Raw genomic sequence first — 230686 nt, 5'->3', positions numbered from 1 at the left:
GCAGCGATTCTCTTCCCAGAGGATCGATTTGCGGTCTTTCCAAATACCTTCTTCTTAGGGCATGTCGATCTATCAGATACCGAACGCACGATCGCTTCAAAAGATCTTGAAAAAGTCGCCAAAAAAGCCAATAGCTATAAGGAAGTGGATGAAAAATTCCACGTTTCTCAATCCTATAATCCGCCTTTGCAAGAAGCAGATCGCTCTCGGGTTTGGTCGGGAATCAAATCGCTAGACCCAAGCTCTCCTGTTAAATATGACGATGCGTCCTTTGACCTTCTTCATACAACCGATCGAAAATTAACCCTCCGCGATGCCATGAATCTCCAACGCAATCGTTTGGAAGGAACCAAATATAAACCACAGGATCAAATGGAGTTGGATGGAAAAGGCATTCCGAAAAAAGGAGAGTTTGATGCGGTTTATAAATACCCTATTTCCAATCCAAATGTCATGGAGGCCCATATTTTCCAACTGAAAGATGATGTCCCAGCAAGTGCAGGTGGAGGCACCATGTGGCTGTCGATGGGTAGTCCACGAAATGCTCCATACCTACCCTACTATGGCAATATTCTCAACACCTATCAAGCCTACCAAGAATTAGGGGATCATTACAATGATCGCTCTTGGTATTGGACCATTTCAAGAATCAATGACCTTGTGGCCAAGTATCCAGATTTATTCGAAGATGGGGCGATTCGTACTGAAATGGAACGATTGGAGTCTCAGTGGATGGTCGAACAAGATCTGAGTGATCAGGAACAAATCGCCCTTGCTTCTCAGCCTGAAGAAGCTAGTAAGAAGGCAACAGAGGAAAGCTTGGCGAGAGCTGAGAAAACCTTCGAACGCTTGCAAGAAATCAGAAAAGAAGCAGAACAAAAGGTAGCAGATGAACACGGAAAAAGTGCCCTGCAGGATCTAGATGACGAAGAAGATGCTGCTTATGAAGAAAAGATTGATCTCGTTGATTTTGACTATGATTACATTTTAGCAGCAGGCTTGTTCGGAGCAACCCTTCTAGCGATTGTGATCTACTTGATTCGCTCAAAGAAACAAAAGGGAGGAAAACAAGATGACTAAAATTCAAAGAGCCTCGATCTATCTTTTTCTACTGTTTGCAGGAATTGGCTTGGAGTTTGAACTCGGTCATCTTTCTCAACAAGAATTTAGCCAGTCTGCAGGCAGAGACTTGGTCTTAAACTTGTCTGTTTTAGCTGCTATTATTATCCCGCTCTATCTCTTTTCAAAACGATTGGCCAAGCAGTTGACTGTCCCAACCTATCTCTTATGGATTGCCATGTTTGGAGGAGCCTTCATAGCAGGCTGGTTGAGCTTTTCAGGCAATAGCTTGATTGATATTATGAATAGCCATGTGATCAAGGATGCCACTGTCTTTAACAAGTGGACCGATGCCTTGACGGCCCCATTTTCAGAGGAATTCTTTAAGGCTCTAGTTGCCTTTTGGGTTGTCTTGATGGTTGGCAAGAAAGATCTAAAAGCGATTCTAATTGCAGGCTTGGGCTCTGGCTTTGGTTTTCAAATCATTGAGGATTTAGGGTATGTTGCCCGCCAAACCAAAACCAGCCAATTAGCCGCTGTCACTGAGGCCATCAACCGGATCTCTGGTGGATTAGCTTCACATGCCCTCTATACAGCTGTTGTATCAGTTGGTGTCTTCCTCTTGTTGTCTCAAGTGACCCAGCAAAAGGAAAAACTTTTTGGGCTCTGGTGTGTTCTCTCAACAGTAGCCAATCACTTCTTATGGAACTCTCCGTTTTATGAAACAGACCATCGGATTAATCTTCTCGTCGGACTGCTCTTTGCTGTCCAAGTAGGGACCTTTATCGAGGTGGTGCTCTATACCAAGAAACATCCCGAGTTGCCATTTTTAAAACAATAAGAAAAATTTTTCAAACACAAAAGAGAGTGGGACAGAAATCGGTAATTCGTTAGAACTCGATTTCGTCGTCCCACCTCCGCACAGTTGAGTAGGGCTGTAAAAGCTGATGAAATTAGCGTAGTAGAGCCCACTCAACCACTGCGTCTTGCTCGACAATCCAAAAATAATTGAGAGGCTAGGACTTTTGTCCCAGCCTCTTTTAGAATGTAAACAAACTGTTTTTTACATAAAACAAGCTAAGTGATGCAGAATAATTAAAACTGATACATACCAATAGGCTCATTCAAACATACACTGAAACTTTCCGCAGTGAGAAAAGTGCTAGAAATAGGATTGTTTCTAGTACTCGGGAGTTTTGAAACTTTAGGTTCAAAACTAAGTCATGGAACTTCTTCGAAGTTCGCTGACGTCCGTACTCACCTAAGGAAAGTTTCTAAGATGACTTTGTCTTCAATCTGAAAACGAAAACCTTGTCTTAGTTCTTTTATTTTCTCAATTCTTGTAAGAGTGTTTGTGCCTTTTCTAAATTAAAGGGTTTGTTTTCAAGGAGTTGGCTGACCAATCGAGGAACTTCCTCTTCCTTAGCTCCTGCTAGAAGGGCTAGGGAGCGTGCTTGGAGTTTCATATGTCCTGCTTGAATCCCGGTGGTGACAAGGGCTTTGAGGGCCGCGAAATTCTGTGCCAAACCGAGTGAAGCAATGATACCTGCTAATTCGATAGCAGTAGGCTCCCCTAGCAAGCGGTGACTGACTTGAACCGTTGGGTTGAGGCCAATCGAGCCTCCTTTTGTCGCAACCGGCATTGGTAGGGTGATCTCTCCATAGAGTTTTTTCTCTTCTGGCTGACTTGTCCAGTGGCTCAAGCCCTTGTATGAACCACTTTGTGCAGCATAGGCATGGGCTCCTGCTTCGATGGCCCGCCAGTCATTGCCTGTCGCAAGGACTAGGGCATCAATCCCGTTGAAAATTCCCTTGTTATGAGTGGCTGCTCGGTAAGGATCCACTTGGGCCAGTTGGCTGGCTAACTCCATCCGGTAGGCAATCTCAATGGCTTCCTCAGGATTTCGACTCAGTGCTTTAAAATCGATGGCACATCGTGCACTCACCAAAGAGCGAGTAGCCAAGTTGGATAAAATTGCCATCAAGGCCTGACCACCAGAGAGTTCCTGGATACGATCGGTCAGAGCTTCTAACATGGTATTGAGCATATTGGCCCCCATGGCTTCTTTGGGATCGACAGCCAAGTAGACAATAAGAAAGTCCCCCTTGTTTTCGACCCAAAGATCTCTTGCTCCACCTCCACGCTTGACGATCGAAGGATAGGCTTCATTAGCCAGCTGAAGAAGAGTTTCCTTGTCTTCGAGGATGCGCTTGCTTGCAGTATTCCTATCTTCAACATCCGTCAGAGCAATCTCACCGATCATTTGGCGCTGGTGCACCTGGGTGGTGAAACCGCCTGAACGTTGGATGAGCTTGGCCGCAAAGCTGGCAGCTGCAACTACGGAAGGCTCTTCTGTGACCATGGGAAGGACATAGTCACGACCATTGATCAGGAAATAAGGAGCAAGGCTAAAAGGCAAGTCAAAAGTCGACAAGACATTTTCCGTCAATTGATCTGCAATAGAAAGGGGAAGTCCCTTTTGTTCTTTTAAGATCTGTGCTTCATCCCAAGTTAAGAGGCCTTCCTTCAGTAAGGCCTCTATGCGTTCTGTGGGAGAAAGTTTTGCAAAACCTGGTAATCGTGCCATTATTTTTCTACTTTCTGGTAAGTGCGTTGGTGTTCCTTGATCTCTGTCAAAGCAAAAGTTTGATGCGTAGCAGGCTCAAACACTTGATTGCCACTAGGATCTAGATCTACTTCCTCATAAAAGAGTCGTTCGTAGTCAGAAACACTAAGAACCGTACGTTGGTCCAGTCTTTCCATGCGTTTGTGATCTAAGAGTTGCTCAAAACCAGGAACGAGATTGGCGCTAAAGATCTCAGAAACCGCTCCACTTCCATAGCTAAAGAGGGCGATTCGGTCCCCAGCTTTGAGTTGGGGTTGATTTTCCAGTAGTGACAGCAAGCCTAGGAAAAGAGATCCAGTGTAGATATTTCCCACGCGTTGGCTGTATAGAATCGATTGATCAAAGTTGTATTGTAATTGGTCTTTTTTCTCTTCTGATACTGACTTATCCAGGATTTTTTTCAAGCCCTTGAGAGCTAATTTCGGATAAGGCAAGTGGAAGCAGACAGCTGCAAAGTCTGTCAAGGCAAGACCAGTCCGTTTCTGGTATTCCGCCCAGGTTGTTTTCAGAGAATCTAGATATTGTTGCGTTGAATAAATCCCATTCACGAAGGGAGTTGTCGCGTAATTTGGACGCCAAAAATCCATGACATCGCGTGTTTGGGCAACATTATCATCGTTAAAAGATAGAATACGAGGATTTTGGCTGATTAGCATGGCAACCGCTCCGGCACCTTGTGTTGGTTCACCAGGAGTCCCAATTCCGTATTTAGCAATGTCACTGGCAATGACCAAAACCTTACTCTGTGGGAATTTTTCAACATGGAGTTTAGCATAATCCAAGGCAGCAGTCGCAGCATAGCAGGCTTCTTTCATCTCAAAAGAGCGGGCGAAAGGCTGGATGTCTAGTAAGCCATGGACAAACACAGCAGCAGCCTTACTCTGGTCAATTCCAGATTCTGTCGCAAGAATCACCATGTCGATCGCTTCTTTATCTTCGTCTGTTAAAATATCATCTGCTGCAGTAGCAGCCAATGTGACGATGTCTTCTGTGATCGGTGCCACGCTTTGTTCTTTTAAGAGAAGACCCTTGCTCAGTTTTTCGGGATCGGTATCACGAGCAGCGGCCAAATCTTCTAAACGCAAGACATAAGGGCTCGTCGCAAAACCAATCTTATCAATCCCAATTGTCATTCTTAACCTCTTTTTTATTTGATATCTACTAGTATATTTCGTTACTATTTTACCATATTTAAGGGTAAAACTCCCTTGAAAAAGCTAGATCAGCAAGGAAATCATTCTTGGGACCGATTTTGCAATGTTTCAAAGAAAAAATAGAAAATCTATAAAAAGAGAGTGGGACAGAAATCGGTAATTCGTTAGAATTCGATTTCGCCGTCCCACCTCCGCACAGTTGAGTAGGGCTGTAAAAGCTGATGAAATCAGCGTAGTAGAGCCCACTCAACCACTGCGTCTTGCTCGATAATCCAAAAACAATTGAGAGGCTAGGACTTTTGTCCCAGCCTCTTTAACTCTTATCCTTGCTTATCTTTTTTAGGATTGCTCATGATTCGTATGAAGAGTTCTTTGCATTTGTCTCTTAGAACTTTTTCGTAGAAGACGATTAAAGCGATGTACACAATCGTAAAGTTCAAGGTCAGATAGAACAAGTCAAATGAATTGCGGGCATAATCAGTTGCTAATAGATAGGAGGAGAGGGTTCCTAGGATCATCCAAGGAAGATACTTGATATACTTGCTTATCATCATACAGCACCTCGCATACTTTAAAGGATTTGTTTTTTCACTATCATTGTATTCCTTTTAAGTAAAAATGCAAGCGATAACACTTAGAGAAATTGAAAAACGAATATTATTTTGCATTAGTTTGAATGGAAAAAAACTATTTTAAGATAAGTGAAGCGATTACTTTAGTAACAAAAAAATTTTTTGAGCTAATCATGTCAATTATGTACTTTATTTAAGCAAACTAATGACAAAATCTAAATGCAAAATCATCGATTAATCAATTCCTCAATTTCCTTTACCCCTTCAAACTCTCCAACACTTTCGAAAAGTTCTATAGCTCGTTTGAAATGTGTGTTGGCTAATCCTTTATCTTCCAAGGCTAAATAAATTTCCCCTAACCCTCTATAGCTACAAGCCTGAGAAATCACATCATCAGTCTCTAAAGATTGTTCCAGTGACAGATTCATGAATGTAAGAGCTTCATCAAGATTGTTTAATTTCAATCTCAAATAGCCTTGTTCGTAGTTATTTATAGCTTTCTTTAGATTATCATTGGGAAAATGCTCTTCAATTATCTTCTCTTCATCTTCAATGAGCTTTAAAGCCTTATGAAAATCACCCTGATCTCTGTAGATCATAGCTAATTGATGTAATCCAATGTGTTCATGTTCTTTGTCTTCATTTTGTTGAGCTAATAAAATGTATTTCTCAAAGATACGGGTACACGAGGCATAGTCTTTTTCTGCCAATAATAAATACCCCATCAGATTTAAAAGGCTAAAATCTGTACAGGTATCAATGGAAAAATCTTGTTCAACCAACTTTTTAGCTTCTGATGTTTTTCCCTCCAGAAACAAGTCCCAAGCCACATCAATTTTAGAAACCATCTATTTTCCCCCTTACCTATAAACAACCTTCATAAAATAAAATCACTCAATAAGAATATGCTAAATCCTATCTTTATAAATTTAATCCACTAGGCTAAAGTATAGCAAAAAGCCCAAATAACTACTATTTGGGCAAAATGTTACTTAGTTTCTTTTTAAACGAGCAATGAGTAACTTAATAAGAAAAGCTAGAACTACAAGTGCTACTACGCGTGATAATAGATAGAAAATAGAATAAACAAAATAGATTTGCATATCTGACACCTCCTAAATAAAAGAGATTAACCATCTTGTCCTCAATATTATTTTACTCCCGTTTGAAAGCGACGTCAAGCGTTATGATAAATAGTATCAACATCTAGAATGAAGTTAAAGCCTACAAAAAGCAAAATAAAACAATCTGTTTCATTTTGAAATCCTTTAACGATTGTAAAATATATCCTATTTTAGAAGAGGTACGTAAGAAGTTATCAATTTAGATAATGTCAAAGCAAGAGAGAAATATAATGAGTAAACATAAATACAATATTTTCTACATTTTTTAATATACTTTTATTAGTATAATTGGTAAAATCTTAATTAACAAAAATTATGTTTTATCTACTATCCCAATTACCTTACAACACAGGTTCATTGAATAGGATTAGATAACCAAAGCAATGTTGAAACGAATGGAGGGGGCTAATATTAAGAATTTAATAAGTGATCAAATGTCTAATAGACAAATTATCAAAGACTTTATTAGTAGTTTTATTAGTTCTTTAAGTGGAAAAGCTTTTAATTTTGCTTTAGGATTAATGTTACTGGACCAAACAAAATCCGCAATGAGTTTTGGAATCAATATGATCATCTATCCTTTAGTTAGTTTGATTTTCTTGGTTCCAATCGGTAATTTAGTAGACCGATACCGTCATAAAAAGATCTTAATTTATAATTTTATCTTTAGGCTTATAATCTTTCTTCTGTTTTATGCTTTTTATTTTTTAACGAATTCATCTACTATCTTATATCTAGTAATCCCGTTTGTCATATTCCACTCTATTACAGTTAACATCAATGATACTTGTTATTCAGCTTCTATCCACGAGTTAGTAAACGATAAAAAAATTCAACGATTAAGTTCTGTTACACAAACCGCCATCGCTATCGCAACCATGCTTTCCCCAGCTATTGGAGTCATTCTTTATAATTGGTTAGGCTTCTCAGGCTTTATTCTTATAGAAATCATTGCAAATATCCTTTCTTTAGGCGTCTTACTTACCATGAAATTCTTCTATGAACACGAAGTGAAAGAAGCTAAGATTAAACAGATTGAAAAGCATCAACATGGAGTCAAAGAAATTATCCAATTCTTAAAAGAAAATCAGATTGTCAAATATATTATTCTTGTTAGTGTTGTACTGAATTTTTTCTATACTTCCATTAGCATTGGAGTGCCATTTGTAGTCAAAGAGCAACTCTTATTAGATAATGCAACAGTAGGTATCCTAGAAACAATGTCTGCAGTTGGAATGTTATTAGCCAGTGTGTCTATGTCACTATTGCCAGACAAAAAAGAAAATAATACACTTCTCTCTAATAGAATTCGCATTCCACTTTTTCTTCTAACCATCGCAATCGTTGGTTTGGGTATTACATTTGCAACTACTAACACCCAAGTGATTATTTCTTCCGTTGGCGGTTTATTTATGGGAATTATCGCATTCACTCTTGTTATTCTAAATATTGTCGTCATGACCTATCTTCAAAGTAGCATTGAAACAAATTATTTAGGAAGAGTAATGAGTACTTTGTTCACACTAAATACGTCTATCATGCCGATAGGTACCATTGTATTTACTTATCTATTTCAAAAGGACATAAACGGAGGTCTTATATTCATATTTGGAGGTGTTTCTCTCCTGATCTATACCGTGATAATGTTACCTCGAATCTATAGAATACTCCAAAAAGAACACATTTATTGACATTGAAACAAAAGCAGTACTAAAACGTAAAACGAAAAAGACAAGGATAAAACACCTTGTCTTTTTTCAAAATATAAATGGACTGATTTATTTTGGATTCTATTTGTGATTTTGACATGCATCTATATAGGAAACCGTGATTTGCTTCCTCTTAATCATCAAGAATTTTCTCTTCGTGGTAGTTTCTGGGGATTTGTACTTGCATTATATCACTTACTATTCATTGATAAATTTGTTATCTCTAATCGGAAGTAAAACGATACTAGGTAAAAACTCAATTTCAGGAGAAAATAAAGTAAATCTCCCCACAATAAAACGCATAGTATCAAGGTTCTTCAAAACCTAATATTATGCGTTTTTTGATCCTAAAGACTTTTCCCTATTCTTGTTTATTTTGATGTATAGTCCAGATAAAGACAATTCAAATTAGATTACGTCTATCTATTTACTTACCTTTTATTTGCTTTAATTCCTTTATCTCTTTTAGAATACTAAAAATATAGAAACTAAATAGAACTACAAATAAAAAAGATAAAACAAAGAAACCAAACGGAAGTTTTCTTCCCATACCAGCTACTATTCCAAGGGATAAAATACCGATAGCCATTATGGAAATTATGAAGATAAACCACAAGTAAATCATGTAAAACTTATAAAGATAACAAAAGGACTTATTTTTTTGTTTAGGCTTATCCTTCCATTTTAAATAAAAGAAATAAGGTGTATTAATAATTAAAATAAATAAAAATCTCATCTCTAGCACAACTTTTTACTTTCTATTTTGGATTTCCCACAAGATCTCCCAACTTCCAAATACCAAGCCAAAAAGAAATTGTTAGCATGATAAAGAATGTGAGGAACATATTATCCACCAGATTTTTACTCATCAAGCATAGTTCTCTAGCTATGTAAGGAGACACGAGGAACAAAATGCACTGTACTATAGTAATTATTTTTTTCATGATTCATTTATAATACTGTCACATATGATACAGTATACTCCTTTCTAGGAAGAATTCTTATTATTCCTATCTTTATTATAGGCCTACAGCAATTTAGATTCAATTTTTAATATGTGAAAGTAGTTTCAGAATAATTTACAAAACAAAAATAAAGTACACTTTTTAAAGAATGTACTTTATGCTTCTAATTCAGTTGTATCAATGGTTTAGCTTTAGTTTAGTCAATTGTACATAAACTTTTAGTTTTCTTCAAAAAATAAAAATGAGTTCCAATTGTTAAAATGAATCAAGAAAATACAAAAACTTTCCGCCGTGAGAAAAGTGCTAGAAACACTATTGTTTCTAGCACTCGGGAGTTTTGGAACCTTAGGTCCAAAACTAAGTCATGGAACTTCTACGAAGTTCGCTGACGTCCGTGCTCACCTAAGGAAAGTTTTAAGAAGACTTTGTTACCAACATGACAAATGCTAGTTAGCATTGGTCATTTTTCTTTTTTGATAGCGTTGATAAGAATGGTAGAGTTTCAAAACGACAGATCCACTAGCCATCCCGATGGAGATCACCAAGGCCAGAATAACCACCAGGGTCACGCTGGTCACTGCCTGACGATATTGGCCACTGACAAAAAAGGAAGTAGTTCGATAGGAAATATATCCAGGAACCAAGGGCGCGAGAATGGACAACATAAAGACCACGACAGGCGTCTTGAGAATGATACTTAAAATCTGACTAATGCAGGATCCCACGATAGCGGCGATAAAGGTTGCTACGATAACATTGGTAGGGCCTTTTAGAATATAGTATAGTAGCCAGATGCCCATCCCTAAGATTCCTCCAGGAATCAGCATGGAGCGCTGCACATTTAGGACGATTAAAAAGGTGATGATGGCAATCAAACTGGCCACCGCTTGGATTAAAAATTCAGTTAAGTTCATGATTTTATTTCATAAGGACGAGGGCAACGGTTGTACCGGCACCAAGGGCAAGAGTAATGAGGAGAGTCTCAAAGAGTTTGCTCATCCCAGAGTTGAGGTGGTAATTCATGAGATCGCGGACAGCATTGGTCATAGCGATCCCAGGAACGAAGGGCATGACACAGCCTGCGATAATGAGATCGGTATTGGATGGAAAACCACTATAGCGCGTCCAGATATGGGCTAAAAAACCAAAGACAAAGGCGGCCGCAAAAGCAGTGGCAAAAGGAATGCGCACGTATTTATCAACGACAAGTGAAAAAGCAAAGGCAAAGACAGTTGCAATGCCCGCTCCAATGGCATCGTAGAAATTTCCTCCAAACATGATGGAGAAGAAAGGCGCACTGAGGGTTGCCGCAATGGTCAACTGGAGATTGGTATAAGGAACACGCTTTTTTTTCAACTCGCTCAGGGCCTGGTAAGCGTGCTCGAGATCCATCTCTCCAGAGACTAGTTGACGAGAGATCTGGTTGACATCACAGACCTTTTCGATATTGTAATTGGTCCGCAAGATCCGTTTCATGCGCGTGACATTGGCGTTCTCAATTGAAAAGAAAATAGCGACTGGCATCGCTAAAACATTGCAATCGACGATTCCCTGTGAATGGGCGATCCGGATCATGGTATCTTCGACCCGGTGAATCTCAGAACCGCTCTCTATAAGGAGGGTTCCAGCTAACATCAGGACGTCGATCACTTGGTTGATCTGTTTTGACTCTTCCATAATTTCCTTCTTACTAAATAATCTGTTTCTATTATAGCAAAAAAGGACGAGAGACAGAACTAAAATCTAACAATTCTAGTTTGTTTCTTGTCCTTATGAATTCATTTAGAATAGCTATTGTCTAGCCCTAAGATTCGTTAACTCGGGTGGTGGTGCTGCACGGTCGTATCCTGGACGAGAAGGGTTGCTAAAAAGATCAGTGCAATCAGAATAAAGAGCCAAATAATAGCGAAAATAAATGTTAAAAACATAGGATCACCCCTTCTATCTTATTTACAGCTCTACTATAACACTCGGAGGAAGCGCTGTCAAACTCTATATAGCGGGCTCTTAAACTCTTTCAAAATTCAGAATAATCTTGCGATGAGGATGAAAAAACCAGTCGGAAACGGCTGGTTTTTTCATCTATTTGAATCTTAGCTCAATGCATCATCCATTGAAAGAACTTCGTGGAAGACACGTTGTGTCAATTCAGTTTTTTGTTCTGGAGTGAGGTATTTCGTGTTTACACAGTATCCAGAGATACGAACGATAACGTCTTCACCTGACATGATCTTTTCGTAAACATCGTTCAAGTCCATAACGTTCAAGTTAACGTGTTGTCCACCGTTTTCGAAGTAACCATCAAGGATCGTTACCAAGTTATCAACTTGTTCGTCACGAGTCTTACCAAGAGCACGTGGTGAAACTTGAGTAGTGAGTGAGATACCATCAGCTGCATAACCAAAGTCAAGGCTAGCAAGTGAGTTCAAGTTTTGCAACCATCCACCTTTCGCTTTGTTAGATGGGTTAGCACCTGGCGAGAAGAATTCCAATTTAGACAAGTTTACAGAACCATCTTCGTTGAGGTATACCCCTTTGTGGACTGGAGAGTTACCAGTTTGTTTAGAGTATGCAACGTTAGAAGTGATGGTAAGAAGTGAAACAGTTGCTTCAGCGTTCTTGTAAAGTTTGTGGCTGCGAAGACGAGTAGTGTAAGCTTCGATCAACCATTCTGCCAATTCGTTTGAACGTGGGTCATCTTCACCCCAACGTGGGTATTCACCGATTGTTTCGTAATCGTAGATGTAGCCATTTTCATCACGGATTGGTTTAACAGTAGCGTACTTGATAGCTGACAATGTATCAACAGTGTTAGCGAATCCACAGATACCGAATCCCATGTTAGCGCGTTGGTGAGTTGGCAAGAAGGCCATTTGAACTGCTTCGTAGTTGTACTTATCAGTCATGTAGTGGATGATGTTCAAAGCATCTACATAAGTGTCAGTCAACCAGTCAAGAGATTTTTCGAAGTTTGCTTTAACAGATTCGAATTCAAGAACTTCGTCACGGATAGGATCGATATCAAATACTTTGTAGTCTTTATGAACATCGTCGTAACCACCGTTCAAACCAGTAAGAAGAGCTTTAAGCACGTTAACACGAGCACCGAAGTATTGGATGTTGTGGCGTTGTTCTTCGTTTTCTGGGTCAAGTGGAGATACACAACATGAGATACAGCTCATTTCACCGTATCCGTCTTTAGCCATTGTTGTCACACCTTCGTATTGGATAGAAGAGTGTTTGTGGCTCATGTGCATACAGTAGCGACGGAAGCTATATGGCAATTTATCAGTCCAAAGGACTGTCAAGTTTGGTTCTGGAGAGTTACCGATGTTGTCCAAAGTGTTCAAGAAACGGTAGTCCATCTTAGTAACACGGTGACGTCCGTCGTTACCCATACCAGCCATAGAAGTTGTGATGAAGGTTGGGTCACCTGAGTACAATTGGTCGTAAGCTTTTGTACGAGCAAATTTAACAGTACGCAATTTCATAACGAAATCGTCAACGAATTCTTGGATTTCTGATTCAGTGTAAGTACCACGAGCCAAGTCACGTTCAGCGTAGATATCCAAAACGATTGGCACACGTCCAAGAGAAGTAGCAGCACCGTTGATCACACGGCAGACAGCCATGAAGGCGATATTTGTCCATTGGATCGCTTCTTTTGTATCGAAGGCAGGACGACGTACGTCTACACCATAAAGGTCACCCAATTTAACAACTTCTTGAAGTGCTTGGTATTGAAGGTTTACTTCTTCACGAAGACGGATTGATTCTTCATCGATTTCAGTAATAGAGTTCCAGTCGTTTGCTTTTTCAGCCATCAAGTAGTCAGCACCGTAAAGAGCCAAACGAGCATAAACCCCGATGATACGTCCACGAGAGTAAGCATCTGGAAGACCAGTTACAGTGTGAGCGTGACGAGCACGACGGATGTTAGAAGTGTAAGCGCGGAAGATACCGTCGTTTACAGTTGTAACGTATTTTGTGAAGATTTCATGAACTGCAGGATCTGGTTCGTATCCATTTTCTTTCAAAGTAGTTTCCGCCATACGGATACCACCACGAGGCATAAAGTTCAATTTGAATAATTCATCATTTTGGATACCGAAGATCACTTCGTTTTCTTTATCGATATATCCAGCTGCGATATCAGCGATAGATGTTGGACGGTTATCGTATGGGAAACGAGTTTCTTCATAATGAGCTTTCGTTTCTTCAACAATTTTTTTGATGTGAAGAGAACGTTCAGTTGGACCAGCTAGGAAGCTTTCATCACCATCATATGGTGTGTAGTTAGCTTGAACGAAGCGAGAAACGCTTGCTTTTTCTTTCCAATCTTCACCTTTGAAGCCTTCCCAGGCTTTGTCAAAAATATCTTGTGCTTCAACGACTGTTTTAACAACCATTTTTATTTTCCTCTATTGTCTTTCTAGCAACTATATCTGTTGCACTTACAATAGTAGTATACCATACAGAAATCGGTTACACAAAGGCGAATTGCGAAAAACAACAGATTCTTTTGTAATACAGTTTCAAATCCTCTGCGATACTGTACTATATTTTTGAAAACAAGCACAGTTTTTCATCAATTTTCATGTTTTCTGGAGAGTCGATTTTTGCAATTCTGAAATTTTCTTCTTATAATAGAAAATAGGAGGGTGAAAAATGCTGATATTTCCATTGGTGAATGATACGAGTCGCAAGATTATTCATATTGATATGGATGCATTTTTTGCTGCCGTCGAAGAAAGAGATAACCCTAGTTTAAAGGGGAAGCCTGTCGTAATTGGCCAGGACCCTCGTCAATCAGGAGGGAGAGGTGTGGTCTCGACCTGTAACTATGAAGCACGGAAATATGGCATTCATTCGGCTATGAGTTCTAAAGAAGCGTTGGACCTTTGTCCCCACGCGATCTTTATCTCTGGAAATTATGAAAAATACCGAGAAGTGGGTGAGCAGGTTCGTGAGATTTTTAAGCGCTATACAGATCTGATCGAGCCTATGAGTATTGATGAAGCCTATCTAGATGTGACGGAAAATAAAATCCAGAGCAAATCAGCTGTCAAAATCGCTCGCTTGATTCAGCATGCGATCTGGGAAGAGCTACATCTCACAGCTTCAGCGGGTGTTTCTTATAATAAGTTTTTGGCCAAGATGGCAAGTGACTACCAAAAACCCCGTGGCCTAACGGTGGTCTTGCCGGAGGATGCCGAGGATTTCCTGAGCCAGATGGACATTGCCAAATTTCACGGGGTAGGAAAGAAGACACTGGAGCGACTGCATGAGATGGGTGTCTATACTGGTGCGGATCTTTTAGCCATCCCGGAGATGACCTTGATCGATCGGTTTGGACGCTTTGGCTATGATCTCTTCCGCAAGGCGCGAGGGATTCACAATAGCCCTGTCAAGAGCCATCGTATCCGCAAGTCGATCGGAAAAGAGCGGACCTACCGCAAGCTCCTTTATGCTGAAGATGATATTGTAGAAGAAATTGCCAATCTGTCCAGTAAGGTAGCCCAATCGCTGGAAAAACACGGCAAGCAAGGAAAGACCTTGGTTTTAAAAGTGCGCTATGGAGACTTCACCACCCTGACCAAGCGGATGACATTGACGGAGCCAACACGAGAGGCTGAGCGGATCAATCGTTCCGCTCGCCAAATTTTTCAAGAAATTGAATCGACAAATACTGGAATCCGCCTCTTGGGTGTCACCATGACCAATTTCGTCGATCATACTGAGCTGCCTTTGGTGGAAGAAAAAGAAAACGACTAGTTTGTGCACTAGTCGTATTTTTTGATGTCAAAAAAGGCTGCAATCTCTTCTTCAGTCAGTCCGATCATAGGAGAGATGGTGTGAAGATTGTCTTCTGTCAATCGATAGACAGTCGGTTCATCAGGCTCAGCCTTCCTTTCAACAGTCCCTTCCTTGCTTTGTGCGGATTCGACTGTAGCAGAAGCGGTGGCAACGGCTGAAGAAGAGTCTTTGGTCGCCTCGCCTCCGTCCAGGTCCTTGAAGCGCTCCACCAAGTAGGTCTTGCGCGCAGTACCGGTATTTTTAGTAGCGTAATCAAAGGCGCTGTATTCCCCTAAGAGGATCAGTTTGCTCTTGGAGCGCGTGATGGCAGTATAGATCAAATTACGTTGCAACATCCGGTGGCTTTGATTGGTAATGGGTAAAATCACTACCGGAAATTCGCTTCCTTGCGATTTGTGAATACTCATCGCATAGGCTAAGCGAATCTTGTACCATTCATTGCGCGGGTAGACGATTTCATTGCCATCAAATTGGATGGTCAATTCATCTTGCTTGGATTCTGTATATTTTCCTGGGAGAAGATCGGTGATGTAGCCGATATCTCCGTTAAAGACATTGCTTTCTGCATCATTAACCAGATGGATGACCTTATCTCCATCGCGGTATTGGCAGTCTGGCGAGTCAAAGACGACCTGATCTTTGACAGCTGGATTGAGAAGGTCTTGCATGAGCGTATTGATATTGTCAATGCCGGCTTGGCCCTTGTACATGGGTGCCAAGACTTGGATATCTCGAGCAGGGATTTGACTACGAAGGGCAGCAGAAGTGATTTGTTCGATCATCTTAGGGATGTGTTCGCTTCCGGCTTCGAAATAAGAGCGGTCGGCTTTTCGTTCTGTGAAATCTTGAGGAAGCTTGCCCTGGCGAATATCTCCTGCTAGTGAGACAATGGTCGAGTCCTCACTCTGACGGAAAATATGCTCGAGTTTGGTCTGAGGGATGCTTGGGATCTGCAAGAGATCAGCCAAGACCTGACCAGGGCTGACGGAAGGTAATTGGTCGGCATCTCCCACAATCAAGAGTTTGGTATCTGTTGCGATGTTGCTGAGTAATTGATTAGCCAGCCAGGTATCAACCATGGAAAATTCGTCCACAATGATGAAGTCTGCATCCAGATAGTCCTCTAAGTGGCTGGTGTCATCATCTCCTGTCATCCCCAAATGGCGGTGGATGGTGGCGCTCGGAAGTCCTGTCAGCTCATTCATGCGTCTAGCTGCCCGTCCTGTTGGGGCAGCCAAGAGGATCGGCAGGTCTTGTTTCTTCCGAAGATCCAGCTGGTGGAGTTGGGCATAGACACTGATCATCCCATTGATAACGGTAGTCTTTCCTGTCCCAGGACCCCCTGTGAGGATAAAGACCTTGTTTTGGATCGCTTGGTGAATCGCTTCTTTTTGAATCGCATCGTAGCGAATTCCCAGATCTTTTTCAACCGCCTCAATCGCCTGGTTGATTTTCTCAGGGTCAAATGAAGTCGACTTTCCTTTTTCCAATAATCGACCGATATGACTGCGAATCCCTTCCTCCGCAAAGAAGAGGCTGTTGTCAAAGATCTTGGTGTCCACGTTTTGGACCTTGTCTTCCTCGATGAGGCGTCCTAATTCTTGGGCGACAGTGGAAGGATCCAATTCTACTGGACGAGCGGATTCTAGAAGGTCAATGGTATAGCGCAGGAGGTCCTTGGCTTCGATAAAGGTATTTCCAGTCTCGATAGAGTAGCTAAAAAGGCTGTGGATCAGGCCCGCGCGGAAACGCTCAGGGGCGTCACTTGCAATCCCCAATTCTTCGGCTAGTTGGTCCGCGATTTTAAAGCCCATGCCTTGGATATCTTCCACCAATCGGTAGGGCTGTTGCTCCACGATCTGGAGGGTTTCTTCCTTGTAGAAATCCTGGATCTGAAAGGCCAATTTATTGGGAATGCCATAGTTGGCTAGTTGGGCGAGAATGCGCTCCGTTCCGTAATTCTGACGGAGTTTTTCCACAAAAGCCAGGCGGTTTTTCTTGGAGAGACCTGTGATTCCTTCTAATTTTTCAGGGGCCTCCAAAATTTTGTCAATGGTATCGTCCCCATAGAGGTCCACGATTTTTTGGGCTGTTTTGAGACCAATTCCTTTAAAGTGATCGCTGGAAAAATATTTCACCAAGCCCTTGCTAGAGGGTTTGGCACGTTCATAGCGACTGATTTTGAGCTGCTCTCCGTATTTAGGATGATGGACCAGCTCACCCCAGAAGGTGTAGTCTTCGCCTTCCATGATATCTGCCATGGTTCCTGTCACAATAATCTCAAAATCATCAAAATCTTCGGCATCGGTATCGCTGATGTCGAGCAAGAGGATTCGAAAAAAACTGCTAGGATTTTCAAAAATAATGCGCTCAATAGTACCAGAAAAATAATATTCCATCATTTCTTTCCTTTTTATGAAGCGAGGCTGGGACATACTTGTCTCAGCCTCAGTCTGTTAATCTATACTAATAAGTTTTGAAAGGGTAGATCGGCCAGAGTCTAAAGACGGCTTGCCCTTTGATTTGTTCTTTCTTGAAAGCTCCGACCTGACGGCTATCTTTTGAAACGATCCGGTCATCTCCAAGTAGGAGGTATTCATCGTCGAGCAACTTCAAGGTAAATTTAGGATTGCCATCCTTGTCTACTGTAAAAGCTTGGGCTGTATTGGCCAATTGGCGGAAGAGTTCTCCGTTTTCTTCGAAGCCTTTTCCAGTGTAGGTTGATTGCAATTTATCTTTTTTGAAACGAGCGATGTAGTCTTTCAAATAGGGCTCGTTGGTCTTTTTCCCATTGATGTAGAGGGTATCGTTGTCGTACTGGATAGTATCTCCAGGAAGACCGATGACCCGCTTGACGATGTCCTTGGTTTTGCCGTCGTCGTCTTTTTCATTGGCAACGACAATGTCGAAACGATCAATTGAGAGGTGGTTGACCACAAGGAGATACTCGCTATCTGCTAGGGTTGGATCCATCGAATGGCCGTCCACCTTGACCGGAGCCCAGAGGTAGATGCGAGAGGCGATAATGAGACCAACAATAATACTGAAGAGGCCCCATTCTTTAAGGAATCTCACCACTGGTGAGCTAGATGACTGTTTTGAACTTCTTTTTGACATAACTTATCTTTCTAGTAATTTCTTTGCTTTTTCTGTGTTTTTAAAATGGAGTTTGGCACAATAATCCAGAGCCTTCATCCCGTAGGTCTGAAGCAATTTAGCAGCGACTTGGTCTGACTTCGCTCCTGCTCCACTAGGGAGATTAAAGCCCAGTTCCTTGCCCAGATCTTCCAGATTTTGAAGGAAGAGATTGCGGGCGATGATGGAACTAACTGCAACCGCTAAATATTTGCTTTCTGCTTTTTCTTCCAACTCAATGGCTTGGGTGACCTGATTTTTTTCAGCTTTCACGTATTTTTGGTAGTTTTTAGCCGTCGTAAAGGCATCGATCACAATTCGCTCTGCTTGGACTCCTTTATTTAATAGAAGATAGATAGCCTGGTTGTGCAGGGCCACTTTGACCGAAACCGCATTGTAGCCAGAAGCAATGACTTCATTGTACTTCTTTGGAGACAATAAGAGTGCTTGGTGCTGGATGTTTTCCTCAAGGAGAGGAGCCAATTGCTGAATTTTTCGATCATCCAAGGTTTTTGAATCCCCCACACCGAGCTTTTTGAGCCAGTCGTGCTGGTCAGGTGTGACAAAGGATGCAACGACGGTGAGTCCACCAAAATAAGAGCCGTTTCCGACCTCGTCGGTTCCGATCATGGCTAAATCTTGTCCTGCAGATGAAGTAGTAGAACCTTTAGGGTTTCCAGCATCTTGCCCGAAAAAGGCCAAGTAAGGAGTAAGGTCATTGCCCTGAAGCAAGACTTTTCCAGACTTGTAGATCGAAACGGTCGCTCCCTCTAGTCGAAAGAAATAATCCATATGAGGGTTCTTGCTTTGAGAGAGAGAGTTGCGATAGGTATGGACAAAATCAAGGATTTGCTCCTGTGTTGGAGTGAGTGTCATACTTTCCATAACCACTATTGTACCACAAATTCAAGGAGAGAGGGAGCAAAAAGAAAGAAAGAATCCACTGGAAAATCCCTGTGAAGAGGGGCTTTGCTACTGACAAAGCTAGCCTTTTTTGGTATAATACCGTGAGGTGATTTTTATGGCGAGCTTAAATAGATATAAATTTACATTTGGAAACAAAGCGCTCACTTTAACAACCAACCATGATAATTTGTTTATGGAAGAAGTCGAACGTGTTGCGAAAGAAAAATACCAAGCAATTAAGGAACAAATGCCAGAGGCAGATGATGAAACCATCGCGATCTTATTGGCAGTAAACAGTTTGTCCATGCAGCTGAATCGCGAGATTGAGTTTGATGACAAAGAAAAAGAATTAGATGATTTTCGTCGCAAGGCTTTAGACGACTTAAAGGATAAATCATCCAAATAAGAGGAGATACATGTTAACTTTCTTAATCTTATTGATTTTGGCATGGAGCTTTTATATTGGCTATGCAAGAGGGATTATCCTCCAGTCCTATTACTTTCTAGTGACCTTAGTGGCCCTCTTGATTGCAGGTGGCAGCTACAAGGGACTGGCCAAGGTGTTGTCTCTATGGGTGCCTTTTTCGAGTCCCACCCAGCAATCGGTGAATTATTTTTATGCCAACCGCTACCTATTTCAATTAGATGACATCTTTTATGCAGGTTTAGCATATGTATTGATTTTTGCGATGATCTATCTGATTGGTCGTGTGATTGGGATCTTTATGCACTTGGTACCTCAGCCAGAAAAACTGGAGGATCGCAAGTATCAAATTGGAGCGGGCGTGATCGCCGTCGTGATAACTCTCTTGGTCATCCAGATGGGCTTGACTGTCCTCTCAACGGTTCCCATGGCTTCCATCCAAAATAGACTCAATGCAAGTGGATTGATCCGCTTTATCATCCTTCATACCCCGATCAGTTCCAGTCTGCTCCACAACTTGTGGGTGACTGCGATTATCGGAGCTTAAGGAGCAAAAATGAAGAAAGGAGTGAGACAAGTCCGATTCAAAGAAGGACGCTCACTTTTTTTGTAGGAGAAATATGAACAAAAAAATCTTAGATATTCTGGAGTTTGACAAGGTCAAGCAACTCTTTGAACCTTATCTACAGACAGAACAAGGGGAGATGGAGCTAGCAGCCCTTACTCCAACTGATAAAAAAGAAAGCATCGAAACGGCCTTTATGGAGCTAGAAGATATGGGGCAGATCCTCTTGGAAGAGCCTCGCTTTGCCGTATCGACCATTCAAGATGTCCGTCCAGTGGCCAAGCGTTTGGAGATGGAGGCATCCCTCAATATCGATGAATTACTAGCGCTAAAAGCTGTCCTTCGGGTGACACATGAGCTCAAGGATTTCTACGACAACCTGGAAAATGTCCGTCTGGAAAGGCTCAATCGCCTCTTTGACAACTTGGTGGATCTTCCTCGCCTACAAGGTGGGCTTCAAGCTATCAACGAAGGAGGCTTTGTCGAGTCTTTTGCTAGCGAAAAATTGGCCAAAATCCGCCGCCGAATCCAGGAAAATGAACATCAGGTCAGAGAGATTCTACAAGACCTGCTGAAAAGCAAGGCCGATATGTTGGCGGATGCTGTGATTGCTAGTCGGAATGGCCGCAATGTTCTACCCGTAAAAAATACCTATCGCAACCGGATTGCAGGGGTGGTCCACGATATCTCAGCTAGCGGGAATACCGTTTATATCGAGCCTCGAGCAGTCGTCAATCTTAATGAAGAAATTGCCAATCATCGAGCCGATGAACGGTATGAAATCATTCAGATTCTGGAGGAATTGTCTGACACCCTGCGCCCTCACGCAGCAGAGATTGCTAACAACGCTTGGATTATCGGTCACTTAGACTTGATCAAGGCCAAGTATCGGTTTATGCGCGATTGTAAGGCAGTGGTACCAGAGGTTAGTAACAATCGCTCTATTCAGCTCTTGCAACTACGTCATCCCTTGATTGAAAATGCCGTCGCGAATGACCTGCATTTTACCGAGGACTTGACAGAAATTGTGATTACCGGTCCCAATACAGGGGGGAAAACCATCATGCTAAAAACGCTGGGACTAGCGCAAATTATGGCCCAGTCTGGTCTTCCCATCCTAGCGGATCCAGGTAGTCGTGTGGGGATCTTCTCACAGGTCTTTGCAGATATTGGAGATGAACAATCGATCGAGCAGAGCTTGTCGACCTTCTCCAGTCATATGACCAATATCGTATCTATCTTACATCAAGTGGATACCGCCTCCTTGATCCTTCTGGATGAGTTGGGGGCTGGAACCGATCCTCAAGAGGGGGCTGGCCTTGCTATTGCCATTCTAGAAGACCTGCGCTTACGCGGGATTAAGACCATGGCGACAACCCACTATCCAGAGCTCAAGGCCTACGGGATTGAGACTGCAGGAGTGCAAAATGCCAGCATGGAATTTGATACAGCGAGTCTGCGTCCGACCTATCGCTTCATGCAAGGAGTTCCTGGCCGCTCCAATGCCTTTGAAATTGCCCGCCGTTTGGGCTTGTCTGAGACTATTATCCAGGATGCCATGAAGATGACCAATACGGATAATGATGTCAATCAAATTATTGAAAAATTGGAGGCGCAGACCTTAGAAAGTCGCAAGCGCTTGGATACCATTCAAGAGGTCGAGCAAGAAAATCTCAAATTCAATCGCGCTCTTCGAAAGCTCTATAACGAATTGACCAGAGAGAGAGAAACAGAGCTCAATAAGGCAAGAGAAGAGGCCAAGGAAATTGTGGACATGGCCCTCTCAGAGAGTGACCGTATCCTTCAAGGGCTTCACGCTAAATCCCAGTTAAAACCACATGAGATCATTGAGGCCAAGGCTCAGTTGAAAAAACTAGCGCCTGAAACCGTTGACCTTTCTAAAAACAAGGTCTTGAAAAAAGCTAAAAAGGCGCGTGCTCCTAAGGTAGGTGATGAAATCTTGGTTATCAGCTATGGCCAACGCGGAACCCTGGTCAAGCAACTCAAAGATGGCCGCTGGGAGGCGCAAGTCGGCTTGATCAAGATGACCTTGGAAGAAAAAGAATTCAACCTCATCAAGGCTGAAAAAGAAGCGGCTCAACCTAAGAAACGCCAGGTGAATGTCGTCAAACGTTCGAACACGAGTGGGCCAAGAGCGCGTCTGGACCTCCGTGGAAAACGCTATGAAGAGGCTATGCAAGAGCTCGATGGCTTTATCGATCAGGCCCTGCTCAACAACATGGCCCAAGTCGATATCATCCACGGGATCGGGACGGGTGTTATCCGTGAAGGGGTGACCAAGTACCTCCGCCGCAACAAACACGTCAAAAGTTTTGAATACGCCCCCCAAAATGCAGGTGGAAGTGGCGCGACCATTGTCACGTTTAAAGGATAATCGAAACCTAGCTGTTTATCAGCTAGGTTTTTTAAAATTTTATAAAATGAAAATATTTGAAAGTTGTTGAAAAGGATTCGCTTTTAAATCTGATTTTCAGTAGGTCCTCCTTTTTAAAAGTGCTATAATAGAGGCAATGAATGATTTGGGAGGATACGCATGCGTAAACGTGAAAGTGCAGATTCGTGTACAACGATTCTAGTCGGAAAAAATGCTAGCTATGATGGTTCAACCATTGTAGCACGAACAGAGGATTCTCAAAATGGCGTTTTTACGCCCAAGAAATTGATCGTGGTCAAACCAGAAGATCAACCACGTCATTACAAGTCTGTTTTATCAACTTTTGAAATCGACTTGCCAGATAATCCAGTTCGCTATACAGCGGTTCCAGATGCCATTCCTAAAGACGGGATCTGGGGAGAAGCTGGGATCAATGTCTATAATGTAGCCATGAGTGAGACAGAGACCATTACGACCAATAGCCGTGTGCTAGGGGCAGATCCTCTTGTAGAGAGTGGCATCGGTGAGGAAGACATGCTGACTTTGGTCTTGCCTTATGTCAAGACAGCCCGCGAAGGGGTCTTGCGTCTCGGAAAGATTTTGGAAGAGTACGGAACATATGAATCCAACGGGATTGCCATTTCAGATGTGAATGAAATCTGGTGGTTGGAAACCATCGGAGGTCACCACTGGATGGCGCGCCGTGTCCCTGACGATGCCTATGTGACCAACCCGAATCAACTAGGAAGTGATTATTTTGAATTTGGTAATCCAGATGAGTTTCTTTGTGACCCAGACCTTGAACATTTTGTCACAGAGCACCATTTGATTCTGGATCAAGAAGGGAAAGGTTTTAATCCACGCTATGCCTTTGGTAGCCAAAAAGACAAGGATCGTCACTACAATACACCGCGGGCTTGGGCCATCCAGCGTTTCCTCAATCCTGAAATCGAGCAGGATCCACGGAGTTTTGAGATTCCTTGGTGTCAAAAACCCTATCGCAAGGTGACGATTGAAGATGTCAAATATGTATTGAGCAACCACTACCAAGACACTATCTACGATCCTTATGGCCCTGAAGGAGATCACGTGAGTCAGCGGACCTTCCGGACGATCGGGATTAACCGGACCAGCCAGACAGCGATTTTACAATTGCGTCCCAATAAACCACAAGAAACGACAGGCATCCAATGGATTTCTTATGGCTCCATGCCATACAATACAGCTGTTCCTTTCTTTACCCAAGTGGATACAACGCCAGACTACTTTGCCAATACGACGGCTAAGGTAACAACGGATTCCTTCTACTGGGCCAACCGGATTATTGCGGGACTAGCAGATCCTCACTATGCTCACCATGTTGGTGATTTGGATGATTACCAAGAAACGACAATGGCCTGGGGACATGCGCGCATCAATAAAGTCGATCGTGCACTTGCCACAGGTGAAACCGTTGATTTTGAAGCGGAAAACCAAGCTATGAGTGATCAAATCCAGGAAGCGACAGATCAACTCTTGGACAAGATTTTGCTCGATGCTAGCAACCTCATGACCAATCACTTCTCCTTGAGTGATTAAAAACCGTGTATTTTCAGGTAGTTTACAAGATGTTTTCAGAAACGATTGACAAACTTTTGAAAATCGATTAAAATAGAGAAAATTACATACGACCGAATGAAGTTTGCAGGAGCGTGAGTGACTGTGAATGGACGGAACTCTGGAGAGACCAGAAATGGCACCGAAGGGGCAAGGTAGAGGATGCATCTACTCAAACTCTCAGGTAAAAGGACAGAGCGAAAAATAGGGGAAGACCCCTATTTTAAGCAGGACCAGAGTACATGTTTGACATGTGCTCTTTCTTTTTCTCTTTTCTGTCGAGCGGTCGATGAAAAAGGAGACAGAAAATGGATCATGTATTGCAGTTTTTTCAACAACTCGATAATCTAGTGTGGGGCGCCCCGTTATTGGTGCTCTTAGTAGGAACAGGGATCTACCTGACCCTTCGCTTGGGTTTGCTTCAGATACGCTACCTTCCAAAAGCTTTTCGCTTGATCTTTACAGAAGATGAGGGACACGGGGATATCTCGAGTTTCGGAGCCCTTGCGACAGCCCTAGCAGCTACTGTAGGGACGGGGAATATTGTAGGGGTAGCTACAGCGATTCAGACAGGTGGCCCAGGTGCCCTCTTTTGGATGTGGATGGCAGCCTTTTTTGGAATGGCGACCAAGTATGCAGAAGGGCTCTTAGCCATTCGTTATCGGACCAAGGATGACAACGGTCATATCTCAGGTGGTCCGATGTACTACATTCTTCACGGGATGGGAGAGAAGTGGCGACCATTGGCTATTTTCTTTGCGGTTGCAGGAGTGCTGGTAGCCCTCTTTGGGATCGGAACCATGACCCAGGTTAATTCCATTACGGGATCCCTTCAAGCCAGTTTTGGAACAGCTCCAGAAGTGGCTAGTGTAGTAATTGCTCTGGTGGTTTCAACCATCATCTTTGGAGGGATTCACTGGATTTCCAAAGTCTCTGAAAAAGTGGTTCCTTTTATGGCGGCTGCCTATATCTTTGCGACCATCACGATTATTGTCTTGCATCTGGACCAATTGCTTCCAGCCTTGAAATCGGTCTTTTCGGGTGCTTTTACAGGGACTGCAGCCATGGGAGGTTTCGCAGGAGCAACGGTCAAAATGGCTATCCAAAAAGGGGTGGCGCGTGGAGTTTTCTCTAATGAATCTGGTCTCGGATCTGCACCCATTGCAGCAGCGGCGGCGAAGACCAATGAGCCCGTCGAGCAGGGCTTGATCTCCATGACAGGAACCTTTATTGATACCATTATCATCTGTAGTTTGACAGGACTTTCGCTCTTGGTTTCAGGTGAGTGGATGGCTAAGGGCAGCACTAGTACCCTGACTCAGGATACGTTTACAGGCGCCTTTGGCCCAGTCGGAGGCATCATTCTAACGCTATGCTTGGTGCTTTTTGCGACCACGACTATTCTTGGCTGGTCTTATTACGGAGAGCGGTGTTTTGAATTCCTATTTGGTGTTAAACATATCAACCTCTATCGGACCTTCTTTGTTTTTATGGTTGGACTAGGAGGCTTCCTTAAGCTGGATCTGGTCTGGGTGATCGCGGATATTGTGAATGGGCTGATGGCTTTGCCTAACCTAATTGCCCTCTTAGCTCTCTCACCTGTCATCATCAAAGAAAGCAAACAATACTTTAAGAAATAAGAAAACCCAGATCGATGGATCTGGGTTTTCTTGTCTATTTGAGATAGGCTCATTTAATAGCGTTTTTCTTTTGGCCAGCTGCTCATTTCGGCGATGGCAGTGAAGAGCACATCTGTCGAAGAGTTGAGGGCTGTTTCACAAGAGTCTTGGATGACCCCGATGATAAAGCCGACGCTGACGACTTGCATGGCCAAATCATTGGTGATACCAAAGAGGCTACAAGCAACAGGGATGAGAAGGAGAGATCCTCCCGCAACTCCAGATGCGCCACAAGCAGAGATAGCCGCTACCACACTTAGAATGAGTGCAGTTCCAAAGTCAACCTGAATGTGCAAGGTATTGGCAGCAGCGAGCGTCAAAATATTGATCGTCACGGCTGCGCCTGCCATGTTTACAGTTGAACCAAGTGGAATGGAGACAGAATAGGTATCTGGATTCAGCCCCAACTCTTCACAGAGACGCATATTGACAGGGATGTTGGCTGCAGAACTTCTGGTGAAGAAGGCTGTTACCCCGCTGACACGGAGGCATTTAAAAACAAGGGGATAAGGGTTCTTGCGAATCATGAAAAAGACGATCAATGGATTGATGACCAGGGCTACAAAGGCCATGGTACCAACCAAAACAAGCAAGAGAATCCCGTAGTTACTAAGGGCACTGAGTCCTTGGCCAGCGATGGTCGTGAAGACCAAGCCTAAGATCCCAAATGGAGCTAGGTTGATAATCCACTCAACAATTTTTGAAGTGATGTCTGCTAGGGTTTGGAGGAGGTCCTTACTATGTTCGCTCGCCTCTCTCATGGCAATCCCAAAGACAGTGGCCCAAGAAAGGATCCCAATGTAGTTGGCTTGCTGCAAGGCGTTGACCGGGTTGTCGACGATCTTGAGCAAGAGGTTACTAATCACTTCGCCAATCCCGTTTGGAGAGGATCCTTCAGCGGCCTTTCCAGTCAGGGTAATGGTGATTGGGAAGATGTAATTGACCAAAACAGCGACGAAGGCAGCTGCAAAGGTTCCTAGGAGATAGAGGACGATGACCTTTTTCATATTGGTCTCTGTCCCTTTTTGGTGTTGGGAGAGAGCGTTTGCGACAAGCGCAAAGACCAGAAGGGGTGCGATCGCACGGAGCCCTCCAACAAAGAACTGACCTAAGAGTCCAATGCCAGATGCTTTCGGGAAGATAAGGGCTAGGATAACACCAAGTACAATCCCGATTGCGATCCTTTTCATAAGGTTGGTTTTATTCCAAGTGGTAATCAATCGATGAATCATGTAGGACCTCCTTAAAAAATAATTAAGGAATATTATACGATAGTTAGGGGGGGAAAGCAATGAAATTTTCAAAAAATAGCCTTATTTCCGAATATTTGATATAATCATACTATTCTTTGATAGAAAGGCCCGAATAAATGAGTCAAGCTTTCCAACGTTATTTCAGTAAAATAGACTGGACGAAGATTTTTGATGATCTGATATCAAAATGTATCTCTCTGATTTTTGTCTTTCTTTTATTTTTTATTGCTAAAAAGGTCATCCATAGCCTGGTTAAGCGGATATTAACCCCATCCTTTAAGTATACGGTGCAGGATGAAGCCCGTAAAAATACGATTCTCCGTTTGGTTGAGAGCCTTTTAAACTATTGTTTGTATTTCATCTTGATCTACTGGATTTTGTCGATTCTAGGTCTTCCGGTCTCTAGTCTCTTGGCTGGTGCTGGGATTGCTGGGGTGGCGATTGGGATGGGAGCCCAGGGTTTTCTTTCCGATTTGGTCAATGGTTTCTTCATCCTTTTAGAACGCCAGTTGGACGTGGGAGACAATGTTCGTCTCACGAATGGGTCTATTAATATTGCCGGCATCGTCAGCAGTGTCGGGATTCGCACGACCCAGGTGCGGGACTTTGATGGGACTCTCCACTTTGTTCCGAATCGCAACATCACCGTCGTCAGCAATCTCTCACGTGGTGATATGCGCGTGCTGATCGATATTCCGCTAGATGCAAATACCGATCTCGACAAGATCTATCAGGTGATTGCTCAGGTTAATCAGTCTGAACAAGATAAACACCCAGAGGTGTTGACAGGTCCTACGATTTTAGGCCCACAGATCGAAAAAAATGGTCGTTATTCCTTCCGAATTGCGATGACTGCGCAAAATGGAACCCAGACGACGGTCTATCATACCTACTATAAACTCTACCATGATGCCTTGATGGAAGCAGGGATTAGCCTACCGACAGGAAAGAACGGGATCATGTAATACAAAAAAGAGGCTGGGACAAAAGTCCTAGCCTCTCAATTATTTTTGGATTGTCGAGCAAGACGCAGTGGTTGAGTAGGTGGGACGACGAAATCGAATTCTAACGAATTACCGATTTCTGTCCCACTCTCTTTTTTGGTCTATTTTAAGTGGCAGTATTTGAAATCCAGCTTTTTAATCTGGTCCCAATTTTTTCGAGCCTCTGGTGGCAAGACGATGAGTTGCTGGCGTAGCATCGTCGTGATTTCAAGATTTAAGGATTCGATCGGGAGGGCAATGGCTACGGAACTTTTTGCCCTTTGGATCTTGTCCATGCAATATTCAATATGATGGCAAGCTGCGCCGGTCTGTGATTGACGGCTAGCTGCGATTTCTTGTCGCATATTGGAGAGTAATTGGACCAATTCAGACTTAAGGAATTCGATCGTATCTGATTTTTCTTGAGCTAAAAGAAACATAAGCACACCTCCTTTTGCTATAGTTTAATACTAATTTATTAAAAATGCAAGGGGGTAAAGTAAAAAAAATAAAATTTTTTTAAAAAAAGATACAGAAAAATAGAGGGCTCACATCTCCCCACTAGAGACGGTCGAGTCCCTTATCTAAAAAATGGCTTTCCTCACTTGGGACGGGGTGTCTTGACAGAGGTCTGTAGCTACAAAAAAACTCCTGAAACATACTGGTTTCAGGAGTTGAGAGGCTTTGACCCGAAGGTTTCAAAGAAAAATATCGATTGATTATACAAGACCTTGTGCAATCATCGCGTTTGCGACATTTTCGAAGGCAGCAATGTTGGCACCTGCAAGGTAATCTTTACCAAGACCGTAAGTTTCTGCAGTTGTTTTAGCAGTGTTGAAGATGTTGGTCATGATGTCTTTCAAACGTCCGTCCACTTCTTCGCGTGTCCATGAAAGACGTTGGCTGTTTTGGCTCATTTCAAGAGCAGATACAGCAACCCCACCAGCATTAGCTGCTTTAGCAGGTCCGTAAAGGATACCATTTTCTTTGTATACGTTGATGGCATCGATGTTACTTGGCATGTTTGCTCCTTCAGAGACAACTTTCACACCTTGAGCGACCAAACGTTTTGCAGCATCGCCATCGATTTCGTTTTGAGTTGCACATGGAAGAGCGATGTCATAGTTACCAGCATAAGTCCATACAGAACCTTCGTAGTATGTAGCAGTTGGTTTTTCTGCAGCGTATTCAGTCAAACGTGCACGACGTTTTTCTTTGACGTCTGTAAGAAGGTCGAAGTCAATACCGTTTTCGTCGATCACGTAACCGTTTGAGTCAGATACAGAGATTACAGTTGCACCAAGTTCAGTTGCTTTTTGAAGAGCGTATTGAGCAACGTTACCAGAACCTGAGATCACGACTTTCTTACCAGCAAAGCTGTCGCCGTTGGCCTTGAGCATTTCTTCCGTGTAGTAAACCAAACCATAACCAGTTGCTTCTGGACGGATCAAGCTACCACCGAAACCAAGAGGTTTACCAGTCAAGACACCAGCATCAAATTGGCGAAGGCGTTTGTATTGACCGTAAAGGTATCCGATTTCACGTCCACCAACCCCGATATCACCAGCTGGGACATCAAGAGAAGGACCGATGTGTTTTTGCAATTCAGTCATGAAGCTTTGGCAGAAACGCATCACTTCAGCGTCTGTTTTTCCTTTAGGATCGAAGTCAGATCCACCTTTACCACCACCGATAGGAAGACCAGTCAAGACGTTTTTGAAGATTTGTTCGAAGCCGAGGAATTTCAAGATCCCTTGGTTAACTGTTGGGTGGAAACGAAGTCCGCCTTTATAAGGACCTACAGCAGAGTTGAATTGAACACGGTAACCACGGTTTACTTGGATGTTTCCTTCACGGTCAACCCAAGGAACACGGAAAGAAATTACGCGTTCAGGTTCTGTAATACGAGCCAAAATGTTTTCTTCGATGTATTCTGGATGTTTTTCAAATACAGGTTCCAAAGTGCTAAGGAACTCTTCAACAGCTTGAAGGAATTCCGCTTCATGGCCGTTGCGAGCTTTTACGGTTTCGAAAGTGCTTTGGATATATTCTTTTGCAGTTGTCATGTTAATTCTCCTTTGTGAATGAAACGAAAACCAGCAAACCCGCTAGGGGAGTGGCTTTGAGACAGTTGATAAACAATGTCATGTTTTATTACATGGATCATTATAGCAGACTTTTTTTGGCTTGTAAAGAAAAAAGTTGAATTTTCTGAAAATTTTATCACGACTAGGAAAGTCCGAATGTTTGGAAGAATTTTTAGCTTTGATTGTCCGGAAGCTTCCAAGTGATGGTATAATGAAAGAAGAAAATAGAGAGCATCCCGAATGATTCTGTTGGTGGTGTTTCAAAAAAGGAGTACAAGATGGTATCGACAAAAACGCAAATTGCTGGTTTTGAATTTGACAACTGCTTGATGAATGCGGCAGGTGTAGCCTGTATGACCACTGAGGAATTAGAAGAAGTGAAGAACTCAGCTGCGGGGACCTTTGTGACCAAGACAGCGACCTTAGAATTCCGTGCTGGTAATCCAGAGCCACGCTACCAAGATGTGCCGCTTGGTTCGATCAATTCGATGGGGCTACCTAACCAAGGGTTGGACTATTATTTGAATTACTTATTGGAGTTGCAAGAAACGGATCCAGATCGGACCTTTTTCCTATCTCTCGTCGGCATGTCTCCTGAAGAAACTCATACCATCTTGAAAAAGGTGCAAGACAGTGACTTTAAAGGCTTGACAGAGTTGAACTTATCCTGTCCCAATGTCCCTGGGAAACCTCAGATCGCCTATGATTTTGATACGACAGATCGGATCTTGTCTGAGGTCTTTGCCTATTTCACCAAACCTCTAGGGATCAAGTTGCCACCTTATTTTGATATCGTTCATTTTGATCAGGCGGCAGCGATCTTTAACAAATACCCGCTCAAGTTTGTCAATTGCGTCAATTCGATCGGAAATGGCCTCTACATCGAGGATGAATCTGTGGTGATTCGTCCTAAGAACGGCTTTGGTGGGATTGGTGGAGAATACATCAAACCAACGGCTCTTGCCAATGTCCATGCTTTTTACCAACGTCTGAATCCAGAAATTCAGATTGTGGGGACTGGGGGCGTCTTGACTGGTCGCGATGCCTTTGAACATATCCTCTGTGGGGCTAGTATGGTGCAAATCGGAACGACGCTGCATAAAGAAGGAGTAGGAGCTTTTGACCGCATCACTGCGGAACTCAAAGCCATCATGGAAGAAAAAGGCTACCAAAGTCTAGAAGACTTCCGTGGGAAATTACACTACATTGACTAATCTTTCGAAAAGAACTTCCTCAAGTGGAAACTTGGGGGAGTTTTTTATGAGAGTGGGACAGAAATCGGTAATTCGTTAGAATTCGATTTCGTCGTCCCACCTCCGCACAGTTGAGTAGGGCTGTAAAAGCTGATGAAATCAGCGTAGTAGACCCACTCAACCACTGCGTCTTGCTCGACAATCTAGAAACAATTGAGAGGCTAGGACTTTTGTCCCAGCCTCATTCTGTTCCTAGTTTTAGGAATTTTCCATTTTTATAGAGAGAAAAAGGTGTACAATGGAGGTGAAAAGGAAGGTGATTTCTATGGAAGAAAGGGACGTGATTCAAGAGGCAAGGACGACGATCACCCTTCTTCAAACAGCCTTTTCTAAGGGATTCACCCCTAGTTCAGATACCCTTCGATTTCGAGAAAATCTAGATCAGATGTTGAAAGGTTTACGAAAGGCTAGGCGGGTAGACAATCGTCTGTTGATTGAGTTAGAAAAGTTTTATCAGACCGCCAGTCTATTGATTGGTCTGGGCGGGCTAGCATTGAACGAAGAAGCCTTTCAAGCTTGGCGAGCTTATGATCACTGGCATTACGAGGTTGTGAAGCCTCAGTTACAGGTCTATGGACCGACGGTGGTTTTGTAGTTGATGTGCCTTGAGTTTGTCCACAGATATTCGGAGGAGGTGTTGGTCATGGTAGTCCTTCATGATTTTCTACATCAGTTAACCCTATCGTTTTGGAATTTCTATTACTCGCTCTTTTTCTTATTTGAAAAATAAGAAGGATTGAATCCCTTTTACATATAGTAGAAGGGATTTTTGATGCAGAATCCTTGAAAATCTGAGGCTCTTGGATTATGATGGAGCTAATAGATGTCAAGCGTTCCATGTGGGGAATGCAGGAAGCGAGGAAAAAAGATGGCAGAGATTTATCTAGCAGGTGGCTGTTTTTGGGGCTTAGAGGAATATTTTTCACGGATCCCCGGTGTAGAAGAGACGACGGTGGGCTATGCCAATGGCCAGGTAGAAACGACCAATTACCAACTGATCAAGGAAACGGATCATGCAGAAACCGTTCAGGTCATCTACGATCCAGATAAAATTACCCTACGAGCGATTCTGCTCTACTATTTCCGTGTGATCGATCCCTTGTCCATTAACAAGCAGGGAAATGATCGAGGCCGCCAATATCGGACCGGCGTCTATTATACAGACGAGGCAGATCGTGAGGTGATTGCCCAAGTGCTTGCGGAAGTGGAGAAGCAACTGGGCAGTAAAATAGCGGTTGAACTAGAACCTTTGCGCCACTACATCCTAGCTGAGGACTACCACCAAGACTACCTTAAGAAGAATCCTGGAGGCTATTGCCATATCGATGTGACAGATGCAGCCCAACCCTTGATTGATCCAGCAGCCTATCAGAAGCCAGATCAAGAAATCCTAAAGGCGAAACTGACAGCAGAACAGTACCAAGTCACCCAAGAAAGTGCGACGGAACGTCCTTTCCACAATGCCTATGATCAGACCTTTGAAGAGGGGATTTATGTGGATATTACGACGGGGGAGCCTCTCTTCTTTGCCAAGGAGAAGTTTGCATCTGGCTGTGGATGGCCAAGTTTCTCTCGTCCTATTGCCAAAGATGTTGTCCACTATTACCAAGATCATAGCCACGGGATGGAGCGGATCGAAGTTCGATCCCGCTCAGGCAATGCCCATCTCGGCCATGTCTTCACCGATGGACCAAAAGACCAGGGTGGCCTTCGCTATTGCATCAATTCGGCCTCTTTGCGCTTTATTCCAAAAGAGGAGATGGAACAAGAAGGTTATGGATATTTGTTAAAAGCTTTGAGATAATAGAAAAAGCATCTTAGAAACTTTCCTTAGGTGAGTACGGACGTTAGCGAACTTCGAAGAAGTTCCATGACTTAGTTTTGAACCTAAAGTTTCAAAACTCCCGAGTGCCTGAAACATCACTGTTTCAGGCACTTTTCTCACAGCGGAAAGTTTCAGTAGATGTTTGTATCAGTTGAAAATCGTGATGATGTTTTCTGCAATACCCCTTGGGTTGCCTTAGGTAAGAAAAAAATCCACATTCTAAGAGACAGAAGCCACTTTTATAAATAAGGAGCATGATTTTCAAGTTAGGGTGCTTTTTAAGGAAAATATGAAAAGGTTTTCGTTATTCTAACAAAATATGTGTTAAAATTAGTATAATATTTAATTTGTAGAGATGTACTGGTGATGAAAGTTTTAAAAAAAGAGATTGGGAAAAAAATAAAATCTACACGACTAGATAGAAAATATACACAAGCAGATATTTGCGATGATGAATCTGAATTGACTATTCGGCAATTAGCCCGAATTGAGAATGGTCAGGCTATGCCAACTGTACCCAAATTAATATATTTAGCGAAAAAACTGAATGTCGAGGTTCAGTATATTGTTGATATTGACAAAATTGAAATACCAAAAGATTATCTAAGGTTAAAGAAAGAATTGGTAGATAGTCCGACCTATGCGGATCGAGAACGAATTGAGCGGAAACTAGCGATTTTAGAAGAAATTGGGGAATGTTATTACGATCGTCTTCCAGAGGATGAACAATTACTTATAGATGTGATTCAAGCGCGTCTAGATATTTATAATAGTTCTGATGTGAGATATGGTCTTGCTCTTTTAGAAGAATACTTTCAACAAATCTTAAAGAAAACAATTTATACGGTTAATGATTTGTTAATTATTGAACTCTACTTTTTTTGCTGTGCTGTAGGATTAGAAGATAAAAGGTATTTTCAGGAGTTGGCTGATAAAGTAATGCTTGACATAGATTATGGGGACAAGGAATACCTGACACAGTTGGAAAAAATATTGCTTGTTTTGCTAGCTCAGTTGGAAGAAAAATATACGCTTAAATATATTCAAACTTTCGAAGATGTAATTGATAAGACGAGACATGTTTATTACAAACCTATTATTTATATGTTTAAAGCAAAATATATGCTCCATGTGGAAAAGAACAAGGAGAAATCTGAGGAGTTTTATGGAAAGGCAATTACATTTGCTGAATTATTGGATGATGAAGTGCTGGTACAAAGATTATTAGAAGAAAAAAAGAACGATTTTTAGCAACCCGACGTTTAAGTCATGTTGCTTTTTTCATTTTATGTTAGACTGAAATCATAAAAAAGCAAAGATATCAGAAAACTTTATTTCCTACAGTAGGATATATAACTGTTTGTTGGATCGGTATATTTTGGATGTTGTAGGACGATTTTTTTGTTGATTCGTTTCCCAAACATTCATTTTAGAGAAAAGGAGTTAATGATGAAAAAAAGAAATTTGTGGTTAACGATTTTTGCGCTTTCGGCTTTGGTGACTCTGATTGGATTAGGATTTACTGCCTATAATCATTTTGTATTTCATCAACCTTTTATGAATCGGACGACAAAAGGGTTACTTTCGGCCTTTTTCCTAAGTCTTGTCATGGTTGCAATCAGCTTGTCCAAATCAAACGATAAGAAGTGATGATCGATCATTTACATGAATCCATCAACTGTGCAGGAGCAGGACGATGAAGCGTTTCTAAACAATAGCGCTTCTGTCCTGCTCTCTTTTTTCTCTTCTTAAAAATTGTGATACAATGAAGAGAAAGTATTTCAATGACAGCTCAATTTGTTGGCGGATCATTGGAGAAACTAGGTACGAAGAAGAGGTAGGAATGTTAGAGAAGTTGGAGAGTGTGAAAGGGACCATCAAAACGATGGGGAAAGAGCTATCGGCGGCCTTTGATTGGGCTTTTGATCGTCTCTTTTCAAAGATTCAGCTGACCAATGAACAGTTTGTCTATGTGCTCTTGTCAGTCGTTTTTATCGTGGCCAATGCTATCTTGTGGGTGCAAAAGTTCCAAGGCTTTCCGATCACCGCAACCGAACGGCCAGAGGTTGTGTACAAGGCTAAGACACCGGCTGATCAGATTCCTCATACAGCGCGGATCATGGCCAATGGAGATCAGCTCTATCATGATTTGGTCTATATGAGCGCGCAAAAAGAAGATGGGACCTATGATTTTCATGAAAATTATGAGTATGTCAAACCCTGGCTACAAAAGGCGGATCTGGCCTTGGGTGATTTTGAGGGAACCATTAACCCCAATTACTATTTGTCAGGTTATCCTCTCTTTAATGCGCCGAGCGAAGTCGTACCAGCCATCAAGGATGCTGGTTATGATGTCATGGATTTGGGACACAACCATATCTTGGATTCAGGTCTAGAAGGAGTCTATTCGACAGCTAAGGCCTTTGAAGATGCAGGCATCACACCTGTCGGTGTATACACGCATGAAAAGAGAGGGCAGGCCCCCTTGGTGATCAAGGAAGTGAATGGCATCAAGATTGCTATTCTAGCCTACGCTTATGGGTTTAATGGAATGGAAACGACCCTTACTCCAGAAGAGCAAGCAGATGTCTTGTCTGATCTGGATGAAGAGCGGATGAAGGCGGAGATCCAAAAGGCAGAGCAAGAGGCCGATATCACCATTGTCATGCCCCAGATGGGAATCGAGTACCAGTTGGAGCCGACAGAAGAGCAAAAAGAGCTCTACCACAAGATGGTTTCTTGGGGGGCTGATATTGTCTTTGGCGGGCATCCCCATGTTGTAGAGCCTGCTGAAGTGGTCAATAAAGATGGTCAAAACAAGCTTATCATCTACTCAATGGGGAATTTCCTGTCCAATCAGCGTCTGGAAACCATGGGAGATGTGGAGACTGCTCAATGGACAGAGCGAGGGGTCTTGATGGATGTGACCATTGAAAAGGTTGGCCGCAAGACAAAGATCAAGACAGCTACTGCTCATCCAACCTGGGTCAGTCGGACTCCGAAGGGAACCTATTCTCCTGAAGGCTATGACTTGTACAAGTACCAGACCTATATCTTGGAAGATTTTATCCAAGGTGGCAAATACCGCGACAAGCTGGATGAGGAGACCAAGGAGAGAGTGGACACGGCTTACCGAGAAATGAAGGAACATGTTCACTTGGACTGGCCTCAGAGTGGAAAGGAATAGAGCATGGAAGGAAATGTGAACTGGATCCCGCTTGGGATCCTAGGATTGATAGTGGTGATTTGGGCAACCAAATTTCTTACGGTCATCCACCTCAATCAAAAGCTGAAGAAGGCTTGGGATGGAGCGCCTTTCTTTCGCAAGAAAGATACAGAAGAAAGTTTGATAGACAGTCTGGCTTATCCGGCTAAGGGAAAGACGATCGATAGCCAAGTGGATGATCAGACCTGGCATGATTTGGCTTTGGATGCGGTCTTTGATCAGCTCAACTACACCCAATCGAGCCTTGGGGCAGAAGCTCTCTATCAAAAAATGCGCCTGCTGGAATTCCAGCCTCAGGACCAACTTCATGACTTAGAAGCCTTCTTTGAAGAGTATCCTGATTTGCGGCTACAGGTCCAGGTCATTTTCAACCAACTGGGCAAGAAGAACCACAACATGGCGAGGAGCATTGTCGCAAATCCTGGCAAGCATTATGCAGGTTTGCCCCTCTATCTAGCCTTGGCCTGTCTTCCAATCCTCTGTCTCTTTGCAATCCCCTTTGAGCCAGTCGGGGCCATTACCCTCTTGGTGATCAGTGTGGTCTTTAATATCGTCTTTTCGAGTTTGCGCAATTGGTCCAATAAAATCCGTCTGGACAATGTTAGCTATTTGGTCCGTATCTTTGCTTCGGCAGAACGCTTGAGCCATCTAGCCTTGCCACAACAAGAAGAACTCAAGCAGGCAGTCAAACCCTTTAAGAAAACGCGGATCCTTGCCAGTGTCTTACAGAGTCCAACGGGGACTTCGGAAATGGAAATTATTCTCCTCTACCTCAATGTCCTCTTTTTACTCCCGCAGATCGCTCAGGTTTATATTTACAATCAGGTGAAGGCTCATCAAAAAGAGGCCCAGAAGCTTCTGGATCTCCTTGGGGAGATGGAAGTTGCTATTAGCCTCTTGCGCCACAAGCGGGATCTAGAAGTGGTCTGCCAGCCAGTCTTTACGGAAACGGGTGGCATTGAGGGTGAGACGCTCTATCATCCTTTGCTGTCTAATCCGATTGCGAATGATGTGCATTTTCAAAAAAACATGGTCATCAGTGGGGACAATGCGTCCGGGAAATCGACCTATTTGAAAACTGTTGCTATCAATGCCATTCTGGCTCAAGGATTAGGCTTTGCCTACGGAGAAAGATTAGCCCTTCCTTACGGTCATGTCCTAACAGCTATGGATGTGAGCGATGACATTGAAGTTGGAGATAGCTACTTCATCACCGAAAGTAAAGCTATTTTGCGGATGATTCAGCATCTGAAAAAGCCTGGTTTTCACTATTTCTTTATTGACGAGCTCTTTAAGGGGACCAATACCATCGAGCGGATCGGATCAGGCCTTGGGATTGTCCGCTGGTTGGCTGCTCAAAACTGTCTCTACATGATTTCCAGTCATGATATTGAGCTGGTCGCAGCCTCCGGTGAAGTCAATGATAATTACCATTTTGACAGTCGCTATGTGGATGGCAAGATCGTCTTTGACTACCAGATTAAGCCAGGGTCAGCTGTGACTAAGAATGCGGTCAATACCCTAGAAAGCCTTCATTATCCAGAGGAGATTACGCAAACAGCCAAGGACTTGATTGACCAGTATGAAGAGACGGGGCACTGGTCTTTGAAAGAGATTGAAAAAGAATGAAAATGAACGAAGGAGTTTGTAAATGATCGGTTTAGGGACCTTCTATAATGCCTTAGGGGTCGTATTTGGTGGACTTTTAGGATTGCTCATCGGTCAACGTTTGTCAGAAGATTTTCATGAGACCCTTCTGAAAGTGACAGGAGTTGCTGTTTTTGTCTTGGGTATCGCAGGGACCTTGGAAAAGATGCTGGTGGTGCATGGAAGTCATGTGGAAAGTCACGGCAGTATGATGTTGATTCTGAGTCTAGTGATCGGGACCATTATTGGGGAACTCTTGAAGATTGAGGAGGGCTTTGAGCGACTGGGAACCTGGCTGAAGGAAAAGACGGGCAACCAAGGCGATACCGGTTTTGTTGATGCCTTTATGACCACGGCCTTGACCATTTGTATCGGGGCTATGGCGGTGGTTGGAGCTGTCCAGGATGGCCTGACAGGCGACACCTCGACCTTGTTGGCCAAAGCTATTCTCGATATGGTTATCGTTCTGGTCTTGACCGTTTCAAAAGGAAAGGGCGCGATCTTTGCGGTGGTTCCACTCGTGATCCTTCAGGGATTGATCACGCTGTTGGCCCATTTGATCGCACCGATCATGACTCCGCAAGCCCTTTCGAATCTGTCCCTAGTTGGCTCCAGCCTCATTCTCTGTGTAGGGATCAATCTCATCTGGGGCAAACGAATCAAGGTCGCCAATCTCCTTCCAGCAGTGCTAATTGCCATTATTTGGGCTTTTGTCGGGTGAAAAATAGAAGCTAAGCAGTAGCTTCAGATTTAAGACAAAGTCAACTTAAAAACTTTCCTTAGGTGAGTACGGACGTCAGCGAACTTCGTAGAAGTTCCATGACTAATTATTGAGCCTAAGGTCTCAATAATTCCGAGTGCCTGAAACGTATTGTTTCAGGCACTTTTCTCACAGCGGAAAGTTTTTGTATTTTCTTGATTCATTCTAAAAATAGGAACTCATTTTTACTTACTTTTAGAATCGATTAACTTATTTTACTTTTAAATAGTTTGTCTCATTCTAAAGTTAACCGGTAAAGACTGGTTAGTTTTTTTGCTTGTCCTTGTGCTCTTGTTAGAAAAATGGCGGTGCTCCAAAAAGGAGGGACATTATCTTTTTTGCAAATACGGGAATTCATTTATGGAAAACAGGATTTCTGGTATGATAGTCGTAATTTCGAATAGGGAGGTTGGAGTTGCCATGAGTGATTTGAATCAGACAGTTGAATTTATTAAAGAAATCGAGAAATTAAAGTCGGTAACAAGGTTTAATAGAACCCTTGATGGACGGTTTGAAAATAGTGGCGAGCATTCTTGGCAGGGTGCGATAGCTGCGATGGTTCTTCAAGATTATTATCCTGAAAAATTGAATATGGAAAAGGTCATGTTTCTGTTATTGATTCATGATTTAGATGAGATTTATGCCGGAGAAACTTGGGTGTTTGATGATGAAAAAAAGCTTCATGCTCATGATAGAGAGCTAGCATCTATAGAAAAAACAATGAGCCTCCTTCCAGAAGCAACCTATTTGAATATGAAAAATTCGTGGTTGGAGTTTGAAAAAGGGCAGAGTCCTGAGGCAAGATATGCAAGAGTGATTGATGCATTGGTACCACTGATCAATCATTTGGAAGTGTCAGAAGTAAATTATAATCCCGATCATATCCGTTCAGAGATGGTATTAGAAAAGAAAAAATTTATAAAAAGTGAGTCCAAAGCGTTATGGAAACTGACGGAAGAGTTGGTTCAGGAAAGTGTAGAAAAGGGATTATATTTATGATATCACTTGGTCTTTAGTAGCAACTTTCAGACTAAAAGTAAACCACCTGTTTTCACGGGTGGTTTTGACTTGCTTGATCTGTGGTATAATGGGAACAGATAGTTTGCACCCTATGAAAGGGAAAAGGTTAGATTGTATGATTAAGTTGATTGCTACAGATATGGATGGAACTTTATTAGATGAGCGAGGAGAGGTGGATCTCCCGCGCCTGGAAAGGCTGTTGGACCACTTGGATCAAAAAGGGATTCGCTTTGTCATTGCGACGGGAAATGAAATCCATCGGATGCGCCATCTCTTGGGTCCTTTGGTCAAGCGGGTGACCCTAGTCGTAGCCAATGGAGCACGGATTTTCGAAGACGATCAGATGATTTTAGGAAAATTCTGGGATCGACAACTAGTGGAGGCGGTTCTTGCGTATTTTAAGGGCCGGGAAATTTCAGATCAGCTGGTTGTATCGGCTGTCAATGGTGGCTTTGCCAAGGAAGGAACAGTCTTTACAGAAGTTGAGAAATTCATGCGACCGGAAGTAATTGAAGCCTTGTACAAGCGGATGAAGTTTGTCCCGGAATTGACAGCAGATTTATTTGATCAGGTGCTCAAAATGAGCCTGGTGGTTGGCTTGGATCGTCTTGATCAAGTGAGTCGGGAAGTCCAACAGGCTTTTGGAGATCAGCTGATGGCGGTATCGAGCGGTTTTGGCAGCATGGATCTCTTACAAGCAGGTATTCACAAGGCCTGGGGACTGGCTCAATTAATGGAGATGTGGCAGCTTAACGCCAGCCAGGTCATGGCCTTTGGTGATAGTGGAAACGACATCGAAATGCTTGAAATGGCAGGTCACTCCTATGCTGTAGCCAATGCAGAAGAAGCTGTCAAAGCTGTTGCCAAACACCTAGCACCGAGCCATCAAGAAGGTGGTGTCTACCAGGTGATCGAAGAGTATCTAGGATTGACCCCCTGGGAACAAGTGAAGGGAGAGAAATAGATGGCGGTACAACTGTTAGAAGACTGGCTCTTAAAGGAGCAGGAGAAAATCATAACAACCTATCGGGAACTCAATCAAGCCCCTCTGAAGGAGCCTGGTTTGATCTTTATCGGAGACTCCATCGTAGAGTATTTTCCCATTCATGAACTATTACAAAGTCCCAAGCACATGGTCAATCGAGGAGTGCGAGGCTATAAGACGGATCTCCTTCGTGAGCATCTAGACGCCCATGTCTTTGGAACGGCGGTGGATCAGATCTTTCTCTTGATCGGGACCAATGATATCGGAAAAGAAATTCCTCAAAAGGAAACCCTAGACAATGTAGAAGCGGTCTTACAAGCAATTATGCGAGATTTTCCGCTGACCCACATCAACCTGATCTCGGTTTTACCGGTGAGTCAAGAAGAGCGCTACAAACAAAAGGTCTATGTGCGGACCAATGAAAAAATTCAGTCCCTCAACCAGGCCTATCGCGAATTGGCTCAGGCCTACCACCAGGTCAGCTATGTCGATGTGTATTCGTCTTTATTGGATGAAAAGGGGCAGTTGGCAGAAGCCTATACGACAGATGGCCTCCATTTAAGTGTGGCTGGTTACCGCATCCTAGCCCAAGCTCTGCAGGAGATATTATAGAGACAAAAATAGGGAGCGAAAAAAGCCCAACTAGACAAATCTTCAAAGGAAGATTTGTTTTTTTTAAATCTTTTGGTTGACAAATGTAAATCTTAGGAGTAGAATAGCATCATAAGATTTACAAATGTAGATTTAGAAAGGAGAGGCCATGCAAATTTCCAATGCGGAATGGCGCATCATGAAGATTATCTGGATGGAAGGCAAGCAGACCAGCAGGGATTTGATCGCCGTCTTGTCCGAGCGCTTTGACTGGTCCAAGTCGACCATCAAGACCCTCTTGACGCGCTTGGTAGAAAAGGGGTGCTTGACTAGAGAAAAATCTGGCAAAGCCTTTGTCTACTCGGCTTTGTTGAAGCAGGACCAAAGTTTAGACTTGGTGGTTGAGGATGTGAAGGACAAGGTTTGCTCAAAAAGAATTGTCCAGGTGCTTGAAAACTTGATTCAGGAGAGTGACTTTACGCTTGCAGATCTTAATCAGCTGCAGCAGGTCCTGGAAGAAAAGAAAGCAGAGGCTGTCGAAACAGTCCCTTGCAATTGTATGTAATAGAAAGAAGGAATTTCAATGTTTGGATTGTTAATTAGTATTGTTTGTTTACTTGGGGTTGCTTTTATTGCTTGGTGGTTCTTTGCAGAGCATGAAAAGGTAAGCGACCACGCTCGTCAGAAATCAGGTTATCAAGAAATTGAAGTCGAAGTCATGGGGGGCTATTCGCCTGAAACCATTGTCCTGAAAAAGAATGTTCCAGCCCGGATCATCTTTAATCGCAAGGATCCCTCTTCATGTCTTGACCAAGTGATCTTTCCAGACTTTGGGGTTCATGAAGCTTTGCCTTTAGGTGAAAAACATGTCATTGAAATTACGCCAGAAAAAGCGGGCGAATATGGGTATTCATGTGGAATGAACATGATGCATGGTCACATGATTGTGGAATAAAGGAGTAGGTATGGTAGAAAAACAAAAAGCAGTTGTGGAAAACGGAGTGCAAAAGATCCGTATTACAGCAGAAAAAGGCTATAGTCCAAAGGAATTTCAACTTCAAAAAGGGATCCCTGCTGAAATCACCTTCCATCGGGTCAATCCTTCCGGCTGTTACAAGGAAATTTTGTTTGAAGATCAGGGGATTTTAGAGCCTTTGGAAGTCGGTGTGGATAAGGTGATATCCTTTACCCCGACAGAAACAGGGGACTTCGAGTTTTCATGTGGAATGAAGATGCAAAAGGGTTCCTACACGGTTGTGGAAAAACGCCGTCGTGTCTTAAGTTTACGGGATCGCTTTTGGATTACTAGTATCTTTACTCTTCCCTTATTGATCTTGATGATCGGGATGTGGGCAGGATTTGTATCCCATCAAGTCAGTCGCTGGGGGACTTTTCTAGCGACAACGCCGATCATGTTGGTAGCAGGAGTTCCTTTTATCAAGAGTGCCTGGGCCTCATTTAAGAAGCACCATTCCAATATGGATACCTTGGTAGCTCTGGGAACTCTGGTAGCCTATGTCTATAGTGTATTTGCCCTCTTTACTGGTCAGCCAGTATACTTTGAGGCTGCGGGTTTTATCATCTTCTTTATCCTCTTAGGGCAAGTCTTTGAGGAACGGATGCGTAACAATGCCTCCGAGGCTGTGGAAAAGTTGTTGGATTTGCAGGCAAAAACGGCTCAAGTTCTTCGTGATGGGAACTATGTCGAGGTGGCGGCGGAAGATATCCACATTGGTGATTTGATTCGGGTCCGTCCTGGGGAAAAGATCGCGGTTGATGGGACGATTGTAGAAGGAAGTACGACCATTGATGAGTCGATGGTGACAGGTGAAAGCTTGCCTGTGGAAAAATCAGTTGGTGATGCAGTGATTGGCTCCACTATCAACAGCAATGGGACCATTCTCTTTAAGGCTGAAAAAGTCGGTAGTGAGACCCTCTTATCTCAAATTGTGGACTTTGTCAAAATGGCCCAATCCAGTCGTGCTCCTATTCAAGATCTGACGGATAAGATTTCAGGTATCTTTGTTCCAGTGGTGACGATTTTGGCCATTGCGACTTTCTGGGTTTGGTCCGTGCTTCTGGGCGCGTCGCTTCAAGAGGCCATGCTCTATGCAGTCTCTGTCCTCATTATTGCCTGTCCTTGTGCCCTTGGTTTAGCAACCCCAACAGCTCTGATGGTCGGAACCGGCCGTAGTGCCAAGATGGGGGTTCTGATTAAAAATGGAACAGTTCTTCAAGAAGTGCAAAAGATTCAAACCGTTGTGTTTGATAAGACAGGGACTATTACCATTGGCCAACCACTTGTAACCGATGTTGTAGGAGATGAAGCGCGTGTCTTGACACTGGCTGCTAGTCTTGAAACTTTTTCAGAACATCCCCTAGCGCAAGCGGTCTTATCACGAGCAGAAGAAAAAGGTTTGGTGCTAATCCCTGTGGAAAACTTCCAAGCGATCGAAGGAAAAGGGGTCCAAGGTCAGATCGACCAGCAGTTGGTGACCTTGGGAAATGGCAAACTTCATGACGGGACAGCGATGGATCCGGAGCTTGAAAAACGGATGGTAGAGTTGCAAGAGCAGGCCAAAACAGTGATCAGTTTGTCTGTGGATGGGCAAGTGATAGGCTTGATTGCCATTCAAGATGCTCCGAAGGCCAGCTCAAAAGAAGCGATCAAAAAGCTCAAAGAACGGGGCTTGAAAACGGTCATGTTAACAGGGGATAATGAACGGGTGGCCCAAGCTATTGCTAAGCAAGTGGGCATTGATACCGTGATCGCTGATGTGCTCCCTCAAGAAAAAGCCAGCGCCATCCAAAAACTGCAAGAAAGCAGTAAGGTAGCCTTTGTGGGAGATGGGATCAATGATGCTCCAGCTCTTTCGATCGCCGATGTCGGAATTGCTATGGGATCTGGAACGGATATTGCGATCGAGTCCGGTGGCATCGTGCTCACGCAAAATGATTTGCTTGGAGTTGTGCGCGCCTTTGACATGAGTCAAAAGACCTTCCGTCGCATCTTACTCAATCTCTTCTGGGCCTCTATCTACAATATCCTTGGGATTCCAATTGCTGCTGGAGTCTTTGTAGGACTGGGATTGACCCTCAATCCAGAACTAGCAGGTCTTGCTATGGCCCTTAGTTCTGTGTCTGTTTTGACTAGCTCGCTGCTTCTCAATGTCGCGAAAATAGATTAACGAAAATAAGAAGTGGTACAGAATTCTGTATCACTCTTTTTCTCTTTTCCTTAGAGCGACGAGGGAAAAGAGGGAGTATGAAATTATAGTAAAATACCCTATTGTAGGATAGTTTGTGAAAATTTCTCAAAAAGAGCATCTGTTATGGAATAGGGATTGAGCATCTCTGAGCAGATCCTTATACATGTGAATCTCTTTGTGATAAATTAATACTGTAATCGTTTTGTAAATCGTTTTCATGAGAAAAGTCAGAAAAAACTCATTTTCAAGGCGAGATGATCGCAAAGATGAAGTAGAAGCGCTATGCTGCATTTTAAGGGATCAAAATAGAATTAAAGGAGAGTTAGAATGACTCAAGGGAAAATTACTGCATCTGCAGCAATGCTTAATGTATTGAAAACATGGGGTGTAGATACGATCTACGGTATCCCATCTGGAACACTTAGCTCACTGATGGACGCTTTGGCTGAAGACAAAGATATCCGTTTCTTGCAAGTTCGTCACGAAGAAACTGGTGCTCTTGCAGCGGTTATGCAAGCTAAATTTGGTGGCTCTATCGGGGTTGCAGTTGGTTCAGGTGGACCTGGTGCGACTCACTTGATCAATGGTGTTTACGATGCAGCGATGGATAACACTCCATTCCTTGCTATCCTTGGATCACGTCCAGTTAACGAATTGAACTTGGATGCCTTCCAAGAATTGAACCAAAACCCAATGTACAACGGTATCGCTGTTTACAACAAACGTGTAGCTTACGCAGAACAATTACCAAAAGTAATCGACGAAGCTTGCCGTGCTGCCGTTTCTAAAAAAGGTCCAGCCGTTGTTGAAATTCCAGTAAACTTTGGTTTCCAAGAAATCGACGAAAACTCTTACTACGGATCAGGTTCTTATGAACGTCACTTTATCGCTCCTGCCTTGAACGAAGTGGAAATCGATAAAGCAGTTGAAATTTTGAACAATGCTGAACGCCCAGTGATCTACGCTGGTTTCGGTGGAGTTGGTGCGGGTGATGTGATCACTGAATTGTCTCGTAAAATTAAAGCACCAATCATTACAACTGGTAAAAACTTTGAAGCGTTTGAATGGAACTATGAAGGTTTGACAGGTTCTGCTTACCGTGTTGGTTGGAAACCAGCCAACGAAGTAGTCTTTGAAGCTGACACCGTTCTCTTCTTAGGTTCAAACTTCCCATTTGCTGAAGTTTACGAAGCCTTCAAAAACACTGAAAAATTCATCCAAGTAGATATCGACCCTTACAAACTTGGTAAACGCCATGCCCTTGATGCTTCAATCCTTGGGGATGCTGGTCAAGCAGCACAAGCCATCCTTGATAAAGTAAACCCAGTTGAGTCTACTCCATGGTGGCGTGCAAACGTGAAGAATAACCAAAACTGGCGCGACTACATGAACAAACTCGAAGGTAAAACTGAGGGTGAATTGCAATTGTATCAAGTTTACAATGCTATTAACAAATACGCTGACGAAGATGCTATCTACTCAATCGACGTCGGTGACACTACTCAAACATCTACTCGTCACCTTCACATGACACCTAAGAACATGTGGCGTACATCTCCACTCTTTGCGACAATGGGGATCGCCCTTCCTGGTGGTATTGCTGCTAAGAAAGACAATCCAGATCGCCAAGTATGGAACATCATGGGTGACGGTGCATTCAACATGTGCTACCCAGACGTTATCACAAACGTTCAATACGATCTTCCAGTTATCAACGTTGTCTTCTCAAATGGTAAATATGCCTTCATCAAGGACAAATACGAAGACACAAACAAACACTTGTTTGGTTGTGACTTCCCTAATGCTGACTATGCGAAAATCGCTGAAGCTCAAGGTGCTGTAGGATTCACTGTAAACCGTATCGAAGACATCGACGCAGTCGTTGCTGAAGCTGTTAAATTGAACAAAGAAGGTAAGACAGTTGTCATCGATGCTCGCATCACGCAACACCGTCCACTTCCAGTAGAAGTTCTTGAGTTGGATCCAAAACAACACTCAGAAGAAGCCATCAAAGCCTTCAAGGAAAAATACGAAGCAGAAGAACTCGTACCATTCCGTCTCTTCTTGGAAGAAGAAGGGTTGCAATCACGCGCAATCAAATAATCCTGCTCGTCGAAAATCAAATGTAAATATTGTAGATTATATTCTTTGATTTTGTAGAGAGAAACTTAAAAGATCGGAGCAATCCGGTCTTTTTATGGAGGATAGTAAATGAATTTAAATCAGTTAGATATCATCGTTTCAAATATTCCCCAGGTCTGTGCTGACTTGGAGCATATTTTGGATAAAAAAGCCGATTATGTTGACGACAGTTTTGCTCAGTTCACGATTGGCAGTCACTGTCTCATGTTGTCTCAAAATCATTTGGTTCCTTTGGAAAACTTTCAGTCAGGAATCATTCTTCATATCGAGGTTGAGGATGTAGACCAGAACTACAAACGGTTGAAAGAGCTTGGTATCCAAGTTTTAAACGGTCCAGTTGTAACCGATTGGGGAACCGAAAGCCTGCTAGTTGAAGGCCCAGCTGGTTTAGTGATTGATTTTTATCGTATGAAATAGGTAATTATATTATCAAAAAATTTAAACGTTCTTGGAGTGGAACTTAAAAAGATCGGAGCCATCCGGTCTTTTTATGTTCCCAAGTGTCGGAGTTACCTTAGAATAGTATCAGTTTTTCATAGGATCTTGTAGGATTTTTTGGAAAGAGAAAGGTATAATAGAACTATCAAATCAAGTGAGGTAGAGAGATGACCGACAAACTTCAATTTCCAGATGGTTTCCTTTGGGGTGGTGCGACGGCTGCTAACCAGTGTGAGGGAGCTTATAATGAAGACGGCCGTGGCTTGGCCAATGTGGATGTGGTGCCGATTGGGCCTGATCGGCACGCCATTATTACAGGTCAGAAAAAGATGTTCGATTTTGAAGAGGGCTATTTTTATCCGGCTAAGGATGGCATTGATATGTACCATCGCTACAAGGAAGACATTGCGCTCTTTGGGGAAATGGGCTTTAAAACCTATCGTTTGTCCATTGCCTGGTCTCGGATCTTTCCTAAAGGAGATGAACTAGAGCCGAATGAAGCAGGTCTACAGTTCTATGAAGACCTCTTTAAGGAGTGCCATAAGTATGGCATTGAACCCTTGGTGACCATTACCCACTTTGACTGTCCCATGCATTTGATTACTGAGTATGGAGGTTGGCGTAGTCGCAAGATGTTGGAATGTTATGAACGTCTCTGCCGGACCCTCTTCACTCGCTACAAGGGCTTGGTCAAATACTGGCTAACCTTTAATGAGATCAATATGATCCTCCATGCGCCTTTTATGGGAGCGGGTCTCTGCTTTGAAGAAGGGGAGAATGAGGAGCAAATCAAATACCAGGCGGCTCACCATGAGTTGGTCGCTTCAGCCATTGCCACCAAGCTAGCCCATGAGATTGATCCTAACAATAAGGTCGGCTGTATGCTAGCAGCAGGGCAAAACTATCCGCATACCTGTGCTCCACGAGATGTCTGGGCTGGTCTAGAAGAAGACCGCAAGAACTATTTCTTCATCGATGTGCAGGCGCGTGGGGAATACCCTAACTATGCCAAGAAAGAGTGGGAGCGTCAGGGAATCACGGTCGAGATGACGGAGCAGGACCTGCAATTGTTGAAAGACCATACGGTGGACTTTATTTCCTTCTCCTACTATGCCAGTCGGGTCGCTTCTGGGGATCCAGCTGAAAGGGAGAAAACAGCGGGCAATATCTTTGCCTCTCTGAAGAATCCCTACCTAGAAAGCTCAGAATGGGGTTGGCAGATTGACCCTCTTGGTCTCCGCATTACCCTCAACACCATCTGGGATCGTTATCAAAAGCCTATGTTTATTGTAGAAAATGGACTAGGCGCCGTTGATACCCCAAATGAAGCCGGGGAGATTGAGGATGACTACCGGATTGACTACCTGGCTGCCCATGTCAAGGCCATGCGAGATGCCATTAACGAAGATGGTGTTGTCCTCTGGGGATATACGACTTGGGGCTGTATTGACCTGGTCTCTGCCGGGACTGGAGAAATGAAGAAGCGCTACGGCTTTATCTATGTCGATCGGGACAATGAAGGAAAAGGAACTTTAGCCCGCTCACGTAAGAAATCCTTTTATTGGTACAAAGAAGTCATTGAGACCAATGGGGCTTCTGTTAAATAAAAGTCTTCCCTAGAGCTAAACCATCTTCTGGATGACTCTCTGGCAGCAAACTAAAAAGCTTAGAATTCCAACCACAAGTTGGGGTCCTAAGCTTTTTGTATGTTGTTAAGCCAAGTCATTACGAATTTACTGGTCGTAATCTAAGACATTGTTCTCGATGACAAACTTAGATTCAGCGGAAATGTTGGCTGCTCCTAGTTGCAACTGTGAACTTCCGTCTGGCTTCATGATGTGCCACTGACCGTCCTTGTGGGCAAAGATGGCCTCAAATGTGACGTTATTGCTCTTGTCTCGAATGGGTAGAACAAATGCTTGATCTGTATTCTCTAAAAGGATTTCTTCCTTTTTTTCAAAGTTATAGATATAAAATTGCCCAGTTCTTTGTCCCAAACCATGGACTTCATCGACTTTTTGCCAATTCTCAAACTTATTCCGAACAAGGGATTCATTATAAATCTTGTTGAAGGTTTCGTTCCGTTTCTTCGTTTCTTCCTCGTCTAGTGTTTTCTGAAACTCTGCAACCTTTTTAGTCGTTTGAATGGTTTGTCTGTTTTGCTCCCTGATTTGCTGGCGGTGGATGACTCGCATCATTCTTGCAGCAACGCCCAGGATGACAAGGATGGATACAAGACTGATTTTAGTTTTAGCATTATTTTTCATAGATGAGTCTCCCTATTGTGTCATTGGTCCTATTATACCCTTTGAAAGAAAGGATCGTCAAGTTCATCTTGTGATGACCTAACATGCAGATCTACCTGGGGACAATAGAATTTTATCAGATTTTCATTGACGAAGGTCCCTTTATTTGATAGGCTAGGGGAATAGAACTGATTTCGCAAGAAAAGAAAAAAGGAGCGAGGCAAGTGACACGGATTTTATTAATCGAGGATAATAATGATATCCAAGAAATTTTATACAGTCTCTTAAGTGAAGACCATGAGGTCCTTCAGGCTTTTTCAGGTACAGAAGGGCTGCGGCTCTTCCAGCAAGAAGCTGTTGATTTGGTCCTTCTGGATATCATGCTTCCAGGGAAAAATGGGGACCAGGTCCTTGAGGAAATCCGTTTGCACAGTCAGACACCGGTTATCATGATGACGGCTCTTGGAGACAAACACCTCATTAGCCAGTATCTCCTTGCAGGTGCCAATGATTATATTGTCAAGCCCTTTAATCTGGACGAAGTGGCGGCTCGGGTGACGGTGCAGTTGAGAAATCAACCGACGGTAGCACAGGAAGCTCAATCGTCGCAAAAGCTCTCCTTTAAAAATCTGATCCTGAATCCAGAAACTTTTGAATTGGAGTCCGGAGAACAGACGCTTCGCTTGGGCAAAAAAGAATTTCAAATTTTTGAGACCTTGCTGGCGCATCCAAGGAAGATTTTCACCAAGGAAGAATTGTATGAGGCGGTCTGGGAAGAAGTCTATCTGCCTGGTGACAATACCCTCAATGCCCAACTGAGCAATCTCCGAAAGAAAATTGCCCAGCTTGATCCAGATGAGGACTATATTGAAACGGTCTGGGGCTTGGGTGTTCGCTTGAAAGGAGACAAGTAATGTGGGTTTTAGTTCTAATTCTTGTCGTCCTTGTCCTTTTCTTGGGTTTGGGCTATGCTCGCTTGCTTTCTGCCTTAAAGGATTTGCAGGAGCAGATTCAAAAGAAATTTCAAAGCGGAAGTGGGGTACGGCTGACCTCTCAGCTCTCAAAAAAAGAATTGGTCGCCTTGACCAAGCAGGTCAGTGATCTCTTTGATCAGATCGAGCGGACCAATCGGATTGCCTTTCAAGAGAAAAAGACCTTGGATATGGCCATCAGTAATATTGCTCACGATATTCGGACACCTTTGACCATTGCATCGGGCTATACCCAACAAATCATCAAAGGAGGGACGCAGGAAGAAGAAAAGCTGAAGAAAATTGCTTCCAATCTTCAAGTCGTCTCAAAACGTTTGGAATCTCTCTTGGAATACAGACGCTTGATGGAGGGAGCTATTCAGCCTCGGATTTCAGACGTCGATCTCAGCCAAGTCCTGACCCAGCAGTTGTTCCAGTATTATGACAGCCTGTCTGAGGCGGGGATTGCCTTAGAGGTAGAGCTAGAAGAGCATCTTCATTATGCTACGGATCCAGAGCTCTGGGAGCGCCTCTTGCAAAATATGCTCAGCAATGTCCTCAAGCATGGAAAGGAGCAGGCACGTTTGACCTTGACCTCGGACGTGGACACGATTCGGGTCGAGCTGCGCAATATCGTGCAACAACCGATTCAACACTTAGACCAACTGGCTAGTCGCTTCTACTCTGAGAATTTATCGGACACAGAAGAGTCTTCCGGCTTAGGCCTTTACATCATTCAAAATTTTGTAGAGATCTTAGGGGGAGACTTGCAACTGGCAACGGAGGCAGACTGGTTTGTTTTGACAATTACATTAAAAAATAGGGCTTGACCAATCGTCAAGCCTGTTTGTTATAAATCTTTGTGTTTAAAAGTAGCGAGTCCCAAGAATCCGAAAACAAGGATGAATCCAAGGGCGATTGAGAGGGTGTTGGTCGTTGCTGTGGTGCTCTGTACCAAGGAATATTGGAATTCCAAGTTTATAAAGTGGAAAATGTCAATATCTTTGAAGAAGAGCGCAGGCAGGCTTAAGAAGATATTTCCAATGAAGTAGCCAACGAAGGCCAAGGTGATGGATTGGCTGGCGTAGAGGAGGAAGGAAATGATGCTGACCCAAGCCAAGGTGCAGAGGAACTGAATCAGAATAGTCAGTCCAAAATGAGCCAAGAAGTGATCTGGCATGGTGCCAAGTCCATTGTAGAAGGTCGCGATCAAGAAGACGAGACCATAAGAAACGAGAAATTGGAAGAGAGCAATGGTCAGGACAACAGCACTTTTGGCAAAGTAGTAGCTGGTGCGAGAAACGCCATAGGCCAGACTATTCTTGTATAAGTTTTGCGTTAAGTCTGTTCCCAGGACCAAGGTGATGACAATAATGGTAAAGAGGATGGTCACACTGATGCTGGAAGAGTAGTTGGTCAAAGCTTTAAAGCCTGTCCAAACTTCGGTCGCTTGGGGCAATTTGGATTCCGTATTGACGCCGACGTGGCCAGTAGCTCCAAAGATGACTCCAGACAGGATGTTGAGAACGAGAATGGCTTCTGTAATCCAAAAACCTTTGGAGCGAAAAAGTCTGTAAAAATCTGCTTGAATGGTATGCAACATGATAAATCTCCTAAATGAAATATGTGGGATAGGTAATAGAGGAAGACGGTGATTGGACTAGTCTACCAAGTCCGTAAAGAATTTTTCCAGATCTTGGCGGGCATAGTAGATTTCGTCCACATCAATATCCGCTTGAACGAGGGCTTTGACAATGACTTTAATATCATGAGTCTGTCCGAAGATATGGATTTCTCCATCCTTATCGATGACCTTGATACGGTGATGGAGTTGATCCTGAATCAGTTGACTCGCAAGGGCTAGCTGGCTAGTCTTGAGGATGATGTAATCTTCTCCTTGCTCTTCGAATTCAGCCTTGCTAATTTCTTTGATCAGGCGTCCTTGGTCGACAATACCAAAGCGGTTGGCAACCAGATAAAGTTCAGAGAGGATGTGACTGGAAATGAGGATGGTCATGCCGAGTTCATCGTTGAGGCGCTTGATCATCTGACGGAATTCCTTGATTCCGACAGGATCGAGACCATTGATGGGTTCGTCTAGAATGAGGAAGTCGGGCTTGGCAATGAGCGCAATTGCAATTCCCAACCGTTGTTTCATCCCCAGTGAAAAATCGCGGAATTTCTTCTTACCCGTATTATTCAGGCCAACATAGTTCAAGGTTTCTTTGATGACCTGGTCGGGATTGGGAATATGGCGAGCCTTGCAATAGTAGACCAGGTTTTGATAGGCGGTCATATGCTTGTGAGCCACGGGACTTTCAATGACAGATCCAACCCGTTTCAAGGCTTGGGTCCACTGGGAGCGATTTGTAGAAGCAAAGAGAGAGACGCTTCCGTCAGTTTCTTGAATCAGCTGGGTGATGATCTTGATGAGGGTGGTTTTCCCAGCCCCGTTCTTACCGATCAGGCCATAAACGTCGCCTTTGCGAATGGTGAGATTCACATCATTTAAGGCGTATTGTTGACCAAATTTTTTACTCAAATGGGAAATTTCTAATACTTTTTCCATGGTTTTCTCCTTCGTCCAAATGACTAGTTGTTTTCTTTACACTCTTAGTATACAGCTTGCTTTTCAAATAACTATCAAGCAATTCTCAAATATTTCTAAAAAAACGACTAACTTTTAAAAAGTTAGCCGTGACTTTAAGACTAAGTTTTCCTAGAGGCTTTCCTTAGGTGAGTACGGACGTCAGCGAACTTCAAAGAAGTTCCATGACTAATTAAGATACAGAGGGCGTCTGCGGATAAAGTCAAAATAGGAAGTTTGACGCGGAATCTTTTGATTCTAGGAGAACTTATCTTTTTGACACAATCCGCAGCCCGAGTTCAATTCGTTTTGAGCCCCTTCCCTTTTCAATTTTTAGGCTCAGGCTAAAACAGTTCCCCAAACTGTTTTACTCTCAAAACTCCCGAGTGCCTGAAACAATTGTGTTTCAGGCACTTTTCTCACGGCGGAAAGCCTCAAGAAATTCATGCATAACTTTAAAAATAAACATTTCTTTAAAGTTCTTGATTTTTTAAGTTATGTAACATGAAAAAATACTTTATCTACATTAAGAGGAACTGTTTTTTAAGCTAGCCTCTTCATTTTAAAATTCAGCGACAAACTCCTTGATGGCTTGCGCGAGTTCATAGGGTTTCTCGGTATTGAGTAGATGGCCTCCGTCTGCGATTTCTTGATAGCGGCCTTTTGGCAGGAGATTGGCCAATTTTTTAGAAGAAGATTGATTGGCCCAATCTTTGCTACCACAAATCACCAAGCTAGGGAGAGGGCAAGCTTTAACGGTATCGGTTAAATTGAGCCCTTTTAATTCCGTCAAGATTTGAAGCATCTGTTGTTTATTGGCATCTTGTTTTTCAAAGACATGCTTGGGAAGCAGACGAAAAAGGAGAATCTGGAGCCGATAGAGGGGATTGGTGTTGAGTTTGTATTGATTTCCCGCAAGGACCAAGCCCTTGAGTTGCGGGAAGTCTTGTCTGGAGAGATCAAGAGCAAGCACACCACCTAGTGAAAGTCCTACCAGAATAAAGGGTTCGCTCTCTTGCTGGAGGCGCTCCATCAACCTTTCTTTGACTTCCTGATAGCTTTCTTTTGGATGGGAGAAAATATCAAAAGTTTTGGAGTGCAAGGGTGAAAGTGCAAATTGGACTCCTTGCCAAGAGAGGACATCTTGCCCTAGTCCATGTAAAAAAATCAGTTTCATCAGGAATCCTTTCTTTGAAAATCGAGTTCGTAGAGACCACGAAGAGCATTGCAGGCATAAATACGATCGGCGTCTATTAAATCGTTCAGAGTTAAGAGTTTTTCTTCAACCTGCTGGGTCTCAAGAAGATGGCGCCGATAAATGCCATCGAGTAAGGGGAGGTGAGCTGGTGGGGTATAGAGTTGTCCCTCTATCTCCAGCACCAGATTGCCAATCGTCGTCTCTAGCAAGCTTCCGTCTGGCAGATGAAAAATTTGCTCGTGATCTGACTGGCCTAGATGGTCTCTCTGACTCGTTTTGAAATAAGTAAATGGCGTCGCTAAATCAAGCTTCTGCTCGGTCAGTTGGGCCTGTAGATAGCTAGCTGGCAAGTCTGTCAGCTCGGTGATCGTCAGCTGGAAGCTTCCGTTTTTCTGCAAGGCAATGCGACAACGGTAGTCAAGGCTAGGATCCAAATGAGTGAGCTCTTCTTGAAGGTCGTTCAGAAGTTTGGGTTCATCATAAGGATAGGCAAAGTAGCGACTAGCCTCTCTCAAACGGGTTAGGTGTTGCTCCAGGAAGGTCAGCTCTCCTTTGTGGATGCGGCCAGTCGTCAAAAGCTCAAAGCGAGGCTCTTGACGGTAGAGAACAGCAGACTTTTGCTTGGTTTCCTGGTATTCACTTTCCCATTTACTGTCCCAAGTGATGCCTCCTCCCACACCATAGATGGCTTGATTACCTTGCATTTGAAGGGTCCGGATGGCTACATTAAAAATCCGTTTCCCTTTTGGAAGAAGGATGCCGATCGTTCCACAGTAGATACCTCGAGGAGCCTTCTCTGTCTTGTGGATGATTTCCATAGTGGAGATCTTCGGTGCTCCTGTAATCGAGCCACAAGGAAAGAGAGCTCGGAAGGTTTGGACCAGGTCGACTTCGGGGCGTAAGCGGCTTTCAATGGTCGAGGTCATCTGCCAAACGGTGGAGTATTGCTCGACTTGGCAAAGACGGGTTACCTGCTCACTTCCAATCTCCGAAATCCGATTCATGTCATTGCGGAGGAGGTCGACGATCATCATGTTTTCTGCTCGATTTTTCGGGTCGGCTTCTAGCCAAGCAGCCTCTTGAAGATCCTCTTGGTTGGTGAGACCACGGTGCGTCGTTCCTTTCATGGGGCGCGTGGTCAGTAGCCGGTCGTCTTGCTCAAAAAAGAGCTCAGGACTGATGGAGAGGATAGAGACATCATCGTGCTGGATGAAGGCATTGTAATGGGCCTTTTGCTCTACCACTAAGCGATTGTAGATGGCCAAAGGATCTGCTTTTAGCTCTTGAGAAAGCTGGACAGTGTAGTTGACCTGGTAGGTATCTCCCTGGCGAATATGGTGATGGATCGTCTTGATGGCTTCTTGATAAGCAGGCGCCTCTACCTCTTCCTTCCAATTGGCTGGAAGATCCACAGCTTCATAGTCCTCTGGAAAAGGAAGGGTTTCGACCTTCTCGTGGATAGTAAAATAGAGGAGATACTCTCCCATAAGAGGTGCTGGATGGACAGCAAACTTCTTCTCAAAAGCAGGAGCAGCCTCATAGCTGACATAGCCAACAGCATAAAAGCCTTGCTCCTGGTAGGCTTCGACTTCTCTAAGAAGATCCTCTACCTGGTCGAGGTTTCTAGTTTTTAATTCCTTTATGGGCTTGGTGAAAAGGTATCGCAATCCAAGCTCTTTAAAATCAATAATGGTTTGTTTATGCATGCTTTGAGTATATCAAAAATAGAGGAAAAAAGGTAGATAAGGATGTAAGATTCCTTGCTTGGCCTTCCCTTTCATGCTAAAATAACCATAGAAACTGCTTTGGGCAAGGAGTAGGACTATGCAAAAGAATCCCCTCTATAACACCTCTAGTATCAGCTTTTTTCAATACCTCTTTGCGATTGCAGTGATTTTGGTGCATAGTGGTCGCTTGACCTCTTATGAGCCACTGCATTTTGGTCTCAAGAGTATGCTCGGCCGGCTAGCGGTGCCATTTTTTATCGTCTGTGCCAGCTTTTTCCTCAAACACTCCCTAGGGAATTCTAAGAAAATGAAGGCCTAACTGGTCAAAATCGTAAAAAACTATTTGTTTTGGAGTTTCGTTTACCTCCCTTATGCCTGGCTCTTTTTCTCTAGTCTCCATCTTCCTGTTTATCTCTTTCCAGCAGGAATCTTGATTGCTCTGGTCTACTTGGGAATGTGCTACCAACTCTGGTATATTCCTGCTTTTTTGCTGGGCTTGTTTTTGCTCAATCAATTGGTCAAACGCCTAGGTATGGTTTGGACGGGGTTGATCACCTTTCTTCTTTACTGCTGGGGCTTGATCGAGACCTATTCGGCTTATCTGGATACCACAAGTCTTCTCAAAGGCTACCAGCTCTACAGCAATTTATTTTTCACAGCGCGAAATGGTCTCTTTTATACGCCTGTTTTTATCTTTATGGGTTATTATCTGTATGATCATTTTTATGATCAAACCTTTAGGGTTCACCGTTGGCAAAAAGTGGCCCTTTCCTTTGGACTATTCTGTTTAGAAGGCCTCATCATTTTTCAACATGAAGGAATCGATAAGAACTTTTTCTTGCTCCTTCCCTTTGTGACGGTCTATTTGGTCAATGCTTGTCTGCAATCATCCTTTTTGAAAGGCTATGATTTGCAGTACTTAAAGCAGATGAGTATGGCCCTTTACTTTTCGCATCCGATCTTTATTGAGTTGGCTCGCTACGGGTTTAGAACTCTTCCGCTTTCTTATCCAGACAGGGGCAAGCTGATTTTTGTGACTGCCTTGTTTGGTAGTCACCTTTTTGGACTAGCTATGCTGTGGGTACGAGAGAGAAGGGAAAAACAAAAGATTCCTTCAAATGGTGAAGAGTTAGATAAAATAATCAACCAATAGTAGGGTGTACAAAACTCAAGCAGTTGTGTTTGAGTTTTTTTGTAATAAAAAAATTAAGGAGAGATAAGAATTAGTAGGTCTATTCCCTCGTTTATAGATGTTTTATTTTCTTGCACTTGGATAAAAGAAAGGGGAAAACACTACCAGATAGTGACTTATAATATAGACATTGTTGCAAAATATGTCTATATTAAACAAATATTAAAACTTGATTTTATAAAGAAGAGAATTTAGAAATTCTATATGATAAAATAGGAGTGAAAGCCTATTCGTCTGGGCTGACAATAAATAAAGGAGACACAAAATGAAGAAGATGAGTTCATTATGGAAAATCTTCCTTAAAAAAGGATTTGCCATTTTAACGATTCTCATGATGCTAGGTCAAATTGGGCAAGGAGCTATTACAGCTTTTGCGAACGAGCTAGCGGTCGGAGATAATGGGGCTCTGGATGTCACTCTCTTATATGGGGACAAACAAGACCATCCAAGTGGCATGTCCTATTATACAGGTGACACCATGTCTGGTTACATCCAGATTACCCCTAAGAATTTGACAACGGATATTAATGAGGTAACGGTTACCTTGAATGTCCCTGGGAAGTACCTACGAGAAGTTAGTATTCCTGACTTCAATAGTGCTTCAGAGCATGATAAACCAACGGTTACAAAAGTTGGAGATGATTATCAAGTCACACTTCACTTTAACAATTACCAAAAGTCAGAAGTCCTAACTCTGCCATTTATTGGAAAATTTAATATTGGTTATGCACCAACAAATTATTCATTGGATATTACGGGGACCCTGAATATCAATGGGCAAGAAACAGCGCTCAATGATATCATTTGGAAGCCTAAGTACAACGATTATCGTTTCACCAAGTACATCAACCAAAACTTGAACGAAGCCATGTCTAAGGACTATGCGGAAGCAATGCCAGGTATTGTCAAAGGTGCGGATGGAAAGAACTATATTGAAACACCAACTTCTGTCCCATTTGCCTTCCAATTGGACGGAATGCGTGGTCAATACGGTGGTCAATACCGTCAGTTAGAATCAGCAACGATCACTGATAAGTTACCAACCTATACAGATAAGAGTGGGAAGACTCGCACAGCTGTTCTCGATACAGCCAAGTCTGAAGGCTGGGTAGACAATGGAGATGGTACCGTTACGAAGACGTTCAAGGCGGATGCAAACGACAATCCAGCAGCTTATCACCAAGAATTTATGACCAAAATCAAGGATACAAGTTACCTCTACTTGAAATTCCCTGATTTGGTCTTAGAAAAAGACCAAACCCTCAAGGACGTTCTTAGCAAGGATTTGACCAATACTGGGAGCATCGTAGGAATTCCTGCCAACCGTGGAGAGGGAGAACCAGATATTACAGCGGAAGATTCCCTTATTTTCCGTTTGACTTCACGTGACCTTGAAGGGGCTGGAAGCTTTGCCAAACGGGCGGATGGGGATGTTTATGACTCAACCGAATACAAGTCTGCCAATTATAAATGGTACCTAAATTTCGCCAACAATACCCCTTCACCGCAGAAGAATTTTGTCTTTTACGATGAGACTGTGGACCCTCGCTTGAAGTTTACCAGGATCGATTATAGTCGCCTGATGGAAGGAAACTATGGGATTGGGAAACAAATCCATACCATTGTCAAACGAATTATCTTGACCATGGAGGATGGTAGCACCAAAGAAATCCAGTCAGAAGCAGATAAAGATGGAAACGGTCTAATTGATTTGACCAAGTATGGAACGGTTGTCGGCTGGCGGATGGAAATGAAGGATGATTTTGTCCTTCAATCTGGTCAAGGAATTCGCCTCAATACCTATACAAGCTTTAAGGATCCAGAAAAGACTCGTTACGATGAAAACGATGCGACCAAAAATGTCTACAAGAATACAGGCCGTGTGACTTATAAAACACAGTCAAACGTTGCCAAAGATCAGTCAGCAGATTGGAGCTTTAAGCTGATTCCTATGAAGGAAAGCTTTGAAATTGCAAAAACGACTGATTACAATGATGTTCGCTATACTGATGGACAAAATATTCGTTTTGGTTTGATGGCAACCAAAGTAGTTTTAGATCCTGATAAGAATTATGGAGACCTACGGATTATTGATCTTTATGATCCGAATACCCTTAAAGTCGATTTTAAAGATTTTGAGAGAAACCTTGCCTCTAGTGAAAAAGGTATGAAATTCCTTAAGAGCTACGAGGTCATTGAAAATTACCACAATTCAGGTCGAACCGCTATTGTGATGCATTTGGACCAAAAAGAGTTTATTAAAGCTTCTCTTATGGATCTTAATCGTGTGCGTTTACCGTTTATCGTAGCCGATTTAAAAGGAAAAGATGACGGTGGAATCTTCACCAATAAAGTATATGTGGCAGGAGACGGAATCCACGATCTTGAAAATGCCAACCCTGATCGAGTTACCGAAGATGTCTATGACTTAAACGGGAATGGATCAACAACCGATAAGATTCCTTATGCTCAATCAAATTATACGATTGTCGCAGCAGAAGGGATCTATGCTCGCAAATACATTGCTAAAAATGATGATCTATCCGATGCATCTACTGTTACTCGTACCTTCAAACCTGGTGAAACCTTTAACTACAAGATCACCATTAAAAACAATACAGACAAGCCAGTCGAAGACGGAGTTGTTTACGATGCTCTACCAAAAGTACACGATGTCAATACCCTAGATGGGTCAAATCGTTTGACGGAATATACGGTTAGTCTTCGTGGACCTATAGCTGCCCCTGAAGGTTGGACAGTCTACTACACGACAGATCCTAGTGTCACAAGTGACACCATGGAGCAGGCTGCAGATAAGGATATCTGGACGACAGCTGTAGCAGATTACAGTCAAGTGACGGGTATCAAGTTTGTGGCGGATAAAGGAACGACGATCCCAGCCCGTAGTGAAGCAAACTTTGGTGTCCCAGTTGTTAACCCAACTGAGTTGACAAACGACGTCAAAGACTTGATGCAAAAACATACCAAAGATAACGAAGACAACGGTGGACGTTCCGGTGTAGTCCAAGCCCATAACCAATTTGGATACAAGGCTAAAGGCCACGAAGGAAACCGTGAGTCCAATACCGTAACAGCACAAATCTTCTCAGCAGCTTTCCAAGTCAAGAAAGTCGATAAGGACAATCCGAAGAAAGTCCTTGAAGGTGCTGAATTTACCTTAACAGATGCAAATGGAGCTGTTGTTGCGACGGCAACTTCTGATAAGAATGGAGAACTTTCCTTTAACACCTTAACAGAAGGAACCTATACGCTCAAAGAAACACAAGCACCTGCAAATTACAAGTTGGATGAAACAGATCATGTAGTGGTTGTGACCTATGATGCAGACAAGCAAATCTACCACGTCACGGTGGATGGAAAAGCTGTCGGCTCAAAAGCTCTTCCTCTAGAAATCGCGAATGAAGCAGATATCAAGTATATCGATCTTGAAGCTTCAAAAGTTTGGGATGACCAAGACAACCAAGAAGGGCTTCGCCCAGAAAGTGTCGAATTCCAACTCTATAAGAATGGAAAAGCGCAAGGAAAACCAGTCACGGTCTCAGCTGCAACAGACTGGAAAGCTCACTTTACGAACCTTCCAGATAAAGACAGCAATAGCAAGCTCAATACCTATACGGTCAAAGAAGTGAAAGTACCAACTCATTATACAGTTGATACAGAAGAAGCCAGCTTCACAGATGGGAAAGCAACCATCACTAACAAGCGCACTCCTGAGACAACGACAGTTACTGTCAAGAAAATCTGGAATGATGCACAAAACCAAGACGGTCTTCGCCCATCTACCATCAAAGTTCATCTCTTGGCAAATGGAACAGAGGTGCAAGCTCTTGATCTGACTGGTGAAGGAGATGAATGGACTCATACCTTCTCAGATCTACCAGTCTATAAAGATGGTCAAAAAGTTGTCTACACAGTGACTGAGGACAAAGTGGATAATTACACCACTAAGATTGATGGAACGACGATCACCAATAGCTACAAACCTGGTAAGACAAGCCTCACCGTTACCAAAAACTGGGAAGATGCCAATAACCAAGATGGCCTCCGTCCAAAAACAATCAAGGTTCAATTGTATGCTGGTGATCAAAAGGTTGGTAAGGCTGTTGAATTGTCAGCAGATAACAAATGGACCCATACCTTCTCAAACCTAGATGAGAAGAAAGCTGGCCAAGTTATCAACTATACAGTCAAAGAAATCGATGTTCCAGAAGGCTACACACAAGCCGTCGAAGCAAGCAATCCAGGTCAAGTAGTCGTGACCAACACGCACGAACCAGAAAAGACCAAAGTAGAAGTGAGCAAGAAGTGGGAAGATGGAGACGACCAAGATGGTCTCCGTCCAGCCAGCATTCAAGTTCAATTATACAAAGATGGTCTTGCGACGGATCAAGTGGTAGAACTTTCAGCCGCGAATGACTGGAAAGGTGCATTTGAAAACCTTGATACCAAGGCAGCCGGAAAAGCAATTGCATATACAGTCAAAGAAGTAACTGTCCCAGATGGTTACAAGGTGACGGTAAATGATAAGGACAAGGCCAATGTTGTCTTGACCAATACGCATGAACCAGCTTTGACAGAGATGAAAGTCACGAAGAAATGGGAAGATGCCAACAACCAAGATGGTCTTCGTCCAAAATCCATTAAGGTTCAACTCTATGCTGGTGATGAAAAAGTAGGAGATCCAGTGGAGTTGTCAGCGGACAATCAATGGACTCATACCTTTAGCAAATTAGCTGAAAAGAAAGCTGGTCAAGCTATCAGCTACCGTGTGGAAGAAGTCGCTGTTCCTGAAGGCTACCAAGTCACTGCTGATACCTCTGATGCTGCTCACACGATCTTGACCAATACGCATACGCCAGCGGTGATCGATATTCCAGTGACCAAGATTTGGAATGACCAAGACAATCAAGATGGTCTTCGTCCAGCAAGTATCGTGGTGAACCTTCTTGCCAATGGTGAAAAAGTTGCTCAAAAAGAACTCACCAATGCGACAGATTGGAAAGAAAGCTTCACAGGTCTACCAAAATTCAAGGATGGAAAAGAAATCGTCTATACTCTTCAAGAAGAGAAGGTAGCTGAATATACGACTACAATTGATCAGGCTGCTTATACCATTACCAATACCCATGCACCTGGTAAGACAAGCGTCACGGTCACTAAGAAGTGGGATGATGAGAATGACAAGGATGGAATTCGTCCGAAGAGTATTCGCGTTCAACTCTATGCCAATGATCAAAAAGTCGGTCAAGAAGTAGAATTGTCAGCTGAAAACAAGTGGACCCATACCTTTGCAGATTTAGATGAAAAAGCAAATGGAAACACCATCACTTATACAGTGAGAGAAGTCAGTGTTCCAAAGGGCTATGAAGCTCGTAACGACGAGGATGGTAAAGGAAATGTTGTGATTACTAACAAGCATGTTCCAAAAGAAACTCCAAAACAACCAACTCCTCCAAGTTCTTCTGAACCAAAGAAACCGGGTCAACCTGAACCTAAAAAACCAAGCCAACCAGAGCCGAAGAAACCAGGCAAGATCTTAGGATTCTTACCAAATACAGGTACGACCATCTCTATTATTAGCCTAGTTTTAGCCTTTGTCTTGGCAAGCATTGCAGCTTATATTTTGAAGAAAAAGAAAAAATAAGCTAGTGCTTCCTTTATAAAATGAAACAAACACCAGAGATGGTGTTTGTTCATATTAAAGACAAAGTCATCTTAGAAACTTTCCATAGGTGAGTGCGGACGTCAGCGAACTTCGAAGAAGTTCCATGACTAATTATTGAGCCTAAGGTCTCAATAATTCCGAGTGCTAGAAACATTATTGTTTCTAGCACTTTTCTCACAGAGGAAAGTTTCAGAAGATGGTCGAATAACACTAATAAATAAAACTTTAAAGAAGTTATTAGATTTATATAAAAAAACAATTTTTCTCTGTTCACAACAAACACCATTTCTGGTGTTTGTTTTTTTATAGTAGCCTCTTTTAATCGTCTAGCGATCATTCTCATGGGCGCTTGCTCTATTTTTCAATTCCCGAACGTTTCCAAAAAAATTTCAGAAAATTCTTGACTTCCATGAAAATAGGAGTATGATTAGTTGTGAACTGTTGAACAAGCATTTTAAAGGAGAAGATCCGATGTCGACTAAGGTGATTCTGCTAGAATGAAGGCAGTTCAACCATAAAAATCTATAGAGCGTTGCGTCCGAAAGTCTAAACAGACACGGCTCTTTAAAAACAAAAGGAGAAGATTATGAAAACAGAACCGATTCATCGTACCAGTATGTGGAAATTTAAGTTAAGTGCTGCCACCATGACTTTGATTCCCGCTGCCGTGGGGATTAACTATGTTGCCAAAGCCTTGGCGGAGGGGTTAAAGTTGCCCGTTTGGCTGGGGTCTTTGGGAACCTTTCTTGCCAGCATGTTGGCTGGGCCGGTTGCCGGTGCCATCAGTGGTTTCATCAACAACGTGATCTATGGGCTGACCTTATCGCCAATTTCAACCGTGTATGCGATTACCAGCATCGGAATTGGGATTGCTGTCGGAGTTTTGCACGCCAATGGGTGGTTCTCGTCAGCGCGACGAGTATTTGTTTCTGCTATTATTATTGCCATCGTTTCAGCTGTCATTTCAACGCCACTCAACGTCATCTTTTGGGGTGGTCAGACCGGTATCGCTTGGGGTGACTCATTGTTTGCGGTAATGGTCGCCAATCATGCACCAGTGTGGCTGGCCTCATTTATCGATGAGTTTGTCTTGGATATTTTGGATAAAGTCTGCGTGGCCTACCTGGCATTCTTCATCTATCGTCAGCTGCCGAAGCGGATGGTGCACTTCTTTAGCGGTGATAAATGATGACTGATCAAACATTGATTTCTGGAGCGCCACGGGTCAAGCTCAAGTGGTACCAGGTGATCGATCCGATTACTAAGCTCTTGTTCATCTTGGACATGACGTTGTTGAGCTTTGCCAGTATGAATTTATTGCTTCAGGCCGGATTAATTCTTGTCGCAACACTGCTATTGTTATTTTCCAAATTGAGTTCTACCATCTTTAAGGCGCTGGGATTCAGCCTGTTTCTAATTTGCACCATGCTGATCATCCAAGGGTTATTTTACAGTCGGAATCAAACTGTGCTGTTTTCTGTGCTTGGGGTGTCGTTCTACAAAGAAGGCCTGATTTACGCCACCACACTGGGTTGTCGAGTATTGGTGATTATTTTGACCAGTGGCTTTTTTATGGTGACCACGAGTATTTCAGAAAACGCGGCCTATTTGGAACTGTCCGGATTGTCTTATAAAACTGTCTACGTTCTGATGTCGGTGTGTTATATTTTGCCGGAAATGATGCGCAATATGCGGAAAATCCAGCAGGCACAAAAAGTTCGCGGAACCAATCCGCAAAAAACGTTGATTCAGAAATTAAAGTCAGTCCTGCCGGTTCTAATTCCATTGGTGATTAAGACCTTGGATCAATCGATGGCGCGGTCGATTTCTCTCCAACTGAGAGGTTTTGATAATCCCAACCGGACTGTCAGAACCTCCCAGCGCGTGTATCGCCTGTCGCGGACGCTGCACATTGGTCTGACTGGATTGGCAATTTTATTGATTGGGTGGAAGATATGGACGAAGATAAACGGATTGTAATTGAAAATTTGACCACCCGTTATCCGGGTACTGAGCAACCACAACTGCGTCAGATTAACGCGGAGGTTCATACCGGCCAGGTGGTTGGGATTATCGGGAATAGCCACTCCGGCAAATCGACTTTGTGCCGTGTGCTGGCAGGGGTCATTCCCAAAATGGTGTCTGCTGAGATTGAGGGCGACTGGCACATGTTTGGCCAGCGCGTGTCCGACAATTGGCCCGTTTATAATGCCATGAATGGAGTTGTACTGCAAAATCCAGCTGGCCAACTAAGCGGGTTGGCAGACACGGTTGCCGATGAAATTGCCTTTGACTTGATTAATCAGGGAATGGCTGAAGGACTGATTCAAAAACGGGTTGAAGAAGTTGCGACGCAAATGGGGCTGATTGAACAGCTGAATTTGCGTCCCGAGAGCCTTTCCGGTGGTCAGAGCCAGCGGTTGGCAATTGCCACGGCGATTGCGGCTAACCCGGCTGTTTTGATTATGGATGATCCGACCAGTCAGATGGATCCCCTTGGCCGCCGACAATTTTTCCAATGGCTGGCCCAAGTCAAAGAGACGACTGTCTTCATTGTCACCAGTGAAATTGACGATTTGTGCGAAGTCGCCGACGTTGTGTGGGTGCTGCACGAGGGTCAAATGGTAGCCCAGGGCAGGCCGGGTGAGGTGTTTAATCATTTGGAAGCTGACTGGCAGATTCCAGCCCCGACAATCCAGCAACTTGCTCAAAAAATGGATTGGCACTTGGCTGATGGCCGGTATCCGGTGAATGACGCTGAACTGAAGGAGGTTTGTTATGTCCACAATTGAACTGAACCACCTGACGTTCACTTATCCGGAACGGTCCTTTAGCTTGGATGTTGAAGACAAACTCTTCGCCGATCCGATGGTGGCGATTGTCGGCCAAAATGGTGCCGGCAAATCAACGCTCTTCAAATTGTTGACGGGCTTGCTGACACCACAAACCGGTGTGATTAAGATCGATGGAGAAAATTTTAATGATCTTAAACCAGTCGAAAAGTTACTGAAGGTTGGGATTACTTTTCAGAATCCTGACGATCAGCTTTTCAACCCGACCGTTCAACGAGAGGTGGAGTGGAGTGTCGCGCAGGTCATGGATGACCACGACACGATTACGAGGCGGGCTTTAGCGGCTCTAAAAAGAGTTGGCTTGGATGATAAAACAGCTGAAAGTCCATATGACCTGTCATTGTCGGAACGCAAGCTGTTAAGCGTTGCCACAGTTTTGGCAGTGGATCCGGCGATTTATTTATTTGATGAGCCGATGATGTCGCTTGATTGGGAAAGCCGGCGCAAGTTGACCGCAATTTTCCATCAGTTGGCTGATTCGGGCCACCAAGTTGTGACCATCACCCATGACATGGATTGGGTCGCCGCCGAGTTTGAGTCGGTGTATGTTATGGAACACGGGAAGTTTGGCTTCGCCGGCAGTCCACGGGAATTGTTCAGCGATCACGAACTTGTCCAGCGAGTGGGATTACTACCACCGCGGATTATGGACATAGCGGAGTCGCTGGGTGATTCACAGACATATTTATCGGTTAATGATTATTACCAGAAAAATCGAGATGTATAGAAAAAGTCACCTCTGCGGGTTTTCCAGGTTGAAGGATTAACTTCAGCTTCTGGCAAGAACTCACATGGGTGACTTTTGTGTTTAATAACGTTTCATGATCATCGGGTGCTTCCTCAGATCACTCGGTTTGGTTTTACTTTGTTTCATGGTCATAATCATATACCATTTCTTTTGGATCTTTTGTTTGACTAATACAAAATAGGTCTTCATAGGTCTTCGCATTTTTAGCGCCCATTAGGATCATCAGTATAATTTTCTGAATTAGGAGACTGTCCCATCACTATTCGAACTTCGTCTCCCAATTTACGCTGTTCCCATTCATCCGTGAATCCTTTAAATCGCAATTCTGGAACTTTCTTTTTAACTGAATCATCTATTTTCGCCATAGTCCCCACCATTTTATTGGTTTTTCTTGATTTACCTTATCAACAGTCTCGTTGGTTGGTACCAATGGACGAAAGCTGCTAAGAAGGGGTATTAGTGACAATTAATAAAATGCATGAGGTTGGGCATGTTGCCCCACCTCTTTTTATGATATACTAGAGTAGTTTTTGAGATTTGTAAAAAATGTTTTTTTTTAGTTCAAATTTAAAAAAGAAAAGGGGAGAACATGGACATCTTTTTGAAGAGCATATCAGGGATCCTGGTCATCCTGGGCATGATTTTAGTGGGCTTTGTCATTGGTGAAAAAGGTTGGTTTGACGACAAGTCACGTGGCCTACTCGCTAAATTGGTCACTCAAGTTGCTCTTCCCTGCTATATGCTCTACACCATTACGCAGCGCTTCACAGCAGCAGATCTATTTAAAATGTTGCCAGCCTTGCGGTTTCCTGCCCTGTCTATGGTTATTTTGCTTGGCATCGCGACAGGAGTAGCCAGAATCTTTGCGGTGAGACAGGACCGTCGTGGCCTCTTTATTTCCATGTTTTTTAATTCCAATACCATCTTCGTGGGGCTTCCTATTAACCAAGCCCTCTTTGGAGATGCCAGCATTCCCTATGTTTTGATCTATTACATGTGTAATACGACCTTTTTCTGGACTTTGGGAACTTATCTCATCCAGCGGGATGGTGAGGGAGAAGCTCAGTTTGATCTCAAAACGAGTCTGAAAAAAGTCTTTTCTCCGCCCCTGATGGGCTTTATCTTAGGGCTAGTCATGGTGATGCTGCAGATCAAGTTGCCAGCCTTTCTAGCCAGTGATTTGCAGTATCTGGGTAATTTAACAACCCCTTTATCCATGATATTCATCGGCTTGTCAGTGTCTCATGTAGGTGTGAAGCAGTTAGTACTGGGAAAAGATCAGCTACTGATTCTATTCGGACGCTTCCTGGTTGCTCCACTCTTGATGGCGACTATCGTCTACTGGGCCCCTCTTCCAAGCTTGATGAAGCAGGTCTTTATCATTCAGTCCGCCATGCCTGTGATGACCAATGCGCCAGTCGTTGCCAGACTTTACGGAGCTGATAGTGATTATGCAGCCGTCATGGTGACAGAGACGACCCTTGCAACCATGGTGGTGATCCCTATTCTCATGCTGTTGATGGCTTAACAAATAGCAAATACAAAAGCTCAAGTTTTTTAAAACTTGAGCTTTTCTTATAACATGGCTAACAAGATGGTAAGGACCAGAGCGATGCCCATCCGAATCAGGTGGTGAGCTGGATGGAAGTTTCCTTTGTGTTTCCCATTCCAATAGGCTCCGTAGCAAATCAAACCACAGCCGATCAGCCAAAGGACTAGAGCGACAATCGGTAAAAAGAAGTAGAGGATGAGTGATAAGGTCGCAAGGCTACTTCCGATGAGGAGAAATGTATTTCCTAGGGTGTGATTCCCTTTTTTAACTTCAGAAAGAGAAGCCAATAAGTGAAGAAGAACAAAAGCAAGGGCAAAGAAGGCTGTAAAAAAGCCGAGAAGAATGGGGAAGAACATAGGGTTTCCTTTCTAAGATATGATTGCCTGAGTACTATTTTTTATGACTGATTTTATGAAGAATCATAAATGATACTACAAGATTTAAAATAATAACCAATAAGGTAAAAAGAGAGTAACCATAAAGTTTAATTGGAAATTCATTTTTGAGATTGCAAAGAGCAAGCAAACTCGTTAAAATGCCCGTCAACAATCCAGGCACATATTTTCGTATAACGATTGTTTGAATCAGATGTCCGAACACATGGTAGATATAAGCGATTATGATGCTTGCGTAAATGCTATAGTTGTTAAACTGGTAACTAAGATATAGCGACGTTATTAGGATCAGAAATTGCTCCAAGACAATGGCATTGAAAGCAAAAGGAGTGTAATAAGATAGGATTCGATTGTTTGGATACTGGATTGATATTTTTTTGACAAAGGATGGCATCCAAACGATTTCTTCCAGTTCGTGAAGCATGAAGAGTGATGGAAATAGAAAGTAAAATTGTACGCTGGTCATTGAAAATACTCCCTTCTAGTTCGACCCCACTTTTAAAATCTCCAAATAAAACTGGGTCACTTCTTGTTCGGTGTAGGACTTGCCTTTTTTCAACCACCAGCTGAGGGTTTCAATGAAGTTAGTAACGACAAGGTGCTTGAGATAAGAATGAGGAATAGTAGGATGAGTCTTGATCAGTTCATCAGCCACCATTGGATAGACATCATGTTCTAGCTCTTTTCGCAGTTGCCGGATAAAATAATCATTTTTAGAGAGCAAGAGACTGGTCACATGGTCTTGATTTTTTTTGAAATGCTGGAAGATATGGGCTAGGTAGTCTTGTGGAGAGAGGTGTTCAGCACGCTCAAAGAGATGGTGAAAGAGCTTTTGACAGAGTTCATCTAGCAATAATTCCTTACTTTCGTAATGGCTGTAAAAGGTTGATCGCCCCACATCGGCTAAGTCAATGATTTCCTGAACCGTGATGGCCTCGTAGTCTTTTTGGTTGAGTAATTGTAAAAAAGCTTGATAGATAGCTTTTCGAGTTTTGGTGATGCGACGATCCTGTGCTGTCATATGGACACTTAGAACAAACTGTTCAGTAACGGACACCCTAAACAGTTTGCTCCTATCCTTTCTGTTGTGAATGTTAGATAATGATAATGAACATGATGTTCATGAATCTATTATAACAAAGGATTAAGGATTATGAAGACAAAACATGCGGTCTGGATCGCTTTTTTCTTGAATTTGAGTTATGCCATTGTTGAGTTTATTGCAGGAGGGATTTTTGGATCCAGCGCTGTCCTTGCGGATTCGGTCCATGACTTGGGAGATGCGATCGCTATTGGGATCTCCGCCTTTTTGGAAAGTATCTCCAATCGCGAAGAAGACAGCCGCTATACCTTGGGCTACAAGCGCTTTAGCCTTTTAGGGGCCATGGTAACGGCAGTGATTCTCATGACAGGGTCCGTTCTGGTTATTTTGGAAAATATAACGAAAATCTTTCATCCACAACCTGTCAACGATGAGGGCATCCTTTGGCTAGGAATCATAGCCGTCAGCATCAATGTGCTAGCGAGTCTCGTCATTCGCAAAGGACAAACCAAGAACGAATCCATTCTCAGCCTGCATTTTCTGGAAGATACCTTGGGTTGGGTGGCTGTTATCCTAATGGCCATTGTTCTACGATTTACCGACTGGTATATTCTGGATCCGCTCTTATCTCTTGCCATTTCTATCTTTATTCTGTCAAAAGCAATTCCACGTTTTTGGAGCACGCTCAAGATTTTTCTCGATGCTGTGCCAGAAGGAGTAGATATCCAGCAAGTGAAGAGTGATTTGGAGCAGTTGGACCATGTGGCTAGTATCAATCAGCTTAATCTCTGGACCATGGATGGGCTGGAAAAGAACGCCATTGTCCATGTTTGTTTAGAGCATGTCAACCACATGGAGGTTTGTAAAGAAGCGATTCGTACCTTGCTCAAAGATTGTGGTTTTCAAAACGTCACCATTGAGGTTGATGAAGACCTGGCAACCCACCGAGCCCATAAACGCAAGATCGAAGAACTGGAAGTTGATCAAGGTCATGGGCATGATTATCACCACCATTAATGACGAGTTGGTATGAGCAGAAGCTCGATAAAAAGTGTATACTATAGATAAGTAAGCAATAGAAAGTAGGTTAATCCTATGAAGAAAACAGTCTATACAAAAGCTGGGCAAGTGGGTCTAGTAGAAGTAGAACGTCCACGCATCGAAGCACCGGATGATGTCATTCTCCGCATCGTTCGTACCTGTGTCTGTGGATCCGATCTATGGAGCTACCGCAATCCTGATATTGAAGCAGGTCATCAAAATAGTGGTCACGAAGCTATTGGTATCGTCGAAGAAATCGGAGAAGCCATTACAACGGTTAAACCAGGAGACTTTGTTATCGCGCCTTTCACCCATGGTTGTGGGGAGTGTGATGCCTGTCGTGCTGGTTATGATGGGACTTGTGACCGCCATATCGGCACCAACTGGTCTGACGGGGTGCAAGCAGAGTACATCCGTTTCCACTTTGCCAATTGGGCCCTTGTCAAAATTCCAGGGCAACCATCTGATTATACAGAAGCCATGCTCAAATCCTTCTTGACGCTGGCTGATGTCATGCCGACGGGCTATCATGCAGCGCGTGTAGCTAATGTGCAAAAAGGTGACAAGGTTGTCGTTATTGGTGACGGTGCTGTTGGCCAATGTGCTGTCATTGCAGCTAAGATGCGTGGTGCATCGCAAATCGTCCTTATGAGTCGCCACCAAGACCGTCAACAAATGGCCTTGGAGTCAGGTGCGACAGCTGTTGTGGCTGAGCGTGGTGAAGAAGGTATTGCCAAGGTCCGTGAAATCCTTGGAGGCGGAGCAGATGCAGCTCTCGAATGTGTCGGTACAGAAGCAGCTGTTGAGCAAGCTCTCGGAGTCCTCCATAATGGAGGACGCATGGGATTTGTGGGCGTTCCTCATTACAATAACCGTGCCCTTGGTTCGACCTTTGCTCAAAATATCTCAGTGGCAGGTGGAGCAGCCTCAGTTACTACTTATGACAAACAAGTTTTGTTAAAAGCGGTACTTGATGGTGATATCAATCCGGGTCGTGTCTTTACCTCAAGCTATAAACTGGAAGATATCGACCAAGCTTATAAGGACATGGATGAACGTAAGACTATTAAGGCTATGATTGTACTTGACTAACAAAAAAATTCTAGTAGAGGCTGTCTACTAGAATTTTTTGTAGTGAAATAAAATCTTATTTCAAATCCGACATCACTTGTTTCTTGGTGAAGGTGCGCTCTTGTTTGTTGGCTAGGGCCTTGATGCGCGCATCAAGGAGAATGGCACGGCCTTCGGCACTTCGGGTATAGACGAGGTCATACTTGCCCAGACTCTTTCGAATTTGCGCCACAAAGGCTTGGGCATCCTCTTTCCGTTTGTCAAAGAGGCTTGGTACTGCGAAATATTCTGTCTGATCGGACACCTTTTCCTGTGCTTTCAGGATATAGCGCTGATTTTCAATTGGAGCGAAAAACTCGATCATGGTTTGCGAGAAGAGTTCCTTCTCCCGCATGGTTCCGCCCTTCAAATAGATTAGCGTGTTGATGGCATCCTTTCTGTCTCGTACGACTTGGATGCGGGTTGCTTGAGTCTGGATCTGCCCAGAACGGAGTAGGGCTTGGTGGATAGCCTGGCCGAAGACTTCTAGCCGTTTATAAGGACTCTTATAGAGATAGTAGCGGAGCCAAGCAAGGAGAGCGAGAACAGCTAAAACGACTAGAAGAATTAGAGACGCTTTATTCCATCCTCCTCTATGTGAATAGTAGATCAGGTTGGCGAAAGCATCGGTCAAAGTGGCGGCCGTCAGCCAACGAGCTAGCTTTCTAGCGTCAAAAAATAGGGCCAGGGGCAGGAAGTGTTTATCCACTTGGACCTCGTTTGCAATCTCCATATTCTCCAGAATAGGCAGGGCTTTTTTCCAGCCGTCTCGGAGTTCTTGACGATGGGTGGAGCGCTCTAAGGTTTCTTCATTGAGTTTTTGCAACTGTTTTTTGGTATAGCGGATATTGTCAAAGGCTAGACGCTCAATACCGGATTCGATGAAGGGCTCCTTGTAATGGAGACCTAAAAATTGCTTCATCCGTCTTTCTAAGAGTTCCAGATCAGGACTGTATTCTTTCAACTGATCAGTGAGGGCTTCGATTTCTTCCTTTTCAAGATCGGACTTTTCATACCATTTCTTTAGGGAAAGGTTGATAGAGACTAGATGCCAGATATTACTGGTCTTGTCTGGATCCTCAGGCCACACTCGGATGGCACGACCTCGCATTTGGTTGCTGAGCATAAAGCTGCCGACAAAGCTCGCTAGGATCAGGGAATTGACACAAGGAGCATCCCAGCCTTCTCCTAGAAGAGACTTGGTTCCAATAACAACCTGGATGAGGCCCTCTTGAAAGAGCTGGGTCACAGCTGTCACCAAATCATGTTGAGAACCGACCAAACGAACCTTGAGAAAGTCATCAGGAGATAATTGGCCAACACTTTGATAAGTCAGTCTATTCCCTCCTAACAGCTCCTCTAGTCTTGGCTTAGCAACCGTCGGGATGATGACGATGCTACCGGTTAAGACAGCGATGGCAGGAGGAGTTGCTTGCTCTAAGCTTTCCCTGCGAATAGATTCGAAATAAGAGAGCACTCCCAATTGAGTAAATTGGGCGTCCTTATCTCCTAGATGAACTTCAAAATCTTGACGAATATAGTCTGTTAATACCAGTTGTCGTAGTTGGCTTCCAAGAGCCTGGTATTCGGCCTTGAAAATCTCTCGGACGGCATTAAGTTTTCCGAGGGATTGGTTGAGTAGAAGGTCTTGTTTTTTGTTGCGGACCAGTTTGACTTGTTTTCGATCGATCAAGCTGGCTGCTTTTAATTCATGAAGCAGTTGCTTCTCGTATTCCTCAGGTAGATTGTACCAGTGAGGCACCTGAAAGAGCAGACCTTGCAGGAGAATTTCAAGCCAGTCCAGGGTGAAAGCAGGTAGTTTCTTGGCTCCTAAAAGGTCCTGGAAACGTTTGGGAAAGTCAATTCCCTTGCTTCGAAGAAAGATCAGGGTAGCAGAGAGATACTTGGGCTCATTGAGCAATTCATCATCGCTAATCTGACCAGATAAGGCCTGGCAGGTTTGGAGGTATTGGCAAAAGAGGGGATCGGAAGTCAGTTGTTGCAAGAGAGCATTCTTTTGTTGGCTAAAAGCGTCCAACTGCTCTTGCTCTTCCTTGGTTGGAAAGGCAAAGTAGACATAGTCTTGGTGGGGACAAAGGGTATCTTCCTTGACCAATTCGGGAACCGTAATTTCCTCATCGATCTCACCACACATGCGGATATAGCGATCCCAAAGGGCAGGATCCCCTTCATAGGGCGGGGTGGCGGTAAGGGAGATCATCTTTAAGTCTGGGAAGGCCTGACGAAAGGCTTCCAAACTCTTCCACCATTCATTGCGCAGGTGATGACACTCATCTAAACAAAGGGTCCCGAGTGAGATGGATTTGAAAGTAGTAAAGATATCAAAGCCTTTGAAATCAAATGTTTCAATCTCTGCCTGGTCATCGGTATCCTCAGCTTGTGATTGACCGACGACTTGGTTCACGGCGCTGTGTAGGGCCTGATAGGTAGCCACTGTAATCAGCTTAGGATGTTTGAGGTCCTGAGAGATCAATTGCTCCGCTTGGCTTTCATCACTCAAGAATGCCTGGATAATCCGGTCCACCCATTGTTGACGAATGGTGACCGTTGGAGCCAAGATCAGGGTTGGCTGGCCGAAGCGTCTGATAAATTCGATTCCCAGGGTTGTTTTTCCAGAGCCAGGAGCTGCTACCAAATGCAGGTGGCCATCCGCCATAAAAGCGTCACTCTTATCGAGAACGCGTTTTTGATAGTGTCTCCATTGGCCTGTAAAGGCTAGTTCTTGTAACATTGGTTTCCTCCCTTGTACTGTCCCCATTATATCATAGCGGGGGACAAGAATCTCTTGGTAGAAGTTGAAGATTTCCGCTTTCTAATGAAAATAGCAAAGGGGAAATTTTGAGTGATAAAAAGCCCAATCAACGGATTAGGCTTTTCATGTTAGTCTTTCTTTGTTTTACGAGAGAGGCCAAAGGCAGCACCCATGCTAAGAAGACCAAGACCTAGAGTCGTCAAAGCAATTGAGGTCTTGCTTCCTGTATTTGGAAGGCTTGCTTCTTTTTGAGGAAGAGCTGCAGGTGCGATATAAACTTCCGTTTTCACAGGCTCGTTTTTAGCTGGTGTGAATACGGTCGGTTTCGCAGGGGTTACAACAGCCGGTTTTTGAGGAGTAGGAGTCGGTGTTGCAGGCGTTTGGATGCTAGGTGTTTGTGGTTTTGCTTTCGCCACGCGATGAGTTTTTGAAATCAACTCATACTTGTCTGTTTGTACCTTGAAGACACGACCTTTTTGGACGGTTTCAACCACTTTATTGGCAAATTGAACGTTCAACAAGTCACCAAAATTTTTGCGGATATCTAGGTAAAGACCATTTGTTCCATTGACCAATGGATCAAAGTCTTTTTTATCACGTGTTTCACCAACCACTGTCAAAGAGATACCAGCATCTTGAAGAGCCTTCAGTGTCGCTTCTTTGGTTGGTGTATATGGTGTAAGATCAATGTCTTCGTCTGTGATGAGGAAAGCAAAGCGATGGTTGTTTGCACCAGATCCCCAGTCGTAGTCTCCTGAAGTAGCGATGTGGTACAATGGAACAGTTGCATCTTCAAAACCACCCCAGATTTTGATAGTTTTCAGAGCAGAAATGAAGCTTTCTGGATCACTTGTGAATTTTGATCCATTAAAATCGTGGTATTTTTGTTGTTTTGAGTCTTCATATTCAACCAACCCTAAACGAGCTTGAATATTTTTAGCAGAAAGATTACGAACAAAGGTCTCGATATTCTTCATCGTATCCTTGATGTGAGAATCCATCGAACTTGATTTATCAATGACAAAGACGATATCGGATGTTCCTTGGACTTCTTTTTTATTGACCACATCGGCTTCTTTTGTCACTTCGACTACAGTTGTTTTGTTGACGGTTTCAGTTGTTGTCTCAGTGTAGTCAGCTGTTTCTTTAGTGGATGTAGCTGTTTTAGTTGAAGAGACTGGTTTTGAAGTGCCCACAGGTGTGTCTTGATCGGCTAAGCTAGTGGTTTTGATAGTTGCTGTTGAAGTAGTGGTTGTATCTGCACCGTCTGTTTTAGCAGATGGGCCAGTTTTCTTGACGTCCACAGCGATAACATCCCCAGTTTTTGCTTTATCAGCAGGAACAACTGGTGTATTGGCTTTGGCGTTGATTTCTTCTGTTGCAGCGGTGATAGGTGATTTTGCTGCTGTAGTAGCTGCAGGAGCAGCTTGGGTTGTTGCAGGTGCAACGTCATCAGCAGAAGCAATAGTCGTTCCTGTGAAGACAGTTGCTAAAACAACGGAAGCTAAAGTTAAAGTTTGTTTACGTGAAATAGTATATTTTTTCAAAATACGTCCCCTTTTTAATTAACTTTTTTCTATCATACAGGTTTTTAAAAAACTTGTCAACGGTATAATAATCAAGGGTTTTACCGGCTTTTATATCCCTAATTATTGATAAAAAGCTGAGTAAGAAAAACATACACAAAATAATTTAAATATACAAATTGAGCAAAAGAAAATAGGATTCCCACAAATTTGCAGGAATCCTTATTTTATCGGCATTTCTACTATATTTTTTAGTCGTAAAAAATACTAGCTAGTCACTTTATTTATGTTTCTAAATCAGGACAAAGAATGGAGGTTGTGATTAGCTTAGTAATTTTTCAAAGAATTGGATGACCTCCGGTTTGAGATTACTTTCCCTCGGTTCAACTAATGAAACGTAAAAGCTGATCCGTTCGTCTTCATCCATCGGAATGGCAATCAATTCCTCTTCATCATCTGTTAGTGCAAGATCTGCTAGTAAACTGATCCCCACTTGTTTACGAAGAAGTTGTTTTAGGAGCTGAATATCATCCGTCTGAAAGAAGGGCGTAGCCTCATGGTGATAGCGCTCATTCAACAGTTCAAAGGCTTTTAAATGAACAAAGTGCTCATCTGGAATGATAAAATCTTCATCGATGACGTCTGAAAATTGTAATACTTTTTTTGAGGCTAGTGGATGGTTGTGATGAAGGATATAGAAGAGATCTCGTTTGGCCATTTCTCTTACCTGGAAGCGATGATCTTTAATCGGTTCTAAACTCCCTAAAAAACTAGCATCTAGTTCTCCTTTGGAAAGTAATTCCAAAAGTTCGACAGACCCTTCTTGAACAGGATGGATACTTTGAAGAGCTGCAACATTACTGATAAAGGCGGGTTGTTTTCGGACAAGATAGTCAATGATGATTGGTGGGAAACCAATCGTATTGAATTGAGAGAGACTCCGGAGGATCTCTTTTTTAGCTCCTTGAATCTCAGGTAGGACCTTTTGAATATGTCGTAGCAAGATTTCTCCTTGGGGCGTTAATTTGAAAGTACGGTGAGAAGGATCGTGCGCGATTAATGGGCAGTGAAATTCCTTTTCTAGTCGTTTAATCGCATAGGAAACGGATGGTTGACTGATCCCGTGTTTTTGGGCAACCCCAGTAAAGGATTGCTGTTGACTAAGATCAAAAAAATAATAAAAGTCCTTAAGATTCATTGGGCTCCCTCTTCTAAATAGACAGACATGGATAAGCAAAAATTATCCGTGATAGCTAATTTGACTATATGATTTTTTGTTTGTTACAATCTGAGGTGAGTCAGAGGACAATTAAAGGCTATCTAAAAGATCTTCAAAAATCGTTAGGATCTTTTCCCTTTTTCCAACTGGAAGTTGTTTAATTTTCATGTTTACTCTCTTAAGTGAAAGGCTGTCAGTAGGATCTGAAGACGCTTCGAGTGAATCAAAATTGAAGAATTCTTCAGGCGTTAACTCAAGAGCAGAAATGACTTTTTCAAGACTGTGAATGGTCAGATTCACGTTTTGATTTTCCAATTGATTGATGTATTTTAATCCAAGATCTGCCCGTTCCGATAGCTCCTCTTGACTCATGTTTTGTTTTTTTCGCAAATATTTGACCTTTTGCGCTATATACCGTTGTAAATAATGTTTTGTTTTCATGTAACCAGAATACAAGTTTTAAATGACAAAAATAACACCTTAAACAAAACAAAGTATTTTATAACAAACATATTTTAGATTTATTATCTATGGTTTTTATAGGTATTGATCATCATAAGTGGAAAAAAGAGTACCTGAAAACAGTGGATCTTTTGATGAGAATAACCTTCTAAAAGGTGGAAAGGAACAGGCTTTTTTAAGAGATGACCGTGACTATCTAGGAAGTGATGGATAAACCTATTATTTTGTTATCTATTGAAATCGCATCATTTTCGGTTGTATCGCCTGAACTTTCATTGAGTGATTCATTCATATTGTATCATATATAGAACAAAGTGTCATTTAATGCAAATAAGTGGTATAATAAATTAAACTAATAAGGAGGTCACATGATGACTGCACATGATATTTTAAACAACCCTTTCCTCAATAAAGGAACTGCCTTTACTTTAGAGGAACGTAAGCAACTAGGTCTCATTGGCCTCCTACCACCTTACGTTCAAACCATTGAAGAACAAGCAGCGCAAACTTATGCGCAAATGCAAACAAAGGTTAATGATTTGGAAAAACGTTTGTTCCTAATGGAAATTTTTAATACAAATCGTACTCTATTTTACTACCTATTTGCTCAACATTTGGAAGAGTTTAATCCCATTGTTTATGATCCAACTATTGCCGATACCATCGAAGGCTATAGCGATCTTTTTGTAGACCCACAATATGCGGCCTATCTTGACATCAATCACCCTGAAAATATCGAAGCGACTTTGAAAAATGCAACGGGTGATCGTGAAATTCGTCTTATTGTTGTGACAGATGCAGAAGGTATTCTCGGTATTGGTGACTGGGGTACAAATGGTGTCGATATTTCTGTTGGGAAACTGATGGTCTATACTGGAGCTGCAGGAATTGATCCTTCAATGGTACTTCCTTTGGTCATTGACGCAGGTACCAATCGTGAAGAACTTCGTAACAATCCTAATTACTTGGGAAATCGCCACGAACGTGTGCGTGGTGATCGTTACTATGATTTTATCGATCAATTTGTCCAAACTGCAGAACGTCTTTTCCCTAAACTCTACCTTCACTGGGAAGATTTCGGTCGCTTAAATGCTGCCGACATCCTTGAAAAATACCGGAAGCAAATTCCAACCTTTAACGATGATATCCAAGGAACTGGTATCGTAACCCTTGGAGGTATCTTTGGTTCATTGGATATTACAGGTGAAAAATTAACGGATCAAGTTTACCTCTGCTATGGTGGTGGAACTGCTGGCGCAGGGATTGCTTCTCGTGTCCTTCGTGAAATGGTTAGTGAAGGTCTGCCTGAAGAAGAAGCCTATAAACGCTTCTTTATGGTCGATAAACAAGGTCTCCTCTTTGATGACATGGATGACTTAACGCCACAACAAAAACCATTTGCTAAGAAACGTTCTGATTTTGCCAATGCAGACAAGTTGACAGACCTTCTTGAAGTGGTGAAGACGGTTAAACCAACGATTCTTGTGGGAACTTCAACTCAGCCAAATACTTTCACAAAAGAAATTGTAGAAGCTATGTGTGAAAACACAGAACGTCCTATCATTTTCCCATTGTCAAACCCAACCAAACTAGCTGAAGCAAGTGCCAAAGATTTGATCGAATGGTCAGACGGAAAAGCATTTGTTGCAACAGGAATTCCAGCTGGTACAGTTTCCTATAAAGGTGTGGACTATGTGATTGGTCAAGCGAATAATGCCCTGATTTACCCAGGTCTTGGACTTGGTATGCTGGCTTCTGAAGCGAGTCTGTTGACGGATGAAATGATTGGCGCTGCCGCACATTCATTGAGTGGTATTGTCAATCCAGGCGAACCAGGAGCACCAGTCTTGCCTCCATTCAAGTATGTAGCTGATGTGTCTATCAAAGTAGCAGAAGCAGTTGCTAAAAAAGCGCAAGAACAAGGTCTTGCGCGTGCTCAAGAAACAGATATGGCTAAAGCAGTTCGTGATTTGAAATGGTATCCAGAATATAAATAAGTAAATGGAAATGGGATGTACGAGTACAACTGGATGCCTCGTACACCTTTTCTTGTATGTCCTGTTATATAGAAAGGGAGACTATGGAAATCTTTTTAACTTCAATTCAGAGTATTGTACCCATTATCGTCATCATCATTCTTGGTTATTTCTTGCAAGTCCGTGGTTGGTTTCAAGAGAGTTTTGGAAATGACTTATCTAAACTGATTATGAACGTGGCCATGCCTGTTGCAATTTTTACCTCTGTTCTTAAATATTTAACTTTAGATAAATTGATTAGCTTGTCTGGCGGTTTGTTGTATACCTTTATCGCCTTCATTCTTGGTTACCTAGCGGCCTTTATCGCAGTGAAAGTTTTTAAAGTGCGCCCAGGTCGTCGAGGAACCATGATTAATACCTTTGTTAATGCCAATACCATATTTATTGGTTTGCCTTTAAATATCGCTTTGTTTGGAAATCAAGCCCTTCCTTACTTCTTGGTTTATTATATTACAAATACAGTATCTACTTGGACATTAGGTGTCTATCTGATGACATCTGATAGTAAAGAAGGGGCTTCAAAACAGGCTCAAAAATTTAATTGGAAAAAGCTTTTCCCAGCTCCTTTATTAGGTTTTCTCGTAGCCCTCGTCTTTTTGGTGTTGCGTATTCCTGTTCCAAGTTTTGCGGAAAGTACTTTGACTTATATTGGTAGTTTAACAACGCCCTTATCTCTTGTCTATATCGGTATCGTCCTAGCTAAGGCAGGCCTTAAGACGATTCGCTTTGATAAAGATACCATTATCACACTGGTTGGTCGTTTTATTCTTGCACCGGTCATCATGCTCTTGGTTCTGAAGTTCTTCTCTCCAAATATGGTGGCACCAGAATTTAGAACCTTTATGATCCAATCAGCAACACCAGCCTTGGCAGTTCTTCCTATCCTTGCCAATCAAGGTAAAGGCGATGTTGAGTTTTCAACGAATGTGGTCACTCTCAGCACAGTCTTATTTGTGATTGTGGTTCCAATTCTGCAGACATTGTTGGGATAGCATTTATATGAAAATGATGTAGTTTTAGTGCTATACATTCGTCAAAAAGGACGTCGGATATTATACTCGACGTCCTTTTTAAACGGATGACTAGATCAACACATAGGTTTCAACCGCATGCCCAGCCCCGTTTTCATTGTTGGTCTTTGTCACGACTGCTGCTCCCTCTTTCACTTCTTGTGGAGCGTTGCCCATAGCGACACCGATGCCTGCTTTTTTGAGCATAGGAAGGTCATTGAAGTTGTCCCCCATGGTGAGGACTTCTTCTAAGCTCAAGTGGTAGTGATTAGCGAGCTCAACCAGAGCATCCTCTTTAGAGACGTGCTTAGCGGTAACTTCTAGGTAGTTGGCTTTGGAGAGATAAAAGGCGGTAGAAGGGAAGTCGTCGGCAGAAATAGCACGATAGAGGGCTTGGATCTCTTCTGCATCTCCAATTAAGAGCAATTTGTGGAGGGGCTTTGTCGTATCCAGCAAAGGATCCAATAGGGGGATGATGAGAGGTTTTTCTCCTGTAATCCGGGCCTCCTCTTGGCTCCATTGGTCGAGATGATCGGTCATCCAGTCTTTTCCACTATAGAGGTTGATCGAAACTTGAGGGAAGTGTTGGTTGGCCCAGTCGATAAAGTTCCGGGCCTCCGTCTTGTCCAAGGGATGCTCGAAAAGAACTTGTTCTCCTTTTTGAATCAAGGCCCCGTTGTAGCAGGCCATAGGACAGTCTTCTATGTCGAGCTCTTTGGCAATGGGTGCCATCCCTTTTGGAGAGCGAGCAGAGGCCAGCACGAAAGGAATCTTTTCACGCTTTAAATCCGGGATCAATGATGCTAACTGTGGATCGATCTGATGGTGGTCATTTAAGATGGTGCCATCGATATCGCTGATGATGAGACGAATGTGAGACATAAAGATTACCTCCTAATAGAGAATAGTGGTTTCGTTGCCGACTTGTTTAAGGATTTCCGGGCTTGGTTTTTGGTCGGTAATCCAATAATCAAATTGCTTGAGACGAGCAAGATAGTAGTTGGCATTTTGGGAGAACTTGCTGCTTTCTGCCACCAGCACCTTGGTACGAGCCCGTTCAAAGACGAGGGATTTGACGGCAACGTCTTCTGCATCTTCAAAGGTGACCTCGCCGTTGGCTAAGCTACTCGCTCCAAAAAAAGCGAGATCAAAGCGAAGATTGTCCAGTATTTGTGCTTGATTCGCGTCATAGTAGAAGCGGTTTTTAGGGTAGAATTTTCCTCCTAAAAGATGAAAGTCAACCTGGGAATGGCTACTGAGCTGGATGGCATTGTCAAGGGAATGCGAATAGACTGTGACTTCCTTATTCAGCATGCCAGCAAGCAGGGTCATCGAGGTGGAAACGTCGAGAAAAATCACTTGTCCATCTTGGATCAATTGCAGAGCCTTTTGAGCCATGGCAGTCTTTTCCTTATTAGCCTTTTGACTGCGGTCTAGATAAGAAGGGCCAGGTTCTTTGTTTAAGGGGAGGAGTCCACCATGGGTCCTACGAACCAGCTGGCGTTGGCTAAGGAGAGCAAAGTCTCTGCGAATAGTATCTTTTGAGACCTTGAAATAGTCGACCATTTCTTTAGCTGATAGCTGTTTTCGCTCTTCTAAAAGTTCTAGGATTTTTTCGAGCCGTTGTTCCTGGTACATGAATTCGCTCCTTATTTCTGTTCTTGTCTTTATTGTACATTATTTTGTAAGCGGATGCAAGTTTTGTTAAGTGTTTTTAAGTGTTTATGATCTTTTTTCTTACAAACCTTATTCTGACGTTTGTTTTAAAGGGGGAATTCTGCTATAATATGTCAAAATAACGTGGAGGTTTCCTTATGGCCAGTGAATATGAAAAAATGATTGCAGGTGATTTTTATAAACCTGCGGACCTTGAATTGCGGGCTTTGGCCCAAGCCTCTCGGGAGAAACAAGAAGCTTTTAACCAAGAGGTGGATCCTAAAAAAGGGGCAGCTATCATCAAAGAGTGGTTTGGATCAACCGGTGAAAACCTCTATCTCAATCGTCAAGTACTTGTGGATTATGGGGTCAACATCCATATTGGAGAAAATTTCTATGCCAATTACAATTTGACCATGTTGGACATCTGTCCCATCACGATCGGAAAGAATGCCATGATTGGTCCTAATTGCCAATTTTTGACCCCCTTACACCCACTGGATCCAGACGAGCGCAATTCTGGTCTCGAGTACGGAGCTCCGATTACCATTGGGGACAATTTCTGGGCAGGAGGAGGGGTCACCATCCTTCCTGGTGTGACGCTGGGTGACAATGTGGTTGCTGGCGCAGGAGCAGTGGTCACCAAGTCCTTTGGAGACAATGTGGTCCTTGCAGGAAATCCAGCCCGTGTCATTAAAGAAATACCCGTTAAAAAGGAGAAGGAATGATCCATAAACATGAAATTCCCATTTTAGAGTTTGACGACAATCCGCAGGCGGTCATTATGCCGACCCATGAGGGGTTAGACCTGCACCTACCTGAAAAAAGTGTTTATGCTTTCTTGGAAGATGAGATTGATCGCTTTGCGGAAGCTGTTGGAGCCAAACAAGTAGCTAGCTTTGTCTCAGCTACCAAGACCTATCCGGTCTATGTTATGGAGCACCAAGGAGAGGAAATTTGCTTGGCCCAGGCGCCAGTTGGATCTGCAGCTGCTGCGCAATTCATGGATTGGTTGATTGGCTATGGGGTGAAGAAGATTATATCGGCAGGTAGCTGTGGGGTCTTGGTGGACATAGAAGAAAATGCTTTTTTAATCCCGACCAAGGCCTTGCGAGATGAGGGAGCCAGTTACCATTATGTAGCGCCCTCCCGTTATATAGAGGTGGACGGCCGTGCCCTGACTGCTATTGAAACAGTTCTCAAACAAGCGTCCATTCCTTATCAAGAGGTCATGACCTGGTCGACCGACGGTTTTTATAGGGAAACACCTGACAAGGTGGCCTATCGCATCGAAGAAGGGTGTAGTGTGGTGGAGATGGAGTGCGCCTCCCTTGCTGCAGTGGCCCAACTTCGTGGGGCGGTTTGGGGCTTGCTCCTATTTACCGCAGATTCTCTTGCAGACCTGGAAAATTATGACCAGCGTGACTGGGGCTCAGAAGCTTTTGAGAAGGCCTTAGAATTATGCCTAGAGATGGTTCATCACTTATAAGTCTTTTCTCTTTTTATGATACAATGAAGCTATGTTAGACAAATTATTTTTTAAACAATGGCGGGCCAAATTGACTCGCTTGTCTCCAGCAAGGCGGATCTTTCTCAGCTTTGCCTTAGTCATCTTGATCGGCTCGCTCTTACTGAGTCTGCCCTTTGTCCAGCAAGCAAGCTCAACAGCAGGCTATATCGACCATCTTTTTACAGCGGTTTCCATGGTCTGTGTGACAGGGCTCTTTACCCAGTCGGTGGCTTCGACCTATAATGGCTGGGGGCAACTCATCTGTATGCTTTTGATCCAGATCGGAGGCCTAGGTATCTTGACCTTTATCGGTCTCTTCTTTATGGAGAGCCGACAAAAGCTCAGTTACAAAGACCGGCAGACCATTCGAGACAGCTTTAGCTTTAGTAATAACCAGAGCTTGGCCCGTTTTGTCCGCTCCATCTTTATTACTACCTTTACCATCGAAGGTATCGGAGCCTTGCTCCTTATGACGCGATTTATTCCTCGCTTCGGCTGGGGCCATGGGATTTTCAACTCCATCTTTGTTGCGGTTTCCGCCTTTTGTAATGCAGGCTTTGATAATTTTGGGGGCGATAGTATGATGAGTTTCCAGACCGATTGGTTGGTCAATCTGACCTTGTCTGCTCTGATTATTACTGGGGGCTTGGGCTTTATGGTTTGGTTTGACCTGGCTACAAAGACTCGTAACCAATCTGGACGACGGACTCTTCGCTTTCATACCAAGGTGGTTCTCTGGTTAACAGCTGCGATTCTTCTCTTTGGGACAGTGACCAGTCTCTTGACAGAGTTTGATAATCCAGCAACGATTGGGTCCCTGCCATTGGGAGAGAAGATCTTGGTCAGCTTCTTCCAAACGGTCAGCATGCGGACGGCTGGCTTTGCCTCACTGGATTATACAGCAGTCCGACCTGTGACACTCTTTGTCTATATCCTCCAGATGTTCCTAGGTGGGGCACCAGGTGGGACAGCAGGAGGGATGAAGATCACCACCTTCTTGGTCTTGATCCTCCTCGCTCGCAAGGAATTGCTGGGGTTGCCACATACCAACCTGGGCAAACGCACCATCGCACCGGACTTGGTGCAACGTTCTTTGGGCACAGCAGTGATTTTCCAGTTGACCTTTATCCTGGGTCTCTTTGGCCTTTGTCTTGTGACGCCGGATGGTCAACGTTTTCTGTACCTGGTCTTTGAGGTGGTATCGGCTTTAGCGACAGTGGGCGTGACGGCTAATGTGACCTCGACCTTAAATGGAGCTGGGTTGGGAATTATCATGCTGCTCATGTTTATTGGGCGGATCGGCCCCTTGACCCTTATGGTCAGCTTGAACAATTACAAGGCCAAAAAGGCAGATGCCTTGCAATATGCCAAGGCAGACATCATTATCGGATAGGAGAGACTTATGGCAAATCGAACCATTGGAATTCTGGGATTAGGGATTTTTGGACAGAGTGTCTTAAAAACCCTGCAGGACCAGGATGTGGATATCATTGCAATTGACGATCATGAAGATGTGATCAACCAGTATGAATCTATGATTACAACTGGGATTGTTGGAGACATTACGGAAATGGACCTCTTGGATGCGGCAGATATTGGGAACTGTGACACAGTCGTCATTGCGACGGGAGAAAACTTGGAATCAAGTGTCCTGGCGGTCATGCACTGTAAGGCACTTGGCGTCGAGCACGTCATCGCCAAGGTCAAGAATGAAGTGACCAAGGAAGTCCTTGAGAAGATTGGAGCTGATTTGGTCATCCTACCAGAGGTAGAAGCGGGGATGTCTCTAGCTAAGATGATCCTCTTCCAACACGGGATTGAAGTCTTCCAGTTGGATGAAGCAGTGGTGGTGGCTGAGTTTACGGTTCCAGCTAGCTGGGTGGGAAAAAGCCTTCAGGACTTGGCTGTCAGAGAGGAGTACCATCTCAATATTATCGGCTATCGAGATGCGGAAGACCAACCGCTTCATATTCAGATTGGTCCCGACTTTATCTGGCCTGAAGGGGTGCGCGTGATGGCAGTGACAGACAACCAATATTTAGATAGAATCCAAGACTTGTTAGACTAATCGTGTAATTGAGAGTGGGACAGAAATCGGTAATTCATTAGAATTCGATTTCGTCGTCCCACCTCCGCACAGTTGAGTAGGGCTGTAAAAGCTGATGAAATCAGCGTAGTAGAGTCCGCTCAACCACTGCGTCTTGCTCAACAATCCAAAAACAATTCTGAGGCTAGGACTTTTGTCCCAGCCTCAGAATGTTGATCACCTATTTTTTAACTGAAATAGGTGAAATGATTCTGCAGAAAAATGATTTTTAATTTTTACTCCGCAGACGCCCTCTGTATCTTAATTTAGTCATAGAACTTCCTGGATTGCTGAAATCATCCACTGGATAATTTCACCTAACGTCCGTCCTCAAGGTCGTCAAGAATCTCTTGCCATTTTTCCTCATGCATGCCTTGGCAGATATGTTTGGATCGAGTCTCATGTATCTCTTGATTCATTGGGGAAGTTGATCTTATAAAATTTTAGGAAAGGCTCTGTCAGGTGTTGACAGGCCTTTTTTTGAGTGCTATAGTAAAATCGTAAACGTTTACACAGTAAGGCGAAGTAGATAAAAAGAGGAGGAAAGACAAATGGCAGGATCAGTGATACAGGGAGATAACTACCGAATCTCCGTATTAACGGAATCTTTGGTGCGCTTGGAATACTCAGAAGATGGTGTTTTTGAAGATGGTCAGACGCAGGTTGTACAAAATCGAGATTTTGGCCCTGTTACCTGTGAGGTCGTAGAGACAGAAGATGTTCTCGATCTTCATACAGAGCATCTCCACCTCCATTTTGAAAAAGGACCTTTTGCACCGGATCGGCTTTATATCGAACTCAAGGGTCAGTATGCAGTCTATGGGAGCCGGTGGCACTATGGAGATCAGCCGGAGACCTTAAAGGGGACCAGTCGGACGCTTGACGAGGTCGATGGGGCTATGGAGTTGCAAGATGGGATCTTGAGCAAGGCCGGTTATGCTCTTTTAGACGATTCCGCTTCCTACTTGTATGATGACGAAAGCGGCTTTAGAGCACGGCCCTATCCAGAAGTGGATCTGTATTTCTTCGGTTATGGGCGTGATTATCTAGGCGCCTTGAAAGATTTTTACCATCTGACAGGACAGCCACCCCTCTTGCCACGTTATGCTCTGGGCAACTGGTGGAGTCGCTATTGGCCTTATACCAGTCAGGAGTATACAGATTTGATGGATCGTTTCAAAGCAGAAGGGGTGCCTCTAGCAGTCAGTGTGATCGATATGGACTGGCACAAGACGGCGATTCCTGCTCGCTTTGGAAGTGGTTGGACGGGTTATAGTTGGAACCGGGATTTGATTCCTGATCCAGCTGCCTTCTTAAATGGCCTGCATGAGCGTGGTTTAAAGGTGACCTTAAATGTCCATCCGGCAGATGGAATTCGCGCCTTCGAAGATGCTTATCCCATGGTCGCAAAACGCTTGGGACTGGATGCGGAAAAAGAAGAAGCTGCTAGCTTTGATTTTTATAGTCCAGCTTTTCGCGAAGCTTATTTCGAAGATGTCCACCATCCTTTGGAAGATCAAGGAGTGGACTTTTGGTGGATTGATTGGCAGCAAGGTAGTCATGGCAAGATGGATCCCCTTTGGTTGTTAAATCACTATCATTATCTAGACAATTGCCGAAAAGGCCAAGCTGGTCTCATCTTATCGCGTTATGGGGGTCCTGGTAGCCATCGGTATCCGATTGGTTTTTCAGGGGACACTATTGTGACTTGGGAATCCCTAGCCTTTCAACCATACTTTACCAGCACAGCTTCCAATATCGGCTACACCTGGTGGAGTCATGATATCGGTGGCCATATGCGGGGCTACTATGATGAAGACTTGGCTCTTCGTTGGTTGCAGTTTGGGGTTTTTAGCCCGATCAATCGTCTTCATAGTTCTTGTAATGCCTTTAACAGCAAGGAACCGTGGTTTTACTCGTCTGAGACCTGTCGCTTGATGAAGCAGTATTTGCGCCTGCGCCATAGCTTACTGCCTTATCTTTACACCATGAATGTGGCGACGCACGAAGAAGGCCTGCCTTTGGTTCAACCTCTCTATTACCACTACCCAAACGAAGAAGAGGCTTATGAAGCGAAGAATCAATATTTCTTTGGCAGTGAACTCATGGTGGCGCCAATTACCGAAGCGCTGGATCCTGTCTTTCATAGTGCTTCTGTGAGTGTTTGGTTCCCAGACGGCGTTTGGTATGATTTCTTCCATGACTGGAAGTATGAAGGAAGAGGCAAGCTCACGGTCTTTAGGACCAGCCAGGATATTCCAGTCTTTGCACGTGCGGGAGCCATCATCCCTATGGATGCACAACCACGGACAGGAGTGGACCTTCCAGAAATGCTGGACTGGCATCTCTTCCCAGGTGACAATCGTTCTTTCGTACTCGTCGAAGGAGAAGGAGCTAGCAAGGTTGAAACCCGCCTAACAGTCGATTGGGATGAAAGAAAGATTAGGCTGGATTTAACAGGTGATCTAACGCTGCTTCCTGAAAAGAGACAGCACCGTTTCTTGCTCCATACCTTTGAGACAGCCCCTATCATAGTGGACAATCAAAGTCAAGAAATTGCGATGGGTGAGCTGCAATCGCGTCCTATTGCCAAAGAAGATCGGATGTTTGAGCTCTTGAAATCTGCCAACCTGGCCTACGATAGGAAAAACGAATTATTTGCGGCTTGTTCAAGAGCCAAGGATTGGAAACAGTTGATGAAGGTCATCACCCCTTTGGAGGAAGGCTTGCGCCAACGTCTCTTTGAGGTGATTTATTCCAGTGAAGAGGGAGAAGACTTGTAAACTCTTGCAATTTCACCCCTATTTTTGTATGATGAAAGTGATTTCACAATCATAAAGGAGAAGAAAAAATGGAACAAAAATGGTGGCATAACGCCGTAATTTACCAAGTTTATCCAAAAAGTTTCAAGGATAGTAATGGCGATGGCATCGGGGATCTCAAGGGGATCACGAGCAAGCTAGACTATCTGGAAAAGCTAGGGATTACAGCCATCTGGCTCTCACCAGTCTACAAGAGTCCCATGGATGATAACGGCTATGACATCTCGGATTACGAAGATATTGCCTCCATCTTTGGTACCATGGAAGATATGGAAGAATTGATCGCAGAAGGTCAGAAACGCAAGATCAAAATTATCATGGACTTGGTGGTCAACCATACCTCTGATGAGCATGCTTGGTTTATCGAGGCGCGTGAACATCCAGACAGTCCAAAGCGGGATTTCTATATTTGGCGCGATGAACCCAATGGCATTATTTCTGCTTTTAGTGGCTCTGCTTGGGAGTTCGATGAAGCTTCAGGCCAATACTACCTGCATAACTTTAGTAAGAAGCAACCGGACCTTAACTGGGAAAATGAGGAGCTTCGTCATCAGATCTATGACATGATGAATTTCTGGATTGACAAGGGAATTGGTGGCTTCCGTATGGATGTCATCGATATGATCGGTAAGATCCCAGATCAGGAAATCATCAGCAACGGTCCCATGCTCCATCCTTACTTGAAGGAAATGAATCAAGCGACCTTTGGCGATAAGGATCTGCTCACAGTAGGAGAAACTTGGGGAGCAACTCCAGAGATTGCCAAGCAATACTCCAATCCGAAAAATCAAGAATTGTCTATGGTCTTCCAATTTGAACACATTGGTCTTCAATACCAACCGGGTCAACCAAAGTGGCACTATGCGAAGGAATTGGATGTGCCTAAATTGAAGGAAATTTTCACCAAGTGGCAGACGGAATTAGGAGAAGAGGAAGGCTGGAATTCCCTCTTTTGGAACAACCACGATTTGCCACGGATTGTGTCAACTTGGGGGGATGATGGGGACTATCGTGTCAAATCTGCCAAGGCTTTAGCGATTCTGCTTCACTTGATGAAGGGAACCCCTTATATCTATCAAGGCGAAGAAATCGGGATGACCAATTATCCATTTAAGACCCTTGAGGACGTAGAAGATATTGAGTCGATCAACTATGCTCGTGAAGCCTTAGAAAAAGAGGTTCCGCTCGAAGTGATCATGGATCAAATCCGCCATATTGGTCGGGACAATGCACGGACACCGATGCAGTGGAATGATGAAGCAGAAGCTGGCTTTACGACAGGTCAACCATGGCTTGCGGTCAACCCAAACTACAAAGAGATCAATGTAGAGGCTGCTCTAGCAGATCCAGACTCTATTTTCTATACCTACCAAGCCCTCATTGCTTTGAGAAAAGATCACCCTTGGCTTGTGACTGCCGATTATGAATTGGTGGACGCAGCAGACAAGGTTTTTGCCTACAAGCGGGTAGAAGGAGAGCAAGCCTATCTGGTGGTTGTCAATCTCTCCAGTCAAGAGCAAGACTTACCGCTCGTTAATGGGGTTGAAGAGGTTCTCATCGCCAATACCAAGGTAGAACAAGTCCTCGAATCAGGCAAGTTGGCCCCTTGGGATGCCTTCTGTGTTAAATTAGCCTAATGAGGCAAATGAAAAAATAGGGGAAATTACTTCCTCGTAGAAGCAGGTCTTTCTCAGTAGAGAAGGCCTGTCAGATTGGGAACGATGTCATCTAAAAAACTTTCCTTAGGTGAGTTACGGACGTCAGCGAACTTCTACGAAGTTCCAAGACTAAATCAAGATACAAAGGGCGACTGCGGATAAAGGCAAAATAGGAAGTTTGACGAAGAATCTTTAGATTCTAGGAGAACTTATCTTTTTGACACAATCCGCAGCCCGTGTTCAATTCGTATTGAGCCCCTTCGCTCTTTAATTTCTGGGCTCAGGCTAAAACAGTTTCCCAAACTGTTTTACTCTCAAAACTCCCGAGTGCTAGAAACACTATAGTTTCTAGCACTTTTCTCACGGCGGAAAGTTTCAGTAGATGATAGAATCATTCCAACGAATACATTTTTATAGAATTTATTAGATTTGTAAACAGAAGCAGTTTGTTTATGCTTGCACAGGTCTTTCTCGATAGAGAAGGCCTGTTTTGCTTTTTTGGGGCTGTTCTTCTAGCAGAATCCGCTCAAAATCCGTTCAAAAATGGTTTGGGGACCCTTGGGTTATAGGAAATATTTATAAGAAGTCCTAGTTTTTACTTTTAATTTCTGGTCTCAAGGCCCATTAAATCCGTGTTATAGTTTTTGACTATATCAAAATTCGTGTAAAAGCAATTATACAAGACGGCTATCTTCTGATATGATAGTGTCAATTAGAATTTTTGGAGGACACAACATGTCAACTACAATTATCGGTTTCCCACGTTTGGGTGAATTCCGTGAATTAAAATTTACAACTGAAAAATACTTTAGAAAAGAAATCTCAGCAGACGAGCTCTTGGCAGCTGCTAAAGACTTGCGTGCTAAACACTGGAACATTGTTAAAGAACAAGGCATCTCAGAGATTCCTTCAAATGACTTCTCACACTACGACAATTTCCTTGATGCAGCCTTCCTTTTCAACGTCGTGCCTGCATCTGTTCAAAACTTGGATTTGACAGACCTTGAACAATACTTCGCTTTGGCGCGTGGTTACCAAGGTGAAAAAGGGGATGTGCGTGCCCTTCCAATGAAAAAATGGTTCAACACCAACTACCATTACATCGTTCCTAAATTTGAAAAAACAACAGAAGTGAAATTGGCTGGTCACAAGATTTTTGATGAGTACCAAGAAGCCAAAGAATTGGGGATCAACACTCGTCCAGTAGTCGTTGGACCATTCACTTTCCTTCAATTATCTGACTTTGAAGATGGTGTGAAAGCTGAGGACTTCGTCGACAGCTTGGTTGCTGCTTACCAAGAAGTCTTTGCCAAATTGGCCGAGCTTGGTGCGACTCGTATTCAACTCGATGAGCCAGCTCTTGTCAAAGATTTGTCAGCTGAAGAAAAAGCTCTCTTCTTGAACCTCTACAACAAACTCTTGGCTGACAAGAAAGGCCTTGAAGTCTTGATCCAAACTTACTTTGGTGATGTTCGTGATGTCTACAATGACCTTGTAAACTTGCCAGTAGATGGTATCGGTCTTGACTTTGTTGAAGGGAAGAAAACGCTTGAATTGGTGAAAGGTGGCTTCCCAGCTGATAAGACCCTTTATGCTGGTATTGTGAATGGGAAAAACATCTGGCGCAACAACTATGAAAAGAGCTTGGAAATCTTGGATCAAGTTCCAGCTGAAAAGGTTGTCTTGACGACTTCTTGCTCTCTTCTTCATGTGCCATTTACAACAGCTAACGAAGATTTTGAACCAGCTATTTTGAACCATTTCGCCTTTGCGGTTGAAAAATTGGGTGAATTGCGTGACTTGGATGCCATCCGCAATGGTCAAGGGGCAGAAGCTCTTGCTGCCAACAAAGAACTCTTTGCAACTGAACGTGTCGGAGCAAATGCTGAACTTCATGCTCGCATCGCAGCTTTGACAGAAGCAGACTACACTCGTTTGCCAGCCTTTGCAGAACGGGAAGAAATCCAAAAAGAAGCCTTCAAGCTTCCAGCACTTCCAACAACTACCATTGGTTCATTCCCTCAAACCAAGGAAGTACGTGCCAAACGTTTGGCCTTCCGTAAGGGTGAATTGACTCAAGAAGAATATGATGCCTTCCTTGCTGAAACGATCGACGAATGGATCAAATGGCAAGAAGAAGTTGGATTTGACGTGCTTGTACACGGTGAATTCGAGCGGAACGACATGGTTGAGTACTTCGGTCAAAACTTGTCTGGTTACCTCTTCTCTAAGAATGGTTGGGTACAATCATACGGTATGCGTGGGGTGAAACCACCAATCATCTGGGGTGATGTGACTCGTCTTAACCCAATCACTGTGAAATGGTCTAGCTACGCACAAAGTCGTACGGACAAACCTGTTAAAGGGATGTTGACTGGACCTGTTACCATCCTTAACTGGTCATTCCCACGTGAAGATATCTCTATCAAGGATTCTACTCTTCAAATCGCTCTTGCCATCAAGGATGAAGTTCTTGACCTTGAAGCTGCAGGCGTGAAGATCATCCAAATCGACGAGGCTGCTCTTCGTGAAAAATTGCCACTCCGTCGTAGCGACTGGTACGAAGACTACCTTGACTGGGCGATTCCAGCCTTCCGTTTGGTACACTCAACTGTTGCACCAGACACACAAATCCACACTCACATGTGTTACTCAGAATTTACAGATATCATCCCAGCGATCGACAACTTGGATGCAGACGTCATCTCATTTGAAGCTAGCCGTTCAAACCTTGAAATCTTGGATGAGTTGAAAGCCAAAAACTTCCAAACAGAAGTTGGACCTGGGGTTTACGATATCCACTCACCACGTGTCCCACAAGACGGTGAAATTGATCACACTATCGAAGCGATCTTGGCCAAAGTACCAAGTGGCAAAGTTTGGATCAACCCTGACTGTGGTTTGAAGACTCGCGGAATTAAAGAAACAAAAGAAAGCTTGATCAAGCTCGTTAATGCTGCTAAAGAAGCGCGTGAACACTTGTAAGAAATGTTTCGAGGACCTTCTATCATCGTGTAGAGGGTTTTCGAATCGTTCCCTTATCCTAGAAATAGTGGCTCAGAGTTCTTGATCAAAAAAACAAAAGAAAAGGATAGAATATGTCACAACACACACCGTCTCTGTCATTTGAAGTTTTTCCTCCAAATCCTGAAGTAGGCAATGCCAAACTCTTACGTGCTTTGGCAAATATGCAGGAGCTAGCTCCTCACTTTATTAGTGTGACCGCTAGCAATAATAAATACAATATCAAAGAGACGACGGTTGCTTTAGCCAATTACATTCAAAATGAATTGTCTATTCCGACGATTGCTCACTTGCCAGCCGTTTATTTGAGCAAGGAAAAAGTGGCCGATACTCTTCATGAGTTAGATGAAGTAGGGGTTCATCGGATTTTGGCTCTGCGTGGGGATATTATCCCCGGTGTGGAACCTTTAAAAGACTTTCGTTATGCAACAGATCTGATTGAATTTATTAAAACAGAAGCTCCTCATTTTGAGGTGATTGGTGCTTGCTATCCTGAGGGACACCCAGATTCTCCAAACCAAATTTCAGATATTCAAAATCTTAAAAAGAAGGTAGATGCAGGGTGCTCTAGTTTGGTCACTCAACTTTTCTTTGACAATGAGCGTTTCTATGATTTTCAAGATAAGTGTACTTTAGCTGGGATCAATGTTCCTATTCATGCAGGAGTGATGCCGATTCTCAATCGCAATCAGGCCCTTCGTCTCCTTAAGACTTGTGAAAATGTTCATATCCCACGGAAGTTTAAAGCGATTTTAGACAAGTATGAGCATGATCCAAAGTCTCTTCGCGCAGCTGGCTTGGCTTATGCAGTCGATCAAATCGTTGATTTGGTTACTCAAGATGTGGCAGGTGTCCATCTTTACACCATGAACAATGAAGATGTCGCTTACCATGTCTACCAAGCAACAAAGGCGTTATTTGCTCATCAACCGAATTTTGAAGTGAATTAATCAACACTTTTAGTAGGAAGTGTAGAGATTGAGAAAGAATCGTTCTCAGTCTCTTTTTATTTGGATAAATTACTTGCTAAAAGCCAACTTTTTTTTTATAGTATTAATATGAAGTTTTTGGAGGCGCTTGCAATGAAGAAAGATCTCACGTTAAAGTTATTTGGACCCCCTAAGGTTGTTTTCAATCAGAAAACTATTCGGTTTTCTTTTTCGAAGATGGAGGCCTTGCTTTATTATTTAGCGGTCATGGGCCAAGTCAACCGTGATGAAATAGCCGGTATCCTTTGGGGAGATAAGGAAAACCAAGTAGCTCGCAAAAACTTACGAAATACGGTTTACCAAGCCAATAAAATCTTTGAAGGAGATATCATTGTCTCGCCAAGTCGGAGCAGTTTGGCCCTTAATCCTGACTTGAATCTTTCGCTGGATGTTCAGCTCTTTGAAAGAGATCCACTAAGTGCCTTGGATCTCTATCAGGGAGACTTTCTAGAGGGCTTCTATGTCAAGGATGATGAAGACTTTGATCAGTGGGCTTCTCGCAAACGAGATGCTTATAGGAAGCTCTATGTCGAAAGTTGCTATCAAAAAATTGAGCAGGTCGGTTTTGCAGATCCTAGTATAGAACTCTTGCTCCATCATTTGGTAGAGCTGGATGAATTTGAAGAGAAAAACTACCAGCTCTTGATGGAGTATTATAGCTTCCATCATCAGCTAGGAAAATTTTTCGAGACCTATTATAAGCTAGTCGATTTATTGGATCGCGAGCTCAGTGTGCGTCCCAGTCGAGCGATTGAGGAACTTTATCACTCCGTTTTGGAAGCCAAACGAACTCATAAACTGACCAATCGCTTGAATATTCGTGAACTTTCTTTCTTTGGTCGGAAACAAGAACTCTCGCAACTCGAGGAATACCTTTCCTTAGTCGAGACAGGTGAAGCGGTAGGTCCTTTTCTCGTGATGGGGCAATCTGGAACAGGTAAGAAACGTCTCTTGCGGCAGTTGGTCTTGATGTCCAATCGCAGTTTTAACTTTATCAAGGTGGAAGGAAAAGCTACTAGTCAACGATACGAAGGAAGCAGCTGGAATGATCTCAGACAAGCGCTAGAGAAACTGGGGGATGAGATGGGGATTTCCCTTCTGGAAGAGGAGGATGATCTCATTTCTGTATGGAATCAGCTTCAAGGCCTTAGCAAAGAAAAACCGCTCCTGATCCTGCTTGAAAACGCCCAGTGGTTCGATGCAGTGTCTCTAGAAAAAGTGAAACAACTAGAGGAGAGAAGAAGTCAGGAGAAATGGCAACTAATTTTCACAGCGGAAGAGCCTCTGCCAGCTTCCTTCGTCAACTTCTTGGGGAGCTTGAAGGTAGAGAAAAGGCTGTCTCAACTAGAGTTGACCAATTTTGCCCCAAGTGAAAGTCGTGCTCTCTTGAAAGGGGAACTGGGAGCAATAGAGCCTGCAGTGATGGAGCAGATGGTCGAATGGAGTGAAGGCAGTCCGTTCTTTCTGTCCAGCTATATCGAAGAGTGGAAAGAAAATGAAAATTTAGAACCCTTGCCTGATATCATTCAAGCCTATCTTTCTCAGGAGCTTGGGGATATGAGCAGTGAGGAAGAGGCTCTTCTACACTACCTATCTTGTTTTCATAAGCCAATTTCTCTGTCTATCTTAGCAGAATTGACGGCTACAGAGCTTCCTGTTTTGACAGAATTAATCGAGCCTTTATCTGAAAGAGCGATCGTCTCAATCGTAGAAGAAGGAGAGGCTCTCATGGTTCAATTCTGCAAGCAATTGGTAGCCATGTACTTTTACCATCTTCTTTCGCCAGCTAGACGGCGGCTCTTCCACCAACAAATTGCGCAAAAATTGGAAGAAACTTTAGAAGATTCGACGGACCTTCTTCTTTATAAGGAAATTGCCTACCAATACAAACAATCCCAAAATCTTTTGCGTTCCATATCTTTTGAGTTGACCTATTTAGAAGAAATCCTTCAGCTGGAGCATGAGCTGTTTCCGATTTATTCCAAGGTAGATGAGGGGTTCCTATCAGATGGTACAAATAGCCATTTGGACATTTTTGGAGAGCTATCCCGCATTCGCCAAGAATTAGATAACCTCTTTTCAAGGCACCAAAGAGATAGAGAATACAAGCATTTACAACTGCGTTACTTGTACCTAGAAGGTCGCTATTTTATTCGAAGTGGGGAGTATCAAAAGGGGATTCATGATATCCAAAAAGTCATCTCCTATGCGCGGGAACTCAAGCAATCCGACTTCCTCTTAGAGGGTTATCGGCAAATCATTTATTATTGCATTCAAACGGAAAATATCTCTGAGATGGCCTATTATACAGATTTAGCTTTAGAAGATGCCATCCAAGCTAATAATCATGAGGTCATCGCGATCCAGTTGCGTTTGAAGGGCTTGTATCACCTGATGGTTGGGGATGAGGAGCAGGCAACCCGGCATCTGTATCGCTCTATTGATTGCTTTAGTTTGACCAATAGCATGCAGACCAAGTATGCCATTCAAATTGCAGCTTCTTTGGCCTACCTCGCTGAAATCGAGCAAGTGAGAGGGCATTTCCAAGTAGCGGTCACCCACTTAGAAGAGGTTCTGCGTTTGGTGGGAGATCAAGCTGTTGATTCCGTCCGCGTCGTCTTTGATATTGATCTTGGGATCGCCTATTATTGGAAGGGAGATTTGATTCAAGCTCGCCTCTGTTTTGACAGAGCTCAGAAGATTTTGTCCAGTGTTCGTTTCCCTTGGAAGGAAGAATTGCTCGAATTTTACCAATCTTTGATTGCTTGTCAGCAAGGGGATCAGGAGAAGGTTGCGGATTATCTGGCTCGAAAAGAAAGGACGATGAATCCATCTGCCAATTCGCGGGATAAGGGGATGGTTCATTATCTATTGGCTTTCTTATCTAATCAAAAGGAGAAGGGAGAAGAGCTCGCTCCTGCCCTGAGCACCTTCTTGAAAGAAGATAAGAATTACTACAAGAAGGTGGCAGAGCAACACTTGAATCCCTACAGAGATCGTCAGTTTCTTAAGAAATTAAAAGACCTGTAGTGTCTCTTATCTAAATCATAAGTGAAGGATAAGAGGCCATGCCTCCTTTCAGACAAAGATCATTGTGTCTGAAAACGAAGAAAAAGCATAGAAATACCCTAGTAATGGGTGTTTCTATGCTTTTTATGTGTGTAGAAATCTTCTTAGTTCAGTTTTTGTTGCGCCAATATTTGTGTCAAGTAAAAGATAAAGGTCGCAGCAAGGTTTGAAGTATGGTTGTCAATGTCATGAGGAGGAGAAACTTCCACGACATCAAATCCGATTAGTTTACCACTGGCAGCAATGTGTTGGAGAAGCAGGAGGGCTAGTTTAGGATCGACACCAAGTGATTGGATGGCACTAACACCAGGAGCAGAGCCGACCGCAAAGCAATCCATATCAATAGACAGATAGATCGCGGTTTGGTTTTCTAAAAATTGATCGATTCGATCCAGAATGGCTTGGTGGCTCATCTGGAAGAGGTCTTGCCCAGTTAAGAAATCAATGCTTGGTGTTTTAGCAACGTAATTAAAGAGGAAGAGGTTATTATTGTGCTCTTGGATCCCCAGGATGAGGTAAGGGAAGTCCTGACCCTTGTCTTTCGCATGATCAGCCATTTGACGAAAACCTGTTCCAGAGTTGGGCCCGGTTTGGTCGTAAGGCCGCAAATCAAAGTGGGCATCCAGATTGATCACAGCCAGTTGTTCATCTTTTTTCAAACTGGATTGAATCCCTAGATAGTGGCCGTAAGCAGTTCCGTGACCGCCTCCTAGGACAATAGGTTGGATCCCTAATTGGTACATGCGCTGGATCGCTTGTGAGAGACTTTCTTGGAGTTCTTCTAGTGAATGGTTGGGCCCGTCAATATTTCCCACATCATACACTGTGACATTGGTTCCCCAGTGCCATGGAAGTTTAGCGATTTGAGAACGGATGGCTGTAGGACCCTCGACTGCTCCTACACGCCCATTATTGATATAGACTCCTTTGTCGCTCTTAAAGCCGATGATCCCAAAGGTCATACCCTCAAATGGAGTGAGGGTCTCGTCGTTTAGGTCTAAAAATTTGGTGACCATTCCCCATTTGGCCGTGTAGGGATTGTCCTCGATGCTACCTTGGTAGTAGCTGTAGGTCATTGGATAGTAGTTTGTGAGCAAGCTTGTCGCCTCCCTTATTTTTCTGAAAGCAGGCAGAGGCTGAGAAGATCGCCAGCCTCTGTTTTTGCTTTATCCTTACTGTATCAGTATTGAATCCGTAAGTCAACTGCTTTTTCGATGGTTGCTAAGAATTCTTCGCTTTCGACAACAGCAGATGCTTTATTGAGTTCTTCAAAGATTTCGATATCTTTGTCAAATTCAATGAAGTTCAGTTTTTGACGAATCAGCTCATAAGCTGGTTTTGTCCCTTTACCAAGTTCATGATTTTCTGGTTTGAGATCCAAGGCTTGGCAAGCTGCCATGATTTCAGTAGCAACGATGCGACGGGAGTTTTTAAGAATTTCTGCTGCTTTACGAGCGGCAGTCGTTCCCATGCTGACGAAATCTTCTTGGTTTTCACAAGATGGAATAGAATCGACACTAGCAGGGTGAGCCAAAATTTTATTTTCCGATGCAAGGGATGCACAAGCATACTGGGTAATCATGAAGCCTGAGTTGAGTCCAGGGTGTTTGACCAAGAAGGATGGTAATTTACTGAGTTGGCTGTTGACCAAGCGTTCCACCCGACGTTCAGATACGTTCCCAATTTCAGAAAGGGCAATGCCTAAGAAGTCAAATGGTTGCGCCATTGGTTCACCGTGGAAGTTACCTCCTGAGATGACGTGTCCTTCTTTGGTAATGATTGGGTTATCTGTGACAGAGTTGATTTCGATTTCAACTTTTTCTTTTACGTAAGCAATAGAATCCTTGCTAGCTCCATGAATTTGAGGAATACAGCGGAGTGTATAAGGATCTTGGACCCGTTGTTGAGTCGCAACTGTTGTGTTCTTGCTTCCTTCAAGGAGGTTACGGATATTGTGAGCAGTTGCCAGTTGTCCACTTTGAGGACGGATGGTATGAAGATCTTCTTCGAATGGACTGGTAATTCCATTGTGGACTTCCATTGAGAGAGCACCGGCAATGTCAGATAGTTTGAGCAATTGGATACCATCATATGTCGCAAGAGCACCGATACCGGTTAGAACAGTCGTACCATTGATCAAGGCAAGCCCTTCTTTGGCAGCTAATTGGATCTTTTCAATTCCAGCACGATCTAAGGCTTCTTGACCACTGAGAAGTTCTCCTTTGTAGTAGGCGCGTCCAAGACCCAACATTGGTAAAACCATATGAGCAAGTGGTGCTAAGTCTCCAGAAGCTCCGAGAGAGCCTTTTTCAGGGATATAAGGAGTGACTCCTTTGTTGAGCAATTCTAACAGTTTTTCAACAGTTGACAGACGAATGCCAGAATAACCTTTCAATAGTGAGTTAATACGGATCAGCATGATGGCACGAACGGCATCTTCAGGAAGTGGATCACCGAAGCCAGATGAGTGAGTCCGGATCAGGTTTTCTTGCAGCTGAACAGTATCTTCTGGAGAGATGCTGACATTACAGAGGGAACCAAAACCAGTGGTCACACCGTAGACGACTCGTTTTTCGCGGACAATGTCATCAACGATTTTACGGGATGCGATAACGGCTTCTTTGGCTTGTTCATCAAGCTCACATTGGGCACCGTGCCGAGCTACAGCGATGACTTCTTCGAGTGTTAAGCTATTGCCATCTAAATGAATCAATTGAGTCATATAAAACCTCCGATTATGAATAGTTGTTCTGGGGAAGTAGATGTGTTTACTTCGGTTTGAATACCAAACATGGGCCCATTGTCTATTGATCTAAAAAATTGAAAAGAGTCATAGAGAAAAGGGCTCAGGTTTGACATTCGTGGAGTCCTAGATGGGTTAGGGAGCAAAACCGAGCTTCGCTCCCGTCTCTGTTCCCATCTAGTGTGTAAAGAAAATTAGTGAGGAAGGGCTTTAGATTTATGTAGTTTATCGCCGTGGAAAACAAAGTAGAGTCCACTTGCGATCACTAGACCGATGGCACCCCAAACAAAGTTCATTAGGTTGTCCCCTGCAATCATCAAGATACTGATCACAACGGCTAGAACTGGGATAACGGGACCAAATGGTACTCGGAAGGTAACCTTTTTGTCTGGGTACATTTTTCTGAGTTTGATGGCTGCCAAAGCTGTTGGAATGTATTGGAAGAAACGGAAGACAACACTGAAAGTTGCTAATGATTCGAAAGATCCAGATAACAAGAGTAAGAACGCAAAGGCACCGGAAATGATAATGGCAATGACTGGAGCATTCTTAGAGTTTGTTTTTCCAAGATCTGCTGGCAAGAGTTTTTCATCTGCTAGGGCGGCACCAAAACGAGGAACCATGATGGATTCACCAATGTTTAGACCGGCGATTGAAATGAGGGCTCCGTAAGAAACAAGGGGAGCTCCGATAGGGCCAATCATTTCGACAAATGCGTCTTGTACTGGTGCACCAGTTTGCATAATGCGACCACCAAGCATGGCGATTGTTCCTGCGATGATCAACATGTAGAGAACAGATACAATACTGATAGAACCTAGGATAGCGCGGGGAACGTTCTTTTCAGGGTTGCGCATTTCCCCTGCAACGATAGACATGGTTTCAAATCCGATGAAACCGTAGAAGATGTAGACGGCTGTACTAGAAATAGAACTGAAGAGACTTGTTCCACTTTCCAATTGAAGGAAAGGTGTGAAGTTGCCCTTGCTCACCCCACCGGAAATGAAGAAGATGGCAAAGAGTGAGAAGAGGACAATGGGGATTAATTTTGCAACAGTAGCTGTCAGAGTGAACATCTTAGAGGTTTTCAGACCGGCGATGTTCATCAGACTCAAGAGAATCAGCATACCGACACTGATCGGAAGGTTGTAGCCTTCAAATGCTGGGAAGGTAATGATGAAGATCTTAGCAAAGCCGGCTAACATGGCAGCCCAGGCGATAACAGTAACGGCCCAACCGAGAATCCCAACGTTAAAGCCAACGAAATCTCCAAAAGCGGCTTTTGAGTATTGCATAGCTCCACCGTTTTTATCGAAGTAGCCAGCCGTTTCAGCCAGACAGGCTGATAGTAGCATGACGAGAATGGCTACTCCGAACATGACAGCTAGAGAAGCTGGTCCAAGGCCAGAATATATTTTTTGAGGGAGGAGGAAGATACCAGATCCGATTACGGCGTTGATACCGTATAGAGTGGCACCACTAAAGCTGAATTTCGCTTTTTCTTGTTCCTCAATCGACTGTTTATGTGCTCCGTTCATAATGTTTCTCCTTTGTGAACATTATTGTAGTCCAGTCCAGATAGCAATCGGTTGCTCCCCAGACTGATGGGGTAAAAACGTGATTGTCATCTCTTGAAAAGGAGATGCTTGTTCGATCACCAGGAGCTCGTGAGTTTGGAGAGTTTGGGAATGATTGGTTCCCCATTTGAGTGTTAGTGGACAGAGAGCATAGATCAATTGATAGCGACTCTGACTTTTGACACTCTCTTTTGGGGATATAGCACTCATATGCCCCTGATAAGAAGGTTTGTAAATCAAATTAAAGTCTTGACAAGTCCCTTGGCTAGATACAGGATCTCCCCCATCAAAGAAGTAGCTTTGAAAGGGGTTCAAAACCACTTCTTTCTGTTGATGGTTGAGTCGAATGGAGGCATTTAAGGGCATCAAGATTCGGTAGTAGCCCGTGAGATCGGTAAAGTTACTTTTTTCAACCTCTACTGTTGCAGTAGAGAGGCGGAAGTCAAATGTCCGATCTGGATAGCTTCCTCCCTCTGGGGAGAGAAAGAGTTGGGTGGTTTGGCCACCGGACCAAGTAGAAATTTGATAATCTGCGGGGGTAAGATGAAGGAGAGTCACCATAGGACGCCTTCTTTCTTAAAAGAGACCAGTGATATTGCCGTGGGCATCGATATCAATCTTTTCACTGGCAGGAACTTTAGGTAGGCCAGGCATGGTCATAATGGTACCGGTGAGAGCTACGATAAAGCCAGCTCCGGCAGCTACCTTGAGATTACTGATTTTAACAGTGAAGTCTTTAGGTGCTCCCATCTTCTTCGCATCATCTGAGAAGGAGTATTGGGTTTTGGCCATACAGATTGGGTAGTTTGAGAAGCCAAGAGCTTCCAATTCTTTCAGTTCGCGTTTGGCTGCTGGTGTTAAGCTGATGCCTTTACCACCATAGACTTTTGTGACGATCTTGGTCAATTTCGTTTCAATGCTGTCTTCTTCGTCATAGACATAAGAGAAGTGGTTTTCTTCTTGAGCCAGTTGAATGACTTTTTCAGCCAAGTCACGACCACCAGCTCCACCATGTGCCCAGACATCTGAAATGACCACATCTACATGGCGTTTCTTACAAGATTCATAGACAGCTTCTAGTTCGGCTTCTGTATCCAGTGGGAATTTGTTAATGGCAACGACCACAGGTAGTCCATAGACTTCTTGGATGTTGGCCAAGTGTTTGTCTAGGTTTGGTAGACCATCGATAACGGCTTGGACATTTTCAGTAGCCAAGTCTGCTTTGGCAACCCCACCATGCATCTTGAGGGCACGGATGGTTGCGACGAGGACAACGGCAGCAGGTTTGAGCCCGGCCATGCGGCACTTGATATCGATGAATTTTTCAGCACCGAGGTCTGCTCCAAAACCAGCTTCTGTCACGACATAATCAGCATATTTGAGGGCTAGTTTAGTAGCCAGCACACTGTTACAGCCATGAGCAATATTGGCAAAAGGTCCGCCGTGGATGATAGCAGGAGTATGTTCTAAGGTTTGTACCAAGTTTGGATGGATGGCATCTTTGAGGACGGCTGCCATAGCACCTCCAGCCTTGAGGTCTTTAGCTGTGACCGGTTGGCCTTGGTAGTTGTACCCAATAATGATGCGATCAAGACGTTCTTTGAGATCAAGGATATTTTCTGAGAGACAGAGAATGGCCATGATTTCAGAAGCCACGGTGATGTCAAAGCCATCTTCACGAGGAACTCCGTTTGTTTTTCCTTGAAGGCCATCGACAATATGACGGAGCTGACGGTCGTTCATATCGACCACCCGTTTCCAGGTAATGCGACGAGAATCGATGCCCAACTCATTGCCGTGATGGATATGGTTGTCAATCAAGGCTGCAAGGAGGTTGTTGGCAATCCCAATGGCATGGAAGTCTCCGGTAAAGTGAAGGTTGATATCTTCCATTGGAACCACTTGGGCGTACCCGCCACCGGCAGCTCCACCCTTGATCCCAAAGACAGGGCCAAGAGACGGTTCGCGCAGGGCAATGACGGCTTTTTCACCAATAGCTGAAAGAGCATCGACCAAGCCAACAGAGGTGGTTGTCTTTCCTTCTCCAGCAGGTGTTGGAGAGATGGCTGTCACGAGGATCAGCTTTCCATCTTCCTTATCCTTGAGTTGTTCCAGTTGGTTGCTATCAATTTTTGCCTTGTATTTTCCGTAGAGCGAAATATCGTCTTCGGTCAATCCAAGTTCAGCAGCGATATCGGTGATGGGCTTCATTTGGACAGAATTGGCAATTTCAATATCCGATAAAACCATAGAATCCCTTCTTTCTTTATTTTTATTTGCTAGGTTTAAGATAGACTTTCTAAAATGGTTTGGTAAATATTATCTGCAAGATCAGAACCGGTTTGGAGAAGTTTGAGTCCCTTGCCGTGGTATTCTTGGACGAAGTCTTGGTCCTTGATTCCTGAAATGTTGATCAAGACATTGAGCCAAGCACCTTGAAGGCCAGCTTTAAGATTCAGAGCAGCTACCCCTAGGTCACTAGCTGCATTGGTGTTGGACTTGCCAACAGCTTCTTTGGTGGTTTCAAGAGCTTCAACGATGAGCTCCATCATAGAGAAAGGAGATACTGTCGCATGTTTCAAAGCTTTTTGCATGGCTTCACGACGAGCGGCTTTCTCTTCTTCCGTTTCTTTTGGAAGATCAAAGACAGCTGATACGACGTTGAAAGCTTCTGTATCTTTATCGATGGCTTCTAGTAATTGGTCTTGGAGTTGAGCGCTTTTTTCATGAACCCCTTTGATGTGGTCTTCAAATTCTGCGTATTTTTTCTTTCCAATGGTCAGTTCACAGACCATTTTTGTAAGGGAAATCCCATTCGCAGCAGATAGAGCAGCTGCAGAACCACCACCTGGAGCTGGAGCATCTGAACCAAGGACCTTGGCAAACTCCGTAATACTTAAGTCAACTAGTTTCATAGAACTCCCTTTCTAACCCAACAAGTGATTTTCCAAGACTTGTTTGCTGTAGTCAAAGTCTTCTAATTGCAAGTAGTATTCAGCAGAGTCGATCAAAGCCTTAGCAGGAGCCAGTCCAATGAGTTCTGTTCCGATGATGCGAACACCATAGCGTTGCGCTTCGAAACGAACGGTTTCCACGACACGATACAATGGGAATTGTTCCAAGTTGACCATGTTGATGGAGACTTGGGCGATGTTGCGATCTTCTAGCATGACACCGATCGCTTTACAGTATTTGTATCCACCGCTTGATCCACGAATGATTTTAGAAATCTTATTGGCAATCTCTAGGTCGTCTGTGTCAAGGTTGATATTGAAAGCAACGAGTGGCATACGGACACCGACAGCTGTAACCCCTGCAGTTGGGTGAATCTTGCGTTCACCGTAGTCTGGCTTCCAGTCTTCTTCCAACAATTTTTCTGGCATTCCTTCAAATTGTCCTTTACGCACTTTGGCCAAGTTTTTCCGTTCTGGACGAGTTGCAGCATCTTCGTAAAGGAAGATTGGAATACCTAATTCACGATTGATGCGTTCAGCCACTTTGTTAGCAATCTCAACGCATTCAGCTGTAGTGATATCTTTAACCGGAACGAATGGACAAACGTCTGTTGCTCCCATACGAGGGTGTTCGCCTTCGTGCTTGGTCATATCGATGTTTTCAGAAGCGTATTTCACCAATTGGAAAGCCACTTCTTGAATGCTTTCTTCATCCCCAACGAGTGTAAAGACGCTACGGTTGTGGCTGGCATCAGACGAGTAGTCTAGTAAAGTGACACCTGGAATACTTTTTGCTGTAGCTGCTAATCCGTCGATCACAGCCTGATTGCGTCCTTCAGAGAAGTTTGGAATACACTCAACAATTTTTGCCATATGATTACCTCTTTTTATAGGAGAAGTTGGGGAGGAGGAGTCTTTGTATTTTCCTCCCCTTTCTCAGTTTTTATTTTTTGATGTTAAAACAATTTTTGAACGGCTTCTTTGACCAAATCTTCATCTGCCAGATAAGGAATGGTGATATGGTCTGTTCCTGCATGGAGACGGTTGTACTCGATCGCTGTTTCAATGGCATGGTTATTCCGTGCCCAGTTCCGACGAGCAACCCCACCCATAGTGTCCCAGGCAATGGCAGACTTGATGATTTCATCGATCCGGTGGCTACCGTCTAAGACGAGCCCAAATCCACCGTTGATAGCTTTACCGATACCAGTACCACCACCGTTGTGGAGGGCAACGAGACTCATACCGCGAGCAGCGTTACCAGCGTAACATTGAACCGCCATGTCACAAGTAACGTTTGATCCATCTTTGATGTTTGATGTTTCACGGAATGGAGCATCCGTACCAGATACGTCATGGTGGTCACGTCCAATCATGACAGGTCCAATCTTGCCTTGGCGAATGAGTTCATTGAATTTCAATGCAATATTGACACGGCCCATGCAATCTTGATAGAGAATACGAGCTTGTGTACCAACCACCAGTTGGTTCTTTTCAGCATCGCGAATCCAGTTGTAGTTGTCGCGGTCTTGGTAGCGACGAGTTGGATCGATCGCTTCCATAGCTGCGTGGTCAGTTGCAATCAAGTCTTCATGTTTACCGCTGAGGCAGACCCAACGGAATGGACCGTATCCATAGTCAAAGAGCATAGGTCCCATGATATCTTCTACATAAGATGGCCAAATGAAGCCGTCCTTGTCATCCAAGCCATTCTTAGAAATTTCCTTGATGCCTGAGTCGTAAACAGATTTCATGAAGGCATTACCGTAGTCGAAGAAGTAAGTACCTTTAGCCGTCAAGGCTTTGATCACTGCAAAGTGACGAGCCAAGGTTTCATCAACCAAACGGCGGAAGGTTTCTTTGTCTTCTGCCAGCAAACGTGTACGCTCTTCAAAGCTGATGCCAACTGGGCAATAGCCACCATCATAGACGTTGTGGCAAGAGGTTTGGTCAGACAAGAGATGAACGTGAACTTGGTGTTCATTGACATATTCGAGCAAGTCTACGATATTTCCATGGTAGGCAATAGAAGTAGATTCACCAGCTTCAAGGGCTGCTTGAGCCAATTTCACAGCTTCTTCGGCACTGTCGGTTACTTGGCTAATCCAACCTTGAGAGTGACGGGTTTCGATTCGAGAGCGGTCTACTTCTGCAACGATGGCAACAGCTTTTGCAATTTCAGCTGCTTTCCCTTGAGCTCCACTCATACCACCGAGACCAGACGAGATGAAGAGTTTACCAGTTAAGTCGCCATCATCAGGCACACCGAGTTTAAGACGTCCAGCATTAAGGAGAGTGTTGAAGGTACCGTGAACGATCCCTTGAGGACCGATGTACATCCAACCACCAGCCGTCATCTGACCGTAGTTGGTAACGCCCATCTCTTCAGCAATTTCCCAGTCGCGCATGTTGTCATACTCACCGATCAAGAGACCGTTGGTAATGATGACGCGAGGAGCTTCTGGTTTAGACTTGAAGAGGCCGAGAGGGTGACCAGATTCAACCACCAAGGTTTGGTCTTCTGTCATGACTTCTAAGTATTTCTTGATCAAGTTGTATTGCATCCAGTTGGCACAGACAGAACCTGTTTCTCCGTAAGTGACCAATTCATATGGATAAAGGGCAATTTCAAAGCTCAAGTTGTTGTCAATCATAACCTGCATAGCCTTAGCAGCAGTGCATTTTCCTTTGTACTCATCGATTGGTTTTCCGTAGATCCGATCTTTTGGACGGAAGCGATAGCCATAGATCCGACCGCGAGTTCTCAGTTCTTCCAGAAATTCTGGGATCAACTCTTGGTGGAATTTTTTAGGAATGTAACGCAAAGCATTTTTAAGGGCAATTTCAGTCTGAGCTTGCGTTAAGCGGAAGCCTCTATCAGGTGCACGACGGATGCCTTCTTGAAAAGTCGCCTTTTCAGGTAGGACATCAAAGTCAAGTTTGACAGACATAGCAGCTGCAATTTCTTTCTCGTCTATAAATGACATAGCAGAACCCTCCTTATAGTTGGACTGTGAATTTATATTTTCTTTATTGTATCGAAGAAACGTCAATAAAGAGTCAAAAAAAAATATAATTTTTAATAAAGCAAAAAAAAATGAGGGAAAAACTTTTTGACTTTTTTTTGACGCTTTTCCTGTAGAATTGTAAAATGAATAACAATGGAAATAGAAAGGAATGTTTCATATGTCTGCTGATATCCTATTAACCCACTTTAACCAATTGTTTTGTCCGAATGATCTGGGTCATCCTCTCTATGGCAAGGAGATGGCAGAAGCGCAAATCCTTTCCGATGCTTATATCGCTATTAAGGATGGAAAAATTCTTGCAGTTGGGACAGGTCAACCAGATCCAGAACTGATTGATGACCATACGGAAGTGAAATCCTGTGAAGGAAAAGTTGCGACTCCTGGCCTGATTGACTGCCATACCCACTTGGTCTATGGAGGTAGTCGTGAACATGAATTTGCGAAAAAATTAGCGGGTGTTTCTTACTTAGACATCCTCGCCCAAGGCGGTGGAATTCTGAGCACGGTTCGGGCGACACGGGAAGCTTCTTTTGACAATCTCTATGACAAGTCCAAACGACTGTTGGATTACATGTTGCGTCATGGGGTGACTACTGTCGAAGCCAAGAGTGGCTATGGTTTGGATTGGGAAACTGAAAAACGCCAGTTGGATGTTGTGGCTGCATTGGATCGGGATCATGAAATTGATCTGGTATCAACCTTTATGGCAGCCCATGCGATTCCCACAGAGTACAAGGGCCGTTCCCAAGAATATTTAGATCTCATTGTGGAGCAAATGCTTCCCAAAGTGAAGGAAGAAAAGCTAGCTGAGTTCTGTGATATCTTCTGTGAAAAAGGTGTCTTTACAGCAGATGAATCTCGCTATCTTCTTTCAAAGGCTAAGGAGATGGGCTTCAAGCTACGGATCCATGCCGATGAAATCGAATCCATTGGTGGTGTTGATGTGGCGGCTGAATTGGAATCTACTAGTGCAGAACACTTGATGGTGATTACCGATGAAGGCATTCAAAAATTAGCTGCAGCAAAAGTGATTGGAAATCTTTTGCCTGCTACAACCTTCAGCCTCATGGAAGATACCTATGCACCGGCTCGTAAGATGTTGGACGCTGGGATGGCCATCACCCTAACAACGGACAGCAATCCAGGGTCTTGTCCAACAGCCAATCTCCAGTTTGCCATGCATCTGGGTTGCTTCATGATGCGCCTAACTCCAGTAGAAATTCTCAATGCAGTGACCATCAATGCAGCCTATTCAGTAGATCGTGCTAAAACAATCGGCTCTTTCGATGTTGGCAAACAGGCTGACATTACCATCTTTGATGCACCAAATCTAGATTATCTCTTCTATTTCTTTGCGACAAATCTAGTGACAGATGTCTACAAGAAAGGTCAAAAAGTCATTTAACCTCCTCCATTTCATTTGGGACTTTGCTGGTTTGCAAAAATCAGCAAAGTCTTTTTTTAAAACCTATCCCTGTAGGGAATGGAACCACTTTAGTGGGAAATTAAAATTTGACGTTCAAAGAATATTTTTCTTACTTTCTGATGTACAAAAAGGGAAATTCTTGATAGAATAGAAGTAATATTGAATATTTTCTTCAATATCATCTGTTTGTCGTGAAAACAGATTGTTTAAACTATTGATCAAACGAACAGGTTGTTCAACAGACCTGTCTAGAAATTGTGAGGAGACAAGATGACTGTCGATTATAACAGCAAAGCTTACTTGGATAAAGTAGACGCTTGGTGGCGTGCAGCCAACTACATTTCAGCTGCTCAAATGTACTTAAAAGATAACCCGTTGTTGAAGCGCGAAGTCGTTGAAAACGACTTGAAGGCTCACCCAATCGGACACTGGGGAACTGTACCAGGGCAAAACTTTATCTATGCTCACTTGAACCGTACCATCAACAAATATGACTTGGATATGTTCTACATTGAAGGACCAGGTCACGGTGGACAGGTAATGGTATCGAACTCTTACTTAGATGGTTCTTATACTGAATTGAATCCAAATATCCCTCAAAATGAAGAAGGTTTCAAACACTTGTGTAAGATCTTCTCATTCCCAGGAGGGATCGCTTCTCACGCGGCGCCTGAAACACCAGGATCTATCCACGAAGGTGGAGAGCTTGGTTATGCCCTTTCTCACGCTGCAGGTGCTGTATTGGATAATCCAGATGTGATTGCTGCCACAGTTATCGGTGATGGTGAAGGTGAAACAGGTCCATTGATGGCAGGATGGTTGTCAAATACCTTCTTGAACCCAGTCAACGATGGGGCTATCCTTCCAATCTTCTACCTCAACGGAGGGAAGATCCACAACCCAACCATCTTTGAACGCAAAACAGACGAAGAATTGGCCCTCTTCTTTGAAGGTCTTGGATGGAAACCAATCTTTGCAGACGTAACCGCTATTTCTGACGACCACGAAGCTGCCCACGCTTTGTTCGCTGAAAAATTGGACGAAGCAATTGAAGAAATCAAGAAAGTCCAAGCAGAAGCTCGTAAAGGTTCTGCTGAAGAAGCAACTCAACCAGTATATCCTGTCTTGATTGCTCGTATTCCTAAGGGTTGGACTGGTCCAAAAGCATGGGAAGGAACACTAATCGAGGGTGGATTCCGTGCGCACCAAGTTCCAATCCCAGTAGATGCTCACCACATGGAGCATGTCGATGCCCTTCTTTCATGGTTGGAATCTTACCGTCCAGCTGAATTGTTCGACGAAACTGGAAAGCTAGTTCCTGAAATTGCTGAAATTGCACCAAAAGGTGACCGTCGCATGGCGATGAACCCAATCACAAATGCTGGTGTGATCAAACCAATGAACACAGCTGATTGGAAGAAACATGCCCTTCAATTCAACACACCAGGTGAAATCATGGCTCAAGACATGATCGAATTTGGTAAGTATGCGGCAGACTTAGTAGATGCAAACCCAGATAACTTCCGTATCTTCGGTCCAGACGAAACCAAATCAAACCGTCTTCAAGAAGTCTTCACTCGTACAAGCCGTCAATGGTTAGGACGTATGAAACCAGACTACGATGAAGCGTTGAGCCCTGCTGGTCGTGTCATTGACTCTCAATTGTCAGAGCACCAAGCAGAAGGAATGCTTGAAGGATATGTCTTGACAGGTCGTCATGGCTTCTTCGCTTCTTACGAATCCTTCCTTCGTGTTGTGGATTCTATGATCACTCAACACTTCAAATGGTTGCGTAAGTCTAAGACCCATACAACATGGCGTAAAAACTACCCAGCCTTGAACTTGATTGCAACTTCAACTGTCTTCCAACAAGACCACAATGGTTACACTCACCAAGATCCAGGTATCTTGACTCACTTGGCTGAGAAAACTCCTGAATATATCCGTGAGTACTTGCCAGCAGATACCAATAGCTTGCTTGCAGTGATGGATGAAGCCTTCAAGGGAGAAGATGTGATCAACTTGATCGTTTCTTCTAAACACCCACGTCCTCAATTCTATTCAGCAGCTGAAGCAGAAGAATTGGTTCGTGAAGGATACAAGGTGATCGATTGGGCATCAACTGTTTCAGCAGATGAAGAGCCAGATCTTGTTATTGCAGCCGCAGGTACTGAGCCAAACTTAGAAGCTCTTGCAGCCATCACAATCTTGCACAAGGCCTTCCCAGAATTGAAGATCCGCTTTGTCAACGTTGTGGATATCTTGAAATTGCGTCACCCATCCGTTGATGCGCGTGGACTTTCAGATGAAGAGTTCGACAAAGTCTTCACAACTGATAAACCAGTCATCTTTGCCTTCCATGGTTACGAAGGCATGATTCGTGACATCTTCTTCAACCGTCACAACCACAGTCTTCGTGTACATGGTTACCGTGAAAACGGAGATATCACAACACCATTTGATATGCGTGTGATGTCTGAGTTGGACCGCTTCCACTTGGCACAAGATGCTGCTAATGCAGCTCTTGGGGAAGAAGCATCCGCATTTGCAGCTCAAATGGATGAAACAGTTGCCTTCCACAATGCTTATATCCGTGAAAACGGAGATGACATTCCGGAAGTGCACAACTGGAAATGGGAAAATGTAAATAAATAAGAAAAAAAGTCGGAGCATTCCGGCTTTTTTTCTTATTTAGACCGTCTTTTACATTTCCACTTGCTTTTTTTGAAACAGTTAAGCGCTGTTTCATCAGTTTGTGGAAGTCTTCTATCCACAGAGGGTGAAATCACCTTGTGGATTGCATTGATGATGCCAGCGGTAAAAGAATTTGATATTTTTTTAAAAATATTTGATTAGCCCATCAGTAACTAGGTGAATGATTTCATAAAATAAAAAGAGTGCTGGAAAGTGGGATTGCTTGAGAAAGAAAATTACAAACGAATTCCAGTTTCTACAGTCAACCTATTTTTATATTTTGGTTGACCATTGAGGAGTTGTCTGGTATAATAGGTTAACCATATTTGAAAGTGAGGTTAACTAAAAGTGAAACAACATCATACTTTTTCAATTGTTCTTCCAGCCTTCGGAGCTGCTATCATTGCTTCCTTATCACAAATCATCATTCCGATAGGAGCGGTGCCCATCACCTTACAGACCTTTGCTGTAGGACTGGTGGCTGCCATTTTTAAACCGAGAGAAGCTACTCTTGCTGCTCTCCTCTATCTTATTCTCGGTGCAATTGGTCTACCCGTTTTCGCAGGAGGTAGCGGTGGTTTTCAAACCTTCTTTAGTCCAATAGCTGGTTATATACTTGCCTATCCCCTTTTCGCCTTTATCACTTCTAAACTGACCAATGCTGATACACCCATTTGGAAAATCTTTTTGGCTTTTGTTTTAGGAGATGTCCCAGTATTTGTCGGTGGAATTCTCACCCTTCACTTCCTTGGAAATATGGGTTGGTCTACAGCCGTAGCTGTCGGTTTGACACCTTTTATCATTCCTGACCTGTTAAAAGGACTCATCGTCTCTTTGGTGACTAAGCCAGTTTTAAAAGCACTAAAAGATCATAGCTACTTTAACTAAAAAAAGATTGAAGGCTCTGTTCACACGAACAATGTCTTCAATCTTTTTATTTTGCAAAATAAATGTCATAGTGCTTTGAGCAAGCTGGATTAAACCGACTGTGACAATGAGAGCAAGAGATAGACTTTTGATAGTTTTCAATAGTCATTTCATGTAGACAAACACCACAGATAACTACCTTATCCTGCCTTATGTGGCAAGGATAAGCTCGAAATCTATGATCCTCTATATGATCATGACATTGATAACAGGCATAATATTTTTGACAGTCATAGCATTTTAGAGCAACAATATCTAGTGGAGAATGATAGTGTTGGCACCTACTTTCCTTATCTACCAGGAGACCATGAATTTGTGCTACTGGTAGATAAGGAGTAGAAGCAATTGTCTTGCCCAGGACATCAGGTTCCTGCTTTCTGAGAGTTTTTCTAGTGATTGTACTTTTACTATTTTCCATTAACCACATTATAGCACAAATGATTTGTATTTTTAGGAGAAAAGTATAGTCGATTCACATGATTCATTGTGTCTATCTTATGCTTCTACGTAACAATAGTTTTCAGTTCTTATTTGATGAAACTTTAGGGACTGATTTTTTTTAACAATTTATAGATCTAGGAACTAAAGAAAAGACAGCTGGATATAAGTTCGGAAATCAAGCGTTTTCTAGGGAAAGATGGAAGAGTTTTCAAAGAAATATTGAAGAAAAGCCGAAAAAATAGTAAAATGGAATAGCTGATTGCAGCAAATCAACTTTTCTGTTTTCTCCTCTTTGGAGAAGTGCCGTAAATTAGAAAATGGAGTATTTAATGAAGAAAAAAGTGATCTTGAAAAGCAGTATCTTAGCAGTTGCTACTGGTTTCAGTTTCTTTGCCATCAATCGTGTATTTGCAGATGATTTGCAAGTCCAGTTCATGGGGGTCAATGACTTCCACGGTGCCTTGGAACAAACGGGGACAGCTCGTTTAGAAGGTGAGACTGTGAAGAATGCAGGGACAGCCCCACTGCTAGCGACGTACATGAATGATTCGCAAAAGGAATTTGAAACAGAAAATGCAGGAACTCCAAATGCCAGCATTCGTGTGCAAGCTGGTGATATGGTTGGTGCTAGTCCTGCCAATTCTGCCCTCCTTCAAGATGAACCAACTGTAAAAGTCTTCAATGAAATGAACTTTGAATACGGTACACTTGGAAACCATGAGTTTGACGAAGGTCTTGGAGAATTCAACCGGATCATGAAAGGGGAAGCCCCAACACCTGGTCAATTCAACAAGATCGTCGATGAGTATCCTCATGAAGCTTCCAAACAAGAAATTGTGATTGCGAACTTGGTTGACAAGGACACCAACAAAATCCCATTTGATTGGAAACCTTATACCATCAAAGAAATTCCAGTTAATGACAAGACGGTTAAGGTCGGATTCATCGGGGTTGTGACGACAGAATTCCCTAACCTTGTCTTGCGGAAGAACCATGAACAATACCGTGTTTTGGATGAGGCAGAATCGATTGCCAAATATGCGCGTGAGTTGAATGACCAAGGCGTTCATGCTATTGCTGTCTTGGCTCACGTTGCTGCCACAAGTAAAAATGGGGTAGCAGAAGGACCAGCTGCAGAGATGATCAAGAAATTGAATCAACTTTATCCAGAAAACTCAGTCGATCTTGTCTTTGCAGGTCACAACCACCAATATACAAATGGGATGGTCGGAAATACCTTGATTGTTCAAGGAACATCTCAAGGGAAAGCCTACTCGGATGTTCGAGGTGTCTTAGATACAGATACAGGTGATTTTGTCAAAGCTCCAACTGCTAAAATCATTGCCGTAGATCCTTCTAAAGGCAAAGCAAAAGATGCCAAGGTCCAAGCGATCATCAATGAAGCCGACGAGACGGTTAAAAAGGTAACGGAAGCGAAAATTGGTTCGGCAGAGAAAGCTGAAAATATTACACGGGAATTGAATGCGCAAAAAGAAAGTGCTGTGGGAGATTTGGTCACAGCAGCCCAATTGGATATTGCTAAAAAATCAGGATACCCAGATATTGACTTTGCCTTCACCAATAATGGGGGAATTCGTGCAGACCTCGTGGTCAAACCCGATGGAACTATCACTTGGGGTGCCGCTCAAGCAGTGCAACCATTTGGAAATATCCTCCAAGTAGTAGAAATCACTGGGGACCAAATCTACAAAGCTTTGGATCAACAATATGATGAGAAAGAGCTTTACTTCTTGCAAATGGCAGGGATCAAGTACACCTATACAAAACCGGCTGATGCAACAGAAGAAAATCCTTATAAGGTCGTGAAAGCTTACAAGGCAGACGGAACTGAAATTGATCGCAACAAGACCTACAAGGCGATTATCAACGACTTCTTGTATGGTGGCGGAGATGGCTTCTCAGTCTTCCGCGATACAAAATTGATCGGTGCGATTAATCCAGATACTGAAGTCTTTATCCAATACATCGAAGATGTGAATAAGGCAGGGAAGAAGTTGTCTGCTTCAATCTTGGGCAACAAGACATTTGTGGAAAAAGTGGAAGAAGAAACACCTACTCCAGAACCACAACCTCAACCAACTCCACAACCACAACCACAGCCAGCGCCAGTTGATCCAGTAAGTCCAGTAAATCCAGTCCATCCTGTGGCTCCAGTCTCTCCTGTTACCCCAACTCCTCAACCTGAAAGCCCAGTAACTCCAGCTCAACCAGCTGCAATCGAAACAAAAGAAGTGGCAACAAACAAACCAGTTGCTGTTACCTATCATACAGGTGGCCCAGCAGAAGCAACAGCTACACCAGCAACTGGTCTTCCAAAAACAGGTCAAGATGAATTGGCTTCAACCGTCCTTAGCCTCTTTGGCATGACCTCACTAGCTTTAGCAGGATTTGTAGCCAGCAAAAAACGTGAAGGCTAAGTCGTTCATCCGTTAACTTACCCTAAAAACGTCCGTTCTTTTAAGAAACGGACGTTTTTGATGTCTTAGGCTGCTTTCTCAACCCAGACACTGCGGACAAAGAAGAGGCTGATCAGAGCTAGTGCTAGAAAGGCAACTCCCAGGTAATAATAGGGTTGATCCATTGTGGTAGATCGACCAGAGAGGTTGACAATCCCTCGGTAGAGGGCTCCGGCTGTTAGGGTAGCCACTCCTGAATTCCAAAGATTGAGACTCAGTCGAGAGAACCCTTTCACCATCAACTGTAGAGCCACTAGTAGGGCGCCACCGATCAAAGGAATCAAGAAGAGGTAGTGCATGAAGGCAGAGGTTTCGCCAAAACTAAAGTGTTCATAGATGCGACTTCCGACAAAGAAGAAAGCTGAAATCAGAGTGTACCAGAGAATCGTTTTTTTCAACCGTTGTTTGATAGGATTAGTAACCGATGTAGACAATGTCACTCACCGCCCTTTCTGAGATAGTACCATTTGTTGTTGGTTTATTAATAACTTGGCCATTGAAGTAAAGTGTAGAAGATCCACCCCCGTCCAGGTTGTAGGCTGTTTTAACGCCATAAGACTTCATCACTTCGGCTAATTGGTAGAGAGACAGGCCTTGGCTTTCTGAAGTCCGTCCATCTGACACGACGATAATGTAGTGATTTTCATCGATGATTCCAATCGCTGTCCGTGGATTAGACGCCATAGATTGCCCGACCTCTGAGTTGGTATCGACGGTAATTTCTCCATTTTCAACTAAGGAAGGACCGAAAGCGAGGAGATTGACGACCCCGTCTTTGACCAATTGATCCGCTGAGATCTCATCTTCATAGATAATTTTGAAGGATCCATCCTTGTAAATGGCTAGGTCACCATTGCTTGAATCTTCCCGAACGGTATCACGGTAGACCACTCCATTTCGGATGACGTATCCTGTACTGTTAGCCCCGTAATAGTCACCATTCACTGCTAGAATGGCACTGTTGTTGGCAGCTGTGACAGAGGTCTTAGCAGTCACGTTGGTTCCGTAAGTGTTTTGTGCAAAGGCTGTTTTGAGGTAGTCAGATGAGCTGACTGTGATATCTGCAATGTAAACCTGGGTATTTTCAACCGTTTTTTCTGTGAGGCTCACCTGGATATTGTCATCTGAATAGCTAGTATCGGTCGTTGTAGCCGATGCAGCTGCTTTTTTGGCTGCCTTGGTGTCCGTAGTCGTAGCTTTTACGGTTTGGATGGCATCAGATAAGACAAAGGTCTTGAGCATCGAGTAGCTAAAACTGCTGGTCAAAAGAAGGCCAAAGCAGGCAGCATAGGTGTAGGATTTTTTAAAGAATTTCATGGTGGGGAGCAGTCCTTTCTTTGAAGATCACTTTTTTCTGGATCACCCATGAGACCAGAAAGAGGAGGAAGCCGACGACAATCTTACTGATCAGGAGATTGAGCCCGAAAGCAGTATAGAAGAGTCGAATCAAGAGCGTATCGAGAATAAAGAGGCCAAGAGCTAGACCAAAGTAGCCACTTCCAGTTTTAGCGACACTGTCCTTATTCTTAAAGACCAGGTGCTTATTGGTTGAGTAGTTAAAGATGGAACTCGTCACACGAGCGATCCCATTGGCTAGGAGAACACGTAGACTAATGGGCACGGCCATCATCACGAAAAGGAAGAAGACGTAGACCAGATAGTCAACGATAAAACTACTCAGAGAGGAGAGGGCAAACTTGAACATGTCCTTGTAGATCATGAGGCCATCTCGAATAGGTCGGAAGTGGGAGCCTTCGTTGTCATTGATGTAGACCGTCTCGATGGGAACTTCCACGATGGGGAAGGACTTGCTTGATGCGAGGAGAACATTCATTTCATATTCATAACGCTGACCGTCAACCTCAAGCATGAAAGGCAAGAGATTCGTAGTGAAAGCCCGTAAGCCCGTTTGGGTATCGCTGACCACCACCCCTGTTTGTTGCTTAAACAAGAAACGAGTCAATTTATTTCCGAAAGCAGAACGCAAAGGAACTTTTCCAGAGAAGGCGCGTGCTCCTAGAATAAGTGATCCAGGATGCTCTTGAGATTGGTTAACAACCCTGAAAATATCCCAAATTTTGTGCTGACCGTCTGCATCAGCTGTAACAATGCTTCCATAGGTACCTCTTTCTAGGATGTAGGCATAAGCAGTCTTGAGAGCTTGCCCTTTTCCTTGATTGTGCTCATGGGTCAGAACTGTCACAAGACCCTCCAATTTGTCAAAAATCACTTTCTTGTCAGCGTCACTCCCATCGTCGACAACGATGATGTGGAGATCGCTCTTAGCGTGAACCAAGCGAACCAGTTTGACAAGATTCAGATCCGGTTGATAGGCGGGGATGATAAGATAATTCATAATCGTTCCTCGTTTCTTGAGATTTGTTGTAGCTAGTATAAAGACTCAAGCTTAAAGCTAACTGATATCAGTTTTCTTTAAGGAAAGGAGAGGAAGAGTGGGAATAGTTTCTTCTATAAAATGTCATTTTTTAGGACATTTCTTTCTTTTTTCTCGAAGGGGACGTCCAGAATCATTTTTTAAATCCTAAAGATAATTCTTGCCTTTGTTCGCAAAGTCTGGTATAATAGTTTCTTGTGAGTAAACCTCACTTACCCCTTGCAAAGACAGGGGGTCATTAGTCCAAAAGGAGGAACATTATCAATGGCTAAATACGAAATTCTTTATATTATTCGTCCAAACATTGAAGAAGAAGCTAAAAACGCTTTGGTAGCACGTTTCGATTCTATCTTGACTGACAACGGTGCAACTGTTGTTGAATCAAAAGATTGGGAAAAACGTCGTCTTGCATACGAAATCCAAGATTTCCGTGAAGGACTTTACCACATCGTAAACGTTGAAGCGAACGACGCTGTAGCTCTTAACGAGTTCGACCGTCTTTCAAAAATCAACGGTGACATTCTTCGTCACATGATCGTAAAAGTTGACGCGTAAGAAATCATCCGAGGTGACTTATGATTAACAATGTTGTACTTGTCGGTCGTATGACCCGTGATGCTGAACTTCGCTACACTCCAAGCAATCAAGCAGTTGCTACTTTCAGCCTAGCTGTCAACCGCAACTTCAAGAGTCAAAATGGAGAGCGCGAAGCCGATTTCATCAACTGTGTGATCTGGCGTCAGCAAGCAGAAAACTTAGCCAACTGGGCTAAGAAAGGTGCTTTGATTGGGATTACCGGTCGCATTCAAACACGTAATTACGAAAACCAGCAAGGTCAACGTGTTTATGTCACTGAAGTCGTAGCAGACAGCTTCCAACTATTGGAAAGCCGTGCAGCACGCGAAGGGCATGCAGGTGGTGGCTATTCATCAGGCAACGGTGGTTTTGCTGGAAATGCAACCCCAAGCTTTGGTGGATCTGAACCAAGCAATGCAGCGCCAAACTTTGGTCGTGAAGAAAATCCATTTGGAGCGAATCCAATGGATATCTCAGACGACGATCTTCCATTTTAAGAATGGGTTTAACGAATTAAAACTATAAAGGAGAATTAAACATGGCTCAACAACGTCGTGGCGGATTCAAACGCCGTAAAAAAGTTGATTACATCGCAGCAAACAAAATCGAATATGTCGATTACAAAGATACTGAGCTTCTTAGCCGTTTCGTTTCAGAACGTGGGAAAATCCTTCCTCGTCGTGTAACTGGAACTTCAGCGAAGAACCAACGTAAAGTAACAACAGCTATCAAACGCGCTCGCGTAATGGCTTTGATGCCTTTCGTAAACGAAGATTAAAAAAAGACCCGTTAGGGTCTTTTTTTCATGAGCTTGAAGACAAGAGAGCGAATTAAGACCCTAACGGATCTTTTTTCACGAGCCTAGAAATGTAAGAGCGAGTTGAGGTCCAGTGGACCTCTTTTTCAGACCCTTTTGGATCTTTTTTGCGAGCATAGAAATATGATAGTGAGTTAGGTCCGTGTGAAGCTCTTTGACCTTTCCCAAGCTCTAATTATGCTATAATGATGGGGAGAAAGGTATCAAGGAGCGCAACATGAAGGAAGGTGTAATCATCAGGAGGATGATAAAGGCAGATATTGAGCACATCTCTCAAGCCTTTATCCACCAAGGGTGGCCAGGTAGAGAGGATATCTTGACTAGCTATTTTCAAGAGCAGGAGAATAGAGAGAGGGACGTATTAGTAGCTGAGTCGGATGGATTTGTGGCAGGCTATATCACTATATTGCCTGCTGCCAAGCACGGCCCTTTCGTGGGAGTCTATCCTGAACTATCTGATTTTAATGTTTTTGAACCATTTAGAAATCGAGGGATTGGGAATCAACTCTTAGAGGAGGCAGAAAAAAGAGTCCGGCTACTATCAGAGATTGTTACTTTAGGGGTTGGTTTACACTCGGGTTATGGCCCAGCTCAAAGACTGTATGTCAAACGGGGCTATATCCCAGATGGATCTGGGGTTTGGTTTAGTGATCACCCCTTAGCCCCTTACAGTTCTTGTGAAAACAATGATGACTTAGTCCTCTATTTTTCAAAAAGATTGAACAGGGAAATACAGTAAAACAAAAACGGATGAAAACTTCATCCGTTTCTTTTTAGCGACGAGTTGCGGGTGCTGTGCTCGAACTTTTAATATTAAAGCGTTTCTTGAGGTAGAAGCGAAGGACAAGTGCTAAAGCTCCTAAAACGATGGCAAGGACATCTGGAATAGTTGGGTTGAGAACCTGTGGGAGTAGGGAAGTAAAGGACAAGACAATGACCCAAAGGAACATGACTCCAACAAGAATCGGCATGGATTTCCAAAGAGAGGGACGCTCGCTGCGATCTTTGGTGCCATCCATATACTGATAGAAGAAGTAGTACATGAGATACAAGAGCAGGGCCCCTGTCAAACTTCCAAGAATCAAGGTGATCAACCCATAGCCAGTACGACGCGGTGCGACCAAGTTCATAAAGGCGCTAATCGCAGCAAAAACACCAAAGATAAAGAGGAAGGAATCCAAAATCATGAGAGAGGGAGCATCGTTTAATTTCGGATGCTCTTTTTCATAGCGTTCTTTCTCGCTGAAAGAATTCGCCCATACAGTTGGAGCTCCAAAAAGGGTCCGTGCCGGAATCCCTTTTCCTTGGTTTTCATGGATAGCTGGAAGGATTTCTTGGATGAGGCTTTCTGCTTCTTCCTCTGATTTCCCGTTTTCAAGCAATTGGTGTTTGGCAATACGGATAAATTCTTGGTTTTTCTTGCTGAGTTGATTCAAATCAAATTGAGACATAAATACTCCTTAGTGTTAGTAGTAGGTGTTAGAACCATTTTTTATGGATGAGGTAGACGACGAGAGACCCGGTCAGGGCAAAAGCGATGAAAATGATGAGCCAGAAGGCATTTGGTTCTCCATTGAGCGGTAATTCATTGTCCTTGAAGTTCATCCCGTAGGCGAGAAAATCATGGTTGGGATGGACATGACGATGGTCACCATGGCCAAGGTCTTCATGATGTTATTCTGGTTGTTGGAGATGATTGATGCGAAGGTATCGGTCATGGAGTGGAGGATGTTTCCATAAATATCTGCCATCTCGATGGCCTGCTGGGTTTCGATCAAGGTATCTTCCAGTAGATCTTCGTCTTCTAGGTATTTCTTGATGTTACTAGTGGCGCTGGTCAATTTCTTGATCACGCGCTCATTGGTTTTCAGTGAGGCCTTAAAGTAGACGATGGTTTTTTCTAACTCCATCAACTCAATCAGTTCTTCATTACGCGTTGATTTGTGCAATTGGCTTTCAATCTGTTCACTCTTTCGATCCAGGGTACGAAGCGCAGACAAGTAGAGTTCAGCGTTGCGATAGAGGATCTGAAAGATAAAGCGCGACCGCATAAAGGTATAGAAATTCCGCAAGCGTCGGTTGATAAAGATATCTAGAAGCGGTAATTTCTCTAAGCAAGTCGTGATAATAGCCTCTTCTGTCAGGATAATCCCTAGCGGAATGGTCACGTAGTAGGTCTGATTGTTCCGCTCTTCCTTAATCGGGACGTCGACGATGATCAAGGTGTATTCGTCTTCGATGGTCATACGGGACATTTCTTCCGCATCCAGTGGAGCCCGCAAGTCTGCAATATCAATATTAAAAGCAGAGGCGATTTCCATCGATTCACTTTGAGAAGGGTTCACAAGGTTGATCCAGCTACCGGGTTCCAGCGTCTCTATTTCTTTAAATTCAGTCGTTGTCGATAAAAAGACCTGTTTCATGGTGCCTCCCCTTGTTTTTTTACACCTTAACATTATATCAGAAAAAGGACGGTTTTGGATAAAAGAATACTAAAAAATTTGTTATAATGGAGGTTAACAAAAAGGTGATTAGAGTAAGAACATGCAAGATAAAATTGTCATTCATGGGGCACGCGCCCATAATTTAAAAAATATAGATGTAGAAATTCCACGGGACAAATTAGTCGTGGTGACGGGTTTGTCTGGATCTGGAAAGTCCAGTCTGGCCTTTGATACCCTCTATGCAGAAGGCCAGCGCCGCTACGTGGAGAGCTTATCGGCCTATGCCCGGCAGTTCTTGGGAAATATGGAAAAACCAGATGTGGACTCCATTGACGGCTTGAGTCCAGCCATTTCCATCGACCAAAAAACGACCAGTAAAAACCCCCGTTCTACAGTGGGGACGGCAACAGAGATCAATGACTACCTGCGCTTGCTCTATGCGCGTGTAGGGACGCCTTATTGTATCAATGGGCATGGAGCGATTACAGCTTCTTCAGTTGAGCAAATTGTCGATCAAGTCTTGGAATTACCAGAGCGCCAACGCCTGCAAATTCTAGCTCCCATTATCCGCAAGAAAAAAGGCCAGCACAAGAATATCATTGAAAAAGTCCAAAAAGACGGTTATGTTCGGGTCCGAGTTGACGGTGAGATCTATGATGTGACAGAGGTCCCAGAACTTTCTAAAAGCAAACAGCACACGATTGAAGTGGTGGTGGACCGGATCGTGATCAAAGAGGGCATCCGCTCGCGTCTCTTTGATTCGATTGAGGCAGCTCTTCGGATTGCCGATGGCTACGTGGTGATTGATACCATGGACGATAAGGAGCTACTTTTTTCGGAGCACTATGCTTGTCCGGTTTGTGGCTTTACCGTTCCTGAATTAGAGCCCCGTCTCTTTTCTTTCAATGCGCCTTTCGGCTCCTGTCCAGACTGTGATGGGCTAGGCATTAAGCTGGAGGTGGACTTAGATTTGGTGGTGCCAGATGATCGCTTAAGCCTTCGCGAAGGAGCTCTTGCTCCTTGGAATCCGATCTCTTCCAACTACTATCCTCAGATGTTGGAGCAGGCCATGATCCATTTTGGTATTGATATGGATCAGCCTTTCTCAGATCTTTCTCAAGAAGAAAAGGACTTGGTTCTCTATGGTTCAAACGGGAAAGAATTCCACTTCCACTATGAAAATGAGTTTGGTGGGGTTCGAGATATCGACATTCCCTTTGAAGGAGTCGTAACCAATATTCACCGCCGTTTCCGTGAGACCAATAGTGATTTTACCCGCAACCAAATGCGCTCTTATATGAACGAATTGACCTGTGCGACCTGCCATGGCTACCGTCTCAATGACCAGGCTCTTTCTGTCCGTGTCGGTGGGGAGAAAGGGATGCATATCGGAGAGGTGTCAGATCTATCGATTGCGGACCACTTAAAAGCTGTGGATCAGTTGGTCTTAACAGACAATGAAGCCACGATTGCAAGACCGATCCTAAAAGAGATTAAGGATCGCTTAACCTTCTTAAACAATGTGGGGCTCAATTACTTGACCTTGTCACGATCTGCTGGGACCTTATCAGGTGGAGAAAGCCAGCGCATTCGCTTGGCAACCCAGATCGGTTCCAACCTCTCTGGTGTCCTTTACATCTTGGATGAGCCGTCTATCGGCCTCCACCAAAGGGACAATGACCGCCTGATCGCCAGTCTCAAGAAGATGCGCGATTTAGGCAACACCTTGATCGTCGTCGAACATGATGAAGATACCATGAGAGAGGCAGACTACCTGATCGACGTCGGCCCAGGTGCCGGTGTCTTTGGGGGAGAGATCGTTGCAGCAGGAACTCCAAAGCAGGTAGCACGCAACAGCAAATCCATCACTGGCCAGTATTTGTCCGGCAAGCGCAAGATTCCGGTTCCGACAGAGCGCCGTTCGGGGAATGGTCGTTCTATTGAAATTACAGGGGCTAGTGAGAATAACTTACAAGACATCACAGCGCGCTTTCCTCTGGGCAAATTTATCGCAGTCACTGGAGTTTCCGGTTCTGGGAAATCGACCTTGATCAATGGCATCTTGAAAAAAGCCATCGCTCAAAAGCTCAACCGCAATTCGGAAAAACCAGGGAAATACAAGACCATTCAGGGGATTGAGCATATCGATCGCTTGATCGACATTGATCAAAGCCCGATTGGCCGGACTCCTCGTTCCAATCCAGCGACCTATACAGGCGTCTTCGATGACATTCGCGATCTCTTTGCTCAGACCAATGAAGCCAAAATTCGGGGCTATAAAAAAGGCCGCTTTAGTTTCAATGTCAAGGGCGGGCGTTGTGAGGCCTGCTCAGGAGATGGGATCATCAAGATTGAAATGCACTTCTTGCCGGATGTCTTCGTCCCTTGTGAAGTCTGCCATGGACGTCGATACAATAGTGAGACCCTCGAAGTCCACTACAAGGAAAAAAATATTGCAGAAGTGCTGGATATGACGGTCAATAAGGCAGTTGAATTCTTCAAGCACATTCCAAAAATTGAACGCAAACTCAAGACCATCCAAGATGTGGGCCTGGGCTATGTAACGCTAGGGCAACCTGCAACTACTCTATCAGGAGGGGAAGCGCAACGGATGAAGTTGGCTTCTGAATTGCACAAGCGCTCTACAGGGAAATCCTTCTATATCTTGGATGAACCAACGACAGGACTTCATACCGAAGACATTTCTCGCTTGATCAAAGTCTTAGAGCGATTTGTGGATGATGGCAATACGGTCCTTGTGATTGAGCACAATTTGGATGTCATTAAGACCGCAGACCATATCATCGATTTAGGACCAGAAGGTGGTGTCGGTGGTGGAACCATTATTGCGACCGGAACACCAGAAGAAGTAGCAGCAAATCCTGCTAGCTACACAGGACAATATTTGAAAGGAAAATTACAATGAATCAACGGATCAGCAACTTAAGAAACAAAATGAAAGCCCAAAACCTCAAAGCGGTATTGATTAACAATTTGAAAAACGTTTATTATTTGACCAATTTTTGGGGTTCAAACGGGACTGCCTTGGTGACAGAAGAACGCGTGGTACTCTTTACAGATTCGCGCTACACCATCCATGCCCATGCGACTTGTTTCCCCTTTGTAGAGATTGTGGAAACCCGCGATGAGTTGACTGCAGCTGCAGAGATCGTTAAGGACCTTGAAATCAAAGAACTTGGTTTTGAGGACGAAGTGACGGTGGCCTACCATGCCCGCATGGCTTCTGTTTTCAGTGGCATCAGCCTTCAATCCCTAGCGAACTTTGTGATGGAATTGCGCTTGATTAAAGATGAAACTGAGATTGCGGCCATTAAAAAAGCTTGTAGCATCTCTGACCAAGCCTTCCATGATATTTTGGATTATATCAAGGTAGGGAAAACGACAGAGTTGGAAACAGCGACTTTCCTAGATTTTAGAATGCGGGAGTTGGGAGCTTCTGGTGTATCTTTTGATATTATTTCAGCAGCTGGTGAACGCTCTGCCATGCCTCATGCGACTCCAAGTGATCGGGTCATTTCAGCAGGAGATGCCTTGACCCTTGATTTTGGTTGCTTGTATAACCACTATGTCAGCGATATGACACGGACTATCTATGCAGGACATGTCAGCGACAAGGAAAGAGAAATTTACGAAACCGTTTTGAAAGCCAATCAAGCCTTGATTGATGCGGCTAAAGATGGACTTGGCTTCCGTGATTTTGATAAAATTCCACGTGATGTGATCGAAAGAGCCGGCTATGGTCAATACTTTACTCATGGAATCGGTCATGGAATTGGGCTAGATATCCACGAAGAGCCATACTTCAGCCAAACGTCTAAAGAAGCGATTCAAGCAGGGATGGTCTTAACAGATGAGCCAGGTATTTATATCGAAGGTCTCTCTGGTGTGCGGATCGAAGATGACCTCTTGATCACAGAAACAGGCTGTGAAGTCTTGACCCTTGCTCCTAAAGAATTGATTGTCCTATAAAATATACGTTTTTCTTAACTTCTGTTTAGACAGAGATGTGAAGAGAAGACTATGAAATGAATTGTAGAGTAATTCTTCTCCCAGACATCTTATTTGGAGCCCTATCCATTTTGGTATAGGAACTACAATAACAAAACACGAAAGAAGCAAAGGGGAATTTGGATCTGGATGGATCAGGGGCGGTCCATAGTAATCCTTTCTTCTCAAAAAGAGAAGATTGCTGTTTGAGAAAAATCAAATAGTGTGTTACAATAAAGAGTAATCTATTTTTAAAAAAGAGGTAATAAAACATGATCGAAGCAAGTAAATTGAAAGCTGGTATGACTTTTGAAACAGCTGACGGAAAATTGATCCGCGTTTTGGAAGCTAGCCACCATAAACCAGGTAAAGGAAACACTATCATGCGTATGAAATTGCGTGATGTCCGTACTGGTTCAACATTTGATACAAGCTACCGTCCAGAAGAAAAATTTGAACAAGCGATTATCGAAACTGTTCCAGCTCAATACTTGTACAAAATGGATGATACAGCCTACTTCATGAACACGGAAACATATGACCAATATGAAATTCCAGTTGTGAACGTAGAACAAGAATTGCTTTACATCCTTGAAAACTCAGAAGTAAAAATTCAATTCTACGGAAGCGAAGTGATCGGTGTAACAGTTCCTACAACGGTTGAATTGACTGTTGCAGAAACTCAACCATCTATCAAAGGTGCTACAGTGACTGGTTCTGGTAAACCTGCTACAATGGAAACTGGTTTGGTCGTAAACGTTCCTGATTTCATCGAAGCTGGACAAAAATTGGTCATTAACACTACTGAAGGAACTTACGTTTCTCGTGCATAAGAGACATCTCAGGGTGTCAAATAGAAAGGAACTTCTATGGCAACTGAACAATTTGGTGACATCGTTATTGCACCACGTGTATTAGAAAAAATTATTGCGATTGCGACAGCAAAAGTTGAGGGTGTCTATTCGCTTGAAAACAAGAGTGTTTCAGATAGCTTATCCAAACGCTCCCTTGGACGTGGCGTCTACCTTCATACAGAAGAAGATGGTCAAGTTTCAGTAGACATCTATCTCTATTTAGAATACGGAGTGGCTGTACCATCTGTCGCTGTAGCCATTCAAAAAGCGGTCAAGTCAGCAGTTTATGATATGGCAGATGTAACCTTGGATGCTGTCAACATTCACGTTGTCGGTATCGCAACGGAAAAATCTCCAAAACCAGACTTGAAAGACTTGTTTAATGAGGACTTCCTCAATGACTGATGAAATTTTATTAGAATCACGTCGAGATTTGCGTGAGCGTGCCTTCCAAGCCTTGATGGCCTTGGAATACGATGGAGACATTGTTGAAGCTTGTCGCTTTGCTTATCTACATGACAAGGACCTAGCAGAAGACAAAGAAGTCGATCTTCCTGCCTTTCTCATGAATCTCGTGACGGGTGTCTATCAGTCAAAAGATCAACTAGACCAACAAATCGGTCAACATTTGAAAACCGGCTGGACTGTTGAGCGCTTGACCTTGGTAGAGAAAAACATCCTTCGTCTGGGAATTTATGAAATGACAGAGTTTGATACACCACAGATCGTCGCAGTCAATGAAGCGGTGGAATTGGCCAAGGCCTTTTCGGATGAAACCTCTTCACGATTTGTCAACGGTGTCCTCAGTCAATTTGTGACAGAAGAATAATGAAAAGGGAGTGGGAAAGAACTCTTAAAATTAAATAAGGTTGAAAAGGTTCCCCAAACCTTTTCAATTTTCCCACCCACGCATAGCTTCAACAGTATGGGAGACTGTTGAAGGTTGTGGATAAAGGAAACTTTGTTTCCCTCATTAGGTCATCTTTGGAGTTTAAAAGGCGAACAAATACTTAGGAAACTTGCTTCGCAAGTCCTATCCACCACCTCAAAGCAGTGCTTTGAGCAATCAACCACTGCGTCATACAGTTATTTCTATTAAATATAAAATAAATATAAAAGGCTAGATAATTTTTGCCCAGCCTTTTTTTGACGAATAACAACCCCTACAGTATAGAACTGTAGGGGTTGTTTTAGACACTTTTTCCAGAGTGGAGACTAACGGGCAAGAAATAACCGGTAGTCGCTACTTTTTTTCCTTCGATCTTTTGGAGTAAAAGATCCACCATGAGGATAGCAATGTCTTCGAGGGGTTGTTGGATGGTTGTCAGTTCAGGTGTATAGGTCTCAATGAACTGGGTTCCATCGTAACCAATCACTTTCAAATCCTGAGGAATCTGAATATCTAATTCTCTAGCGACTTTCATGATCAAGATCGCCGTCAAATCATCGGAGGCAAAGATAGCATCTGGTTTTTGCTGGGTTAAGATCTGTTTGATTTCCATTTCTTTGCGAATAGGGGAGAAATCACTGGAAACATTGATGATCATAGACTCAGGTAGAACCGATGCAAATCCCGCATGACGCAGCCCTGTTGGGGAGTTAGAGTTGTCATTACCTGTGATCATGATAATATTTCGAGCTCCGGTTTTTACTAAAGTTTCTGCTGCTAGCACTCCACCAGCATAGTTGTCTGAAGAAACAACCGGAATTTCTGGGGAGAGGTTGCGGTCAAAAGCAATGATAGGAGCAGTTACCCGGTTGTAATCTTCAATGCCCAAATTATGACTTCCTGAAATGATGCCATCTACCTGGTTAGCCTCCAACATCTCAATATATTCGCGCTCTTTCTCGGAGTCGTGCTCACTATTGCAGATGATGGTTTTATAGCCATGTTTGAAGAGTTGGTGTTCTAGTTTGTCGATTAATTCAGCATAGAAAACATTGCTGATGTTGGGAAAGATCAAGCCGACTAACTTGGCTGATTTTCCTTGGAGGCTTCGAGCAACATTGTTAGGTTTATAGCCTAATTCTCGCATGGCTTCTTGGACTTTTTGAATCGTTTTCTCAGACAGGTATCCTTTTTTATTGATAACCCGTGAGACAGTAGTAGGGCTGACACCGGCGAGTTTGGCGACATCAGTTAGCTTTGCGACCATAATCAAGTTCGTAGTAAGTTCCAGTAGGGGTTCCAGACTTGATCAAGATTCCATTTTGATCTGCATGTGGGTAGACCCGACCAGAAAATACTTTTTCTCCTTTATTGATAAAGATTTCAAAAATCGAATTGTCAATGAAAATATTAGCGGTTGTTGCTTGGTTAGCGATTGTGCAGCTACGGCTCGCACCGAATTCTTGGGCATATTGCTCACCAGCCTGGCTTCGATCGACTGTGACCAATCCTTTAGCCAGATCAAATGTGAGAGCTAAGCCCTTCCCTTCTGCATCGGCAAAGAGGACGATTTCGTTCTGGCTATCCTTTTCAAACTGCAATTCCAATTCATAGCAGTTCTTGGTTTGTGCCTTGTTGGCAAATTCCTCACTCTCAGCGCGCAAGTCTTTGATGGCTTCAACTGGGTATTGGTAGAGCTTGCCATCTTTGATGGTTAATTCTTTGACCAGTGAGAGAGCTCCTTGGTAGTCATAGGAATCCGTTGGATAAGAAACGTCTGGAAGACCTAGCCAGCTAACAGTATAGGCACGTCCATCGGGAGCATTAAATCCTTGAGTCGCATAGGCTTCAAAACCATAGTCGAGATTATGCAATTCAGATACATCAACCATTTTGGCCTTTTCTGGGTCAAAGCTTGCCCCAATCTTGTACATATTTGGATAGATATTGTCATAATCGAGAACGGCTTTATCTAAGCCTTGAGGGCAGTATAGGAGAACGGGTTGGTCTCCTACAAAGACTAGGTTGGGACATTCCATCATATAAGCTGTCCGATCGTTTGCAAAATCCAAGTCACCGACTGTAACCCAGTTGGAATAGTCATTATCTACAGCCTTATAGAGACGGATGAATCCTTTCTTCTCAAGGTCTTGACCACCAACGATAGCGTAGAATTGACCTTTGAAATTAAAAATCTGTGGGTCACGAAAGTGATCCGTACAGTCAGCCGGTTGATCAATCAAGATTTTGTCAATTTTTTCAATCTTGCCGTCTTTATCCATCAAAGCACCGACTTGGTAAGGATGACGAACCCATTCTGCATCACGAACATTTCCGGTGTAGAATAAGAATAGTTTGTCACCAAACTGCATGGCTGATCCGGAATAAGCTCCATGACTATCCAGATCTGTGTCTGGAAGAAGTGTTACACCAGTTTCTTTGAAATGAACCAAGTCTTCACTTTCTGTTTGTACCCATGATTTTAACCCATGGGCTGCACCAAATGGGAAATTTTGATAAAACAAGATCCATTTTCCATCAAAGTAGGAAAAACCGTTAGGATCATTTAAGAGACCAGCTTTTGGCTCAACATGATAGTGTGTATGCCAAGGAGATTTGGCCATATGATCTTGGATGGCTTGCTTTTCCTCTTTTGTCCAGTCTTCGTAACGTCTGTAACGACGTTCAGTTGTCCATTCCATTTTATTCCTCCGAATTTTTTCTTACTTCCATAGTACCGATTTCCTATTAAAAATGCAAGCGATAAATGAAAAAAATGGCAAAAAATGTCAAACGATTGACATCTATCTTGCACCTTAAGGAAAGGAGAAGAAGTTGAAAATCCATGAAAAAATGAAAGAAAATGAAAACAAAAGGCTGATTCAAAGCGCTAAAAAGCGTAATGTAGACCTATATTGAAATGAAAATAGTTTCATACTATCAAAAAGTGTCAAAATGTCTAAAAAAGTTTCAAAAAAATCCTGCAAAACGGTTGACATATTTTCAATACGTGGTACAATTAAAAACGTAGAGACGGGTGAACCGTTTACATTACAAAAAATAAGGAGATTTACTTTATGGATTACAATAAAGTAGCCAAAGAGGTTATCGAAGCAGTCGGTAAAGATAACCTTGTTGCGGCAGCACACTGTGCGACACGTCTACGTTTGGTATTGAAAGACGATAGCAAAGTTGATCAAGCTGCACTTGATAACAATGCAGATGTCAAAGGAACCTTCAAATCAGATGGTCAATACCAAGTCATCATCGGACCTGGAGATGTAAACTTTGTTTATGAAGAGCTGATTAAAGCGACTGGTTTGAAAGAAGTATCAACAGACGATTTGAAACAAATCGCTGCAAAAGATAAGAAATTCAACCCATTGATGGCCTTGATTAAACTCTTGTCTGATATCTTCGTTCCAATCATCCCTGCCTTGGTTGCAGGTGGTCTCTTGATGGCCCTTCGGAACTTCTTGACTTCAGCTGGTTTGTTTGGACCTAAATCATTGGAAGAAATGTACCCAGCTATCAAGGGTCTTTCAGCCATGATCCAATTGATGTCAGCTGCACCATTTATGTTCTTGCCAATTTTGGTTGGTATTTCTGCAGCCAAACGCTTTGGAGCAAACATCTTCTTGGGTGCTGCGATCGGTATGATCATGACCACACCAGATCTTGGTGGGGCTACTAAATTCTGGGATATCTTTGGTTACAATGTAGCACAAACAAACTATGCCTACCAAGTTATTCCTGTCTTAGCAGCGATCTGGATCTTGGCACATTTGGAAAAATTCTTCCACAAGAAATTGCCATCAGCTGTTGACTTTACCTTTACTCCATTGCTTTCTGTGATGATTACTGGTTTCCTTACCTTTACAGTGGTTGGTCCAGTGATGCTTTTGGTGTCAAACGGAATCACAGACGCTATTGTATGGTTGTATAACACAACAAGCTTTATCGGTATGACAGTCTTTGGTGGAACTTACTCATTGATCGTTATGACAGGTCTTCACCAATCATTCCCAGCCATTGAAACACAATTACTTTCAGCTTGGCAAAAAGGTGCGGGACATGGAGATTTCATCTTCGTTGTTGCATCAATGGCCAACGTAGCGCAAGGTGCTGCAACTTTTGCCATCTTGTTCTTGACGAAGAGCGAAAAAACCAAAGGTCTTGCATCTTCTGCAGGTGTGTCAGCCCTTCTTGGTATTACAGAACCAGCCCTCTTCGGGGTTAACTTGAAATACAAATTCCCATTCTTCTGTGCCCTTATCGGTTCAGCTGTGGGTGCCCTCTTTGCGGGTCTTCTCCAAGTCGTTGCTGTTTCACTTGGATCAGCAGGTTTCCTTGGATTCCTTTCAATCAATGCAACATCTATCCCATTCTACCTCTTGTGTGAAGTGATTGCCTTTGCGGTAGCCTTTGCATTGACTTACTTCTATGGTAAGACAAAAGCAGCAGCTGTGTTTGCGGCTGAAGGAAATGTAGCAGCAGCAGAAACTGCTGAAAAAGCAGAAGCCAAAGAAGTAGCAGCTGCTTCTGAAGAAGTTGAAGCAACACTTGCAGATGAAGTGATTGTAACTCCTATCGTTGGTAGTACAGTAGCGCTTGCTGATGTGAATGATCCTGTCTTCTCAAGTGGTGCGATGGGACAAGGAATTGCCATCAAACCAACTGAAGGCGTTGTCTATGCACCAGCGGATGCTGAAGTAACCATTGCTTTTGCAACGGGTCACGCTTACGGTTTGAAAACAGCTAATGGTGCTGAAATCTTGATCCACGTTGGGATTGATACAGTATCAATGAACGGTGAAGGATTTGATCAAAAAGTAGCTCAAGGCGATAAAGTTAAAGCTGGTGATGTCCTTGGTACATTTGATGCAGCGAAAATTGCCGCAGCTGGTCTTGAAGACACAACTATGGTGATCGTCACTAACACAGCTGACTTTGCTTCTGTCACACCTGTTGCAACTGGATCTGTTGCGAAGGGTGATGCAATCATCGAAGTTAAAGCTTAATCGAAAAATAAGTTCTCAAGGACTGGTCTATCATCTCCAGTCCTTGAATTTTATTTCTCAAAAAAGGTGTGTTTTTTCTCTAGAGAAGAGAAAAAGATTGACGATAAAATATGCTATAATAAATACAGGATATTTTTCATAATAAAAAAGGAGCCAACATGACAAAATTATATGGAAGTTTGGAAGCTGGCGGTACAAAATTTGTTTGTGCAGTTGGTGATGAAAACTATAATGTTGTGGAAAAAGTACAATTTCCAACAACCAAGCCAATTGAGACGATTGATAAGTGCATTGAATTTTTCTCAAAATTTGAGGATCTAGTTGGGCTTGCGATTGGTTCATTTGGACCAATTGATATTAATCCAAATTCAAACACTTATGGTTTCATCACAACGACTCCAAAACCAAATTGGGCCAATGTAGATATCGTTGGGGCTTTCCGTCGTGCCTTGAATGTACCAATCTATTTCACGACAGATGTGAATAGCTCTGCCTATGGAGAAGTGGTCGCACGCAATAACGCGGGTGGCCATATCGAAAACTTGGTTTACTATACAATCGGAACAGGAATCGGAGCTGGTGTCATCCAACGTGGTGAGTTTATAGGGGGAGCTGGACACCCAGAAATGGGACACTACTATGTGGCTCAACACCCAATGGATGTGGAAAAAGAATTCAAGGGTGTTTGTCCTTTCCACAACGGCTGTTTGGAAGGCCTTGCGGCTGGTCCAAGTCTTGAAGCTCGTACAGGTATTCGTGGGGAAAACATTGAACTGAACAGCAATGTGTGGGATATTCAAGCCTACTACATCGCACAAGCAGCAGTGAATGCGACGGTTACCTTCCGCCCAGACGTCATTGTCTTTGGAGGAGGAGTCATGGCGCAACAACATATGTTGGATCGTGTTCGGACGAAATTTACTGCCCTCTTGAACGGTTATCTCCCTGTACCAGATGTGAGAGATTATATTGTGACACCTGCAGTTGCTGGCAATGGATCAGCGACTTTGGGGAACTTTGTTCTTGCAAAACAAGTGAGTGAGAAGCTTAAAAAATAAGAAGCAATTGTCTCTTAGAGGTTAGAAACAAGAGCGAGGAGGCTGGGACAAAAGTCCTAGCCTCTCAATTATTTTTGGATTGTCGAGCAAGACGCAGTGGTTGAGTGGGCTCTACTACGCTGATTTCATCAGCTTTTACAGCCCTACTCAACTGTGCGGAGGTGGGACGACGAAATCGAATTCTAACGAATTACCGATTTCTGTCCCACTCTCTTCTTTCGTCTATCTATCAAGAAGTGAGGAAGGAATGAAAAAGAATATTGTAAAGGATGTCTTATTCTTGGGTCAAAAGTCAGAAGAAGCGACACCTGAGGATCGCACCTTGGCTTTGGATTTGCAGGACACCTTAAATGCTCATCTCCTTGAGTGTGTCGGTTTAGCGGCTAATATGATCGGGGTGAAAAAACGGGCGATTATCATCCGAATGGGAAGTGAAAATCTGGTCCTGTTTAATCCGGTTCTCCTTGAAAAGAAAAAGCCTTACCAAACAGAGGAAGGATGCTTGTCCTTGGTGGGAAGTCGGCCGACCACTCGTTATGAGGAGATTTCAGTGGCCTATCGAGATGTGAATTGGAAAGCAAAAACGATTCGTTTGTCAGGCTTTCCAGCCCAGATCTGTCAGCATGAAATGGATCATCTAGAAGGCATTATTATCTAAAGATGAAGGATGGAGTCGATTCGGCTCCTTTTTTTAGTTCTTATGGAAACTTTTTTCTTGACAGGGATCTTTTTTGTGTTAAAATAGTTCTCATAGTAACTTTAAAGTTCTTAAGAGAACTATTTGGAGGAAATGATGGACAAACCTTTACTAGAATTTAAAAAAATCGGCCATCTCATTCACCTCATGGTAGAAAGAGAGGCCAAGAAGAGAGGGCTTGAATTTAGCGCAGGACCACAAGGTCAGGTATTGAGCTTCTTATCTCATCGTGAAAAAGAGGGAAAAGTGACCTTGATTCGGGATGTTGAGAAGGAACTTCATATCTCAAAATCCGTGACCAGTAACCTGATCAAGCGGATGGAGAAAAATGGCTTTATTTATTTAGAGGCTAGTCCGACCGATAAACGGGCCAAGTATGTCTACCTAACAGACAGTGTGAAAAACAAGTTGAATGACATGAAACAATTCTTTGAGGAAGTTGACCAGAAGATGATGGTGGGTGTATCAGATGAAGAATTGGCCATCTTTTTCAAGGTCATGCATCAATTTTATGAGAATATGAAAAAAAGGAGCGAGGAATGATCAATATGTTTCGGCGGTTAACCGCCAAAGAATGGGGCATGATTGCCCTTAGTACGGTCTTTATCTGTCTAGCGGTTTGGATGGATTTAAAGACTCCTGAATACTTATCTGATATCACGACCCTCTTAGCTAAGGAGGGGACCAAGGTTTCGGATATTATGGATCCGGGAAGCAAGATGTTGCTCTTCTCTTTTGGAAGCTTTTTAATGGCAGTTTTTGTAGGCTTTTTGGCTTCAAGAGTCGCTGCCAGCTTTACGACGCGACTTCGAGGAGAGATTTTTCATCAAGTGATGGATTACTCTGATGCAGAGATCAAGAAATTCTCCGTTCCCTCTCTCTTGACTCGGACGACCAACGATTTGACCCAGTTGCAAATCATGATTGTGATGGGGATGCAAGTTGTGACGCGTGGTCCCATTATGGCGATTTGGGCTTTGACCAAGATTTGGGGGAAGAGCAGTGCCTGGACAACTTCTGTTGGGATTGCAGTCTTGATGGTCTTGATTCTGCTTTCTGTTCTGGTTCTGATTGCCTTTCCACGCCAGCAAAAGGTTCAAGGTTTGACCGATGCCTTGAATGCGACGACACGGGAGAGTTTGACGGGGGTGCGGGTCGTTCGCGCCTACAATGCAGAAGCTTATCAAAATGAGAAATTCCAGGCTGAAAACAAGGGCTTAACCCGTCTAAATCTCTTTGTTTATCGTTTGATGTCTTTGATGAACCCGGTCATGACAGTGGTATCAAGTGGGTTGACCCTTGCTATCTACTGGATTGGGGCGCACTTGATCAATGATATCGCCATGCCAAAAGATCCTACAAAGATCCTCACCAGTCCTGCATTAGCGGATCGGACCAAGGTCTTCTCAGATATGATCACCTTTTCTTCTTACGCTATGCAGGTTGTCATTGGCTTTATGATGATGGTGGCCATCTTGATTATTCTGCCTCGTGCCTTAGTATCTGCAAAACGGATTAATCAGGTCTTGGCTCTTGAACCGTCTGTAGCCTTCCCAAGTGAGTCAAAAGAAAAATCAGACCAAGCAGGTACAGTAGAATTTCAAGATGTTTCCTTTAGATATGGACGGACTTCTCGTGCTGTGATTGAGCATGTGACCTTCTCAGCCCAAAAGGGACAAACTGTTGCCTTCATCGGGTCGACTGGTTCTGGTAAATCCACTTTGGTCAACTTAATTCCACGTTTTTACGATGCGACAGAAGGAAAGATCTTAGTGGATGGTGTCAATGTCAAGAATTATAGCCACCAAGAATTGAATAATAAAGTCGGCTATATCCCCCAAAAAGCTGTGCTCTTTAGCGGCACGATTCGCTCTAATATGGAATTTGGGGAAAGTAGCCAAGGAAAATTAGAGGATGAAGCCATCTGGAAAGCCCTTGAATTGGCCCAAGCCAAAGAGTTTGTTGCCACAAAAGAGAAGGGCTTGGATACAGAAGTAGCGCAAGGAGGAAGCAACTTCTCTGGCGGTCAACGTCAACGCTTGGCCATTGCGCGTGCCCTTGCACGCAAGCCCGAGATCCTCATCTTTGATGATTCCTTCTCAGCCCTGGATTACAAAACGGATCGTATCTTGCGCCAAGCCCTGAAAGAAGAGCTGGCAGATACGACTAAATTGATCGTTGCCCAACGGATTTCGACCATTATGGATGCGGATTTGATTTTGGTCTTGGATCAAGGGAAGGTCGTCGGTCAAGGCACCCACAAAGAATTGCTTGCGACCAATGAAGTCTATCAAGAAATTGCCTATTCACAATTGTCTAAGGAGGAGTTGGAACATGCATAAAACAAAACAAGATTCGTCCCTTTGGAGACAACTTTCTCCCTATTTGAAGGGCTTCCACCTATTTTTCCTAGTTGCTATCCTCTTTTCAATCGTATCGAGTATTATCACGGTTATTGGACCGGATAAGTTAAAAGAAATCACGGATACCATCACAAAAGGGATGGGAGGCGCCATTGATATTGACAAAATCACTTCGATTGCCCTGACCTTAGCCATCCTTTATGGAGTTGGAGCACTGGTGTCCTACAGCAGTAGTTTCATTATCTCAACAATGATTCAGCGCTTCGCAGAACGCTTGCGAAATGCCATCGCTGAAAAGATCAATCGTGTACCTCTCCAATATTTTGATAGCCATGAACAAGGAGATACCTTGTCTCGTGTGACCAATGACGTGGATTTGATGACCCAATCCTTTAACCAAAGTTTGGTTCAAATGGTCTCCTCTATCGTCTTATTGATTGGATCTATCTTTATGATGTTTAAGACGGACTGGCACTTAGCTGTCACAGCGATTGTATCCGTCTTTGCCGGCTTTGCTCTTTCCAGCATCATTATGGTCAAGAGTCAGCCTTTGTTTAAACAGCAACAAGATAATCTTGCCAAAGTTTCAGGCTATGTTGAAGAAATCTATAGTGGACATAATGTTGTTATTTCCTACAATGGCCGTCATCAAGCCAAAGATCATTTTGATGCCATCAATCAAGATTTGTATCAAAGCATGTGGAAATCCCAATTCTTCTCTGGGATTATGATGCCCTTGATGCAGTTTGTAGGGAATTTTGGTTATGTCATGGTCTGTATCGTAGGGGCTGCCCTCACCATTAATGGAGATATTACCATTGGGACCATTGTGGCCTTTATGACCTATGTCCGTATCTTTACCCAACCAATTGGTCAAATGGCCCAAGGAATTACCCAATTACAATCAGCTAGTGCTGCTATGAGGCGTGTCTTTGAATTCTTGGACGAAGAAGAAATGGAAGATGAATCCCAAAAAACACGTCAATTGGAAGCGCCAAAAGGTCACGTCACCTTTGAGCATGTGCGCTTTGGTTATTCACCAGACAAGACCATTATCCATGACTTTACTGCTGAAGCCAAACCGGGGCAAAAAGTGGCTATTGTTGGTCCAACAGGTGCTGGTAAGACCACCATGGTCAATCTCTTGATGCGTTTTTACGACATTCAAGCTGGTAAAATTACCATCGATGGTGTGGATACTAAGGCCATGAGCCGAGAAGAAGTTCATGATGCCTTTTCGATGGTCTTGCAAGATACCTGGCTATTTGAGGGGACCATTCGAGAAAACCTGGTCTTCAATCAAACGAATATTTCAGACGAAGCGGTGGAAGCAGCAACCCGAGCGGTTGGGGTCCATCACTTTATTCGGACCTTGCCGAATGGCTATGATACTGTATTAGATGATTCAGTGACCTTGTCCGTTGGTCAAAAGCAACTTTTGACCATTGCGCGTGCCCTCTTGAAGGATGCTCCGCTCCTTATCTTGGATGAAGCAACCTCATCTGTCGATACCCGTACAGAAGAGTTGATTCAAAAAGCTATGGACAAACTCATGGAAGGCCGGACCTCCTTTGTCATTGCCCATCGCTTGTCCACTATCCGCAATGCGGATCTGATTCTCGTGATGAAAGACGGGAATATTATCGAGCAAGGCAACCACCAAGAACTCATGAGCCAAAATGGATTCTATGCTGATCTCTACAATAGCCAATTTACAGAAGAAGTGGCATTAAATCAAGATACAAGGCTTGTGAAATGTAAAGTAAAATAATAGGATAGAAGGCAATTCTATGTGCTTCTATCCTATTTTTTATGCTGGAAGAATGGATGGAAAAGACGTTTCTTGGAGACAGAAAAATGATAAATCATCAGATTTTAGTGCTAAATCATGTGAAAAAGAAGAAAGAAAGGATAAAAAAGAAGCCTGGCTTGACAGGCTTTCTTAGGATCGCGTATACTAGTAGTACAAAAATGAGATGATAGACAGGAGTGCCAATATGAAGCCCAATCTTCAAGATTATCCGAAATTTTATCGTTGGCTAACCCTGCCTTTTACGAGAAAGCCACATCGTGTGCAGGTCCTTCAAAGGACGAATCGAATCTTGACGTTCGCCATGCCAGGCATCTACGGCCTGGTCTTTTGTTGGCTGTTTTTAAAGAAAACTTCAATTGGAGAAATCTGGCCTTTTATCTGGATCCCTGCTTCGGGTTTTGTCTTGTTTAGCCTCTTTCGTCATTGGGTCAATGTTCCGAGACCTTATGAAAAATGGGAGATTCAACCCTTATTAGAAAAGAATTCATCTGGTCATTCCTTTCCTAGCCGACATGTTTTTTCGGCGACCATTATCTCCATGTGTGTCTGTCAGTTGTCTCTTCCGCTAGGAATGTGCTCCATGCTCCTATCTCTTCTATTAGCCCTTGTTCGAGTTCTTGGAGGGGTTCATTATCCCAAGGATGTCCTCGTCGCTTGGGGGCTGGGACTCGTCTGGGGAGGACTCTTTTTGCTGGCTTGAATGAACAAATTGCTGAAAATTGACCTTTGTCTAACAGCGTATCATAGTGTATACTGGAAAGTGGACTTAGAATAGGAGAGAAGATGAAGTACAGAAAAGCAGAAAAAGCAGATCTGGATCAGGTGGTTCGAGTAGCCAGTACAGCCTTTGAGGACTATCTATTTTTAAAAGTTATCAAGGATTTGGTTCGGGATCCCAAGCAATACCCAGCCTTTGTTGAGGCAATGATGCGCATCCTGGTAAAGGTTTTTCTTAAGCACCATATTTGCCTTGTGGCAGAAAAAAATGATGAAATTTATGCAGTTACCTTGTTGCAAAAGGGACCGATTCCTTTTCGGGCCTATCTCTTAAATGGGGGATTCGGTTTGCTCAAGTTTATTTCCTTGAAGAATATGTTGGCCTACTTTAAATTTATGGAGGACACGGATAAGGAATTGGAGCAAAATGTAGATTTTGATTGGTATTTGATGCTTCTCGCAGTCGCCCCTAAACACCAACGGCAGGGCTATGGCAGTCGCTTTATGACAGAAGGAATTGAACCTTTCTTGGAAGAAATCAAAGGGGAAAAACTAGCCTTTTATACCAATACCAAAGGAAATGTCTATTTTTACACGAAAAATGGCTACAAGGAAGTCTATTCAAGTGAGATTAGCTTTAACCAAGTTGAGATGGGCAGTTGGTATTTTTTGAAGGAACTAAAAAAACACTAAGGTTACAATCTTAGTGTTTTTTCATTGTAGCTATGAATCTGCTTGAACACCGAATTTTTCAAAGAAAGCAGTTCGTTCTTCTATGATAGCATCGGTCGGATTCTTGATATTCCATAAGAGCTCAACAAGGTCTGGCGTGACTTCACGAAGCAGTTGCCCTAAGGACCAGATAGCCGTTGCAATATGGATCTGATTTTGTGAAGTCTCGATGATGTTCAGGAGTTTAGGGATGGCCGAGCGGTCATTGGCATTGGCTAGTGCGACGATGGCATTGCGCTGGAGGATATTCTTACCTCGCCAGCTTCCAGCAATGTTCCCGAATTTTTCCTTAAATTGTCCGTTGGACAGCTCGATAAAAGGAATCAACTCTGGATGAGCCAGATCTGGATCGATTTCTGTTGCTAAGGGATTATCTAGCCCTTTGTTATAAGGGCAGCTAATCTGACAGATGTCACAGCCATAGATGACCGTTTTAATTTTCTTGCGAAATTCTAGGTCCATCATGCCCTTGTCCTGAGTTTGAAAGGACAAACAGCGTTTGGCATTCATAGAGCCATCCCCGATTAAACAGGAGGTTGGGCAAGCATCTAAACAACGTCGACAGTCTCCACAACCATAGTCGACTGGTTGATCTGGTTCGATTTCGAGGTTGGTAATCAATTCCCCCAGAAACATGTAAGAACCGTATTCTTTTGAAATGACCAAGCCATTTTTTCCGATAAAGCCAATCCCTGCTCGTTGGGCGACGGCCGTATCAACCAGTGCTCCAGTATCGACCATGCCCTTGTATTCAAAATCTTGCGTCATTTCTTCAATCCCAGCAGCTAAGCGGTTGAGCTTGTCTTGAAGGACATAATGGTAGTCTAATCCCCAGCTGTTGGGCGTGAATTTTCCTCTTTTATAAGCCGTTTTTTGAGGTTGTTGCTTGAGTTTGTGGGGGTAGGCGACAGCGATTGAGATGATGGTCTTGGCGGAGGAGAGACTTAATTTGGGTTGGATGCGCTCTTCAATATTCTTATGCTCGAATCCAGAATTCCGTCCTTCCTCAACGGCCAAGCGGAGCGATTTTTCCAAATAAGCGAAGTCATCAGCGGTTGTAAAGCCAATTTTTGAAATCCCAATAGAATGCGCCAGTTGGATAATGTTTTCTTTTAGTGTCATCCCTTTCATTATACACAAAAATGAAGTTTCTGGCGAGAGAGGAAAATGATGGAAAGGGCTTTCAAAAACTTTCTTTTTTTTGTATAATAGAAACATGAAATGCGAGGAGGATATTATGGGACAACCATTATTTTTACATTCAGTCATGCAGGAAAAAATTTGGGGAGGAACTCGTCTGAAAGAAGAATTTGGTTACGAAATTCCGAGCGACCATGTCGGTGAATTTTGGGCGATTTCAGCCCATCCACATGGAGTTTCTAAAGTAGCCAATGGTCCATACGAAGGAATAGGATTGGATCAGCTCTATCAAGAGCATCGGGAATTATTCGGTAATCGTAAAGAGCCTGTCTTTCCTTTGTTAACAAAGATTTTGGATGCCAACGATTGGCTCAGTGTACAGGTGCATCCAGATGATACCTATGCGATGGAGCATGAAGGAGAACTTGGAAAAACTGAGTGTTGGTATGTGATTGCGGCTGATGAAGGATCTGAGATAATCTATGGACACAATGCCAAGTCAAAAGAAGAACTCCATCAGCAAATTGAGGACAAGAACTGGGATGCCTTGCTGACAAAGGTTCCTGTCAAGGCTGGAGATTTCTTCTATGTGCCAAGCGGGACCATGCACGCCATTGGTTCTGGAATATTGATCCTTGAAACCCAACAGTCGAGTGACACTACCTATCGGGTTTATGATTTTGACCGCAAGGATGCTCAAGGAAACTTGCGGGAGCTTCACTTGGAAAAATCAATTGATGTGTTGAATATTGGGGAGCCAGCTAATAGCCATCCAGATACAGTTGTGATCGATGATCTTCGGATGACGACCTTGGTTGCAAGTGATTTCTTTACGGTTTATAAGTGGGAACTGACTGGAAAAGCTAATTTTGAAAAGACTGCTGATTACAGCTTATTGAGCGTCTTAGCCGGAGAAGGAAAAGTGACGGTAGATGGAAAGGATTATCCTATTCGAAAAGGAAGTCACTTTATCTTGCCAAGCGATGTTGAATCTTGGACTTTGGAAGGGCAAGGTTTAGAATTGATTGTGAGTCACCCATAAAAACAAAGGGTTTGAGTTAAAAGCTGTGAAACAACTCAAGCCTTTTTTATCTGAAAACTATTTTTATGTTTAGCCTTGACTCTGACCTAAGGGGAGAGATTATACTATCCTTGTAAGGAGGAAATCATGTACCATATCAAAGAAGCTGCAGAGCTGTCAGGTGTCTCTGTCAAGACCTTGTACCACTATGATAAGATAGGACTTCTCGTCCCTGTGAAATCTGAAAATGGTTATCGGACCTACAGCCAAGAAGATTTAGAACGCTTACAGGTAATTCTCTATTACAAGTATCTAGGGTTTTCCTTGGACCAAATAGCAGAACTCTTAGCCGAAGAAAAGTCTAACTTATTGCCCCATTTGACCAAACAGTTAGATTATTTGACTCAAGAAAGAAAACGTTTGGATACCTTGATTTCCACCTTGCAAAAAACTATTCAAGAACAAAAAGGAGAAAGACAAATGACAATTGAGGAAAAATTTACAGGATTTAGCTATCAAGATACTCAAAAATACTACCAAGAAGCAGTAGAGAAATATGGTCAAGAAGTCATGGACCAGGCTCTCGAGCGCCAAAAGGGGCGTGAAGATGAGGCTACGGAAGCCTTCAACCAAGTTTTTCAAACTTTGGCGCAAAATCTCAAAGATGGTCTACCCGTATCAGCAAATGAAAACCAAGATCAAGCAGCCAGACTTTTAGACGCAATTCGAACGTATGGATTTGACTGCTCTATAGAGGTTTTTGGCCATATTGGCAAAGGCTATGTCTATAATCCAGAATTCAAGGGAAACATCGACAAGTTTGGGGCTGGTACAGCCCAGTACACTTCGGATGTCATTGCTTCTTATGTAGAAAATCAACCGAAATAAAAAAGTGAGAGTGGGACAGAAATCGGTAATTCGTTAGAATTCGATTTCGTCGTCCCACCTCCGCACAGTTGAGTAGGGCTGTAAAAGCTGATGAAATCAGCGTACTAGAGCCCGCTCAACCACTGCGTCTTGCTCGACAATCCAAAAATAATTGAGAGGCTAGGATTTTTGTCCCAGCCTCGTTTTTTGCTTGGATCAATTTGAAAGAAGCGGACCGATCTAAGAGAGGTTGGATAAATGAACACAATGAAAACTTTATGAAAATTTCACAATTTTAGTTGACAGTCTTGAAAAAAAGGAGTAGAATAACCCCTGTTTTATGAAAAGAGGCAGGGAACTCCCGGCCTCATGATCTTTTTTCAAGGAGTTTTTTATGTTTTCAACATTGAAAAAATGGTTTATTGGCCGTCCGTTGAAATCTGGTGCAGAAGGTGAAGGCGGATTGCTAGGGAAAATGCAGGCCTTGGCCATGCTCTCTAGTGACGCGCTTTCTTCTATCGCCTACGGTCCAGAGCAAGTTATCCTGGTCTTGATGACCGTTTCAGCGGGAGCCATTTGGTGGTCTATTCCGATTGGGATTGTGGTCCTGGTTCTCCTAGCCAGTTTAACGATTTCTTATCGCCAGGTCATTCATGCCTACCCTCAAGGGGGAGGGGCCTACATGGTGACTACGGAGAACTTGTCTCCCAAAGCGGGTTTGATCGCTGGTGGGAGTCTCTTAGTCGACTACATGCTGACAGTAGCAGTATCTGTGTCTTCCGGTGCAGATGCCATTACGTCAGCGATTCCATCTCTTCATCCTTATAATCTTCACATTTCCATTTTATTGGTCTTGATCTTGATGCTGATGAACCTTCGGGGGCTACGCGAATCGGCCACATCATTGATGATTCCGGTTTACCTTTTCATTGTCAGTACCATTGCCTTGATCGGCTATGGTGTGATCCAAATCTTGACGGGTCACTTGGCCTATAACGCAACTGCTCATGTGGGTCAAACCATTTCAGGGGTTAGTGTCATTCTCTTGTTGCGGGCCTTTACGAGTGGATCCGCTTCCCTAACAGGGGTTGAAGCTATCTCCAATTCGGTTCCTTTCTTTAAGAAACCAAAAGCAAAGAATGCGGCCTCTACCTTAACCATTATGGCTTTGATTTTGGGGATCATGTTTGCAGGGATTACCTTCCTCAATTACTGGGTGGGTGTCGTTCCAGCAAAAGGGGTAACAACTCTAGCCCAAATGGCCCAAGCTATCTTAGGGAATTCCCCAGTCGGACAAGCCTTCTTTTACGTCTTTCAATTGTCAACAGCCTTGATCTTGGCAGTTGCGGCTAATACCGGTTTCTCTGCCTTTCCAATGTTGGCCTTTAACATGGCTAAAAATAAATACATGCCGCACATGTATATGGAAAAAGGAGATCGTCTGGGCTATTCTAATGGGATTTTGACCTTGGCGATTGGTGCCATCGTCTTGCTCTTGATCTTTGATGGACAAACAGAAAGCTTGATTCCGCTTTATACCATCGGGGTTTTCATTCCTTTTGCCCTTTCTCAAACAGGGATGGTGATCCACTGGAAACGCCAATATCAAAAAGGATTTCTTAAGTATTCGCTTGCCAATATCCTGGGGGCAGCCATCTGTTATGGGATTGTCTTGATCCTCTTATTATTCCGTTTGCGTGAGATCTGGCCCTTCTTCCCTATTATTGGTCTCTTGCTTTGGATGTTCTTGAGTATCCGTAATCACTATGATAAAGTTGCGGCCCAATTGCGCTTGGGAGGTCAGATCGAAAAGACAAGTTATGCGGGCAATACCGTGATTGTCCTTGTTGGGAATGTCACTCAGGTAAGTGTAGGAGCTATGAGTTATGCAAATAGCCTAGGAAACGATGTTATAGCGATGCACGTCTCAACGGAAGAAACCAAGGTCAAAGATGCTGAGGTAGCAGAAGAATTTAAGCGTTATTTCCCTCATATTCGCTTTGAAAATGTTATGACCAGTTACCGAGATATTATCCAACCAACGGTTGAATTTGTCTCAAAAGTAGCTGAGGAGGCCAAGGAAAAAGGGAACACTGTTACAGTCTTAGTTCCTCAATTTATTCCTAAAAAACATTGGCAAAATGTTCTCCACAACCAAATGAGTTTGAAATTGAAGTATGCACTTCGTTGGCATGAAGAAGTGGTTGTGGCAAGCTATTCTTACCATTTGTCTGAATAACGATCGCCTAAAGAAAAGATGTCTGCTTGAGCAGGCATCTTTTTGGATTTTCTCACATGAAAAAAACCACTCGAAAGTCTTGTAAGATACAGCCTTGATCTTGAAAAAATGTTAAAAAAATGCTAGAATAAAAAGAACATTTTAGATTTTGAAAAATTCAAAGTAAGGAAAAAAATGGCAAATTTATTAAAAACAATTATTGAAAATGATCGAGGCGAAATCAAACGCCTTGAAAAAATGGCTGATAAGGTCTTTTCTTATGAGGACCAAATGGCAGCTTTGACGGATGACGAATTAAAAGCGAAAACAGTTGAGTTTAAGCAACGCTACCAAGACGGTGAGTCTTTGGATGATCTTTTGTACGAAGCCTTTGCGGTTGTTCGTGAAGGGGCAAAACGGGTACTTGGTTTATTCCCATACAAGGTTCAGGTCATGGGGGGAATCGTCCTTCACCATGGTGACGTTCCAGAGATGCGTACAGGGGAAGGAAAAACCTTGACTGCGACCATGCCTGTATACTTGAATGCCTTGTCTGGTAAAGGGGTACACGTTGTTACCGTCAATGAATACCTGACAGAGCGGGATGCGACAGAGATGGGAGAACTTTACTCATGGCTTGGCCTTTCAGTAGGGATCAACCTTGCAGCAAAATCTCCAGCTGAGAAAAAAGAAGCTTACCTCTGTGATATTACCTACTCGACTAACTCAGAGATCGGGTTTGATTATCTTCGTGATAACATGGTTGTTCGTGCTGAAAACATGGTTCAACGTCCATTGAACTATGCCTTGGTCGATGAGGTAGACTCCATCTTGATCGACGAAGCGCGTACTCCGCTGATCGTTTCTGGGCAGACAGCTTCTGATACAAGCCAACTCTATCACATGGCAGATGCTTATGTGAAGACCTTGACAGAGGATGATTACATTATCGATGTACCATCTAAAACCATTGGTTTGTCAGATTCAGGGATTGATAAGGCGGAAAGCTACTTTAATCTTGAAAATTTGTATGATATTGAAAACGTAGCCTTGACCCACTTTATTGACAACGCCCTTCGTGCCAACTACATCATGATTTTGGATATCGACTATGTGGTCAGCGAAGATCAAGAAATCTTGATCGTCGACCAATTTACTGGTCGGACCATGGAAGGACGTCGTTATTCTGACGGACTTCACCAAGCGATTGAAGCCAAAGAAGGTGTTCCAGTTCAAGAAGAAACCAAGACATCTGCGTCGATTACTTACCAAAACCTCTTCCGTATGTACAAGAAGTTGTCAGGGATGACAGGGACAGGGAAAACTGAAGAAGAAGAATTCCGTGAAATTTATAACATTCGCGTGATTCCAATTCCAACCAACCGTCCGATTGCCCGTATTGACCATCCAGACCTTCTCTACCCAAGCTTGAAATCAAAATTCAAGGCTGTTGTGGAAGATGTCAAGTCTCGTCATGAAAAAGGTCAACCAGTCCTCGTGGGTACCGTTGCCGTTGAAACCAGTGATTATCTTTCTCAATTGTTGGTTCAAGCAGGTGTCCCTCACGAAGTTTTGAATGCGAAAAACCACTACAAAGAAGCGCAAATCATCATGAACGCTGGTCAACGTGGTGCTGTTACTATTGCGACCAACATGGCCGGACGTGGTACCGATATCAAGCTTGGTGAAGGTGTTCGCGAACTTGGTGGACTTTGTGTCATCGGGACAGAACGTCACGAAAGCCGTCGGATCGATAACCAGCTTCGTGGACGTTCAGGACGTCAAGGGGATCCAGGTGAATCTCAATTCTACTTGTCTCTTGAAGATGAATTGATGCGTCGTTTCGGTTCTGAACGGATCAAAGCAGTGCTTGATCGCTTCAAGTTGAGTGAAGAAGAATCAGTGATCCGTTCAAACATGTTCACCCGTCAGGTAGAGGGTGCTCAAAAACGGGTTGAAGGAAACAACTACGATACCCGTAAACAAGTCCTTCAATACGATGACGTGATGCGGGAACAACGGGAAATTATCTACGCTGAACGCTATGATGTCATCACAGCTAACCGTGATTTGGCGCCTGAAATCAAGGCCATGATCAAACGGACCATCAAACGGATTGTTGAAGGAGCCAGCCACTCAAGTAAGGAAGAACGCGTTGAAGCGATTCTGAACTTTGCCAAATACAATTTGGTTCCGGAAGATACCATTTCTGAAAGCGATATTGAAGGAAAATCTGACAAGGAAGTTATCGATTACTTGTATGCACGTGCAGAAGAAATCTATGCTAGCCAAGTAGCGAAATTGCGTGACGAAGAGTCTGTGCAAGAATTCCAAAAAGTCTTGATCCTTCGAGTGGTAGACAGCAAGTGGACGGACCATATCGATGCTTTGGATCAATTGCGAAATGCAGTTGGACTCCGTGGGTATGCGCAAAACAACCCAGTGGTAGAATACCAATCAGAAAGTTTCCGTATGTTTAACGATATGATCGGATCGATTGAATTTGATGTGACTCGTCTCATGATGAAAGCCCAAATTCACGAACAAGAACGTCCACGTACGGAACACAGTATTTCAACAACTGCGACTCGCAACATTGCAGCGCAACAACAAGATATTCCAGCAGATATTGACTTGTCACAAGTGAAACGCAACGATTTGTGCCCTTGTGGTTCAGGCAAGAAATTTAAAAACTGTCACGGACGTAAATTTTAAGAGCTCCTCTGAAATAGAAAGAGGATGGGTCTAGCTAGCATAAGGAGGCCGTATGGTATTCATTACGAAGAGCAATAAGATTGATGAGCAAGAGATCACTTCGCTTTACCGCTTGGAAGGTCCAGCCTTGGAGCGTAAAGAAACGCGTGATCGAGAATTGGAAGCTATTATCAAAGGAGAAGACCAACGGATCCTTCTTGTGATCGGGCCTTGCTCTTCTGATAATGAAGAAGCTGTGATGGACTATGCCCGTCGCTTGGCAGACTTACAAGAGCAAGTCAAAGATCAGATTTTCATTGTGATGCGGGTCTATACGGCTAAGCCTCGGACCAATGGGGATGGCTATAAAGGCTTGATGCACCAACCAGATACACATGCAGCACCAAGCTTTGTGGACGGTTTGAAAGCAGTCCGACATCTCCACTACCGTGTGATTACAGAAACTGGTTTGACAACTGCGGATGAGTTGCTTTATCCAGCAAGTCTTCCGTATGTTGAAGATTTGATTTCTTATCATGCCATTGGAGCGCGATCAGTTGAAGATCAGGAGCACCGCTTTGTATCTAGTGGGATCTCTGCTCCGACAGGTATGAAGAATCCAACTTCTGGAAATCTTTCTGTTATGTTCAATGCGATTTATGCAGCCCAACATCCCCAAAACTTTTTGTTCAATGCCCAAGCAGTGGAAACATCAGGAAATCCTTTAGCTCATGCGATCCTTCGTGGGGGCTTGGATGCAAGTGGTAAGAATATTCCAAACTACCATTATGAAGATTTGCTAGCGGCAGCAAAACGCTATAGCGAAATGGGCTTGCAACATCCCTTCATCCTGGTGGATACCAACCATGACAATTCTGGCAAACAATTCGAAGAACAAGTACGCATCGTGAGAGAAACCATGATGAACCGTGCTTGGAACAAGGATTTGGCAACTTTAGTTCGTGGTTTCATGATTGAATCCTATCTAGAAGATGGCCGTCAAAATGAACCAGTGGTTTATGGTCGATCCATCACAGACCCTTGTCTGGGTTGGGAAAAAACACAGGCCTTGGTCAAAGAAATTGCAACGATGAATAAGTAAAAGGCAGGGGCGGAAGGAGTGATTCTTTAGCCCCTTCTCTTTTGTCAGTAAAACGATACTGAAACGATAAATAAGGATAAAACAAGATGATCAAAGGACATGGCATCGATATCGAATCGATCGCTGCGATTGAAAAAGCCTATCAGAAGAATACCCGATTCGCTGAAAAAGTCTTAACCGAGGCTGAGCGAGAGCGCTTTGAGGAATTGTCTGGAAAACGGAAGATGGAATATTTGACGGGCCGATGGTCCGCCAAAGAAGCCTTTTCAAAGGCAATGGGAACAGGGATTGGACCAGTTGGTTTTCAAGATTTAGAAATTTTAAATGATGCCCACGGAGCTCCCTATTTTTCCAAGTCTCCTTTTTCCGGGAAGGTATGGATTTCGATCAGTCACAAGGGAGACCTAGTGTCGACCAGTGTCATTTTGGAGGAAGAAAATGAAAGCAAGTAAACATAGACCAACGGTTGCAAGAGTCGATTTGGATGCCATTGCCTTTAATGTGCAACAAGTTAGTGAGCATATTCCGAGTCAAGCTTTGAAATATGCAGTCGTCAAGGCCAACGCCTATGGTCATGGGGTCGTTGCAGTAACCCAAAAATTGGCACCTCAGGTAGATGGTTTTTGTGTTTCCAATATGGATGAAGCCCTCGAAATCCGTGAAGAAGGCTTGCAACACCCTATTTTAATTTTGGGAGTTGTGCCAAGTGAAACAGTGAACCTAGCCAAAGAGCATGACATCCGCTTAACAGTGGCTAGTCTTGCTTGGTTGGATCAATTGCTTGGACAAGAAGCAGATCTTTCAGGATTGAAGGTCCATATCAAGGTGGATTCAGGAATGGGGCGGATTGGATTCCGAAGGATCGAAGAGATCAAAGAGGCTGAACGCCTCCTCTTAGCAGCTGGAGCTGAAATTGAAGGGATCTTTACTCATTTTGCAACAGCAGATGAGGCAGATGATCGAAAATTTCAAGCGCAATACCAGTTTTTCAAAGAAGTATTGGCTGCTCTTGAAATCCTTCCTCCTATTGTCCATGCGAGTAATTCAGCCACTTCTTTGTGGCATGCGGATACGATTTTCACAGCTGTACGCTTGGGAGATGTCATGTATGGCTTGAATCCGAGCGGATCTGTGTTAGCCTTGCCATATGAAATTAAGCCAGCTTTGAGTTTGGTGAGCGAATTAGTTCATGTGAAACAGTTGGAAGCTGGTCAAGATATTGGCTACGGGGCAACCTATACGACAGAAGAACCCCAATGGATCGGGACGATTCCTATTGGCTATGCGGATGGTTGGATCCGAGAGATGCAAAACTTTCATGTGCTGATCAAGGGTGAGTTTTGCCCCACTGTTGGTCGCGTTTCGATGGACCAGATAACGGTTCGCCTTCCTGAAGAATTGCCTCTAGGGACCAAGGTTACCCTGATTGGACGAGAGGGCGAAAAAGAAATCACGGCAACAGAGGTTGCAGATTACCGTGGTACCATTAATTATGAAGTGGTCTGTCTCTTGAGTGATCGGATTCCTCGTGACTATACAGGTGAAGAATAAGAAGAAGCAGGTGGGATTTTCCCGAATGGACCTGCTTTTTTATAAAAGAAAGGAGGAGAAATGAATCTACATCAACCCTTATCCGTACTGCCTGGAGTCGGTCCAAAATCGGCGGAAAAATTTAAAAAGTTAGGGATTGAAACCTTAGAAGATCTGCTCTTGTATTTTCCCTTTCGCTATGAAGACTTCAAAACTCGCAATGTTTTAGAGTTGGAAGATGGTGAAAAAGCTGTCATCTCTGGGCTGGTAGCAACACCAGCCAATGTCCAATATTATGGCTACAAACGAAATCGCTTGCGTTTTTCCATCAAACAGGGAGACCAGGTCATTGCGGTTAATTTTTTCAACCAACCCTATCTAGCAGACAAAATTGAGGTTCAGCAGACAGTGGCGATTTTTGGGAAATGGGACAAGGCTAAAGGCAGTTTGACAGGGATGAAACTCCTGGCTCAAGTGGAAGATGATTTGCAGCCGGTCTATCGAGTGACGCAAGGAGTCAGCCAAAACAGCCTGGTGAAATTGATCAAAATAGCGTTCGACCAGGGCTTGGACCAGCTTTTAGAAGAGAATGTGCCCCAAATCTTACGAGATCGTTATCAACTCATGTCTCGTTCCCAAGCAGTGCAAGCTATGCATTTTCCTAAGGATCTGGCAGAGTACAAGCAAGCTCTTCGCCGGGTAAAATTTGAAGAGCTCCTCTTTTTCCAGCTGCAACTCCAAGTGTTAAAGGAAGAAAACCACGATGCCAGCCAAGGGATTTCCTTGGCCTGGGATCCAGAAAAATTAGCAGAACGAAAAAAACAGCTTCCTTTTGAGCTAACGCAAGCTCAAGAAAACAGCCTGAATGAAATCTTGACAGATATGGCCTCTCCTTATCATATGAACCGCCTCTTACAAGGGGATGTGGGAAGCGGGAAGACAGTCGTGGCCGGTCTTACCATGTATGCAGCCTTAAGCGCTGGGAAGCAAGCAGCCTTGATGGTTCCAACGGAGATTTTGGCAGAGCAGCACAAGGAAAGCTTGCAAAATCTTTTTCCGGACTTACCAATTGCCCTTCTAACAGGAGGATTAAAGGCGGCTGAGAAACGAGAAGTCTTAGAAGAGATCGCATCAGGAACAGCTCAACTGATTGTGGGGACACATGCCTTGATTCAAGAGGGAGTTCACTACCAAGATCTAGGCTTGGTCATTATTGATGAACAGCACCGTTTTGGGGTTTCCCAGCGCCGTATCCTTCGAGAAAAAGGACAAAATCCAGACGTCCTGATGATGACGGCTACCCCTATTCCCCGGACCTTGGCTATTACAGCCTTTGGAGATATGGATGTGTCCATCATTGATCAGATGCCTGCGGGACGCAAGGAAATCATCACACGTTGGGTCAAGCATGAGCAGTTAGAAGTGGTCCTCGACTGGTTAGTCAAAGAACTTGGCAAAGGTTCTCAAGCCTACTTTATTTCTCCATTAATTGAGGAGTCAGAGGCGCTAGATTTGAAAAACGCCCTCGCCCTCCAAGAAGAGCTAGAGACCTTCTTTGGACAGCGAGCACGCGTTTCTCTTCTTCACGGGAAGATGAAAAGTGAAGAAAAAGATGCCATCATGCAGGCCTTTAAAGAGCACCAAGTCGATGTTTTGGTGTCTACGACCGTTATTGAAGTAGGAGTCAACGTACCCAATGCAACCGTTATGGTCATTATGGATGCAGATCGGTTTGGTCTTAGCCAGCTTCACCAGCTACGAGGCCGGGTTGGTCGGGGCAACAAGCAATCCTATGCTATTCTAGTAGCCAATCCTAAGACAGATAGTGGCAAGCAGCGCATGAAAATCATGACAGAGACAACCAATGGGTTTGTGCTGGCGGAAGAAGATTTGAAAATGCGGGGTTCAGGTGAAATCTTTGGAACCCGTCAATCTGGGATTCCAGAATTTCAAGTGGCGGATTTGGTAGAAGATTATCCCATTCTGGAAGAAGCAAGGAAAGTTGCCAGCCAGATCGTAGCCACGCCAGATTGGCGCGAACACCCAGATTGGCATTTGCTCTCGCTATATTTAGAAAAGAAAGAACATTTAGACTAGAGTATAAAAAGGGAGTAGAGTGGAAATTCTTTGGATTCCACTCTACTCCCTTTAAGATGGTATTTTACGGGCTTTGTATCTTGATGAAATGCGACAGGACGAAGGTGGATCGATACTATCCACCTGAGGAGTTAGTGAGTCGTTTAGGCAAGGCACCATAGTGCTTGCCGTTACACGAATTGAACACGCCCTAAATGCTGTGTGAAAAAGATAAATTCTCTTGTGAGCTTCGCTCCCGGCGACAATTTCCTATTTTCACTTGGCATTTTACGGGCTTTGTATCTTAGTTTACCCTTCGATATAGTCTTTGAGTTCTTGTCCTTTTAGGCCGGCATTGAGGGCGATGAGAAGTTTGATGCGAGCTTTGGGGGCATTTAATTCTTTGATGAAAAAGACACCGGCTTGATGGAGTTGGACGCCACCGCCTTCGTATGCATACACGGGTTCTGCGATCCCGTTGAAGCAGCGGGATACTAAAGCGATTGGAAGTCCGGCATCTATGAACTCTTGGAGTTTATGGGCAGTCTCTTTAGGGATGTTTCCTGCTCCAAAGGCTTCAATAATGAGGCCATCAATTTTTGAGTGATCCAGTAGATCTAGCAGATCAGTTTTCATACCAGCATAAGTAGCGATAATGGGAACGAAACCTTCAATTTTATCGAGATCAAAGCGCACTCGTGGCTCGGCTGTTTTAAAGAAGAGGATTTCCTTTTTCATGACCAAACCTAGTGGACCGTGGGTTGGTGTCTGGAAGGTGCTGACATTGGTGGTATGGGTTTTGGTGACGTACTTAGCCGCATGAATTTCATCGTTCATGACGACTAAGACGCCTTTATCGCGTGCTTTTGGATCGGCAGCCACTCGAAGGGCTGTCAGAAAATTATAGACGCCATCGCTTCCGAGCTCGTTGGAGCTTCGCATAGCTCCTGTAATGACCACAGCGATCTCTGGTAACTCCATGGTATCCAAGAAATAAGCCGTTTCTTCCAGCGTATCTGTCCCGTGGGTGATAACGATGCCGTCGTAGTTGTGAGATTCCTCTTTGATTTTTTGATATAGGGCTAACATGTGACGGGGAGTCATTTGAGGGCTGGGAAGGTTGAAGAAGTCCTCTGAGGTGACTGCAATTCCTTCGATTGGTGAAGTGACTTGGGTCATGGGATTGACTTCATTGGTAATCACTGCCCCAGAGTCATCTGCCGCCATCGAAATGGTCCCTCCGGTATGTAGTGCTAAAATTTTCTTAAACATGTGAAGCTCCTTGGAATATGTGATATAATTTATTTTATCATAAAAAGAAAGAAACAGTAGGCATGGAAATAAAAGCAGTCTTTTTTGATATCGATGGAACCTTGGTGAATGATAGTCGAGCGGTCCTCAAATCAACAGAAAAAGCTATTCAGTCTTTAAAGGAAGAAGGGATCTATGTAGGCCTTGCGACAGGGCGGGGACCGGCCTTTGTCAAACCGTTTATGGAACGCTATGGCTTTGATTTTGCCGTGACCTATAATGGTCAGTATATTTTGACCAAGGACCGCGTGCTATTTACCAGTCCAATCGATAAAAAGAGTCTGCACCAACTAATTGACTATGCTCGAGAACACCGCAAGGAAATTGCTCTCGGTACCAAGGATGGGGTATTTGGTTCTCGGATCATGAGTTTTGGGATGAGTCCTATTTCAACCTGGTCCAGTCGCTTTGTTCCCCGCAAAATGGCCCGTACCGTCAGTCGAGGATTTAACAAAGTGGTCAGCAAGGTCGTCCCACAAGATCAGGACACCCTCTATGCACTAGCGCAAGAACCAATCTACCAAGTGTTGATTTTATCGAGTCCAGAAGAGACTGCAAAAATTGAAAAAGAGTTTCCGGATCTGAAATTCACACGGTCTAGTCCTTTTGCAGCAGATGTCCTCAACCCAGGAATTTCCAAGTTAGAAGGGATCCGCATCGTTGGTCAGGAATTCGGCTTTGACATCGATGAAGTGATGGCTTTTGGAGATTCGGATAATGACTTAGAGATGCTGTCAGGTGTTGGTTTGTCCATTGCGATGGGAAATGGGACGACCAGTGTCAAGGCGATTGCCAAGCATACAACGACCAGTAATGGCAAGGATGGCATCCAAAAGGCCCTGCAACACTTTGGTATTCTCTCAGAGAAAGAACTCTTTCTTTCTAAGGATGATCACTTCAATAAGGTCAAAACCTTCCATGGTGTGATGGATGGGGAAACCCAGGAGAAACCTGTTGTCTGGCAGCCTCAAGACGCCCTTTATCGAACCATGTTCAAGCAAGAGGAGTTGGTAGAATTTGTCCGAGCAGCTAGCACAAGTGAGGAAGAATTTGACCGCTCGGTAGCCGCTCTTCACGAAGCCTTGGATAAGGCTGCAGATAAAGTTCGTGGCAAGCATCCAGCTGAGATCTCCATGGTAGGGCAGGTTGATGCCTTAATTGATACCCTCTATCTGACTTATGGTAGCTTTGTACTAATGGGGGTCGATCCTGAAGAGGTCTTTGAGATTGTTCACCGGGCCAATATGGGCAAGATTTTCCCAGATGGAAAGGCGCACTTTGATCCAGTAACCCACAAAATTCTGAAGCCAGATGATTGGGAAGAAAAATACGCCCCAGAACCAGCCATCAAAAAAGAACTCGATCGCCAGCTCAAGGCCTACGAAAAACATGCAAAACAAAAAGAAGCAAAAAAAGACAACTAAAAAAGTTTGGAACCTTTGTTCCAAACTTTTTTTAGAATGTAGACAAACTATTTTTTACTAAGATAAGTAAAGTGCTCTACAAAGAAGTCGAAATATGTTCTTATTTTTAAAATTTATAAAAAATATTGAAAAACTTTCCGCCGTGAGACAAGTGCTAGAAACACTATTGTTTCTAGCACTCGGGAGTTTTGAGACCTTAGGCTCAAAACTTAGTCATGGAACTTCGAAGAAGTTCGCTGACGTCCGTACTCACCTAAGGAAAGTTTTCAATATAACTTTTTCTTTCTTACATGGTTTTATCCTTATCACGTACCACTAGTAAGTCTACTTTGGCGTGGCGAAGGATATATTCTGAGGAGGATCCGACCATTAACCGTTCGAAGGCATTGAGTCCGGTAGCCCCGACCATAATAAGGTCAACCCCTTCCTTACTTGGGATATCATTGGCTAAGAGGACTTTTGGATTTCCCATTTCTACAACAGTCACAACATTTTGAACGCCGACTTTTTCAGCACGTTCCTTGTAGCCCTTGAGCAATTCATTTGCTTCTTCTTGCAATTCTTCGTAGACCTCAGCATCAAAAGTTGAGACGCTTTGAAGGGCACGGGTATCGATGACGTGGGCAATCGTCAATTTAGAGCCGTTGCGAAGAGAAACGTTAACCCCTTTTTCAAAGGCTAATTCTGCTTCATGAGAACCGTCGACAGCGACCATAATGTTTTCGTATTTTTGAGACATAATCCTACCTCCTTATAGCTTGAAAACATGGATAGAATAGAAGGGAATCCTATTCTTTATACACTTATATTTTATCTCTTTTGAGCTAGAATGTAAAGGTAAAGTCTCGCTTTTCTGCTATATTTTTGCAGAATTTTTAAAGTCCTCGGTTTGTACTCTATTTGAACTAGTGGTATAATAGAGATAATTTCGTGAATCGAGGCAGAATATGAAGGAATATAATAAATCAAGCAAACTCGAACATGTCGCTTACGATATTCGTGGTCCAGTCTTGGAAGAAGCCATGCGCATGCGAGCAAATGGAGAAAAAATTCTACGTTTGAATACAGGGAATCCTGCTGAATTTGGCTTTACAGCTCCAGATGAAGTCATCCATGACTTGATCATGAATGCGCGTGATAGTGAAGGCTATTCAGACTCAAAAGGGATTTTTTCAGCCCGCAAAGCCATCATGCAGTACTGCCAGTTGAAAAAAATTCCAAATGTGGATATTGATGATATTTACCTTGGGAATGGAGTGAGTGAGCTGATCGTCATGTCCATGCAAGGACTTTTGGACAATGGGGATGAGGTCTTGGTTCCCATGCCGGACTATCCTCTTTGGACAGCAGCCGTCAGCCTAGCTGGTGGGAATGCCGTTCACTATCTTTGTGATGAAGAAGCAAACTGGTATCCAGATATTGAAGATATCAAGTCGAAAATCACCTCAAACACTAAAGCTATCGTTGTCATCAACCCGAATAACCCAACAGGTGCCCTCTATCCAGATGAGATCCTACTTGAGATTGTAGAGATCGCTCGACAAAATAACTTGATCATCTTTGCGGATGAAATTTACGATCGCTTGGTCATGGATGGGGAAAAACACACGGCTATTGCAAGTTTAGCGCCTGATCTCTTCTGTGTGAGTATGAATGGCTTGTCAAAATCTCACCGGATTGCCGGCTTCCGTGTTGGTTGGATGGTTCTATCCGGACCCAAGCACCATGTGAAGGGCTATATCGAAGGCTTGAACATGTTGTCCAATATGCGTCTTTGTTCAAATGTCTTGTCTCAACATGTTGTGCAAACCTCTCTTGGAGGCTACCAATCCGTGGATGAACTCTTGCTTCCAGGTGGTCGAATCTACGAACAACGCAACTTCATCTACAAAGCCATCAATGATATTCCAGGCCTCTCAGCTGTTAAGCCGAAGGCTGGTCTCTATATCTTCCCTAAGATTGATCGGGACATGTACCGTGTGGATGATGATGAACAATTTGTTTTAGAGTTCTTGAAGCAAGAAAAAATTCTCTTGGTTCATGGCCGTGGCTTTAACTGGAAAGATCCAGATCACTTCCGGATCGTTTACCTTCCACGTGTCGATGAGTTGGCTCAAATTCAAGAAAAAATGACTCGTTTCTTGAAACAATACAAACGTTAATTAGATAAAGGATTGAAGAGGAAAGTCTTCAATCTTTTTTTGATTCATTCTATAAAATCCATGTCACCGAAACGACATTTTTCTGAATTGCGCATAATTGTAGAAAAAATAAATAATTTTCAGATAATTTGATTGAAATTCCCACACTTATATGATATACTTGAGCTGACTATATGCGAGGTTTATTATGGCAAACTTATTAGAAAAGACACGTAAAATTACATCCATCTTGAAACGGACTGATGAACAGTTGCAGGTCGAGATGCCTTATAATGATATTGCCCAGCAATTAGCGGATATTATCCACTGTAATGCCTGTATCATTAATAGCAAGGGAACCCTTCTTGGTTATTTCATGCGTTACAAGACCAACAATGACCGGGTAGAAGCTTTCTTTCAAAATAAAAAATTACCAGAAGATTATGCCAAGGCAGCTAGTTTGGTCTACGATACAGAAGCTAATTTAGATGTGGACCATGATTTGAGTATCTTTCCGGTCGAAACCAAGTCTGAATTTCCTGATGGCTTGACCACCATTGCGCCTATCCATGTTTCTGGGATTCGGTTGGGTTCCTTGATCATTTGGCGCAATGATAAACAGTTTGCGGATGATGATTTGATCTTGGTTGAGATTGCGAGTACCGTGGTAGGGATTCAAATGTTGAACTACCAACGCGAGGAAGACGAGAAGAATATTCGTCGTCGGACAGCGGTGAATATGGCTGTCAATACCTTGTCTTACTCTGAATTGCGGGCTGTTTCTGCCATCCTTAGTGAATTGAAAGGAAATGAGGGACAGTTGACTGCTTCTATCATCGCGGATCGGATTGGCATTACCCGCTCTGTGATTGTCAATGCACTCCGGAAATTGGAGTCAGCTGGTATTATTGAAAGCCGTTCTCTTGGAATGAAGGGAACCTATCTCAAAGTGTTGATTCCAGATATCTTTGAGGAAATTAAGAAAAGAGATTACTAATGACTAAAGCCTTGATTTCAATTGACTACACTGTCGATTTCGTAGCAGATGATGGTAAACTTACGGCAGGTGCTCCTGCACAAGCCATTTCTGAGACCATTGCTCAGGTGACCCAATTGGCCTTTGACCAAGGAGCCTATGTCTTTTTTGCCATTGATGCGCATGATGTAGAGGATCCATTTCATCCTGAAAGCAAGCTCTTCCCACCTCATAATATCATTGGGACTAGCGGACGTGATTTGTACGGACCTTTGGCAGATTTTTATCGGGAGCACAAAGCGGATCCACGCGTCTTTTGGATGGACAAACGTCATTATTCTGCTTTTTCAGGAACGGACCTAGATATCCGCCTGCGGGAACGTCATGTAGATACCGTCATTTTGACTGGGGTCTTGACTGATATTTGTGTCCTTCATACAGCGGTTGATGCCTACAATCTCGGCTATCAGATTGAAGTCGTAGAACCTGCAGTGGCGTCGCTCACTCCTGAAAATCACCAGTTTGCCTTGAATCATTTTAAGCATGTCTTAGGGGCAAGCTTGGTAGACGGCGCACTAGCTGTATTAGATACTAAATAAGAAAAGATTGTAAAAGAGGTCATAGACATTTGTCTAGGCCTCTTTTTCGGGCCTAGAAATTGTCTTCCTCTCTTGAAAATGGTATTCTAATGGAAGAAAATAAGGGGGAGTTATGAGTAAAAAAGCTGTCGTCTTTTCAGCGGATCTATCTTATATGGAAAAGTTGGAAACCGCTATGAAGTCACTGTGTGCCCATCAGGATCAGTTGAAAATTTATGTCTTAAATGAAGATCTACCAACAGAGTGGTTTGCCATCATGAATCAGCGCTTGCGCCAGTTGGATTCAGAAGTGATCAATTGTCGGATGTCTCCCGAGCAATTCCAATCCTTCTCGCTTCCAAGTGACCATATTCACTATGCGACCTATTTCCGTTACACTATTCCAGAGATGGTGGAGGAAGAGCGGATCCTCTATCTGGATTGTGACATGATTTTTACACAGGATTTATCGCCTTTGTTTGAGGTTGATCTAAAAGGTTATGGACTGGGTGCAGTGGTAGATAAGCCAACGACGACAGATGGATTTAATGCTGGACTTTTGGTGATTGATAAGACTTGGTGGCAAGAGCACCAAGTGACAGAGGCACTTTTTGACCTTACTCGCAAGCATCATCAACAGGTCTATGGAGATCAAGGAATTTTGAATCTGTATTTCAAAGATGCGTGGTTTCCATTACCTTGGACCTATAATTTACAAGTGGGGTCTGATAAGGATCAATACCTCTATGGAGATCTAGACTGGTACGATGCCTTTCAAGGGATTCCAGCGGTCATTCACTACACCTCTCATAATAAACCATGGGCCTCCAAACGCTTCAATCGTTTTCGGGAACAATGGTGGTTTTACTATGCCCTCTCTTGGGAGGAAATTTTGCTTCGAAAACCGATTTTGAAGCAAACCTATCAAGACCTAGTGGGAGAATTTCCTTATCATGCTGCCATTTATACCCATACAGCAGATATCCACGAGTTGGAGACGTTGTTAAAAGAGTTGCCAGACGTAGCGATTCATGTCCTTGCCCATAGCCATTTTGGTTTTAACTTGGTGCAATTGGAACGCTACCCCAACCTCTTTCTTTATCCCTCTTTTGATCCTTTGACCAGTCGAAAGGTCTTAGAAAAATTGGATTTCTATTTGGATATCAATCCTTATGATGAGGTGGATCAGATGACGCAAAGGATCCATCAATTGGGTTTACCGATTTTTTCTTTTGAAGGAACCAATCATGTAGAGAATGGTGTGAACCAAGTATTTGCGGATGATCAGGTGCAGGAGATGGTGGCAGCGATTCACGATTATTTAAAGAGAAACGAGAAGAAGCATGGAAACAAATGAAGTAGTGAGTATCATCATTCCCATCTATAATGTAGAAGCTTATTTGAGACAATGTTTGGAAACGGTTATCTATCAGACTTACCCACATTTAGAAATCATATTGGTCAATGATGGTTCGCCAGACCAGTCAGAAGAGATCTGTAAAGAATTTTTTAGGAAGGATGCGCGCATCCGCTACGTTCGCCAAGAAAATGGGGGCTTATCTGCTGCTCGGAATACAGGGATTGAGCTAGCGACTGGGGATTACATCACCTTTATTGATCCAGATGACTGGGTGACGGAGGACTATGTAGAAGTGCTCTATCGCCAACTTCAAAAGTATAATGCGGATGTTTCCGTAGCTAACTATAACCTCTATGATGACAGTAGTAGCAAATACTTGATCAAGGTAACGGATGATGATTATTCAGAGACTCTTTATGAGGGGAGAGAGATCATGGACCACGATGCCATCCAGGAGACCAGAGATATGGCCTGGGCTTGTGCCATGATGAAGCTCTATAAGCGTAGCTTATTTGAAGGGCTTCGTTTTCCAGTCGGAAAAAATGTTGAAGACAACTTCCTGATGTACAAGCTCTTCTTAAAAGCCCATCGAGTAGTTCATACGGAGAAATGTATTTATTGGTATCGCGTGGGGCGTGCAGATACTCTGTCCCAGGTTTGGACCGAAAAGCGAGTCGTCGATGAGATGGAAGCTAAGCAGGAGAAGTTGGCTCTACTGGGGATGTTGGGCTATGATTTGACTTGGCATCGCTATATCTACAAAACGCGCTTGAAACGGGCCCTTGAAAAATTAGAGGAAGCAGGCTTGCAAGGCTCAGAAACCTATGAGCGCGTGGTGACCAACCTCCGTTTTGTTGAAACGATGGACTAACCCCTTATTGATGAGAAAGGATCAGCATGTTCATTATTGCATCAGAGCAGACCAGAGAGCTGGATCGTTTGCAAAAATACTTGAACAAACTTAGCCAGCCCTACCGAGTATTTGTGACCAATCTGGAAACAGATTTAGATCAACAGACAGAGAGTCTTGCGACCTTTTTTACCCAAAAAGACCCAGTATCAAAAATTGGAAAACCTTTATTTTTCAATGATCTAACAGTTCCAGAATTATGGGAATGTTGGACACTAGGGATCACGACCTATCTTTTTGATGGGGAGGAACGTCGTGCCAACGTGGTTTTGCGAGAGGATATCTTGTCACGAACGGTTGACAGAGTGGAATGGTTTGGTCAGGGAGAAGAGATCGTATCCATTGATGTATACAACCGCTATGGCTGGAGAAGCAAACAGAGTCTCCTTACGGAAGCTGGCCAATCCTATTTAGACATCTATTTGAACCGTCAGCAAGAAGAAGTCTTGCTTCACTTTGTCTCACAAGGAACCTTTTTGCTTCAAACTCCTAAGGGACGGGATTGCCTGTATGCCAGTAAGGAAGAGCTGCAAAGAGATGTCCTAGAACAAGTCTTGCCGGAAGATGAAGCCGTTCTTTTGATGGACAAGTCATTGCTAGATGTTGTGAAAGAGATACCAAAGGAAAGACTCGCTTACTGTGCCAGTAATGCGCATGATCTAGACGAGATCAAAGAACAAGTCAGTCAGATTTTGTTGGTAGAAGATAGTCTGTTGAGTGAGAAAACAGACGGAATCACAGCCTTGTCAGGGCTGGTAAATGTGGAGCAGGAAAGTTTTCAACCAGAAGCCATGGTTATGACGGCTTCTCAAGAGGTCGAAGGCCTATCTAGCCTGGTCCATCAATTCCCACAAGTCACCTTTCACATTGCTGCTTTGACGGCTATGGGGCCGAAATTAACAGACTTAGCGACTCGCTCCAATGTGCGCCTCTATCCAGGGATTTCGCTGGACAAATATGAGGACTTGTTATCCAGCTGCTCTATTTATCTGGATTGCAACCAGGGAGAAGAAGTGTGGAGTAGTAGTCTTCATGCTCTTGAAAATGGGCAAGTCTTATTTGGTTTGAAGAGCACGGTTCATCAGGAAGCCTATAAAAACTTGAGCACAATCACAGATACAGTCGAAGAAATGAAACAGCAACTAGATACCTTGCTCCAGCATCCAGAGACCCACAAAGAATTGGTAAGAGAGCAGGCACGAATCTTGAAATTGCCTGAAAAAGAAGCTTTGGAAGAGCTGTTTAAGCGATTAGAGGGAGGAACCGCATGACCATTTATACCTTTAATCTATTAGTGGGATTCGAACCTAATGGGGTTGATGTTGCACAAGCCTCTCGGGCAAAGATGCTCCGGAGACTAGGAGTGGCAGCGAAGTTTGTCTTTACCACTTGGCCCACTCCAGAAAAATTGGCCTATTACCTCTCATTGGGGCACCGGGATGAGGAACTGCTTTTTGCCCATTTAACTTTTACTGATCAACAGACTACGGTCCCTCAAAAGTCGGTAGGGGCCTTGCAAATGGAGTTTCAACTGACTCGTCTGGATGTTGTTGAAAAAACGGAAAGAGTCATTCGCTACCAATTTGCGGATGGAAACGCCTTGAGCTTTCATTTGGATCCCTATCATCCAAACTGTGTCCGCTATGTAGACTATCTTTTGGCTGGAAATAGGATCAAGCGAGAGTATTATGGAGCTTGTAAACTCGCTACCGAGTATTTTCAGTATGGTAGTGTTTTCAGACGGACCTATCACCATCAAGATGGAACTATCGCTTTTGAAGAATCGAGGTTAGGTGGAAGTTGGCTCTATAAACTGGGGCCTGAGATTTTAACTAACCATACAGAAGTGATGAGACGTTTTTTGTCGCAGCTGTCGCTAAAAGAAGAAGATCTAATTTTGCTTGACCGGGCTTCGCGCATGGATTTTGCTCGCCCTTTGTTGGAGAAACCTGCTTCTTCAAAGCTCGCCATGGTGTTTCATTCGGAGCATGAATTTGAAAATGGCCATCTCAATTATGAATATTATTATGTGTTCAAGTATGCTAAACGCTTCGATTATTTCATCACGGCAACGGATCTTCAAAAAGAAGTCTTGGAGCAGACACTTGCTAAACAAGGATGCCAAGGAATTCCAATCTATAGCATTCCGGTTGGGCATCTAGAAGAATTGACAGAATCACAAGGAGATCGACCTCCCTTTAGTGTGCTCACAGCTTCCCGTTTGGATCCAAGGAAACGCATCGATTTGGCCATTCGAGTAGTGGCCCAAGCTCATGAACAACTCCCAATCCTTCAGTTTGATATTTATGGAAAGGGTGGAGAAGCGGACAACTTGCGCCACCTGATTCAGGAGCTTGCAGCGCAAGATTATATTCACCTACGCGGTCATGCGGATCTTCAGCAGATCTATCCTTGCTACCAAGCCTACCTCACCACTTCTCAGTGGGAGACCTTTGGTTTGACCTTGATGGAGGCGGCTGGAGCAGGTTTGGCCTTGCTGGGCTTTGATGCCCGTTATGGCAATCCGACTTTTATAAAAGAGGGTGAAAATGGCTTTTTGGTACCTTATAGCGAGACAATGCCAGAAGAACAATTGGTGAAAGAGTTGGCAGACAAGCTGGTCCAGCTCTTTGAAAGCGACCTCGCTCCATTTCATCAGGCTTCTTATGACTTGGCCTCTTCTTACCTCGCTTCTAACGTCCAGGAAGTCTGGAAAGAGACTCTAATGAAGATGGGGCAATTCGGCGGAAAAGAAATATAAAAAGAAGAATCTGTAGCGACAAAAAAGTCCTACAGTTTTTTTCTAAGGCAAGCAAATTGGGCTAAATTATGGTAAAATAGAAGGTATTGAAAAATCATCATTTCACGAAAGGAAGCAAGATGAAAATTACGCAAGAAGAGGTAACCCACGTTGCCAATCTTTCAAAATTGAAATTCTCTCCAGAAGAGACAGCTGAGTTTGCGACAACCTTATCGAAAATTGTCGACATGGTGGAATTGTTGGAAGAAGTGGACACAACAGGCGTTGCCCCAACAACGACCATGGCGGATCGTAAGACCGTATTGCGTCCGGATGTTGCTGAAAAAGGGACAGACCGTGACCGCTTGTTTAAAAATGTACCTGAAAAAGATAACTACTACATCAAGGTACCAGCTATCCTAGAAGATGGAGGAGATGCCTAATGTCATTCAACCATAAAACCATTGAAGAGTTGCACGACCTCCTTGTCTCTAAGGAAATTTCGGCAACGGAATTGACACAAGCGACGCTTGACGATATCAAGGCGCGTGAAGAAGCCATCAATGCCTTTGTAACGGTGGCCGAAGAAGCTGCCCTTGCGCAAGCTAAGGCCATTGATGAAAAAGGAATCGATGCAGATAACCTTCTGTCAGGGATTCCGCTCGCTGTCAAAGACAATATCTCAACAGATGGCATCTTGACGACTGCGGCATCAAAAATGCTCTACAACTACGAGCCAATCTTTGATGCGACAGCGGTTGCTAACGCCAAAGCAAAAGGGATGATTGTCGTTGGTAAGACCAACATGGATGAATTTGCCATGGGGGGATCTGGTGAGACTTCTTACTATGGACCAACCAAGAATGCTTGGGACCACTGCAAGGTTCCTGGTGGATCATCTAGTGGTTCTGCTGTAGCTGTGGCTTCAGGGCAAGTCCGTTTGTCCCTTGGTTCAGATACTGGGGGTTCTATCCGCCAACCGGCCGCCTTTAATGGGATTGTTGGTCTCAAGCCATCCTATGGAACGGTTTCCCGCTTTGGTCTCATTGCCTTTGGTAGCTCATTGGATCAAATTGGTCCTTTTGCACCAACCGTTAAGGAAAATGCCCTCTTGCTCAATGTCATTGCCAGTGAAGATGTCAAAGATTCAACTTCAGCGCCCGTCCGCGTAGCAGATTATACTTCTAAGATCGGTCAAGATATCAAAGGTATGAAGATTGCCCTTCCTAAGGAATACCTTGGGGAAGGGATTGACCCAGAAGTCAAAGAAACCATCCTCAACGCTGCTAAGCACTTTGAAAAACTCGGTGCAGTTGTAGAAGAAGTCAGCTTGCCTCATTCTAAATACGGGGTTGCTGTCTACTACATCATCGCTTCATCGGAAGCCTCTTCAAACTTGCAACGTTTCGATGGCATTCGGTATGGTTTCCGTGCGGAAGATGCCAAGAATTTGGATGATATTTATGTCAACACTCGCAGTCAAGGATTTGGTGATGAGGTTAAACGCCGGATCATGCTGGGTACCTTTAGTCTGTCATCTGGTTACTACGATGCTTACTACAAGAAAGCTGGTCAAGTTCGTAGCCTTATTATCCAAGACTTCGAAAAAGTCTTTGCGGATTACGACCTCATCCTTGGTCCAACAGCTCCAAGTGTAGCCTTTGATTTGGATTCGCTCAACCATGATCCGGTTGCCATGTACTTGGCTGACCTCTTGACCATTCCAGTCAACTTGGCAGGTCTTCCAGGAATTTCGATTCCTGCAGGTTTTGCGCAAGGTCTTCCAGTTGGTTTGCAGTTGATTGGTCCTAAGTATTCTGAAGAAACTATCTACCAAGCTGCAGCTGCCTTTGAAGCTACGACGGATTACCACAAGCAACAACCCCTTATTTTCGGAGGTGACAATTAATGAACTTTGAAACAGTCATCGGACTTGAAGTCCACGTTGAATTGAATACAAACTCAAAAATTTTCTCACCAACCTCTGCTCACTTTGGGAACGAGCAAAATGCCAATACCAATGTGATTGACTGGTCTTTCCCAGGGGTGCTTCCTGTCTTGAACAAGGGTGTTGTGGATGCTGGTATCAAGGCTGCTTTGGCGCTGAATATGGATATCCATCAGCACATGCACTTTGACCGGAAGAACTATTTCTACCCTGATAATCCAAAGGCCTACCAAATTTCGCAATTTGACGAGCCAATCGGTTACAACGGTTGGATTGAAGTGCAATTGGAAGACGGCTCAACTAAGAAAATTGGGATTGAACGGGCCCACTTGGAAGAAGATGCTGGTAAGAACACGCACGGAACAGACGGTTTCTCTTATGTAGACCTCAACCGTCAAGGGGTGCCATTGATCGAAATCGTATCTGAAGCCGATATGCGTTCTCCAGAAGAAGCCTATGCTTATTTGACAGCCCTCAAAGAAGTCATCCAATACACAGGTATTTCAGACGTCAAGATGGAAGAAGGATCGATGCGGGTGGATGCCAACATTTCACTTCGCCCATACGGTCAAGAGGAATTTGGTACCAAGACGGAGTTGAAAAACTTGAACTCCTTCTCAAACGTCCGTAAAGGTCTTGAATACGAAGTTGAGCGCCAAGCGAAAATCTTGCGTTCAGGTGGGGTTATTCGTCAAGAAACACGCCGTTATGATGAAGCGAATAAGAGCACCATTCTTATGCGTGTCAAAGAAGGAGCAGCGGATTACCGTTACTTCCCAGAACCAGACCTACCACTCTTTGAAATCTCAGATGAGTGGATCGAGGAAATGCGCACAGAGTTGCCAGAGTTTCCAAAAGACCGTCGTGCTCGCTATGTGGCAGAGCTTGGTTTGTCTGACTATGATGCCAACCAATTGACAGCGACGAAAGTTACTTCTGACTTCTTTGAAGCAGCTGTAGCCCTTGGTGGCGATGCCAAACAAGTGTCTAACTGGCTCCAAGGTGAAGTCGCTCAATTCTTGAACGCAGAAGGTAAAACACTGGAAGAAATCCAATTGACACCAGAAAACTTGGTAGAAATGATTGCCATCATCGAAGATGGAACGATTTCATCTAAGATTGCCAAGAAAGTCTTCGTTCACTTGGCGAAAAACGGTGGTGGAGCGCGTGAATACGTTGAAAAAGCTGGCTTGGTACAGATTTCAGATCCTGAAGTCTTGATCCCAATCATCCACCAAGTCTTTGCAGACAACGAAGCAGCCGTAGCTGACTTCAAGTCAGGAAAACGGAATGCAGACAAGGCCTTCACAGGTTTCCTCATGAAAGCAACCAAAGGCCAAGCCAACCCACAAGTAGCCCTCAAGTTACTTGCCCAAGAATTGGCGAAGTTGAAAGAAGACTAATAGAGAAAAAAACCAGCCGAGAGGTTGGTTTTTACTATCCATAAAATTGTATTAGAATAGGAAAGATCATTACATATCAACTGACATTAGGAGGAGTTACATGAACAAATTTTTAAGAGTCTTATTTGTCCTAGTTATCATTGCCATGACTGGAGCGATTATCTTCCAGCTATTCTTTCCATCCTATATGGGAAGTCATTCGGGATATGGTATTTCTGTCGGTTGGCAACGGGAGATTGGGATTTGGAATGTGGCGGTCCTTGTGATCCTGATTGCTGTCAATCTCAAATACGATTGGTTTTATCTTCGAACGGTTCTATTGGCTTTGATCCTAGGTGGGCTTGGGATCGGTACTAATCATCTCTTCAGTTATTTTCACTATCATCTGCCGGTCAATGGGATCGGTGCGCTTGAAAATTATCTCCTAGTCCTTGGTTGGATTGTTGGGTGGAGATTGGAATCTTCTCGGATCAAGAAGAAATAAGAAGGAGCAGTCAAAGGGCTGCTCTTTTTCATCTTCAGTTTTTCCTTGACAAACAAAAGGAAAACGTTTACAATTTTAAATATAAAGTTTCCTGAAAAGAAAACAAAAAAGGTGAAAACAAGGAGATCATCATATGGCTACTATGAAAGCAGCTCGCTGGCATGCAGCAAAAGACGTTCGTATCGAAGAAGTGGAAGTACCTGAAGTACAACCACATCAAGTAAAAGTGGCAGTTAAGTTCACAGGGATCTGTGGTACGGACTTGCATGAATATTTGGATGGACCGATCTTCATCCCAACTGAAGAACATGTGTATTCTGGTCAAAAAGCACCGGTTACTTTGGGACATGAATTCTCTGGTGAAATTGTAGAAGTCGGAAGTGATGTGACTCGTGTCAAAGTTGGCGATCGTGTCACTATCGAACCAATTCTTGCAGAGCACAACTTAATTGGTGATTATAACCTAGATCCAAACTTGAACTTTGTCGGACTCGCTGCAGATGGTGGTTTTGCTAAATATTGTGTTCTTGATGGTGATCTTGTCCATGTGATTCCAGATAGCTTGAGCTATGAACAAGCCGCTCTTACAGAACCTGCTGCGGTTGCTGTGTATGCCGTTCGTCAATCTGCTTTGAAAACTGGAGATACAGCTGTTATCTTTGGTTTGGGCCCAATTGGTCTTTTGATTGTTGAAGCCCTTCGTGCAGCAGGAGCATCAAAAATCTATGCGGTTGAATTGTCTCCTGAACGCCAAGCCAAAGCAGAAGAATTGGGAGCAATCGTTGTGCGCCCAGAAGAAGGAGAAACAATTGTAGAAGCCATCCATCGTTTAACAGGTGGTGGAGCAGATGTTTCTTATGAAGTTACTGGAGTTCCAGTTGTTTTAGGTCAAGCCCTTGCAGCCGTTCATAAAGCTGGGGAATGTATGGTTGTATCTATCTGGGAACGTGAAGCTAGCATCAATCCAAATGAATTCGCTATTCAAGAAAAATCCCTCAAAGGAATTATTGCCTACCGCCACATCTTCCCTAAAGTCTTGGAATTGATGGAACAAGGCTACTTCTCTGCTGAAAAATTGGTTACTAAGAAAATCAAATTGGAAAATATCGTTGAAGAAGGATTTATTGAATTAACACAAGATAAATCCCAAATCAAGATCTTGGTTCAACCTGAATAAGCGAATAAATTTATATGAAATAAAGCAAGGCTGAAACGTTTCGTTTCGGCCTTTTATGATACAATAAAAGTAAGGAATAGATTTGGGAGGGGACTATGTCAAAGACGATGAAAGGGACGCTCATGACCTTGATTGCTGGGATCGCTTGGGGCTTGTCAGGAGCCTGCGGCCAGTACCTGATGGCTCATGGATTTACAGCAATTGGTTTGACAACGATTCGTTTAGTGTTTTCAGGAGCTGTACTACTGCTTCTTGCATATCTAGCGGACCAGGAAAAAGTAAAGGCCTTTCTAACAGACCGCTCGTCATACATCCCCTTGCTTTTATTTGCATTTTTGGGATTGTTAATGACCCAATTGACTTATTTAGAAGCGATTGATGCGACTAATGCAGGTACTGCAACTGTTTTGCAATATCTCTGTCCTATTGGAGTTTTGGCCTATTCTTGTGTTAAGGACCGAGTAGCTCCGACAGTATCTGAAATCTTTTCGATGATCTTAGCCATTGCAGGGACCTTTCTCATTGCAACCCATGGTCAACTCAATCAATTGGCAATCACTCCTAAGGGGCTAGCTTGGGGACTTATTTCTGCCTTTGCCTATGCCCTCTACATCATTCTACCTATTCAGTTAATTCAAAAATGGGGGAGTATGTTGGTGATTGGTATCGGTATGCTCATTCCAGGGCTTGTGATGATTCCCTTCACGGGAAGAAGACTTTTTCATGGCCAATATAGCATGGATAATCTAATGGGCTTAGTTGGCTTAGTGGTGATTGGGACCATATTTGCCTATACGGTCTTTTTGAAAGGGACAACTCTGATTGGACCGGTCAAAGGTAGCCTTCTTGCAGCTATTGAGCCTATTTCAGCTGTATTTTTTGCCTTTGCCATTATGAATGAGCATTTCTTTGCCATTGATTTTATAGGAATGGCTATGATCCTCTTTGCGGTCCTCTTGATTTCCCTTAAGGATCTCATGATTCAAAAAGAAAAAGGAATCTTGTAAAACCAAGATCAATTATTTTTCAGTTAAAAGGTTGAGACGAAAGTCTTGGCCTTTTTGTAATCCTCGCCTTTTGAGGGAAGAGTTATCACTATATAGCGTATACATAGCTAGAAAAAGATGTTAAAATAGAACAAAACTTTTTTAAGGAGATGAGGATGAAAAAGATTTTTAAATGGACCCTGTTTGCTGTGGCGACCTTGAGTTTAGTGGCTTGTGGTACTGGTGCTCAACAGACCAATTCGCAGCAAGCAAAGACAGAAAAAGCAGCGAAAAGCTCGGCATCTGACGGTCAAGTCGAGGTGAGTTTAAAAGGAGGACAATACATCAAACCACCTGTCCTCAATGACTCAGAAGACGGAACCTATTTAGCCCTTCAATTAGAATTTAAAAATGTTGCCAAAGAATCTATCAACGTGTCAGATTCAGATATCACCATTTACGATGCGGAGAATAACAAGGTCAAATTGCAGTCAGGAATTTATGACCAAAGTGAAGCCTTCCAATTGCTCAAGAGTGATCAGTTGGCTAAGGATAAAAAATTAACCGGCTATATCGTTTTCCCAGTCGAAAAAGGTAAAAAATATGAAGTGCAGTATGAACGAAAAACCTATAGCTCTGATAAAAAATCCAAACCTTTAAAATTTGCGGTGGATTCTTCTCAGTATGAGGATAAGGTGGAAGCTTCCACTATTCTAGCAGATGAATACATCAATCAAGTTTACTTCAGTGGCCAACGAAAGGTCAAAAAGGATGACGCTTTTGTTTTGGGAACTGATTTGAAAAAGGAAGCCAGTGATTTCCATGCGAAATTTGCCGCTGACTTTACTCGTAAACTACATGATTACCAATTCTCTGAAGAAGAAGTGAACCAGTTTATCGATGCTTACGAAAAAGAAAATGCTAAGCGTGCGAAATTAACCTATAAGGTTAAACAATATCTCCCGGACAAGGTGGTTATTAGCCTGAATCCTGAGACGGTCAGCATGGAAAAGACGATCTTAAACCACATGCAGACCTTCTATCAGGAACATCGAAAAGACTATCCAGGGATTATCGAGGCGAATCAGGCTCAAAACAAAGCCTATAGAGAGGAAATGATGGCTTCTCTTGCAGATCGCCCCTTGACGACGCCGGATCGGTACGACTACCAGTTGACCTTTGTTAAGAAAGATGGCAAATGGGAAGTAGAAAAAGCCTATAATAGTGATAGCTTAATGGAAAAATTCGAGGGAAATCTTTCTTAATGCGGAAGTTGGCACTCCAAGGACATGTATCTAGGAGTGTTTTTATCTATAGTTTGAAACTATATCAAAACCCAAGAAACAAGAATTAGACGGAAACACCTATTAGTGATAAAATAATTTTAAGTTTGAAAGGAGATGAAGGCTTGTGGCTTTTTCTTATGAAGAGTTAGCAGAGATTCGCCACTATATCCACCAACACCCAGAATTGTCTGGTCAAGAATACCAGACAACCGCCTTTCTAAAAGAGCGTTTAGAAGAGTTGGGGATCCGTATTTTAGAGAGTGGACTAAAAACTGGTCTGATTGCAGAAATTGGGTCCGGCCAACCGGTGGTAGCACTTCGAGCAGATATCGATGCCCTTCCAATTTTGGAACAAACAAATCTTCCCTACCAAAGTCAGAATCCAGGAGTCATGCATGCATGTGGCCATGATTTTCATCAAACCAGTCTTCTGGGAGCAGCAGCCCTTCTCAAGGAAATAGAAGACCAGCTTGAAGGGACCGTACGCTTGATCTTTCAACCAGCAGAAGAAATCTCAGAAGGTGCTTCTGATGTTTTGGCAACAGGACTGTTGGAGGATGTTCAAGGAATTATTGGTTTTCACAACATTCCCCAGCTAAAAGCAGGGCAACTTGCCTTGAATGCTGGAGCTATGATGGCAGGGGTTGAGAAATTCAAGGTTACCGTGACAGGGGTTAGTAGCCATGCTGCGAGACCAGATTTGGGAGTTGACACTGTAACGGCCGTCACAACCATGGTTCAGAACTTACAATTATTAATTTCACGGACCGTTTCTCCCTTTGAAACAGCTGTTTTGTCCATTACGCACCTGGATGTGGGCTCAACCTGGAATGTGCTCCCAAAATCAGGCTATTTTGAAGGAACCATTCGCTCCTTTAATCCGAGTGTGCAAAGAGACTTGAAGGCACATTTTATTTCCATCATTCGACACATTGCAGAAAGTCTGGAAGTAGATGTAGCTTTTGAGTGGGGTGTGACACCTCCCGTTACCTTTAACGATGAGGAATTGACGCAGGTGGTTTGGGAAGCTTCACAAGACTTGGCTGAAGTGATTCCAGCAAATCCTTCTACTGCTGGAGAAGACTTCGCCTTTTACCAAGAGCGAATTCCTGGAGTCTTTGCCTTTATCGGTTCGAATGGAGAGCCGGATGCGCCAGACCTCCATCATGATCACATGACCATCGATGATGCAGCCTTTGAGGTATCAGTTCCCTATTATGTTGAAAATGCGCAAGCTTTATTGCGGTATTTTAAAGCCAAGGAAGCGTGATAAAGAAAAACTATCACCTCCATAAAAAATATATATTGGGCAAGTAAATGCTTTTTTGATAAAATTAAAAAATACTTTTAAAATGGCGTTTTATGTGCCTGAAACGAATAAGGAGATCCTATGAATCTAAAAAAAGTGATTAAGTATTCTGCTTTAGGATTAGTTGCAGTCCTTGCAACTAGTGCTTTAGTAGCATGTTCATCTGGTAAATCAGCCAGTGGTAAGAAAACCATTGAAGTTGGTACTGTTGGAACAACCAAACCATTCTCTTACGAAGAAAAAGACGGCAAGCTAACCGGTTATGAAATCGAAGTTTTGCGTGAAATCTTCAAAGGTTCAGACAAATATGAAGTAAACTTTAACAAAACAGAGTGGTCTTCAGTCTTTGCTGGCTTAGATAGTGACCGTTTCCAAATCGGTGCCAACAACATTAGCTACTCAAAAGAGCGGGAAGAAAAATATCTCTATCCAAATCCATATGCTCGTAATCCATTAGTATTGGTCGTACCAAAAGATTCTTCTATTAAATCGTTGGATGACATTGGTGGCAAGAAAACAGAAGTTGTTCAAGGAACATCTACTGCTAAACAATTAGAAGATTACAATAAAAAACATTCAGATAATCCAACTGACTTGCAATACACAGATGGAACCATTCAAACCATCATGGCTAATTTAGCGGATGGTCGTACAGATTACAAGATCTTCGAACGGATCTCAGTAGATACTATCATTCGTGATCAAGGCTATGACAACTTGAAGGTTATCGAGCTTCCAAGCGACCAACAACCTTATGTGTATCCAATTATTGCAAAAGAAGATAAAGACCTTCAAAAATTTGTCAACAAACGTATCAAGGAACTCTATGACAATGGAACCCTTGAAAAACTGTCTAAAAAATACTTTGGTGGAGTTTATCTACCAGAAGCAAAAGATATTAAAGAATAATATTTAATTAAAGGAGACTTCAAAATGAAATTGAAAAAAATTCTTGGTTTAACAGCTCTTGCAGCTATTGCAACATTTGCTCTTGCAGCATGTGGTTCTTCAAAATCATCTAGCAAAGATGGTGAAACAACTGTAAAAGTGGGTGTTATGACTTTGAGCGACACTGAAAAAGCTCGTTGGGATCAAGTTCAAAAGAACTTGGATGACGCTAAAACAGGAATCAAATTGGAATTCACTCAATTTACAGACTACTCACAACCAAACGTGGCTGTAAAAGATGGTAGCGTGGATATCAATGCTTTCCAACACTACAACTTCCTTGATAACTGGAACTCTAAAAACGACAATGCCCTTGTTGCAGTAGCAGATACCTACATCGCTCCAATCCGTCTTTACTCTGGTACAGAAAACGGTAAAAACAAATACACTTCAATTAAAGAAATTCCTAAAGGTGGAACAATCGCTGTACCAAATGACCCAACAAATGAAAGCCGTGCCTTGTATGTCTTGCAATCAGCAGGTTTGATTAAATTGGATACCAAAGATGGACAATTGGCAAACGTGTCAAATATCAAAGAAAATTCAAAAGATTTGAAGATCTCTGAATTGGATGCTTCACAAACACCATCTGCTCTTCCATCAGTAGATGCTGCAGTCATCAACAATACCTTCGTTCGTGAAGCAGGCGTTGATTTCAAAAAAGCTATCTATGTTGAAAAGAAAGACAACAACTCAAAACAATGGTACAATTTGATCGCTGCTAAGAAAGATTGGGAAAAATCTGACAAAGCAAAAGCAATCAAAGAAATCATCGATGCCTATCACAAAGACAATGTGAAAAAAGCGATCGAAGAATCTTCAGAAGGAATGGACCAACCAGTCTTCTAAGATTCGATCTCAAGTGTATGAAGGAGGTGGAGAAGCAATTCTCTACCTCTTATCGTGTATTAGGAGGAATGCATGCCTTTTGCAACAGAAGCGGAACAAATTCGAAAATTTGAAAATGATGAGGTCGCACAACATTATTTTGAAGTGTTGCGAACCTTGATTTCAAAAAAATCCATCTTTGCTCAACAAGTAGGTCTCAAGGAAGTGGCCAACTATTTGGGGGAAATTTTTACAGCTGCAGGAGCCAAAGTCGAAGTGGATGATAGCTACACAGCCCCTTTTGTGATTGCCAAATTTTTCTCCCCAAATCCAGACGCAAAAACCATCATCTTCTATAACCACTATGATACAGTACCAGCGGATGGAGACCAACCTTGGACGGGAGATCCTTTTACCTTATCGGTTCATTACGGGACCATGTACGGTCGAGGGGTTGATGATGACAAGGGGCATATCACGGCTCGTCTCACAGCTCTTCGAAAATACATTCGTGAAAGTGGCGATTTGCCAGTCAATATCACCTTTATCATCGAAGGGGCAGAGGAGTCTGCATCGACGGACTTGGATAAATACTTGGCCAAACATAAGAAACACTTGCGTGGGGCAGACCTCTTAGTGTGGGAACAAGGTACCCGAAATAATCAGGGTCAGTTGGAAATTTCCGGTGGTAGCAAAGGGATCGTCACCTTTGATATGGTGGTGAAGAGTGCAGAAGTGGATATCCATTCCAGCTATGGTGGCGTGGTGGACTCTGCTTCTTGGTATTTGTTAAATGCTATCGCCAGTCTTCGTGACAAAGAAGGCCGAATCTTGGTGGATGGGATTTATGATCAGATCCAAGAACCCAATGAACGCGAACTAGCTTTGATCGAGCAATATGCCAACAAAGGACCAGAAGATGTAGCGGAAACCTATGGTCTAACCCTTCCAATCTTGAAGGAAGACCGAAAAGAATTCCTGCGTCGTTTCTATTTTGAACCAGCCCTGAATATTGAAGGTTTTGGCTCTGGTTACCAAGGACAAGGTGTTAAAACGATTCTTCCGGCAGAGGCGCGTGCCAAGATGGAGGTGCGCTTGGTTCCAGGTCTAGATCCCAAGGATGTCTTAGAAAAGATCAAGCAACAATTGAAGAAAAATGGCTATGATCAGGTCGAATTGGTCTATACTCTCGGTGAAATGAGTTACCGAAGTGATATGAGTGCCCCATCGATTTTAAATGTCATACGGCTGGCCAAAGATTTCTATAGAGAAGGAGTTTCTGTTCTTCCAACAACAGCGGGAACAGGGCCAATGCACACGGTCTTTGAGGCTTTGCAGGTGCCGATGGCAGCCTTTGGAATTGGCAATGCCAATAGCCGTGATCATGGGGGCGACGAAAATGTGAAAATCGCCGATTATTACACCCATATTGAATTGATAAAGGAGTTAATAGCAAGTTATGAGTAAAGCAATGATTCAGCTGGACCACATTGATGTGACCTTCCAGCAAAAGAAACGTCAGATCCAAGCCGTCAAAGATGTGACCATTCATATTAATGAAGGCGATATTTATGGGATTGTAGGGTATTCCGGAGCCGGGAAATCGACCTTGGTTCGGGTGATCAATCTCTTACAAGTTCCAAGTGCCGGAACCATCACTGTGGATGGGGATGTGATTTACCAAGATCGGGTGACCTTAAAACCGGCTGCTCTTCGAGAGAAACGTCGGGATATCGGGATGATCTTCCAACACTTCAACTTGATGGCTCAAATGACCGTCGCAGAAAATGTAGCCTTCGCTCTTAAACATTCAAATTTAAATAAAGAACAAAAGAATGAAAAAGTGGCGAAATTGTTGGATCTAGTTGGTCTAGCTGACCGTGCAGAAAATTACCCAGCCCAATTGTCTGGTGGTCAAAAGCAACGGGTAGCGATTGCGCGTGCCCTTGCCAACGATCCAAAGATTTTGATCTCAGATGAGTCAACTTCGGCCCTGGATCCAAAGACGACCAAACAAATTCTAGCTTTGTTGCAAGAGTTAAATAAAAAACTTGGCTTAACCATTGTCTTGATCACCCATGAGATGCAAATTGTTAAAGATATTGCCAACCGAGTAGCTGTCATGCAAAATGGCGAACTGATTGAAGAAGGGTCTGTTTTAGATATCTTCTCCAATCCTAAAAATGCTTTGACCCAAGACTTCATCACTGTTGCCACAGGAATCGATGAAGCCATGGTGAAAATCAACCAACAAGCGATTGTGAAGAACTTGCCTGATGATTCGATTTTAGCGCATCTCAAGTATGCGGGTTCTGTGACAGATACAGCTATCATCAATGATATTTACAAGCAGTACCAAGTATCTGCCAACATTTTATTTGGGAACATCGAGATCCTTGATAACACGCCTGTTGGAGAATTGGTGGTCATCTTATCAGGTGAAAATCAAAATCTGGAAACGGCCAAAGCTGAGTTAGAAAATGCAGGAGTTTCCGTGACTATTGTGAAAGATGGGAGAAAAGCATGATCCAGTTAATTCAAACATATTTACCAAATGTCTATAAATTAGGGTGGTCTGGCCAGTATGGATGGGGAACCGCTATTTACTTGACTCTTTACATGACCGTTATTTCCTTCATTATTGGTGGATTTTTAGGTTTGGTGACAGGACTTTTGTTAGTCTTGACCCGTCCAGGTGGTGTCATCGAAAATAGAATCGTTTTCCAAATTTTGGATAAGATTACTTCCTTGTTCCGCGCCATTCCTTTCATTATCTTGTTGGCCTTTATTAATCCCTTGACCTACTTGCTCTTGAAAAATACCATTGGTCCTACAGCAGCCCTTGTTCCGCTGTCTTTGGCTGTCTTTCCATTCTTTGCCCGCCAAGTCCAAGTGGTCTTGTCCGAGTTGGATGGAGGGGTGATCGAAGCAGCGCAAGCTAGTGGGGCAACCTTCTGGGATATTGTCGGTGTCTACCTTCGTGAAGGGCTTCCTGATTTGATCCGTGTGACAACAGTGACCATCATTTCCTTGATTGGAGAAACCGCCATGGCGGGTGCCGTTGGTGCTGGAGGATTAGGAACCTTGGCCATCAACTACGGGAAAAATATGTTTAACAATGATGTCATCTTTGTGGCGACCTTATTGATCCTGATTCTGATCGTTCTGGTCCAATTTATCGGGGACTTCCTTTCGAAGAAAATTAGCCACCGTTAGGATCAGTATCCAATGAATAGAATAAATGTGAATCAAATAAAACAAGTTGGAGCCTTCACTTTCCTCTATTTTCTTGCGATTGGACTGGGGGTCTTAGTTGGAAATCTGGTCGATCATCAAGGAAATATGTTTTATGCTCCTGCCTTTTCAGCCCTGTTTAGCGGGACGATCTACCGCTATTATCTAGAAAAAATAAAAGGAGTTGGATCTATCTTTATAGTTGGCTGCGTGATCGGATCCTTCTTCCTCTTTTCGCGTCATGGTGCAGGTGCCTTTATTCCAGCCTTGATCGCCGGAAGTTTTGCGGAGATGGTCGCCTCAAGTGGTCGTTTTCGCTCGAATTTACGAAATGCCTTGTCTTTTGTTATTTTTGCCTTTGCGACAACAGGGCCCATTCTTATGATGTGGTTCTATCCAGCCAGTTACCGCATGTCGTTACTGGATCGTGGTAAATCGATAGACTATGTCAATCGGGTGATGGTATCACCAGATCTAGCGACCATCACTTGGTTTGTCCTCACAGTCATACTGGGTGCTGGATTAAGATGGGGACTATCGAACATCCTTCTTCCATTATTGGTCAAAAAAGGAGATAAAGATGCACAATAATTTACTAGTTCTTCAGTCAGACTTTGGTTTGGTGGATGGAGCAGTATCCGCTATGATTGGGGTTGCTTTAGAAGAATCGCCAACCCTTAAAATTCACCACTTAACTCATGATATTACCCCCTACAATATCTTTGAAGGGAGTTACCGTCTCTTTCAGACAGTAGATTACTGGCCAGAAGGGACGACCTTTGTTTCGGTGGTCGATCCGGGGGTCGGTTCCAAACGAAAGAGTGTGGTAGCTAAAACGGCGAAAAATCAATACATTGTCACTCCGGATAATGGAACTCTCTCTTTTATCAAGAAACATGTAGGGATTGTTGCTATCCGTGAGATTTCAGAGGTGAAGAACCGCCGGGCCAATACAGAGTTTTCTTATACCTTCCATGGGCGTGATGTCTACGCCTATACAGGAGCTAAGTTGGCCAGTGGCCATATTAGTTTTGAAGAAGTCGGACCAGAACTCAGTGTCGAACATATTGTGGAAATCCCAGTGGTTGAGACAGTTCTGGAGGACAATCTTGTTAAAGGTGCGGTTGACATCCTAGATGTGCGCTTTGGTTCTCTTTGGACTTCCATTACTCGGGAAGAGTTCAATCATTTGGCACCCGAATTTGGGGAACGTTTTGAAGTAACCATCTATAACAATGACATGCTGGTTTACCAAAACCAAGTAACCTACGGTAAGTCTTTCGCCGATGTGCGAATTGGACAGCCAATCCTTTATATCAATTCCCTTTATCGTGTTGGTCTTGCCATCAACCAGGGATCCTTTGCCAAGGCCTATAATGTAGGAGTTGGGGCTTCTTGGCATATCGAGATTAGAAAAATGGAAAATTAACAGGAGATATCAGAATGAAACAGAAATCATTATTTTCAATTAAAGATGTTGTAGCTATTGGGGTTGGAGCAGCCCTCTTTGTCGTGATTGCTATGTTGCAAATCCCTGCACCTGCACCGAATACGAGCATTCAGTTGCAATATGCCCTTCAAGCTCTCTTTAGTGTAGTCTTTGGCCCAATTGTCGGCTTCTTAATCGGCTTGATTGGTCATGCCATTAAGGATGCTATGTCAGGTGGTCTTTGGTGGACTTGGATCATTTCAAGTGGTTTGTTTGGCCTTTTTGTTGGTTTCTTCCGCAAACAAATCGGTGAATTCAAAGGGGAAGTGACAAAGAAAGAATTAATTGTCTTTAACGTCGTTCAAATCGTATCCAACCTTGTGATCTGGGGCTTGATTGCTCCGGTTGGAGATGTCTTGATCTACAAGGAAAGTGCCAATAAAGTCTTCCTACAAGGTGTTGTTGCCGGTTCATTTAATGCTTTAACAGTAGCTGTTGCAGGTTCTCTTCTCTTGATTGCTTATGCACGGACTCAAACAAAAGATGGAAGTTTGACCAAAGATTAAATGTACAGAAGATAAGAGAGTGGGACAGAAATCGGTAATTCGTTAGAATTCGATTTCGTCGTCCCACCTCCGCACAGTTGAGTAGGGCTGTAAAAGCTGATGAAATCAGCGTAGTAGAGCCCACTTAACCACTGCGTCTTGCTCGACAATCCAAAAATAATTGAGAGGCTAGGACTTTTGTCCCAGCCTCTTTTTTGTTTTATCAAAAATATTTTTTACAAAATGTAAGATATATATTGCAAAATAGAAAATATAGTGTATAATAAAGCTATAAAAACAAGAAAGGAAAAGCCTGTGGCGAAAAATCTCAAATTAAAAATGGCCCGGGTCGAGCATGATATGACCCAGGGGGATCTTGCAGATGCCATCGGGGTGACACGCCAGACCATTGGCCTGATCGAGGCAGGGAAATACAATCCAACCCTCAGCCTCTGCCTTGCCATTTGTAAGACCTTGGATAAGACGTTGGATCAACTGTTCTGGGAGTAACAGTTTTAACATAGAAAGAGGAAACATATGAAACAAAAGAAATAACCAATTGTAAAAGATGAACGGACTATGCTACTTGATGGAAAAATCGCAGGAGAACTTGTCCTTGGCATGACCTGCTTTATTGCCCTATCCGCCTTTGTGAAATCCAGTATCCTGGACTTAGACCTAGTCGCTTATCTCCCTGAGATGTTCCTTCTGATTGCCATGGGAGCCTATGCCTTTGTGAGAAGGATCAGTTCAGGGATTGATGTTCGAGATATGTTAGAAAAAGATAGCTGGTTGAGTCGCCTAGGATCAGGTCTATTCTTTGCTGTGCTTGTGACAGCTATGGATGTGATTGGAAAGAGAGAAGCAATGAGCTTTATCTTGAGTCCCAAGTATCTGGTCAAAATTCTATTAGAAATTCTCGTCTTTGCCATCCTGACAGATCTGCTTGAAAAACCACTTGCTCTTATCAATCGGAAAAAACAAGCAAAGATCGAGGCAGAATTAGAGGATGAAGAATAAGGAGGAAGAGATGAGATTACAATTGCTGAACAAACAAATCATAGATGAACGAGAAGAAGGCCTAGCTAATAAGGCTGGTGCTGAGACAGCTGGTTTTCTTTTCCTTGCCTTAACTGTTTTTAGTGTGGGATCCATTTTTACATCTAAGGTGGGGCTGAGTCCAATCATGGTGGTAGCCTTACTCATCGTCTCAGGATTTTATTATTCGGTGCGTTGTCAACGATTGGGTGTGAGATTTATCAATTATAGCTATCTAAATGTGATGGGAATTGTAGCAGTAACCCTTGTTCTTTCCTTGTTTATCTGGGCTCAAAATTTTCAATTAAACCAGGCTGTCTATCACTCAAATCCCTTCCATTCAAAATTCTTGCTGGTGCTTCCGATCACATTTCTCCTGAATCTTCCGATTGTATGGGGGATGAATTTCCTTTTGATGCTCCTAGCAAAAGTTGAGAAAAAACGCTATGAAGCCTATCTGGATCAGTTGGAAAAAGAAGAGTAATTAGTTGAAACCTTATTTTTGTCGTAAAAAAGTCTGGAACCCCAGGCTTTTATTTTTCGGTCAAATAAATTGCATTCGCTTTCTTGGGGGAGTATACTGGTATAGTTGAATGAAAAATTCTGATAATTTAATCTTAGAAAAGAGAATCTTATGGCAAAACCTATTCGTGTTTTACTCTACTACCTCTATACCCCCATTGAAAATGCAGAACAATTTGCAGCCGACCACTTGGCCTTCTGTAAATCAATCGGCCTCAAAGGACGTATCCTAGTCGCTGACGAAGGAATCAATGGAACTGTTTCTGGTGACTACGAAACAACACAAAAATACATGGACTACGTTCACAGCCTTCCAGGTATGGAAGACCTCTGGTTCAAAATTGACGAGGAAGAAGAGCAAGCTTTCAAGAAGATGTTTGTACGTTATAAGAAAGAGATTGTCCACCTTGGTTTAGAGGATGATAATTTCGATAATGACATCAATCCTCTTGAAACGACAGGTGCTTACTTGTCTCCAAAAGAGTTTAAAGAAGCTCTTCTCGACGAGGATACCGTTGTTCTTGATACTCGAAACGACTACGAGTACGACCTTGGACACTTCCGTGGCGCTATTCGTCCTGACATCCGCAATTTCCGTGAATTGCCACAATGGGTCCGTGATAACAAGGAAAAATTCATGGACAAGCGTGTTGTCGTCTACTGTACTGGTGGAGTCCGTTGTGAGAAATTCTCGGGTTGGATGGTGCGTGAAGGCTACAAAGATGTTGGTCAATTGCATGGTGGAATCGCCACTTATGGGAAAGACCCTGAAGTTCAAGGCGAACTGTGGGATGGGAAAATGTACGTCTTTGACGAGCGGATTGCAGTCGATGTCAACCATGTCGATCCAAGTGTAGTTGGAAAAGATTGGTTTGATGGAACACCATGCGAACGCTATGTCAACTGTGGAAATCCTTTCTGTAACCGTCGGATCTTGACTTCAGAAGAAAACGAAGATAAGTACCTTCGCGGATGTTCGCATGAGTGCCGGGTTCACCCTCGCAATCGTTATGTTGAAGAACACAACTTGTCACAAGCAGAAGTTCGTGAGCGTTTGGCCCTTATCGGTGAAACGCTTGATGGAGCACCAGCATAATAGAAACAAACAGTCTGAAAGCTCAGGCTGTTTTTATATGGAAATTGGTTGAAAATTGTGCTATACTTTAGGTAAGCGATTTCACAAAGGAGAAAACAAATGAGTATCGTGTTTTCAATCAAAAATAAAAAGAGCTTATTTGGCTATCAGAAAGTACTCGCAGCACAGGAAGTTCTTAAATTAGTGGAGGGGTTAACAACCTACAACTATGATCCTGCCACCCTTCATCGTCCCTTAAATGATTTTGAAGGCTTGAACTGTATCGTATTTGGTAAGAGCGGTCTTCCTCTGCAGTTACGCTATTTTGATGAGGAAGAGTCTTATCAGATTCAGGTGCCCTCTTTTGCGATAGAAGAAGATTGGCAGTTGGCCCTTCGATGGATCAGTCGCCTAGGAGAAGTATTAGGAACGGAGATTGTGGCTAGTGACGGCGTGAGCTATACTCCAGATTCTATTTTCCATTTTGATTATGAAGTCGTTATCCTAGAAACGCTGGGTAATTTGACGAAAGAAAAAGATCTAAAAGAGTTTGAAGTACAAGGCTTCGCTCATCCAGTCTATTTGGATCGGGATACAGTGCAGGAAGTCTTGAACCATGTCCATCCACTAGAAGCTTACTCTGCCTTTATCAAGAAGATTCAATATAGTGTAGCATATTTCAGTCAAGTCCGTTTTTATCAACAGGAGGAGACAGGAGCCTTCTTAGCCAGCTATAGCTTGACAGAAGATACGGATACGGTCTTGCCAAGCGTGCCACATGTTCCTGCAGAATATGTAGAAATTGTGGGCTTAGCGGGTATCAGTGATTGGCAAGTTCTATTGGTTGCGATCGATGGAGATCCGGATAAGCCAGAAAATTACCATCCAATTGGCTCTCTTGCTCTGAAGAAACTTATAGAAGCGCTAGAGCCAGATGAATACCAGCTGCTAGATGCTAGTCAAATTGAAATCAAAAAATTGTCCAAAGAACGCTTGCTAGAATTAGCGCAATTGGAAAACAAGTAAAAAATATCGCAGTGAACTGTCCTTCCGACGTTTGATCCGAAAAATCTAACGTCTGGGAGCAGTTCTTTTTTATGCTCCTTCCTTTGATCAAAAACCAATGACTAGGCTAATTGTGGTATAATAGGGGCCTAGAAGTAGAATGAAAGAGGTGCACGAAATGCTGTTAGAAGAATTTGATGCCAATCGACAGGCGATTATCAATCCACAAGACTTACACCAACCAATTGAAGGATTTCCCAAAGTAGTCATCTCTTGCTTTTCAAGAGTAACTTTTGCTCGTCTCCTTGAGAATTATGACCATGAGGTCATTGCAAGAACCTCCATGGCCAATTTTGAAGTCGTGGTCTATGGGATCACTATTGGAGACCAACAAATTGCTGCCTTTAATACACCCGTTGGGGCTGCTTCCTGTGTGGGGATTATAGAGGATTTGATTCAATTTGGGATGGAAAAACTGGTGCTTTTTGGGACCTGTGGGGTTTTAGACCGTGATATCGAAGCAACCTCCATCATTATTCCAACGGCTGCTCTTCGCGACGAGGGGACTAGCTACCACTATCTGCCAGCTAGTGATGAAGTGGAAGTAAACAAGAAAACTCTTCCTCTCTTCCAAGCCTTTCTTGACAGCCACAAGGTTTCCTATCAGTCAGGAAAAGTGTGGACGACAGATGCACCCTACCGGGAAACCATCGACAAGATGAAGCGACGAAAGGAAGCGGGAGCCATCTGTGTGGATATGGAATGTTCGGCAGTGGCAGCCTTAGCAGCTTATAGGGGCTTTGAGCTCTGCCATTTCTTCTATGCAGCTGACCACCTCTCGGAAGAAAAATGGGATATCCGAACCTTATCTAGTCATGAAGATTTAGATAGCAAGGATCGCATCGCGGAGTTAGCCATCCAATTTGCGCTCTTTTGGGAAAAGGCAAACTAAATGAAAGAAGCAATGATTGAACTGAAGGATTTTTCCTTCCAATACAAGGCACAGTCTGAACCAACCTTGAAAAATCTCAACTTAACCATTTATAAGGGGGAAAAGGTTCTGATTGTTGGGCCGTCTGGTTCTGGTAAGTCAACCATTGGCCAGTGCTTAAATGGGATTATCCCTAATATCTATAAGGGAACCAGTAGTGGGCAATTCCTCATTCAGGGGAAAGAAGCCTTTGATCTCAGTATTTATGAGAAATCTCACTTGGTCAGTACGGTTTTGCAAGATACAGATGGCCAATTTATTGGTTTGAGTGTCGCAGAAGACTTGGCTTTTGCTCTTGAAAATGACATGGTGGATCTGGGAACGATGAAAGAGCGTGTGCAGAGTTGGGCAGAACGCTTAGATTTGATGAAGCTCTTGGATCATCGGCCACAAGATTTGTCCGGTGGGCAAAAACAGCGAGTGAGCTTAGCAGGTGTACTGATTGACGAAAGTCCGATCCTCCTTTTTGATGAGCCACTGGCTAATCTAGATCCCAAGTCGGGTCAGGATATTATTGATCTGATTGATCAGATTCATGAAGAACAGGGGACGACCACCATTATTATCGAACACCGCTTAGAGGATGTACTCTACCGTCCTGTTGATCGGGTTATCTTGATCAATCAAGGACAAGTTCTCTATAATGGTCAACCAGATGAGTTGTTGAGGACGACACTGCTAGCTGAAAATGGGATTCGAGAACCTCTTTATTTAACAACTCTTCGCCAGCTTGGTCAGGATATCGATCAATTGGAGCATCTAGATCGTCTAGAAGATATCGAACTTACTGGTGTGAATCGTTCCATTCCAGAAGCGACCTTTACTAAAACTGGTGAAGAAGAAGAACTATTGAAGTTGGAGCAGATTTCCTTTGCCTATCAAGAAAATCATCCAATCTTAAAAAATATTTCCCTCAGTATACCCAAGGGGCAGCGCTTAGCGATTGTCGGGAAGAATGGGGCAGGAAAATCAACTCTTGCGAAAGCCATCTGTGGATTCATTACCACAGAAGGACAATACACCTCTAGAGGTGAAGATATCAAGCAGGAGAGTGTCAAGGAACGGGCAGAGCGAGTGGGCTATGTCCTGCAAAACCCCAATCAAATGATTTCGACCAATATGATTTTTGACGAAGTTGCTCTAGGTTTGCGCTTGCGGGGTGTCGCTGAAGAAGACATCAAAGAGCGTGTCTATCAAGCACTGAAAACTTGTGGTCTCTATGAGTTTCGTAAATGGCCGATTTCTGCTCTCTCATATGGGCAAAAGAAACGGGTGACCATTGCCTCTATACTAGTTTTAGGACCAGAAATTTTGGTCTTGGACGAGCCGACAGCAGGTCAGGACCAACGCAATTACACTGAAATCATGGAATTTCTAGATAGTTTGCAAGAAAAAGGCCATACCATTGTCATGATTACCCATGATATGCAACTGATGTTGGATTATTCTGATCGTGCCCTTGTAGTATCAGACGGACAAATTCTAGCAGATCTCTCACCTGCAGAGCTGTTCACTCATCCAGATATTTTACAAGAGGCTAATCTCAAAGAGACTTCGATTTTTGCCTTAGCCAATCGATTAGGAATGGATCCCTTGGCGCTAACGCAGTTTTATATGCAACAGAAAGGAGCAGGTCATGAAGCATCGATTAGTCGGCTACCATGAGGGGACGAGTTTTCTTCATCGCCTTTCAGGTGCGAGTAAGTTACTCTTTCTTCTTTTTGTATCTCTTGCGGCCATGTTGAGTTATGATACCCGGCTCCTTCTAGGAATTGGTGTGGGCGCCTTGCTTTTATTCTCTACAGCTGGTATTCGATTTCGGGATATTTCATTTGTACTTGCATTTGCTTTAGTTTTTGCACTGTTAAATGTTTTCATGGTCTATCTCTTTGCCCCTCAGTATGGTGTAGAGATTTACGGGGCAAAGACAGTACTGATGAAGGGGTGGGGCTCCTATAGTATCACCTCGCAGGAACTCTTTTATCTTTTTAATCTAGCTCTTAAGTATGTCTGTACCATACCTCTAGCCTTGATTTTTTTGATGACGACCCATCCTAGTCAGTTTGCTTCAAGCCTCAACCAAATTGGCGTATCCTACAAGATTGCCTATTCTGTCAGCTTGACTCTGCGTTACATTCCTGACGTACAAGAAGAATATCAAACGATTAAATTGTCTCAGGAAGCCAGAGGGGTGGAGTTGTCCAAAAAGGCCAAGCTGATCAAGCGGATCAAAGGCAATTTGCAAATCATCTCTCCCTTAATCTTTAGCTCACTTGAGCGGATTGATAGCATTTCTACGGCTATGGAATTACGTCGCTTTGGTAAAAATAAAAAGCGGACCTGGTATTCTCATCAAGCCATGGAAATGAAAGATTATGGGATGATTCTATCAGCCTTGGCTGTTCTGGTTTTGAGTATTGTCCTGATCTTTCTCAATCAGGGACGTTTTTACAATCCATGGAGGTAATGACATGTCAGAAACGATTTTAGTAACAGGAGCTTCAGCTGGTTTTGGTCAAGCGATTTGCCGTCGTTTAGTAGCAGATGGATATCGTGTGATCGGATCAGCTAGACGCATCGATAAATTACATGCCCTTCAAGAAGAGCTGGGAGAAGCCTTTTATCCCCTGCAAATGGATGTGACGGATCTTTCTCAGGTAGATCATGCACTTGCCAGTTTGCCAAAAGCTTGGGAGAGAGTGGATGTTTTGGTCAATAATGCTGGCTTAGCTCTAGGCCTCGCCCCAGCTTATGAAGCAGAGATTGCAGACTGGCTGACCATGATTCAGACCAATATTGTCGGCCTGACCTATCTGACAAGGAAAATCTTGCCCCAGATGGTGGAACGAAATGATGGCTATATTATCAATTTGGGCTCTACAGCAGGGACTGTGCCTTATCCAGGGGCCAATGTTTACGGGGCATCCAAGGCTTTTGTCAAGCAATTCTCCCTCAATCTTCGGGCGGATCTAGCTGGCAAGAAGATTCGTGTCAGCAATATTGAACCTGGTCTTTGCGAAGGGACAGAGTTCTCTTCTATTCGCTTTAAGGGAGACGAAAAACGGGTAGAGGCCCTCTATCGAGGTGCCCATGCCATTCAGCCGGAAGACATTGCCAACACCGTAGCTTGGTTGATCCAACAGCCCAAGCATGTCAATGTCAATCGGATTGAAATCATGCCGGTTTCCCAAACCTTTGGCCCTCAACCTGTTTATCGTGACTAAAAAGAGAAGCAACCACTCCACATGGGGTTGGTTGTTTTTTATCTTTCCTCTGGTATAATAGAAGGCAAAGTAAGGAGAAAAAGATGACAGCTGCCTTAATTATTGGTTCTACAGTTTGTGATGTGATGATTTACTTGGATCGTTTGCCGAGTCGTGAAGGAGATGCCCATATTGATCACCAGCAATGGTCTGTGGGAGGTTGTGCCTTTAATGTCGTTAATATCCTTCATTTTTTGTCGCAACCCTACCAGTTTGTCTCGCCAGTCGGTTCTGGGATGTATGGTGATTTTATTCGGAGAGAGTTGAAACAATTAGGGATTTCCTCTAACATCTCATTAGAAGGGGCCAATGGTTGCTGTTACTGCTTTGTAGAGTCTGATGGTGAGAGGACCTTCTTATCGGACCACGGAGTGGAGTATAGCTTCCAAGCAGAGTGGCTAAAAGAGATCGAGACAGATCGGTTTGATTACATCTACTTGTGTGGCCTTGAAGTTGAGGAGCCAACTGGTCTTGCATTAGTCCAGTCTGTTTCGCAACTAGAGGGCCAGGTGATTTTCGCACCTGGGCCACGTGGACTCTTGATTCCAAAGGATCGACTGGAAGCAATTTATGATCTGCATCCGATTCTCCATGTTAATGAGGCTGAAGCACTGGCTTTCTCAGGATGCAGAGAGAGCCAGCCAGCCATCGAATACTTGTATCAGAGAACGGGACAATTAGTCATTGTCACCTTGGGTGAAAAAGGAGCGGTTGCCTATGATGGCAACTGGTATGAGGCAGACGGTTTTCCAACAGAAGTCGTCGATACAGTAGGCGCTGGAGATAGCCATGTGGGAGCCTTCATATCCGCTCGTTTAGAAGGCTTAGATATGACGCAAGCCTTAAGATTTGCCAACAAAGTCTCTAGCCAGATTGTTGCAAGTAAGGGCGTTCATTTGACAAAAGAGCAACAAGAAGCCCTGCGAACAGAATTGAAACAAAAATAAAAAAGAGAGTGGGACAGAAATCGGTAATTCGTTAGAATTCGATTTCGTCGTCCCACCTCCGCACAGTTGAGTAGGGCTGTAAAAGCTGATGAAATCAGCGTAGTAGAGCCCACTCAACCACTGCGTCTTGCTCCACAATCCAAAAATAATTGAGAGGCTAGGACTTTTGTCCCAGCCTCTTATTTGACGTTATCCGCTTAGCCCTTTGTATCTTACTGAAATGAACACGGGCTGCGGATTGTGTCAAAAAGATGAATCCTCCTAGAATCTTTTGGATTCTGCGTCGAATTCCCTATTTTGACTTTATCCGCTTAGCCCTTTGTATCTTACTACAATGGACGCTTATTGGGCATGCCAGCTTTTCTTGGATATTTATTGGGGGTTTCTTTTTTCTTTTCGACAACAGTGATATAGCGTGGATCGCCATTTGGCAATTCATACTGTAGATTGTCTTCAACCTTACTAAAGAGCAGGTTGAGGGCATTTTTGGCTTCTTCTAACTCTTCTGGAGCATTGCTAGCCTTGAGAGCGAGGAGACGTCCCCCTACTTTCAGATAAGGGATAGTCAGTTCAGAGAGGACCTGCATGCGGGCAACAGCGCGGGCAGTTACGATATCAAATTGGGCACGAAAGGCCTTGTCTTGTGCAAAGTCTTCAGCTCGTCCATGGTAGAAATGAACCCCATTTAAGCCCAACTCTTCAGCCAGCAAGTGGAGAAAATTGATCCGCTTATTAAGGGAATCAATGATGGTCACATCCAGCTCAGGGAAAAGGATCTTCATGGGTAGGCTGGGAAAGCCAGCGCCAGCTCCGATATCCAGGAGACGGATGGGTTGGTTTTCGATCAGGCCCTGTAAAATGGGTGCGATCGAATCATAAAAATGCTTGAGATAGACTTCGTCTTTTTCGGTGATGGCGGTGAGATTAATCTTTTCATTCCATTCCACGAGGAGCTCAAAATACCGTTCGTATTGCTCTTTTTGGCGATCAGTTAATGGGAAGCCGAGATCGGCTAAACGGACATAAAATTCTTCTGGTTTCATGCTTTTATTTTACCACAAAATAAGGGAAATTTGATATACTGGTAGAAAGAAATGAAAGGAATTCAATAAAATGATTTGGATTATTCTTGGGATCATTGTGGTCCTTGTGTTGATTGTAGTAGGAGTTTACAACGGTTTGGTGAAAAGCCGCATGCAAACTCGTGAAGCATGGAGTCAAATTGATGTGCAATTGAAACGTCGGAATGACTTGATTCCAAACTTGATCGAAACCGTTAAAGGCTATGCCAAGTACGAAGGAGATACACTAGCAAAAGTGACTCAACTTCGCCAACAAGTAGCGCAAGCTTCTTCACCTGCAGAAGCAATGGCAGCCAGTGATGCTCTTTCACGCCAAGTAGCAGGCATCTTTGCGGTGGCTGAAAATTACCCAGACTTGAAAGCCAACACCAACTTCATGCAATTGCAAGAAGAATTGACCAACACAGAAAACAAAATTTCTTATGCTCGTCAATTGTACAATAGTGTCACAAGCAATTACAATGTCAAGTTGGAAACTTTCCCAACAAACGTGATTGCTGGAATGTTCGGCTTCAGACAAGCTGAATTTCTTCAAGTGCCTGAAGAAGAAAAAGCAGTACCAAAGGTGGACTTTAGCGGATTAGGAGACTAATATGCTCTTTGACCAAATTGCAAGCAATAAAAGGAGAACCTGGATTCTCCTTATTGCTTTTTTCATACTCTTAGCTCTTATCGGAGCAGCCGTTGGTTACCTCTGGTTAGGCTCCTCCCTTGGTGGCGTCATCCTAGCTTTGATTATTGGTGGAATCTATGCCTTTAGCATGGTTTTTCAATCCACCGAAGTTGTCATGCGGATGAATGGGGCGCGTGAGGTAACGGAAGAGCAAGCCCCTCAACTCTACCATATTGTACAAGATATGGCTATGGTAGCCCAGATCCCCATGCCTCGGGTCTATATTGTAGATGATCCTTCTATGAATGCATTTGCGACAGGGTCCAATCCTCAAAATGCTGCTGTTGCAGCAACGACAGGTCTTCTAGCTGTGATGAACCGTGAGGAATTGGAGGGAGTCATCGGACATGAAGTCAGCCACATTCGCAATTACGATATTCGCATCTCTACGATTGCAGTGGCCCTTGCCAGTGCCATCACCATGCTTTCTAGCATTGGTGGCCGGATGATGTGGTGGGGCGGTGGCCGTAGCCGGGACGATGATCGAGAAGGTAGCGGTGGTTTAGAAATTATTATTCTGATCCTTTCCTTGCTTGCCATCGTTTTAGCGCCATTAGCAGCGACCCTGGTCCAGTTAGCCATTTCTCGTCAACGGGAGTTCCTAGCAGACGCTTCAAGTGTCGAATTGACACGGAATCCTCAAGGGATGATCAATGCTTTGTTAAAACTAGACAATAGCGAACCCATGCAACGACATGTCGATGATGCGAGCAGTGCTCTTTTTATCAACGATCCAAAAAAAGAATCCGGATTGCAAAAACTCTTTTATACCCACCCACCCATTGCTGAGCGGGTGGCTCGCCTAAGAAAAATGTAAAAAAAATCCACCAAACGGTGGATTCAGATTGAAGACACCATCATCTTAGAACCTTTCCTTAGGTGAGTACGGACGTCAGCGAACTTCTATGAAGTTCCATGACTAAATTACGATACAAAGGGCGTCTGCGGATAAAGTCAAAATAGGAAGTTTGACGCAGAATCTTTCGATTCTAGGAGAACTTCTTATTTTGACACAATCCGCAGCCCGTGTTCAATTCGTTTTGAACCCCCTCGCTCTTTAATTTCCAGGCTCAGGCTAAAACAGTTTCCCAAACTGTTTTACTCCCAAAACTCCCGAGTGCTAGAAACAACTTGTTTCTAGCACTTTTCTCACGGCGGAAAGTTTCAGTAGATGATTGAATAACTCTAAAGAATAAAAAGTATTTATCTTTATAGAAGTTAATAGAATTGTATAAAAGATAACTTTGTCTTTAAGCTCAATCCACCAAACGGTGGACTTTTTATTTGGTTGTTAAGAGGAGGGTAGTGAAACCAAGGATGGCAAAGGTCCCCCAAGCTAGGGGAAGGCTCCAGATAGCTAGACTAGAAAAGAGAGCTGTCCCAAGTGGCATGGCAAAGCTGACCATCAGTCCCAAAAAGCTAGAGGTAGAAGCTAATTTTTCAGCGGGCAATTTACTCATTAAAAGACTGGAAACTTTTGGGTTGATTTTTGCTACAAGATAACCAAGGAAAGTGATGAGTAGAAGGGAAAGAATATCCCAGTGCACCAGGATATTTGTGAGCCCAAGCATGGTCAGTCCACCTGCGATCCACAGGAGGATATGATGGAGAAATTGCTTGGAAAAATAGTCATGGGGTGTCAAGCTAGCCCAGACCATGCTTAAAATAGTCACTACCTCTAAAATCAAGAGGGATTGGCTAAAACTCAACTGAAAGAAGGGGGAGTGAAGCAGTTGCAAATTGTAGATACCAGAGATGGATCCCCCTAGGGCATTGATAAGAACCAATGAGAAGAGCAACTTGCCAAAGTGGTGGACCTCCTCATCTGCAAAAATACTTTTAGCGTTCTGGTACATCTCTTGGCATTCGTGTACCAAAGAATTCTTACTTTGGGGCTCAATGACGGGATCATGTGTCAGCTGCTTTTTTCTCATCAGGAGACAGGTAGAAGACAGGAGAAAAGTCACTGCATTGATCGAAGCGACCAGGGCAAAATTTTGATGGCTGATGGCTAGCAACCAAACTCCTAGAGCTTGTCCAGAAATCGAGCAGACCATACTAAGTAGTTGGTTGAAGGAATAGGCCTCCATCAAATCCTCGTCGGGGATGTTCTTTTTCATGATAGGGAGTTGCAAGCCTCCGCGATAATCACTCAAACAATCTGAAACTATGTTTAAGAAGCAAACAATCGAAAAGGCAAGGTAACCCGGAATCTTGGTCATGAGAGCAATAAGGATGAAGAGGATGGCTTGAAGATAGCCAATGCGGATCAACCAGTTAGCTTTTTTCTTCGTGCGGTCAGCCTTCATACCAACAAAAATGCTAAAGAGGCTAGGAATAAATACAATGAGATTGGCAATGCCAACTGCCAGACTAGGCTGAGGCATGCTGGCAGCAAAGACCACAAAGACCAGATTGTAGATGGCAGCACCAAGGGTATTCAAAAAGCGAGAAAGGCTGAGTAAGGCAAAAATTTTATTACGAGCTAAGAGTTTCATAAGCCTTCCTCCTTCACGTGATCAGTTGCTAGGACTTGTTTGATAGATCGAACGATCTGTTTGAAGAGGTCTAGTTTCTCATCATCAGAGAGAAGAAGTTCCTGATCCTTCAGATAAACGCTGGTATGTGAGAGAAGAAAGCGGAGGAAGTGGTTTTTTAGTTTGGTCATCATGGGAAGAACCTTCTTTCTTTACTTGATAGTCCTATTGTAAACCTAAAAAGCAAGATAAAATTAATGTTGCATATTTTCAACAAAAACTCACAGAGTAGATCTGTGAGTTTTTAGGATTTATTGATCAGTTCTTGCAGGCCCTGTTTGTAGTAGTTGGCACTGTCCTTACAATCCAGAATAGAGAGAACCTGGATGGCCTGTTCCATCTTTTCAAGACCGATTTCTTTTTCTCCCTTTCGATAGAGAAATTCTCCTTTGGCGTAGAGATAAACCGTCCGAAGGTAGGCTTCGTTCTCAGAGTAAAAGTGGTCGTTAATTAGGTGGTCAAAAAAACATGCATCTTCAAATTCATTTGAACTAATGGCCAGAAAAAAGCCATTAAGGAAAATAGAATTGATGGCAGGACGAGAGGAATCTAGGAGAAGCTTGAAATCCTCCCTTTGGACCAACTCCTCTGTGTATTGTCGATAGAGGCGACTAGAGAAAAGTGGAGAGGTCAGAGAAAACAGGTTTAATTCAAAATTTCCCCAGATTGTGACAGAGAAGAGATAATCATGGAGGAAATCGAGTTCCTCTTGGCTAGCGGTGAGCTCTACTTCAGGATAGAAGCCAAGCATTTGGACTTTGAGAATAATGCTGGCTAAGAAGTCTTCTTTTTTCTGATATTTCTGATAGGCTTGCTGGTAGCTTTGGTACAAGGCTTGATCGTGTTCCAAGCTCATGTTTTCATAGTGCTCTTTCAACAATTTGGGAATAAAAGAGTGCTGATCGATTCCAGCTAGATGGGAAAACTCACTGAGGCTGGTTTTGATCTGTTGAAGGGCCTGAAAAAAACGTTGCGTGGTCAGGTCATTTTCCCCTCTTTCAAATCGAGATAGCATGGAGCGTGAAAATTCGCCACCCGTAGCCTCCTCTAAAGAGATGTGGCGACTTTCACGTATTTGCCGAAAAACAGCTCCGATTTCTTTCATGAATTCTCCTCTATCTAACAATGCCCTAGCCAGTGAACCTCTGTTGTCCAAAAGATGGTGGGACCCTTGTGTACAACACCAGTTGGCCTAGTTACTGTATCTTTTTTCATGATTATAACAAATTTTTGAGGAGACTTCTTGGTTGAGGGGCAGCTTCATGATATACTAGTAGTATCTAGAAGATTTGAGGACAAAAGAATGAACCTATTTACACAAGAAATCCGTAAAAATCCTGAAGGACTAGCTTTTGATCAAGAGTTGGATTTGCTCAAGGAATTGCAAAAGCGTAATCCAGAAATTCTTGATTTAAAGAATGTGACAGCGGCAGGACGAGTAGCCTATGATACAGGCCTCTATGTCTTGGATTACCAGTTGACCTACACCATCGTTTTGGCATCTAGCCGAAGCATGGAGCCTGTTGAGCTTCAAGAGAGCTATCCTGTAACAGAGGTGTTTGCGGAGGATGTACAGTCTGACGCAGATATCGAGGCCCTAGAGGAAGACTTGATCCTTCCAATCGAAGGTGGGAAGATTGACCTGAGTGAGAGTGTAGCGGATAATATTCTGCTCAATATTCCTCTCAAGGTTCTCACTCCAGAAGAAGAGGCTGGACAAGGTTTTATCGAAGGCAATGATTGGAAAATCCTGTCCGAAGAAGAATACCAAGCCGCTCAAGCGATCAAGAAAGAAGAAAACAGTCCTTTCGCTGGTCTAAATGGCTTGTTTGACGAAGAATAAGCTAGAGATTGCATTTGATAAATTTAGACATAAATACAGGTCTTTTCTTTGAGGAAAGGCCTTCTTTTGATATACTAGGATTAATAAATAACAGAGGGGAGACCTCTAAAAAAGGAGAAAAAGTATGGATACTTTATTTATTCCAGGTTGGTTGATTACTGTTGTAATCGTAGCCATTCTTGTATTGATCTTGTTGGTCAAAGGGTATGTCAATGCTAAACCCAACGAAGTCGTGGTCATTACCGGTCTTCGGAAGCAACGTCACTTGCGTGGGAAAGCAGGCTTTATGATTCCCTTTGTCGAACAACGCTCTTATCTTGATATTGAGCAATTCTCGACAGATGTTCGGACGTCAGAAGCAGTCCCAACACTGGACTTCATTAACGTCCGTGCCGATGCAGCTGTTAAATTAAAAATCGGTACAACCGATGAAATGATTGCCCGGGCTGCAGAAAACTTCTTGAACTGGAATACGACAGATATTTCCAATTCTGTCCAAGATGTCTTGGAAGGAAACTTGCGGGAAGTGATCGGTCAGATGGAGCTCCGTAAGATGGTCAATGACCGTCAAGAGTTTGCCTCAAAAGTGCAGGACAACGTAGCACCAGACTTGGCAAAAATGGGTCTAGAAGTCATCGCCTTTACGGTTCAATCCTTCTCTGATGAAGGGGGAGTCATCGATAACCTCGGGATTGAAAATGTTGAAACCATTAAGAAAGATGCCTTGATTGCCAAAGCCAAAGCAGAACGTGAACGCAAGGAAGTTGAAGCAGAACAAGATAAATTGGCTAACGACAAACGCGTCGCAGCCGATCTTGAAATTGCGCAAAAACAAAACGAATTAAAACTCAAACAAGCAGCCCTCAAGCAAGAAGCAGATATTGCCCAAGCAAAAGCGGATGCCGCTAAAGGGATTGAGGCAGAGGTGCAACGTCGTGAACAAGAGCGCGTGGCAGCCGAAGCTAATATCATGAAACAGGAAAAAGAAGCGGAAGTCAAAGAGCGCGAAGTTAAGGTTCGTGAGCAAGAATTGGATGCCAACATCCGCAAACAAGCTGAAGCTGAAAAATATGCGCGTCAACAAGCTGCAGAAGCAGAATTGATTGAACGCCAACGCAAGGCGGAAGCAGAACTCTTCGAAACACAAAAAGAAGCCGAAGCTCGAAAAGCCCAAGCCGAAGCTGAGAAATTTGCCCAATTGCAAGAGGCCGAAGCTATTGAGGCTAAAGGTCGTGCCGAGGCTGAAGCCATTCGCTTGAAACTGGAAGCCGAAGCCAAAGGTTTGGACCAAAAGGCCGAAGCGATGAAGAAAATGCAAGAAGCTGCCATTACTGAAATGGTCGTTGACAAGTTGCCTGAAATTGCGCGTGCTGTCGCAGAACCATTAACCAAGGTGGATAAGATCACCATGTACGGGGAAGGCAATGCTTCTAAGATGGTGGGCGATATTATGCAAAGTATCGACCAAGTCTCTCAAGGAGCCGGATTTGATATTCGTCAATTGCTAGCAGGAGCTCTTGGGGTCAATATGACGGTCAATAAACTCAAAGAAGGAGAACAACCGGTCATTGAAGCAGAGGAGTTAGCTTCTAAAGAAGATTAATGCCATTCATCAAGAAGTGTCTGAGAACTGTTTCTCGGGCACTTTTGTTTTTAAGATCAAATGATTTGCATGATCTTCTCCCTCTTAGAGAAGGTGGGAAGCTATTTTCTGCTTTCTTTTGAGGAGGAAAAATGGTAGAATAAAGGCAAACTATAAAGAGGAGTGTCACATGACTAAAGCAAACTTTGGTGTTGTTGGTATGGCCGTAATGGGTCGTAACCTTGCCCTTAATATCGAATCTCGTGGCTACACAGTTGCCATTTTTAACCGTAGTAAAGAAAAAACAGAAGATGTGATTGCTTGCCATCCTGATAAAAACTTTGTGCCAAGCTATGATATCGAAAGCTTCGTAAACTCAATCGAAAAACCACGTCGTATCATGCTCATGGTTCAAGCAGGACCTGGTACAGACGCAACTATCCAAGCCCTTCTTCCACACTTGGATAAAGGTGACATCTTGATCGACGGAGGAAACACTTTCTATAAAGATACCATCCGTCGTAACGAAGAGTTGGCGAACTCAGGGATTAACTTTATCGGTACAGGTGTATCTGGTGGTGAAAAAGGTGCCCTTGAAGGTCCTTCTATCATGCCTGGTGGACAAAAAGAAGCATATGACTTGGTAGCGGACGTTCTTGAAGAAATCTCTGCAAAAGCGCCTGAAGATGGAAAACCATGTGTGACTTACATCGGCCCTGATGGAGCTGGTCACTACGTGAAAATGGTCCACAACGGGATCGAGTACGGGGATATGCAATTGATCGCAGAAAGCTATGACCTCATGCAACACTTGCTTGGTCTTTCTGCAGAAGACATGGCTGAAATCTTCACTGAATGGAACAAGGGTGAATTGGACAGCTACTTGATCGAAATCACTGCTGATATCTTGAAACGCAAAGACGATGAAGGTCAAGATGGACCAATCGTAGACTACATCTTGGACGCTGCAGGGAACAAAGGAACTGGTAAATGGACGAGCCAATCTGCCCTTGACCTTGGTGTGCCATTGTCACTCATCACTGAGTCAGTATTTGCCCGTTACATCTCTGCTTACAAAGAAGAACGTGTACACGCTAGCAAGGTTCTTCCAAAACCAGCTGCATTCAAATTTGAAGGAGACAAGGCTGAGTTGATCGAAAAAATTCGTCAAGCCCTTTACTTCTCAAAAATCATCTCTTACGCACAAGGTTTTGCGCAATTGCGTGTTGCTTCTAAAGAAAACAACTGGAACTTGCCATTTGCGGACATCGCATCTATCTGGCGCGATGGATGTATCATCCGTTCTCGTTTCTTGCAAAAGATCACAGATGCTTACAACCGCGATGCAGATCTTGCTAACCTTCTATTGGATGAGTACTTCTTAGATGTTACTGCTAAGTACCAACAATCAGTTCGGGATATCGTAGCTCTTGCTGTTCAAGCTGGTGTACCAGTACCAACCTTCTCAGCAGCCATCACTTACTTCGATAGCTACCGTTCAGCGGATCTTCCGGCAAACTTGATCCAAGCACAACGTGACTACTTTGGTGCTCACACTTACCAACGTAAAGACAAAGAAGGTACCTTCCACTATTCTTGGTACGACGAAAAATAATCTTGCTCTATGGTCAAACGAGTTCTACTAGTAGAAAATGAGAAGCAAATCGCTCGCTTCATTGATTTGGAACTTCAAAAAGAGGGGTATCAAGTTGATGTGGTCGAGGATGGAAAAGCGGGTCTGGCCTTGATTGCTGCGACTAAATATGATCTGATCTTGTTTAATTACGATTTGTCAGATATGTCTGGTGAAACATTCGCAGAGGAAATCAGTCGGATTCGTCCAGCTTCTGTCTTGATTGTTTTGGATAGCCGCGATAAAATTGCTGAGCACAAAGAGAGTATTCAGCGCTTTGCCGTTTCCTATATGGTCAAACCCTTTATTATCAGCGATTTGGTGGATAAGATCACAGCCATTTTTAGAGGTCGTGATTATATTGACCAACATTGTAGCCAGATGAAAATTCCAACATCATACCGCAATTTGAGCATTGATGTGGAACACCATACCGTCTATCGTGGGAAAGACATGATTAGTTTAACCCGCAGAGAGTATGATCTCTTAGCGACTCTGATGGGAAGCAAAGGGGTGGTGACACGCGAGCAGTTGTTGGAAAGTGTCTGGAAGTACGAGAGTACGGGTGAGACTAATATTGTGGACGTCTATATCCGGTATCTCCGTGGGAAAATTGATTTACCCGGTCAAAAAAGCTATATTAAGACCGTTCGTGGGATTGGCTATGCCATGCAAGACGCATTAGAATAAAATATTCGAACCCTTAGAGGGTTCGAATATTTTTATACCCCAAGGGAAACGTTTGCGTTTGGAAAGGATGGGTTTTAAAAAGGATTTGGCTTAAAAAAGATAAAAAAAGATAAAATTTGGAGAAAAAATGAATGTAAGGCTTTACAAATTTTTAAAATGTGGTATACTAGAAGCAAATTAAGCGCAAACGTTTTCTTAAAAACAAAAGCCTTAAACAATATAAGGAGGTTGAATGATGAATAAAGGATCATTCAAAAGTTTATTTAGCTTTGAATTCTGGCAGAAGTTTGGTAAGGCCTTGATGGTCGTTATCGCTGTCATGCCAGCTGCTGGGTTGATGATTTCAATCGGGAAATCAATCCCTATGATCAACCCGAATTTATCTCCACTTGTTATTACAGGTGGGATTCTCGAACAAATCGGTTGGGGGGTTATCGGTAACCTTCACATCCTCTTTGCACTCGCTATCGGTGGTAGCTGGGCCAAAGAGCGTGCTGGGGGTGCCTTTGCGGCTGGTCTCTCTTTCATCTTGATTAACCGTATTACCGGTGCAGTTTTCGGAGTGACATCTGCAATGTTGGCCGATAAGGATGCTACCGTTCATACGATCTTAGGTGGATCAATTAAAGTTGCAGACTACTTCATTAGTGTCCTTGAAGCACCGGCACTTAATATGGGGGTGTTTGTAGGGATTATCTCAGGTTTTGTTGGAGCAACTGCTTTCAATAAATACTATAACTACCGTAAACTTCCAGAAGCCCTTTCTTTCTTTAACGGGAAGCGCTTTGTCCCATTCGTTGTTATCGTTCGTTCAGCTCTTACAGCCTTGGTTTTGGCAGCCTTGTGGCCAGTAGTTCAATCAGGAATTAATGGATTTGGTGTTTGGATTGCCAACTCACAATCAACAGCTCCAGTATTGGCACCATTCTTGTTTGGTACCTTAGAACGTCTTCTCTTGCCATTTGGTCTTCACCACATGTTGACCATTCCAATCAACTATACTCAATTGGGTGGTAGCTACCAAGTTCTTACAGGTGCTGCCAAAGGAACAACTGTATTTGGACAAGATCCACTTTGGTTGGCTTGGGTAACAGACCTTGTCAACTTGAAGAAAGCTGATCCTAGCCAATACCAACACTTGCTTCATGCCTACACACCAGCTCGTTTCAAAGTTGGTCAAATGATCGGATCATTTGGTATTTTGATGGGTATTGTGGTTGCCATCTACCGCAATGTGGATCCAGATAAAAAAGAAAAATACAAAGGGATGCTTTTTGCAACTGCCCTTGCAACATTCTTGACAGGTGTAACAGAACCAATTGAATACATGTTCATGTTTATTGCTACACCATTGTACATCATCTATGCTCTTGTTCAAGGTGCTGCCTTTGCAATGGCTGACTTGGTTAACCTTCGTGTTCACTCATTCGGTTCAATCGAATTCTTGACACGTACTCCAATGGCCATCAACGCTGGTTTGGCATTAGATATCTTTAACTTTGTATGGGTAACAGTCCTCTTTGGATTTATCATGTACTTCATTGCCAACTTCATGATTAAGAAATTCAATTATGCGACTCCAGGACGTAACGGTAACTATGAACAAAATGATGATGCCCCTGCAGGAGATGGTGCAGCAGCAGGTGTTGCTACAAGCTCAGCAAGCTCACAAGTCATTAACATCATCAACCTTCTTGGTGGACGTGCCAATATCGTAGACGTTGACGCATGTATGACTCGTCTTCGTGTAACCGTTAAGGACGCTGAAAAAGTCGGAACAGAAGAACAATGGAAAGCTGAAGGCGCTATGGGTCTTGTCATGAAAGGACAAGGTGTCCAAGCAATCTACGGACCTAAAGCTGACGTATTGAAATCTGATATCCAAGACGTTCTTGATTCGGGTGAAGTTATTCCTGAAACACTTCCTAGCCAAATGACAGCAGTTCAAAAAGCTGAAGCAACCTTTAAAGGGGTAACTGATGAAGTGCATTCCGTTGCAGATGGTGAAGTGATCAACATCGAAGATGTGAAAGATCCTGTATTCTCACAAAAAATGATGGGTGACGGATTTGCAGTTGAGCCTGAAAATGGCCACATCGTTTCACCAGTTGCTGGTAAAGTTACTAGCGTCTTCCCAACCAAACATGCCCTTGGTTTGGTAACAGATAATGGTTTGGAAGTCTTGGTTCACATCGGTCTAGATACTGTTAGTCTTGAAGGAAAACCATTTGAGGTTAAAGTTTCTGAAGGTCAAACAGTGGCTGCTGGAGACCTCTTGGTAGAAGCAGACCTTGATGCAATCCGTGCAGCTGGTCGTGAAACTTCAACAATTGTTGTCTTCACAAATGCAGATGCGATTAAATCCGTTAAGGTCGAACATACTGGTAAATTGGTAGCAAATGCACCAGTTGCAACAGTAGAATTATAAAAGACATCGGCAAAGAAAATGAGGTTGGGGCAGTGCACCCGGCCTCTTGCCGTTTCTTGATTTGGAGAGAAGGAGAAATCAGGGGATGAAATTTTTAACATTAAATTCCCATAGTTGGATGGAAGAGAATGCTCAGCAAAAATTTGAAACCCTCAAGGAACAAATTTTAGAAGCGCAATATGATGTGATCTGTTTCCAAGAGGTCAATCAAGAAATGGCCTCAGAAACAGTCGAAACAGATGAGTATTATCAAGCTTTGCCATCATCTGTAGCGATTCACAAGGATCACTTTGTTCGCGTATTGGTAGAAGAGTTAGCTGCTCATGGACTCCACTATTATTGGACTTGGGCCTACAACCATATTGGCTATGATCATCTCAATGAGGGTGTGGCCGTTCTTTCGCGTCAACCCTTGAAGGCAGATGAGATTTTGGTATCCAATATGGATGATCCAACGGACTACCATACTCGTCGAGTAGCCGTTGCCCATACAAGTGTAGATGGCAAAGAGATTGCTGTTGCCAGCGTCCATCTTTCTTGGTGGGACAAAGGTTTCCAATTTGAGTGGCCACGCATTGAGAAGTACTTCAGCCAAGTAGGCAAACCTTTTATTCTAGCTGGTGATTTCAATAATCCTGCTGGTCAAGAAGGGTATGAAACGATTCTATCCAGTTCGCTAAAACTTCAAGATAGTTTTATCGAAGCCAAAGAAACAAAGGGGACTTATACTGTAGGACCTGGAATCGATGGCTGGACGGATAATCAAGTTCCATTGCGAATCGATTACGTCTTTGCAAGTCCAGAATGGGACATCCAGCGTCTACATGTCATTTTTGATGATCAAAACAAACCCCATGTCAGTGATCACTATGGCTTAGAAGCTGAATTATCACTTTAATATAAATGGAGAGTCGAAAGGAAAACGATTTTATTCAATCGTCCTTCGACTCTTTTTTATGGATCAATGAGGAGCAAGCATAGGGGATTCTCCTGTTCTTCTGCTTTCTTTACGATTCAATTTATGGTAAAATGAAGTGTTAAAACAGTTTAAGGAGGTAGCAAATGCGTTGTCCAAAATGTGGTGGAAGTAAGTCTAGTGTGGTGGATAGTCGACAAGCTGAAGATGGGAACACCATCCGTCGTCGCAGGGAATGCGAAGAATGCCATTATCGCTTTACTACCTACGAACGAGTGGAAGAGCGGACCCTAGTGGTTGTCAAAAAGGATGGGACACGCGAGCAATTTTCTCGTGATAAAATCTTTAATGGTATTATCCGCTCAGCTCAAAAACGGCCTGTTTCTAGTGACGAAATCGAAGAAATTGTAAACCGGATCGAGCAAAAGGTTCGCAGCCAAAGTGATAATGAAATCAACAGTGAATATATTGGTTCGTTGGTCATGGATGAGTTAGCAGATCTAGATGAGATCACCTATGTCCGTTTTGCTAGTGTTTACCGGAGTTTCAAGGATGTCGGTGAGTTAGAAACCCTCTTGAAACAAATTACGAAGGGAACCAAGAAGAAAAAGGAAAAATAGATGAAGCCCAATACGCCTTTCGCATTTTTAAAAAATAATCTTCTTCCACCGGCAGGGGCTGCATTGGAGCAGTATTACCTGCCTATTTTGGAGGTGGAAACGGTAACGGTTTATCGTTATCTGCTGGCCTCTTATGATCAGGGTGAAAAACAATATTTACTGGCTCAAATCCTCAATCATTTGAATATAGGATTTCCACAGTTGCTACTGGCTTTTGACCGGTTAATTGCCATGGGGTTGATCGATCTCTATGAGGAAGAAGTTGGGATCACCATTCAGTTACATGCTCCTCTTGAGGCAGGAGAATTTTTTTCGAATGCTGTTTTCAAACGCTTGCTTGAAAAAAAGATTGGGGAAAAGGCCGTGGAAGATCTGCTCCCAGTACGCTCTTTAGGGACTAGACGGCAAGTTTCCTTCTCGCAAGTCTTTGGAATAGATGCTGGGGAGACGACCGTTCTTCCAAGTAAGAAACAGCAGTTTGATATGGAGATGTTTAAGCGAATGATGGGGCGTGATGGACTTCGTTTTGCGGATGAAGGAGAAGCAACCCTAGCTCTCTTTGCCATCGCAGAAGAGCAACAATGGACCTGGTATGAAACCTATCTCCTAGCAAAAGAAACGGCTGTAGACCGGATTGTCTCTCCAAAGAGAATGAAGCAAAAGTTGGCTCAGGCCAACCAAGAGCAACCCCGCATGTCCTATAGCCGTCAGGAAGAAACCATTCTGAGAGAAGCTAAGGCAAAATCCAGCCTACAATTTCTAGCGGAGATTAAGAAGGCACGCAATGCGACCATTACGCAGAGCGAACGCAAGACTTTATCCAAGTTAGCTGATCTAGGCTTACTAGATGAGGTGATCAATATTATCTTATTGTTGACCTTTAACAAGACCCAGTCTGCTAATCTCAATGAAAAGTATGCTTTGAAGGTAGGAAATGATTTTTCTTATCAAGGGGTCAACAGTGCAGAACTAGCGATTTTAAAAGTTCGAGAACGCCAGGAACAAGCTAAGTCTCAAGGAAACAAGGGGACGAGTCCTGCATCAGCCAAGAGCAAGCACAGTAATGTTCCCAAGTGGAGCCAACCAAACTATCAAAATCAAACCAGTCAAGCAGAAAAGGTGGATCTTGCTAAAGAGAAACAACGTCTGTTAGAAAAACTGAATCAAGGAGGTGAGTAGATGGAAAGTGTAGGTCAAACCATGTCTCACATGAACCGTGCGCGTCAATTTAACTATGAGGATTTGGTCGCACAGATCTTGGCAGACCAAGAAGTGGCTGCCTTTATCAAGGACCAGTCTTTGTCTGAACAAGAAATTCGACGTAGTATTTCAAAATTTAATCAATACATTAGTGAACGCAACCGTTTCTTATTGGGAGATCCAGATTATATTGCCAAAGGTTATAAGCCCATCCTCACCATGAATGAAGGCTATGCGGATGTCGCTTATGAGGAAACGCCAGAGTTAATCGAAGCCCAAAAACGAGCTGCGATCAACCAACGTCTCAACTTGATCAATCTCCCTTCAACCTTGAAAGAAGCGAGTCTAGCCAAGGTAGAACTCGATGATAAGGGGCGATTTGAGGCCTTTGAGGAATTAGCCAATTTTGTGGCCAACTATCCAGAATATCAAAAGGGGATCTACCTCTATGGTGATTTTGGAGTAGGAAAGAGCTACATGATGGCAGCCTTGGCTCATGATTTATCCGAAAAACGCCAGGCCTCTACTACCCTACTTCATTTTCCAAGTTTTGCGATCGATGTTAAAAATGCCATCAGTTCAGGCTTGGTCAAAGAAACCGTCGATCAGGTGAAAAAAGCCGAAATTTTAATTCTCGATGATATCGGTGCGGAACAGATGTCAGCCTGGGTGCGAGATGAAATCTTACAAGTGATTTTGCAGCACCGAATGCAGGAAAATCTCCCAACCTTCTTTACTTCTAACTTTAATTTTGAAGAGTTGGAACGTCATTTTGCAGCTTCGCGTAATGGAGATGAAACCTGGCAGGCCAAACGGGTCATGGAGCGCGTGAAATTTTTAGCCAAGGAAATCCATCTGGAAGGAGTCAATCGCCGATGAATGAAACCATCCGTTTAATGAAATCTCATTTTTCTGTTCGCCGTTTTAAGGAAGAAGCCATCAAAGAAGCTGACCTCAAGGAAATTTTATCAGCTGGGCAGATGGCATCAAGTTGGAAAAACTTTCAGTCTTATTCTGTGATTGTGGTCAAAAGCAAGGAAAAGAAAGAAGCTCTATACGACTTGCTTCCTCAAGAAGCAATTCGCCAATCAGCCGTCTTTCTCCTCTTTGTTGGGGATTTAAACCGTGCTGAAAAAGCTGTCAAACTTCATGAGCAGGATTTCCATCCTGAAGGGGTGGACAACTTACTGATCACCTCAGTGGATGCGGCTCTAGCAGCTCAAAATACGCTATTGGCAGCTGAAAGTCTCGGCTATGGTGGAGTGATGATCGGCATGTTGCGCTACTGTTCAGAAGAAGTCGCAGAACTCTTCCGTCTGCCAGACTATACCTATCCTGTTTTTGGGATTGCTCTCGGAGTACCCAACCAGCAACATGCAGTGAAACCACGCTTGCCATTGGAGCAGGTTGCTTTTGAAGAAGAATACCAAGAACAAGACCTATCAGTTGTGACTGCCTATGACAAGGTTCAGGCAGATTATGCTGGAGCGCGTGCAACCGACAGCTGGAGCGAGCGTCTTGCAGCTCAATTTGGTCAACCTGAACAAGAAGAGACCAAAAAACTACTAGAAAAACACAAACTATTATGAAATGAAGAGAGGCGTTCTTGAACCGAGGTCTCGCCTTTCATTAGAAAAGAGGAAATCATGGCCCTACCAACTATTGCGATTGTAGGCCGTCCCAATGTCGGAAAATCGACGCTCTTTAACCGGATTGCCGGTGAGCGGATTTCCATCGTTGAGGATGTAGAAGGAGTCACTCGTGACCGCATTTATGCAACAGCTGAGTGGTTGAATCGAAAATTTAGTATCATCGATACGGGGGGAATTGATGACGTAGATGCCCCATTTATGGAGCAAATCAAGCATCAGGCAGAAATTGCCATGGACGAAGCAGATGTGATCGTCTTTGTTGTTTCTGGAAAAGAAGGGATCACGGATGCGGATGAATATGTCACTCGTATCTTGTATAAGACCCATAAACCGGTGATTCTTGCAGTCAACAAGGTGGATAACCCAGAGATGCGCAATGATATCTATGACTTTTATGCCTTAGGACTGGGTGAGCCACTACCGGTATCCTCTGTCCACGGGATCGGAACTGGGGATGTGCTTGATGCCATTATTGAAAATCTTCCGAATGAAACAGAAGAAGAAAATCCAGATATCATTAAATTTAGCTTGATTGGTCGTCCAAATGTTGGAAAATCTAGCTTGATCAATGCGATCCTTGGAGAAGACCGGGTCATCGCAAGCCCTGTTGCCGGAACTACACGTGATGCCATCGATACCCATTTTACCGATGCAGATGGCCAAGAATTTACCATGATCGATACAGCCGGTATGCGCAAATCTGGTAAAATCTATGAAAACACTGAGAAATATTCTGTCATGCGTGCCATGCGTGCCATCGACCGTTCAGATGTGGTTTTGATGGTTATTAATGCCGAAGAAGGAATTCGGGAGTATGACAAGCGGATCGCTGGCTTTGCTCATGAAGCTGGTAAAGGTATGATCATTGTTGTCAATAAATGGGATACTATTGAAAAAGACAACCATACCATGAAGCAGTGGGAAGATGACATTCGCGATCAATTCCAATACCTTTCTTATGCGCCGATTGTTTTTGTCTCTGCCTTAACCAAACAACGCTTGCACAAGTTGCCAGAGATGATCAAACAGATCAGTGAGAGTCAAAATACACGGATTCCTTCAGCTGTCTTGAACGATGTGATTATGGATGCCATTGCCATTAATCCAACGCCGACCGATAAAGGAAAACGCCTCAAGATCTTCTATGCGACACAAGTGGCAACCAAGCCGCCAACTTTTGTGGTCTTTGTTAACGAAGAAGAACTGATGCACTTCTCATACCTCCGTTTCTTGGAGAACCAAATTCGCAAGGCCTTTGTTTTTGAAGGAACTCCAATCCATTTGATTGCGCGAAAACGGAAGTAGGGAATACGAGACAAATGGATCAAAGTGGAGAAGTATATTTCAAATGATAAAATGCTCATTCTTCCAACTATGAAAACAACTAAAAGTAGCGCATAAGCGTTGCTTTTTTTAATAAGCTGGTAAAATGAAGTGGAGGATAGTCAGATGCGTAGTATCATAGTCCGGATATGCTTTATTCCTTAGCTTTTTTTAAGGTTGAGAAGAGTAAACTCATGAAGATCATGAGAGCTTTAGGTTCGTGTACTTATTATTTAAAATCTATCTGTATCTCTTGTTTCTCGGTTCGATCGTAAGCTTGGAGCTCTTGATCCTATTGCTGGGGATTTTATTAAACAATAGGTCGTGTTTTTTGTCTTTTTCTGTGGGCTATCGGGATCTTTCTCCTCTCTATTTACCTATTCTGTCTAATGTTCGCTCAAACAGTTAAAAGAGAAAAATCATGGATAGCTGATTGAGGTAACTCTGTTACGAAATCAGGTGAAAAGCTGGGACAAGACTGTCTCAGTTTTTTTCTAAAAGTAAGTTAAAATCCTTTTAATAGTAAAATTATCTTTTCTAATTTTATCTTAAATATGGTATAATAAAGGGATTAATCTAAGGTGGTAAACATGGCAAAATTAATTCCTGGGAAGGTTCGTTCACAAGGGAGCCTTCTCTATGAAGCTGGGAAAGTTTCCCTTCAGGAAGTAAAAGAAAAATACCTGTATTTTCGGGTGGAAGAAGAAAGCTTGCGGTACAGTTTAGACGACGATGCCGTTTTTTGTAGCTGTGCTTTCTTTCAAAAGAAAAAATTCTGTACGCATCTGGCAGCTGTAGAAGCTTTCTTGAAGAATGATGACAGTGGGAAAGCAGCTCTTGCAAGTCTTGAAGAAGACGCCACGGCGACTGAAGAAACGCAGGAGAAGGTTTCTTTTGGAAGTTTGTTTTTAGACCAGGTCCTTCCAAAAATCGAAAAAAAAGAAACACGCTATGTCTTATCGGCAGTTGGGCAGGAGGATGAATACTCTGGTCAATTCTTGTGGACCCTTCGCATTCGTCGCTTGCCAGACGAGCGTTCTTATGTGATCAGAGATGTGCTAGCTTTTTTGCAGACCCTTCAGAAAGAAGGCCATTTTGCAATTGGCAAAAGTTACTATGAACCTATTTCTTACTTAGAATTTGATGGACCTAGTCAGGATGTGATCAATTTCCTACAAGGCTTGGTCACAGATAGTGGATCAAAAGAGCAAGATTTCTTTCCCAATGCTGGGCGCCATCTTTATTTTCCACCGACTCTATTTGAAGAAGCTGTAGAATTACTGATGAATTTGGATTCCTTCCTCTTGCAATATAGCTTGTATGATTTTTCTGAAGTCTATTTTCAGGATGTCCATGGGGAGGAAGATCTCTTTCATTTTCAGGTGGAAGACCATGGTGATTTTTACGAATTGATCATTACGGAGCCACAAGTGAAGGTTGTCGAGTCTGCTGTTTACCTGTTTCGAAATGGTGTCTTCTATCACCTGACGCCCCAACAGCGGACCTTATGGAAGGCGATCCAAGATCTTCCAATGGATCAGGATCGCAAAAAACGCCTGCATTTTGATCCAACGGATCAGACCAAACTTTCCTATAGTTTAAAAGAGTTCAAAAAACTGGGACAAATAACAGCCCCGACCAGCTTTTTAATCCACGATTTCACTCCGGAATTTCATTTTGATCTAGCACAGGATCAGACTGTATTACTGGATGTTGTCTTTCAATACCAGGATCGTGTGGTGACCACGCGTGAGGAACTTCTCAATCTTCCTTATTCTAGTGATTTCGATAAGGAGCAAGAAGTCTTTTCAACCATGCTAGCAGCAGGTTTTACGGATGATTTTTCTTCCCAAAGAAGTCCTTTATCAAGTGAGCAAATCTATCCATTCTTTCACCAACAGATCCCGACTTTTGAAGCCTTAGGAGAGGTTACCCTCTCTGATAGCCTTTTAGATCTTTATCAAGTGGAGCGTCCAAAAATTGATGTTAAAACCAATGGCAGTCTACTGGAGATCGGTTTTGACTTTGAAAGTGTGGATCCAGCCGAAGTGGACCAGGTCCTCAAAGCTCTAGTAGGGCAAAAAGACTATTTTGTCAGCCATACAGGGAAAGTTCTTGTCTTTGATGAAGAAACCAAGAAGATCAGTCGAGCCTTAGCAGATCTGCGGGCGAAAATGAGCAAGGGTGGGAAACTACAAGCCCGCCGGATTGCCGCTTATCAGCTATCTGATTTGTTGGCAGATCAAGACAATGTTCATTTTTCAGAAGACTTTCGAAATTTAGCTCATGATTTGACTCATCCAGAAGACTTCCAACTCCCTCAGATGACAATCCAAGCGACCCTAAGGGATTACCAAGAAACAGGGGTTAAATGGTTCTCCATGTTAAATCATTATGGTTTTGGTGGTATTTTAGCGGATGATATGGGGCTTGGGAAAACGCTGCAGACTATTTCCTTCTTGACCAGTGTCGCAAAAAAAGAAACTAAAATCTTGATTCTAGCTCCATCTAGTCTCATCTACAATTGGAAACAAGAATTTTCAAAATTCGCTCCTCAGATGGAAGTGGTAGTCGTCTATGGTCACAAGCAGCACCGAGATGAACTCATCGCAACCAATCCACAGGTAGTTATCACTAGTTACGCGTCTTTCCGTCAAGATGTGGAGGAATACCAGAAGAATCAGTATGAGTACTTGATTCTAGATGAAGCCCAGGTCATGAAAAATGCCCAAACCAAGATTGCCCAACATTTACGTGGCTTTGAGGTTCCGCATGTGTTTGCCTTATCTGGGACACCGATTGAAAACCATGTGGGTGAACTCTGGTCTATTTTCCAAATTGTCCTTCCAGGGCTCTTCCCAGCTAAAAGAGAATTTCAAAAAATGAGTCCTGAGACCATTGCGCGCTTTGTCAAACCGTTCGTCATGAGACGGAAAAAAGATGAAGTGCTCCAAGAATTACCGGACTTAATTGAAACAACCTACCACAATGAGTTGGATGAAAGCCAAAAAACGATCTATTTGGCTCAATTAAAACAAATTCAAGATCGAGTTCGAACCTCTAGTGAGGAAGAACTAAATCGGAGCAAGGTGGAGATTCTCTCTGGACTCATGCGCCTTCGCCAAATCTGTGATACCCCCGCCCTCTTTATGGAAGACTATCAAGGAGATAGTGGGAAATTGGAGAGCCTTCGAGATCTTTTGGGTCAAATCAAGGATGGCGAACACCGGGTTTTGATATTCTCCCAATTCAGAGGCATGCTGGATATCCTAGAGCAGGAAATTGACCAGCTTGGTATGACCTCCTTTAAAATCACAGGTTCTACTCCCGCTAAAGATCGACAAGAAATGACCAATGCTTTTAATGCAGGTGAGCGCCATGCTTTTCTCATTTCTCTGAAGGCTGGAGGGGTTGGATTGAACCTCACTGGTGCCGATACGGTCATCTTAGTCGATTTGTGGTGGAATCCTGCAGTGGAAGACCAGGCTATTGGACGTGCCCATCGAATGGGACAGGAACAAAATGTTGAAGTTTACCGCATGATTACTCGTGGTACGATCGAAGAAAAAATCCAAGAACTACAAGCTTCCAAAAGACACTTGGTCTCAACGATTTTAGACGGAACGGAAACACGATCTAGTTTATCGGTTGAGGAAATTCGTGAGATTCTTGGAATTCAATCAGAATAGCTTGAAAAATTCTGTGAATAGTTTATAATTAATGGAGTGTCGAAAGGAAGAAAACATGACAGAAAAATATTTTCCTCAAGTAGGGGATAATGAGTTGATGTTAACAGAGATGCCTCACATGAACCTGTATGATGAAACAGATTTGATTAGTAACATTACAGGCGACTATGTGGATAAAAATTATTTGGAATGGCAACCGATTGCTGAAAATACCAAACCTAAGCATCCTTACCACCAACCACTAGAAGAGCCCCTACCGAAAAGACGGCCAGTAAGAAAACCTGATTTTAAAGAGCCGATTGATAAAAAAAGTCCTGCCAACCGTTATGCAGAGGAAGCGAGAGAGCGTGCGCGTGAAGATCTGAAAAAGAAACGCACAGCTCCCTATCTGACAACGGATCCAGTAGCTACTACAAGTAAGCGGAAAAAACCGTTTATTTCAGAACGGAAACCTGGTCAACCAACAGCTCCCTTCCAAAAGGAAAACCCAGGCGAATTATTGAAATATAGCAAACGATTGCGACAAGATCAGTTGTTGATCCTTGCAGAGTTCGAATCTGCAGGAGAACCAGAAGTGGCAGAACCGACTGAAAAGAAAAACAATTATGATTTCTTAAAGACTAGCCAAATATACAATAAAGATCAGCACAAGTTGAAACCACAGCCGATCAAGCAAGAATTGGATTTAACCCATCTAGATCAAGAATAAGGAGAAAACATGTCTAATACATACCATTTTATTGGAATTAAAGGAGCAGGGATGAGTGCTTTAGCCCTCATGCTTCACCAAATGGGACATACGGTTCAAGGGTCAGATGTTGAGAAGTATTACTTTACGCAACGTGGCTTGGAACAAGCAGGAATTCAAATTTATCCATTTGATGTGAAAAATTTGGAAGGCGACAAGATCCTCATTGCCGGGAATGCTTTCCGTCCAGATAACAATGTGGAAATCGCTTATGCAGATGAGCATGGCCTAACCTATAAACGCTACCATGAATTCCTTGGTGAATTTATGCATGACTTTGTCAGTATGGGGGTTGCCGGAGCACACGGAAAAACCTCGACAACAGGGATGCTTTCTCACGTCTTATCAAATATCACTGACACCAGTTATTTGATTGGTGACGGGACAGGTCGTGGCTCTGTAGCAGCCAAATACTTTGTCTTTGAATCAGATGAGTATGAACGCCACTTTATGCCTTACCATCCTGAATACAGCATCATTACCAATATTGACTTCGACCATCCAGACTATTTCACGAGCTTGGAAGATGTCTTTAATGCCTTTAATGATTATGCCAAACAAATCAGCAAAGGCCTCTTCATCTACGGAGAAGACAAAGAATTGCGTCGGATTACCTCATCAGCACCAATTTATTACTATGGTTTTGATAAGGAGACGAACGATTTTGTGGCAAGCAACCTGCTTCGTTCAACGACTGGTTCAACCTTCAATGTTCATTTCCGTGGAGAAGACTTGGGGCAATTCCATATCCCAACTTTTGGTCGTCACAATATCATGAATGCTACAGCAGTCATTGGTTTGCTCTACATTGCAGGATTTGACTTAGATTTAGTCCGCGAGCATTTGAAGACCTTTGCTGGCGTGAAACGTCGCTTCACTGAAAAAGTAGTCAATGGAACAGTGATCATCGATGACTTTGCGCATCATCCAACGGAAATTATTGCAACCTTGGATGCGGCCCGTCAAAAATACCCAAGTAAAGAGATTGTGGCTATTTTCCAACCACATACCTTTACACGGACGATTGCCTTGTTAGATGAATTTGCAGAAGCTTTGAATCAAGCAGATGCTGTTTACTTGGCACAGATCTATGGTTCTGCACGGGAAGTCGATCACGGAGATGTGAAGGTTGAAGATTTGGAAGCAAAAATTGTCAAACGTTCAGCGATTATTACAGCTGAGAATGTTTCTCCTCTTCTTGACCATGACAATGCGGTCTATGTCTTTATGGGAGCTGGAGATATTCAAACCTATGAATACTCATTTGAGCGTTTATTATCTAGTTTGACACATAGTGTCCAATAAAGAGATGATTGAGTCTGGAATCGATTGGTTCCGGACTCAAATTTATCTGTCCGCTGAAGAATCATGAAATGAGGAGAGCAGGATGATGATTCGACAAATCACCCCGGCTGATCAAGAACAACTGTTATTGCTAGAAGAAGAACTTCATGACAATGAAGTAAAAGAGCACAAGGCCACTCTTGAGGAAGCGCTAGGTTCGAAGGAAGCCATTTCTTTGCTTGCAGAGCAGGGTGGCGATATTGTGGCTTACTTGTTGGCGACAGAAGATCAGCAGTTAAAGGGGGACCTCATCGTATTGCGATTAGCAGTGAGGCCTGCCTTTCAAGGTCAAGGATATGGTGCGATTCTGATCGCTGCTTTAAAAGATCTAGCTGTTCAAAAGGAAAAGAAAGCCATTTGGATCGATTGTTCAGAAGATTTACTTTCTTACTTTGCCCAGCAAGGATTTCGAGATGAAGCTGAGTCTGATCGGGGTGTCCATATGGTTTGGGAACGATAGAAAGAGTAAATGATGAAAGAAAAAATTCACATTAGACAAGCAGAGCTGCAGGATTTGGATGCCATCGAGCGCATTGAGCTTGAGAATTTCTCAGAAGAAGAAGCGATTGCGCGTGAGATTTTAAAAGATCACATTGAAAAGATTCAAGCGACTTTTCTTGTAGCAGAGTGCCAAGGTCAGATTTTAGGGTACTTAGAAGGACCTGTTAGACCGGAGCGCTATTTGATCGATTCCTCTTTTTCAAAGGTTGAAGATCTAAGCCATCTAGAACAGGGTTTTATTTCCATCACGAGTCTATCCATTGCCAAAGAAGCCCAAGGACTAGGGGTTGGAACCCTCTTGCTTGATGCACTCAAAGAGATTGCGGTGAAAGATCATCGTCAAGGGATTAATTTGACTTGTCATGATTATTTGATTCCTTATTACGAGAAGCAAGGATTCACCAATGAAGGTCTTTCTAAATCCCAATATGCGGGTGAAGTTTGGTACAATCTGGTCTGGGAAAATGAAAACCTTGATTAAATAGGTATTTTGAAGAAGAAGGGCGATTTGTATTGCTTTTCTAAATCTTTTAAGATATAATATTAAGGATTATGATGAGGGAGGTCAATTATTTGACTGATAAATCACAAGACAGTGAGAAGTTATTAAGCTTCAAAGAGCAGATCCTCAGAGACTTAGAAGAGGCCAATGAGCAACTTCTAAAGATCGAAAAAGAGTATGATCTACCTGATCGAAGCATTGAAACCCCTTCTTCACTGAAAGAGGAGGAAGAAGCGACACCACCTCCAAAAGAAGAAGCTGTTGTGGCTTCCACGGAAATACCAGTGGAGCCAGAAAAGGCGACTCCTGCAGTGGAAGAACAGAGTGAGCTTACAAAGCTTGCTACAAAAGAAGCAAGTCAGGAACCGGTAGAGGAAAGCTTATCGCGCTCTTCTCGTAACCAGCGCCAACAAAAACAAAAGAAACAAAATAAAATCGCCAAACGCATCGTTCGTACAGTGGTTAGCCTTTTGTTGATCGTGATCGTGGCTACCGGGATCTTTGCAGTGACCTATATCCATTCAGCTGTCAAGCCAATGGATAAAAATGCAACAGAATTCGTGACGGTTGAGATTCCAGCAGGTTCAAGTAATCGTGAGATTGGCGCGATCCTTGAGAAAAAAGGACTCGTGAAAAATGGTCAGTTCTTTAACTACTATACCAAGTTCAAGAACTATAGCAATTTCAAATCCGGTTATTTCAACCTTCAAAAGAGCATGGATCTAGAAACCATCATCCAAAAACTGCAGGAAGAGGGAACCAAAACTCCTCAGGCTCCAGTTCTTGGGAAGGTGACGATTCCAGAAGGTTATACGATCGATCAGATTGCGACGGCTATCACTACCGATGTCTCCACTAAGAAGGCAGGCAAGACTCCATTTAAGAAAGAAGATTTCTTGAAGGCTGTCCAAGACGATGCCTTTATTGAGAAGATGGTGGCCAAATATCCTAAGCTCTTGGCGAATCTGCCAGGTAAGGATTCTGGTGTTCGCTACCGTTTAGAAGGTTATCTCTTCCCAGCTACTTATAACTATGGGAAAGATACCACAGTGAAAGAAATGATCGATCAGATGCTGGCGGCCATGGATCAAAACTTAAGCCCGTATTATGAAACACTTGAGAGCAAGAACATCAATGTAAACGAAGTATTGACCCTTGCTTCCTTGGTTGAAAAAGAAGGGGCGACAGATCAAGACCGCAAAGACATCGCAAGTGTCTTCTATAACCGCCTGAACCAAGATATGCCTTTGCAAAGTAATATTGCAATTCTTTATGCCGAAGGAAAGCTTGGTCAAAAGACGACCTTGAAAGAAGATGCAACGATCGATACAGAGCTGGATTCACCTTATAATATTTATAAGAATACCGGTTTGATGCCTGGTCCAGTGGATAACCCTGGAGTATCAGCGATCGAAGCGGCGGTGAACCCAAGTAAGACAGACTACTTGTATTTTGTTGCAAATGTCGAAAACGGTGAAGTCTTCTTCGCTAAGACATACGAAGAACACAATAAAAATGTAGAAGAACACGTCAATAGTAAATTGACACAAGCAAGTTCAAACTAGAAAAAGCATGTGGCGCGTCCACAGCTTTTTCATTCAAATAATAGAAAGAGAAGAATAATGGCAGAAAAAACATACCCAATGACCCTAGCAGAAAAAGAAAAATTAGAACTAGAATTAGAAGAATTGAAATTAGTCCGTCGACCTGAAGTCGTAGAACGGATCAAGATCGCTCGCTCATACGGTGACCTCTCAGAAAACTCTGAGTACGAAGCGGCAAAAGATGAACAAGCTTTTGTGGAAGGTCAAATCTCTAGTTTGGAAACAAAAATCCGTTATGCGGAAATCGTCGATAGTGACGCTGTTGCAGTAGACGAAGTAGCGATCGGAAAAACCGTTACAGTTCAAGAAGTTGGCGAAACAGATGAAGAAGTATACAGCATCGTCGGTTCAGCAGGGGCAGATGCCTTTGCAGGGAAGATCTCGAACGAAAGCCCAATCGGTCACGCTTTGATTGGTAAAAAAACAGGTGATGTGGTCACTGTTGAAACACCAGCTGGAAGCTACCAAGTGAAAATTTTGAACGTAGAAAAAACAGCGTAACTATAAAATGCAGGCTCTCCAAGAGGGCTTGTTTTTTTTGTGCTCTTAATCCCCTTGTGAGGGTGTAAATTTTTCGTTGATTGATTGAAAGGGATTAAAAAAGCACCTGAACTAGAGGGTTCAGGTGCTTAAGTAATTCCGCTAGAATTTAGAAGTTTGTACTACTTTCTATTGCGTTGTTTTCCTGCATTGCGGTTGTTTTTTGGTTTGTGTTGAATTTGTGTCGTTGCAGTTGGTGTAACGTCTTTTTTCACACGGTGACTAGTCGCTTTTGGAGGATTGTTTTTGTATTCCTCAGCGACCCGTTTGCGAAGATTTGGACGAATCAAGTAGTTGATCACAAATTGTTGAATAATTTGGATTACCCCACCGACTACCCAGTAAAGAGTCACTCCGGCTGAAGAGATCAATGAGAAGACACCGATCATAATCGGGCTCATCAATGATGCTTTACGCATGCTTTCCTTTTGGGTTTCATCTTCAATTCCATGAAGAGAGAGCATACTTTGGATATAGTAGAGAACCGCTACGATAGCCGTCAAGAGCAAGCTTGGTTTTCCAAGAGCAATACCAAGGAAACTACTTTCTGCTACCCCTTTGGTGTGCTGAGCTGCAAAGAAGAGGGCAGAGAAGAATGGCATTTGGATCAAGAGTGGTAAACACCCAACTCCACCAAACATGCTCACCCCATTTTCACGTTGAGCAGCCATTAATTCTTGTTGTGCCAATAGCTTTTCTTCTTGTGTACTAGCGTTTTTCATGCGCTCTTGGATTGGGCCAAGGATGGGTTTTAAGTAGTTCATCTTTTCAGATTGGTAGGTTGCCTTCCATGATTGGTACAAACCAAGTGGCAAGATGATTAAACGCACGATCAAGGTGACGATAATAATCCCGATCCCAAAGCCCAATCCAAGGTTATTAGCAAAGAATTTGATGGCTTCGCCCATTGGACGGCCAAGAAGATTCCAGATCAATCCAGTTGGATTTCCAGTTTTCCGATCGACACTCACGCATCCTGATAAGAAGACGAGCGAAGCTAGTCCCATCGATGCCAATAATGCAAGTTTATTTTTTTTCACAAATCGTTCCTTCTTTTTTTTAATGTTACCTTTCTATTCTACTGTTTTTTTTGAAAATACACAATAGTTCTCTAGTCTTAATTTGCAATTTTGAAGTCCCTATAGTTTTCAAAGTTTGCTAGCGTAACATCCAAATAAGTCACATGCGCAAACGGCGTAGGACCTTTGCGTATTTCTTGGATGAATTTGGCCATTTGACTGCTAGACTCTGCCTGAGCTAGAATACCAACCGTCCCATCGTCATTATTCCAGACACGGCCAGTGATCCCACCAATCTCCAAGGCAAGACTGTAGACTCCCCAGCGAAAACCAACTCCTTGAACCCGTCCTTGGGCAATCATTTTTACCTTTTGCATGTGCATCCTCCTTGACTCGAAGAAATCTATCTGAGGCATGATTTCTTCTTTTTCTTTGTGCTATAATAGGTCTATGAATATTATAACGTCTAAATCCAATAATGTAATCAAAAATGCTAAAAAATTACATCAAAAAAAATATCGGACAGATTCCTATCTCATTGAAGGTTGGCATCTCTTTGAAGAGGCAGTAGAAAATCAGGCGGAGATTCGTCAGATCTTTGTTTTAGAAGCCTATTTAGACCGGGTAGAGAATATCCAAAACGTCACTGTCGTGACTTCGGAGATCTTGAGTCTCTTGGCTGATTCGAAGACCCCTCAAGGAATTGTCGCAGAGATTCTTATAGAGCAGCCAGAACTTCCAGATCAGTTACAAGGTCGTTACCTCTATTTGGAGGATGTCCAAGATCCAGGTAATGTGGGAACCATGATTCGAACAGCAGATGCGGCCGGCTTTGATGGTGTCATGCTTTCGAAAGCATCCGCAGATCTATACAGTCTCAAGACTCTTCGATCCATGCAGGGCAGTCATTTCCATCTTCCTATCTGGAAAATGGACCGAGAAGAACTGTTTGAACGAGCTAGTCAATCCAATCTAGCGGTCCTCGCAACGACGCTATCAGAAGCTTCCATCGATTACCGTCAGCTCCCTCAGATTGATCAATTGATTTTGGTAATGGGTAATGAAGGAAATGGCATCAGCCAGGAAATGGCGACACAAGCAGACCAGCTGGTTCATATTCCTATGCCAGGTCGGGCCGAGAGTTTGAATGTTGCAGTGGCAGCAGGAATTTTGATGTTTTCTTTAAGGAATTTTTGAGAAAAAGCAGTATACTTAAGTTGAAAAAAGAAATTGGTGGAAATCTTATTGGGAGAGCCTATCAAGGAAAGGTGGTGATCTGATGCAATATCATCGTGACAAAGAATACATGACCTATGTGGGACAGTTGATTCAGCACCCTAAGGTTCAAAAATTAGCCGACATCCCCCATCATATTCATTCCAATCGTTTGGAGCATTCCATTCATGTTAGCTATACTAGTTATAAACTGGCTAAAAAATTTGGCTGGGATGCTAAAAGTACGGCTCGGGGTGGGCTTTTACATGACCTCTTTTACTATGATTGGCGCGAGACTAAGTTTACCAAGAGTCACGCCTGGATCCATCCACGCATTGCCGTGAGAAATGCGCGAAAGATTACAGATCTTAATGCTAAGGAAGAAGATATCATCATTAAACACATGTGGGGGGCTACCCTTGCTCCGCCTCGCTACAAAGAATCCTTCGTGGTGACCATGGTGGATAAATACTGGGCTGTTAAGGAAGCTTCAGAACCTTGGCGTAAAAAGATGGCCAAAAGGAGATTTTTTCATCGAAAAATGTTAAAATCATAGTAAACAAATTTGAAAGGAACTTGTTTATATGTATAATGATTCAGTAATCCAAGAACAAAGTGGATTGAATGCTTTTTATAACAAAATCTACTCATTAGTTGGGATCGGTGTTGGGATTTCAGCCCTTGTCTCTGGTCTTATGATGACGGTCTTTCAAGATTTCTTCGTTCAAATCTTGACAACAGCACCAATGGTTTACTATGCAGCAGTGGTTGTAGAATTGATCTTGGTCTTTGTTGCAAGTGGGAAGGCTGTTAAAAATAGCCCGTCTGCTCTTCCGATCTTCTTGATTTACTCAGCTTTGAATGGCTTTACGTTGAGCTTTATCATTGCTCGCTACATGCAAGCGACGGTCTATAAGGCTTTCTTGGTCAGTGCCTTGATGTTTATTGTCATGGGAGCTATCGGACGCGTCGTGAAAAAGGACCTGTCTGGAATGGGACGTGCCTTGATGGGAGTCTTGATCGGTGTGATCATCGCTTCTGTTGTGAACATGTTCTTGAGAAGTTCTGGAATGGACTATATCTTGAGTATCATCTCTGTCTTCCTCTTTGCAGGATTGACAGCTTGGGATAACCAAAAGATTCGCTATGTCTATGATCAAACAAATGGTCAACCTGCTACAGGTTGGGCAGTAGCAATGGCTTTGGAACTTTATCTTGACTTTATCAACCTCTTTATCAGCCTTCTTCGTATCTTCGGAAGAAACGACTAATCAAAGAGAGCTTGAGCTGGGGCAGTTGCCTCGGCTTTTTTTGTCTTCCGACTTGTGCTATACTAATAGTGACTAAAGAATAGAAATGAGCGCTTATGAAAACACCTTTTGTAACCCGTGAACAATTAGAAAGTCTGACCCAAGAATTTCCTACCCCTTTCCATCTCTATGATGAAGCAGGAATTCGTGAAACGGCTCGTGCCCTCCATCAAGCTTTTGCTTGGAATGAAGGATTTAAGGAATACTTTGCCATCAAGGCGACTCCTAACCCATCGATCCTAAAAATTTTGCAAGAAGAGGGCTGTGGAGTCGACACGGCCAGCTACGTGGAATTGTTAATGGCGGATAAACTGGGCTTTAGTGGGAAAGAAATCATGTTTTCTTCTAACAACACGCCAGCTGATGAATTTGTCTATGCGAGAGAATTAGGGGCAACTATCAATCTGGACGCCTATGAAGACATTGCTTTCTTGAAGTCTGTGACCAGCATCCCCAAGGTTATTTCTTGCCGCTATAATCCTGGTGGAGTTTTTGAACTGGGAACCGATATTATGGACAATCCTGAAGAAGCCAAGTTTGGAATGACCAAGGAGCAATTGATCCAAGCCTTTATCGAGTTGAAAGAACTAGGTGTGGAAGAGTTTGGTATTCACGCTTTATTGGCTTCTAATACTGTATCCAACGACTACTATCCAGAGTTAGCGCGTCAACTTTTTGAATTGGCAGTAGAAGTCGTCGAGAAAACAGGTGTCCACTTGGGCTTCATCAACCTTTCTGGTGGAGTTGGGGTCAATTACAAACCAGAACAAGAACCAAATGATATTGCCATTATTGGGGAAGGTGTGCAACGCGTTTTTGATGAGATTCTCAAACCGGCAGGACTTGGTAATGTGAAAATCTATACCGAGCTTGGTCGCTTTATGCTAGCTTCACACGGCCTCCTGGTAACCAGAGTTACTCATAAAAAGAAAACCTACCGGACCTATGTGGGCGTCGATGCTTCAGCGGTGAATCTTCTTAGACCGGCTATGTACGGTGCTTATCACCATATCACCAATATGGATCGTCCAGAGGAACCGACTGAAGTGGTCGATGTAGTGGGAAGTCTCTGTGAAAATAACGATAAATTTGCCAAACAACGAGAACTACCCGTGACGGAGATTGGAGATTTACTTGTGATCCATGACACTGGAGCCCATGGCTTTTCAATGGGGTACCAGTACAATGCCAAGTTGCGTTCGGCAGAAGTTTTGCTTCAAGAAGATGGGCATGCCCGTTTGATTCGTCGAGCAGAAAAACCAGAAGATTATCTTGCGACACTCTACGGCTTTGACATTGAAAAATAAGCGATTGTCTGATATAATGATAGTTATGTAAAAATAATGGATCGGAGAAAATTGTATGAATCTCTTTTTAGGAATTTTGTTGATTATTTTAGCTTTCTTTGGTGGGATGGTTGCAGGAATGTTCTTGCTTCGTCGTCAATTTGAAAAAGAATTTGCATCAAACCCACGTTTGAATGTTGAAGCAGTTCGTACGCTTTTAGGTGCGAGCGGCCAACGTCCAAGCGAAGCAAAAGTTCAACAAGTCTATCGCCAAATTGTGAACCAACAAAAATCAGCAATGGCGAAAAACAAGAAAAAATAAGAGTGGGGCAATCTCACGATAATAAATGAGAGGGGCTTGGAGGAATTTCTTAGTCCCTCCTTTTGGAAGGAAGAGATATGGATAACCGACCGATTGGTTTTTTAGATTCTGGAGTAGGGGGCCTAACTGTTGTCCGCGAATTGCTCCGTCAGCTTCCTCACGAAGATGTCGTCTATATTGGAGATTCAGCGCGTGCACCTTATGGTCCTAGACCAGCAGACCAAATTCGCGAGTATACTTGGCAGATGGTGAACTTCCTTCTGACCAAAAATGTCAAGATGATTGTCTTAGCCTGTAATACAGCGACGGCAGTGGTTTGGGAAGAAGTCAAGGAGAAACTTGATATTCCTGTTTTAGGAGTGATTTTGCCCGGAGCTTCTGCAGCCATTAAATCGACGACCCATCAAAAAATTGGGGTCATTGGGACACCGATGACGGTTTCTTCTGGAATTTATAAAGAGAAGATTCAAAGTCTAGCACCAGACATGGAAGTCAGCAGTTTAGCTTGTCCCAAGTTTGTTCCTTTAGTGGAATCAAACGAGTTGGCATCCAGTGTGACCAAAAAGGTGGTTTATGAAACCCTAAAACCACTAGTTGGAAAGGTTGATACCTTGGTCTTGGGATGCACCCATTATCCCCTTTTAAAACCGATCATTCAAAATGTGATGGGACCGGATGTCAAATTGATTGATAGTGGGGCAGAGTGTGTTCGGGATATCTCCGTTTTATTAAACTATTTTGAGCTCAATAAGAGCCGCGAACTCTTAGAGCAGACCTACCGCTTTTATACCACTGCAAATGCTAATAGCTTTGCAGCGATTGCCGAAAAATGGCTAGAACGTTCAGTGAATGTGGAGCACGTAAATTTATGAGTGACAAACTATTTGAATACAAAGATTCCCAAGATTGGTATATTGCCCAATGGGGAGAAGATGCAGACTACAACCAATTTAGTCAAGTTCCTGCGGAAGCTTCCACTCTTTTAGACCAGCTGGAACTTCTCTTTGCCAAGGATCCTGAAGGATTTCCTCTCAATCTATCGGTGATGCGCTATGGATCAGCCTTTCGTTTTCTAACCTTTTTGACTGAAATCTTGAATGAAGTCAAGGGAAGATCTTTTGAAATTATCCAGCGTCAAGGAGCCTTACTCTTGGTTGAAAAAGGGAAATTGCTCTATTTGCATTTGCCAAGTGATGGGCTGGATTTGGAAGCCTTCTTGGGTCAAGACAAGGTCAAAGATACGATTCTTATTGCAACTCGAAATGAGGGAAAAACCAAAGAATTCCGTAATATGTTTGAAAAGCTGGGCTTTGAAGTAGAAAATCTCAATCAATACCCAGAGCTTCCAGAAGTCGAAGAAACAGGGATGACCTTTGAAGAGAATGCTCGGCTAAAAGCTGAAACCATCGCAGAGCTAACTGGGAAAACAGTCTTAGCGGATGATTCAGGTTTGAAGGTAGATATCTTGGGAGGCTTACCAGGAGTTTGGTCAGCTCGCTTTGCGGGAGTTGGTGCGACAGATGCGGAAAATAATGCGAAATTGTTGCACGAATTGGCCATGGTCTTTGACTTGAAAGACCGTTCAGCCCAGTTCCATTCGACCTTGGTGGTCGCAAGGCCAGGCAAGGAAAGCTTGGTGGTGGAAGCTGATTGGCCAGGCTATATTAATTTTGAACCTAAGGGTGAAAACGGGTTTGGCTATGATCCACTCTTCTTAGTTGGGGAAACGGGCCGTGCTGCCGCTGAATTAACACTTGAGGAAAAAAATACACAATCGCATCGTGCTTTAGCTGTTAAAAAATTATTGGAGGTATTTCCATCATGGCAAAGCAAACAATCATCGTGATGAGTGACTCGCATGGAGACCGTTCCATCGTAGAAGCTATTAAAGAAAAATACCTAGGTAAGGTCGATGGGATCTTTCACAATGGGGATTCTGAGCTAAAAAGTGACGATCCTGTCTGGGAAGGGATCCACGTTGTCCAAGGAAACATGGATTTTTATGAGGGCTATCCAGAACGCTTGGTGACCCAACTAGGGCCAACACGAATCATCCAGACCCATGGGCATCTCTTCCAGATCAATTTTAGTTTTCAAAAATTGGATCTGTGGGCCCAAGAGGAAGAAGCAGATATCTGTCTTTACGGCCACCTTCATATCCCAGATGCTTGGAAGGAAGGAAGAACCCTCTTTGTGAATCCTGGATCCGTTAGTCAACCACGTGGTCTGATTCGAGAGTGTCTCTATGCTAAAATTGAGATAGATGATTCTCATTACAAGGTAGAGTATTATACGAGAGACCATGTATTGTATCCTGAATTGACAAAGGAGTTTAGCAGATGATAGCAAAGGAATTTGAACGTTTCTTGCTGGCGCAGGAAGAGACGTTCTTAACTCCAGCCAAAAATTTAGCGGTCTTGATTGATAACCACAATGTAGACCATGCTGTCTTGTTGTTGAGCCAGATTAGCTATAGTCGTATTCCGGTAGTGACGGATGAACGCAAGTTTGTGGGGACGATCTCCCTAACGGATATTCTATCTTATCAATTGAAACACGAGATTCCTGAGGAGACTTTTGCTTCGATGGATATCGTAGACGTTGCAAAAAAAGAGGTCGGGGTCATCGGCTTAGACTTCAATTTGACAGAAGTCCTGCACAAGTTGGTGGATGACTCCTTCCTTTCGGTGGTGGATGAAGAAGGCTATTTCCAAGGGATTATTACACGGAAATCGATTCTTAAAGCCATCAATTCGCTCATGCATGATTTTTCAAATGAATACGAGATGATTCCAAAATGAAAGAATTTATTGCAAGTTTTATTGATCAAAAAGAATTAAGTGAAAATTCTCAATCTGCCTATTTCTATGATTTGGACCAGTTTATTGAGTCGATCCATGGAAAAGTGACACCGACAAATTTGAGAATTTACCAAGCTTCGATTAAAGATTTTAAACCGGCGGTTCAAAAACGAAAATTATCTGCCGTCAACCAATTTTTATATTATTTGTATCAAGAACGCTTTATTTCTGAATACCATCGTTTGGTCTTGCCTAAAATTCAACCGGCCAAGACCCATGATCGGGAATTGTTGGATCTGACCCATTTTTGGGAAGAATCAACTAACCCACAGGGACGCTTGATGGCCTTGTTGATTCTGGAGATGGGCTTGTTGCCAAGTGAGATCCTCCAAGTCAAAGTCGAAGATATTCAGCTGGACTTTCATGTCATTCGAGTGGGCAAAGATGGCCAAAAACGGGTTTTAAAGGTTCCAGAGCCGTTACTGGATGAATTGCAACTCTTCCTAGATGGTATTTATCTCTTTGATAATAAAGGAAAATGCTACTCCCGTCAGTGGGGATTCCGACAATTAGAAGCCTTCTTGATCGAAAAAGGGAATCAAGACCTTTCGGCGCAATCGATTCGTGAGCAATATATTTTGAAACAACGTGAACTCGGTGTGGATCTCTTTAGTATTGCGCGTGAATTGGGCCTAAAAACCATGGTGACATTAGAAAAATATAAATAATGGATATTAAAATTAAAGATTTTGAAGGGCCTTTGGACCTCTTGCTCCACTTGGTCTCTAAATACCAAATGGATATTTATGAGGTCCCCTTGATTGAGGTGATCGAACAGTATCTGGCTTATCTGGCGACCCTCCAGGCTATGAAACTAGAGGTAGCAGGAGAATACATGCTGATGGCTAGTCAATTAACCCTGATCAAGAGTCGTAGACTTCTTCCTAAGGTCGCAGAGGAGATGGATGAAGCAGAGGATCTAGAGCAGGACCTCCTTTCTCAATTGGAAGAGTACCGTACTTACAAGCAATTAGGAGAGTTGATGGCCTCGCAGCACGAGGAGCGCGCCCTCTATTATTCGAAACCAAAGATGGAATTGGTTTATGACGATACCGAATTGCTTCATGATCGCACCACGGTGGATCTCTTCTTGGCTTTCTCAAAACTATTGACCAAGAAAAAAGAAGAATTCCGCCAGAACCATACAACCATTGTAAAGGATGAATACAAGATTGAGGATCTGATGGACCAGCTGCGTCACCGATTCCACGATCGTTCACAAGTTCTCTTGCAGGACTTGTTTCTAGAAGCAGCGGATCTCCAAGAGGTCATTACCCTATTTCTTGCAACCCTTGAATTAATCAAGATTCAAGAGGTCACAGTGGTACAGGATAGGGCTTTTGGAGAAATTTACTTAAATAGGATTGAACATGAGCAAATTAGCTGAAATTGAAGCACTCTTATTTGTAGCGGGTGAAGAAGGAATTACTGCCAGACAAATCGCAGATCTTCTCTCTTTACCCCCAACAGGTGTGGTGCAAAGTTTAGAAAAATTGGCCCAAAAATACCAGGAGGACTCAGATACCAGTCTGTGTTTGATGGAGACAGCTTCCCGTTATAAATTGGTGACAAAGGCAGACTACGCTTCGGTTTTACGAGACTATTCTAGAACGCCTATGAACCAAAGTTTGTCTCGGGCTGCCCTTGAAACCTTGTCAATCATTGCTTATAAGCAACCGATCACCCGCGTGGAGGTCGATGACATTCGAGGCGTCAATTCCAGTGGTGCTATTACCAAACTACTGTCATTTGATCTGATCCGTGAAGATGGAAAAAAAGAAGTCATCGGGCGTCCTAATTTGTATGTTACGACGGAGTATTTTTTGGATTACATGGGGATCAATCATTTGGAGGAATTGCCAAAGGTTGAGGAAGTGGACATCGATCCAGAAGAAGGTCAATTATTTTCAGAGAGAACAGAGGAACTAGATGAGAATTAATAAATATATTGCCCATGCAGGTGTGGCTAGTCGTCGCAAGGCCGAAGAACTGATCAAGCAAGGCTTGGTGACGGTCAATGGCCAAGTTGTGCGTGAATTAGCGACCATCATTAAAACCGGTGATCAGGTTGAAGTAGAGGGGACTCCAATCTATAACGAAGAAAAGGTCTACTATCTTTTAAATAAGCCACGTGGCGTCATCTCTAGTGTATCGGATGATAAAGGGCGGACAACAGTCGTTGACCTTTTATCTCAAGTACCAGAGCGCATCTACCCAGTGGGACGTTTGGACTGGGATACATCTGGTGTCTTGATTTTGACCAATGATGGTGATTTTACAGATGAGATGATTCACCCGCGAAATGAAATTGATAAGGTCTATGTGGCGCGTGTCAAAGGGATTGCCAATAAGGAAAACTTGCGTCCCTTGACGCGAGGGGTGACCATTGATGGAAAGAAAACCAAGCCAGCGACTTACGAGATCTTAAAAGTGGATGTCGAAAAGAACCGTTCAGTGGTTCAGTTGACCATTCATGAAGGGCGTAACCACCAGGTTAAAAAGATGTTTGAAGCGGTGGGACTTTTAGTGGATAAACTCTCCCGGACCCAGTTTGGAAATTTGGACGTCTCAGGACTACGTCCGGGTGAATACCGTCGCTTGAACAAAAAAGAAATCAGCCAGTTGCACAATCTAGCAGTGACTAAATCTAAAAAAGCATGAAAACAATCCTGATTGCGCTGGTCAGAGGCTATCAAAAATGGATCTCTCCCCTATTTCCGCCTTCTTGTCGCTTTCAACCGACCTGTTCCACTTATATGATCCAAGCGATTGAGCGTTTTGGTGTGAAAGGTGTCTTGATGGGGATTGCAAGGATTCTACGTTGCCATCCTGGAAGCCAGGCGGGACCAGACCCCTTGCCAGACCATTTTAGTCTGAAGCGAAATGAAGAATCAAAATAGGACGATCGCAAATAAACAGAAACACCCTTAGAAATTATTTTTCTAAGGGTGTTGATTTTGTAAAAGAGTTGTCTATCAGCGTTTAGACCATGTTTTAGGGAGGAAGAGTAGAATCATTGGATAGATTTCAAGCCGTCCGGCAATCATGGCTAAGGAAAGTAACAGTTTTGAAATCGGACTAAAGATGGAGAAGGTTTGACCTGTTCCAATCATAGGTCCAATGTTGTTGAAACAACTAAAGACAGCGCTGACAACCGTCATGAAGTTATTATTGTCTAGACTGACTACAAAGAGTAGGCCGATCGTGATAAAACTGTATATTGTAAAGTACTTGAGGATCTGATGCTGTGTATCCTTATCCAATACCGTATCATTGACATGCAAGGTCAGAACGCGATTCGGAGACAAGGTCGAAAGAACCTGATTTTTTGCGATTCGCCATAAGGTCAAGCACCGAATGACTTTTAGCCCCCCGGCGGTCGATCCAGCAGAACCACCTACAACCATCAGCATCAAGAGGATGAACTGAGAAAGAGAGGCCATTTTTCCGTCGTTCCATAACCAAAACCGGTAGTGGTGATGATATTGGAAACTTGGAAGAAGGAAATCTCAAAACTCTTAGCGACATTGGCATAGAGATGAAGGACATTGTACGCGATCAAGACACTGGACACGAGGACGATGGTGATATAGGTCCGCAATTCCTCATCTTTAAAGAAGGCCTTGAATTTTCGGATCATGAGGAAGTAGTAGAGGTTAAAGTTAACCCCGAAGACTAAAACCCCGATACTGACCAAATAGGTGATTAAACTACTATTGTAGTGGGCAATTCCGTCGTTAAAAACGGTAAAGCCCCCGGTTCCAGCCGTTCCCATGGCGATGACAAAACTATCATAAAGGGGCATATCAGCAAGGAAATAAAGAACCACAAAGAGGAAGAACAAGCCCAAGTACAAGAAGTAGAGGATTTGAGCTGTGTTTTTTAATTTGGAAACGACCTTCCCAAAAACTGGACCAGGAACTTCTGCCTTCATGACTTCAAGGTGGCTGTTCTTGTTATTGTCCATAATTGCAAGGGCGAAGACCAATACTCCCATCCCCCCAATCAAGTGGGTGAAACTGCGCCAAAAGAGGAGAGAATGGGTGAGGACACCCACATCATCTAATATCGTTGCCCCTGTTGTTGTAAAGCCAGAGCTGACTTCAAAGAAGGCATCGATAATGTTGGGAATTTGTCCCGAAAAGACAAAGGGAAGGGCGCCAAAGAAGGACCAGAGGATCCAACAGAGGGCTACAATCAGGACTCCTTCTTTAGCATAAATGTGAAAGTCCTTTGGTTTGTGAAAACTACCAAGTAGCCCCAGCCCAAGTAAGATGGCCATGGTTGCCCCAATAGAGACAAAGACCTTGGCAGGTTCCTGATAGATCGTAGCGACGACTAAGGGAACGATCAGGAGAGCTGCCTCGATTAAGAGGAGCTTGGACAAGAGGTAACGAATCATGCTTCTATTCATCAGGCTTACCTCTCAAGTAGATCATAGATTTTTGTGACATTTTGAATCAAGGTGGTTACGATAATCCGATCTCCTACCATCAAACGGTCATCTCCATTTGGGAAAATAGCCTTGCCGTCTCGAATAATGGCAGCGATCAAGACGCCTTTTTTCAATTTCAATTCAGAGAGGGGATATTGGGTTAGTTTATTGTCTTCCTTAATTTGGAACTGCAAGGTTTCAATCCGGCCGTTTGCGACATGGTGCAAGGCTTCTAGGTTTGAGAACTGTGCATTGTAGCGTCCACGAATAAAGTGCATAATGGTATCTACAGCGATGCGTTTTGGCGTAACGATACTGGTCATATCTTGATCGCCAATGATCTCTAGCAGACTAGTTCGGTTGACCTTGGTAATGTTCTTTTTGACTCCGACAGAATTCAAGAACATGGAAGTGATGATGTTTTCTTCATCGACCCCTGTCAAAGTAGCCACAGCATCGAAGTTATTGGCACTCTCTTCTAAAAGAATGTCTTTAGCAGTTCCGTCTCCATGGACGACATAGAGATCAGGAAATTCCTGACTAAAGAATTCCGCCCGTTCGCGATTGACCTCTAAGACCTTGAGATCGATCTTGCGGCGCACATCTTGAAGAATGTTGAGTAGGTAATAGGCAATTTTCCCAGCACCAATGATCATCATGCTCTTAATGACCTGAGGGCGAACATTGTTGTGGAAGAGAACGACCTCGATCCGATTACCTGTTACGAAAATCTTGTCTTGAGGTTGCAAGACAAAGTCTCCGTTTGGAATGGTGAGTTCGTTGCCACGCTCGATTGCACAAACAATGACATTTCCGTATTTCTTCCGGAATTGGGATAGACTCATATTGCAGAGATTGCTATCTGGCTTGATTTTAAATTCCATCAAGGCAACTCGGCCATTGGCAAAATGCTCCACAGAAAGGGCATTTGGGAAGTCAATGATATTGGCAATATAGCGAGCTGTCAGCAATTCCGGATTGACAACTAGGGAGAAGCCCAAGATATTTTTTTCCTTGAAGTAGGAATTGGAATATTCCGGATTCCGCACCCGAACGATAGTCTCTTTGGCTCCCATTTTTTTAGCCAAAACAGCAGAGACCATATTCACTTCATCGTACTCGGTCATGGAAATGAAGATGTCGCAGTCTTCAACATCTGCTTGCTCCAAGATCTTGAAGTTTGCCCCATTTCCTAAAATTCCAATGATATCAAACCGTTTGGTAATATGGTTAAGAACGGATTCGTCTTTTTCGATCAAAATAACATCGTGGTTTTCAGCAACGAGAGAACGACAAAGGGCCGTTCCGACCTTTCCTCCACCAACAACAATAATTTTCATAGAATACCTCCAGAGTATGCTTCTATCATACTCTATTTTCAAGAAAAATTCATCTTTTTTAAGGATTTTCTGGTGGAATTTTGAGAAGCTAAGAACAAGTAGGAGAAATCGTCAAAAGAGTAGAGCTAGGAGGGATTGAAAACTTTGATAAAGTTTCTTAAAAAAATCTAAAAAAACTATTGACAGGAGCTTCAAAAGTGTTATACTTAGAAAGTACCTTCGTTGATTTACCTCAAACCTGTTGTGAGTTAAGTTAATGAAGCTGTAACCACGCTGTTTGCTGAGCTTGACTCCGGGCAGTGTGGCTATTTTTTTATCAGAAAGAGATCGAGTATGAATATTGAAGAACTGGACTACCAAGAGTCAGCTGCTCAAAACCACATCGTCTTGTTCCAACCTCAGATTCCACAAAATACGGGAAATATTGCACGGACTTGTGCGGCGACCAATTCCCCCTTACATATCATTCGCCCCATGGCTTTTCCGATCGATGATCGCAAAATGAAGCGAGCAGGACTTGATTATTGGGACAAGCTGGATGTCCGCTTTTATGATAGCCTGGAAGAGTTTATGGAAGCGGCGCGCGACGGTCAGGTACACCTAGTGTCCAAGTTTGCAAATCAGACCTATTCGGATGTTTCTTATCAGGATGGGAAGTCCCATTATTTCTTGTTTGGACGCGAGGATAAAGGTTTGCCGGAAGATTTTATGCGCCAGCACGAGGAGAAGGCCATTCGCATTCCGATGAATGATGAGCATGTCCGTAGTTTAAATGTCTCCAATACTGTCTGCATGATTGTCTATGAGGCACTCCGCCAGCAAGGTTTTAAGGGGCTGGAGTTGAGCCATCGTTATGAGCACGACAAGCTCAAATAAGAACGAAAAATTAAAACCCGAACGATGTAATCCATGACGTTACAAAAACTTGCCTAGGCAAGTTTTTTTTGTTATCATAAAAGGGTCTTCAGGGCAGGGTGTAATTCCCGACCGGCGGTGACTTTTACTAGGAAATGTTCTTTTCCATACTCTAAAAGAAGTCCGCGAGCGCAAGCTGATGTGGTGTGACTCCACAACCGACAGTATAGTCTGGATGGGAGAAGACGAGAGACGAATAGACTGACATCTATTCTGATCTGTTTAGAGCTGATGCATGAAAATGGAACGTTAGGGTCTAAGACTGACTAACGGCATGTTTCGATGGAGACCAGCTAAAGTAACTAGAATATTTTCTAGTTTAAGCTTTGTTTAAATAGTTTAGAGTAGAATGATGGAGTAGACGTCTTTCCAGCTTCTCTAATTT

204 protein-coding genes, 3 pseudogenes and 2 riboswitches (1 of these 209 cut by a window edge) are annotated in these 230686 nt (G+C 43.3%); of the genes and pseudogenes, 150 read left to right on the top strand and 57 right to left on the bottom strand.

Annotation, left to right across the window (positions count from 1 at the left end):
- Both TZ97_RS07230 and TZ97_RS07225 read left to right on the top strand, forming a co-directional pair.
- Window positions 1–1080, top strand: the 3' portion of a protein-coding gene (locus TZ97_RS07230; protein ID WP_045759881.1) for a C69 family dipeptidase. 582 nt of this gene lie to the left of the window's left edge; the window shows 1080 of its 1662 coding nt (coding positions 583–1662); its start codon lies off the left edge, out of view; its stop codon occupies window positions 1078–1080.
- Window positions 1073–1900, top strand: coding sequence for a PrsW family glutamic-type intramembrane protease (locus TZ97_RS07225; protein WP_045759880.1), 828 nt, complete (start codon window positions 1073–1075; stop codon window positions 1898–1900). The genes TZ97_RS07230 and TZ97_RS07225 overlap by 8 nt, the downstream gene beginning before the upstream one ends.
- Window positions 1901–2384: 484 nt before the next feature.
- Here the strand turns inward: TZ97_RS07225 and TZ97_RS07220 are convergent, their stop codons facing one another.
- From TZ97_RS07220 to TZ97_RS07205, 4 genes are all read right to left on the bottom strand, one after another.
- Entirely contained in the window at window positions 2385–3647 is a 1263-nt protein-coding gene (locus TZ97_RS07220; RefSeq protein ID WP_045759879.1) for a hydroxymethylglutaryl-CoA reductase, degradative, read from the bottom strand.
- Entirely contained in the window at window positions 3647–4819 is a 1173-nt protein-coding gene (locus TZ97_RS07215; protein WP_045759878.1) for a hydroxymethylglutaryl-CoA synthase, read from the bottom strand. Before TZ97_RS07215 ends, TZ97_RS07220 begins: the two co-directional genes overlap by 1 nt.
- A 341-nt stretch (window positions 4820–5160) precedes the next feature.
- A complete protein-coding gene (locus tag TZ97_RS07210) occupies window positions 5161–5391 on the bottom strand; it encodes a hypothetical protein (protein ID WP_045759877.1) in 231 nt (76 codons plus the stop codon).
- 248 nt (window positions 5392–5639) lie between these two features.
- Window positions 5640–6260 (bottom strand): tetratricopeptide repeat protein, encoded by a 621-nt coding sequence (locus TZ97_RS07205; RefSeq protein WP_045759876.1) that lies wholly within the window; start codon window positions 6258–6260, stop codon window positions 5640–5642.
- Between the two features lie 659 nt (window positions 6261–6919).
- Here TZ97_RS07205 and TZ97_RS07200 point away from each other — a divergent pair.
- Window positions 6920–8227 carry an MFS transporter gene (locus TZ97_RS07200; RefSeq protein WP_045759875.1) on the top strand — a complete coding sequence of 436 codons (1308 nt, stop codon included), beginning with the start codon at window positions 6920–6922 and terminating at the stop codon, window positions 8225–8227.
- A 445-nt stretch (window positions 8228–8672) separates the two neighbouring features.
- Here TZ97_RS07200 and TZ97_RS10930 read toward each other — a convergent pair whose 3' ends face one another.
- The 4 genes from TZ97_RS10930 to pflB form a co-directional block, all read right to left on the bottom strand.
- Entirely contained in the window at window positions 8673–8981 is a 309-nt protein-coding gene (locus TZ97_RS10930) for a hypothetical protein (RefSeq protein ID WP_235287946.1), read from the bottom strand.
- 675 nt (window positions 8982–9656) lie between these two features.
- Complete coding sequence (locus TZ97_RS07190; protein ID WP_031575574.1) at window positions 9657–10124, bottom strand: threonine/serine exporter family protein; 468 nt, start codon at window positions 10122–10124, stop codon at window positions 9657–9659.
- A 4-nt stretch (window positions 10125–10128) separates the two neighbouring features.
- On the bottom strand, window positions 10129–10887 hold the full coding sequence (locus TZ97_RS07185) for a threonine/serine exporter family protein (RefSeq protein WP_045759874.1): 759 nt from the start codon (window positions 10885–10887) through the stop codon (window positions 10129–10131).
- A gap of 416 nt (window positions 10888–11303) precedes the next feature.
- Window positions 11304–13619, bottom strand: a complete 2316-nt coding sequence (pflB, locus tag TZ97_RS07180) for a formate C-acetyltransferase (protein ID WP_045759873.1) — start codon at window positions 13617–13619, stop codon at window positions 11304–11306.
- A 259-nt stretch (window positions 13620–13878) separates the two neighbouring features.
- Between pflB and dinB the strand changes: the two genes are divergently transcribed.
- Window positions 13879–14985, top strand: coding sequence for a DNA polymerase IV (gene dinB, locus TZ97_RS07175; RefSeq protein ID WP_045759872.1), 1107 nt, complete (start codon window positions 13879–13881; stop codon window positions 14983–14985).
- An 8-nt stretch (window positions 14986–14993) separates the two neighbouring features.
- Here the strand turns inward: dinB and recD2 are convergent, their stop codons facing one another.
- From recD2 to rnhC, 3 genes are all read right to left on the bottom strand, one after another.
- A complete protein-coding gene (gene recD2 / locus TZ97_RS07170) occupies window positions 14994–17426 on the bottom strand; it encodes an SF1B family DNA helicase RecD2 (protein ID WP_045759871.1) in 2433 nt (810 codons plus the stop codon).
- A 67-nt stretch (window positions 17427–17493) separates the two neighbouring features.
- Entirely contained in the window at window positions 17494–18144 is a 651-nt protein-coding gene (gene lepB, locus TZ97_RS07165) for a signal peptidase I (protein ID WP_003008799.1), read from the bottom strand.
- Between the two features lie 3 nt (window positions 18145–18147).
- On the bottom strand, window positions 18148–19047 hold the full coding sequence (gene rnhC / locus TZ97_RS07160) for a ribonuclease HIII (protein ID WP_045759870.1): 900 nt from the start codon (window positions 19045–19047) through the stop codon (window positions 18148–18150).
- Window positions 19048–19183: 136 nt separating this feature from the next.
- On the opposite strand from rnhC, the gene TZ97_RS07155 reads away from it, so the two are divergent.
- From TZ97_RS07155 to TZ97_RS07135, 5 genes are all read left to right on the top strand, one after another.
- A complete protein-coding gene (locus TZ97_RS07155) occupies window positions 19184–19474 on the top strand; it encodes a hypothetical protein (RefSeq protein ID WP_003005477.1) in 291 nt (96 codons plus the stop codon).
- Window positions 19475–19484: 10 nt separating this feature from the next.
- Entirely contained in the window at window positions 19485–20039 is a 555-nt protein-coding gene (locus TZ97_RS07150; protein ID WP_045759869.1) for a CvpA family protein, read from the top strand.
- A 73-nt stretch (window positions 20040–20112) separates the two neighbouring features.
- Window positions 20113–22452, top strand: coding sequence for an endonuclease MutS2 (locus TZ97_RS07145; protein ID WP_045759868.1), 2340 nt, complete (start codon window positions 20113–20115; stop codon window positions 22450–22452).
- A 159-nt stretch (window positions 22453–22611) separates the two neighbouring features.
- Window positions 22612–24030, top strand: a complete 1419-nt coding sequence (locus TZ97_RS07140) for a C69 family dipeptidase (RefSeq protein ID WP_045759867.1) — start codon at window positions 22612–22614, stop codon at window positions 24028–24030.
- A gap of 129 nt (window positions 24031–24159) precedes the next feature.
- Window positions 24160–24254: riboswitch (glycine riboswitch) on the top strand.
- Window positions 24255–24356: 102 nt separating this feature from the next.
- Entirely contained in the window at window positions 24357–25688 is a 1332-nt protein-coding gene (locus TZ97_RS07135) for an alanine/glycine:cation symporter family protein (RefSeq protein ID WP_045759866.1), read from the top strand.
- A 53-nt stretch (window positions 25689–25741) separates the two neighbouring features.
- Here the strand turns inward: TZ97_RS07135 and sstT are convergent, their stop codons facing one another.
- The gene (gene sstT / locus TZ97_RS07130) at window positions 25742–26959 is read right to left on the bottom strand and encodes a serine/threonine transporter SstT (protein ID WP_045759865.1); all 1218 of its coding nucleotides are present in this window, start codon (window positions 26957–26959) and stop codon (window positions 25742–25744) included.
- Between the two features lie 137 nt (window positions 26960–27096).
- Here sstT and TZ97_RS07125 point away from each other — a divergent pair, with 137 nt between their 5' ends.
- On the top strand, window positions 27097–27945 hold the full coding sequence (locus TZ97_RS07125; RefSeq protein WP_003008782.1) for a mechanosensitive ion channel family protein: 849 nt from the start codon (window positions 27097–27099) through the stop codon (window positions 27943–27945).
- 140 nt (window positions 27946–28085) lie between these two features.
- Here the strand turns inward: TZ97_RS07125 and TZ97_RS07120 are convergent, their stop codons facing one another.
- On the bottom strand, window positions 28086–28403 hold the full coding sequence (locus tag TZ97_RS07120; protein WP_003016835.1) for a hypothetical protein: 318 nt from the start codon (window positions 28401–28403) through the stop codon (window positions 28086–28088).
- Between the two features lie 279 nt (window positions 28404–28682).
- A complete protein-coding gene (gene gdhA, locus TZ97_RS07115) occupies window positions 28683–30029 on the bottom strand; it encodes an NADP-specific glutamate dehydrogenase (protein ID WP_003004977.1) in 1347 nt (448 codons plus the stop codon).
- A 299-nt stretch (window positions 30030–30328) separates the two neighbouring features.
- Between gdhA and TZ97_RS07110 the strand changes: the two genes are divergently transcribed.
- From TZ97_RS07110 to TZ97_RS07030, 17 genes are all read left to right on the top strand, one after another.
- Window positions 30329–31264: a dihydroorotate oxidase gene (locus TZ97_RS07110; protein ID WP_003016837.1), complete on the top strand. Its 936-nt coding sequence runs from the start codon at window positions 30329–30331 to the stop codon at window positions 31262–31264.
- A 277-nt stretch (window positions 31265–31541) separates the two neighbouring features.
- A complete protein-coding gene (locus TZ97_RS07105) occupies window positions 31542–31898 on the top strand; it encodes a hypothetical protein (protein WP_045759864.1) in 357 nt (118 codons plus the stop codon).
- A 273-nt stretch (window positions 31899–32171) separates the two neighbouring features.
- Complete coding sequence (gene msrB / locus TZ97_RS07100) at window positions 32172–33107, top strand: peptide-methionine (R)-S-oxide reductase MsrB (RefSeq protein WP_045759863.1); 936 nt, start codon at window positions 32172–32174, stop codon at window positions 33105–33107.
- Window positions 33108–33494: 387 nt separating this feature from the next.
- The gene (locus TZ97_RS07095) at window positions 33495–34379 is read left to right on the top strand and encodes a helix-turn-helix domain-containing protein (RefSeq protein WP_045759862.1); all 885 of its coding nucleotides are present in this window, start codon (window positions 33495–33497) and stop codon (window positions 34377–34379) included.
- Between the two features lie 195 nt (window positions 34380–34574).
- Window positions 34575–34778: a hypothetical protein gene (locus TZ97_RS07090; RefSeq protein WP_080934895.1), complete on the top strand. Its 204-nt coding sequence runs from the start codon at window positions 34575–34577 to the stop codon at window positions 34776–34778.
- Between the two features lie 193 nt (window positions 34779–34971).
- Window positions 34972–36315: a CapA family protein gene (locus tag TZ97_RS07085; protein WP_045759860.1), complete on the top strand. Its 1344-nt coding sequence runs from the start codon at window positions 34972–34974 to the stop codon at window positions 36313–36315.
- Window positions 36316–36318: 3 nt separating this feature from the next.
- A complete protein-coding gene (locus tag TZ97_RS07080) occupies window positions 36319–37983 on the top strand; it encodes a MutS-related protein (RefSeq protein WP_045759859.1) in 1665 nt (554 codons plus the stop codon).
- A gap of 22 nt (window positions 37984–38005) precedes the next feature.
- The gene (locus tag TZ97_RS07075) at window positions 38006–38722 is read left to right on the top strand and encodes a DUF554 domain-containing protein (RefSeq protein ID WP_045759858.1); all 717 of its coding nucleotides are present in this window, start codon (window positions 38006–38008) and stop codon (window positions 38720–38722) included.
- 459 nt (window positions 38723–39181) lie between these two features.
- Entirely contained in the window at window positions 39182–39760 is a 579-nt protein-coding gene (locus tag TZ97_RS07070) for an HD domain-containing protein (RefSeq protein WP_045759857.1), read from the top strand.
- A gap of 136 nt (window positions 39761–39896) precedes the next feature.
- Entirely contained in the window at window positions 39897–40745 is an 849-nt protein-coding gene (locus tag TZ97_RS07065; protein ID WP_045759856.1) for a Cof-type HAD-IIB family hydrolase, read from the top strand.
- Window positions 40746–41378: an SGNH/GDSL hydrolase family protein gene (locus tag TZ97_RS07060; protein ID WP_045759855.1), complete on the top strand. Its 633-nt coding sequence runs from the start codon at window positions 40746–40748 to the stop codon at window positions 41376–41378.
- Between the two features lie 148 nt (window positions 41379–41526).
- A complete protein-coding gene (locus TZ97_RS07055) occupies window positions 41527–41922 on the top strand; it encodes a CopY/TcrY family copper transport repressor (protein WP_045759854.1) in 396 nt (131 codons plus the stop codon).
- Between the two features lie 18 nt (window positions 41923–41940).
- On the top strand, window positions 41941–42312 hold the full coding sequence (locus tag TZ97_RS07050; RefSeq protein ID WP_023919099.1) for a cupredoxin domain-containing protein: 372 nt from the start codon (window positions 41941–41943) through the stop codon (window positions 42310–42312).
- Window positions 42313–42322: 10 nt separating this feature from the next.
- Complete coding sequence (locus TZ97_RS07045; RefSeq protein ID WP_045759853.1) at window positions 42323–44545, top strand: heavy metal translocating P-type ATPase; 2223 nt, start codon at window positions 42323–42325, stop codon at window positions 44543–44545.
- 348 nt (window positions 44546–44893) lie between these two features.
- On the top strand, window positions 44894–46669 hold the full coding sequence (spxB, locus tag TZ97_RS07040) for a pyruvate oxidase (RefSeq protein WP_003008742.1): 1776 nt from the start codon (window positions 44894–44896) through the stop codon (window positions 46667–46669).
- A 108-nt stretch (window positions 46670–46777) separates the two neighbouring features.
- Window positions 46778–47125: a VOC family protein gene (locus TZ97_RS07035; RefSeq protein ID WP_003008740.1), complete on the top strand. Its 348-nt coding sequence runs from the start codon at window positions 46778–46780 to the stop codon at window positions 47123–47125.
- Window positions 47126–47313: 188 nt separating this feature from the next.
- Window positions 47314–48753: a 6-phospho-beta-glucosidase gene (locus tag TZ97_RS07030; RefSeq protein ID WP_024055192.1), complete on the top strand. Its 1440-nt coding sequence runs from the start codon at window positions 47314–47316 to the stop codon at window positions 48751–48753.
- A 126-nt stretch (window positions 48754–48879) separates the two neighbouring features.
- Here the strand turns inward: TZ97_RS07030 and TZ97_RS07025 are convergent, their stop codons facing one another.
- On the bottom strand, window positions 48880–49413 hold the full coding sequence (locus TZ97_RS07025) for a hypothetical protein (RefSeq protein WP_024055193.1): 534 nt from the start codon (window positions 49411–49413) through the stop codon (window positions 48880–48882).
- 203 nt (window positions 49414–49616) lie between these two features.
- On the opposite strand from TZ97_RS07025, the gene TZ97_RS07020 reads away from it, so the two are divergent.
- Both TZ97_RS07020 and TZ97_RS07015 read left to right on the top strand, forming a co-directional pair.
- Window positions 49617–50306 (top strand): response regulator transcription factor, encoded by a 690-nt coding sequence (locus TZ97_RS07020; protein ID WP_045759852.1) that lies wholly within the window; start codon window positions 49617–49619, stop codon window positions 50304–50306.
- Window positions 50306–51193: a sensor histidine kinase gene (locus TZ97_RS07015; protein WP_045759851.1), complete on the top strand. Its 888-nt coding sequence runs from the start codon at window positions 50306–50308 to the stop codon at window positions 51191–51193. Before TZ97_RS07020 ends, TZ97_RS07015 begins: the two co-directional genes overlap by 1 nt.
- Before the next feature lie 20 nt (window positions 51194–51213).
- Here TZ97_RS07015 and TZ97_RS07010 read toward each other — a convergent pair whose 3' ends face one another.
- The 4 genes from TZ97_RS07010 to pabB all read right to left on the bottom strand — a co-directional run bounded on the left by TZ97_RS07010 (window position 51214) and on the right by pabB (window position 55854).
- Window positions 51214–51966, bottom strand: coding sequence for an ABC transporter permease (locus TZ97_RS07010; RefSeq protein ID WP_045759850.1), 753 nt, complete (start codon window positions 51964–51966; stop codon window positions 51214–51216).
- Between the two features lie 57 nt (window positions 51967–52023).
- A complete protein-coding gene (locus tag TZ97_RS07005; protein WP_031574611.1) occupies window positions 52024–52932 on the bottom strand; it encodes an ABC transporter ATP-binding protein in 909 nt (302 codons plus the stop codon).
- Between the two features lie 580 nt (window positions 52933–53512).
- Window positions 53513–54127, bottom strand: coding sequence for an alpha/beta fold hydrolase (locus TZ97_RS07000; protein WP_031574607.1), 615 nt, complete (start codon window positions 54125–54127; stop codon window positions 53513–53515).
- The gene (gene pabB / locus TZ97_RS06995; protein WP_045759849.1) at window positions 54127–55854 is read right to left on the bottom strand and encodes an aminodeoxychorismate synthase component I; all 1728 of its coding nucleotides are present in this window, start codon (window positions 55852–55854) and stop codon (window positions 54127–54129) included. The genes TZ97_RS07000 and pabB overlap by 1 nt, the downstream gene beginning before the upstream one ends.
- Before the next feature lie 118 nt (window positions 55855–55972).
- On the opposite strand from pabB, the gene TZ97_RS10925 reads away from it, so the two are divergent.
- From TZ97_RS10925 to TZ97_RS06960, 7 genes are all read left to right on the top strand, one after another.
- Window positions 55973–56194: a hypothetical protein gene (locus TZ97_RS10925; protein ID WP_229289725.1), complete on the top strand. Its 222-nt coding sequence runs from the start codon at window positions 55973–55975 to the stop codon at window positions 56192–56194.
- Window positions 56195–57028 (top strand): acyltransferase family protein, encoded by an 834-nt coding sequence (locus tag TZ97_RS06990; RefSeq protein WP_327083385.1) that lies wholly within the window; start codon window positions 56195–56197, stop codon window positions 57026–57028.
- Between the two features lie 304 nt (window positions 57029–57332).
- On the top strand, window positions 57333–62732 hold the full coding sequence (locus TZ97_RS06985; protein ID WP_045759848.1) for a Cna B-type domain-containing protein: 5400 nt from the start codon (window positions 57333–57335) through the stop codon (window positions 62730–62732).
- 607 nt (window positions 62733–63339) lie between these two features.
- Window positions 63340–63942 (top strand): hypothetical protein, encoded by a 603-nt coding sequence (locus TZ97_RS06975; RefSeq protein ID WP_003008715.1) that lies wholly within the window; start codon window positions 63340–63342, stop codon window positions 63940–63942.
- The gene (locus TZ97_RS06970; RefSeq protein WP_171963570.1) at window positions 63942–64733 is read left to right on the top strand and encodes an energy-coupling factor transporter transmembrane component T; all 792 of its coding nucleotides are present in this window, start codon (window positions 63942–63944) and stop codon (window positions 64731–64733) included. Before TZ97_RS06975 ends, TZ97_RS06970 begins: the two co-directional genes overlap by 1 nt.
- Window positions 64709–65545 (top strand): ABC transporter ATP-binding protein, encoded by an 837-nt coding sequence (locus tag TZ97_RS06965; protein ID WP_045759846.1) that lies wholly within the window; start codon window positions 64709–64711, stop codon window positions 65543–65545. The genes TZ97_RS06970 and TZ97_RS06965 overlap by 25 nt, the downstream gene beginning before the upstream one ends.
- Window positions 65532–66332 (top strand): energy-coupling factor ABC transporter ATP-binding protein, encoded by an 801-nt coding sequence (locus tag TZ97_RS06960; protein WP_024054603.1) that lies wholly within the window; start codon window positions 65532–65534, stop codon window positions 66330–66332. The genes TZ97_RS06965 and TZ97_RS06960 overlap by 14 nt, the downstream gene beginning before the upstream one ends.
- Before the next feature lie 81 nt (window positions 66333–66413).
- Here the strand turns inward: TZ97_RS06960 and TZ97_RS10835 are convergent, their stop codons facing one another.
- A complete protein-coding gene (locus tag TZ97_RS10835) occupies window positions 66414–66554 on the bottom strand; it encodes a hypothetical protein (RefSeq protein WP_200893080.1) in 141 nt (46 codons plus the stop codon).
- Between the two features lie 2 nt (window positions 66555–66556).
- Window positions 66557–66718, bottom strand: coding sequence for a hypothetical protein (locus tag TZ97_RS10790; RefSeq protein ID WP_001062367.1), 162 nt, complete (start codon window positions 66716–66718; stop codon window positions 66557–66559).
- A 224-nt stretch (window positions 66719–66942) separates the two neighbouring features.
- Here TZ97_RS10790 and TZ97_RS06950 point away from each other — a divergent pair, with 224 nt between their 5' ends.
- Entirely contained in the window at window positions 66943–67881 is a 939-nt protein-coding gene (locus TZ97_RS06950; RefSeq protein WP_045759845.1) for an AEC family transporter, read from the top strand.
- 47 nt (window positions 67882–67928) lie between these two features.
- On the opposite strand, the gene TZ97_RS06945 is transcribed toward TZ97_RS06950, so the two are convergent.
- From TZ97_RS06945 to TZ97_RS06935, 3 genes are read right to left on the bottom strand one after another with little or no spacing between them, the layout of a single operon-like run.
- Entirely contained in the window at window positions 67929–68261 is a 333-nt protein-coding gene (locus tag TZ97_RS06945) for a hypothetical protein (RefSeq protein ID WP_045759844.1), read from the bottom strand.
- A 34-nt stretch (window positions 68262–68295) separates the two neighbouring features.
- Window positions 68296–68766: an HXXEE domain-containing protein gene (locus tag TZ97_RS06940; RefSeq protein WP_045759843.1), complete on the bottom strand. Its 471-nt coding sequence runs from the start codon at window positions 68764–68766 to the stop codon at window positions 68296–68298.
- Between the two features lie 15 nt (window positions 68767–68781).
- Window positions 68782–69321, bottom strand: coding sequence for a TetR/AcrR family transcriptional regulator (locus TZ97_RS06935; protein ID WP_221761561.1), 540 nt, complete (start codon window positions 69319–69321; stop codon window positions 68782–68784).
- A gap of 132 nt (window positions 69322–69453) precedes the next feature.
- Here TZ97_RS06935 and TZ97_RS06930 point away from each other — a divergent pair, with 132 nt between their 5' ends.
- On the top strand, window positions 69454–70359 hold the full coding sequence (locus TZ97_RS06930; protein ID WP_045759841.1) for a cation diffusion facilitator family transporter: 906 nt from the start codon (window positions 69454–69456) through the stop codon (window positions 70357–70359).
- Window positions 70360–70437: 78 nt separating this feature from the next.
- On the top strand, window positions 70438–71475 hold the full coding sequence (locus tag TZ97_RS06925) for a zinc-binding dehydrogenase (protein ID WP_045759840.1): 1038 nt from the start codon (window positions 70438–70440) through the stop codon (window positions 71473–71475).
- A gap of 55 nt (window positions 71476–71530) precedes the next feature.
- On the opposite strand, the gene TZ97_RS06920 is transcribed toward TZ97_RS06925, so the two are convergent.
- The 4 genes from TZ97_RS06920 to TZ97_RS06905 form a co-directional block, all read right to left on the bottom strand.
- The gene (locus TZ97_RS06920) at window positions 71531–74245 is read right to left on the bottom strand and encodes a DEAD/DEAH box helicase family protein (protein ID WP_045759839.1); all 2715 of its coding nucleotides are present in this window, start codon (window positions 74243–74245) and stop codon (window positions 71531–71533) included.
- Window positions 74246–74394: 149 nt separating this feature from the next.
- The gene (locus TZ97_RS06915) at window positions 74395–75813 is read right to left on the bottom strand and encodes a vWA domain-containing protein (RefSeq protein ID WP_045759838.1); all 1419 of its coding nucleotides are present in this window, start codon (window positions 75811–75813) and stop codon (window positions 74395–74397) included.
- Between the two features lie 301 nt (window positions 75814–76114).
- Window positions 76115–76990: a LysR family transcriptional regulator gene (locus tag TZ97_RS06910; protein WP_023919063.1), complete on the bottom strand. Its 876-nt coding sequence runs from the start codon at window positions 76988–76990 to the stop codon at window positions 76115–76117.
- A 111-nt stretch (window positions 76991–77101) separates the two neighbouring features.
- Window positions 77102–77452 (bottom strand): helix-turn-helix domain-containing protein, encoded by a 351-nt coding sequence (locus TZ97_RS06905; protein ID WP_023919061.1) that lies wholly within the window; start codon window positions 77450–77452, stop codon window positions 77102–77104.
- Window positions 77453–77844: 392 nt separating this feature from the next.
- Here TZ97_RS06905 and TZ97_RS06900 point away from each other — a divergent pair, with 392 nt between their 5' ends.
- Window positions 77845–79470 carry a malolactic enzyme gene (locus TZ97_RS06900; RefSeq protein WP_045760213.1) on the top strand — a complete coding sequence of 542 codons (1626 nt, stop codon included), beginning with the start codon at window positions 77845–77847 and terminating at the stop codon, window positions 79468–79470.
- Between the two features lie 83 nt (window positions 79471–79553).
- Window positions 79554–80501 carry an AEC family transporter gene (locus TZ97_RS06895; protein WP_023919058.1) on the top strand — a complete coding sequence of 316 codons (948 nt, stop codon included), beginning with the start codon at window positions 79554–79556 and terminating at the stop codon, window positions 80499–80501.
- Window positions 80502–80591: 90 nt separating this feature from the next.
- Here the strand turns inward: TZ97_RS06895 and TZ97_RS06890 are convergent, their stop codons facing one another.
- Window positions 80592–81401, bottom strand: coding sequence for a Cof-type HAD-IIB family hydrolase (locus TZ97_RS06890; RefSeq protein ID WP_045759837.1), 810 nt, complete (start codon window positions 81399–81401; stop codon window positions 80592–80594).
- A gap of 12 nt (window positions 81402–81413) precedes the next feature.
- Window positions 81414–82157, bottom strand: a complete 744-nt coding sequence (locus TZ97_RS06885; protein WP_045759836.1) for a DeoR/GlpR family DNA-binding transcription regulator — start codon at window positions 82155–82157, stop codon at window positions 81414–81416.
- A 176-nt stretch (window positions 82158–82333) separates the two neighbouring features.
- On the opposite strand from TZ97_RS06885, the gene TZ97_RS06880 reads away from it, so the two are divergent.
- The 10 genes and pseudogenes from TZ97_RS06880 to TZ97_RS06840 all read left to right on the top strand — a co-directional run bounded on the left by TZ97_RS06880 (window position 82334) and on the right by TZ97_RS06840 (window position 97294).
- On the top strand, window positions 82334–82903 hold the full coding sequence (locus TZ97_RS06880; RefSeq protein WP_045759835.1) for a sugar O-acetyltransferase: 570 nt from the start codon (window positions 82334–82336) through the stop codon (window positions 82901–82903).
- Window positions 82900–83664, top strand: a complete 765-nt coding sequence (locus TZ97_RS06875) for a nucleoside phosphorylase (RefSeq protein WP_045759834.1) — start codon at window positions 82900–82902, stop codon at window positions 83662–83664. The genes TZ97_RS06880 and TZ97_RS06875 overlap by 4 nt, the downstream gene beginning before the upstream one ends.
- Before the next feature lie 31 nt (window positions 83665–83695).
- The gene (locus TZ97_RS06870) at window positions 83696–85078 is read left to right on the top strand and encodes a TrkH family potassium uptake protein (RefSeq protein ID WP_045759833.1); all 1383 of its coding nucleotides are present in this window, start codon (window positions 83696–83698) and stop codon (window positions 85076–85078) included.
- Window positions 85079–85087: 9 nt separating this feature from the next.
- Window positions 85088–85753, top strand: a complete 666-nt coding sequence (locus TZ97_RS06865; RefSeq protein ID WP_003008667.1) for a potassium channel family protein — start codon at window positions 85088–85090, stop codon at window positions 85751–85753.
- 353 nt (window positions 85754–86106) lie between these two features.
- A pseudogene (locus TZ97_RS10920) lies at window positions 86107–86202 on the top strand (CPBP family intramembrane glutamate endopeptidase); the annotation flags it as partial.
- Between the two features lie 120 nt (window positions 86203–86322).
- Window positions 86323–88554 carry a glycoside hydrolase family 31 protein gene (locus tag TZ97_RS06860; protein WP_045759832.1) on the top strand — a complete coding sequence of 744 codons (2232 nt, stop codon included), beginning with the start codon at window positions 86323–86325 and terminating at the stop codon, window positions 88552–88554.
- Between the two features lie 68 nt (window positions 88555–88622).
- The gene (locus TZ97_RS06855; RefSeq protein ID WP_045759831.1) at window positions 88623–90230 is read left to right on the top strand and encodes an alpha-glucosidase; all 1608 of its coding nucleotides are present in this window, start codon (window positions 88623–88625) and stop codon (window positions 90228–90230) included.
- Window positions 90231–90986: 756 nt separating this feature from the next.
- A complete protein-coding gene (gene metE / locus TZ97_RS06850; protein WP_003004989.1) occupies window positions 90987–93236 on the top strand; it encodes a 5-methyltetrahydropteroyltriglutamate--homocysteine S-methyltransferase in 2250 nt (749 codons plus the stop codon).
- Between the two features lie 113 nt (window positions 93237–93349).
- Complete coding sequence (gene metF / locus TZ97_RS06845) at window positions 93350–94225, top strand: methylenetetrahydrofolate reductase [NAD(P)H] (protein WP_003008657.1); 876 nt, start codon at window positions 93350–93352, stop codon at window positions 94223–94225.
- Window positions 94226–94357: 132 nt separating this feature from the next.
- Entirely contained in the window at window positions 94358–97294 is a 2937-nt protein-coding gene (locus TZ97_RS06840) for an AAA family ATPase (protein WP_045759830.1), read from the top strand.
- A 143-nt stretch (window positions 97295–97437) separates the two neighbouring features.
- On the opposite strand, the gene hutG is transcribed toward TZ97_RS06840, so the two are convergent.
- From hutG to TZ97_RS06800, 8 genes are all read right to left on the bottom strand, one after another.
- Entirely contained in the window at window positions 97438–98430 is a 993-nt protein-coding gene (hutG, locus tag TZ97_RS06835) for a formimidoylglutamase (protein ID WP_045759829.1), read from the bottom strand.
- A gap of 83 nt (window positions 98431–98513) precedes the next feature.
- Complete coding sequence (gene hutH / locus TZ97_RS06830) at window positions 98514–100055, bottom strand: histidine ammonia-lyase (protein WP_003018756.1); 1542 nt, start codon at window positions 100053–100055, stop codon at window positions 98514–98516.
- A 215-nt stretch (window positions 100056–100270) separates the two neighbouring features.
- Window positions 100271–101614, bottom strand: a complete 1344-nt coding sequence (locus TZ97_RS06825) for an APC family permease (RefSeq protein ID WP_045759828.1) — start codon at window positions 101612–101614, stop codon at window positions 100271–100273.
- Window positions 101615–101635: 21 nt separating this feature from the next.
- Entirely contained in the window at window positions 101636–102214 is a 579-nt protein-coding gene (locus TZ97_RS06820; protein WP_045759827.1) for a HutD/Ves family protein, read from the bottom strand.
- Window positions 102215–102229: 15 nt separating this feature from the next.
- A complete protein-coding gene (locus TZ97_RS06815; protein WP_045759826.1) occupies window positions 102230–103903 on the bottom strand; it encodes a formate--tetrahydrofolate ligase in 1674 nt (557 codons plus the stop codon).
- Window positions 103904–103938: 35 nt separating this feature from the next.
- The gene (locus tag TZ97_RS06810) at window positions 103939–104568 is read right to left on the bottom strand and encodes a cyclodeaminase/cyclohydrolase family protein (protein WP_024054843.1); all 630 of its coding nucleotides are present in this window, start codon (window positions 104566–104568) and stop codon (window positions 103939–103941) included.
- 12 nt (window positions 104569–104580) lie between these two features.
- A complete protein-coding gene (gene ftcD, locus TZ97_RS06805) occupies window positions 104581–105480 on the bottom strand; it encodes a glutamate formimidoyltransferase (protein WP_003008641.1) in 900 nt (299 codons plus the stop codon).
- 83 nt (window positions 105481–105563) lie between these two features.
- On the bottom strand, window positions 105564–107594 hold the full coding sequence (locus TZ97_RS06800; RefSeq protein WP_045759825.1) for a urocanate hydratase: 2031 nt from the start codon (window positions 107592–107594) through the stop codon (window positions 105564–105566).
- Window positions 107595–107793: 199 nt separating this feature from the next.
- On the opposite strand from TZ97_RS06800, the gene hutI reads away from it, so the two are divergent.
- The 3 genes from hutI (at window position 107794) to TZ97_RS06785 (ending at window position 112644) form a co-directional block, all read left to right on the top strand.
- Window positions 107794–109041: an imidazolonepropionase gene (hutI, locus tag TZ97_RS06795; protein ID WP_037608072.1), complete on the top strand. Its 1248-nt coding sequence runs from the start codon at window positions 107794–107796 to the stop codon at window positions 109039–109041.
- A 291-nt stretch (window positions 109042–109332) separates the two neighbouring features.
- Entirely contained in the window at window positions 109333–111717 is a 2385-nt protein-coding gene (locus TZ97_RS06790) for a phosphoketolase family protein (RefSeq protein ID WP_045759824.1), read from the top strand.
- A gap of 387 nt (window positions 111718–112104) precedes the next feature.
- On the top strand, window positions 112105–112644 hold the full coding sequence (locus tag TZ97_RS06785) for a biotin transporter BioY (RefSeq protein WP_024054847.1): 540 nt from the start codon (window positions 112105–112107) through the stop codon (window positions 112642–112644).
- Window positions 112645–112690: 46 nt separating this feature from the next.
- Here TZ97_RS06785 and TZ97_RS10270 read toward each other — a convergent pair whose 3' ends face one another.
- Window positions 112691–113029 carry a CHY zinc finger protein gene (locus TZ97_RS10270; protein ID WP_080934958.1) on the bottom strand — a complete coding sequence of 113 codons (339 nt, stop codon included), beginning with the start codon at window positions 113027–113029 and terminating at the stop codon, window positions 112691–112693.
- A 424-nt stretch (window positions 113030–113453) separates the two neighbouring features.
- Between TZ97_RS10270 and TZ97_RS06780 the strand changes: the two genes are divergently transcribed.
- The gene (locus TZ97_RS06780) at window positions 113454–115562 is read left to right on the top strand and encodes a surface-anchored 5'-nucleotidase (RefSeq protein ID WP_045759823.1); all 2109 of its coding nucleotides are present in this window, start codon (window positions 113454–113456) and stop codon (window positions 115560–115562) included.
- Between the two features lie 65 nt (window positions 115563–115627).
- Here TZ97_RS06780 and TZ97_RS06775 read toward each other — a convergent pair whose 3' ends face one another.
- The 3 genes from TZ97_RS06775 to TZ97_RS06765 are packed head-to-tail and all read right to left on the bottom strand — an operon-like array spanning window position 115628 to window position 117957.
- Window positions 115628–116035 carry a hypothetical protein gene (locus TZ97_RS06775; protein ID WP_045760212.1) on the bottom strand — a complete coding sequence of 136 codons (408 nt, stop codon included), beginning with the start codon at window positions 116033–116035 and terminating at the stop codon, window positions 115628–115630.
- Complete coding sequence (locus tag TZ97_RS06770) at window positions 116016–116918, bottom strand: phosphodiester glycosidase family protein (RefSeq protein WP_024054851.1); 903 nt, start codon at window positions 116916–116918, stop codon at window positions 116016–116018. Before TZ97_RS06770 ends, TZ97_RS06775 begins: the two co-directional genes overlap by 20 nt.
- Window positions 116905–117957 (bottom strand): bifunctional glycosyltransferase family 2/GtrA family protein, encoded by a 1053-nt coding sequence (locus TZ97_RS06765; protein WP_045759822.1) that lies wholly within the window; start codon window positions 117955–117957, stop codon window positions 116905–116907. The genes TZ97_RS06770 and TZ97_RS06765 overlap by 14 nt, the downstream gene beginning before the upstream one ends.
- A 303-nt stretch (window positions 117958–118260) precedes the next feature.
- Here TZ97_RS06765 and rpsF point away from each other — a divergent pair, with 303 nt between their 5' ends.
- The 4 genes from rpsF to TZ97_RS06745 all read left to right on the top strand — a co-directional run bounded on the left by rpsF (window position 118261) and on the right by TZ97_RS06745 (window position 120128).
- Window positions 118261–118551 (top strand): 30S ribosomal protein S6, encoded by a 291-nt coding sequence (rpsF, locus tag TZ97_RS06760; protein WP_003005040.1) that lies wholly within the window; start codon window positions 118261–118263, stop codon window positions 118549–118551.
- A 20-nt stretch (window positions 118552–118571) separates the two neighbouring features.
- Window positions 118572–119069, top strand: a complete 498-nt coding sequence (locus TZ97_RS06755; protein ID WP_003008622.1) for a single-stranded DNA-binding protein — start codon at window positions 118572–118574, stop codon at window positions 119067–119069.
- Between the two features lie 41 nt (window positions 119070–119110).
- Complete coding sequence (gene rpsR, locus TZ97_RS06750; RefSeq protein ID WP_000068664.1) at window positions 119111–119350, top strand: 30S ribosomal protein S18; 240 nt, start codon at window positions 119111–119113, stop codon at window positions 119348–119350.
- A gap of 256 nt (window positions 119351–119606) precedes the next feature.
- Window positions 119607–120128, top strand: coding sequence for a GNAT family N-acetyltransferase (locus TZ97_RS06745; RefSeq protein ID WP_023919016.1), 522 nt, complete (start codon window positions 119607–119609; stop codon window positions 120126–120128).
- A gap of 34 nt (window positions 120129–120162) precedes the next feature.
- On the opposite strand, the gene TZ97_RS06740 is transcribed toward TZ97_RS06745, so the two are convergent.
- Together TZ97_RS06740 and TZ97_RS06735 are read right to left on the bottom strand one after the other, a co-directional pair.
- Window positions 120163–120840 carry a DUF1129 domain-containing protein gene (locus tag TZ97_RS06740; protein WP_045759821.1) on the bottom strand — a complete coding sequence of 226 codons (678 nt, stop codon included), beginning with the start codon at window positions 120838–120840 and terminating at the stop codon, window positions 120163–120165.
- 28 nt (window positions 120841–120868) lie between these two features.
- Window positions 120869–121812: pseudogene (locus tag TZ97_RS06735) on the bottom strand (magnesium transporter CorA family protein).
- A 121-nt stretch (window positions 121813–121933) separates the two neighbouring features.
- Between TZ97_RS06735 and uvrA the strand changes: the two are divergent.
- The 5 genes from uvrA (at window position 121934) to nusB (ending at window position 127524) form a co-directional block, all read left to right on the top strand.
- Complete coding sequence (gene uvrA / locus TZ97_RS06730; protein ID WP_045759820.1) at window positions 121934–124759, top strand: excinuclease ABC subunit UvrA; 2826 nt, start codon at window positions 121934–121936, stop codon at window positions 124757–124759.
- On the top strand, window positions 124756–125823 hold the full coding sequence (locus tag TZ97_RS06725) for a M24 family metallopeptidase (RefSeq protein ID WP_045759819.1): 1068 nt from the start codon (window positions 124756–124758) through the stop codon (window positions 125821–125823). Before uvrA ends, TZ97_RS06725 begins: the two co-directional genes overlap by 4 nt.
- A gap of 290 nt (window positions 125824–126113) precedes the next feature.
- A complete protein-coding gene (gene efp / locus TZ97_RS06720) occupies window positions 126114–126674 on the top strand; it encodes an elongation factor P (RefSeq protein ID WP_003005479.1) in 561 nt (186 codons plus the stop codon).
- Between the two features lie 36 nt (window positions 126675–126710).
- The gene (locus tag TZ97_RS06715) at window positions 126711–127100 is read left to right on the top strand and encodes an Asp23/Gls24 family envelope stress response protein (protein WP_003005404.1); all 390 of its coding nucleotides are present in this window, start codon (window positions 126711–126713) and stop codon (window positions 127098–127100) included.
- A complete protein-coding gene (gene nusB, locus TZ97_RS06710) occupies window positions 127093–127524 on the top strand; it encodes a transcription antitermination factor NusB (RefSeq protein ID WP_003008602.1) in 432 nt (143 codons plus the stop codon). Before TZ97_RS06715 ends, nusB begins: the two co-directional genes overlap by 8 nt.
- A gap of 361 nt (window positions 127525–127885) precedes the next feature.
- Here nusB and TZ97_RS06705 read toward each other — a convergent pair whose 3' ends face one another.
- Window positions 127886–128851: a LacI family DNA-binding transcriptional regulator gene (locus tag TZ97_RS06705; protein WP_045759818.1), complete on the bottom strand. Its 966-nt coding sequence runs from the start codon at window positions 128849–128851 to the stop codon at window positions 127886–127888.
- Window positions 128832–130286 (bottom strand): sucrose-6-phosphate hydrolase, encoded by a 1455-nt coding sequence (locus TZ97_RS06700; protein ID WP_045759817.1) that lies wholly within the window; start codon window positions 130284–130286, stop codon window positions 128832–128834. The genes TZ97_RS06705 and TZ97_RS06700 overlap by 20 nt, the downstream gene beginning before the upstream one ends.
- A gap of 375 nt (window positions 130287–130661) precedes the next feature.
- Between TZ97_RS06700 and TZ97_RS06695 the strand changes: the two genes are divergently transcribed.
- From TZ97_RS06695 to TZ97_RS06660, 9 genes are all read left to right on the top strand, one after another.
- Window positions 130662–132605 (top strand): sucrose-specific PTS transporter subunit IIBC, encoded by a 1944-nt coding sequence (locus TZ97_RS06695; protein ID WP_045759816.1) that lies wholly within the window; start codon window positions 130662–130664, stop codon window positions 132603–132605.
- Between the two features lie 158 nt (window positions 132606–132763).
- On the top strand, window positions 132764–133663 hold the full coding sequence (gene scrK / locus TZ97_RS06690; RefSeq protein ID WP_045759815.1) for a fructokinase ScrK: 900 nt from the start codon (window positions 132764–132766) through the stop codon (window positions 133661–133663).
- 247 nt (window positions 133664–133910) lie between these two features.
- Window positions 133911–134321: a peptide deformylase gene (locus tag TZ97_RS06685; protein WP_045759814.1), complete on the top strand. Its 411-nt coding sequence runs from the start codon at window positions 133911–133913 to the stop codon at window positions 134319–134321.
- Between the two features lie 135 nt (window positions 134322–134456).
- The gene (locus TZ97_RS06680; protein ID WP_045759813.1) at window positions 134457–134903 is read left to right on the top strand and encodes a MarR family winged helix-turn-helix transcriptional regulator; all 447 of its coding nucleotides are present in this window, start codon (window positions 134457–134459) and stop codon (window positions 134901–134903) included.
- The gene (locus TZ97_RS06675; protein WP_045759812.1) at window positions 134900–136702 is read left to right on the top strand and encodes an ABC transporter ATP-binding protein; all 1803 of its coding nucleotides are present in this window, start codon (window positions 134900–134902) and stop codon (window positions 136700–136702) included. Before TZ97_RS06680 ends, TZ97_RS06675 begins: the two co-directional genes overlap by 4 nt.
- Window positions 136695–138494: an ABC transporter ATP-binding protein gene (locus TZ97_RS06670; RefSeq protein WP_045759811.1), complete on the top strand. Its 1800-nt coding sequence runs from the start codon at window positions 136695–136697 to the stop codon at window positions 138492–138494. Before TZ97_RS06675 ends, TZ97_RS06670 begins: the two co-directional genes overlap by 8 nt.
- Before the next feature lie 19 nt (window positions 138495–138513).
- On the top strand, window positions 138514–138669 hold the full coding sequence (locus TZ97_RS10785; RefSeq protein WP_161806824.1) for a hypothetical protein: 156 nt from the start codon (window positions 138514–138516) through the stop codon (window positions 138667–138669).
- Between the two features lie 51 nt (window positions 138670–138720).
- Window positions 138721–139236 carry a phosphatase PAP2 family protein gene (locus TZ97_RS06665; protein ID WP_045759810.1) on the top strand — a complete coding sequence of 172 codons (516 nt, stop codon included), beginning with the start codon at window positions 138721–138723 and terminating at the stop codon, window positions 139234–139236.
- An 83-nt stretch (window positions 139237–139319) separates the two neighbouring features.
- Window positions 139320–139946 carry a GNAT family N-acetyltransferase gene (locus tag TZ97_RS06660; protein WP_045759809.1) on the top strand — a complete coding sequence of 209 codons (627 nt, stop codon included), beginning with the start codon at window positions 139320–139322 and terminating at the stop codon, window positions 139944–139946.
- Window positions 139947–139976: 30 nt separating this feature from the next.
- Here TZ97_RS06660 and queG read toward each other — a convergent pair whose 3' ends face one another.
- On the bottom strand, window positions 139977–141107 hold the full coding sequence (queG, locus tag TZ97_RS06655; RefSeq protein WP_045759808.1) for a tRNA epoxyqueuosine(34) reductase QueG: 1131 nt from the start codon (window positions 141105–141107) through the stop codon (window positions 139977–139979).
- A gap of 115 nt (window positions 141108–141222) precedes the next feature.
- Between queG and manA the strand changes: the two genes are divergently transcribed.
- From manA to recG, 8 genes are all read left to right on the top strand, one after another.
- Window positions 141223–142167: a mannose-6-phosphate isomerase, class I gene (gene manA, locus TZ97_RS06650; RefSeq protein WP_045759807.1), complete on the top strand. Its 945-nt coding sequence runs from the start codon at window positions 141223–141225 to the stop codon at window positions 142165–142167.
- A gap of 126 nt (window positions 142168–142293) precedes the next feature.
- The gene (locus tag TZ97_RS06645) at window positions 142294–143034 is read left to right on the top strand and encodes a MerR family transcriptional regulator (RefSeq protein ID WP_045759806.1); all 741 of its coding nucleotides are present in this window, start codon (window positions 142294–142296) and stop codon (window positions 143032–143034) included.
- Between the two features lie 373 nt (window positions 143035–143407).
- The gene (locus TZ97_RS06640; protein WP_003008566.1) at window positions 143408–145252 is read left to right on the top strand and encodes an APC family permease; all 1845 of its coding nucleotides are present in this window, start codon (window positions 143408–143410) and stop codon (window positions 145250–145252) included.
- A gap of 174 nt (window positions 145253–145426) precedes the next feature.
- The gene (gene secA, locus TZ97_RS06635; protein ID WP_045759805.1) at window positions 145427–147946 is read left to right on the top strand and encodes a preprotein translocase subunit SecA; all 2520 of its coding nucleotides are present in this window, start codon (window positions 145427–145429) and stop codon (window positions 147944–147946) included.
- A gap of 52 nt (window positions 147947–147998) precedes the next feature.
- Window positions 147999–149027 (top strand): 3-deoxy-7-phosphoheptulonate synthase, encoded by a 1029-nt coding sequence (locus TZ97_RS06630; protein ID WP_045759804.1) that lies wholly within the window; start codon window positions 147999–148001, stop codon window positions 149025–149027.
- An 86-nt stretch (window positions 149028–149113) separates the two neighbouring features.
- Window positions 149114–149479 (top strand): holo-ACP synthase, encoded by a 366-nt coding sequence (gene acpS / locus TZ97_RS06625; RefSeq protein WP_003005615.1) that lies wholly within the window; start codon window positions 149114–149116, stop codon window positions 149477–149479.
- The gene (alr, locus tag TZ97_RS06620; protein ID WP_045759803.1) at window positions 149466–150578 is read left to right on the top strand and encodes an alanine racemase; all 1113 of its coding nucleotides are present in this window, start codon (window positions 149466–149468) and stop codon (window positions 150576–150578) included. The genes acpS and alr overlap by 14 nt, the downstream gene beginning before the upstream one ends.
- Before the next feature lie 60 nt (window positions 150579–150638).
- Window positions 150639–152654 carry an ATP-dependent DNA helicase RecG gene (recG, locus tag TZ97_RS06615; protein ID WP_045759802.1) on the top strand — a complete coding sequence of 672 codons (2016 nt, stop codon included), beginning with the start codon at window positions 150639–150641 and terminating at the stop codon, window positions 152652–152654.
- A 288-nt stretch (window positions 152655–152942) separates the two neighbouring features.
- Here the strand turns inward: recG and TZ97_RS06610 are convergent, their stop codons facing one another.
- Window positions 152943–153905, bottom strand: a complete 963-nt coding sequence (locus TZ97_RS06610) for an asparaginase (RefSeq protein WP_045759801.1) — start codon at window positions 153903–153905, stop codon at window positions 152943–152945.
- A gap of 62 nt (window positions 153906–153967) precedes the next feature.
- Here TZ97_RS06610 and TZ97_RS06605 point away from each other — a divergent pair, with 62 nt between their 5' ends.
- Complete coding sequence (locus TZ97_RS06605; RefSeq protein WP_045759800.1) at window positions 153968–155368, top strand: Cof-type HAD-IIB family hydrolase; 1401 nt, start codon at window positions 153968–153970, stop codon at window positions 155366–155368.
- 286 nt (window positions 155369–155654) lie between these two features.
- On the opposite strand, the gene TZ97_RS06600 is transcribed toward TZ97_RS06605, so the two are convergent.
- Complete coding sequence (locus TZ97_RS06600; RefSeq protein ID WP_003008541.1) at window positions 155655–156107, bottom strand: universal stress protein; 453 nt, start codon at window positions 156105–156107, stop codon at window positions 155655–155657.
- Between the two features lie 208 nt (window positions 156108–156315).
- Here TZ97_RS06600 and TZ97_RS06595 point away from each other — a divergent pair, with 208 nt between their 5' ends.
- The 33 genes from TZ97_RS06595 (at window position 156316) to TZ97_RS06435 (ending at window position 188491) form a co-directional block, all read left to right on the top strand.
- The gene (locus TZ97_RS06595) at window positions 156316–157530 is read left to right on the top strand and encodes a pyridoxal phosphate-dependent aminotransferase (RefSeq protein ID WP_021153766.1); all 1215 of its coding nucleotides are present in this window, start codon (window positions 156316–156318) and stop codon (window positions 157528–157530) included.
- A gap of 187 nt (window positions 157531–157717) precedes the next feature.
- Window positions 157718–158506, top strand: a complete 789-nt coding sequence (gene codY, locus TZ97_RS06590) for a GTP-sensing pleiotropic transcriptional regulator CodY (protein WP_045759799.1) — start codon at window positions 157718–157720, stop codon at window positions 158504–158506.
- Window positions 158506–159084, top strand: a complete 579-nt coding sequence (locus TZ97_RS06585; protein WP_045759798.1) for a cysteine hydrolase family protein — start codon at window positions 158506–158508, stop codon at window positions 159082–159084. The genes codY and TZ97_RS06585 overlap by 1 nt, the downstream gene beginning before the upstream one ends.
- 112 nt (window positions 159085–159196) lie before the next feature.
- Window positions 159197–160420 (top strand): glycosyltransferase, encoded by a 1224-nt coding sequence (locus TZ97_RS06580; RefSeq protein WP_045759797.1) that lies wholly within the window; start codon window positions 159197–159199, stop codon window positions 160418–160420.
- Window positions 160407–161294: a glycosyltransferase family 2 protein gene (locus TZ97_RS06575; protein ID WP_045759796.1), complete on the top strand. Its 888-nt coding sequence runs from the start codon at window positions 160407–160409 to the stop codon at window positions 161292–161294. Before TZ97_RS06580 ends, TZ97_RS06575 begins: the two co-directional genes overlap by 14 nt.
- A gap of 26 nt (window positions 161295–161320) precedes the next feature.
- On the top strand, window positions 161321–162604 hold the full coding sequence (locus TZ97_RS06570; protein ID WP_045759795.1) for a glycosyltransferase family protein: 1284 nt from the start codon (window positions 161321–161323) through the stop codon (window positions 162602–162604).
- Complete coding sequence (locus TZ97_RS06565; RefSeq protein ID WP_045759794.1) at window positions 162601–164094, top strand: glycosyltransferase; 1494 nt, start codon at window positions 162601–162603, stop codon at window positions 164092–164094. The genes TZ97_RS06570 and TZ97_RS06565 overlap by 4 nt, the downstream gene beginning before the upstream one ends.
- A gap of 119 nt (window positions 164095–164213) precedes the next feature.
- Window positions 164214–164516 (top strand): Asp-tRNA(Asn)/Glu-tRNA(Gln) amidotransferase subunit GatC, encoded by a 303-nt coding sequence (gatC, locus tag TZ97_RS06560; protein WP_002884769.1) that lies wholly within the window; start codon window positions 164214–164216, stop codon window positions 164514–164516.
- Window positions 164516–165982, top strand: a complete 1467-nt coding sequence (gene gatA / locus TZ97_RS06555) for an Asp-tRNA(Asn)/Glu-tRNA(Gln) amidotransferase subunit GatA (RefSeq protein WP_045759793.1) — start codon at window positions 164516–164518, stop codon at window positions 165980–165982. Before gatC ends, gatA begins: the two co-directional genes overlap by 1 nt.
- Window positions 165982–167424, top strand: a complete 1443-nt coding sequence (gatB, locus tag TZ97_RS06550; protein WP_031572934.1) for an Asp-tRNA(Asn)/Glu-tRNA(Gln) amidotransferase subunit GatB — start codon at window positions 165982–165984, stop codon at window positions 167422–167424. The genes gatA and gatB overlap by 1 nt, the downstream gene beginning before the upstream one ends.
- Before the next feature lie 100 nt (window positions 167425–167524).
- On the top strand, window positions 167525–167908 hold the full coding sequence (locus tag TZ97_RS06545) for a hypothetical protein (protein ID WP_003005450.1): 384 nt from the start codon (window positions 167525–167527) through the stop codon (window positions 167906–167908).
- Between the two features lie 133 nt (window positions 167909–168041).
- Window positions 168042–169085, top strand: coding sequence for a 2,3-butanediol dehydrogenase (locus TZ97_RS06540; RefSeq protein ID WP_003005506.1), 1044 nt, complete (start codon window positions 168042–168044; stop codon window positions 169083–169085).
- Between the two features lie 95 nt (window positions 169086–169180).
- Window positions 169181–170092 carry a DMT family transporter gene (locus TZ97_RS06535; RefSeq protein WP_045759792.1) on the top strand — a complete coding sequence of 304 codons (912 nt, stop codon included), beginning with the start codon at window positions 169181–169183 and terminating at the stop codon, window positions 170090–170092.
- 155 nt (window positions 170093–170247) lie between these two features.
- Window positions 170248–171336, top strand: a complete 1089-nt coding sequence (locus TZ97_RS06530) for a DUF4352 domain-containing protein (protein ID WP_045759791.1) — start codon at window positions 170248–170250, stop codon at window positions 171334–171336.
- 145 nt (window positions 171337–171481) lie between these two features.
- The gene (locus tag TZ97_RS06525) at window positions 171482–172627 is read left to right on the top strand and encodes an amidohydrolase (protein WP_045759790.1); all 1146 of its coding nucleotides are present in this window, start codon (window positions 171482–171484) and stop codon (window positions 172625–172627) included.
- A 120-nt stretch (window positions 172628–172747) separates the two neighbouring features.
- The gene (locus tag TZ97_RS06520; protein ID WP_031572958.1) at window positions 172748–173575 is read left to right on the top strand and encodes an amino acid ABC transporter substrate-binding protein; all 828 of its coding nucleotides are present in this window, start codon (window positions 172748–172750) and stop codon (window positions 173573–173575) included.
- A 24-nt stretch (window positions 173576–173599) separates the two neighbouring features.
- Window positions 173600–174463 (top strand): MetQ/NlpA family ABC transporter substrate-binding protein, encoded by an 864-nt coding sequence (locus tag TZ97_RS06515; protein ID WP_045759789.1) that lies wholly within the window; start codon window positions 173600–173602, stop codon window positions 174461–174463.
- Window positions 174464–174535: 72 nt separating this feature from the next.
- The gene (locus tag TZ97_RS06510; protein ID WP_045759788.1) at window positions 174536–175909 is read left to right on the top strand and encodes a M20/M25/M40 family metallo-hydrolase; all 1374 of its coding nucleotides are present in this window, start codon (window positions 174536–174538) and stop codon (window positions 175907–175909) included.
- A complete protein-coding gene (locus TZ97_RS06505) occupies window positions 175902–176969 on the top strand; it encodes a methionine ABC transporter ATP-binding protein (RefSeq protein WP_045759787.1) in 1068 nt (355 codons plus the stop codon). Before TZ97_RS06510 ends, TZ97_RS06505 begins: the two co-directional genes overlap by 8 nt.
- Window positions 176966–177658 carry a methionine ABC transporter permease gene (locus TZ97_RS06500; protein ID WP_003008487.1) on the top strand — a complete coding sequence of 231 codons (693 nt, stop codon included), beginning with the start codon at window positions 176966–176968 and terminating at the stop codon, window positions 177656–177658. Before TZ97_RS06505 ends, TZ97_RS06500 begins: the two co-directional genes overlap by 4 nt.
- A gap of 12 nt (window positions 177659–177670) precedes the next feature.
- Window positions 177671–178267, top strand: coding sequence for an MptD family putative ECF transporter S component (locus TZ97_RS06495; protein WP_045759786.1), 597 nt, complete (start codon window positions 177671–177673; stop codon window positions 178265–178267).
- Window positions 178257–179105 (top strand): SAM hydrolase/SAM-dependent halogenase family protein, encoded by an 849-nt coding sequence (locus TZ97_RS06490; RefSeq protein ID WP_045759785.1) that lies wholly within the window; start codon window positions 178257–178259, stop codon window positions 179103–179105. Before TZ97_RS06495 ends, TZ97_RS06490 begins: the two co-directional genes overlap by 11 nt.
- A gap of 14 nt (window positions 179106–179119) precedes the next feature.
- Window positions 179120–179671, top strand: a complete 552-nt coding sequence (locus TZ97_RS06485) for an ECF-type riboflavin transporter substrate-binding protein (protein ID WP_003008479.1) — start codon at window positions 179120–179122, stop codon at window positions 179669–179671.
- 294 nt (window positions 179672–179965) lie between these two features.
- Window positions 179966–180160 carry a helix-turn-helix transcriptional regulator gene (locus TZ97_RS06480; RefSeq protein WP_003005328.1) on the top strand — a complete coding sequence of 65 codons (195 nt, stop codon included), beginning with the start codon at window positions 179966–179968 and terminating at the stop codon, window positions 180158–180160.
- A gap of 69 nt (window positions 180161–180229) precedes the next feature.
- Window positions 180230–180670: a DUF6773 family protein gene (locus TZ97_RS06475; protein WP_235287908.1), complete on the top strand. Its 441-nt coding sequence runs from the start codon at window positions 180230–180232 to the stop codon at window positions 180668–180670.
- 10 nt (window positions 180671–180680) lie between these two features.
- Window positions 180681–181172 carry a DUF6773 family protein gene (locus tag TZ97_RS06470; protein ID WP_003005684.1) on the top strand — a complete coding sequence of 164 codons (492 nt, stop codon included), beginning with the start codon at window positions 180681–180683 and terminating at the stop codon, window positions 181170–181172.
- Between the two features lie 150 nt (window positions 181173–181322).
- Window positions 181323–182306, top strand: coding sequence for an oxygen-dependent tRNA uridine(34) hydroxylase TrhO (trhO, locus tag TZ97_RS06465; protein WP_045759784.1), 984 nt, complete (start codon window positions 181323–181325; stop codon window positions 182304–182306).
- A gap of 99 nt (window positions 182307–182405) precedes the next feature.
- A complete protein-coding gene (locus tag TZ97_RS06460) occupies window positions 182406–183311 on the top strand; it encodes a DUF4299 family protein (RefSeq protein WP_045759783.1) in 906 nt (301 codons plus the stop codon).
- Between the two features lie 157 nt (window positions 183312–183468).
- Window positions 183469–184242, top strand: coding sequence for a nucleoside phosphorylase (locus TZ97_RS06455; RefSeq protein ID WP_045759782.1), 774 nt, complete (start codon window positions 183469–183471; stop codon window positions 184240–184242).
- On the top strand, window positions 184243–185946 hold the full coding sequence (locus TZ97_RS06450) for an ABC transporter ATP-binding protein (protein WP_045759781.1): 1704 nt from the start codon (window positions 184243–184245) through the stop codon (window positions 185944–185946).
- A complete protein-coding gene (locus TZ97_RS06445; RefSeq protein WP_045759780.1) occupies window positions 185918–186748 on the top strand; it encodes an energy-coupling factor transporter transmembrane component T family protein in 831 nt (276 codons plus the stop codon). The genes TZ97_RS06450 and TZ97_RS06445 overlap by 29 nt, the downstream gene beginning before the upstream one ends.
- 4 nt (window positions 186749–186752) lie before the next feature.
- The gene (locus TZ97_RS06440) at window positions 186753–187505 is read left to right on the top strand and encodes an SDR family oxidoreductase (RefSeq protein WP_045759779.1); all 753 of its coding nucleotides are present in this window, start codon (window positions 186753–186755) and stop codon (window positions 187503–187505) included.
- 83 nt (window positions 187506–187588) lie between these two features.
- Window positions 187589–188491: a carbohydrate kinase family protein gene (locus tag TZ97_RS06435; RefSeq protein WP_045759778.1), complete on the top strand. Its 903-nt coding sequence runs from the start codon at window positions 187589–187591 to the stop codon at window positions 188489–188491.
- A gap of 329 nt (window positions 188492–188820) precedes the next feature.
- On the opposite strand, the gene rsmG is transcribed toward TZ97_RS06435, so the two are convergent.
- Window positions 188821–189534, bottom strand: coding sequence for a 16S rRNA (guanine(527)-N(7))-methyltransferase RsmG (gene rsmG, locus TZ97_RS06430; RefSeq protein WP_045759777.1), 714 nt, complete (start codon window positions 189532–189534; stop codon window positions 188821–188823).
- 70 nt (window positions 189535–189604) lie between these two features.
- Between rsmG and TZ97_RS06425 the strand changes: the two genes are divergently transcribed.
- Window positions 189605–190165, top strand: a complete 561-nt coding sequence (locus tag TZ97_RS06425; RefSeq protein WP_023918932.1) for a LemA family protein — start codon at window positions 189605–189607, stop codon at window positions 190163–190165.
- A 1-nt stretch (window position 190166) separates the two neighbouring features.
- Entirely contained in the window at window positions 190167–191063 is an 897-nt protein-coding gene (gene htpX, locus TZ97_RS06420; protein ID WP_023918930.1) for a zinc metalloprotease HtpX, read from the top strand.
- Between the two features lie 463 nt (window positions 191064–191526).
- Here the strand turns inward: htpX and TZ97_RS06415 are convergent, their stop codons facing one another.
- From TZ97_RS06415 to TZ97_RS06410, 3 genes are all read right to left on the bottom strand, one after another.
- Entirely contained in the window at window positions 191527–192744 is a 1218-nt protein-coding gene (locus TZ97_RS06415) for an MFS transporter (protein WP_045759776.1), read from the bottom strand.
- Window positions 192741–192914, bottom strand: a complete 174-nt coding sequence (locus TZ97_RS10830; protein ID WP_200893079.1) for a hypothetical protein — start codon at window positions 192912–192914, stop codon at window positions 192741–192743. Before TZ97_RS10830 ends, TZ97_RS06415 begins: the two co-directional genes overlap by 4 nt.
- Before the next feature lie 113 nt (window positions 192915–193027).
- On the bottom strand, window positions 193028–193888 hold the full coding sequence (locus TZ97_RS06410; RefSeq protein ID WP_045759775.1) for a helix-turn-helix domain-containing protein: 861 nt from the start codon (window positions 193886–193888) through the stop codon (window positions 193028–193030).
- 198 nt (window positions 193889–194086) lie between these two features.
- On the opposite strand from TZ97_RS06410, the gene TZ97_RS06405 reads away from it, so the two are divergent.
- The 18 genes from TZ97_RS06405 to greA all read left to right on the top strand — a co-directional run bounded on the left by TZ97_RS06405 (window position 194087) and on the right by greA (window position 215559).
- The gene (locus TZ97_RS06405) at window positions 194087–194626 is read left to right on the top strand and encodes a YceD family protein (protein WP_023918923.1); all 540 of its coding nucleotides are present in this window, start codon (window positions 194087–194089) and stop codon (window positions 194624–194626) included.
- Between the two features lie 124 nt (window positions 194627–194750).
- Window positions 194751–196229: a flotillin family protein gene (locus TZ97_RS06400; protein WP_003008427.1), complete on the top strand. Its 1479-nt coding sequence runs from the start codon at window positions 194751–194753 to the stop codon at window positions 196227–196229.
- 169 nt (window positions 196230–196398) lie between these two features.
- Complete coding sequence (gene gndA / locus TZ97_RS06395) at window positions 196399–197823, top strand: NADP-dependent phosphogluconate dehydrogenase (protein WP_003008422.1); 1425 nt, start codon at window positions 196399–196401, stop codon at window positions 197821–197823.
- A gap of 9 nt (window positions 197824–197832) precedes the next feature.
- A complete protein-coding gene (locus TZ97_RS06390; protein WP_045759774.1) occupies window positions 197833–198531 on the top strand; it encodes a response regulator transcription factor in 699 nt (232 codons plus the stop codon).
- A gap of 232 nt (window positions 198532–198763) precedes the next feature.
- Window positions 198764–200959, top strand: coding sequence for a PTS transporter subunit IIBC (locus TZ97_RS06385; RefSeq protein WP_080934886.1), 2196 nt, complete (start codon window positions 198764–198766; stop codon window positions 200957–200959).
- A gap of 85 nt (window positions 200960–201044) precedes the next feature.
- Window positions 201045–201857, top strand: coding sequence for an endonuclease/exonuclease/phosphatase family protein (locus tag TZ97_RS06380; RefSeq protein WP_045759773.1), 813 nt, complete (start codon window positions 201045–201047; stop codon window positions 201855–201857).
- A gap of 164 nt (window positions 201858–202021) precedes the next feature.
- Complete coding sequence (gene nrdR / locus TZ97_RS06375; protein WP_003005476.1) at window positions 202022–202495, top strand: transcriptional regulator NrdR; 474 nt, start codon at window positions 202022–202024, stop codon at window positions 202493–202495.
- Window positions 202496–203674, top strand: coding sequence for a replication initiation and membrane attachment family protein (locus TZ97_RS06370; RefSeq protein WP_003008409.1), 1179 nt, complete (start codon window positions 202496–202498; stop codon window positions 203672–203674).
- A complete protein-coding gene (dnaI, locus tag TZ97_RS06365) occupies window positions 203675–204574 on the top strand; it encodes a primosomal protein DnaI (RefSeq protein ID WP_003008404.1) in 900 nt (299 codons plus the stop codon).
- On the top strand, window positions 204571–205284 hold the full coding sequence (locus TZ97_RS06360) for a nitroreductase family protein (protein ID WP_003008401.1): 714 nt from the start codon (window positions 204571–204573) through the stop codon (window positions 205282–205284). Before dnaI ends, TZ97_RS06360 begins: the two co-directional genes overlap by 4 nt.
- A gap of 57 nt (window positions 205285–205341) precedes the next feature.
- Window positions 205342–206652 (top strand): ribosome biogenesis GTPase Der, encoded by a 1311-nt coding sequence (gene der / locus TZ97_RS06355; protein ID WP_003005632.1) that lies wholly within the window; start codon window positions 205342–205344, stop codon window positions 206650–206652.
- Between the two features lie 608 nt (window positions 206653–207260).
- Window positions 207261–210359: a DEAD/DEAH box helicase gene (locus tag TZ97_RS06350; RefSeq protein ID WP_045759772.1), complete on the top strand. Its 3099-nt coding sequence runs from the start codon at window positions 207261–207263 to the stop codon at window positions 210357–210359.
- 55 nt (window positions 210360–210414) lie between these two features.
- Window positions 210415–211068 (top strand): hypothetical protein, encoded by a 654-nt coding sequence (locus TZ97_RS06345; protein WP_045759771.1) that lies wholly within the window; start codon window positions 210415–210417, stop codon window positions 211066–211068.
- Between the two features lie 9 nt (window positions 211069–211077).
- Window positions 211078–212412 (top strand): UDP-N-acetylmuramate--L-alanine ligase, encoded by a 1335-nt coding sequence (murC, locus tag TZ97_RS06340; RefSeq protein ID WP_045759770.1) that lies wholly within the window; start codon window positions 211078–211080, stop codon window positions 212410–212412.
- A gap of 82 nt (window positions 212413–212494) precedes the next feature.
- Entirely contained in the window at window positions 212495–212911 is a 417-nt protein-coding gene (locus TZ97_RS06335; protein ID WP_045759769.1) for a GNAT family N-acetyltransferase, read from the top strand.
- 12 nt (window positions 212912–212923) lie between these two features.
- Complete coding sequence (locus tag TZ97_RS06330; RefSeq protein WP_200893078.1) at window positions 212924–213433, top strand: GNAT family N-acetyltransferase; 510 nt, start codon at window positions 212924–212926, stop codon at window positions 213431–213433.
- A 59-nt stretch (window positions 213434–213492) separates the two neighbouring features.
- The gene (gene mltG, locus TZ97_RS06325; RefSeq protein ID WP_459542873.1) at window positions 213493–215019 is read left to right on the top strand and encodes an endolytic transglycosylase MltG; all 1527 of its coding nucleotides are present in this window, start codon (window positions 213493–213495) and stop codon (window positions 215017–215019) included.
- A 57-nt stretch (window positions 215020–215076) separates the two neighbouring features.
- The gene (greA, locus tag TZ97_RS06320) at window positions 215077–215559 is read left to right on the top strand and encodes a transcription elongation factor GreA (protein ID WP_013904027.1); all 483 of its coding nucleotides are present in this window, start codon (window positions 215077–215079) and stop codon (window positions 215557–215559) included.
- A 161-nt stretch (window positions 215560–215720) separates the two neighbouring features.
- On the opposite strand, the gene yidC is transcribed toward greA, so the two are convergent.
- Together yidC and TZ97_RS06310 are read right to left on the bottom strand one after the other, a co-directional pair.
- Window positions 215721–216638 carry a membrane protein insertase YidC gene (yidC, locus tag TZ97_RS06315; protein ID WP_013904026.1) on the bottom strand — a complete coding sequence of 306 codons (918 nt, stop codon included), beginning with the start codon at window positions 216636–216638 and terminating at the stop codon, window positions 215721–215723.
- Window positions 216639–216715: 77 nt separating this feature from the next.
- A complete protein-coding gene (locus TZ97_RS06310; protein ID WP_045759767.1) occupies window positions 216716–216994 on the bottom strand; it encodes an acylphosphatase in 279 nt (92 codons plus the stop codon).
- 73 nt (window positions 216995–217067) lie between these two features.
- Between TZ97_RS06310 and TZ97_RS06305 the strand changes: the two genes are divergently transcribed.
- The 14 genes from TZ97_RS06305 (at window position 217068) to yidD (ending at window position 226511) form a co-directional block, all read left to right on the top strand.
- Window positions 217068–217814 (top strand): TrmH family RNA methyltransferase, encoded by a 747-nt coding sequence (locus tag TZ97_RS06305; RefSeq protein WP_045759766.1) that lies wholly within the window; start codon window positions 217068–217070, stop codon window positions 217812–217814.
- An 82-nt stretch (window positions 217815–217896) separates the two neighbouring features.
- Window positions 217897–218388 (top strand): HDIG domain-containing metalloprotein, encoded by a 492-nt coding sequence (locus TZ97_RS06300; protein ID WP_013904023.1) that lies wholly within the window; start codon window positions 217897–217899, stop codon window positions 218386–218388.
- A 28-nt stretch (window positions 218389–218416) separates the two neighbouring features.
- Window positions 218417–219103, top strand: coding sequence for a Bax inhibitor-1/YccA family protein (locus tag TZ97_RS06295; RefSeq protein WP_003008369.1), 687 nt, complete (start codon window positions 218417–218419; stop codon window positions 219101–219103).
- A gap of 95 nt (window positions 219104–219198) precedes the next feature.
- A complete protein-coding gene (locus TZ97_RS06290) occupies window positions 219199–220449 on the top strand; it encodes a diaminopimelate decarboxylase (protein ID WP_045759765.1) in 1251 nt (416 codons plus the stop codon).
- 55 nt (window positions 220450–220504) lie between these two features.
- Entirely contained in the window at window positions 220505–220750 is a 246-nt protein-coding gene (locus tag TZ97_RS06285; RefSeq protein ID WP_003005109.1) for a YneF family protein, read from the top strand.
- A gap of 77 nt (window positions 220751–220827) precedes the next feature.
- Entirely contained in the window at window positions 220828–221622 is a 795-nt protein-coding gene (gene racE / locus TZ97_RS06280) for a glutamate racemase (protein WP_045759764.1), read from the top strand.
- A complete protein-coding gene (locus tag TZ97_RS06275) occupies window positions 221619–222596 on the top strand; it encodes a nucleoside-triphosphate diphosphatase (RefSeq protein ID WP_045759763.1) in 978 nt (325 codons plus the stop codon). The genes racE and TZ97_RS06275 overlap by 4 nt, the downstream gene beginning before the upstream one ends.
- Entirely contained in the window at window positions 222572–223093 is a 522-nt protein-coding gene (locus TZ97_RS06270) for a metallophosphoesterase (RefSeq protein ID WP_045759762.1), read from the top strand. The genes TZ97_RS06275 and TZ97_RS06270 overlap by 25 nt, the downstream gene beginning before the upstream one ends.
- Window positions 223090–223551 carry a cyclic-di-AMP-binding protein CbpB gene (cbpB, locus tag TZ97_RS06265; protein WP_045759761.1) on the top strand — a complete coding sequence of 154 codons (462 nt, stop codon included), beginning with the start codon at window positions 223090–223092 and terminating at the stop codon, window positions 223549–223551. Before TZ97_RS06270 ends, cbpB begins: the two co-directional genes overlap by 4 nt.
- Window positions 223548–224279, top strand: coding sequence for a site-specific tyrosine recombinase XerD (xerD, locus tag TZ97_RS06260; protein ID WP_013904017.1), 732 nt, complete (start codon window positions 223548–223550; stop codon window positions 224277–224279). Before cbpB ends, xerD begins: the two co-directional genes overlap by 4 nt.
- Complete coding sequence (locus tag TZ97_RS06255; protein ID WP_024055478.1) at window positions 224279–224998, top strand: segregation/condensation protein A; 720 nt, start codon at window positions 224279–224281, stop codon at window positions 224996–224998. Before xerD ends, TZ97_RS06255 begins: the two co-directional genes overlap by 1 nt.
- The gene (gene scpB, locus TZ97_RS06250; protein WP_023918890.1) at window positions 224982–225551 is read left to right on the top strand and encodes an SMC-Scp complex subunit ScpB; all 570 of its coding nucleotides are present in this window, start codon (window positions 224982–224984) and stop codon (window positions 225549–225551) included. The genes TZ97_RS06255 and scpB overlap by 17 nt, the downstream gene beginning before the upstream one ends.
- Window positions 225541–226272, top strand: a complete 732-nt coding sequence (locus TZ97_RS06245; RefSeq protein ID WP_003005375.1) for a pseudouridine synthase — start codon at window positions 225541–225543, stop codon at window positions 226270–226272. The genes scpB and TZ97_RS06245 overlap by 11 nt, the downstream gene beginning before the upstream one ends.
- Window positions 226269–226511 (top strand): membrane protein insertion efficiency factor YidD, encoded by a 243-nt coding sequence (gene yidD / locus TZ97_RS06240; protein ID WP_003008344.1) that lies wholly within the window; start codon window positions 226269–226271, stop codon window positions 226509–226511. The genes TZ97_RS06245 and yidD overlap by 4 nt, the downstream gene beginning before the upstream one ends.
- A 75-nt stretch (window positions 226512–226586) precedes the next feature.
- Here yidD and TZ97_RS06235 read toward each other — a convergent pair.
- Window positions 226587–228025: pseudogene (locus TZ97_RS06235) on the bottom strand (TrkH family potassium uptake protein).
- 5 nt (window positions 228026–228030) lie between these two features.
- Window positions 228031–229386 carry a Trk system potassium transporter TrkA gene (trkA, locus tag TZ97_RS06230; RefSeq protein ID WP_003008340.1) on the bottom strand — a complete coding sequence of 452 codons (1356 nt, stop codon included), beginning with the start codon at window positions 229384–229386 and terminating at the stop codon, window positions 228031–228033.
- Between the two features lie 333 nt (window positions 229387–229719).
- Between trkA and trmL the strand changes: the two genes are divergently transcribed.
- Complete coding sequence (gene trmL / locus TZ97_RS06225; RefSeq protein WP_003008338.1) at window positions 229720–230262, top strand: tRNA (uridine(34)/cytosine(34)/5-carboxymethylaminomethyluridine(34)-2'-O)-methyltransferase TrmL; 543 nt, start codon at window positions 229720–229722, stop codon at window positions 230260–230262.
- 80 nt (window positions 230263–230342) lie between these two features.
- A riboswitch (FMN riboswitch) is annotated at window positions 230343–230492 on the top strand.
- The last annotated feature ends 194 nt before the right edge of the window (window positions 230493–230686 follow it).

It is taken from the genome of Streptococcus parasanguinis (assembly GCF_000963275.1).
GTDB classification, from domain to species: domain Bacteria; phylum Bacillota; class Bacilli; order Lactobacillales; family Streptococcaceae; genus Streptococcus; species Streptococcus parasanguinis_B.
Note: the sequence above shows the minus strand (reverse complement) of the source record. Positions and strands in the feature narration are given on the sequence as shown.

Bases quoted from the DNA above. Each gene is read 5' to 3' on its own strand.
- TZ97_RS07225 (WP_045759880.1), top strand. From the start codon at position 1,073: ATGACTAAAATTCAAAGAGCCTCGATCTATCTTTTTCTACTGTTTGCA.
- TZ97_RS07220 (WP_045759879.1), bottom strand. From the start codon at position 3,647: ATGGCACGATTACCAGGTTTTGCAAAACTTTCTCCCACAGAACGCATA.
- TZ97_RS07215 (WP_045759878.1), bottom strand. From the start codon at position 4,819: ATGACAATTGGGATTGATAAGATTGGTTTTGCGACGAGCCCTTATGTC.
- TZ97_RS07210 (WP_045759877.1), bottom strand. From the start codon at position 5,391: ATGATAAGCAAGTATATCAAGTATCTTCCTTGGATGATCCTAGGAACC.
- TZ97_RS07205 (WP_045759876.1), bottom strand. From the start codon at position 6,260: ATGGTTTCTAAAATTGATGTGGCTTGGGACTTGTTTCTGGAGGGAAAA.
- TZ97_RS07200 (WP_045759875.1), top strand. From the start codon at position 6,920: ATGTTGAAACGAATGGAGGGGGCTAATATTAAGAATTTAATAAGTGAT.
- TZ97_RS10930 (WP_235287946.1), bottom strand. From the start codon at position 8,981: ATGAGATTTTTATTTATTTTAATTATTAATACACCTTATTTCTTTTAT.
- TZ97_RS07190 (WP_031575574.1), bottom strand. From the start codon at position 10,124: ATGAACTTAACTGAATTTTTAATCCAAGCGGTGGCCAGTTTGATTGCC.
- TZ97_RS07185 (WP_045759874.1), bottom strand. From the start codon at position 10,887: ATGGAAGAGTCAAAACAGATCAACCAAGTGATCGACGTCCTGATGTTA.
- pflB (WP_045759873.1), bottom strand. From the start codon at position 13,619: ATGGTTGTTAAAACAGTCGTTGAAGCACAAGATATTTTTGACAAAGCC.
- dinB (WP_045759872.1), top strand. From the start codon at position 13,879: ATGCTGATATTTCCATTGGTGAATGATACGAGTCGCAAGATTATTCAT.
- recD2 (WP_045759871.1), bottom strand. From the start codon at position 17,426: ATGGAATATTATTTTTCTGGTACTATTGAGCGCATTATTTTTGAAAAT.
- lepB (WP_003008799.1), bottom strand. From the start codon at position 18,144: ATGTCAAAAAGAAGTTCAAAACAGTCATCTAGCTCACCAGTGGTGAGA.
- rnhC (WP_045759870.1), bottom strand. From the start codon at position 19,047: ATGGAAAGTATGACACTCACTCCAACACAGGAGCAAATCCTTGATTTT.
- TZ97_RS07155 (WP_003005477.1), top strand. From the start codon at position 19,184: ATGGCGAGCTTAAATAGATATAAATTTACATTTGGAAACAAAGCGCTC.
- TZ97_RS07150 (WP_045759869.1), top strand. From the start codon at position 19,485: ATGTTAACTTTCTTAATCTTATTGATTTTGGCATGGAGCTTTTATATT.
- TZ97_RS07145 (WP_045759868.1), top strand. From the start codon at position 20,113: ATGAACAAAAAAATCTTAGATATTCTGGAGTTTGACAAGGTCAAGCAA.
- TZ97_RS07140 (WP_045759867.1), top strand. From the start codon at position 22,612: ATGCGTAAACGTGAAAGTGCAGATTCGTGTACAACGATTCTAGTCGGA.
- TZ97_RS07135 (WP_045759866.1), top strand. From the start codon at position 24,357: ATGGATCATGTATTGCAGTTTTTTCAACAACTCGATAATCTAGTGTGG.
- sstT (WP_045759865.1), bottom strand. From the start codon at position 26,959: ATGATTCATCGATTGATTACCACTTGGAATAAAACCAACCTTATGAAA.
- TZ97_RS07125 (WP_003008782.1), top strand. From the start codon at position 27,097: ATGAGTCAAGCTTTCCAACGTTATTTCAGTAAAATAGACTGGACGAAG.
- TZ97_RS07120 (WP_003016835.1), bottom strand. From the start codon at position 28,403: ATGTTTCTTTTAGCTCAAGAAAAATCAGATACGATCGAATTCCTTAAG.
- gdhA (WP_003004977.1), bottom strand. From the start codon at position 30,029: ATGACAACTGCAAAAGAATATATCCAAAGCACTTTCGAAACCGTAAAA.
- TZ97_RS07110 (WP_003016837.1), top strand. From the start codon at position 30,329: ATGGTATCGACAAAAACGCAAATTGCTGGTTTTGAATTTGACAACTGC.
- TZ97_RS07105 (WP_045759864.1), top strand. From the start codon at position 31,542: ATGGAGGTGAAAAGGAAGGTGATTTCTATGGAAGAAAGGGACGTGATT.
- msrB (WP_045759863.1), top strand. From the start codon at position 32,172: ATGGCAGAGATTTATCTAGCAGGTGGCTGTTTTTGGGGCTTAGAGGAA.
- TZ97_RS07095 (WP_045759862.1), top strand. From the start codon at position 33,495: ATGAAAGTTTTAAAAAAAGAGATTGGGAAAAAAATAAAATCTACACGA.
- TZ97_RS07090 (WP_080934895.1), top strand. From the start codon at position 34,575: ATGATGAAAAAAAGAAATTTGTGGTTAACGATTTTTGCGCTTTCGGCT.
- TZ97_RS07085 (WP_045759860.1), top strand. From the start codon at position 34,972: ATGTTAGAGAAGTTGGAGAGTGTGAAAGGGACCATCAAAACGATGGGG.
- TZ97_RS07080 (WP_045759859.1), top strand. From the start codon at position 36,319: ATGGAAGGAAATGTGAACTGGATCCCGCTTGGGATCCTAGGATTGATA.
- TZ97_RS07075 (WP_045759858.1), top strand. From the start codon at position 38,006: ATGATCGGTTTAGGGACCTTCTATAATGCCTTAGGGGTCGTATTTGGT.
- TZ97_RS07070 (WP_045759857.1), top strand. From the start codon at position 39,182: ATGAGTGATTTGAATCAGACAGTTGAATTTATTAAAGAAATCGAGAAA.
- TZ97_RS07065 (WP_045759856.1), top strand. From the start codon at position 39,897: ATGATTAAGTTGATTGCTACAGATATGGATGGAACTTTATTAGATGAG.
- TZ97_RS07060 (WP_045759855.1), top strand. From the start codon at position 40,746: ATGGCGGTACAACTGTTAGAAGACTGGCTCTTAAAGGAGCAGGAGAAA.
- TZ97_RS07055 (WP_045759854.1), top strand. From the start codon at position 41,527: ATGCAAATTTCCAATGCGGAATGGCGCATCATGAAGATTATCTGGATG.
- TZ97_RS07050 (WP_023919099.1), top strand. From the start codon at position 41,941: ATGTTTGGATTGTTAATTAGTATTGTTTGTTTACTTGGGGTTGCTTTT.
- TZ97_RS07045 (WP_045759853.1), top strand. From the start codon at position 42,323: ATGGTAGAAAAACAAAAAGCAGTTGTGGAAAACGGAGTGCAAAAGATC.
- spxB (WP_003008742.1), top strand. From the start codon at position 44,894: ATGACTCAAGGGAAAATTACTGCATCTGCAGCAATGCTTAATGTATTG.
- TZ97_RS07035 (WP_003008740.1), top strand. From the start codon at position 46,778: ATGAATTTAAATCAGTTAGATATCATCGTTTCAAATATTCCCCAGGTC.
- TZ97_RS07030 (WP_024055192.1), top strand. From the start codon at position 47,314: ATGACCGACAAACTTCAATTTCCAGATGGTTTCCTTTGGGGTGGTGCG.
- TZ97_RS07025 (WP_024055193.1), bottom strand. From the start codon at position 49,413: ATGAAAAATAATGCTAAAACTAAAATCAGTCTTGTATCCATCCTTGTC.
- TZ97_RS07015 (WP_045759851.1), top strand. From the start codon at position 50,306: ATGTGGGTTTTAGTTCTAATTCTTGTCGTCCTTGTCCTTTTCTTGGGT.
- TZ97_RS07010 (WP_045759850.1), bottom strand. From the start codon at position 51,966: ATGTTGCATACCATTCAAGCAGATTTTTACAGACTTTTTCGCTCCAAA.
- TZ97_RS07005 (WP_031574611.1), bottom strand. From the start codon at position 52,932: ATGGAAAAAGTATTAGAAATTTCCCATTTGAGTAAAAAATTTGGTCAA.
- TZ97_RS07000 (WP_031574607.1), bottom strand. From the start codon at position 54,127: ATGAAACTGATTTTTTTACATGGACTAGGGCAAGATGTCCTCTCTTGG.
- pabB (WP_045759849.1), bottom strand. From the start codon at position 55,854: ATGCATAAACAAACCATTATTGATTTTAAAGAGCTTGGATTGCGATAC.
- TZ97_RS10925 (WP_229289725.1), top strand. From the start codon at position 55,973: ATGCAAAAGAATCCCCTCTATAACACCTCTAGTATCAGCTTTTTTCAA.
- TZ97_RS06985 (WP_045759848.1), top strand. From the start codon at position 57,333: ATGAAGAAGATGAGTTCATTATGGAAAATCTTCCTTAAAAAAGGATTT.
- TZ97_RS06975 (WP_003008715.1), top strand. From the start codon at position 63,340: ATGAAAACAGAACCGATTCATCGTACCAGTATGTGGAAATTTAAGTTA.
- TZ97_RS06970 (WP_171963570.1), top strand. From the start codon at position 63,942: ATGACTGATCAAACATTGATTTCTGGAGCGCCACGGGTCAAGCTCAAG.
- TZ97_RS06965 (WP_045759846.1), top strand. From the start codon at position 64,709: ATGGACGAAGATAAACGGATTGTAATTGAAAATTTGACCACCCGTTAT.
- TZ97_RS06960 (WP_024054603.1), top strand. From the start codon at position 65,532: ATGTCCACAATTGAACTGAACCACCTGACGTTCACTTATCCGGAACGG.
- TZ97_RS10835 (WP_200893080.1), bottom strand. From the start codon at position 66,554: ATGCGAAGACCTATGAAGACCTATTTTGTATTAGTCAAACAAAAGATC.
- TZ97_RS10790 (WP_001062367.1), bottom strand. From the start codon at position 66,718: ATGGCGAAAATAGATGATTCAGTTAAAAAGAAAGTTCCAGAATTGCGA.
- TZ97_RS06950 (WP_045759845.1), top strand. From the start codon at position 66,943: ATGGACATCTTTTTGAAGAGCATATCAGGGATCCTGGTCATCCTGGGC.
- TZ97_RS06945 (WP_045759844.1), bottom strand. From the start codon at position 68,261: ATGTTCTTCCCCATTCTTCTCGGCTTTTTTACAGCCTTCTTTGCCCTT.
- TZ97_RS06940 (WP_045759843.1), bottom strand. From the start codon at position 68,766: ATGACCAGCGTACAATTTTACTTTCTATTTCCATCACTCTTCATGCTT.
- TZ97_RS06935 (WP_221761561.1), bottom strand. From the start codon at position 69,321: ATGACAGCACAGGATCGTCGCATCACCAAAACTCGAAAAGCTATCTAT.
- TZ97_RS06930 (WP_045759841.1), top strand. From the start codon at position 69,454: ATGAAGACAAAACATGCGGTCTGGATCGCTTTTTTCTTGAATTTGAGT.
- TZ97_RS06925 (WP_045759840.1), top strand. From the start codon at position 70,438: ATGAAGAAAACAGTCTATACAAAAGCTGGGCAAGTGGGTCTAGTAGAA.
- TZ97_RS06920 (WP_045759839.1), bottom strand. From the start codon at position 74,245: ATGTTACAAGAACTAGCCTTTACAGGCCAATGGAGACACTATCAAAAA.
- TZ97_RS06910 (WP_023919063.1), bottom strand. From the start codon at position 76,990: ATGAATCTTAAGGACTTTTATTATTTTTTTGATCTTAGTCAACAGCAA.
- TZ97_RS06905 (WP_023919061.1), bottom strand. From the start codon at position 77,452: ATGAAAACAAAACATTATTTACAACGGTATATAGCGCAAAAGGTCAAA.
- TZ97_RS06900 (WP_045760213.1), top strand. From the start codon at position 77,845: ATGACTGCACATGATATTTTAAACAACCCTTTCCTCAATAAAGGAACT.
- TZ97_RS06895 (WP_023919058.1), top strand. From the start codon at position 79,554: ATGGAAATCTTTTTAACTTCAATTCAGAGTATTGTACCCATTATCGTC.
- TZ97_RS06890 (WP_045759837.1), bottom strand. From the start codon at position 81,401: ATGTCTCACATTCGTCTCATCATCAGCGATATCGATGGCACCATCTTA.
- TZ97_RS06885 (WP_045759836.1), bottom strand. From the start codon at position 82,157: ATGTACCAGGAACAACGGCTCGAAAAAATCCTAGAACTTTTAGAAGAG.
- TZ97_RS06880 (WP_045759835.1), top strand. From the start codon at position 82,334: ATGGCCAGTGAATATGAAAAAATGATTGCAGGTGATTTTTATAAACCT.
- TZ97_RS06875 (WP_045759834.1), top strand. From the start codon at position 82,900: ATGATCCATAAACATGAAATTCCCATTTTAGAGTTTGACGACAATCCG.
- TZ97_RS06870 (WP_045759833.1), top strand. From the start codon at position 83,696: ATGTTAGACAAATTATTTTTTAAACAATGGCGGGCCAAATTGACTCGC.
- TZ97_RS06865 (WP_003008667.1), top strand. From the start codon at position 85,088: ATGGCAAATCGAACCATTGGAATTCTGGGATTAGGGATTTTTGGACAG.
- TZ97_RS06860 (WP_045759832.1), top strand. From the start codon at position 86,323: ATGGCAGGATCAGTGATACAGGGAGATAACTACCGAATCTCCGTATTA.
- TZ97_RS06855 (WP_045759831.1), top strand. From the start codon at position 88,623: ATGGAACAAAAATGGTGGCATAACGCCGTAATTTACCAAGTTTATCCA.
- metE (WP_003004989.1), top strand. From the start codon at position 90,987: ATGTCAACTACAATTATCGGTTTCCCACGTTTGGGTGAATTCCGTGAA.
- metF (WP_003008657.1), top strand. From the start codon at position 93,350: ATGTCACAACACACACCGTCTCTGTCATTTGAAGTTTTTCCTCCAAAT.
- TZ97_RS06840 (WP_045759830.1), top strand. From the start codon at position 94,358: ATGAAGAAAGATCTCACGTTAAAGTTATTTGGACCCCCTAAGGTTGTT.
- hutH (WP_003018756.1), bottom strand. From the start codon at position 100,055: ATGACTCAATTGATTCATTTAGATGGCAATAGCTTAACACTCGAAGAA.
- TZ97_RS06825 (WP_045759828.1), bottom strand. From the start codon at position 101,614: ATGAACGGAGCACATAAACAGTCGATTGAGGAACAAGAAAAAGCGAAA.
- TZ97_RS06820 (WP_045759827.1), bottom strand. From the start codon at position 102,214: ATGGTGACTCTCCTTCATCTTACCCCCGCAGATTATCAAATTTCTACT.
- TZ97_RS06815 (WP_045759826.1), bottom strand. From the start codon at position 103,903: ATGGTTTTATCGGATATTGAAATTGCCAATTCTGTCCAAATGAAGCCC.
- TZ97_RS06810 (WP_024054843.1), bottom strand. From the start codon at position 104,568: ATGAAACTAGTTGACTTAAGTATTACGGAGTTTGCCAAGGTCCTTGGT.
- ftcD (WP_003008641.1), bottom strand. From the start codon at position 105,480: ATGGCAAAAATTGTTGAGTGTATTCCAAACTTCTCTGAAGGACGCAAT.
- TZ97_RS06800 (WP_045759825.1), bottom strand. From the start codon at position 107,594: ATGTCATTTATAGACGAGAAAGAAATTGCAGCTGCTATGTCTGTCAAA.
- hutI (WP_037608072.1), top strand. From the start codon at position 107,794: ATGTCTGCTGATATCCTATTAACCCACTTTAACCAATTGTTTTGTCCG.
- TZ97_RS06790 (WP_045759824.1), top strand. From the start codon at position 109,333: ATGACTGTCGATTATAACAGCAAAGCTTACTTGGATAAAGTAGACGCT.
- TZ97_RS06780 (WP_045759823.1), top strand. From the start codon at position 113,454: ATGAAGAAAAAAGTGATCTTGAAAAGCAGTATCTTAGCAGTTGCTACT.
- TZ97_RS06770 (WP_024054851.1), bottom strand. From the start codon at position 116,918: ATGAAATTCTTTAAAAAATCCTACACCTATGCTGCCTGCTTTGGCCTT.
- TZ97_RS06765 (WP_045759822.1), bottom strand. From the start codon at position 117,957: ATGAATTATCTTATCATCCCCGCCTATCAACCGGATCTGAATCTTGTC.
- rpsF (WP_003005040.1), top strand. From the start codon at position 118,261: ATGGCTAAATACGAAATTCTTTATATTATTCGTCCAAACATTGAAGAA.
- TZ97_RS06755 (WP_003008622.1), top strand. From the start codon at position 118,572: ATGATTAACAATGTTGTACTTGTCGGTCGTATGACCCGTGATGCTGAA.
- rpsR (WP_000068664.1), top strand. From the start codon at position 119,111: ATGGCTCAACAACGTCGTGGCGGATTCAAACGCCGTAAAAAAGTTGAT.
- TZ97_RS06745 (WP_023919016.1), top strand. From the start codon at position 119,607: ATGAAGGAAGGTGTAATCATCAGGAGGATGATAAAGGCAGATATTGAG.
- TZ97_RS06740 (WP_045759821.1), bottom strand. From the start codon at position 120,840: ATGTCTCAATTTGATTTGAATCAACTCAGCAAGAAAAACCAAGAATTT.
- uvrA (WP_045759820.1), top strand. From the start codon at position 121,934: ATGCAAGATAAAATTGTCATTCATGGGGCACGCGCCCATAATTTAAAA.
- TZ97_RS06725 (WP_045759819.1), top strand. From the start codon at position 124,756: ATGAATCAACGGATCAGCAACTTAAGAAACAAAATGAAAGCCCAAAAC.
- efp (WP_003005479.1), top strand. From the start codon at position 126,114: ATGATCGAAGCAAGTAAATTGAAAGCTGGTATGACTTTTGAAACAGCT.
- TZ97_RS06715 (WP_003005404.1), top strand. From the start codon at position 126,711: ATGGCAACTGAACAATTTGGTGACATCGTTATTGCACCACGTGTATTA.
- nusB (WP_003008602.1), top strand. From the start codon at position 127,093: ATGACTGATGAAATTTTATTAGAATCACGTCGAGATTTGCGTGAGCGT.
- TZ97_RS06705 (WP_045759818.1), bottom strand. From the start codon at position 128,851: ATGGTCGCAAAGCTAACTGATGTCGCCAAACTCGCCGGTGTCAGCCCT.
- TZ97_RS06700 (WP_045759817.1), bottom strand. From the start codon at position 130,286: ATGGAATGGACAACTGAACGTCGTTACAGACGTTACGAAGACTGGACA.
- TZ97_RS06695 (WP_045759816.1), top strand. From the start codon at position 130,662: ATGGATTACAATAAAGTAGCCAAAGAGGTTATCGAAGCAGTCGGTAAA.
- scrK (WP_045759815.1), top strand. From the start codon at position 132,764: ATGACAAAATTATATGGAAGTTTGGAAGCTGGCGGTACAAAATTTGTT.
- TZ97_RS06685 (WP_045759814.1), top strand. From the start codon at position 133,911: ATGAAAAAGAATATTGTAAAGGATGTCTTATTCTTGGGTCAAAAGTCA.
- TZ97_RS06680 (WP_045759813.1), top strand. From the start codon at position 134,457: ATGGACAAACCTTTACTAGAATTTAAAAAAATCGGCCATCTCATTCAC.
- TZ97_RS06675 (WP_045759812.1), top strand. From the start codon at position 134,900: ATGATCAATATGTTTCGGCGGTTAACCGCCAAAGAATGGGGCATGATT.
- TZ97_RS06670 (WP_045759811.1), top strand. From the start codon at position 136,695: ATGCATAAAACAAAACAAGATTCGTCCCTTTGGAGACAACTTTCTCCC.
- TZ97_RS10785 (WP_161806824.1), top strand. From the start codon at position 138,514: ATGTGCTTCTATCCTATTTTTTATGCTGGAAGAATGGATGGAAAAGAC.
- TZ97_RS06665 (WP_045759810.1), top strand. From the start codon at position 138,721: ATGAAGCCCAATCTTCAAGATTATCCGAAATTTTATCGTTGGCTAACC.
- TZ97_RS06660 (WP_045759809.1), top strand. From the start codon at position 139,320: ATGAAGTACAGAAAAGCAGAAAAAGCAGATCTGGATCAGGTGGTTCGA.
- queG (WP_045759808.1), bottom strand. From the start codon at position 141,107: ATGACACTAAAAGAAAACATTATCCAACTGGCGCATTCTATTGGGATT.
- manA (WP_045759807.1), top strand. From the start codon at position 141,223: ATGGGACAACCATTATTTTTACATTCAGTCATGCAGGAAAAAATTTGG.
- TZ97_RS06645 (WP_045759806.1), top strand. From the start codon at position 142,294: ATGTACCATATCAAAGAAGCTGCAGAGCTGTCAGGTGTCTCTGTCAAG.
- TZ97_RS06640 (WP_003008566.1), top strand. From the start codon at position 143,408: ATGTTTTCAACATTGAAAAAATGGTTTATTGGCCGTCCGTTGAAATCT.
- secA (WP_045759805.1), top strand. From the start codon at position 145,427: ATGGCAAATTTATTAAAAACAATTATTGAAAATGATCGAGGCGAAATC.
- TZ97_RS06630 (WP_045759804.1), top strand. From the start codon at position 147,999: ATGGTATTCATTACGAAGAGCAATAAGATTGATGAGCAAGAGATCACT.
- acpS (WP_003005615.1), top strand. From the start codon at position 149,114: ATGATCAAAGGACATGGCATCGATATCGAATCGATCGCTGCGATTGAA.
- alr (WP_045759803.1), top strand. From the start codon at position 149,466: ATGAAAGCAAGTAAACATAGACCAACGGTTGCAAGAGTCGATTTGGAT.
- recG (WP_045759802.1), top strand. From the start codon at position 150,639: ATGAATCTACATCAACCCTTATCCGTACTGCCTGGAGTCGGTCCAAAA.
- TZ97_RS06610 (WP_045759801.1), bottom strand. From the start codon at position 153,905: ATGTTTAAGAAAATTTTAGCACTACATACCGGAGGGACCATTTCGATG.
- TZ97_RS06605 (WP_045759800.1), top strand. From the start codon at position 153,968: ATGGAAATAAAAGCAGTCTTTTTTGATATCGATGGAACCTTGGTGAAT.
- TZ97_RS06600 (WP_003008541.1), bottom strand. From the start codon at position 156,107: ATGTCTCAAAAATACGAAAACATTATGGTCGCTGTCGACGGTTCTCAT.
- TZ97_RS06595 (WP_021153766.1), top strand. From the start codon at position 156,316: ATGAAGGAATATAATAAATCAAGCAAACTCGAACATGTCGCTTACGAT.
- codY (WP_045759799.1), top strand. From the start codon at position 157,718: ATGGCAAACTTATTAGAAAAGACACGTAAAATTACATCCATCTTGAAA.
- TZ97_RS06585 (WP_045759798.1), top strand. From the start codon at position 158,506: ATGACTAAAGCCTTGATTTCAATTGACTACACTGTCGATTTCGTAGCA.
- TZ97_RS06580 (WP_045759797.1), top strand. From the start codon at position 159,197: ATGAGTAAAAAAGCTGTCGTCTTTTCAGCGGATCTATCTTATATGGAA.
- TZ97_RS06575 (WP_045759796.1), top strand. From the start codon at position 160,407: ATGGAAACAAATGAAGTAGTGAGTATCATCATTCCCATCTATAATGTA.
- TZ97_RS06570 (WP_045759795.1), top strand. From the start codon at position 161,321: ATGTTCATTATTGCATCAGAGCAGACCAGAGAGCTGGATCGTTTGCAA.
- TZ97_RS06565 (WP_045759794.1), top strand. From the start codon at position 162,601: ATGACCATTTATACCTTTAATCTATTAGTGGGATTCGAACCTAATGGG.
- gatC (WP_002884769.1), top strand. From the start codon at position 164,214: ATGAAAATTACGCAAGAAGAGGTAACCCACGTTGCCAATCTTTCAAAA.
- gatA (WP_045759793.1), top strand. From the start codon at position 164,516: ATGTCATTCAACCATAAAACCATTGAAGAGTTGCACGACCTCCTTGTC.
- gatB (WP_031572934.1), top strand. From the start codon at position 165,982: ATGAACTTTGAAACAGTCATCGGACTTGAAGTCCACGTTGAATTGAAT.
- TZ97_RS06545 (WP_003005450.1), top strand. From the start codon at position 167,525: ATGAACAAATTTTTAAGAGTCTTATTTGTCCTAGTTATCATTGCCATG.
- TZ97_RS06540 (WP_003005506.1), top strand. From the start codon at position 168,042: ATGGCTACTATGAAAGCAGCTCGCTGGCATGCAGCAAAAGACGTTCGT.
- TZ97_RS06535 (WP_045759792.1), top strand. From the start codon at position 169,181: ATGTCAAAGACGATGAAAGGGACGCTCATGACCTTGATTGCTGGGATC.
- TZ97_RS06530 (WP_045759791.1), top strand. From the start codon at position 170,248: ATGAAAAAGATTTTTAAATGGACCCTGTTTGCTGTGGCGACCTTGAGT.
- TZ97_RS06520 (WP_031572958.1), top strand. From the start codon at position 172,748: ATGAATCTAAAAAAAGTGATTAAGTATTCTGCTTTAGGATTAGTTGCA.
- TZ97_RS06515 (WP_045759789.1), top strand. From the start codon at position 173,600: ATGAAATTGAAAAAAATTCTTGGTTTAACAGCTCTTGCAGCTATTGCA.
- TZ97_RS06510 (WP_045759788.1), top strand. From the start codon at position 174,536: ATGCCTTTTGCAACAGAAGCGGAACAAATTCGAAAATTTGAAAATGAT.
- TZ97_RS06505 (WP_045759787.1), top strand. From the start codon at position 175,902: ATGAGTAAAGCAATGATTCAGCTGGACCACATTGATGTGACCTTCCAG.
- TZ97_RS06500 (WP_003008487.1), top strand. From the start codon at position 176,966: ATGATCCAGTTAATTCAAACATATTTACCAAATGTCTATAAATTAGGG.
- TZ97_RS06495 (WP_045759786.1), top strand. From the start codon at position 177,671: ATGAATAGAATAAATGTGAATCAAATAAAACAAGTTGGAGCCTTCACT.
- TZ97_RS06490 (WP_045759785.1), top strand. From the start codon at position 178,257: ATGCACAATAATTTACTAGTTCTTCAGTCAGACTTTGGTTTGGTGGAT.
- TZ97_RS06485 (WP_003008479.1), top strand. From the start codon at position 179,120: ATGAAACAGAAATCATTATTTTCAATTAAAGATGTTGTAGCTATTGGG.
- TZ97_RS06475 (WP_235287908.1), top strand. From the start codon at position 180,230: ATGCTACTTGATGGAAAAATCGCAGGAGAACTTGTCCTTGGCATGACC.
- TZ97_RS06470 (WP_003005684.1), top strand. From the start codon at position 180,681: ATGAGATTACAATTGCTGAACAAACAAATCATAGATGAACGAGAAGAA.
- trhO (WP_045759784.1), top strand. From the start codon at position 181,323: ATGGCAAAACCTATTCGTGTTTTACTCTACTACCTCTATACCCCCATT.
- TZ97_RS06460 (WP_045759783.1), top strand. From the start codon at position 182,406: ATGAGTATCGTGTTTTCAATCAAAAATAAAAAGAGCTTATTTGGCTAT.
- TZ97_RS06455 (WP_045759782.1), top strand. From the start codon at position 183,469: ATGCTGTTAGAAGAATTTGATGCCAATCGACAGGCGATTATCAATCCA.
- TZ97_RS06450 (WP_045759781.1), top strand. From the start codon at position 184,243: ATGAAAGAAGCAATGATTGAACTGAAGGATTTTTCCTTCCAATACAAG.
- TZ97_RS06445 (WP_045759780.1), top strand. From the start codon at position 185,918: ATGAAGCATCGATTAGTCGGCTACCATGAGGGGACGAGTTTTCTTCAT.
- TZ97_RS06440 (WP_045759779.1), top strand. From the start codon at position 186,753: ATGTCAGAAACGATTTTAGTAACAGGAGCTTCAGCTGGTTTTGGTCAA.
- TZ97_RS06435 (WP_045759778.1), top strand. From the start codon at position 187,589: ATGACAGCTGCCTTAATTATTGGTTCTACAGTTTGTGATGTGATGATT.
- rsmG (WP_045759777.1), bottom strand. From the start codon at position 189,534: ATGAAACCAGAAGAATTTTATGTCCGTTTAGCCGATCTCGGCTTCCCA.
- TZ97_RS06425 (WP_023918932.1), top strand. From the start codon at position 189,605: ATGATTTGGATTATTCTTGGGATCATTGTGGTCCTTGTGTTGATTGTA.
- htpX (WP_023918930.1), top strand. From the start codon at position 190,167: ATGCTCTTTGACCAAATTGCAAGCAATAAAAGGAGAACCTGGATTCTC.
- TZ97_RS06415 (WP_045759776.1), bottom strand. From the start codon at position 192,744: ATGAAACTCTTAGCTCGTAATAAAATTTTTGCCTTACTCAGCCTTTCT.
- TZ97_RS10830 (WP_200893079.1), bottom strand. From the start codon at position 192,914: ATGACCAAACTAAAAAACCACTTCCTCCGCTTTCTTCTCTCACATACC.
- TZ97_RS06410 (WP_045759775.1), bottom strand. From the start codon at position 193,888: ATGAAAGAAATCGGAGCTGTTTTTCGGCAAATACGTGAAAGTCGCCAC.
- TZ97_RS06405 (WP_023918923.1), top strand. From the start codon at position 194,087: ATGAACCTATTTACACAAGAAATCCGTAAAAATCCTGAAGGACTAGCT.
- TZ97_RS06400 (WP_003008427.1), top strand. From the start codon at position 194,751: ATGGATACTTTATTTATTCCAGGTTGGTTGATTACTGTTGTAATCGTA.
- gndA (WP_003008422.1), top strand. From the start codon at position 196,399: ATGACTAAAGCAAACTTTGGTGTTGTTGGTATGGCCGTAATGGGTCGT.
- TZ97_RS06390 (WP_045759774.1), top strand. From the start codon at position 197,833: ATGGTCAAACGAGTTCTACTAGTAGAAAATGAGAAGCAAATCGCTCGC.
- TZ97_RS06385 (WP_080934886.1), top strand. From the start codon at position 198,764: ATGATGAATAAAGGATCATTCAAAAGTTTATTTAGCTTTGAATTCTGG.
- TZ97_RS06380 (WP_045759773.1), top strand. From the start codon at position 201,045: ATGAAATTTTTAACATTAAATTCCCATAGTTGGATGGAAGAGAATGCT.
- nrdR (WP_003005476.1), top strand. From the start codon at position 202,022: ATGCGTTGTCCAAAATGTGGTGGAAGTAAGTCTAGTGTGGTGGATAGT.
- TZ97_RS06370 (WP_003008409.1), top strand. From the start codon at position 202,496: ATGAAGCCCAATACGCCTTTCGCATTTTTAAAAAATAATCTTCTTCCA.
- dnaI (WP_003008404.1), top strand. From the start codon at position 203,675: ATGGAAAGTGTAGGTCAAACCATGTCTCACATGAACCGTGCGCGTCAA.
- TZ97_RS06360 (WP_003008401.1), top strand. From the start codon at position 204,571: ATGAATGAAACCATCCGTTTAATGAAATCTCATTTTTCTGTTCGCCGT.
- der (WP_003005632.1), top strand. From the start codon at position 205,342: ATGGCCCTACCAACTATTGCGATTGTAGGCCGTCCCAATGTCGGAAAA.
- TZ97_RS06350 (WP_045759772.1), top strand. From the start codon at position 207,261: ATGGCAAAATTAATTCCTGGGAAGGTTCGTTCACAAGGGAGCCTTCTC.
- TZ97_RS06345 (WP_045759771.1), top strand. From the start codon at position 210,415: ATGACAGAAAAATATTTTCCTCAAGTAGGGGATAATGAGTTGATGTTA.
- murC (WP_045759770.1), top strand. From the start codon at position 211,078: ATGTCTAATACATACCATTTTATTGGAATTAAAGGAGCAGGGATGAGT.
- TZ97_RS06335 (WP_045759769.1), top strand. From the start codon at position 212,495: ATGATGATTCGACAAATCACCCCGGCTGATCAAGAACAACTGTTATTG.
- TZ97_RS06330 (WP_200893078.1), top strand. From the start codon at position 212,924: ATGAAAGAAAAAATTCACATTAGACAAGCAGAGCTGCAGGATTTGGAT.
- greA (WP_013904027.1), top strand. From the start codon at position 215,077: ATGGCAGAAAAAACATACCCAATGACCCTAGCAGAAAAAGAAAAATTA.
- TZ97_RS06310 (WP_045759767.1), bottom strand. From the start codon at position 216,994: ATGCAAAAGGTAAAAATGATTGCCCAAGGACGGGTTCAAGGAGTTGGT.
- TZ97_RS06305 (WP_045759766.1), top strand. From the start codon at position 217,068: ATGAATATTATAACGTCTAAATCCAATAATGTAATCAAAAATGCTAAA.
- TZ97_RS06300 (WP_013904023.1), top strand. From the start codon at position 217,897: ATGCAATATCATCGTGACAAAGAATACATGACCTATGTGGGACAGTTG.
- TZ97_RS06295 (WP_003008369.1), top strand. From the start codon at position 218,417: ATGTATAATGATTCAGTAATCCAAGAACAAAGTGGATTGAATGCTTTT.
- TZ97_RS06290 (WP_045759765.1), top strand. From the start codon at position 219,199: ATGAAAACACCTTTTGTAACCCGTGAACAATTAGAAAGTCTGACCCAA.
- TZ97_RS06285 (WP_003005109.1), top strand. From the start codon at position 220,505: ATGAATCTCTTTTTAGGAATTTTGTTGATTATTTTAGCTTTCTTTGGT.
- racE (WP_045759764.1), top strand. From the start codon at position 220,828: ATGGATAACCGACCGATTGGTTTTTTAGATTCTGGAGTAGGGGGCCTA.
- TZ97_RS06275 (WP_045759763.1), top strand. From the start codon at position 221,619: ATGAGTGACAAACTATTTGAATACAAAGATTCCCAAGATTGGTATATT.
- TZ97_RS06270 (WP_045759762.1), top strand. From the start codon at position 222,572: ATGGCAAAGCAAACAATCATCGTGATGAGTGACTCGCATGGAGACCGT.
- cbpB (WP_045759761.1), top strand. From the start codon at position 223,090: ATGATAGCAAAGGAATTTGAACGTTTCTTGCTGGCGCAGGAAGAGACG.
- xerD (WP_013904017.1), top strand. From the start codon at position 223,548: ATGAAAGAATTTATTGCAAGTTTTATTGATCAAAAAGAATTAAGTGAA.
- TZ97_RS06255 (WP_024055478.1), top strand. From the start codon at position 224,279: ATGGATATTAAAATTAAAGATTTTGAAGGGCCTTTGGACCTCTTGCTC.
- scpB (WP_023918890.1), top strand. From the start codon at position 224,982: ATGAGCAAATTAGCTGAAATTGAAGCACTCTTATTTGTAGCGGGTGAA.
- TZ97_RS06245 (WP_003005375.1), top strand. From the start codon at position 225,541: ATGAGAATTAATAAATATATTGCCCATGCAGGTGTGGCTAGTCGTCGC.
- yidD (WP_003008344.1), top strand. From the start codon at position 226,269: ATGAAAACAATCCTGATTGCGCTGGTCAGAGGCTATCAAAAATGGATC.
- trkA (WP_003008340.1), bottom strand. From the start codon at position 229,386: ATGAAAATTATTGTTGTTGGTGGAGGAAAGGTCGGAACGGCCCTTTGT.
- trmL (WP_003008338.1), top strand. From the start codon at position 229,720: ATGAATATTGAAGAACTGGACTACCAAGAGTCAGCTGCTCAAAACCAC.